The organism is Gluconobacter sp. P5H9_a, from assembly GCF_018812085.1.
Lineage (GTDB): Bacteria > Pseudomonadota > Alphaproteobacteria > Acetobacterales > Acetobacteraceae > Gluconobacter.
The window spans coordinates 1-228,239 of sequence record NZ_JACRVW010000003.1 but is presented as its reverse complement, the minus strand read 5'-3'; the positions used below and the strand labels follow the sequence as shown (position 1 = coordinate 228,239).

Here is a 228,239-nt window from a genome sequence, read left to right as displayed (position 1 = left end):
TTCTCCACACTTCAAAGAAGTGCCGCCACCAGCCGGCTGGAACAAGGCGCGCCCTGATCTGGTTCAGATGCCCAAAGGCGACTGGTGGACCATCTTCAATGATCCGCTTCTCAATGATCTGGAAGAACGCATCGCGACATCCAATCAGAGCCTGAAGGAATACGAAGCGCAGTATCGCAAAGCCGCGGCGACCATCGATTCCATCAAGGCAAGCCTGTACCCCACACTGAGCGGGAATTTCAGCTTCAACAGGAATTCGCAGGGCAGCAGTGCCTCAAGCACCAGTGGTGGTTTCACCTACACCTCCTCGCAGTCCTACACGAGCAACACTTGGGCAACCGGCCCATCTGCAAGCTGGACGGTTGATGTCTGGGGAAAAATACGGCGGCAGGTTCAGCAGCAGGTTGCTGCAACGCAGGGCGACGCCGCGCTGGTTGCCAGCATGCGCCTGTCCTATCAACTGACACTGGCGCAGGACTATTTCAGCCTGCGATACCAGGATAGCCTGGTCGATCTCTATACGCGCAACGTGGGCCTATACCGGGACAATCTCAAAATTCTTGAAAACCAGCTTGAGGCAGGCGTTGCTGACCCAACGAGCGTTCTGCAGGCCCGGTATCTTCTGCAATCCACCGAAGCCAGCCTCGCCAACGCTCATATTGCCCGCGCCCAATATGAGCATGCCATTGCAATGCTGACCGGTCGCGCACCGGCAGACGTGACGATCGCTCCAGCATTGCTTCCCAAGGAGATTCCGGCAGCTCCTGTAGCCGTTCCTTCCATGATCCTTGAACGCCGACCGGACGTCGCCCAGGCTGAGCGCAACATGGAAGCCTATAATGCCGAAATCGGATATGCGATTGGCGCGTTCTTCCCGGAAATTACGCTCTCTGCATCTTATGGTTATAGCGGTAATCCGCTCCAGCAACTGATCCAGACCGCTACCCGTACCTGGGGCCTGGGTGCGGCTGCCACGGAAACAATCTTCCAGGGCGGCGCACGAACTGCTGCTGTCCGTGAAGCCGAGGCAGACTACGATAATGCTGTTGCGACATATCGACAGACCGCTCTTGCAGCCATGCAAGACACGGAAGATCAGATGTCCAACCTGCATTACCTAGATCAGCAGCTAGGACTTCAGAACCAGGCCGTCGCAAGTGCCCAGGCTGCCGTACGGGTCTCCATGAACGAGTATCTTGCCGGAACCCAGATTTATACGACTGTCATTACGGCACAGCAGACCGCTCTTCAGTATGAAGAGAGCCAACTGAGCATTCGCCAGCAGCAATTCAATGCTGAAGTTGCTCTGCTGACTGATCTTGGCGGCGGCTGGAATGTAAAAGACCTCCCAACAAAGGCCTCTCTTCAGACCGACAACCCTTTGCTTCCCTCTTTCATCCAGAAAGACAAAAACGGACGCTGAAAACAAAAAGGGCGGGATTTTCATCCCGCCCTTTTTTATGCCCTCATCCGGCGAAGGATACAGCGCTCAGAGAGCGTGTAGCCCGGCAACGCCAGCCAGAATGGCCAGAACAGCAAGTACCAGGAAGATGATGAAAAACAGCTTGGCAATACCAGCGGTTGCTGCGGAGATGCCCGAAAAGCCGAACACACCGGCAATGATAGAAATAATGAAGAAAACGATAGCATAATGCAGCATGGGACATGATCCTTGAATTATAGGTCGTGGTCATGTCGTAACGTCATGTGCCTCAGGAAGGTTTCTTTCCTGAAAAAAGACTACGTCCTAACAACAGACCGCTGACAAAAGCGGAAAGCAGCAAGAAAAATGGCTGATCCACCATCAGATCCGCCACCACGGCCCGACTTTCTCTTACAAATGAGCAAATATTTTTCTTTGCGCCGGTACAATCCACAAGACGTTCAGCTCCCTCCTGCAACGACGGCACACTCTCATCCAGATATGAAGCCAGATCAGCATCCATAATTTTTAACTCCGAGATCATTCCATCAAGAACATACAAAAACAGGGGCAGTTCGATAACGAACCACCCCTCTTCTTTTACAACTTAACAACGAAGGTGTGACTGAGGGGCCTTAGTGCCCGACAGTCGTGCTCACTTCGCCGCGCGCTGCAGCTTCTTCCGTATAACGGCGAGCTTCAGGAGAAATCTTGAGAGCCAGCGTCATTCCCGCAGAAGCGAGATAAATTACGGCAAACGTCCAGATCACATAGCTCATGCCCGGACCAAAAACGGCCCCACAGAGCGAAACGATTGCTGGTCCAACCCAGGTAGAAGCACCTGCGCCCAAGCCGAGAATGGAAAGTGCAGCGGCTTTTTCACGTGGGCAGATCTGCGGCATCAGGCCGGAAAGCGGCACGAATGCAGCAACGGTCGCACCATAGAAAATGCCGGCAGCAGCCACGGCCCAGAAATTCCCCGGGTACCAGATCGGCACATAGTAGAACAGCGGGATGGCAATGAAGCCGCCGATGCCACCAAAGACCGATACCACGAAGCGATGGCCCAGAGTGTCAGCAACCATGCCGGAGACAAGGTTGAAAAGAATGTTGCTGAGGAAGATCAGCGACAGCAGATTGAGCCACTGTTCCAGGCTGAAATGCAGCTGATCCACGAAGAACGCTGGCATAATCGCAAGGAATGCATATTCCGAAGACGTGTCGATAATACGGACAATGCCAGCAATCGTCGTCTTAGGCTCACGCCACATGATGCTGAGCGAGCCAAAGAAGATATCCTTGGTCGGCACATGATCAGGCAGCAGACGCTTCTTACCCGTAGGCTCGTGCGTGAACAGCAATGCGACGAGGCCACCGATAATCACCAGACCAAGTGAGCACCAGAACGTCTTGAGTTCACCAAGATATGGGATCGTATAGCGTGCAAACTGGGAGCCAAGTGTCGGCAGGCCCGCAGAGAAAGAGAACCAGAACCATCCAGCAGCCGATCCAAGCATGGCAGCCGGAGTTGCGGCAGCAATCCACACAAGGAAACCGTATGCGAACAGCGGATAGGCAAATCCACGCAGTGCATAAAAGAGAAGAATCATCGGCCCGCTATTCGGACCGAGCCCGAACGTCAGGAAGCAGACTTCCAGAAGAGCCCAAAGGACCAGACCGATCCACATGACCTTCTTGGGGCCCATCAGATCAGAGAGAGGCCCGGAGAACCAGGCGGCAATCATGACCGTGATGCCGTAAAGAGTGAAGAGTTCGTTGACGAACCCTTGGGAGTGGCCGTGGTGCAGCATGTAGGTGTCGAGATATCCGGCTTCAACACCGTCTCCCACCATGAACAGAAGCTGACCAACAAAAGCCCAGAAAAGGGCGCGTGGGATGCCAAGAATTTCCGCTAGTCCGCGTTTAGGTGCGGCTGTTTCGGACATTTTCATGCTCTCCAGGCATAGGCGCGTCACGAACCTGCTTCGACCTCATTGCCGAAACAGATATGGGAGGCGTCGTTGCGGGCCCTACGAGAGTGCTCGGACCCGTTTCTCAAAATTATGCAGGACAGCGAGGCCAACAGATTGTTGACCTTCAGGAAAGAGATACCCTCCCCGCCCTGACGGGCGGGAGAAAACAGCCGGTTAACAAACCAGACGGGAATCGTCCTGCAAGAGATGTGGCAAAACTACACACTCTGCACAGCAATGTGAACCGAAGAATAAAAAAAAGGCCGGTGCACTACTGCACCGGCCTTTCTCTCGTCTCAAAAAGAGAAGCCTCAAGCGGCTTCCTGCTCTTCTGCAACTGGCTTCGGACCGCTGTCCTGGCCCTTGGCATCAACATCGCGCTCTACGAGTTCAATGACTGCCATATCGGCATTGTCGCCGTAGCGTACGCCAGCCTTCAGAACGCGGGAGTAGCCACCGGCACGAGCCTTGTAGCGCTCAGCAACCGTGCTGAAGAGCTTGCTGACAACCGTGTCATCACGCAGCTGAGCGAATGCCTGACGACGAGCGTGCAGGTCACCGCGCTTACCGAGAGTGATCAGCTTCTCAACAACCGGACGAAGTTCTTTCGCCTTCGGCAGAGTCGTCGTGATCTGCTCGTGCTTGATGAGTGCGACGGCCATGTTGCGGAACATGGCAGCGCGGTGAGAAGAGGTGACATTGAGCTTACGCCCGCTCACACCATGACGCATTGCTAGTTTTCCTTACCCTAAGAAGTTCTCAAAACGTCTCATCGAGACGCTTGGCCAGATCCTCGATGTTCTCGGGCGGCCAGGCCGGGACGCTCATGCCGAGCGACAGCCCCATACCGGTGAGAACTTCCTTGATCTCGTTGAGCGATTTACGCCCGAAGTTTGGCGTACGGAGCATTTCCTGTTCGGACTTCTGCACCAGATCGCCAATGTAAACAATGTTGTCGTTCTTGAGGCAGTTGGCGCTACGCACCGAAAGCTCGAGCTCGTCAACCTTGCGAAGAAGATTGCGGTTGAACGGCAGGTCGTCCTGCGGCTCTTCATGCTGGACCGGACGCGGCTCATCAAAGTTGATGAACAGCTGAAGCTGATCCTGAAGAATACGCGCAGCAAGAGCCAGACTGTCTTCCGGCGTTACAGCACCGTTCGTCTCAACCGTCAGCAGCAGTTTATCGTAGTCAGTGACCTGACCAACGCGGGTCTGCTCGACCTTGTAAGACACGCGGCGAACCGGTGAGTAGATTGCATCGATCGGAATCATACCAATCGGAGCATCTTCCGGACGGTTTGCAACAGCAGCAACGTAACCCTTGCCCATGTTGACGGTGAACTCCATTCCGAGCTTCACACCATCATCAAGGGTGCAGATCACAAGATCAGGGTTCATGATTTCAATATCATGCCCGGCCTGAATCTGCCCTGCCTTTACTTCTCCCGGACCAGTCGCCGTGAGAATCATGCGCTTCGGCCCCTCACTGTGCATACGCAGAGCAAGCTGCTTAACGTTCAGGACGATGTCCGTTACGTCTTCACGCACGCCAGGTACAGCAGAGAACTCATGCAGAACGCCATCAATCTGAATGGCAGTTACTGCAGCGCCCTGAAGTGAGGACAGAAGAATACGACGCAGCGCATTACCGAGCGTCATACCGAAACCGCGCTCCAGCGGCTCCGCCACGACTGTGGCGATGCGCGAGGCAACCGGGCCGGGCTCGACTTCAAGCTTCTCCGGCTTGATGAGGGACTGCCAGTTTTTCTGGAGAACCAAGGTCGTGGCCTTTCAAACAACGAAGCCCGCCAACAAAAATTGGCGGCACCTGGCCCGCACAAATCGTGCGGAGGGAGATGCAATCACTACACATGCCGTACATCCTCACGAATGTACGGCATGGCATCACTCAAACGCGACGACGCTTGCGCGGACGGCAGCCATTATGGGGCACCGGCGTCATGTCACGGATGGACGTAATGGTGAAGCCAACAGCCTGCAGCGCACGAAGAGCACTTTCACGCCCCGAACCCGGACCGGACACTTCGATCTCAAGCGTTTCCATACCGTGCTCGCGAGCCTTGCGGCCTGCGTCTTCTGCAGCAACCTGTGCAGCATACGGTGTAGACTTACGCGAGCCCTTGAAGCCCTGTGCGCCCGAGGAGGACCATGCAATTGCATTACCCTGCGCGTCGGAGATCGTGATCATGGTGTTGTTGAACGTGGAAAGCACGTGTGCAACGCCAGAGATAATATTCTTGCGCTCTTTCTTACGAATGCGCGGTGCTGCGGCCTTAGCCATAATAGAGGTCGTCCTAAAAGTTAGCGAGAAGCGTCAGAGTGAAGCAGTCAGGCGCGAATTAGCGCGTGACCTTCTTCTTGCCAGCAATCGCCACTGCCTTACCCTTACGGGTACGTGCATTCGTGTGCGTACGCTGACCGCGGACCGGAAGGCCGCGACGATGACGCAGACCGCGGTAGCAGCCCAGATCCATCAGACGCTTGATGTTCATGGCCGTCTCACGACGCAGATCACCTTCGACGCGGAATTCGCCATCGATCAGCTCACGGATCTTTACGATCTCATCGTCAGACAGTTCGTTAACGCGCTTTGCATCGGGGATACCGAGCTTGCTGCAGATTGCCTGCGCGGTCGACGGGCCAATGCCGTAGACATAGCGCAGGCTGATGACCACCCGCTTGTTGGTCGGAATGTTTACGCCGGCAATACGTGCCACGCCAATTCTCCCATCGACGCGATCAATTGACCGCGTCAGCCTGTTTCATGTCCGGTCGAAACCGGATCGATTGCATCGCAGGCATGTCAGCTCCCAGTCCGATTCCGGAACACAGGCCACCTCTACGCTGCAGATATGTCGAGGGCGCGCAATATACCGGGCACCCCCCTTGAGTCAAATGAGAATGATCACTTCTTCGTGATCATCCTCATTTCTTCAATTTTTTGCGGTCTTTCCGATGAGTGAATCAATCTCTGCACCCACTTCGTCAACGCCCAGCATTCCATCAACATGCTTCAAACGACCAGCCTTCTCATAATAAGGAAGGATTGGTGCAGTCTGACGGCGATAGATATCAAGACGAGATCTCACCACCTCAGGATTGTCATCTGGCCGACGTGTACCATCTTCCGCAGTACGACTGGCAATACGCTCGACAAGCTGATCTTCGGCGACATCCAGAAGAATGACGGCGTCAATCTTCAACCCGTCGGTGCCCAACATGGCATCAAGTGCTTCCGCCTGGCTTTCCGTTCTTGGGAAACCATCCAGAATGAACCCTTGAGCACAATCTGGCTGGGCAATCCGTCCCTGGATCATCTTCACCATTATCGGATCAGGAAGAAACTCCCCTTTCTCCATAATGGCTTTTGCTTCCTTGCCGATTGGCGTTCCCGCAGCAACTTCCGCCCGCAGCATATCTCCAGTCGAGATCTGCTTCAGCCCATAAAGCTGCTCAAGACGTTTTGCCTGCGTCCCCTTACCTGCCCCGGGAGGGCCAAGAAGAATGATATTCATCGACGCTTATTTCCTCCCGAAATGCCATTCCTGGAACCACGGCTACGCTGCTTGCGGATCAGCCCCTGATACTGGTGGGCAACTAGATGAGACTGGACCTGCGTCACGGTATCGATTGTGACCGACACAATAATGATGAGGCTCGTACCGCCAAAATAAAATGGCACGTTGTACTTGCTGATCAAAATCTGCGGCAGGAGACAGACAACAACCAGATACAGAGCGCCGATTGTGGTCAGCCTCGAGAGAATCCGATCGAAATATGACGCGGTGCTTGCTCCCGGACGAATACCCGGAATAAAGCCGCCCTGCTTACGCAGATTTTCAGCCGTTTCTTCAGGATTGAATGTCACAGCAGCGTAGAAGTACGAGAAAAACAGAATCATTGCGGCATAGAACAGCATATAAAGAGGCTGTCCCTGACCAAGCTGCTGCCCAAGAACGGAAAGCCAGCCCGGCATATTATGCCCGTTCATGAATCCTGAAATCGTCACAGGAATCAGCAATACGGAAGAAGCAAAAAKGGGAGGGATTACACCCGCCGTGTTTACCTTCAGCGGCATATGCGTGGAATCACCGCCGAACATGCGATTGCCAATCTGACGCTTCGGATACTGGATCACAACACGACGCTGTGCCTGCTCCATGAAGACGATAAAGGCAATGACAGCGATCGCCATAACCAGAAAGATCATCACGAAAATCGGAGACAATGCCCCGGTGCGGCCCAGTTCAAAAAGGCTGGCCAGCGCATGAGGCAAATTGGCGACAATGCCCGCGAAGATAATCAGTGAAATACCGTTACCGACACCCCGTGATGTGATCTGCTCGCCAAGCCACATCAAGAACATAGTGCCACCGACCAGCGTCACGACACACGACGCGAGGAAGAAGGCACCCGGCATCACCACAGCGCTTGCGCCATGAGACGTCATGTTCTCCAAACCAACAGCGATACCGTATGCTTGGAAAAGCGCAATAAAAACAGTGAGGTAGCGGGTGTACTGGTTAAGCTTTTTACGCCCCGCCTCACCTTCCTTCTTCATTGCTTCCATGGATGGAAGAGCTGTCGAAAGAAGCTGAATGATAATCGAAGCACTAATGTACGGCATGATGTTCAGGGCGAACACAGTCATGCGTCCGAGAGCACCACCCGTAAACATGTCGAACATGCCCAGAATGCCACCCTGATGCTGTGCCAGCAGCTGACCCATCACTGTCGCATCAACACCAGGAACAGGAATGTATGTTCCAAGCCGATAAACGATAAGGGCCAGAAGCGTAAACCAGATACGCTTCTTGAGTTCAGTCGCCTTGGCAAAGGAACTCATATTGAGATTGGCGGCGAGCTGCTCTGCTGCGGAAGCCATCCACCTGTCCTTTCATGAAAACAGCGTCGCCGCACATCTGCACGGGACGCTGTTCACTATCTAACCATACCCCAGATAAATCTGGGAGAGGAAAGCTCAGGCTTCAGCCTGAACTTCCTTCTTCGGTGCGAGCACCTTAACGGAGCCGCCGGCCTTCTCGACGGCAGCAAGAGCTGCCGCAGAAGCACCGTCAACTTCGATGGTCACGCCATGCGAAAGTTCACCCTTCGCAAGAAGACGAACACCATGGGTCTTGCCGTTGACAAGCCCAGCAGCGCGCAGCGTTGCTTCTGTGACAGGAGCCGACTTATCCAGCTTACCTGCTTCGATAGCCTTCGAAATCGCGCCAAGGTTCACCGGAGCATATTCCTTGCGGAAGATGTTCACAAAGCCACGCTTAGGCATACGGCGATACAGCGGAAGCTGACCACCTTCAAACCCGTTCAGCGAGACGCCTTCACGAGCCTTCTGACCCTTAACACCACGTCCGGAGGTCTTACCCTTACCGGAACCAATGCCACGTCCTAGGCGCTTCTTGCGATAACGAGAGCCCTCGTTATCGCGCAATTCGTTGAGGTTCATTTCAACCCTCCACCTGGATGAGGTGGGCAACCTTGCGGATCATCCCACGCACAGCCGGAGTATCTTCCAGCGTACGGGTGGAACCGATACCGCGCAGACCAAGACCAACAATGGTCTCAGCCTGGCCCGGTTTGCGACCAATAACAGAAGCGATCTGCTTTACCTGAACGGTCTTACCGTTTTCAGACATTTGCAGTCTCCTCAGTCTGAGCCTGCTCGCGCTTACCGAAAAGCTCAGCGGCCTTCTTGCCACGACGCGAAGCGACGTTGCGAGGGCTGCTTGCCTTTTCAAGAGCAGCGAACGTAGCCTTGATCATGTTGTGCGGGTTACGCGTTCCAAGGCTCTTAGCGACAACGTCGTTAACACCTAGGCTCTCGAAAACCGCACGCATCGGACCACCAGCGATGATACCCGTACCAGCTTCCGCTGCACGAACAACCACCTTGCCAGCACCATAATGGCCAGACGTATCATGATGAAGGGTACGACCCTCCTTCATTGGTACGCGAATCATCGTGCGCTTAGCGCGCTCAGTAGCCTTACGAATGGCTTCCGGCACTTCACGAGCTTTACCCGCACCGTAACCAACACGTCCCTTCTGATCGCCAACGACAACCAGCGCTGCGAAAGCAAAGCGACGGCCACCCTTAACAACCTTGGCAACACGATTGATGGTTACGAGCTTGTCGACCAGATCGTCGCCCTGCTCGCGCTCACGACCACCACGGCCGCCTTCTCTTGGCTCACGTGCCATGTGTGATCCTCCTTAGAACGAGAGTCCGCCCTCACGGGCAGCCTCTGCCAGGGCCTTGACCCGGCCATGATAGACATAAGCGCCGCGATCAAACACGACGGCCGTCACGCCAGCTGCCAAGCCACGTTCCGCGATCAGCTTGCCGATCGCCGAAGCTGCGTCCACGTTAGCACCGGTGTTGCCATTGTCGCGAAGCTCTTTTTCCAGCGTAGACGCGCTGGCAAGAGTACGACCCTGTGCATCGTCGATGATCTGGGCGTGAATGTGCTTGCTGGAACGGAAGACCGACAAACGCGGCCGGCCGCCGCTCTTGCGACGAAGCTGGAAACGCAGCCGCTGACGGCGACGTTCCTGCAATCCTTGCTGCGATGCCATTACTTCTTCTTACCTTCCTTGCGACGCAGAACTTCCGTGTCATAACGAACGCCCTTGCCCTTGTATGGCTCAGGCTTGCGGAAGCTGCGAATATCGAGAGCGACCTGACCAACGCGCTGCTTGTCGTTGCCTTCAACAACAATAGCGGTCGGACGCGGCGTGGTGATCTTGATACCGGCCGGAATCGGATAAACGACATCGTGCGAGAAGCCGAGGTTCATCACCAGATTGGATCCCTGAACAGCGGCACGGAAACCCGTACCCTGGATTTCAAGACCCTTGGTGAAACCAACAGACACACCCTTGACCATATTTGCGATCAGAGCGCGGGTCGTTCCCCACATCGTCCAGTTTTCACGCGAACGACGACCAATCGGAGCAACTGCAACCGAGTTATCTTCGATCGTCACGTCCACATGACGAGAGACCGGAAAGCTCAGTTCACCAAGCTTACCTTTAGCCGTGAAGACACCATTGGCAACTGCGACCTGCACACCTGCCGGAACTTCTACGGGATATTTACCTACGCGAGACATGCGACCCTCCTCAGAAGACGCGGCAGAGAACCTCGCCGCCAACATTGGCAGCGCGGGCCTCGACGTCCGAAAGGACGCCACGCGGGGTGGACAGGATCGACACACCAAGGCCGGCATAAACGCGCGGAAGTTCCTTGATCTTCGAATAGACACGACGACCAGGCTTGGAGACCCTATGGATTTCCTTAATGACCGGCTGCCCTTCAACGTATTTCAGCTCAATACGGAGCTGCGATACGCCCTTGCGGACTTCTTCCGTGGAAAAACCACGGATGTAACCTTCACGCTTCAGAGCCTCAAGCACGTTCGTGCGAAGCTTGGAAGCGGGCGCAACGCAGGCAGCATGACGAGCACGCTGAGCATTACGGATCCGGGTAAGCATATCACCCAGTGGATCAGACAACGACATTCGATCTATCCCTTACCAGCTCGACTTGACCATGCCAGGAATCTGGCCGGCGGACGCAAGATCACGCAGAGCGATACGGCAAAGCTCGAACTTACGGTAGTTAGCACGGGGACGACCGGTCAGCTTGCAACGAAGACGGACGCGCGTTGCGGATCCGTTACGTGGCATCTGTGCCAGCTTAAGAGTCGCTTCAAATCGGTCTTCAACCGAAAGGGAACGATCCTTGATGATGTTTTTAAGAGCGGTCCGCTTTTCCTTATCGCGCTTTGCAAGAGCTGCGCGATGGTTATTACGGTTAACCGCTGAGATCTTCGCCATCTCGAATTTTCTCCCGGAACCTGTCAGGCCTATCCCGACGGTTTTCCAATCTGCGTGTCTATAAAGGAAAGCGGCCTTCCAATGGAAGGCCGAATCCTTATTTTTAGTCGCGATCGGTCTGAAAAATTACCTGATCAACCTGCGAACGGCAGATCGAAGGCCTTCAGCAGAGCCTTTGCTTCGGCATCGGTCTTTGCAGTGGTCACGAAGATGATGTCCATACCGCGAACGGCATCGATCTTGTCATATTCGATTTCCGGGAAAACAATCTGTTCCTTGATGCCCATGGCGAAGTTGCCACGACCATCAAAACCCTTGTTTGCCGGAAGACCACGGAAATCACGAATGCGAGGCATTGCGATCGTCACGAGACGGTCGAGGAACTCATACATACGCTGACGACGCAGAGTAACCTTACAACCGATCGGAAGACCTTCACGGATCTTGAAGCCAGCAATAGCCTTGCGTGCCAGCGTCTTAACCGGCTTTTGACCGGAAATCGCTGCCATTTCAGCAACTGCTGCATCCAGCTTCTTCTGGTCGCCAGCAGCTTCGCCAACGCCCATGTTCAGCACGATCTTCTCGAGCTTAGGAACCTGCATTGGGTTTGCGTAGCCGAACTGCTCAAGAAGCTGCTTACGAAGAATTTCTTCGTAGCGCTGCTGCATACGCGGCAAAGCGGTGTTGTTATCGCTCATTTTTGCGTTCCTCAGCCTTCGATCACTTCGCCGGTTGCCTTAGCAACACGAACCTTGCGACCGTCTTCAAGAACCCGAAAACCAACGCGTGTCGGCTTACCGCTCTTGGGATCAACCAGCTTCAGGTTGGACAGATGGATCGGCATTTCCTGCTCGATAATACCACCTTCGCCACCTGCGCGGTTGGGCTTCGTGTGACGCTTAGCGATAGCTACGCCGCGAACGACAGCTTTCTCAGCCTTTGGCATCACTGAAAGGACTTCGCCACGAACACCCCGGGACTTGCCGGAAAGAACGAGGACCTGATCGCCTTTTTTAATACGTGCAGCCATTACAGCACCTCCGGCGCCAGGGAGATAATCTTCATGAACTTGCGAGCACGCAGTTCACGAACGACCGGGCCAAAGATACGCGTGCCAATCGGCTCCTGCTGCTTGTTAATCAGCACAGCAGCATTCTTGTCAAAACGGATCGCAGATCCGTCTGCACGACGTACCGGATAAGACGTACGAACGATAACGGCCTGATGGACGTCACCCTTCTTCACCTTACCGCGGGGAATGGCTTCCTTAACGGATACGACAATGATGTCGCCGACCGAGGCAGTCTTCCGCTTGGAGCCGCCCAGCACCTTGATGCACTGCACCCGACGCGCACCGGAATTATCGGCGACGTCAAGGTTGGTCTCGGGATGAATCATGTGCCTACCCCCTTATGCGCTGACGGAAGAGGAAGCCGAAGCCATGTCCTCTCCGTTGCGTGCGACGACAGACCAAGTCTTGCGCTTGGAAATCGGTGCGCATTCTTCAATGCGAACCAGATCGCCAATTTGGCAGACGTTGGCTTCATCATGAGCCGCATACTTTTTGGAGCGGCGGATGAATTTCTTATAGAGCGGGTGCATGATACGACGATCAACAAGAACGGTAACCGTCTTGTCCATCTTGTCGCTCGTTACTCGCCCTGTCAGGACGCGCCTTGGCATCGTCCGTCTCCTCTCAGGACTTTGCGGCGGACGTTTGGGCGCCCGCACGGTTCTTCGATTGATGAGCCAGTGTCTTGATGCGCGCGACAGCACGGCGCACGACCTTAACACGGCTTGTGTTTTCCGACTGCCCAGTGGCAGCCGCAAAACGGTGATTGATCTGTTCACGCTTCAGATCGATGAGCAGAGCGTTCAGCTCGTCCTCGCTCTTCGCGCGCAGATCTGTAGGCTTGTACGTGTCGGCCATCTTACGCGTCTCCGATACGCTGAACGAACTTGGTCTTGATCGGAAGCTTTGCAGCTCCCAGGCTCAGTGCCAAGCGAGCGACTTCCGGCGGAACGCCTTCGATCTCAAACAGGATACGACCTGGCTTGACACGAGCTGCCCAGTACTCTGGGGAACCCTTGCCCGAGCCCATACGCACTTCTGCAGGCTTTGTCGAGACCGGAAGGTCAGGAAAAATACGAATCCAGACGCGACCGGCACGCTTCATCGCACGAGTAATAGCACGACGGGACGCTTCGATCTGACGGGCCGTGATCCGCTCTGGCTCAAGAGCCTTCAGACCATATGCACCGAAGTTTAGCTGCGTTCCGCTTTTCGCCAGGCCGTGGATACGGCCCTTGTGAGCTTTACGAAACTTTGTCCGCTTTGGGGAAAGCATGTTGTTAAATCCTCAATCAGCACCAGCAATGGAACTGTAGGCTTTCGCCTACAATTCAACGTTGCGGAGCCTGCTCCGCGGCACGACGGTCTTGTGCCAGGGGGTCATGAGCCAGGATCTCACCCTTGAAGATCCAGACCTTCACACCGCAGGTTCCATAAGTCGTCTTGGCCGTCGCCGTGCCATAGTCGATATCAGCGCGGAGCGTATGCAACGGCACACGTCCCTCACGATACTTCTCGTCACGTGCGATTTCGGCACCACCTAGACGTCCGCTGCAAGTAATACGGATGCCCTGGGCGCCCAGACGCATTGCAGACTGGATTGCGCGCTTCATGGCGCGGCGGAAAGCAACGCGACGCTCAAGCTGCTGAGCAATGTTCTCAGCAACCAGAGTTGCGTCGATTTCCGGCTTACGGATCTCAACGATGTTCAGCGCTACGTCGGTCTTCGCCATACGGCTCAGTTCCTTACGCAGTGCATCAATGTCCTGACCCTTCTTACCGATCACCACACCCGGACGGGCAGCGTAGATCGTTACGCGGGGCTTCTTTGCCGGACGCTCGATAACAACACGAGAGACGCCAGCACCAGACAGCTTACGACGCAGGAATGCACGCAGCTTAAGGTCTTCATGAAGAAGACGTGCATAGTCTGCACCTGCGTACCAGCGGCTATCCCAGGTACGGTTAACACCGAGCCGAAGCCCGATTGGATTGACCTTATGTCCCATGGATCAAGCTGCCTTCTGCTCTTCGCTGGTTTCCGATGCTTCTGCAGCTTCGGCCACAACAATCTTCAGGTGGCTGAAGAACTTTTCAACGCGAGCCGAACGACCACGGCCACGAGCGTGAAAACGCTTCATGACGATAGACTTGCCGACTTCAGCCGTCTTCACAACCAGACGATCAACGTCCAGCTGATGATTGTTCTCAGCGTTGGCCACGGCGCTCTCAAGAGTCTTCTTAACCTGCTGCGCGATACGACGACGCGAGAAGGTCAGAGCGGCAATAGCCTTGTCAGCTGGCTGGTTACGGATCATTGCCGCAACCAGATTCAGCTTACGCGGGCTAACACGGATATTACGCGTAATTGCTTGCGCTTCCGTATCAGCAAGCGTGCGGATGTGCTTCGGCTTGCTCATTTTCAGCCCCGCTTCGACTTCTTGTCAGAGCCATGACCGGTGTAGGTCCGTGTCGGTGAGAATTCACCGAACTTGTGACCGACCATGTTCTCCGTGACCTGCACAGGCAGGAACTTGTGACCATTATAGACGCCGAACGTAAGCCCGACGAACTGCGGCAGAATCGTGGAACGACGTGACCAGATCTTGATCACTTCGTTACGACCAGAAGCACGAGCTGCTTCTGCTTTGCCGAACAGATACCCGTCAACGAACGGGCCCTTCCAGACGGAACGTGCCATCTCTGTTTGCCCCCTCTTACTTGCCGGACTTACGGCGACGGATGATCAAGCTATCCGTCTTTTTGTTAACACGCGTCTTGTAACCCTTCGTCGGAACGCCCCAAGGCGTAACCGGATGACGGCCACCAGAGGTACGACCTTCACCACCACCATGTGGGTGATCGACCGGGTTCATGACAACGCCACGGTTGTGCGGACGACGTCCGAGCCAACGGGAACGTCCAGCTTTACCCATGTGCTGGTTCATGTTGTCTGGGTTAGAGACAGCACCAACCGTTGCCATGCATTCGCCGCGAACAAGACGTAGTTCACCAGACTGAAGCTTGATCTGGGCGTAGCCCGCATCTTTACCGACGAGCTGAGCATACGTTCCAGCGGAACGTGCCATCTTGCCGCCAGCACCTGGCTTCAGTTCAATATTGTGAACAATCGTACCAACCGGCATAGCACCGAGAGACATCGCATTGCCCGGCTTCACGTCCGTATGGGCGCCAGAGATGACGCGATCGCCAACCTTGATGCGCTGCGGAGCCAGAATGTAAGCGAGCTCGCCGTCATCGTACTTGATGAGTGCGATAAATGCCGTACGATTTGGATCGTACTCAAGGCGTTCAATCGTTGCACCCACATCGAACTTACGACGCTTGAAATCGACGTAACGATAGGACTGCTTGTGCCCGCCGCCACGGAACCGAACTGTCGTACGGCCGTGGTTATTACGACCGCCAGACTTGTTCTTACCTTCCGTCAGCTGCTTGACCGGCTTGCCCTTCCAGAGCTCGCTACGATCAATCAGCACGGTGCCGCGTGTGCTCGGCGTCGTGGGATTAAAGTGCTTTAGTGCCATGGTTATTACCCCGCGTCAGCCCAGCTTCGCTGTAAGGTCAATGGATTGACCTTCTGCAAGCTGTACATACGCCTTCTTAATGTCAGAGCGGCGACCAGGACGACCCTTGACGCGCTTCGTCTTACCCTTCTGGACCAGCGTGTTCACGCCAGAAACCTTAACGTTGAAGAGCTTTTCGACAGCGGCCTTGATCTGCGGCTTGGTTGCAGTCGTGGAGACCTTGAAAACAACCTGATTACGCTCCGAAAGAAGCGTAGCCTTTTCCGTGATCAGCGGCGAACGGACCACATCGTAAAGAGCTTCCTGAGACATGTTCTCAGCTGTCTTACGTGCGTTCATGACGATAGAGATGGTCATGCCAGACGCTCCTTAAGACCCTCAAGACCCGCACGGGTAATAACCAGTACATCGTGGTTGAGGATGTCATAGACGTTCGCGCCGATGGTCGGCAGGACGTCAATCTTCGGCAGGTTCGCAACCGCACGAGCAAACTGCTCATCAACCGCACCATCCACGATCAACGCGGAGGACCAGCCGAGAACCTTGAGCTTAGCAGCAGCTTCACGGGTCTTGCTCACGCCATTGGCGGTATCGAGCACAACCAGCTTGCCAGCAGCAGCCTTCTGCGACAGCGCAGAAATCAGGCCGAGACGACGAACCTTCTTCGGCAGATCGTATCCGTGGTCACGGACAACCGGACCATGAACAACGCCACCCGTACGGAACTGCGGCGCACGCAGCGAGCCCTGACGTGCAGAACCGGTGCCCTTCTGGCGGAACGGCTTCTTCGTCGTACCAGAAACTTCACCCATGCCTTTGGTGCGATGCGTACCAGCGCGGCGCTTAGCCAGCTGCCAGTGAACAACTCGCGCCATGATGTCGGCACGCGGAGAAACCGCGAAAATCTCTTCTGGAAGCGCGACTGAGCCAGCGCTGCCATTATCGAGGGTCTTGATATCGTATTCCATGCCCCTCGTCCTCAACCGGCGGCCGCTACGACTGCAGCCGGGTACGGCGCATCGGCGTGGCGAGCCTTCTTGATTGCATCGCGAATCAGCACAAGGCTATTCTTCGCACCAGGAATCGCACCCCTGACCATAATCAGGTTACGCTCTTCATCCACGGCTGCCACTTCCAGGTTCAGCGTTGTAACACGCTCGTCACCCATATGACCTGCCATCTTCTTGCCCTTGAAGACCTTGCCAGGATCCTGGCGCTGGCCCGTAGAACCATGAGAACGGTGGCTAATGGAAACGCCGTGAGAGGCTTCAAGGCCAGCGAAGTTATGACGCTTCATAACACCCGCAAAACCTTTACCCTTACTCTGGCCCGTGACATCAACTTTCTGCCCAACCACGAAATGGTTAGCGGAGAGCTTTGCGCCGGCCTCAAGCAGAGCATCTTCCGCAACGCGGAACTCTACGAGGTGCTTCTTCGGCTCAACCTTGGTACGGGCAAAGTGGCCACGATTTGCCTTGGTGACATTCTTCACCTTGGCATTACCAAGACCGAGCTGAACGGCTGTATAGCCATCACGCTCATTCGTGCGGGTATCCACAACCTGAACTTCGTCAAGGTGCAGAACCGTCACAGGCACATGAGTGCCGTCTTCTTTAAACAGCCGGGTCATCCCCAGCTTTTTTGCAATCAATCCGGTACGCATCGTCTGGACCTTAGAGTTTGATCTCGACATCAACGCCAGCGGCGAGGTCGAGCTTCATGAGGGCGTCCACGGTCTGCGGTGTCGGCTCGACAATGTCGAGCAGCCGGCGGTGAGTCCGAATTTCGAACTGCTCGCGGCTTTTCTTATCCACGTGTGGCGAACGGTTCACCGTGAAACGTTCGATATGCGTCGGCAGCGGGATCGGACCCCGAACCCGCGCACCCGTACGCTTCGCCGTGTTTACGATCTCTTTGGTGCTGTTGTCCAGCACTCGATGATCGTACGCCTTAAGGCGAATGCGGATGTTCTGGTTGTCCATAGTCTTAATTCGTCCAACTCAAAAATTCGGGTCTCGTCCTACTGCCATTGCATCTGAAAGGGAACCCCGGCCAGAAATAAATCTGGCCGGGGCTTCCATATCAACGGCGAAACGCAGGACTTAGGCGCTGATTGAAGAAACCACGCCTGCACCCACGGTGCGGCCACCTTCGCGAATTGCGAAGCGGAGGCCTTCGTCCATGGCGATCGGAGCAATCAGCTCGACATCCATGGCTACGTTATCACCCGGCATGACCATTTCCGTGCCTTCCGGCAGCGTCACGACGCCCGTGACGTCGGTCGTACGGAAATAGAACTGCGGGCGGTAGTTCGTGAAGAACGGCGTATGACGGCCACCTTCTTCCTTCGTGAGGATGTAAGCCTCAGCCTTGAACGTCTTGTGCGGCGTAATGGAGCCTGGCTTTGCAAGAACCTGACCACGCTCAACGTCTTCACGCTTCGTACCGCGAACCAGTGCACCGATGTTGTCACCGGCTTCACCACGATCGAGAAGCTTACGGAACATCTCAACACCCGTAACGGTTGTCTTGATGGTATCCTTCAGACCAACGATCTCAACTTCGTCGCCGACGTTCACAACGCCACGCTCAACACGACCCGTGACAACCGTACCACGACCCGAGATCGAGAACACGTCTTCGATCGGCATCAGGAACGGACGGTCAACCGGACGCTCAGGCTGCGGAATGTAGGTGTCTACAGCTTCCATCAGCTCAAGAACGCGATCTTCACCAATGGTGGCGTCACCATCTTCAAGGGTCACAAGAGCAGAACCCTTGACGATGGGGATATCGTCGCCTGGGAACTGGTAGGAAGACAGAAGCTCACGAACTTCCATTTCCACGAGCTCGAGCAGCTCAGCGTCGTCAACCTGGTCAACCTTGTTCAGGAACACAACCAGAGCAGGAACACCAACCTGACGAGCAAGCAGGATGTGCTCACGCGTCTGCGGCATTGGACCGTCAGCAGCGGACACAACCAGGATCGCGCCGTCCATCTGAGCGGCACCGGTGATCATGTTCTTGACGTAGTCAGCATGGCCCGGGCAATCGACGTGAGCGTAGTGACGGTTCTTCGTCTCATACTCAACGTGAGCCGTGGAGATTGTGATACCACGAGCGCGCTCTTCAGGAGCCTTGTCGATCTGGTCGTATGCACTGAACGTTGCACCACCGGACTTTGCCAGCACCTTTGTGATTGCAGCAGTCAGCGAGGTCTTGCCGTGATCGACGTGACCAATCGTTCCAATGTTGCAGTGCGGCTTGTTCCGCTCGAATTTAGCCTTTGCCATCGTCTTTCTCCAAAACCCTGCCTTCCACGAGGCAGAGAATAAGACTGAAAGTTCATCCAGTCAGTATCTGTTAGATTCCCAGATACTGCCGGAAGCCCTTTAGCGGGTTCTGATTACCAGCGATAGTGACTGAATGCCTTGTTAGCTTCAGCCATACGGTGGGTGTCTTCGCGCTTCTTTACAGCAGCGCCACGATTGTTAACCGCGTCCATCAGTTCGTTGGACAAGCGCTCCTGCATCGTGTTCTCACCGCGCTTGCGGGAGGCATCGATCAACCACCGGATCGCCAGAGCCTGACGGCGCTCAGTGCGCACTTCGACAGGCACCTGATAGGTAGCACCACCAACACGACGTGAACGGACTTCAACAGCCGGCTTCACGTTGTCCAGAGCCGAGTGGAACATAGCCACCGGGTCAGCAGTTGCACCACCACGGTGACGCAGAACCTCGAGAGCACCGTAAACGATGCCTTCGGCGGTGGATTTCTTTCCATCATACATCAGCGCATTCATGAAGCGCGTAATGACGATGTCTCCGAACTTTGGATCGGGAAGGATCTCACGCTTTACAGCGCGGTGACGGCGACTCATTCCAAATACCTCTTACTTCGGACGCTTCGCGCCATACAGCGAACGACGCTGACGACGCTTAGCGATGCCCTGCGTGTCAAGCACGCCTCGCAGGATGTGATAACGCACACCAGGAAGATCCTTCACTCGCCCACCACGGATAAGAACAACACTGTGTTCCTGAAGGTTATGACCTTCACCCGGAATGTAGCTTACGACCTCGTACCCGTTGGTCAGACGCACCTTGGCGACCTTACGCAGAGCGGAGTTCGGCTTCTTTGGCGTTACCGTGTACACGCGCGTGCATACACCACGCTTCTGGGGGCATCCCTGTAGTGCAGGGACCTTATTCCGCTTTGCGGCCGGCTCACGGCCGTTCGCGATCAACTGGTTGATGGTCGGCATGCGCCCTTCCCAATCCTTGTCCTATTCCGGACAGAAAGCACCAGACTTTCTGCCATGACATTTTATTCAAATCGACATGCGGCTGAACCGCCTGCCTATCCCACATTTGGAAAGAGAAACAGCAAAAGCCATTTCCCTCCTTTTGTAGCGTGCGGCCTTGGCATCCCCCGAATCCGGGGTAGCGGCACCACATGCGATTCTTTGTCTTCGACGGCTTTTTTTCGCCTAATTAGACGGGAGTAGCCGAGGGCGCGGAACCTACGAAGGGTTCCGCGTTGAGTCAAGTGTTTCGGCTAAAATTGCAGCGATTCTGAAGATAGAGTTTCTGGAATCGCTGCAATTTCCCCTCTGCCTTCTTTTAAAAGAGAAGCAGAGAGGTTTTTCATTATTCAGCCGCGTCTTTCACTTCCGTCGCTGAACGACCAACGCGATGACGGTCCTGGCTGGCAGCAATGCCCCGCAGACGGTTCATAACGCTACCCGTACCAGCCGGGATCAGACGACCCACAATCACGTTCTCCTTGAGACCGTTCAGTGTGTCGACCTTGCCCGAGGTCGCAGCGTCTGTAAGCACCCGTGTGGTCTCCTGGAACGACGCCGCTGAGATAAAGGACTGCGTCTGCAGGGAAGCCTTGGTAATGCCCTGTAGCACCGGCATAGCCACTGCTGGTGTATCACCATTTTCCTGAAGACGCTGGTTCTCGATCTCGTACTCGATCCGATCAACAGTCTCGCCGATCAGATAGGTCGAGTCACCCGGTTCCAGAATCTCAACCTTCTGCAGCATCTGACGAACAATGACCTCAATATGCTTGTCATTGATCTTCACGCCCTGCAGTCGATAGACGTCCTGGATCTCGTTGACGAGATAGTCCGAAAGCGCCTCGACACCCATAACCTTCAGAATGTCATGCGGCACACGCGGACCATCGACCAGCGGGTCACCCTTCTGGACGAAGTCACCTTCCTGAACGGAAACGTGCTTGCCCTTCGGGATGAGATACTGCGTCTCTTCGCTGGTCTCGTCGTTCTTCACGATAACGCAACGCTTCGACTTGTAATCCTTCCCGAATTCGATACGCCCATCGCCCTCGGCAATGATCGCATGATCCTTCGGACGGCGGGCTTCGAACAGTTCGGCAACACGCGGCAGACCACCAGTAATGTCACGGGTCTTGGAGCCTTCACGCGGAATACGCGCCAGCACGTCACCAGCATGAACTTCGGCACCATTCTCAATCGACAGAATACTGTCTGGTGAGAGGAAGTAACGAGCATCATTGCCGTTGGCGAGCTTGACCACATTGCCCGCAGCATCCTTGAGCTGCAGACGTGGACGAAGATCAACCCCTTTGGAAGCCTGCTTATAGTCAACCACAACCTTGGAGCTAAGGCCTGTGACCTCATCCATACGTTCGACAAGCGTGATGCTGTCGATCAGGTCAAGGTATTCCACCGTACCAGCCTGCTCGGTGATGATGGGAAGGGTGTACGGGTCCCACTCGGCCATCTTCTGGCCACGTGCAACTGCCTCACCCTCGCCCACCATCAGACGTGCACCGTATGGCACACGGTAACGAGCGCGCTCGACACCGTTCTCATCGGTCAGAAGGATCTCGCAATTACGCGACATCACAACCAGAACCTTCTGAGAGTTCTCAACCACGTTGCGGTTCTTGATCGTCACCTGACCATCGCGAGACGCTTCGACCATGGACTGCTCGGCGCCACGCGTTGCCGCACCACCAATATGGAAGGTACGCATCGTCAGCTGAGTACCAGGCTCACCGATGGACTGAGCGGCGATAACGCCAACAGCTTCACCAATGTTCACCGGCGTACCGCGAGCCAGATCACGACCATAGCAGTGCGCACAGATACCAACACGACTATCGCATGTCAGAACCGAGCGGATTTCCATGCTCTCGACGCCAGCCTTCTCGATGAGCTCGGCTTCCGGCTCCTCAATCAGGGTGTTGCGCGGTAGCAGAACTTCATGGGTGACCGGATGCAGCACATCCTTGGAGGTCGTACGTCCAAGAATACGCTCAGACAACGAAGCAACGACTTCGCCGCTGTCCATAACCGCACGAACCGTCAGACCACGTTCGGTACCGCAATCCGGCTCAACGATGATGCAATCCTGCGCAACGTCAACGAGACGACGCGTCAGATAACCGGAGTTTGCAGTCTTCAGAGCCGTATCCGCGAGGCCCTTACGAGCACCATGGCTGGACGTGAAGTAATCGAGAACCGACAGACCTTCTTTGAAGTTCGCGATAATCGGCTGTTCGATAATTTCGCCTGAAGGCTTCACCATCAGACCGCGCATACCAGCAAGCTGCTTCATCTGGGCTGGCGACCCACGAGCACCGGAGTGGCTCATCATCCAGACAGAGTTGGTCGGCTTACCGATAACCTGCTTGGAGATTTCCTTCAGCATGGCTGCCTGGACTTCGTCCGTGCAACGTGACCAGGCATCAACCACCTTGTTATAGCGCTCGCCAGCGGTGATCAGACCGTCCTGATACTGCTGCTCGAATTCCTTGACCTCTTCCGAGGTCTTGGCAACGAGAGGCGCCTTCTCTGCCGGGATGATCATGTCATCCTTGCCGAAGGAAATACCAGCACGGGCAGCGTGCTTGAAACCGAGGCCCATGAGACGGTCACAGAAGATCACGGCTTCCTTCTGACCACAGTGACGATAGACCGTGTCAATCACGTCAGACACGTTCTTTTTCGTCAACTGCTTGTTGATCAGGCTGAACGGAATCGCAGGATGCTTCGGCAGGATCTGCGCAATAAGCGCACGTCCCGGGGTCGTCAGGATCGTCTGGCGGATCGGGTTACCGTTTTCATCAACGGTCGGTAGACGCAGACGGATCTTATCGTGAAGCTGCAGGGAACCTGCGAGCATCGCGCTCTCGATTTCTGCAACATCCGAGTAAGCCGGCGGGGCAGCCTTAACGACCTTGCCATCTTCGATGACCGCTTCGTCAGGCGTTGCGCGATATTCAGGAACTTCAAGGCTCAAATAATAGAGACCCAGAACAATATCCTGAGACGGCACGATAATCGGCTTACCGTTCGCCGGGCTGAGAATGTTGTTTGTGGACATCATCAGCACACGGGCTTCCAACTGCGCTTCAAGCGACAGCGGAACGTGCACGGCCATCTGATCGCCGTCGAAGTCAGCATTGAACGCGGTGCAGACCAGCGGGTGAAGCTGGATAGCCTTCCCTTCGATCAGCGTTGGCTCAAATGCCTGAATACCAAGACGGTGAAGCGTCGGTGCGCGGTTCAGCATCACGGGATGTTCGCGGATGACCTCTTCGAGGATATCCCAAACTTCCGGACGCTCTTTCTCCACCATGCGCTTTGCAGCTTTAATGGTGGTAGCGTGACCGTATTTTTCCAGCTTGGAATAGATGAACGGCTTGAAAAGCTCGAGCGCCATCTTCTTCGGAAGACCGCACTGATGCAGCTTCAGCTCAGGGCCAACCACGATGACCGAACGGCCAGAGTAGTCAACGCGCTTCCCAAGAAGGTTCTGACGGAAACGGCCCTGCTTGCCCTTGAGCATGTCGGACAGAGACTTCAGTGGACGCTTGTTGGCACCCGTGATGGCACGTCCACGACGACCGTTATCGAACAGCGCATCGACAGATTCCTGAAGCATACGCTTTTCGTTGCGAACAATAATGTCCGGTGCACGAAGCTCGATCAAACGCTTCAGACGGTTATTACGGTTGATAACGCGACGATACAGATCATTCAGATCGGACGTGGCAAAACGACCGCCATCCAGCGGGACCAGCGGACGCAGTTCCGGCGGGATCACCGGAATAATGTCCATGATCATCCAGTCCGGACGTGAACCACTCTCAACGAATGCCTCGACGAGCTTCAGACGCTTGACCAGCTTCTTACGAGCAGCCTCCGACGTTGCCTTGCGCAGCTTCTTGCGCATCATCGTCTTCTCGGAATCGCCTTCCATGACTTCAGCGTCATAGTCGAACGGATCCGGCAGCCCCTTCGCCTTGGCAGCAAGGCTCAGCTCACGCTCCTGAGCGTTGGGAATACCCCAGTCATACGTGGAAAGTGCACGCTTGATGGCTTCAGCGCCGATACCGACGTCGATGCCTGCATCCGGATATTCATCCAGAAGATCTTCACACCGCACTTCGTCCAGAAGGTATTGGTCGCGCTTCTTGCCGTTCTTGTAAGACTCGATCTGATCGGAGTCACAGACTCCCTTGTCGAGCACCAGGAACTTCTCGAAGTACAGAACCGGCTCAACATCCTTGAGAGCCATATCCATCATTGTGGCAATACGGCTAGGAAGCGACTTCAGGAACCAGATATGTGCAACGGGTGAAGCGAGCTCGATATGGCCCATACGCTCACGGCGAACCTTCGCCAGCGTAACTTCAACACCGCACTTTTCACAGACAATGCCGCGGAACTTCATCCGCTTGTATTTTCCGCACAGGCATTCGTAGTCCTTGATCGGACCAAAAATACGAGCACAGAAAAGGCCGTCACGCTCAGGCTTGAACGTCCGGTAATTAATGGTCTCCGGCTTTTTGATTTCACCGTAAGACCAGGAACGGATCTGCTCGCTCGAAGCAAGCTGGATCTTGATCTGATCGAAGGCTACCGACTGGCCAGCCTGACCCAGGATCTTCATGAGTTCGTTCATGCGCCGAAACCCCAATGCGCGCCGCAGCGTCCTGCGGGCGCGTCAAAATTGAACCGTAAAGCGAGCAGCAGAGACGCCAATTAAGCGGCGCCCTGCTCAAGTTCGACATTCAGACCGAGCGACTTCAGTTCCTTGATCAGAACGTTGAAGCTCTCAGGAATACCAGCCTCGAAGTCATCCTGCTCACGCACGATCGCCTCATAAACCTTGGTACGGCCGGACACGTCATCCGACTTCACCGTCAGCATTTCCTGCAGCGTATATGCTGCGCCATACGCCTCAAGTGCCCACACTTCCATCTCACCGAAGCGCTGACCACCGAACTGCGCCTTACCACCCAGCGGCTGCTGCGTAACAAGCGAGTAAGGACCGATCGAACGTGCATGGATCTTGTCGTCGACAAGGTGATGCAGCTTCAGCATGTAGATGTAGCCAACTGTCGTCTTACGCTCGAACAGCTCGCCTGTACGACCATCGATCAGCTGGGACTGGCCAGACTTATCAACGCCAGCCTTCTCCAGCATGTTTTCGATATCCGGGATGGAAGCCCCATCGAAGACAGGCGTAGCAATTGGCAGGCCCTTGCGGAGGTTGTTGGCCAGCTCAACAAGCTGCTCGTTAGGAAGCGTTGCCACATCCGTCTCGAACACTTCGTCGCCATAGACATCACGCAGGCGATCAAGCAGTTCCTGCTTGCGCTCGCCAGAACGCTGATACTCATCGACCATTTCCCCGATGCTTGCGCCAATATTGGCACACGCCCAACCCAGATGGGTTTCAAGGATCTGACCGATGTTCATACGAGACGGCACACCCAGCGGGTTCAGAACGATATCAACCGCCTGACCATTCTCCAGGAACGGCATGTCCTCGACTGGCACAACGCGGGAGACAACACCCTTGTTACCATGACGACCGGCCATCTTATCACCAGGCTGAAGCTTACGCTTCACAGCAACGAAGACCTTGACCATCTTCATCACGCCAGGCGGCAGTTCATCGCCACGCTGAAGCTTCTCGACCTTGTTCTCAAAGCGAGAGTTAATGAGGCGAACAGCTTCGTCGAACTCTGAACGCAGGGTCTCAAGCTCAGCGGTGACTTCGTCGGAAGCAACCGTAACGTTCCGCCATGCAGCGCGAGGATGCTCATCAAGCACCTCTACTGTGATCGGCGTTCCTGCACGGATGCCCTTGAAGCCTGCTCCTGCCACTTCACCAACCAGACGCTCACGTAAACGGTTGTGGAAGCTACGCTCCTGAATGGAACGCTCGTCGTCACGGTCCTTCGTCAGACGCTCGATTTCAGCGCGTTCGATGGCCATGGCACGTTCGTCCTTGTCCACGCCGCGGCGTGAGAAGACACGAACGTCAACGATCGTTCCGGTCGTTCCAGGTGGAAGCTTCAGAGACGTGTCACGAACGTCAGAAGCCTTTTCACCAAAGATGGCCCGCAGAAGCTTCTCTTCTGGCGTCATCGGGCTTTCGCCCTTTGGTGTCACCTTACCAACAAGAATGTCGCCCGGATTAACCTCTGCACCGACATAAACAATGCCAGCTTCGTCAAGGTTACGAAGAGCTTCTTCGCCGACATTAGGAATATCGCGCGTAATTTCTTCCTGACCCAGCTTCGTATCACGCGCCATGACTTCGAATTCCTCGATATGAATCGAGGTGAACACGTCATCACGAGCAATACGCTCAGAAATCAGGATGGAGTCTTCGAAGTTGTAACCGTTCCAAGGCATGAACGCGACGAGCACGTTACGACCCAGAGCCAGTTCACCCAGTTCCGTGGACGGACCATCAGCAATGATGTCGCCAGCATGAACCGTATCGCCAACCTTCACCAGCGGGCGCTGGTTGATGCAGGTCGACTGGTTCGAACGCATATACTTGCGAAGGCGATAGATATCGACGCCTTGAGTTGCACCGGCATCGTCGGTCGCGCGGACCACGATACGGGCACCATCGATCTGGTCGATAATACCGTCACGCTTGGCGACGATTGTCGCACCAGAGTCACGTGCAACGGCTGCTTCCATGCCCGTACCAACCAGTGGGGCATCAGCCTTCACCAGCGGAACGGCCTGACGCTGCATGTTCGCACCCATCAGGGCGCGGTTCGCGTCATCGTTCTCAAGAAACGGAATGAGAGCTGCCGCAACAGACACAAGCTGCTTCGGTGACACGTCGCAAGCCGTAACCTGCTCAGGCGGAACAACGCGGAAGTCGCCAGACTTACGAACCGAGACCAGTTCGTCCGTCAGATGACCGTCGGCGCTCTGCTTCGCATCGGCCTGTGCAACAACAAGCTTCTCTTCTTCCATGGCGGAAAGATATTTCCAGCCATCCTGAAGAATACCGTCCTTCACAAGACGATACGGTGTCTCAATGAAGCCGTATTTGTTGACCTTGGCATAGGTCGAGAGTGAGTTGATCAGACCAATATTCGGGCCTTCAGGCGTTTCAATTGGGCAGATACGACCGTAATGCGTCGGATGGACGTCACGAACTTCGAAGCCCGCACGTTCACGGGTTAGACCGCCCGGGCCAAGCGCCGAAAGACGGCGCTTATGCGTCACCTCGGAAAGCGGGTTTGTCTGATCCATGAACTGGCTAAGCTGCGACGACCCGAAGAACTCACGTACCGCAGCAGCCGCAGGCTTCGCGTTAATCAGATCATGCGGCATGACCGTATCGATGTCGACAGAGCCCATACGTTCGCGGATGGCGCGCTCCATACGCAGCAAGCCGACGCGATACTGGTTTTCCATCAGTTCGCCGACAGAGCGAACGCGACGGTTACCAAGGTTATCAATATCGTCGATCTGGCCACGACCATCCTTCAGATCGCACATGATCTTGATGGTACGCAGGATATCTTCCTTGCGCAGAACGCGCAGGGTATCCGGAGCGTCTACATCGAGACGCATGTTCATCTTGACACGACCAACAGACGAAAGGTCGTAGCGATCCTGGTCAAAGAACAGCCCGCGGAACATCGCTTCAGCGGTTTCCTTGGTCGGCGGCTCGCCTGGACGCATGATACGATAGATATCGATCAGTGCTTCGTCACGGCTCGTGTTCTTGTCAACTGAAAGCGTGTTGCGGATCCAGGGACCGTGCGAACCATCGATGGAAAGCGTTGGAAGCTCTGTAATTCCCAGCTCTTCAAGTGCTGCCAGACGGTCTTCCGTCAGCTCTTCACCCGCTTCGCCGTAAATTTCACCGGTGTTCTCGTTAACAAGATCATGGGCAAGGTAGCAGCCAAGAACGTCAAGACGCCCGACCTGGACCACACGGGTCTTTTCAGCGATCTTGCGAACCATGCGCGCTGTCAGCTTGGCATCGGCCTCTGCGACCACTTCACCGGTATCAGCGTCAACCAGTGGGCTCAGCAGCTTCTGGCCACGGAACGCATCAGGCTCGAACGGACGTGCCCAGCCATCACCCATGCGGGTGAACGTAACCATATCGTAGAAGTAGGACAGGATTTCATCCTGATCCATACCCCGGATGTCGAGACCTTCGACATCACCGCCCTCTGCGATCTTCTCTTCGCGCTGAGCGATATAGTTCGCACCCTCGAGAGCGTAAAGCAGCGTCGTGACTGGCAGCTTACGCTTACGATCGATACGGACGTAAATCAGGTCCTTTGCATCGAATTCGAAGTCCAGCCACGAACCACGATACGGAATCACACGGGCAGCAAAAAGATACTTACCCGAAGAATGCGTCTTGCCCTTATCATGATCGAAGAAGACGCCCGGGCTACGATGCATCTGAGAAACGATGACACGCTCGGTACCATTGATAATGAAGGTGCCGTTATTAGTCATGAGCGGCATGTCGCCCATGTAAACCGGCTGTTCCTTCAGATCATGAATGGAGCGTGAACCTGTGTCTTCATCGATATCCCAAGTCGTAAGACGGAGGATAACCTTCAGCGGGGCTGCAAATGTCAGACCGCGCTGAATGCACTCTTCGACGTCATACTTCGGCTCTTCGAACTCGTAAGACACGAAGTCCAGACGACCGCGACCAGCAAAGTCATTGATTGGAAAAACCGAACGGAAGACTTCCTGCAGACCGGAGTTCTGACGGCTGTCAGGACTCACGTTCATTTGCAGGAACGCTTCGTAGGACGCGCGCTGCACATCGATCAGATTGGGCATCGGCGCAATTTCGGGAATGCGCCCGAAGCTTTTGCGGATCCTCTTGCGTCCCGTGAACGATTTGGTGATCGCGTTCATCTATCTTGCCCTCTGCACCAGACCTTCGAGTCGCCCGGGATTTCATTGTCAGACGAACGCCTGACACGACACGGACGACCGGAACGACCGGCTTTCAGTAATTTCAATACGTAGCGAGCCGCGTATTATACTCTTATTTCCACCAACGGCAAATCGGGCGGGAACCGCATGCGATCCCCGCCCTATCCGTCTGCTTTTGCAGAGGCCGCCTCCTCAGAGAGGAAACGACCCGATCAAGTTGATTACTTGATTTCGACCTTGGCGCCGTTGTCTTCCAGGGTCTTCTTGATCTTCTCGGCTTCGTCCTTGGACACGCCTTCCTTGACGGTCTTCGGTGCGCCTTCAACCAGGTCCTTAGCTTCCTTCAGACCCAGGCCCGTGATGCCACGGATTTCCTTAATCACGTTGATCTTCTTGTCGCCAGCAGCGGCCAGAACAACGGTGAACTCGGTCTGCTCTTCAGCAGGAGCTGCAGCAGCAGCCGGGCCAGCAGCAACAGCTACTGGAGCAGCAGCGGAAACGCCCCACTTCTCTTCGAGAAGCTTGGAAAGCTCAGCAGCTTCGAGAACGGTAAGAGCGGATAGCTCTTCAACAATCTTTGCCAGATCGGCCATGGTCTTATCCTACGTGATGCACTGTTAGATTGGGTTCAAATCTACGCCGCAGCGTTGATTTTACTCTTAGGCGGCTTCGCCGGTCTTGGCATAGGCGCCGAAGACGCGAGCAAGCTGGCCTGCCGGAGCCTGAACAACACCTGCGATACGCGTAGCGGGGGTCTGAATCATACCCACCAGCTTCGCACGCAGTTCGTCCAGAGACGGCAGCTCGGCAAGTGTCTTGATTCCAGCGACGTCAAGCGTCTGGGAACCAAGGGAGCCACCGAGCACTACAAGCTTGTCATTCGTCTTGGCGAACTCGACGATCACCTTTGCAACTGCAACCGGATCTTCAGACCAGGCCAGGGCCGTCGGCCCCTTGAGCAGCGGCGCGATGCCGTCGAATTGGGTCCCATCCAGAGCGCGGCTGGCCAGCCGGTTCTTCGCAACCTTATATGTCGCACCTGCCGCACGAATGCGTCGACGCAGCTCCGTCACATCAGCAACCGTCAGACCCTTGTTCTGGGTGACGACAACCATGGACGTGCTGTTGAACACATCGGCGAGGAACTCGACAAAGGCCCGCTTTTCCGTACGGTCCAAAACCTGTCTCCTCGTCAGTCCGGAACGATCCGGACCAAGTTACCCATGGGATACCCCCGTTTCCGGAAAATACCCCGCTCGCCTGTCCACAGAAGTGAGCGAACCCAGTGCATCCTGGCAAAGCCATTGAAACACTGGCGCCCCGCCTGACGCTCGCCACTCCACGAAAGGAGCATTTAAAGCACCAGAGGTGCTACGTGCGGTCTTGGACAGGTTTGGAAGCAATTCGCGAGCGAATTACCCCTACGCCACCATGCCGAAACATGGCGTCATTCCTTGTTGAGGGCTTTCTACAGAAAGCCCTCAATTCAATCAAGCCTCGAAGGAGGACACGTCAACGCGGACGCCCGGACCCATCGTGGAAGACAGCGCTGCCTTCTTCATGTAGGTACCCTTAGCGCCAGACGGACGAGCCTTCTGAACGGCATCGACCAGAGCCTTGATGTTCTCGACCAGCTTGGCTTCATCGAAAGAAGCCTTACCAACGCCAGCGTGGATGATACCGGCTTTTTCAGCGCGGTACTCAACCTGACCGGACTTGGCAGCCGTGATCGCACCCTTGACGTCCATCGTTACCGTGCCGAGACGCGGGTTCGGCATCAGACCACGCGGACCAAGAACCTTACCGAGACGACCAACGAGAGCCATCATGTCAGGCGTTGCGATGCAGCGGTCGAAAGCGATTTCGCCAGCCTGGATCTTTTCAGCCAGGTCTTCTGCACCAACAACTTCTGCACCGGCTGCCAGAGCTTCTTCAGCCTTGGCGCCACGTGCGAACACGCCAACGCGAAGTGTCTTGCCCGTGCCGTTCGGCAGGGAGATCAGACCACGAACCATCTGATCAGCATGACGCGGGTCAATGCCAAGGTTCAGAGAGATTTCGATGGTCTCATCGAACTTTGCCTTGGCATTGCTCTTCACCAGAGCGACAGCTTCGGAAAGGGCATATGGCTTGTTGCGCTCGACAGTAGCCTGCGCAGCATTCAGACGCTTGTTCTTGGCCATGATATCAGCCCTCCACCACGTTCAGGCCCATCGACTTCGCGGAGCCTGCGAGCATACGCACGGCGCCATCGAGGTCGTTGGCGTTCATGTCCTTGAACTTCGTTTCAGCAATCTCGCGAAGCTGAGACGTCGTCACGGAACCAACAGCCGCAGCCTTACCAACCGTCTGACTGCCCTTGGAAATCTTGGCAGCCTTCAGAAGGAAGTACGTGTTCGGCGGGGTCTTCGTGATGAAGGAGAACGTACGGTCTGCATACGCGGTGATAACCACCGGGATCGGCATACCTGGTTCAAGCTGCTGCGTCTTCGCGTTGAACTCTTTGCAGAACTGCATGATGTTCAGGCCGCGCTGACCCAGTGCCGGACCTACCGGCGGAGACGGGTTGGCTTTACCAGCCGGGATCTGAAGCTTGATGTAGCCAACAACTTTTTTGGCCATATCCGGGACTCCCCTGTTTGTCGTTCCCGAACCGCGGTGACAACGGAGTCGGACACAGCCGCCCCCTCCCGCGTTCGAAGTGAGGCGGTCCCCTAGACTGGTTTAGCCTAGTGCGTCAACCCTCCGCGGGCATTTTTCGTCCCTTTGTCGCCGCTCAGATCGTTGTCAGCTGCAGACTCATGGGCATCAATTCCCGCCACAGGTGCCGGTTTGTGCAATCCTTCATACTGGAACGCACCAAACGGATCGATCTGCTTCACGCCTGGAAGCTCACTGACATCCCATCCGCCGCCCAGAGAGCGCACAAGACGGACTGTCGCCTGTATCTGTGACGTCTGCGTCTGAACCAGCCCCAGCCGGGCCTGAAGCGCATCCTGCTGCGCCACAAGAGCATCCAGGTAATTCGACAATCCACCTGTGTAGAGCGCCATGGTCATGCTCTGCGTCCGCAGTGCGGCTTCAACAGCTTTCTGCTGCTGGTCTTGGGCAATTTTGTATTGCCCGCTCTGGGTCAGACCGTTTTCCACATCCTGAAACGCCGACAGGACGACGCCGCGATAGTCATCAACTGAAGCCCGATATTGAGACCACGCCCGCTGCAACGCTGCACGCCGTAGTCCACCCGTAAATGCCGGCTCCACAGCTTGAACTGCAATTTTCCAGAATGCCCGGGAGACACTGGCAAGATCAAATCCGCCATCCTCAAAGCCACCATCCGCGCTCAACGTAATATGCGGATAGAACGCTGCGCGTGATATGCCTATCGCCCGGGAGGCTGCGGCCATATGTCGTTCAGCTGATGCAATATCCGGACGCCGCTCCAGCAGGGATGACGGGAAGCCCGGATTTACCTTCACGACACCAAAACGCATTTTCACGTCGCGAACTGGCGCAATATGGAAACCCGCAGGCGCTGTATTCAGCAGCACGGCGATTGCATTTTCCATCACTCTGCGATCTGCAACCAGAGTGCTCTGAGCGGCCATGGCTGAAAACAGCTGATTCTGGGCACGCGAAACGTCAAGTCCAGCACCAATGGCACCAGCCTGACGCAGCTCCGTAATTTCTACTGCGGCCTTAAAGTAATGGATTGAGTCTTCATAAACCGCATTCTGGGCATCAAGCCCTCGCAACGCGATATAATCGCTGGCGAGTTCCGCCTCCAGACTCAGCTTGGCTGACGCATATTCTGCGGCCGTTGCCTGAGCGAGATTTTTCTCCATCCGTGTTGAGTTACGGATTGAGTTCCAGAAATCCGGCTCCCAGGTTGCGGCACCGCTATAAGCCTGATTTGACTCATAGACGAGCGACGAACTGGTTCTCGGGTTGTTATACAACCGCCCAACCGAGCCCTTGTTATAGCTCATATGAGCTGCACCGGTGAGCTGCGGATAGAGCTTGCTCTCCGCCTCGCGCGCGACGTCCCGGGCTTGGGTAAAGGCTTCTGCGGCGGCTTGCAGGTCCGGATTGACCTGCAGCATCCGCGTTTCCATCTCGTTCAGGATCGGGTCCTTGAACATCGTCCACCAGTCACTGCGGAGCGCATCATCCGCAGGACGGGCGTTGCCCATGACCCCCTTCCCTTCCCAGCCTTCCGGATAGAGGAATTTCTGAGGATGGTACTCTGGCGCCAGATTGCAGGACGCCAGACCGATGGACAGGACACCAGCCAAAGCTGTCGCCACATGACGGCGAGGCCTGGAGAAATATCCGCGCTTGCGATCAGTCAATCTCATCAACGGGATCCAGCCTCATCCGGATTGGCATCATGCGAACGCACAGATTTCTGGTCCTCTTCCTGCTGAGCCTTGGTCGGAATGTTATAGCCCGGTGTCGTTGGCACAACACGAACCTCATCCCCTTCCAGCAGATCAGCGGTCGGGTTGGCAATAAGCTGGTCATCCTTCGTCACACCACTCAGGATCTGCACAGTCGTCCCGAAGTTGATACCAACCGTGACGCTGACCAGATGGACATGTCCGTTGATAACTTTGGCAACCTGCATTCCCTGGGCCCGGAAAATGATAGCGCCTTCAGGAAGAATCAAAATGTCAGGATTGCCGGGAGCAGCGATATGAGCCGTTGCGTAGGAATTCGGCCAGAGAAGATTGTCCTCATTCCCAATCGTCAGTTCTGTCGTCACAGTTCGCGTAGACGCATTAAACGCGTTTGCCGTTGCCAGGAACGTGGCGCGGAAGCGGCGCCCTGGATACTGCGGAACAGACAGATCAGCCGTAATTTTAGGCGAAATAACGCTCGCAAAATCCTGCGGAACAGAGACAAAAACGCGCATCCGATGAACATCTGCCACCGAAAACAGTTCTGAGGCTGTTCCGCGTGAATTCACGTTTCCACCGCCCGCATTCACATAGTCGCCTACGTTCACCAGACGTGACGTCACGATTCCATCAAATGGAGCGACAATTTTCTTGAAGTCTTCCAGCGCCTGAAAACGCTCGACTTCATGCTCGGCAGCTTCCAGCTCAGCTTTCTGTGCCGCCGCATTTGCAGCCTGCACGTCCACTTCCTGCCGGGAAACAGCCTGCGTCCCTTTCAGAGCAGTCCAGCGCTGCGTCGTGATAACGGCCAGGTTATAGCGCGCCAGTTTGACGTTATATTGCGCCTTGGCCGCCTGGAACTGGGCATCGATGCTTGGCGTATTGATTTCAGCCAGAACATCGCCACGCTTCACATGCGCGCCGTAGTCCTTGTACCACATCTTCACATAGCCGGAGACCTGAGCGTAAATCGGAGCTTCATACCAGGCCGCCAGATTGGCAGGCAGATCCACCTGACGCGTTTTCGGCCCAGGCTGCGGAGAAATCAGCGTTACCGGCGGAATGGCCGCTTCTTCAGTCACACCGCTGAGCGAATGATAGTGCACACCTCTTTCAACGATACCCCAGGCAGCCAGCACAATGGCAACCACCACGACACCAAGAAGAATCAGTCTGTTCCGAACGGGTGATCCACTTTCCTGTCGGTTTCCCTGAGGCGTCTGCCCCTGCTGTGTCGGGTGGGTCACGCGCGGTCTCCTTCAGGCCCAGCAGGCCGCTTGTAATGCATTAGGGCAAAGACACAGGGAACGAACAGCAACGTTGCCACTGTTGCGATGAGCAGGCCACCAATCACGGCCTTACCCAGCGGAGCGTTCGAGGAATTACTGATCGACATCGGAATCATGCCGATCATCATGGCAAGCGCTGTCATCAGAACCGGGCGGATACGCTCATATCCCGCCTCCAGAGACGCCAGAAGAACATCACCGTGGTGATCCAGCCGCTCTCGCGCAAACGAGACGACAAGAATGGCATTGGCCGTAGCCGTTCCCATACACATGATCGCACCGGTCAATGCAGGCACAGACAATGGCGTGTGGGTCAGGAACAGGCTCCAGGAAATACCACCAAGCGCGCCCGGCAACGCCGTAATGATCACGAACGGATCAAGCCAGGACTGAAAATTCACTACGATGATCAGGTAAACAAGAACAATGGACAGGGCGAGACCGCCAATCAGCTGCACATAGGCATCATTCATGGTCACAGCCTGACCGCGCACCACAAGGGTTGATCCGTGCGGCAGGTCTTTACGCTCTCCGTCAACCACGCGGTTCACTGCGCGCGACAGGGTGCCAAGGTCCGTCCCCTCTGGAGCTGCGTAAATATCGAAGACCGGCATGATGTTGTAATGTGAGATTTCCGCAGGCGTACCGGTCTGAACCAGTTCGCTCAGGGCACCCAGCATCTGCGGGTTCTGGTTGGTCGGGTTGCCGTCGCCCTTGTCGATTGGAACAATTTCCAGATCATTCATGGTCTGAAGATAGTTCGCAGGTGTCTGCACATCGATAAGCTGCGACGTCCCCTGAGCATTCAGGTAGTAGGTTTGCCCCACCTGCGCACTACCAGACAGCGTGACGAGAGCATTCAACGCAACGTCCCGCTGCGTAATGCCCGTTCCCAGTGCAAAGCTTCGACGATTGTTGATCAGCAACGTTGGCTGGGTCATCGGCTGCTGAACGGATACGTCCGTGATACCCGGAATATGACGCAGCTTCTTGGCCAGATGCGTTGCAAAGGCAAAGTTGTTCTGCAGATCACGGCCCGAAATCTGAACGTCAATCGGCGCGGGCAGGCCAAAGTTCAGGATCTTGGCAGTCATGTCACCCGGCTGGAACGTAAAGATTGTTCCAGGAAACGCATCTGTCAGCCCCTTACGGACTTTCTGACGGTATTCCGGGATAGGACTTTCATCATTCTTGAGCTGGATCGTGATGTCACAATCCTGCGCACCCGTTGTGGGTGACGGCACCATGGCTTGGTTCAACTGACTGAACGGCAAGCCACAGTTATTGACGACATTCTCGACCTGACCCGGCAGGATCTGCCGCAGGCGCTTTTCTGCCAGTCCAGCAATCTTACCCGTCTCTTCAATACGCGTACCAACCGGTGCGCGCATATGCATCTGAAGCGTACCGGATTTGATTTCCGGGAAGAAATCCTGCCCGACGAACAACAGCAGAGCCATGGACGCCACAGCCGCCAGAAGGAACATGGCGACAAATCGGCCACGAATAGCAATCAGGCCAGACAGGATGCCTTTGTAATGCTCGCGAAAGCTCGTAAACCGGGCTTCAAAGCCTCTCTGGAACCGTCCGAAAAAGCCTGGCTTACGATGATGCCACTCCGGATCGCGGTGCATCTTCACCTGCGCCGGAAGCAGCCAGTTCGCCATTGTCGGGACGAGTGTTCGTGAGAGAATAAAGGACGCAATCATCGCGAAGATGATGGCTTCAGCCATTGGCATGAAGAGCCAGCCGGAAACGCCCGTCAGCTCGAAAAGCGGCAGCCAGACGATACAGATACAGGTTGTTGATACGAATGTCGGGATAACAATCTGATTGGCTGCATCAATGATGGCGTCTTCAAGCTCTTTCCCCATCTCAAGATGGGCATCGATATTCTCAATCATGACGGTCGCGTCATCCACGAGAATACCGACAGCCAGAGCCAGACCACCCAGTGTCATGACGTTAATCGACTGCCCCGCAATACTGAGGCCGATCAATGAACAGAGCATGGCCAGCGGAATGGACGTCGCAACGATGACGGTAGAGCGCCAGGAACCGAGGAAGAGCAGAACTGTCAAACTGGTCAGGATCGCAGCGGTGATCATCTCACGCACCACGTCAAAAACCGACTCTTTCACGAAGCCTGACGCGTCCGTCAGTACGTTCAGAGTGGTGCCCGCGGGCAACGTAGCCTTGATCTGAGGCAGAAGCGCCTTCACGCCCGCGACGACAGACAGGGTCGAGGCGTCACCACTTTTCAGAATGACGATCAGAACGGCCTGCTGTCCCTTCACCAGAACAGCGTTGATCTGGGGAGGCCCACCTCGATGTACCCACGCGACATCCCGCAGGTAGATAACGGAGTTCCCCACCTGCTTGATGGGCATTTTGTTAAAGACCGAGAGATCAAGCGGGGTCGAATTGGTCTTCACCATCCAGTCAATGGAACCAACCTTCTGATCACCCGCTGGCAGAACAATGTTCTGGCGGTTCAGCGCATTCGCAACGTCCTCAGGTGAAAGACGGTGAGCCTGAAGTTTGATCGGGTCGATATCGACCATGATGTCCGGCGCAAGACCACCGTATGGGTTTGGAATGGCCGCACCCGCGACCGGCACAAGCGCCGGGCGAATCAGGTTGGACGCCATGTTGTAGATTTCCGACCCGGACATGGTCGAATTATTGACCTGCAACGTCAGAACCGGAACGGAAGACGCATCAAGCGCGATGATCAACGGGGGCGTCGCCCCAGTCGGCATCTGCTTGATAACGGTCTGGGAAACAGACGTAATCTGCGTTTGCGCAACCGCAGTATTCGTTCCGGGCTGGAAGAAGACCTTGACGATGCCACGGCCGTAGTAAGACGAGCTCTCAATATGCTCGATATTACTGACAGTCGCTGTTAGCGATCTTTCGTAATAATAAACAATACGGCCCGACATATCGTCTGGCATAAGCCCAGTATAGGACCAGACAATCGCAACAATAGGGATCTTGATTGAAGGAAAAACGTCCGTCGGTGTCGAAACAATCGCCCTGACCCCGAAAATCAGGATCATGATTGAAAGAACAACGAACGTATAAGGCCGTTTGAGGGCCGTTACGACGATGGCATTCATGCGTCTGCGATGCTCCCGTTCCTTGATGATCGGAGCTGCGCGATTACGTCAGTCTTTTTCAGTCTCAACGGGCGTCCCCTTTAAATTGAGACAAGTCATACCGGACACACGAAGTGCGACAAGCAAAATTGAATTTAAGAAAGACCGGATTCAGGCATGAAACAGAAATGTCATGTAATACTGGCGCTACGCTCAGAGCCACTCCACCCTGAAAAATGGATCGTAAATACTGATCCTGCCAGTTCCTGATTGGGCCGGAACGCACTGATTTTCAGCGTTGCCCCATGCAAATGCAGAATTGCAGATACAAGACTCAAACCAAGACCACTTCCCGGAATGTGACGACTTTTGTCTGAACGGTAGAATCGCCCCAATACGGCGCCCCGCTCTTCCTCCGCAATCCCGATGCCCGTGTCATGAACCTGAAGCCAGGCACAGCCCTGCTCGTCCTGCCCGACCATCAACCCAACATCCCCGCCTGGAGGCGTGAACTTGATGGCGTTATCCACGAGGTTTGCCAGAACCTCGTTCAGAAGATCCATATCTCCATAGAGGGGAATTGCGCGATCTGCGCCTTCCACACTCAGAGCCAACCCACCAGCCTCGGCAATCGGCTCATAGAGATCTGCGATACCGGCAACCAACTCCGACAGATCCATCGTCGTGAAACCAGCCTGCCGACGTCCGTTCTCAATTTCGCCGATACGCAGCAACGCCGTAATCACGGAAAAGCACTGATCCAGATCCTGCGTGGCCCGCAGGATGATGGACTTGAGGTGAACAGGATCATCTGACGAGGAGAGCGCTCGCTCCAACCGCGCCCGCACACGGGCCAGCGGGGTCCGAAGATCGTGCGCAATATCGTTGCCAACATCCCGAATTTCATCGAGCAGATGCTCAAGCCGATCCAGCATCCGGTTCACGGCGCCTGCAAGACGCTCGATATCATCCCATTCGCGCCCGGCGGGCAGACGTTCATGCAGATCGCCCGCCATGATCCGTTCAATGGCCTGCCGCATCTCCTTGACCCGCGCCAAAGCCCGATGACTGAGGAACAATCCCGCCAGCAGCGCAAACAGCACCATTGGCACCAGTGAGATCAACGCAGCCCGCTTAATGATGTACCGGAGCTCATCCGCCATATGCATGGAGCGGGCAAGGACCAGAATCCGATCCCCTGCTCCGCCACCCGGCCCCGGAACTTCTATCGCCAGATATCGCATCTCATAGGGTGTGTCCCCCGGAGGCGCGACTTTGAGCCGACGCGTCCGGTTAGACACCTCCAGCCCTTCAGGCCAGCGCCGAATGTCACCAACAATGCGATTGTGATTCAGGTCGAACAGGCCAGCACCATTCAGAATGACGCGCAAATCCGTCTTGCTTCGTTCCCGAACTTCGTCCTCCAAACGCTCAGGCGTTTCCTGAACGAGCAGAGCCGCTTCCCGCCGAAGTAAATCGCTGGAACGGGCGCTTTCGTAACCGTTCATCTGGGCATAGACGAGAAGGAACTGCATCGTGATGCCGCCGATCATCGCCACCACGAATGCCAGTGTCAGCCGGAACGTGGCTGTCCGGAAAATGTCAGTCCGATACACGCAGACTGAACCCCGCGCCCCGGATGCTATGGATCAGCGGCGTTTCGCCCTGAAGATCAATCTTCCTGCGCAACTTGCCGATATGCACGTCCACCAGATTGGTCTGTGGCACAAAGCGGTAGTTCCAGACGTCCTCAAGCAGCATCGTTCGGGTCAGAACGGTGCCCGGACGACGCATCATGTATTCCAGAAGACGGAACTCACGCGGCAGAAGCTCGACGTCCCGGCCATTGCGAGACACCTTGCGCTCAATCAGGTCCATCTCGAGCGGACCAACGCGCAAGACCGTTACACGGCTATCCGTAGGACGCCGCAGCAAGGCTTCCAATCGCGCAGCCAGTTCTTCCATGGCGAACGGCTTTGTAAGGTAGTCGTCACCGCCCGCCTTCAGGCCATTCACACGGTCATCAACTGCGGACAATGCGGAAAGAACCAGAACTGGAAGCGTGATCTTCTGGCGGCGCAGGGCCTCGATAACACTCAGGCCGTCCATCTCAGGCAACATACGATCAACGACCATCAGGTCGTATTGACCGGACTGCGCAGCTTCGAGACCCAGAATGCCATTATCGACCCACGTCACATCATAACCGCGCGTCTTAAGCTCCTCGGAGACTTCCGACGCAATACTTTCATCGTCCTCAATCAGCAGGAGACGAATGACAGGCTCAATCGGGCGGGAGACCGCCTCGTGCTCAGGTACGGGCATCATGCTCATAACTGTCACATGCGGGAATATATCCTGTCATCCAATTAAAATCAGTCTTAAGCTTCCAGACTATCAATCTCGTCCTGCTCCTCATCCGTTTTATCAATACCATCCAGCGATCTCAGGCGACGCCCAAGAACACGGGTCCGGCGGCGCGCCTCTTCGATTGTGTTTCCCATCGTACCGGCATTCCGCTGCAACCGTTCAAGAACCTGATCCATCCGCAGCATTTCCTGCCGTGTTGCGCCTAGCAGACTTGCAATGGTTTCTGTCCGCTCTTCCAATGCAAGCGTCACATAACCGAGATGAACCGTACGCAGCATGGCGGGTAGCAATGACGGCCCCATGACAATCACCCGGTACAGCCGCCCGATTTCATCAATAACGCCGGGCATCCGGGCAATTTCGGTATAAAGACCGTCCGTCGGCAGATACAGGACGGCGAATTCAACCGTGACAGGTGGCCGGATATACTTGGACGCGATCTTGCGCGCCTCGAACTTGATCGCCGTTTCAAGCTCGCGCCTCGCAGCCTTTTCAGCTGATGCATCCGAAAGCTCTGATGCATTCAAAAGCCGCTCGTAAGCCTCGGTGGGAAATTTGCTGTCAATCGCCAGGCGGGGAGCAACATGCCCTTTCACAGGCATTCGAATGGCAAACTCTACCGACTCTCCGCTGTCTCCCAGTCGAAAGTTGGTGTCATAACTCCCTTCCGGGAGAATATCGTCCAGAATAGCCCGGCACTGTGCCTCGCCCCAGCCACCGCGCGTCTTGACGTTCGAGAACAGACGCTTGAGGTCCCCGATCTGGGCTGTAACGCTTGTGACCTCACCGAGGGCTTTCTGCATCGCACTGAACTGCTCAACCACGCGTTGAAAGCTGGTTTGCATCTGTTTTTCGACAGCACCGTGCAACTGTTCATTTACGGCCAGACGGATCCGCTCGATCTGTTCGTTTTGACTTTGTGCCATGTCACGCAACGCATCGGAGAGCAGAACGCGCCCTTCAGCCTGATCCTGCCCAACGCGGCGCGCGAGATCGCCAAGTTTTTCACTGGTTTCAAGCCGAAGAGCATCCATCCGACCGGACAGGACACGCTCAACTTCGGCCAGATGCGCCCGCTGATAGTCCGCGTCCCGCGCACGCTCATCGGCTTCACGGTCCAGCAGGCGGGCGACCTCCCCGCTATTCCCACGCAATAGTGCCAAGGCAGCCACCACAAGAGCCGCTGCTGCAATAATCCATGGAACGAACTGCACCATACCGGAACTCCCATCCTGCATGGCGCGGTTCTAGCCCCTTAGGAGCTCATGTCCAATCCTGGCAGCCTCAGGGCTGATGGATGTTGCCGTAGCTTGCAGCGCCCAGTCCCGGGCAGGAACAGGAGGTGCCCAAAGGAACCTGAGTTGGCATCTTGCAGGTGTAGATTCCGGCCTTGCAGGTATAGCCATACCCGGCGACAGGCGCTGACGGGTTAACAGGGCCCGGCGCGGCCGTTCCAACGCATGCACCCAATCCCAGGAATGAAAGGCCTGCAACAGTACGCAGGGCTGAACGGCGAATAGAACCAGACATCAACATGACCCTCTCAAAACAATTCATGTGAGCGCAAAACGGATCTTCCGCTCATCAGTTGCGGGCATCCTATGCCGATATGGCAATCCTGTGGCGCACCAGCCTATACACGGGCAGCGGCAGCGTGTCCTGCAGCAACACCGCTGGACCAGGCCCACTGGAAATTGTGGCCACCCAGCCATCCCGTGACATCCACTGCTTCACCAATCGCATACAGCCCCGGGACGTCCCGCACTTCCATTGTCTGGGACGAAAGACCGCTCGTATCGATCCCTCCGCGCATAACTTCGGCCTTCGCGTACCCTTCCGTTCCAGAAGGACGGACTTCCCATCGGGACAGACGTTCTGCGAGCGCTTTGATATTCTTGTCCGGCTGATTGGCCAGCATGACGTCTCCAAGCCCGGCAGCCAGCTCTTTCGCCAGACGCGCGGGGAGCGCTTCAAGCAGGCTGGGAGGAAGCGCTCGCGGACGTGCCTTCTTGATCGCCAGCAAAACCTCCAACGCATTTCGTCCCGGCATCAGGTCAATATGAGCCGCGCTGCCTGCCTCAAGATAAGAGGAAATCTGGAGGATGGCCGGGCCTGACAGCCCACGATGGGTGAAAACCATCCCGTCGGCGAAGCGAGGTCCTTTTTTCCCGCAGGTTGTCACGACATCCAGCGACACCCCTGCCAGAGAAGGGTCCGCATCATCCAGGACCAACGGCACCAAAGCGGGAGCGGTCGGGACAATTTTCAAACCGAAGGATCGTGCGATCCGCAGGGAAAGGTCCGTAGCCCCCAGTTTGGGAATGGACAGACCGCCGGTCGCCAAAATCACAGAACGGCTTCGAACATCCCCAGCATCCGTGCGAACGACAAAGCCGTCCGCATCGGCCTCGACATCCGTAATCCGGGTCTCCATCCGTGCTTCACAACCAGCATCCTGACATTCAGACACCAGCATATCCACGATCTGACGGGCAGACCCATCGCAGAACAACTGCCCCTTGGCCTTCTCGTGCCAGGCAATCTGATAGCGATCCACTAACTTCACGAAATCACGCGGGGTGTAACGTGCCAGCGCTGAGCGCGCAAAATGCTTGTTCTGGGACAGGAAACAGTTTGGCCCGGTCTCCAGATGCGTAAAATTACAGCGTCCACCGCCCGAAATCAGGATCTTGCGTCCGGGTTCGGCCCCGTGATCCAGAACCAGTACACGCGCACCACCACGTCCCGCTGTTGCAGCAGCCATGAGGCCAGCCGCACCAGCCCCAAGGACCACCACATCAAATGTCACGGACAGCTCCCGCTCAGAAATCCAGATTCGCATAATGACCAGGCGGCGTGATGCCACTCATCCGGTCAGTCAGAAGGCCGCGGAAACACGGACGGGACTTCACCCGAGCATACCAGTCCTTGGCGGCCGGCGCTTTTGCCCAGTTCACATCCCCAATGAAGTCCAGCGCCGAGAGATGCGCAGCAGCAGCGAAGTCAGCCATCGAAATGGACGGCCCCGCAAGCCAGGACCGCGTTTCTGCCAGCCAGCCGATATAGTCCAGATGGAAGCGCATGTTGCCGTAACCGGCCCGCAGGGCGTTTCCGTCTGGGTGGCCACGGCCATACAACCGCTTGTCAACTTTCTCGCCCAGCAGATTGCGCGTCACTTCCTGCCCGAAACGGGTCTCAAACCAGTCCATCAATCGACGGACTTCGACACGTTCGGCAAGCGTACGGCCAAGCAGGGGTGTATCCGGATAGGCTTCATCCAGATATTCGCAGATGACGCGGGCGCCAGGTACGGCCAGCCCGTTCTCTTCAACAAGAACCGGAACCTCACCAGCAGGGTTCAGAGCAAGGAATTCCTCGCGCTGTTCCCACACCCGTTCGATCACGAGTTCACAGGGCAGTCTCTTCTCGCCAAGCACAAGCCGGACAAGACGGCATTGCGGGGAGAGTGGAAGGTGATGCAGGATACGCATTCTTCATGTTCTAAGTCAGCCATACCGCGCTCACAAGAGCCTGCGTTATCGCTTCCATACAGGGCCAACGAATTTTCCGATGTCAGACACCGCATCCGCTTCTCACGCCTCCTCCCCGATGCGCATCCGTGCCCGCGGCCGCTCTTTTCTGGCGCTGGTCCTGTCACCGGAGGCTCCCCTGAACCTCTGGCTGGCTGGCCTGGATCAGCAGGTGGTCCGTTCGGGCGGCCTTTTCAGCGGAAAGCCAGTGATTCTCGACCTCGGACTTCTCTCGGAGGAAACACCGGGCCTGCCAACCCTTCTGGAAGACATCCGCAGTCGTGGCGTGCGGATCATCAGCATTGAAGGTGGTGATCGTTCATGGCCGGCTGTCGCGGGGTGGGACTGGCCTGCCTCCTTCGAAGGCGGCCGCCCTTCCGGCGAAGTGGAGCTTCCCGATCAAGGGGCCGCAGCTGATGCAACCGCGGTCGCAGCGCCTTCAGGTGGCCAGACATTGATCCTCGACGGTGCCATTCGCTCAGGACAGTGCATCCAGCACATGCAGGGCGACGTAATCATTATCGGCTCCGTTTCATCAGGAGCAGAGATCGTTGCAGCAGGTTCTATCCACGTTTACGGTTCGTTACGTGGTCGCGCGATTGCCGGTGTCGGCGGCAAGTCTGAAGCGCGGATTTTTGCGTCCAGAATGGAAGCCGAACTCCTTGCTCTGGATGGCTTTTACGCCGTTACGGAAGACATTGACGCTGCGATTTTCGGACAGCCCGCACAGGTCCTTCTGGATGAGGACCGGGTCCGCGTTTTGCCTCTTCCGCGCTGATCCGGAGGCGGGAACTGCAAGAAAGTGACCTCATGCCACGAAACAGCCCTTATTCCCGTGTTGCCGTAAGGCTTTACTATCCCATAGGATAAGGCATCAGGCGCGGGTTCCGCACAACGGGCGGCATTACGTCACAGAAGCAGTTTTTGGAGTATTCATGGCCAAGGTTCTGGTTGTCACCTCAGGCAAGGGTGGCGTCGGCAAGACGACATCGACCGCCGCTCTCGGCGCCGCACTCGCGCAGAGCGGCCAGAACGTCGTTGTGGTGGATTTTGACGTTGGCCTGCGTAACCTTGATCTGGTGATGGGTGCAGAACGTCGCGTTGTGTTTGACCTCATCAACGTGGTGCAGGGCGACGCAAGACTGTCCCAGGCCCTGATCCGCGACAAACGCTGTGAAACCCTGTCCATTCTTCCGGCCTCCCAGACGCGCGACAAAGATGCGCTGACGTCAGAAGGCGTGGCCCGCGTCATGGAAGAACTTCGCGAGAAGTTTGACTGGGTCATCTGTGACAGCCCGGCTGGCATTGAACGCGGCGCGCAACTCGCCATGTACCATGCTGACGCTGCAGTCATCGTGACGAACCCTGAAGTCAGCTCCGTACGTGACTCAGACCGCATTATCGGCTTGCTGGATAGCAAAACCGAAAAGGCCGAACGCGGCGAGAAGATTGAAAAGCACCTTCTCATCACGCGTTATGACCCGATCCGCGCTGCCCGCAAGGAAATGCTGAGCGTTGAAGACGTTCTGGAAATCCTGTCCATCCCGCTGGTTGGTATTGTTCCGGAAAGCGATGATGTTCTGAAGGCGTCCAACGTTGGCGCTCCTGTCACCCTATCCTCTCCGGAAAGCCTCCCGGCGCGCGCCTATTTTGAAGCCGCACGTCGTCTGGCTGGTGAGAAGATTGAAGTTTCAGTCCCGGTCGAGAAGCGTGGCTTCTTTGACTGGCTCCTTGGCAAGAAGGGTGCGGCATGAGCTTCCTCGCAAACCTCTTCGCAAAACGTCAGCAGACGTCCAGTAGCGCTGTCGCACGGGATCGCCTCCAGATTCTTCTCGCTCACGAACGTGGCGCAGGTGAAGAAGGTGAGTCAGACCTGATCAAGCAGCTTCACAAAGAAATCATGGAAGTCATCGCACGCCACGTCGCCGTCGATCAGGACAAGGTCAAGATCAAGGTCGACCGTGGCAGTGGCTGTTCAATGCTCGAAATTGACGTCGAAGTTCCTCAGGAACTGAACAAAAAACGGGCGTCCTGATTTAAAGCCGGGCCGATCATTTTGGCTCGGCCCTTTTTTCTCCTAGCGGCGTTCAGGCCGCATCAAAAACGGAACATGCGCCATGAGCGGCTTTTTCGGTAACATCGTGAATCAGGCCATGGGCGCCCTCGGCGGCCAACTCGGCGACAAGCTGGGCGGTAGCTTTGGGGACATGCTCAAAGGCGAAGGCCTGAACATGCTCATCGCACAGGCCAAGAGCGCAGGCCTTGATGAAAAGATCCATTCCTGGATTGGCAATGGCGAGAACCTGCCCATCACCACGGATGAACTCCGCAACCTGCTGACGAACGAGCAGATCCAGATGATTGTTGCAAAGACAGGTCTTCCGGCAGCAACCATTCTTCCGGCTATTGCCCAACTGCTTCCTGCGGCAGTGGACAAGCACACGACAGAAGACCAACTGCCACCGCAGCAGACAGTCTAAAGGCTCCAAGCCCGAAAAAGCCTCGATCCAGTCCTCTGGTCGAGGGCTTTTTTCGTTTTTAATCCCCCGGTGTCCCGGCTTTGGATGGTGCCCCCTCGGGCAGGGCATTGTAGGCTTCCGGCTCTTCAATCGGGAACCTGACCAGCAGATAGGGCGGAACGCGCCGGTCTTTGCCTTCATTGAAAGAGGCCAGCCGGTTCCACTGACCAAACGTGCAGTAGACATAATTGTCGGATGCAAAAATGCCATCCGGCGAAAGAGCGCGCGGGTCCCGGAGCATCATCTTGAAACTGCCATCCGGATCACGTCGTAAGATACAGTCGTGTTCGTAATTGGTCGTGTAAAGGCGATCATGCCGGTCGAAATCGAGACCGTCAGCCACCCCTTTCTCACCTTCGTCCCTGATTGCCGGCTCAAGCTTTGCATCATCCGAAGAGACATCTGCGAGCAGAGCAACGGGCAAGCTATAAAGACGTCGACTTGTCAGAGGCGAGAAGTACAGACGCTGCTCGTCCTTTGTGATGGCGATGCCATCCACACCGCCCGAAACAAGCTGGGGCTTGCCGGGAATGTATCGGCGGGGCTCACCCTCCACAATTGCAAGAAAGCCCTGTTCCGCCAGAATGGCTTTGCTTTGCGTGAGGACACGGCGCGCCTGCCCTGTCGCGACATCCACCACCACAAGTCCCGGCTTCGTCCCGAATGAAGAATCCGTCACCAATACCGTGCCTTGGGGTCCATGAGACAAGGACACACGCAGATCATTCATATGACTGTCCGGCAGAAGTGCCGGCGCTTTCAGGATAATCCTGTGAACAATCGTGCTGGTCTGTGGATCGATACAAATGATCTTGGCGGCACCAAGCGCCAGCGGGTGACCGGCTCTTTTGCCGTCATCGATTGCCCAGATCCGGCCCTTTGCATCCAGCGTCATGCCATGAACGGACACAAGGCAATCCGCGGCCGAGCGGCTGCTGGGCATACTTTCCTCGACCGAAGGATAAGGAACAACCTTCCCCTTCACGAGCTCACCCAGTGTCGCCCCCTTATGGTCAACCGCATGCCGTGGAAAACCAACGAATATGCGACCATCTGGCAGAACCACGACGCCCGAAGGCCCTGGTCCATCAAACTGGGCCACCACTTCGAATACACCGGAAGGGCCTGTTCCCCGGTCTTCATTTCCATCAGCCCAAGCTGATTGGGGCACGAGAGAGGATGCAGCGAGAGAGGCGGGCGCAACAGAAGCCGCGCGCAGAAAATGACGACGCTTCACTGTTCAAGCTCCAAGTGGTCAGTCAAACAGCAACGCCCCAACTGAGGGAATGAAGCAACACCAGGACACAATTTTCGGGAATGTTATCAAACTGTAAGAAATTACGTTGACCAAAACGATACACGACACCAGATTGTCGAATTCTCCATACACTCTCGTGAGATCGTTAAATCGTGGCTGTACGCTTTTCTTCCCGACATCTAGGCCTCCTTGGTACCACACTTCTTGGCTCCTCCCTCATGATGCCGGTTGCAGGACTATGCGCAGCCGTCCCGACAACGGATAACGATCACAAGAAGACCAAGAGCCAAGCAGTCCGCAATGCTTCCCCCGCACACGCCAAAGACGTCTCCGGCGGCACTGAAGCTGTAATTGTCACGGGAACGCGTGAGTTCGGCAAAAAAGCGCGGGATTCCATTTCCCCGATCGACGTCGTCTCGAATCGTCAGATCACGTCCACAGGTCAGCCGACGCTTCGCGACGCCCTCTCCCTGTTGCTACCGTCCCTGACAGTCCCGACAGCAGGTTTCGACGCTGGCGCCCTGACGGACACGATTGCCCTGCGCGGTCTGAACCCTAACGAAACCCTTGTGCTCGTAGATGGAAAGCGTCGTCATACAACGGCCAATATTTATGCCGATCCGGGGCCATCTCAAGGCGCAACCCCGGTTGATATCGACATGCTGCCCATGTCCATGATCGATCACATTGAAGTTCTGCGTGACGGCGCATCAGCCCAGTACGGCTCCGACGCAATCGCTGGCGTGGTGAACATCATCACCAAGAAGCAGGACCACGGACTGAGCATGCGCTCCAACACCGGGATCACCAGCGAGGGGGATGGCTTCCAGCAGGGTGTGTATCTGGATGGCGGATTCAATCTGAATAACCGTGGCTATGTGCATATCGGTGGCGATTTCGTGCATCAGGACCATGCGTTCCGGTCCGGTAAAGACAATCGTACCAACCAGTATACCAACCAGGTGCTGAGCCAGCCCGAACAGACACGTGAGAGCGTCGCCATCACGGCAGGTTACGACATCACCGAGACTGTTCAGGCCTATGCCAGTGCCACCTATGCCCATCGGCATGCGGAATCTTATCAGAACTACCGCCTGCCCTCGACCCTGAGCGCCTATCCCGGATACGCCGCAAAATACCCGTATGGCTATTCGCCGATCCTGGGACTGGAAGAGAACGATTACGAACTGACGGCTGGTTTCAAAGGTATGCTGGCTGGCTGGCACTGGGATCTTTCCACAGTGTATGGCCGTGACTTCGATCGCTTTGATGCTCTCAGCACGATTAACAGCGCCGTTTACAAAGCAGACGGACGGACGCCTACGAACTTTTACAATGCGCAGGGATATAACAACTCCCAGTGGACGAGCAGTTTCGATCTGTCCCGGAAGTTCAACTTTTCTTTCTGGCCTCACAGCATCAACGTCGCCGGTGGCGCTGCGTATCGCTATGAATCCTATTCAATGGGCACTGGCTCCGCAGACAGCATTGCGGGCACAGGCGCTGACGGCATCCCCGGTACGACAACTTACAACGCCGGCAACTGGTCCCGTGATGTCGCGTCTGGATACGTCGATATTTCTACACACTTGATGAAGAACTGGCAGGTCGATCTGGCAGGCCGCGTCGAGCACTATACAGATGTTGGAAACGCCAAAACCGGCAAGGTCTCCACACGCTACGATTTCAGCCCGCGATTTGCTGTTCGCGGAACATTCAGCAGTGGCTTCCACGCCCCGACACTGGCCCAGCAGCATTACTCCGCGCTTGCCGTCTCCCCAACAGCAGCTCGCGGCCTGATTGCAGCCAACTCCACTGGTGCATTGGCTAACGGCGCTTCACAGATGAAGCCGGAGCAGGCCACAAGCGTCGAAGGCGGCATCATCGTTGAGCCGATCCGTAAGCTTCACGTTACGGTCGACGCCTATCAAATTGATCTGCGTGATCGTATCCAGCCAGGCGGAACGATCTACGGTTCACAGGCGTATAAGGCCCTCTACGCAAACGGTTTCCCGCTGCCGTCAGGTTCCGAAAACTGGGGTGCTGGCCAGTTGTCAGCTTACTGGTTTGCGAACGTTGCCACGACCCGCACACAGGGCCTGGACATCAATGCAACTTACCCAAGCGAGTTCGGCCGCTTCGGTCATGTGGACTGGGACGTTGCCATCAACCTGAACCGGACGCGCCTGCGCCATCAGGGTACAACCACCAGCGGTGCAAACCTGCTGACCATCCCTACTCTCGCCTATCTGACGACAGCCTATCCGCGCTCCAAGATCATCTTTGGCGGTCGCTGGCACTCCCCCAACAACACATGGGCCGTCGCCATTCATGAAATCCGCTACGGCCAGACGACATCAAACCTGACCTATTACACTGGCCCGAACGCGTTCTCGACCACGAACTATCGCGAGTTCCAGAACGTACCTAAATGGACCACCAACGCGTCTGTGACCTACAACATCAACACGCGCTGGAGTGCAACGATTGGCGGCAACAACATCTTTGCTGCGTACCCCTCCGTCGTGCCAAAGGAAAACCGCTATCTTGGTGCGCCCAAGTATTACATGAGCACCAACCAGCTCGGTATTGCTGGCGGATATTATTATCTGGATGTGTCTGCGCGCTTCTAAGCCAGAAGGGAAAACGGCGGAGCTCAACTCCGCCGTTTTCCATATCTACAATACTGACAACCCATCCACTTGATGCAGACGCGGGAAACTTAGACTTTCCAGATGCCACACAGCGCCGAGATATGACGTCGGCAAAGTGCCAGATCAGGTGCACCACTCTGCTTGCAAGCCAGTTCAAAAGCCTGCGTTTCGCGTGCAGCCCGGCTCAGTGCCGCGACAGACCAACGGTCCAGAGCCTGATTAAACGCAGCAGTCCGTTTAAAGAAGATTGGCGGCTTGAGCGCTTTCATGGCTTCTGCGCGGCCTTGGCCAGCCTTCACTGCAAGTGCCACTTTCTGAAGCCGCGTCAGCACACTTAATACTGCACGCGCAACCGCTACGGGATTAGCCCCATCGGCCAAAGCGCGCTCCAGGGCCTGATCTGCCTCTGCCCGATGGCCGGACAATGCAGCGAAGACCGCATCTTCGAGAGAACTCCCTCCCGCATCCCCCACGCAGTCCTGAACAGCATCAAGATCAAGCCGACCGTTTGGCCCTGCATAGAGAACAAGCTTCTCGATCTCACCACGAACGCCGCTTCGATCTGCCCCCAGTCGCCCCATAAGCCAGGTCAAAGCATCCCGGTCAATGGAAACTGCGGCCTGAGACAAAGCATCCGTCACCGTCTGGGATAACGCCCGCCCCTCTTCAGGATAACAGGCAATCGATGCCATTTCCTTGTGCCGCTCGGCGAAAGCACGCAGCGTGGATCGTGACGTAAGGCCGGGTGCCTCAATCACTATCAACGTGTCCGTCGAGACTTCCAGAGCACGCGTCAGCATGGGGGTCAGGGCGTCTGTGCCACTGCGAACCCACACAACACGCCGACCACCGATCAATGAAAGAGCGGTCCCCTCTTCTTCAAGACGATCATGCGTCTCACGGTCCAGTTGGGAAACACGGAATGGGTCGTCCAGCGTCTCCGCAACAAGCCGGACAGCCTGAGCCGCTCTTTCCCGTATTAGCCCCGTGTCTTCGCCATGAAAGAGAATGGCGCGCCACGTTCCGGCATCGGATAGGGCGCGGCCAATATTACGGGCCTCAATTTTCATTAATTGCTTGTGGTGCCCTGAGAGAGACGTCCTGTCGCAGAGGCCGGGAAACCATCCACGCCGACACGATCCGTCGCCGATCCATTATCAGACGGCATGCTATCCGTATTAATATACCGCGGCATATCAACAGGTGCTGCATTAGACGGCATATTATGAGAGCGGAACCAGACAGCAAGCTGCTGCGTGAGGCTCTGAGCCAAGGTGTCCGCAACGCGCCCCTTGGTCGTTTCGTCATTCAGCGTCTGAGCAAAATACTGTTCGAAACTGGCGTTGTAACCGTCCAGTGTCGTTGCATCTCCCTGCGTGATTAACTGGGGAGACTGCTCCACCGTGAACAACTGCCAGTGTGCGGAGCCGGAAACGCGGATACGGCCAGCCGTGTTGTCCTGGTGAATATCAATGGCTTCACTGTTCGCGCCCGAGTTGACCCGCAGCGTATAACGCTGAGGATTTTCCGGTCCGGCACCTGCAAGATTTTTTTGCAGGGCCAGCCGCAGTTCCTGACCATATCTTCCCGGAATATTCGCGACGTAAACCTGTGCGAGTTCAGCCGAAATATCGGTTTTCGTGTCCATCTTGCCATAGAGGGGTGTGAAACCACACCCCCCCAACAGAAGGAACGCAGAGAGAGTCAGGGAACTGCGATGTTTCACGATCAGCCTGCTACCACAAAATTGACGATCCGGTTGGGAACGTGGATTTCCTTCACCAGACGCTTACCCTCAAGGGCGCGGGCAACATTAGGCTCAGCCTTAGCCGCAGCGAGAACGTCATCCTTTGGTGCATCAGGCGGCACCTGGATCGTTCCACGCAACTTGCCAAGCACTTGCACACCGATCGTGACGCTTTGAACTGCGAGCCACTCATCCTGCGCCTCAGGCCATGCCCGATCCACAACAAGTTCACCACCGGGTTCAAGAACTGCCATCATGTCTTCTGCAAGATGCGGCATCATCGGCGCAGACAGCAGGCAAAGCGCGGAAGCAGCTTCACGACGAGCGGCCGCAAACCCCGCTCCCTCCTTACCCTGGGCTTCTGCCAGGGCGGAGGTCAACTCATGCAGTCGCGCCACTGCAACGTTAGGCGTGAACGCTTCCAGAGCTTCTGTGACCGCTGCAATCGCCCGATGCGTAGCACGGCGCAGATCATCTCCAGCCGAGTCATGCACACTGTCAATCGGATCAGCCGCAGCCACAGCCGAAACCAGACGATGCAGACGCTGCCCGAACCGGGCCGCAGCAGCCACGCCAGACGCTGTCCACTCCATGTCACGCTCTGGCGGACTGTCAGACAGAACAAACCACCGCGCTGTATCAGCACCAAAACGCTCAATAATCTCTACCGGAGAGACCGTATTGCGCTTGGATTTGGACATCTTTTCAGAGCGTCCAACCTGTACCGGTATTCCGGTATCCCGACGAACAACCTGATCACCCCGACGCTCGACTTCTTCCGGATAGAGCCAGTTTGCCCCGTCCTTGTAGCTTTCGTGCGTGACCATGCCCTGAGTGAAGAGGCCGTCAAACGGCTCATCCAGACCCAAATGACCCGTCTCATGCATGGCGCGGGTAAAGAAGCGCGCATAGAGCAGATGGAGGATCGCATGTTCAATGCCGCCGATATACTGATCGACGGGCAGCCAGCCATCAGCCGCAGCCGGCACGGTCGGCGTCGACGCGTGCGGGCTGGTAAAGCGGGCAAAGTACCAGGAACTGTCCACAAACGTGTCAAACGTGTCTGTCTCACGCGTGGCGGCAGACCCGCAGCTTGGGCAGGAAACGTGCTTCCAGGTCGGATGATGATCCAGCGGGTTGCCCGGCCGATCAAATGTCACATCTTCTGGCAGGACAACTGGCAGTTGATCATCCGGAACCGGAACTGCACCACATTTTTCACAGTGGATAATGGGGATCGGGCAGCCCCAGTAGCGCTGACGGGAAATTCCCCAGTCCCGCAGACGCCAGTTTACGACGCCATGCCCAACGCCCATGCCTTCGAGACGCTCGATGACTGTTTTTTTGGCGACTGCAACAGCCAGACCGTCCAGAAATCCCGAATTGTAGAGCGTAGCTTCGCCCGAGACTGCCTTCCGGCCAACGCGGAATGTCTCAGCATCTTCACCAGCGGGCAGCAGAACCTGCGGCACAGCGAGATCATACTTGTGAGCAAAATCAAGATCACGCTGATCGCCACACGGGCACCCAAACACTGCCCCCGTGCCATAATCCATCAACACGAAATTGGCGATCCAGACAGGCGCCGTCTGATCCGGATTCAAGGGATTACTGACGCGAAGACCCGTATCGAAGCCACGCTTTTCAGCGGCCTCAATCACCTCTTCGGATGTTCCAAGACGACGGCATTCTTCAATAAATTCAGCCGCAGCAGGATTGGTCCGCGCGACCTTGGCTGCCAGCGGATGATCCGCAGCAATACCAACGAAGCTCAATCCGAACAGCGTATCCGGCCGGGTCGTGAAGACTTCGATACCATCCAGCTCAATGTCGAAGCCCGACGGCGGGCTATGAAGAGCGAAACGGACACGCGCACCTTCTGAACGCCCAATCCAGCGCTCCTGCATCGTCCGCACGCGTTCCGGCCAGCGATCCAACTGCCCCAGCGTATCAAGCAGCGGCTGAGCAAATTTGGTGATTTTCAGGAACCACTGAGAAAGAACTTTCTTCTCAATCAGCGCTCCGGACCGCCATCCGCGTCCCTCGACAACCTGCTCATTGGCCAGAACCGTCTCATCGACCGGGTCCCAGTTTACAGACGAATCCCGGCGCTCAACCAGACCACCGGCGAGCATGTCCAGAAACAGTTTCTGCTGCTTGCCGTAATATTCCGGAAGACAGGTCGCGATTTCGCGGTCCCAGTCCAAGGAAAAGCCGAGACGTTGCAGCGTACCGCGCATTGTGGCGATGTTTTCCATCGTCCACTTGCCAGGATGCACATTGCGTTCCCGCGCTGCATTCTCAGCGGGCAGTCCAAAAGCATCCCATCCCATGGGATGAAGCACCGAAAACCCTCGTGCGCGCTTGTAACGCGCTACGACGTCTCCAAGCGTATAATTCCGCACATGGCCAACATGCAGCTGGCCGGAGGGGTACGGAAACATCTCCAGAACGTAATATTTTGGCCGGTCAGCAGGAGGCACATCTGGAACAGCAAATACATTTCGCTGCTTCCACTCTGCCTGCCAGAACGGCTCCCGGGACTGAAAATCGAAAGCCGTGGTTGTCGTATCGCTCATGTCTAACTCAGTTACCCTGTTCGCCGTTTTCTGCGCGCAACTGGCGGGCGCGGGTCAGGATGCGGGTCGTAATGTCAGATGTAGTCGTGGCTGAAACCGGAGTATCCTGCCATTCACCATCCTGGAACACCTGCCGGAATACCGAGACACGAAGCGCGTCAGAGCGCATCCGGCGGTCGAGTACATACGCAGCAATCTTGAAACGCTCATCCTTGCTGGATGGCGGCTGATACCAATCCGTCAGAATGACCCCACCAACAGCATCTGCCGAAGCCAATGGCATGAACGAGAGCGTATCAATCGCACCACGCCACAGATAGGCATTAACGCCGCCCTTGAGCTGGTCCGCACCACCCTCTGCACCGCGATCAACGCCAAGCAGATGATTACGGGGGGCAGTAAGGCTACTGGGATCACGAGCGCCGCCACAGGCTGCAACTGTACCGACGGCAAGAATGCCTAGGGCCGTCCGGAACGCGGAACGACGGGAAGAGCTGGAAACAATCATCTGCATACGAGACATCATGGTGGTCCTGCGGGCCGGGCCAGGGCCGTCACGGGCATGGAGACAGACTGGCGAAACCTGAATCCGGGCAACATCAATTCCGTGTTCATATCGCGCTCACCGGGTAAGGCCAAGCGCCCTACCCGCACATGAGCGGTTTATAAAAGACCTGTCGAGCTGAAAGCCTGCTGAAGCTCTGCCTTTTTAGTGGCATTCAGATATGGGAAACGGCTCAAAATCTTCTCAATTGTCAGGTCGGGGACCAACCGGTGCAAGTGCTCGCGAACCTGCTGGATCTCCTCAGCACTTTCGCCCTCCAGCACCAAAGCCGCCAGATAATAGACCAACGCACTTGAATAATTGGGGTGTAGCCCTGCCATCAGGCGCCCCATTTCAATGACGTCCTGCCTCTCTCCACCCAGCATCATGATCATCATGAAAAATGGTCTGATCAATGTGGAAAGCGGAGAATGATACGGATTATGACGCAGTTTTCCAGCGATCGCAGCTGCACCCTCCAGATCTCCGTCCAGAACATGCAGCAGGACGCGACAGAGCAGCACATCGTGCAGATTATGTGTCCCGGAAGGCCCCGCCATGGACTTTTCACACATCCGCACGATTGACCGTGCCAAAGGCACGGATGCCGGATCATGCATGAGAAACGCTGACAAAAGGATAGCCATACCAGGCGCATCTGGCTTGAGATTAACCAGCAACCGCGCAAACTTGATACCATTTGCGAGCAGAGCTGTACCTTCAGCACTCCAATCATTTTCGTAGCGGATCAGGCAGTAAAGCACCTGCATGACCGCTACAGTGCCTTCCCGGGGATCTTCCAGTCCGGCAGCATCCAGAAGCTGCCTAATCCTGGGAAACAGGGCATTGTCCCGCTTCAATAGCAACATGAAGACCCGAGTGGCTTTACCCAGAGCCGAAAGCTCTGTGTCAGCACGGTTCGCCGTACGGCGCCCCTCGGCAAGAAGAAGACCCCATTGCATTGCTGTCGCCGGGCCAATCAATCCGTTACTGACTGACATCGGGTCCAGATCAGGCAGATCGTAATACGTACCCCAGACAATAAATCCGCCCGCCCGAACGTCCAGAACCTTCAGGATAAGTCGGAAGGTGTTATCCGAAGCCCCTGACCGAACAGCCCCCGTGACAACATAATCAGCACCAAGCCCCCGATACGATGCCATCGGATTAGCAGGATCAGGCACGAACCCTTCAGGCTTTGCAACGATGTCAAATGTATCGACATGGACGAACAGCAACTCAAACTGGTCACTAAGGCTGGTCGCACATTTTAACTCAGCATCTTTCAACCCATCAGCAGCAAAGGGCGAAAGGACCAGTAACGAGATCTTTCGAGACTGCCCAGCCGCCATTTGCGAAAGATGCAGAGGCAATGCCAGCATTGGATCGGTGCGTTGTGCGCCAGCAGCGCCGAGAAGATTTTCATCGCTCCCCGGAAACAGTACAGACGTACTCTCCAGTTCTGCAATTCCAGCGGTCGTAAGACTTGGCTCGAGCCCCGCCGCTTTCAGAACGCTCGAAATCAATGCCTGAGTAACAGGGCCTGCCACATGCCCTTCTTCCTGCCCGAAAGCCCGTACAGCCTGCTCCGCCAAAAGTACGGCCCTTGCCTGCTCACCGCGACGCAGGGCGCTCTGAATTTTAGCGCGCCATGCAGCCTCATTCAGAGAATCAACTTTCAGAAGGCGGTCAGTAACGTCATCAACCTGCTCCGGGTCAGTCAACTCACGCAGGCAGCTTTCATAAAGCCCCAGAAGATGATGCGACAGCCGAGCGCGTTGCTGGTTCAGCCACTCATCCAGGGCCACATCAATGCCACTCAACTCCCCGAGCAGCACTTCCTCAGGAGCCGGGATGCTATCAATGGTTCTTACGCTTGCCGTCAGAATACGTTCTGCATCGACAGAAGTCAGGGCAGGCTTAAGCATAAGAGAATGCCGCTGCACGTCTATGATTTCGACGCCAAGCGGGCTCAGAGCATCCAGAAGACGATGAATTTCCTGCCGCAACGACGCACGAGCCATATCTTCTGGCCGGCGACTCCAGAGCAATTCAGCCAGCCGAGAACGAAGGACGGGCTTCCTGTCAGACAGAGCCAGAATGGCCAAAAGCGCGCGTGTTTTACCCCCAACAGGAAGAACACTCTCCCCTGTCAGGGTCCGTGCTTCCATTTGCCCAATCAGCTTGAGGCGTAAAAGTGTCGGGTCTGCTTCACGGGCCTGTCGCACTGAACTTGAAAGCATCTTAGTCATACCCATCAATACCCGCAGTCAGACCGAAATGCATGAAAAAGACGAAGATTATCTTGATCAGATATTCGATACGAAACCATGGCAAGCAACTCTCAACCCTGACAGACCTGAAACAGGCGCTTCAAAACGCTCGCTGTAGGAACAGGTTGTGGCATTGCCATCCTCCCTACCCAGGTGCTGATGATGTCCAGCAACCACCTTTCCAGCAAAAGATTTTTAAAATCCCTGTGGAAAGATCTACTTCAAAGGTCGAACTTTTCCACACATCTTCCGACGTGAAAAATATTCCACCTATTTACGCACTAGTCTCCGCCTACCCTGAGGGTAAGCCACGAGTATGGCGCACCACCAAAGACAGTTTTTGACACAGACACTTCTGAAAGTTTGATATCAAGAAACTTCCTAGACAGGGATGACTGGAACCACAGACAAAACGAAAGTGCAAGAATCTTCTTCCATTTTCGAAGTCCAATTTGAATACATAAATATGCCAGAACCCCCACAAACAGAAATATAAATTACGTTTTTATGTTAATTTAGTAATTATATTGCAACACGCGCAATGAGTGCATCCCACTGATATCATATAACGTTTTTAATATATTAACACAAGTTTTCAATTTATATACATCCAAGAGCCCAGCTTGCAGCCGCAGGCATCTTGGGATAACAAACTGCACGTGTGTCCGCGTAGCTCAGCAGGATAGAGCACAGGATTCCTAAAGTCTGAATTGGGCGCCATGACAGGAAACTTCATGGTGGATTCACTCAAATTCGGGGAACGCTCTGGCTCACTTAAGCCGTGCCAATCCCGAGCCAAGCTTTCCGCCCTTAGCGGAAAGAAGGTGTAGAGACTGTACGGGTGACACCTTGGCTCCTCTCGCGGGGTCGTGGTGAAGAGACAGTCCAGACCACGAACATGCTCAGCTATGAGTGTGGCGGCGAAAGTCGAAGTGGTATGAATCCTGGGGCCGGAGGTTCGAATCCTCTCGCGGACACCACACAATCAAGAAAATATAGATTTAGCGCGACCTCTTCATAGTGTTTTCCATTTTCAAGTCGCCTGTTTTACAACAACTCTTGGATGTCGAGACGATACCTTAAAACTTATGCTGGCATTATCGACGGAGTGTAAGCATCTATCTTTCTCAGAAATTTCCAATCCAAAACTACGGAACGAGAAAATTTTGCTTTACCGCATTATGATACGCACCCTAATCTCGCAATAATTTGTCACTTTACGAGTTAAGCAACGTTTATGGCCGAAGAGAAAAACAACTGTAACCCCTTATGGCTCAGTGAAATTTTTCCTGACGCCTGTGAGATTTTCTCCACTGAGTACTTGACACTCGATGCAATTAAAGACGATTGCCTTGTAGCACTTGATGCCAATGTTCTCCTCCTGCCTTACAAACTTGGTGAATTCACACTCTCCGACGTGATCGATATTTATAGACCTCTTTGCGAAAATAAACGCTTGGTTATACCCGCCCAATCAGCTCGCGAATTTGCCAAGCATCGAGCAAAAAAAGTATCCGAATTAGTTCAATATTTACGGACACAATCCTCACTCGAAGTCTCGATACTCGGCAAAAAAGTCGGCGCCTTAAATGATTATCCAGGGTACGCCAAGATAAAGTCAGAAGCAGACCACCTGTCCAAAGAATTCAAAAAATTACAGGACAAATTAAATAATATAGCAGAAGATATTTCAGCCGACATTGGAAAAGACCCCGTTTCTCTAGCATACAGAGCAATATTCGCCGATTCGGTCTACAAGGACCCTGAAGAGTGCTTGCATGAAGAATCCTTTAAGAAAGAAATTCAACTACGATACAAGAATAGACGCCCCCCTGGATTCAAAGATGAAAAAAAAGATGATTATGGGTCTGGAGATCTAATAATTTGGAAAACAATTCTTTCAGTAGGAAAAACTCAGAATAAGAATTTTGTTTTCGTAACTGCTGATGAAAAATCTGACTGGTACCAACAATCCTCCGGCGCTTTTCAACCGCGCATTGAGCTTTTAGAAGAATATCGCCACGTCACAGGCATGAATCTTCATATTATTCCCCTATCTAAGCTATTGAAATTACTCAAGGCCAATAAATCCACCATCAAACAAGTACAAATTGCAGAAGATAAAAATGACGACAACAGTGACGAAGGGGATAAAAATCGACCGCTTACATGGGATAGGCTCCTATTAAAATTTGAAAATAAAAAACTTCAGAAATATTCAAATAAAGATATAATAAATAGAATTCGTGAAATCCATAAACTAGCTAATAAAACCGGATTTATAGGAGACTCTAACAGGGTTTTCCTTTATTCAATAAAGAATGACGATAATGTTATGGCGTTAATATCTGCCGTTGATAAAGATCTAGTTCCTGTAATTTTAGAGTTTGGGCACTTAATTTAATTTATTACTCCGAGACCCCGTAATTCTTTGAATAGCCTCCCGAGCCAACTTCTCTTGATCCACTGCCCGTGTATATCGCTGCACTTCAGACAGGGAAGCATGGCCGGTAATGGAGGCTATCTGATGAGTTGTGCATCCTGCCTCCGCTAGCCGCCGCGCAGCAGCTTTACGCAGGCCGTGCGGGCTCAAGCCATCAGGCAAGCCCGCCTCGTCTCTCCAAGCCTTAAAGCGCATATAAAAGCCGTTTGCTGTGAAGGCTTCGCCATTCTGACGTTGAAGAAATGTCCCTTCAGATGGCCCCTTCACCAACTCAGTCATTAAATTTGGATGGATCGGTATCATCAAGGATGTACCTGTCTTTTGCTGCGTTACCTCAATGATGTCTCCACGCACCTGCGCATGCCCCATACGCACCACATCACTGCGTCTCTGCCCCGTGTACAGAAGCAATGCCAAAGCCCGACGCTGGACACTCCCGCTCTTCCAATAAGCCTCATATTGCCGGATCTGTTCGTCAGACCAACTCTCAGCCCCATCCGCCTTTTCTTTGTATCGCTTGAGAGTCACTGCAGGATTATCAGGGCGCCACCCCTCATCCACAGCATGATCGAACAACATACGAAATAGCTTGATGCGGTGGTTCGCAGCTGCCGGCCGATCCGAGAATTCCGCAACAAACCGCCTCAAGTGCGTTACCTGAAAATGCTCTACGTAATCATCAGCGTAGGAAGCCTTCTGCATCGCCAGAAGAAGGCGACGATAGTTCACCTGAGTATTTTCACCCAACGCTTTAAAACGAGCTGAACAAATCCATAGATCAATCAAATAGGCCAAAGTCTTAGGTGCGGGTGGCCTTTTGATCGTTTCTGTGGCTTGAAGCGCTTCCTGGTAAGCTTGAAAGAATTTTGTGTCATTCTGATCCGGCAAACGTATGGCCTGGTGCCCTGCTCGCCTGAAGTAAAGCCGATACTTCCCGTACCGATCTTTAACTTTCTGAATGTATTTCAGTCGAAGAATTATCACTTTAAAAAGCGATCCATAGGGTTCATTTGCAATTGAGGAAGAGGCATTCCGTCCCTTTTTACCCCCAGCAGCCCATCTACCCAGGCATCCAAGTCTTCCCTTGGCCATGCAACCCTACCTGGTACCGGGTTCAGCTTACGACAATGCGGGGCAACTGCCGTCCGGAATGATGAAACCGATAGGCTCAGGTAATTCGCGGCTGCCTCAGTTGAGTAGAGACGCTTTTCAGACATTTCCACCTCCCACAAAGCAGCTCCCCAGTTCAGTCAGATCGACCTTGATTTTCCCTGCGAAGGACGGCGAGCAGACCGTGGCAACCAGGCGATTGCCCAAATAGATATCGTGGTCACACAGCGTCTCGCGAACGTCTTCCTTGGCCTGACGTTCAGCATCCCGGTATTCGGCATAACGCTGGCCTGCGTATGGCCGAGGGCGAACGCCAAGCATGCAGACCGTGAACATGTCCGGAGTTCTTGCCTCTCCTTTCATGGTGCGGTCCTCCCATCGAAAGACTGTGCCAAATTATCGGCAGACTTGATCACCAGACCGGTGACGATCCCCGCCCCGTACACGAAAGCCACCAGCCCACACGGCAGAAGCAGATCCAGCAGGTCAGTGGACATCGCGCCCTCCTGGCAGAAGGTCGGTGCAAAAGCGCAGGAAGCCAGCAAGGCGACCGGACGCCTTTGCGGCCTCAGTGCGCATCAGCAGATCTTGCATGGTCTGAGGACCGCGCACCGGAGGCTCCGGAAACGGGATGGCCTCTGCTGGCTTCGTGGCATGCAGCAGGGCGACCAGTTCCGCCTCAACAGCTTCAGCCGTTGCGGCATACGCTTTGGCGATGCCCGGAATAGACGCATCAGCAGCTCTCGCGCGTGCATGCACCAGACACACACGCCGCTCCCGTGCTTTCTGTTGAACTGCCAACGGGCGGTCAGACAGATATTCTGCAAACGTCTGATCGGTATGACCATGCAGGAGAGGATGAAGCGGACGCATCATGCTGCAGCTCCCAGGTCATAAGTAAGCTGGCGCGAAGGCGCACGGCAGCGCCATGTGTTCGCGATGTCGCGAAAAACCGTCACGAACGCCCACCGGATCCCGTTCGGTATCATCGGGTCATGATGATGGATGGCGTAGTTCGCAATCATGTCCCAGTGGTCGGCTTCGCCAAGCATGACGAAGACCGGGACATAAGCGCGGGATGCAGCGAGCTTTAAACCTGAAAGGTCATGAAAGCTGTCCGGCAGGTTGCGGCGCAGGATGATGAGCGCTCTCGCAACGTCGAAACTGATAAGAGTGTGAGACTGGCGCGCCTCACCTGCGGGCAATGACATATCGATCTCCATCGCATCGGTGCGATGGAGATAATGTGAGTTATACGAACATATCAGTCAATAATAAAGTGAGCTTTGCTCACATGAAATAATTTCTTACTGATCCAATCTGTCCTTGTTTGCACGCTGAAGCATAAGCTTTAGATGAGTTTCGGCTTCGTCGGGAGGCAGTGAGCGGAAGGCCATCAGCAAGAGTGCTTCTTGCTCATTTATGGCCCGTGCTGGAACGGCATCTCCGGAACCGGATGTAAGCCAGTCAAGCGAAACGTTGAATTCATGTGACATTCTGATGAGCAAATCCCTTCCTGGTTGCTCCTCTCCTGTCTCAAGTTTTGATAAATATGATCTTGAAATATTCAGTCCGGCGACAAAATCCGCCTGCTTCATATTAAGTCTTTTGCGAAGACTTTTGATCCTGTCACTGATTCTGGACGTGTTTTCCATGTGAAAATTTTGCACGTCTTGACGAGATGATGTGTGCGCCATACTCACGCAAAAACTTGACAGAAATATGTGAGACATGCTCACATTGCTTTATGGATATTGGTGAAGTGATACGGGCCGCAGGTGGCCCCAAGAAGGTAAGTGAAGCCATTAAGCGCTCTCACTCTGCAGTCTGTAAGTGGCGGCAAGTGCCCCCAATCCACGTCATCGCGGTCGCACGGCTCGCCAATCTCGATCCACACGTAATCCGCCCAGACATATTCCCTCAACCATGTCATGATTTCGGAACGGTCGCAGCATGAGCATTCTTCATACCCTCAAGCGTAAGCTTCGCTCATGCCGCCGTCAGCAAGATGCTGTCTTGGCCATCTTCAAGACTAATTTAGAGCGGGAAATTGCGAAGAAACTTAAGTACCTAGCAGATGAGGTATATGGACTCGCATCGGCAAGGAACATCTGGGCCGCAGAATTTGTGATCTGTGAACGGAGAGCTTTCGAGAAGCTCTCCGCGGCAGAGAAAATTGCCTTGATCAACGTGTTGTATGCCAGAGCACATGAGCTTCGAAATTGGTACATTCCGATAGCCCAACTACCGATCCATTCGACGGCTAGTGGGTTTCAAATCTGGATGTCCGATCTTGAAGAAACTACTATCAAGTGCGGTGCTTACGAGACCGAACAGCCAGTTAAGACCCAAATTGCTTCTTATGTTCGTAAGCCTTGATAATGGCGTCTTTCTTTCCATCATCGGTCTGTTTAAGTGCGCGCAACCTAGCCTCGATGCAGTCCCTTGCCTCTGACAGAATGCGTTGTTCTTCAAATGCAAAGTCGACCTCAGATCCCGAAGGGTTCTGCACTGTGGCCCCGAGGGTAAGGTCGTGGATACGGGTCTCATCCGTTGTATCGCTCAAAGCAATTTCGAATTCATACTCGAATGGCGTTGTTCGTACGACTGAAAGAATGCCTACTTTACTTGACACGGAATCGCCTCCTGTTGGTTGTGTCGAAAACAGGATGGACGATCGTGGTCGGGGACGCGAGTCCTCGACCACACTGTGGGGAGTATGCGCGTGACGTTCTTCCCTCACGATAAATGCAAGCTCTTGCCTTCTGAGGCGATGACTTGTGCCGAAAAAGTATGGGCGGCGAGCTTTAGTGCATCTCGCCTTCGGGCTTCTGGAGAAGAACCTGTGCAGCGTCGAGCAGATCGCGTCCTAGTTCAGCCGCCGTCTGCGGCGAAAGCGAGAACTGCTCCAGCTTATCCCCAGCCGGATAGTGTTCAGGAGATGTGGCAGCTTTTACCTGAAGCACCACGGCACCGTCCTGAATCACAACCGCACGGAAGCCCGTTACGCTCGAGATATCGAGGTTTCCGTCTTTTTTCAGTTTCCATTCGTCAGCCATGGATCAATCCTTCTGTACATTCAAAGCTGACAGGACATCCCATTTTTAACGCCTTAACGACAAGGCTGACAGTTGATTTTGTAAGGTCATTCTTCAATCTCAGCGCTTGCCTTTACAGCACCTTGGATGCCCGGGTGCGATCAACCCCCAGCGCCCAGTCACTGGCAGCTTTGACAAGTTTTGGGTCTGCTGCCGGTACGCTTGCCATCGCAGTGCGGAACTGTTGCACCGTTGTTTCGTCTGCGCTGCACAGCACGGCGTTCAAAGCGACCTGCACCAGTGTTAACTGCCGATATAGCGACTCAATCGGCCGACGCGCATCCAGTTCAAGGTACACTGATCGTTTCCAGTCAAATTATGTCAAAAACAGAGAGAGCGCTGCCCTAAACGAAATATACCCCCGTTGGGTTTGCGGTACAGTGCTATGATTATCGCCCCTGCCCTCAAAACAGCCACACAACTTGCCGTTCGTGCGATTGGCGGCATCGATGCCACAGCAGCGGTCACACGCGTTGGCCGTGCGCGGATCTCGGAATACCAAAACCGCAATTCTGCCACGACAGCCCCAATAGACGTGGCGATTGTGCTGGATGAGTTTGCCCAGGAGCCATTCATCCTGCAGGCGATGGCGCATGAGTTGGGCTACCACCTGACACCGGTTCAGCTTGGCCACGGCGATGTGGCCGAGATCATGGAAGACGTGGCCGACAAGGCCAACGACACCATGAAGATGACGATCCGCGTCCTGGCAGACGGCATTGTCACGGTCGAAGAAGCCCACAAACTGGGCCACGAACTGACCAAGCTGCGCCGTGTCGTGGATCATGCTTTGAAGATCGTTCGCGGATTGGAAAAGGCAGGAGCTTCCAAATGACGCTCCAGATCCCCGCCACGTTTGATCGGGACAACATCCCGGCCATGGCGTTCCTTAAGGTGCTCCCCGCAGAACAGCGGGGCGTATTCCACTCCCTCATGGACGTATTGAAAGCCGCTCGTGACGTGGTGTTCCGTGTTGGCGGCCGCGCACTGGATGACGCTCAAGTGGCGCAGATGGCGTGCGAGCATGTCGATGTACTGCAACGTGTACTGCCGGAACTCGAGTTCACCCGCTTTATCCTGCGTGATGAAGACGGCGCGCTCTATAGCCCTCACCTCGTAGAGCGTCAGATCCGGCGCGAAGAACGTGCTCAGGCCCGCGCTGAAAAGCAACGCCGCCTGGAGGAGTTTCAGGAGCGTCAGGACGCCGGAGAGTTCGCACCGGAAGCCTCGATGAAAGTGATGACCTCTCGTGCCAATGCCGCCAAAGGTGGACGGCCACGCAAAGGCGAGACATCCGAGCAAGCACGGGAACGCCGTGAGCGGGAAGCCGTCGAGCAGCGTGAAATGCGGCTGCTGTCATCAATCAGTGGTGGAGCAGTTTCCGAAACTCAAAACCAAAACCAGTTTTCAAAAACGGTTTTGGTTTCCGGAGTTTCGGTTTCAAAACCGGTTTCCGGGTTTCCCGTAGATCTAGAAGTAGAGAAAGATATATCCCCTTCTGATTCTAATTCTACGAAACCGGCTGAAACCGAAAACGACAAACCGGCTCTTGAGATTTCAGAAGCCCTGATCTCCCAGACTGTCGCTCGCGTTCTCAAGGTTGGACGCCTTCCGGACGGTCAGGCCGGTTTCGCCAAGAGCATTTGCGGTCGCTTCCTGCGGGAGGGCATCCCGGCTGATGTTCTGGTCGAGGCTGTGAAGCAGCACACCAAGAAAATGGCTCTGAACGGCGACACAGCCTACAAAATGGGCGCATTTCGCAAGCCTATCGAACGGTTCTGGGCGGATCATCAGGCCGGTGTTTCGACTGCCCCAGTGCCAGAGCCTATCCCTCGTGAAGACTGGGAAGACCGTGCGCTGGAGGCTTATGCCAAGGCGCAGAAGATCTGGAGTGAAGCCTTTCATCTCCAGCGGGACTACTCAGCCGTGAAGCGCGAATGGCCGGAGTTGGCCAAGAAGCATGACCTTCCCGCCTGCCCCGTTGAGCGCGCCGCGTATCTGGACTGGTACCGCCCGCAGGCTCAGGCCGCATGAAGGCACTGCGGCGCGCCCTCGCCTCATTCACCCACTCTGAATTCCTCACGATCCGCTCTGAACGTGACCAGGCGCAGCGTGCTGCCCTGGCACTGGAGCGGACCGTGGCGGATCAAGCCCTGGAGATTGTCACACTCCAGGCCCGTCTGGCTCGGCTCACTTCGAACCGGGATGCCGACGGCCGATTTATGAAGCGCAACCCCACATGAACGTGGAATGCAAATGACTACTGCCGCCAAGGCAACTGAAGACCTTACAGAAGAAATCGTCCCGATGATCGGGGCTTGGAACCAACGAATTACCTTTGCAGAACTGGAGATCAGTAAAGTCAGGACTGAGGTTATGCGCCGCGGCGTTGGCCTTTACAGTCTCTTGCGCAGCGGCACTATCAAGCAGTGGCATGTCGATGCTGCGCAGCGTTGGGCTCGTGATTTTGAGACCGGAATTATGGGCGCAGCCGATCCAGAGCGGCGCTCTACTGGCCAAGGCACCCTCGAAGACATGATGCTGGCACGCTCCGCAGCCGTGGCGCGCTGTGAGGGCGTCCGGCGGGCGTTAGGGCGTTATGCTGCGGATCTTCTGGTTCTTCTAGTTTTGGATGGACTCTCAATCGCTAAAATTGCCGAGATGTACGGCAAAAATCGCCAGACCATGACTGGGACTATCGAGCTTCTCTTAGAGCAAGTCGCGGACTACTATGAGGTGAATTAAATTCAGCGACTGGCTTTTATGTGCGACTCAAGCTCTTTCTGGACACTCCCACCGCATCAAGCCAGAGATATCGCCGGATATATCTTCAATGCAGTACAAGCAGGTATTACTGCATGGCTAGCTTGGGTCGGATATAAGGTTGCCAAACAATCTAAAGATGCAACTCAAGCACAAAGGGATATTGCCTCTAATCAGTATAAAATTAGCCTTTACCAAGTCAGAAGGGAAGCACTTGATGACCTGGACTCATGGATTTATCAAAATCAGGAATACGATTTTCAAAAATACGAAAAATACACAAAAGTAATTTCATTAATACAATGTATAGATTGCGTATTTGATGCAGATACAAACTTAGGAAAAATAAAAGAGCAAATAACTCAAATTAGAGTTTTAGATCCAAGAATAGTACTCTCTCAAATTCCCGGCATGCCGGCAAGATATATTGCTTTGGCCAAGGGTATCGAACACGCAACGGGCCAGAATAGGGCATCGGGTATTTATTCAGAACTCCTGGAGGAACTGGAGACAATCGCCTTAGCCTTCCGAAAGAGCCTTAGGGTGCCGTCCCGACCGTATTGATAAAGATATCTGTTGACCTGAAACAGGAACGGACAGTAAACATCTAATCTCTGCGAAGGCGTGTGACTGGAAACGGTCCACGCCTTTTTTATTGGCGTTTCGCCTCCCCCAAAAGTGAATCAGAAATGCGGACACTCGCACCTGCGAGCGCAGGCGACGTGTGCCGTCGCGGCGCGCAGCACTATTTTGTGCTGGCGGTCGAGGGTGCGCGGGCACTTTGCGTGCCCGTCATCTTTAATCGCACCTTTATCCATCGCGCCGATGTCTCAGTCTGGGGCGGAAAGCGCGAAAAATTCCTGCGACTTGCTGGATCCACGGTCGTGCGGTGCACAGATCACCGCTGGCACAGCAACACCTGGGACAGCCACGTCATGCAGGCCAGTCCCGCAACCATACGAAAAATCCTCGCCAGCTTTGGTCGGGATCTCGAAGCCCAGGCGATAGAAGCTGGCGGCTCAGGATTGTATCAATCTGTCCTGGCACGCGGTCCCAAGCACGGTGATCGTGGTCGAAAGAAAGGCGGATCGCCTTCTGACTGACCAGGGCAAAAGCCGACACGATAACCCGGAGTTATCTGACAAGCCTGTGCGGGTTGAGTGTCAGATAACCCGCTGGAGGGGTTCAGAACCCGTCAGATAATCACGGTTATCTGACGGTTTTTCAGGGTCTCCGCAGGATCGGAAACCTTTATAATTCAATACCTTGTCGGAGAGTTGGGCCAATGGCGCCAGCGACGGACGCGAAAAAGCCCCGTATCTCTGATGACGATCGCCTCGTGAATATGTGGCTTCACAACCGGTCTGCGAACACCTCCCGCGCCTATCGTGCGGATGTGGATGCGTTCCGCCAGTGGACAGGCAAGCCGCTTGCGGATGTTGTCCTGGATGACCTGCAAGGCTGGTTTGACAGCCTCACAGGATCAGACGCCACGCGCCGCCGAAAGCTGGCATCCGTCAAATCGGCTCTGGCCTTTGGGGTCCGCGTTGGTTTTCTGGATGTGGACGTTGGCGCAGCGCTTCGCCTGGAGCGTGGGCGCGATTGTCTCAGTGAGCGGATCCTCACGGAAGAGGAAGTGCGGCGCATCATCGACATGGAGCCCTGCCCACGAAAGCAGGTTGCTCTGAATGTCCTTTATTACATGGGGCTGCGCATCTCAGAGATGTGCGCCCTCAAATGGCGAGACATGACACGGCGTCAACAGGGAGGCGTGGCCTCTGTGTTCGGCAAAGGGAACAAGACACGGCATGTGTCTGTTCGCGCAAAGCTGTGGAAAGAGATCGTGGCTGTGAGAGCAGACGACTGGCGTCCCGATACGCCTGTCGTCCCCGGTCACGATGGGAGCCCGCTTCACTTGAGAGCGGCACATCGCCTCGTGAAGCGGGCGGCGAAGCGGGCCGGATTGCCTGATGCCTCTGCGCACTGGTTCCGGCACGCCCATGCCTCACACGCATTGGACAACGGCGCACCCGCCCATGTTGTCCAGCAGACTTTGGGACATTCCGACCTGAAGACCACCACACGATACGCCCACGTCCGAGAGGGCGATGGCGGCGGCAATTACCTGAAAGACTGACGCCTCACGAAGCGGCGGCGTCGGCCATTATTGGAGAGCGCTATGAGCACCCGATACCGACGACGCCCTGAGACACCCGCCGAGATCCGGGCCGAGCATGTGGACTTCTGGACCCGCGCAGCCGAGCGCTACGAACGCACGGCGCACCATGCCCGGATGCCAGGAATGAAGATCTGGGCCGCTGCCGAGGCACGCCGCGCCCGCGCAGTTGAGGCCAAGCGCAAGCGAGAACAGGCATGAGCCATAATCCCGACGATTACATGAAGGATTCCGCTGGACGCCTTGTCCCGCGTGCAAACGTGAAGCCGGAAGACCTTCTCCAGGACGAACTGGTCAAGAAGCTCTTCGAGCGTGCCCGCGCCATTCGTGAGCTGATGCGCCAGTTTCGTGAGGATGCGGACAGCGATATCCGGGCTTTTCTTGACCTTCTGGCTGAACAGTATGGCGCCAAGAAAGGCGGTGCGAAGGGCAATCTGACGCTGTCGACCTATGACGGCTGCGAGCGCGTGACCATCGCCATCAGTGACACCATCACGTTCGGCCCTGAACTTCAGATCGCCAAGGAACTGGTGGACAGCTGCCTGACACGCTGGACGGAAGGCGGAAACGCCAACATCCGCGCTGTCGTCACCGATGCCTTTGACGTAGGCAAGGAAGGCAAGCTGAACGTCTCGAAGATCCTGGGCTTGCGCCGGCTTTCGATCGACGATGAGGAATGGAAGCGCGCCATGCAGGCCATCACTGACGCGGTGAAGGTCAATGCCTCTCGCAGTTACATCCGTTTTCACGAACGCGCCTCACCTGATGGCGCGTTCATTCAGGTACCGCTAGATATTGCCAAGGCGTGACTGTGGGTCATCCGTCGAATAGGTGATAACCGTTGACGAACTGCCATCTTCGGAGGGGATGACTTCCTTCTCGACCATATGGAAGCGGCGCTCCCGAGCCTGTTCGGGCGTTTCTCCCTTTCGTGGTCGGCCGCCTAATGAGCCATTATGTCGACTGGCCACCCGGTGATGACCGGACAACGGAAGCGCAGCGATTCTGTCGTTCAGGGTTGCTTCCAGCAACGCGCGTACACCCTGTTTGCGTGGCATTGGGAAATCCAGCCCGGATTTCTTCCATTCCTGCAATGCAGACGCTTCCCCCATTGCATCCCACAAGGCCAGAACACGGGCAAAGCGGTTGAACCATTCTTCCCGACTAACGGAGGGCGAGAAACGACCCGTCTTGCGGATAGTCGGAAGAACGTCTTCGAAGACCCATTTTTCGAACTGTTCTGCTTCGGGAAGTTTGCTTCGGATAATAAGACGCAGAACGTCAGGTTCAGAAAGAACACGGACATCCTGAAGGCCACCAGAGGTTAAAAGGGGGTAGCGTTTCGCGACCCCCTTGCAGTGCTTGTTGATCGCATCTGTAACATTCATATAGCCTAGACGCTCCGCAACGTCCTTGCCCACGAAGTACGGTTCCCCATCCAGTATGACCACACGGATTTCCGAACCCTCGAAGCTGAAAGGCACGATATCGGTCACGCCCTTGCCTCCGTTGCGAACATGGCAATGTCCTGAAGTAGACTAAATACGAGCTGCACCTCCGGCTGCTCGGTCTCCATTTCACAATCAGCAATATGATCGGGCAGGTAAACTTGGATCACTTTAGCCTTAGCGTTGATGCCTAACATCGTTTGCGCGGATATCTGGCTAATACGATCAAGCAGTTCCAAATCAAGAGAACAGAGGTCTTCTTCTCTCGCCAGTTCGGCTAGATAGGCCGTTGAGCCGATGGGATGCTGTGATCGATTATCGAGTTGAGAGCGAACAGCAATGAACTCATCACACAGACTGATGAGATGTGCGTCTGGACGTGCCATCGCCTGAACTGAACCTGCCATAGGCAATGTGACAAGTCCGGCAAGCATTGCGCGCCGGGATGTGTTAGAGGCTTGGGTAGCCTTTGACATGGGGTGCATTCCCTTGTTTTGGGTTAGGGAGGCTTGCGGTTGCCAGACTGCTTGCCTCCCGAACTTTTTGCGGGCATAAAGTTGGAATGTCAACACTTAATGCTAGCAAAAAGAAGATGGGACGACCCCGCGTGGACAGCGAGGAAGTCAGTGCACGCATACAGCGGGCCTTACTGCAACGACTTGAGCAATGGGCTGCGAAGCACGATATTCCTCGCGCGGAAGCAATCCGTCGTCTCATTCAGATTGCCTTGGACGCCGACAAAGAATAGGGTTTTCCCCTCTCCGCAGGGTCAGATAGGGCGACAGGCTCATGACAACAGGATCAAGTAGAGTTCCGCGCATGATTAAAAGAATGCTAGGCGAATCTACAGAACGTCTATCCCCGATGGACTCCGAAGAAATCGCGCGTATAAACAAACAAATTGAACGCGACGAGAAGGAAGTCGAGGCGTATGTCAGAAGCCGACAAGAAAGTATCGGAAGAGGCGTTAGAAGAGCCGCAAAACGCTTCCGTCCTTGATATTCTTTACTGCGACGCGACGCGTATTGGTGCGTTTCTATCCCAATTTGACGAGCTTGGTGTTCCCACTCGCATAAGTGTTTCCGAGAGTATGCAGAAAGCTCTCGGACGGTCTTTTAAGTTCAGTGTCGGAGGCGGCCTTCCCGCAGTGGGAAATGCAACTTTCAATGTTGAAAGAGGAGCTCCTACCCAAAGCGGTCAGCAGGGTGAGACACGAGATTACGATCCGCTATGGGCGAATGCATTTGCATTGCTCGATTACCTTGAGACCAATGAACTATTAGTACGAAGCCTTGATGCAGCTCGGATCGGACAATTTGTTTTGGCCACAGGGTCCATGTCCGTCATGGATCTTACTTTGTTCAAGGATCTCTGGGCAGCGCCTGGTTTTAAGGCCCTCATTAAGGGCTCTCAGCAGCAAGAGACTTCTGCACCCGTTCCTAATCGTCAGCAACGACGCGCAGGTAAGCAGAAAGGTGCAGCTAATTCGGAAGATGCTACTGCTTCAAATGCGACTGACACTGCATTCTCGATCGTCAGTATGCTGCCTCATGCCACTCAGGCACGCGTTCTTCTGCCGACAACAAATCAAACGGTTTGGAGTTCTTTACGCCCAGAAGGAATGGTTATTTCACCATCTGACATTTTCTTGAAACATGGTCTCGCTGTTGCAGGTGAATGGAGCATGATGGGTATTCTAGATGCTTTCCCTGACACAAATGCTTCTGGAGGGATGAGCCCGGAGGGCATCCATGCTTTATCTCATGCTCAAGCCACAGCAACAAATAACCCATTTGGTGAAATGATGTTGAATATCCTTCCTTTCGTTCGCCCTATGCTAGGACGACCGTTCGATGCATTTGGAATGACGCCTCTTCTCATCTATCGGAAGATTTCTGGCTAAATTACCTAGCCGGGCGTGTGCACTTAACCACAAAGGCTACGCTCGGTGATTCACTAGATCCTAAACTACTGTCTCAATGAGATAGCGCGGCCTTCAACGCCTCGTTGATCCTTGTCTGCCAGCCCGCGCCTTGTCGCTTGAAAGCGTCCAAAACATCAGCATCTAACCGCAAGGTCACCTGCTGCTTTCGGTGCGGGTTACTCGGACGCCCACGGCGCACGACCGTCTCACCGTTCCGAATGGTCGCTGCTTCAAAGAAAGCGTCGGTGAGTTCCGGAGCATCGTCCGGATCAACCCATTCTGGCTTTCCACTGTTGTTCTTCGCGTTCATGTGCATGCCTCATGGAGATAATGCGGCGAGCATCGCCACGTGGTGTCCAGACCATTACGACAAGGCGTTCATTCAACATCCCGGCCGTGATGAAACGCTCTTCGCCATAGTCTTTTCGTAAATCCGGCGCGGTTGCTGTCATGCCTTCGAAAACGACAGCGGCGTCGGCGAAGTCGAGACCGCGTTCCGACAAGGTTTTATCGCGCTTGGCGTTATCGAACTCGACTTTCATACATTTACCGTAGCTACAGATAATCCGTGAAGCAAGGATATAATGTAGTTACACATAATAGCGAGAAGCATCATGGCACTGCTACGTTGCATCAACAGCGGGTTAGCAGTGCTGGACACCAGCATTGCCCGCGTTCCTCCCAAGACTGCGGATGCGTTCTACGTATCGAAGGAATGGCGCGGCCTCATGGCCACCATCCTCAAACAGCGTGGACGTGCCTGCGAGCGCTGCGGCCGAACGGGCTGCCGAATCTTCGGTGATCATATCGTTGAGCTGAAGGATGGCGGTGCGAAGCTGGACCCGAAGAACGTCCAGCTGCTCTGCGGTTCGTGCCACACGGCCAAGACGGCGCAGGCCAGAGCAAGGCGAACCGCCAAAAACTGGTGAAAATGGCGGAAAACTGCTGTTTTTTCATCTCGACACGTCAAACCATACCGAAACGGTACGGATTGAAGGGGGTGGGTCGGATCTTCAGGCCGGCCCAGGGGGCGTAACCGCGCCAGTCCCACGCGTGAAAATTTTTCCTGAAATTACGAAATGAGGTGCGCACCATCCTGCGCAGGACGGTCCAGAATGTCGAAGAAACCGCCAACAGACTGGGCGGAAATTGCCGACGCTTATTGCGCGGGAAGCCTGTCAAACCGCCAGATTGCCAAGCAATTCGGGATTGCTGAAAGCACCCTGCGCAAGCGCATCGCATCTGAAGGATGGGAGAAAACGGGCGCGCAAAAGGTGCGCACAACCACTCCCAAAGTGCGCACCACTGCGCACCAACGTCCAGTTGCGCAAAAACGCCCCTCACCTGTCGTCGCGGAAGCCATTCCCGAAGACCTGGAAGGCCGCCTTTTGAGCCTGGCCGAGCGAATGACCGATGAACTGGAAGACATCACGGCGCACCATGGCGAAATCTCGGAAGCGATTGAAATCGAGACAGCTAACGACGAAAATTCTCGGCGGCGGGATGCCATGATGAAAGCCATCAGCCACCCGATGCGTACGAATTCGCTCAAAACGATTGCGCAGACGGTCACACTTTTGGGCGGCAAAGCTGGTGCCAAAAAAGGCAAGAAAGAGCAGCAGAAAGACGCGGCGGAAAACGCATCTTCAGGTCGGTTCGCGCCAATGAACCAGCCCAAGCTCGTGGTGAACAATGGCAAGTGAGGGGACGGTCAAAACAACCTCTCGGGCACGAAAAACGACACCAAAACGATCGGGCATAAAAAAAGCGGTCAAACAGGTCGCAGCTATTACTGCGGCCGTTGCGAGCCTCACCTGGTCAACGGCTTGCCCTGATTGGGAACAGCGGATTGTTGCCCGCGAAAGCCTGATTCCCTGCGCACCTCTTTTCCCTGCCGCTGCCCAGCAGGGCATGGACGTTTTCAACGCCCTGAAGCTCGTCGACGTGATGGGCGAGCCAACGATCGGAGAGTCCTGCCGTCCCTGGCTGAAGGATTTCGCGGCATCCTTCTTTGGATCCTACGATCCGGACACAGGCGTCCGACACATCAACGAATTCTTCCTGCTGGTCAGCAAGAAGAACACCAAGTCCACCATCGCTGCCGGCGTCATGCTGACCCAGCTCGTCCTGAACTGGCGGCGGTCTGCCGAATTTCTCATTCTGGCACCGACCAAGGAAGCAGCTGACAACGCCTTTAAACCCGCCCGGGACATGGTCCTGAACGACCCGGACCTGGACGCAATCTTCCACGTCCAGCAGTACAACCGCGTCATTACCCACCGACAGACAGGCGCTACCCTTAAAGTCGTTGCGGCTGATGGCCAGGCAGTCGTTGGCAAGAAGGCCACGGGGATCCTGATCGACGAACTGTGGGAATTCGGGAAGAAACCGACAGGCGAGAACATGATCATGGAGGCCATGGGCGGCATGTCCTCGCGGCCGGAAGGCTTCGTGATTTACCTGTCCACTCAGTCGGAAGAAGAGCCCGCCGGCGTCTTTAAATCCAAGCTGGAGTATGCCCGGTCCGTCCGCGATGGAAAGCTGGAGAACAAGAAGTTCTTTCCGGTCATCTATGAGTTTCCCTTCTCTCTCATCGAGGCTGAGAAACACAAAGATCCAGACAATTGGTATATCACCAATCCGAACTATGGACTGTCAGTCAGTGAGGACTTCCTTCTCAGTCAGTTTGACCAGCAGAAGGAAGCCGGTGAAGGCCCGTTACGGGTCTGGATGGCCAAGCATCTGAATGTCCAAGTCGGTCTCTCCCTGCGAGAAAAGGCTTGGGCCGGTGCGAAATACTGGGAAAAGTGCGGTGATCCGAACCTGACCCTAAAAGAGCTTGTAAGACGCTCTCGTGTCCTCGTCGCCGGCATTGACGGCGGTGGCCTGGATGACTTTCTGTCCATGGTCGTTCTGGGCTGTGATGAGAAAACTGAAGAGTGGCTGCATTGGCAACGCAGCTGGGTCTTCTGCGATGTCCTCAAGACCCGCAAAGAAGAGGCTCCCCGCTATCTTGATTTCGAGAAAGAAGGGGATCTCGTCCTGGTCACACTTATGCAGGACGACATCATTGAATTGGGCGACATCGCAGAGGATCTCAACCGATCGGGCAAACTTGCCCTGATCGGGCTCGATCCAGCTGGGGTCGCGGAAATCGTCTTTGAGCTTCGCCGTCGAGAAATCGAGGAAAGCCAGATCGTTGGTGTCAGTCAGGGCTGGAAGCTCACCGGGCCAATCAAGACCCTAGAGCGCAAGCTGGCAGACGGGTCTTTCCATCATGGGGGGCGTCCCATCATGGGTTGGGCGGTGGGCAACGCCAAAGCCCAGGCACGGGGCAACAATATCGAGATCACCAAGCAGCTGGCGGGCGGAAAGAAGATCGATCCCCTGATGGCCACGTTCGATGCCGTGGCCTGTATGTCCAAAAACCCGGAGCCACCCGGACCCAAAAGCATTTTTGACCGTGAGGACCTATGGGATTCCTGAACACTATTTTCGGCGGCTCTCAACGTCCCCCTTCGGAACGGATCGAGCGTGTCTTGCCGCCCGTGATGGCCCAGAGCCTCGAAAATCCCAGCACGCCGCTTTCTGACATCGGCAACTGGGGCGAGTTTCTAGGGCTACCCGGCACCAATGATGACTGGATGCCGCCTGTCAGTGAGCGCACGGCCATGGCCTGCTCGGCGGTCTATCGATGCGTGACTCTGGAAGCCGGCGTCATCGCTGGTCTACCGCTCAAAATCTATCGCCTGTCTACGGACGGGCAGCGCGAAGAACTGCCGAACCATCGGCTGATGCCATTGCTGCAGACCGCACCGTTTCCAGGGCGGGCTCTCACAGCTTTCTCCTGGCGGGAACTCTGGGGCGTGAACATGCTGCTTTGGGGCAATCATTACAGCGCCATCCGCTACGACAACGCGGGCCGCGTTATCGGCTTTGACGCCTATATGCCCTGGCAGGTTCAAGTGGTCAGATTGCCTGGCAAGCGTGGCATCAATTTCTACGTTTGCACGGATGATGACGGCAACAGCGAAGTGCTGCACCAGGAGGACATACTGCACATTCCCGGACCGGGCTTTGACGGAATCAAGGGCCTGTCCCGGATCCAGTCTTTTGCACGCGGATCGGTCGGCCTGGCACGCTCGATGGAAGAGCGCACCGGGCGTGTCCATCAGAACGCCTCGATGCCGAGTGGTGTCATGCAGGTGCCTGGGAAAATGTCTGATCCGGCTTTCAAACGGCTCCGCCGCCAGCTGGAAGAGGCTCACACGGGCGTTGCCAACTGGGGCAAAACGGTCATCGCGGATGAAGGGTCGAAATACACGCCTTTCCAGCTCTCGCCGCAGGATCTCCAGACCATCGAAGCCAGACGCTACCAGGTGGCGGATATTTCCCGGTTCTTCGGCGTTCCGCTTCATCTGCTGAATGAAACGGACAAGACCACGTCCTGGGGCACAGGCCTGTCCGAGAACACACTGGCGTACCTCATCTTCTCGCTCGATGCAGATCTGCGACGGATCGAAAGCGAGCTGAATTACAAGCTGTTCTTGGGCACGCGTGTGTTCGCAGAATTTGACCGGGATGGCTTGCTGTCCATGGATCCGGCCAAGACAGCGTCGGTCATGCAAAGCGAGATCTCCAGCGGTGTCAGCACCATCAATGAGGCGCGCCGGAAAAAGAACCGACCACCCGTCCAGGGCGGCGACACGCCACTGATCAACAGCACCAACGTGCCGTTGACAACACAGGCAGCGAAGGGGCCGGATAATGCCCCGCCTGTTCCTCAACCTTCACCAGGGCAACAGGAATGAAACGCTATAATGCCCAGGCTGGCCGGTTCTCAAACCGCGCTCTCCTGGCCTTTACGCAGGCAGGGCTTCCCCAGACCCTGACCAGCCGGCCACGTGCAGACGGGCAACCGGCCGAGATCCTGCTGTATGACGAAATTGGCTTTTGGGGTGTGACGGCCAAGGACTTCGCCAACCAGCTGGCGCAGGTCGGTCCCGGTCCCATCAACCTGCGCATCAACAGCCCAGGCGGTGACGTGTTCGATGGCCTAGCCATCTATGCCTCGCTCAAGCAGCATGACGGCACAGTCAATGTCATCATCGACGGTCTTGCAGCCTCGGCGGCCTCTTACATCGCTCTTGCCGGCGATACGGTCTCGATCGCGCCCAATGCCTTCATGATGATCCACAATGCCTGGGGCCTTGTCGTTGGCAACAAAGCCGACATGACGGCCACGGCAGGCGTGATGGCCAAAATTGATGGCCAGATGGCTGCTCTTTACTCCGGAAAGACCGGACAGAGTGTCGAAGAGATTTCCGCACTGATGGATGCCGAGACCTGGTTTACGGCCGAAGAGGCCAAGGATGCAGGTCTGGCAGACGTCATCGTGAATGATGACCGCACGACCTCGCCATCCGCCAAGATCGATCTGACACCTGATAAGGATGTCCTCGCACTGGCGGCCGATATGGCGCTCTGCTCGCGTCGGCGCATGGCCCGTCTGGCCGAGGCCGAAAACACCCTCTGACCATGCTCTGACTGACCTCCAGGGGAGGCAGGATCAGACATGACTTTACGGCAGCGCGCCGCTCAGGCGCAGCACGCCCGTTTCCTATCTAAAACAGGACATTCCATGCGTTCCAAGGACCTACGCGCCAAGCGTGCGAAGCTGATTTCTGACGCCCGCGCCCTGATCAACGGCGAAACCGTCACCGCAGAACAGAATACCCAGTTCGATGCCATGATGACCGAGGCAGATGAACTGAAGGCCCGAATTGACCGCATCGAGGCAGCGGAACTTGCCGAGGCTGAACTAGCTGGCCAGATCGCTGCCCGTGGCGAACAGGAAGGCCGGGGCTCAGACGAACAGCGTGATCGTGAAACACAGGAAGTCCGCGTCTTCGGGGCCTGGCTGCGTGGCGGCATGGATAACCTTTCCGGCGAAGATCGGTTGTTCGCGGCTCGACAGGCGCAGCTGGGCACTGAGTTCCGTGCAGCACAAAGCACCCAGTCCGGCCAGGCTGGCGGATACCTCGTACCTCCCCTCTTTGCCGATCAGCTGCTGGTCGCTCTGAAGGGCTACTTCACCGCTTTGAATCTGTTTGATGAGATCCCGACAGCGACGGGTGCACCGCTGCCATGGCCCACCAGTGACGACACATCCGCCCGCGCCAAGATCATCGGTGAAAACACCACGATCGGCACCAGCGACCTGAAGTTCGGCATCTCCAGCCTCCTGGCCTATCTGTATGCCACGGATGCTGTCCTGGTGCCCTGGACACTGATGCAGGACTCCTTCCTCGATCTGGATGCTTTCCTGCGCACGGCTTTGGCTACGCGCTTCGGGCGCACACTGGCAGATGATCTGACGGTAGGTACCGGCACAAATATGCCGCAGGGTGTCTGCACGGCCGCAGGGGTGGGCGCTACCACCGGCACCGTTGCCATTGGCTATGACGACATTCTCGACCTGCAGCACAGCGTGGATCCAGCCTATCGTCAGGGCGCTTCGTTCATGTTGAACGACACAACGTTCAAGGCTTTGCGCAAGCTGAAGGACAATGAAGGCCGTCCGCTCTGGTCTCCGTCCATCGCTGATGGCGCACCGGACATGTTCGCGGGCTCGCCTCTGAACATCAACCAAAGCATGCCTGACATTGGGGCCGGGAATAAGGCCATGCTGTTCGGCAACTTCAAGAACTACAAGTTCCGCAACGTGAAGGGCGTGTCGATCGTGCGTCTGAATGAGCGCTACGCTGATGCTCTCCAGACCGCCTTCTTCGGATATGGCCGCTACGGTGGCGGCCTGCCTGGTGCCGGAACGGCTATCAAGGCGCTCCAGACAGGTGCAGCTGGCGGCGGCGGCTGATCTCAAGCAGGAGACTGATCGATGAGAAGCATTGCCCTCGGGTCAGCTCCTGCCCTGGTGCCTCTGGCCTCACTGGATGACCTCAAGGCAGATCTGGGCATCACGGATGCCCAGTCTGACACAGACCTCCAGCGCTTCCTTCTGGACGCGACTGAGGCCATCCTGGCCTTTATCGGGCGGCCTCTTCTGTATCAGACCTGGCAGGACCAGATCTTTGTGCGTCCCTTCCCGCGCACGCTGTCTCTGCTCTTGGGCGTCTATCCCGTTCAGAAGGTGACAGCCGTCACGCGCAACAGAACAGCGCTTGCGCAAGACGCGCTTGACGATCTGGTCATCGATGACGACTGCGGCGAGGTGTTTTGGCCGGACGTGTCCCATCCCTACTGGCCTCCGGGGCGGTATCTGGTCACGTATGAGGCAGGCTACAGGCTGCCAGGCAAGAATGAGGACGGCACGGCGGATCCGGGAACATTCCCAGGTCCGATTGCGCTGGCTGTTCGGCGCGTTGCCGCAGCGGCCTATCATGCACAAGGCCGAGACCAAGCCCTGAAATCAGAAAATGAACAGGGTGTCGGATCTACAAGCTGGGTCACACCCGACCCGGCCCTGGGCGGCCTGACACCGGAAGCCGCAGGCCTCGTTCAGAGCTTTCGAGCGGTAAAGGGCATCTGATGGGCTACAGAGCAGACCGCCGCCGCCGCCAGATCCGCAGCAAGGGCCGCCCGATGCGCCTGGTCACTGCGAACAAGATCAAATCCGTTGAGCTGGTGGGCTATGCCCCGCCGCCGACAGCCGCCACGATCGATGCGACATTGCCGGTCCAGGCCTTCATTGCCCAGATCCTGAACGATGAACTGTCAGCAGTCGACTACGGGCCTCCCCTCAAGGGAGACCGCCTGTTCGACGGCGTGCGCGAATACACGCTGACGGATGCGTCGCCTGTTTATGACGGGGCAACCCTCTGTGGCTGGACCCTCATTACAGCAGGTGGAAAATGACCTCTCCCATCGTCTGGCAAGACGCCTTCAACCGCGCCACGGCTGCGGGCGCAGCCCTTGGGCTGACGGTTCTGGATGCCCTGGTGCAACAGCGCACAACGCCTGATGGACCTTACGTCCTGTTTGAAGTGGCCAGCGCCGCAGCGGACCGACTTGGGGTGGGTGAAATCGTCGATGAAGAAACCGGGCAGATCTGGCTGCACCTGATGGTGGAAAGCGGATCAGGGGCGCTGCCGGCCATCACCCTGCGCAAAGCGCTTTCGATTGCCTTCCGCGTTCCGGTCTCCCCGCTGCCGATCGGGCTTTATTACGACGGCCAGGGGTTTGATCCTCCCAACGCTGACGACACCGGCAACTGGTTCCGGTTCTCGCTGACGGTCGATTACCGATACCAGGACCGCGTCCTGTAACGCTTCCAGATCCAGAGGTCAGACATGGCATACACGGGACCGACTGCGGGCATCCATGCCGGCGTCCAGTCCAACGACGTTGAGCTGTCGCTGGCTCTGGAACTGGACTACGGGAAATACTCCGGTCGGGCTCTGCACAGGCTCCGGTTTACAGGCGAGACTTTGCGAGAGCAGGCCCAGAGAGTCCGGCCTTCAGAGATTACCGGCCGAGGGGAAGTCTGCCAGGCTTTCACCTCACAGATTACCATCTCAGGGACACTGACGGGCGCGTTTTCCATCGGGGGATATGACCATCTTCTGAGTGCCATTCTGGGCAATACGGCCAAAAACGGCCTTGTGCAGAATGGGACCCAGATCCGGTCCTGGACGCTGTGCGCCCGTTTTGGCGATTACTGGCTGATCCGATACGGCTGCTACTGCACCAAAGCACAGCTGACCCTCTCGCAGGGGTCGTTTGCACAGGTCGCGTTTGACTTCACCTGTGCGGAACAGGTGCTGGCGACAGCAGATCCCGCCACGCTGCGGCTGGATGCTCCGGTCGGGGCCGTCCTCGATACTGCCGGAAACTTCGGCGGCCTTCTGGTCGATGGCCTGACGGTGGACGGAACGGTCCGCAGTTTCAGCCTGACGCTGGAGCGCGATGGCGCGTCGTCTGATTATGGCCTGGGTAAAGCCGGTCTCTGCGGTCAGGTTCCGGGCGAAATCGAGGCAACAGGCAGCGTCCAGATCTTCTTCAAGACGGCAGCGCTGTATCGGCGTTACCAGCGCGGACTGTCAGGAACGGTTTCTGTATCGGTCACGGATGGCAACGGAAGCACCTACGTTTTCACGTTTCTGAACGCGACCCTGCAGAACCCGAAAATCAATGCAGGCGGCCGGAACACGTCGATCCTCGCAACCTTTGAAATTGAGGGAAACCCTCTGCCAGAGGGTGGCACGTTCACCCTGGCACGGCACAGCGATCCCCTCGCAGGCCTCGGCGTGGCCGGCCTGCCCCTCTCACTCAACGGACAGGCCATCAGGCCGTAGGGAACAGTTATGCTGGTGGAAATCTCCACGCTGCCGGAAGAGCCGCTCCAGGAAGGTGACGCAATTCTGTTTGTGCGCCTCGTGGATGGCATCCCGCAGCCGTACAGGATTGCCGGTGGCCTGATTGTCTCGAACGCGGACGGCTCTGTCATCATCAACGGCCATCCGGCGATCTCCTTTGATCCAACCTCACAGCTCATGACCCTCAACGTGGGCAATATCGTCGTAACCGGCGACCTCCCCACGGACGATCCGGGTGTCAAAGGTCAGTATTGGAACAACGGCGGATATGTCTGTATTTCGGCAGGACAACCTACATGAAACACCTGAAATTCCTGTTGGCCGCACTGGCGATGCCGCTGATGGCCCAGGCTGCTGACGTTGTTCCCAACCATATCCGGCATCCCCTCCACCCGGCACCTGTCACGACAGTCCTTCGGGCCGCTGTGGCTGAGAAACCCCTCTACGTTCCAACCCTGGCGAAAGGGGGCCTGTCCAGCCAGAACAAGGTCATGGGGTCAGACGGGACGCCCTTTCTGGATGATCTCTGGCGCTATGCCGACAGCTCGGTGCAGCAGGCGGACGTCGATACGGCGGGCGGGGTCGCGGCCCTGGGGACGGACAAAGCCCTCCATTACGACCTGAATGGCTCCATCTCGGGACCAAGTGGCGTTTTTGTAACGAATTTCCGTGTTGCGCCCGTGCTTGGCCGGTCGTTCAAAAACACAACGAACAACGGCGTTCAGCTTCCCGGATATACGCTCTGGTGGGGAAACCAGATCGGCCTGGGTTCCTACCAGGAAGGCGATCATCAAACGACTGTCGGTGACTGGTGGATCACCCCGCCTGAGACCCTTCACCTGGGAGGACAGAGCGAAAACTCTTCAGGCTTCCTGAATGTGCATTGTAACCCCTACGGCAGTTCCAATGCCGGAACCTGCGCACAGTTCATGATGGGCGGATCAAACATTCAGGCAATGGCGGCCGGTATTGGTCCAAGCGCAAGCGATCATATTGCCTTTTACGACAATTTTGACGCGGCCAACGTGGTGATGCAGACGGGTGGTTCAACCCCGTACATGGTCATCACCTCCGCAAACGCGACCAATGTCTTTCCGCCCATGAGCGATGGCCTGGACCACACGCCTACCTTCACGGCATCCGGCGCAACCTTTGCTAACCCGCTACCGGTCACGGAAACCAACTGGCTCCTGACTCATCAGCAGAACCTGCACCTGATGACCAATGAGATCGGATGTGCCACCTGCGACATTCAGACCTATGCCGCCACCATGACCAGGGTTCAAACGAACGCGGCGGGGCAGGCAACGGGAATCACGGTCAACGGCTGGCGTATTTTCAGTTCAGGGGACGATGATGGCAACCAGATCCCTGGACAGACAACAACCGATGGGTCCAAGCCCGCGCTCGATACGGTGTGGAGCAACTTCGGCCATCCCGCCATTATGGTCGGGATCTGGACCAAAGCCTTCAACATGTATTCCCTGTGTGGCGTAGGAAATCCGGCCGCCAACAGCACGATGGGGGACATCAACAACCCCTCAGGTGGACGCAATAACCAGCTCCGCACCTGTGAAGGCTGGGAGATGGACCTGTGGAACTCGGACAGCACACCAGAACACGCACGGATCCACGGAATCACGGCAGCCTACTCCCAGCGAGCGGGCGGAACGCGTCCTTCAGCAGACAGCTATGACTTCAACGCTGCGGGGGCAAACTCGATCAGCTATCTCCAGAGCGGTGACTTCTTCACGATGCCCTTCTTGGGGAGCAACTTTGTGGTTAGTAGCTACGAAGGGCCTCAGTACGCCAAGGGTTCTATCAAGTCCCTCTTTCAGGTCTCGCAGTCAGAGCGGATTGGCTATGAAGCGGACGGCGGATGGCCCCGGAACAATGTGATGTTCGGTGCCTGGACGTCACGCAATGCAGCCGTAGGGTGTGATGGATGCGGGGACCCGAATGGTTCGGCTGATACCGAGACCCTTCACCTGGGCGAGCAGGTTGATTGGTATGGGGCCAAGACACGGGACAAGTACGGAAACCCGACCTGGACCGACCCGCAGTATGCCCAGATTGAGCTGAATGCAGCGAGTAACAAGCGTGGGATCAACCTGTGCTCCGGCAATCAGGACGATACAACCTGCACCCTGCAAGTGGGGCCTGACTGGCTTGCTGTGGTCGGGCGGATGCGCGTGAGTGGACAATTAGACCTTACGCAGAACACAACGACCTCAGCACTCAAAACAGGGAATAAAGTTGCCACTATCGCAACCGGGTCTCCCGACAGCAATAATACAGCCATTGAAATTGGGTATGATCTGGCAACAGATACTTTTTACTTCACCAATAACCACTACGGCAACACATACAAATTCAATGGAACAGTTTCTGCGGACCAGCTCAGTGCTGCCGTTGCAGTCGTAAATAAGATTCGCATCCCGACCGGGTCGCCTGACAGCAATAACTCAGCGATTGAGGTCACATACGACCTGGCCTCGAACACAATGCGGTTCACCAACAATCACGCGGGCAACAATTACCTGTTTGATGGTCAGCTCTCTGCCAGCGCTGGCCTTGATGGCTCAAACGGTCTGCGGCTTCCAGCCACAGCACCGGCGAGTTCCAGCAGCGCGTGTACGGCAGGTCAGATCCGTGCAGACGGAAATTATCTCTACGTCTGCACGGCCCCCAACACATGGCGGCGATCAGCACTGAGTGATTTCTGATCCGTTTCCTGATCCCATCAACTCATGACAGGCCGCCTTTCGGGCGGCTTTTTTATTGGAGGAAGGCATGGCCACCTTTACAGGCTCGACGTCCGGGTTTCTTGCCGCGGCGCAGGCAAACGCGGCCATTCTCGCATACGCAAAAGAAGACACGTATGCGACCATTCCGGCCGGTGCGTTTCAGAAGACCCGCTTTACGGGGGAGAGTTTCAAGCCAACGAACACCCGGCAGCGCCCGGATGAAATCAACGATCTGGCTGAAGCCTCCCAGGCTGTCACCACGCAGATTTCTGTCTCCGGCACGCTCTCCGGTGCCCTGTCTGTCGGCACGTATGATGACCTTCTGGGGGCAGTGCTGTGCAACGACTGGGGCAGTGACGGCACGCTGCGCAATGGCACGGTTTACAAGACCTGGTCGATCGTTGAGGCGATTGGCGAAAAATGGTTCGTCCGCCCTGGCGCCATTTGCACCAGCGCGCAGCTGACCTTCTCCCAGGGCTCGTTTGCCCAGGTGTCGTTTGATTTCACAGCCGCACGGCAGGATCAGGCTGACACGGATCCGGCGTCCAGCTATCTCGACGCGCCTACCGGCACGGTCCTGGATACGGTGGGCAATTTCGGCGGTGTCACGATCGATGGCACGACGCCTGACGGGTGCATCCGGACCCTGTCCATCAAGCTGGACCGCAGCGGAAGCGGCGCAGATTATGGCACAGGACATGCCGATGCCTGCGGTGTGCGTCCTGGCGAACTTGAAGCCTCTGGCCAGCTCCAGATGTTTTTCAAGACCTATGCTGTCTATGAGCGCTACGCGTCCGGCAAGGGCGGTCCGATCGCGGTCACCGTCACCGACGGGACCGGCAATGGCTACGTGATGACGTTTCTCAATGCCGTTCTGCTCAACCCGCAGATCAATGCTGGCAGCAAGAACACCTCCATCATGGCCACCTTCGACATCGAGGGTAACCCGGTGGTTGGTGGCGGCACCTTCCTGATTACGAAGGTCAAGCCAGCCGCACCAGGCGGCTGATTTTACCCGCGTTCCTTCTGCTGTCCTGATGACCGCCCTCAGGCGGTTTTTTTATGTCTCACGGGCTGACATCAGCCCTCAAATCAGAGTGAAAAATACCATGGCACGACTGTCTTCCTTTACCCGCAATCAGTCCCGCGTTTCCGAAGGTGAGCGCATTGTTGTCGGACCTGCCGGTGAAGAATTCGGCATCACGACCCGTGGCTTTACGCCTGCGTACAAGGACACGTTCTACGCGCTCAAGGCTGAAGCCGCACGTCGCCTGAACCGCACGATCGTGCCAGGTGCGCCGCCATACACGCCGGACACGCTGCCACCGTCCGAGGAAGACAAGGCCCAGGGCATTGCCATCTCCCGTGAATGCGTCCTCGGGGTGGATGGTCTTCAGAAGGACGATAACGGCCTGGACATCACGGTGGATGAGTTCAAGGCGATGCTGGAAAGCGGCAATTACCCGGTGCTGGTCTTCCTGGCGATTTCTGCGGCGGGTCGTGTCGGTGACGAACGGAGGCAGCAGAACGAAGCCGCTATGGGAAACTGATCAGCGCCCTGGAATGGGAACTGGACTGGGGTGGGTTTGTCGGTGACGGGGAAAGTGCCGAGATCCGGGAGTTCCTGCTCGAACAGCGGGTTCTCCCCCATCCCTGGCTAAGTCGGCCGTGGCGCTGCTGGCATGAGCTGCAATACGACCGGCAATGGGTTGAAGACCTGGTCGGCGTGGGTATGGGTAAAATCCGGGGTGTTGCCCGGCCCATGCCGATCCAGTGGGTCACGATTGAGGCCTGGTGTGAGGCCAATGATCTTCCGTCCGAGGATCGCGTCTGGCTCCTGTTTCAGGTGCGCGCAATGGATGCCGTTTTTGTCCGGCATAGAAATGCAAAAATTACAGCAGAAGTCGCCAGCTTCATGCGGGGGTAACGATGGCAAAACCGCGTTCCGTGGCCCGAAGTATCCGCCTGTTTGCGGACCGGACCCTCTCTCCGGCCGCCTTATCCGCTAAACTGGCGCAGATCGCTATCAAAGAGCGTGACGCGTTGGTCAAGAGCGGGGAAGCGCCGCCAAGCTGGACCACCACTGTGGATGGCCGTCTGGGGGCTCCGGAAACGTCTGTCCGGCCGGATGGCTTCATTCTCTACAAATTCAACACGCTGGGGCTGGCGGTTAAAGCCGCGCTTCAGATCTGCAAAGACCGTTCTCCGGTGCGGTCGGGAATTTACCGCGATACCTGGATTGCCGCGGTCGATGGCAAGCCCTGGCGCGGGGATCTGTCCGAGATCCCTGACAACGTGGAAATCATGATTGTAAATCCGCAGCCCTATGCCCGGAAAATCGATACAGGCGCGATGAAGGGCATGAGTGTTCCGCCTGGCATCGTGGAAGCAGCCAGACAGTACGTTCAACGGCAGTTTCCAACGGTCACGGCACAGCGGGCCTTTGTGTCCATCCCGGCCGGCCTTTTCAACAATGCCCCCTATATCCTGCGGCGCAGTCAGGGACGTTCGAAGGACAGGGCCGCCGGAAAACCAATCACTTACCCAGCATTAATTCTGAAAAGACGCATCTAGGGGGCGGGCTATGCCGACGGTCGAGCAAATCGAGGTTTCTTATAATGGCCAGATTGCTGCTGCCGCGCAGGCTGATGCCGATGCCCTGAACAAAGTCGCGGATGGTCTTGATCGCGTCGGTGATTCCGTCGAGGTCACAGATGCGAAAATGACCAGATCCGGGAAAAGCGGCACCGCATACGTCAGAAGTCTGGACGCGGTGACCAAATCCGCAACAGCTCTGACCAAAGCACAGACGACGCTACAGGATGCTGAAGACAAACTGGCGGAAAGTGTGCGCCGTGGCGAGGTCACGCAGGAAGAGGCTGGCCGCGCGCTTGATAAGCAGCGGGAAATCGTCGGCAAGCTCGTCACGGCCCATGAGCAGGCCGTGGCAGCAACGAAGAAGTCCAATGATGGCCTGAAAGAGACGTCGGAAACGGCCAAGGTTTCCAGCTACCAGCTGGGCATTCTTGCGGACGAAGCACACAAGTTTTTTGACCAGGTCGCCAGCGGCGGCTCTGCATTCAAGGCTGCCTTCTACCAGGTGCCGAACATGGTCCAGGTGGTCGGTGGGCTTGGCAGGGCCGTGGAGCTTGTCGGCGGAGCCATGACTGTTGGTTTGACGGGTGGCGCCCTCATCACCGCCGCAGCGATGTATAAACTTGGATCGGCAGCCGAGGCAGAACAGGAAACACTGGCCACCCTGTCGCAGCATCTGCGGGCAACGCGGGATGACTACACGGCCATGGCGTCATCGGCCGAGGCGGCGGCGCGCCAGCTTTCGGCCGGGAGTGATCTGTCTCTGGATGACAGCCGGTCGGTCACAACGACATTCGCGGCCGTGCCGACCATTGATAGTTCCAGCCTCCGGGCACTGTCGACCGAGGCTCGCGATCTGGCGGAAGTCATGGGCGAGACAGTTCCGGAGGCTGCCAAGGAAATGGCGGCGGCTTATGCTGATCCGGCCAAGGCGGCCGAAGACTTCGCAGAGAAAGGGCTGCTCGGCGTCCATCAGGGCCTCGTCAGTCAGGTCGAAGATCTTCAGAATTCCGGCAACCGTCTTCAGGCCTGGCAACTGCTGATGCAGCAGGTTGGGACAGCCACGGCTGGCGCAGCACGTCAGGGCCTGACACCCTTCCAGCAGGCTTTGCATGACCTGCGGAACGAATGGGATGGCCCGATTCAAGGTGCAGAGAGTTTTGCACTCAAAATCGGGGATGGCATTGTTAGCGCTGCCACCAAGGGCATCGAGGGGCTGACGAACCTGACCCACAAGGTCAAGGAACTGAAGCAGTGGATGGATTCCTTAAACCCCACCCACCTGGCTTATGAAACACAGCAGGCCACCCTTCAGAGTGGTTCGGCTTCTGGGGTTTCGGGACTGATTGACAGTGTTGGCTCCCAGATCGGGGCCAGCTCTGATGTCATCTCTCTGGCACACCGGATCCAGCCAGTCGAAAGTGCCACGGGCCAGTACAAGAATGGTCAGGTTGTCACGTCTTCTGCTGGTGCGATCGGGGCCATGCAGGTCATGCCGTCCAATGCGGCCGGGAATGATCTGACGGACCCGACCGGGAATGTCACAGCAGCCGAACGGCTCCTGGTGCATCTGTATGACAAGTACAGTGGCAATCAGCAGCTGGTCGCCATGGCGTATAACTGGGGTGAAGGAAACGTCGATCAGTATCTGAAGGGCACCAAATCAGCCCCTCAGTCTGTCATGGACTACGCGCAGACCGTCACGGGCGGCGAGGTTTACGGGGCTACGAAGACAGCTGGCCTCCAGACCAGCGTTGACGATGCTCTGAAGACATCAGACGGCTCCACGGCTTCCCAGGTCACAGATCAGACGAACGCCATCAAAATGCTGACGTCTGCCCAGCAGGCACTGGATGACCTGCACAAAGCCGGGAAAGTTACAGATGCAGATTATGCGGCATCGACGCAGGATCTGACCAACCGCCTGATGACCCATAAGGGCGCGCTGAACGAACTGAGAGACCCGCTTCAGGAACTGGCACATCAGCAGGAGCAGACCACGGACGCGGCCTGGGCCGGTACGGCTGCGCAGAAAGCCATGATTCAGGTTGATCAGCAGGTCGAGGAAGCTGCCCGCAAGATGGGCCAGGCCCATGCATCCACGGCGGATATTCTCGTCGCGGAAGCGCGGGAACAGCAGATTCTGACGGGAGAGTTTAACAGCTCTATCGACGCGATGGATCGCAAGACGGCTGCCCAGAATTCGCTGCTATCCTCCTATGATGCCAGCAAGGGCAGCCTGGACGATTATCTGCGCTCTGTGGAAGCCTCCGACACAGTCCAGGCAACCTCCACGGCCAACACGCAGGAACAGGCGCGCCAGACGGCAGTTCTCACGGATGCCCTCAAGCGCCAGGCAGAAGCGCAGGCTGATATCACCACGGCGCGCAAGGCTTACGGACAGTCTCTGGATCTCCAGTATATTCAGGCAGAGACGGCATCTCTCGGTCAAAATTCTGATGCGGTCTCTGTCCAGATGGCCGTTCTGAAGGAGCGGAACGCTCTGCTGGAAAGCGGTGCGGACCTGACGTCCAAGGCTTCGCAGACTGATCTCGCTAACGTTGCGGCGATCCAGTCGGCCACGAATGCCTACCAGCATCAGCAGGACACGCTGAACGAACTGACCAGTGATATCTCGTCCGCAGCGGACACGCTGTCGAGCAGCTTCACACAGGCTCTGGTCAACGCCTCTAACGGTGGGGTGACGTTCAAGTCTGCCATGCAGGGTGTGGAAAGCCAGCTGATCTCGATGATTGCCAAGCTGGCGCTGATCAATCCGCTCCTGAGTGCGATCGATGGTAAAAGCCGGACAACACTGGGGGATGTCTCTTCCATTCTCTCCGGCGCGTCTTCTTCTAGCGTTACCAGCGCGAATGCAATCAGCGCTTACTCTGGCGGATGGGGTTGGAACCCTGTCAGTTCCACCGGCTCTTCTGCGTCTTCTGCCAGCTCTCTTGGTGGGTTGGGGGGCTCTACGTCCTGGCTCTCCTCCGGGCTTAAAACCAATCTGTTTGGAACTGCGACTGTCGGAAACCTGCTCGGTGGTATTGGCGGCGGTTTTGGTCTCGGGTCAGCCCTCTCGGGTATTGGTGGCGGCACCAACGGCACGCTCGGAAGCGGTCTTGGTTCGGTTGCCGGATCCATTGCCGGCTCGTTTATTGGTCCAATCGGTACCATGCTGGGTGGCGTTATCGGTGGCGGTCTGGGCGGATTGTTCGGTGGTCTTTTTGGTCACAAGAAAAATCCGTACACGATCGACCAGGTCATGACGACGGACGGTCAGCTGTCTCTGGGCAAGACCTGGAATCAGGCACAGACTGACCAGATCACGGAACAGCTGAAGAGCGATATTGCGTCCTTCAACTCTGTTCTGTCCTCTGCCGGCGTGACGATTGGCGGCGGTGATGGCGGCCTGCTTGGAACGGTTCGTGACGACAAGAACAACAAGGATGCGTCCTTGCAGTCCGTGTCGCTGACGGATCTTCTCAAACAGGCGACGTACAGCACGTCTGATGCGACGTTCAGTCAGGCACTTCAGCAGGGTCTGCCGAGTGGTGCGACCTCCGTGTCGGATTACGCGACCGCCATTCAGAACCTGAAAACCATGGCTGATACCGTCGATCAGCTCGGCGTTGCCGTCTCGAAATTCAATTCAGACGGCACCGTTACGGTCAGCAATTTTACCCAGGCGACCGGGGATCTGAAAACCGCTCTGGACACGGCGCTGGATGGGAAAACCCTGTCCACGTCCGATCTTCAGACGCAGATCTCCGCTGTCACCACGTTCGTCAATACGACCATGCCGGATCTGCTCAAGGCGACTGTCTCCGGGCAGCAGTCCTGGGTGGACCAGATGGCGACCTTGCGACAGACCTATGAGGCGGCGGGGTCCCAGGCCGTCGCCTATGGTCTGGATGGCACGCAGTTAAACGCCAAATTCAGTGAGCTGTATGAGGCGGGTTATGCTGAACAGCTGGGGACGTTGCGCGATTCAGACACGTCCGTGAGGGCGCGTTATCTGACGGCAACGGGCGATGATCAGGGGGCAGCCCTTCTGAATTTCGATACCAGCGCCGATCAGCAACGCAAGGCTCTGGATACCGCCTGGCAGTCGTTCCTGGGCAATGCCTATAAAAACAATGAGGAATACCTGGACGAGTCCGCGGATCTCGAAGAGGCGCTGGCCGCCGAAAGGCTCCAGATCCAGGAGCAGTACAACGGCACCAGCCTGGCACAGATGAAGCAGTACCAGGAACAGGCGCAGCAGTCTGTCGGTTCCGTCTTTTCAAGCCTGACGGACTATGCCCGTGGATTGAATACCTCGGATGCGTCACCACTGTCAGCGCAGGCGCAGTACCAGTCCGCCAATGATAATCTCATGGCAGACTACAAGGCGGCACAGGGTGGAGACTATGACGCGCTGTCGCGGATCCAGACCGATGTCACGACCTTCCTGTCGGAATCAAAAACCTATCAGGGGTCAGGCACGGGATATGCGGCCGATTTTTCATGGGCCACGGATCTTCTGAAAAAACTGGGAAGCGTCGACGTCGAAAAGGTTACGGCGACCCTGGTCACTAAGCTGGCCAAGGAAAACACGGACGCAACCCAGAGCGTGGCCGATCAGCTCCAGCAACTCGTCCAGGTGGTTGAAGCCATGAAGAAAGACCAGAAGCTCAAGGCTGCTACTGACGCCACCCGGCCGAGGGCAGCCTGATGCGGTTTCGCACGATTGAAATGGATATCGTTCTGCCGACTGTCATTCAGCCGGCGGCGGTGCCGGGCTGGGGTGATGCGCCGTGGGGTGCGCTGACCCAGCTTCCGGATGATCCTGAATCCCTCGAAACCCTGCGTTATTCCGATGCGGGCTATGTGGACGAAAACCACGTCCCGTATCCACCTTATGTGACCCAGGCGCTTGACCTGACACGGTCCCTGACCTTGTCGGCTGATGCCCTGGGCGGATCTTTCTCGATCGGAATCCTGACGCTGGCCAATCCGGATGGCGTTCTGGATGGTCTGCTCCAGACCCGCGTGAATGATCATCTGCCGGTGCGCATCCATGAGGGCACGCGCCTGTGGGATGGGCAACGCCAGATCTGGACAGACCCGCCCTCATCAGACCTGAACCCGGTTTTTTCCGGTTTGGGGAAAAACTGGCAGCCGGGTCTGAACAGCGTGTCGATTACGCTGCTCGATGCCACGTATTGGCTGGACGGCACCATGCCGGTTTCAATCTATGGCGGCACCGGCCGGCTGGATGGGGACAGCAATGTCTCCGGCCGGAATATCCCGCGTCTGCGGGGGCGGGTCTGTAATATCTCACCAGTCCTGATCGACAGTGCCAATTATGTCTATCAGCTCTCGGACGGTCCGGTTTCCATTACCGCCCTGTATGAAGGCGGTTTTGGCGGGGGCATTGCGTTCGGGGGAATGGTCACGGATCTCTATGCCGTTTCTCCTGATCCCGGCACCTATACCGTTCTGTCCAGCAGTGCGGGAACGTGGATCCGCCTTGGCACAAAGCCTGTCTATGGCATCACGGTGGATGCCGTGGGCCGGTTCCGGTCCGGGGCCAGTCCTGAGAACGTCCTGGACGTGTTGCGCCAGCTTCTGATTGAGGACCTGGTCCTGCCGGCCCCCTATATCGATGCCGCCTGGTCGGCATCCTCGGATCTCGCTCCCTATCGGGGCGGCTGGTACTGGGATGGATCAGACAGTGTGACGGGACGCCAGGCGGTGACCACGCTTCTGTCTGGCCTCGGAATTTCCCTGGTGCCAACGCGGACTGGAACGCTGCGTCCGATCCGTCTGCGGGATCCGGCCGAGGCGGGTGCGCCGCGATTGACCCTGACCACGGATCTGATCAGTGCCATCAGTCCTGTGGCTCTCGATAGTTCTCTTGATCCGCCAACATGGCGCTGGCGCATTGGCTGGCAGCACGTCTTCACAGTCCAGACATCCGGTTCTGGCCTGCACCCGCAGGCCGCATCCGACCGCCAGTCCCTGATTGCCGAAAGCGACAGGGGCGCTGTGTGGTTTGATACCGCGATCAAGGCCGCATGGCGCGTGCCTGGGGATCCGGCGCTGATTACAACAGCGCTGGCCAATCAGGCAGACGCGCAGATCATCGCCAACTGGCACGGATCCGTCTGGGGCCGTCGCCGGCATCTCTGGGCGGTGGATGTTCCGCAGTCCGTGGCTCTGGCTGTGGATCTCGGCGATCCCGTTCTGCTCCAGGCGCCTGTGCCTGGTGCGAAGACGGCTGTTCCGGGTGTGGTGATCAGCGAACACGTCAGCAGCTCCAGCACGACAACAACCCTCACGATACTGGTCTGACACAATGCAAAACTGTGGTTTTGGCTGGGAGAACAGCGTCCTGGACGCGGCGATCTCGGTCAGTGGCGAGGTGCCCGGTCTGCCGGGAACCAACCTGCGCAATCAGCACGGTGCGGCCAGTCTCGGCTGGCGTGTGCCCTCAACAGGGGCGGGTCTGGCGCTTGCCCTTTCCGGAGCAGCGCCCATCCGGGCAATCAGTCTGCACCGGACCAATCTGTCCGCTGCAGCGACCTGGCACATGGAACTGAGTGCCGGGGGACAGGTGGTGTATGCCTGGTCAGGCTCTGCTGCTGTCGCGGGCGGGCAATGCGTTCATGTGCTGCCAGCCGGCATCTCGGCGGATGTCATCAATGTGGGCGTGGATGACCCGAGCAATCCGGACGGATTTCTCTCGATCCCGCTGGCATTTGCCGGTCCTCTCTGGCAGCCGGCGCGGAACTACTCAACGGACAGCACGGAAAACCTGACAGTCGGACAGCAGAGCACGACCACGCTGTCAGGTGGGGAATTCGTGGATGCACGCTACGTCCAGCGCGGCCTGTCGATCGCGCATCAGTCCTATGGCGATGCGGATGCGGTTGTCCTGCGACAGATCCAGCGGACCGCTGCCACGGGCCAGAATATCCTCTTCATTCCGGATCCTGACAGTGACCCGCCTGCGCTGGCCGAAACCGCGCTGTTCGGGCGGTTGTCTGGCGGGGATCTCTCCAATCCGTTCGGGCCGGCTGATCGCCATGCCCAGACCCTCACTCTGACGGAAAGGCTCTGACATGGCCGCGCCCTTGCTCCTGGACCTTGTCCTGGAGACCTCGACCACACCGGGAACCGCGTCATTCGTTCTGAATGGGGCTGTTCAGGATCGGCGCTCGTTTGCAACGGCCGCACCTGGCGGTGGGCAGGTGTTCTATTTCGCAGATGACGGCATGCAGGCGGAATGGGGTGTGGGTGTCCTGACAGTGGGCACACCGAACACCCTCAGTCGCCAGACCATCCGGGGCACGACACAGAATTCCACATCGGCCCTGAATTTCACCGGGACCGTCCGGGTGTATTCCTGGGTTCCGAGTTCGCATCTGCCGCTTCTGGATGGCAACGGCCTGCTGACAGTGTCGGATTTGGCCACCGATCAGGCGGCGATCAAGGTTCTTGTCGTGTCAGGCAGTGCCCTGGTGCCGAATGTCAGGGACTGGGGCAGTCAGCAGTCCGTGCCTGCGGTTCAGGCGGACGGTCGGTATCTGCGGAAATACGGGGACGCGGGCGGGGCCGTGGCTCCGGATTTTCTCACCTTCTACTCTCATACTGGTCAGCTCGGGATCTATGATGGCAGCCAGTGGCACACGTTCCAGCCTTCTGGTGATTATGCCACGAATGCCCGCGTCAATGACGTTGCCAGCAGTGCGGCCAATGCGACGAGCGCGGCCAGCTCTGCCAGCGCCAACGCAGACACCAGGGTTCTGCGTGCGGGTGACACCAGCAGCAATCAGACCATCAACGGTTATCTGACGGTTCAGTATGGCGGCGGGAAATTCAGCTTCCAGCCAGACGGAAACGCCGTGGCCTATGACGGGTCAGGGAATGCCTTTTTCTCCGTGTCTTCCAGCGCCATCAACTGGAATGGCCGGGGTTTCGTTTTCACCGACGATCTGCCGCTCCCCAAGACGGACAAGATTGTCCGCATGATCGTCCGTGGGGTCGCGTCCCAAAGCCGTGTGCCGTTCTCATCCGGCTTCTCGGACACGCCGCAGGTGATGGCGCAGAATGCCAGTCCGAGCGACATGAACTGCAAGGCGGTCAATGCCGATGCGGGCGGCTTCACGTTGTGGATCAACGGCGGCGGCACAACAGACATCACGGTTTTTGCAATCGGACCCAAATAAATGACCACTGCACTTGAGGCCATCAAGGCCGCCTATCCGGATCGCTATTATGCGACCACGAATGGCACGACCGTCACGGGCGTTTATGACGCCTGGTCCGGCACCACGGAGGATCAGCAGGCCCGCATCAATGTGCTGGATCTTCCGGCCGCCTCCAGCCTGATTGTGCTGACGGCCGACCAGTTATCTGACACGGTCGGGGCTACCAATATTCCTGTCAGCAATGGCGCGCTGACCTATCCCGGCCGGTATGTCGCCTGTTACGACCACACCGCCGCGCAGCCGACCTCGATCCTGAGCTGGTTTGATCTGTGGTCGCTTGGCTCTCATGCCAATCTCCCGGCTCTGGCCGATATGCACTTTCTGTCTGCGGCCGAATGGCAGGCTCTGGGCGGGGATCATGGCTACAAGGGTAACAAGGGACTTCAGGACGGCAGGATCGTGGATTACACGCCACCGCCCGCACCCATTCCGCTGACACTCCAGGCCGAGACGGAGCAGACGTGGATCCAGCAACAGGCCAGTCTGGCCGCAGCCATGGGCGAGACCTTCACCGACGCCATGAAGTCCTACGTGAAGGCTGTCGCGGCGATTGCCAGCGGCACTGACACGACCAGCACGGCATTGCCTGCGCGGCCTGATCCGACCATGTCCTGATCGCCAGCCCTCCTACTCGACCTTGTTCTGACAGCCGCCTTTTGGGCGGCTTTTTTATGGAAAAACGATGCCTGACGTTGAAACTGTCCCGCTGACCTCGATCCGCGCTCTTGAGGATCGCGTTCTCCAGCTTGAAACCATGCTAGCCGGTCTGGACGACAAGCAGTCTGACCTCCGATCGGAAGTCCGTATGGAAATCACCTCGCTGCGGAATGAAATCAAAGCCTTGGCCAAGGCTATGGAAACCAGCAATTCGCAGATCAACGGCAAGCTGGATCGGCTGTTCGGTGCGCGGTCCGTGGTGACGGCCCTGATTACGCTCATGACATCGATTGCCGGGACTGGCCTGGTCCATCTCGTGGTGTCGATTGGAAAGTAGTGACACTGTTTGACATAAAAATATCAGATTGATAGTGACATTGAGGGTTAAATTATAAGAGAAATATCAAGTCATGCCTGTAATTAATGGAAATAAATTACTTCCCGGAAAAACGTATCTGATGAAGGTTTGGAATCATCGGAGAGGACGTCCATTTAGAACAACAGAGAAAGTAGTTTTTACGAACTACATTTTTAATGGACGCGTAGTGCGGGCGCGTTCGTTCAAAATGCGTGACTTGTTGGCCGGTGGCAATCAAACCTGTATTTTACAGGGTGCCAAGAGCGGAACGATCACTCTCACGGTAACTGATCCAAAAATCTGGGTAGACTCTAACAATGATAGAATAACGTTCGATACCTGAATGTTATTAGCTCCACGCTAGCAAAGCCGCCCAACTGGGCGGCTTTTTTTATGGAAAAATCCCATGAATAAAACTGCCGTCGTGCTGGCCACGGCGCTCCTGAAGCTGCCCGGTTTCGAAGGATTCCGGTCGAAGCCGTATGTCTGCCCTGCGGGCTGCTGGACGATTGGCTATGGTAGCCGCTGGCTGAAGGACGGAAAGCCTGTCACGGCCAGAACGCCGCCCATCAGTGAAGCGGACGCCGCTAGTCTGCTGCTCCAGTCGGTCATGACCTATGACACCACCTTGTCGCGCCTGGTCAGGGTTCCGCTTTCTGACGTCCAGCGGGCTGCACTGCTGTCCTGGCAATACAATGTCGGCACGCCGGCCGTGGAAAGCTCCACGCTTCTGCGCAAGCTGAATGCCGGGGATTATGCTGGCGCAGCCAATGAACTGCTACGCTGGAACAAAGCAACCGTGAAAGGCCATCTGGTCGAACTGACCGGCCTGACCAACCGTCGTGCGTATGAACGGGATGTGTTCCTGGGCAAGCGGACAGTCATGGGGAAGAGCTATGCAGATGTCTGATTTTCTCGGGCTGCTCCCGCCGCAAATCCTGTTTTGGGTTGGCCTCTTTCTTGTCCTGGCATCGGTGCTACTGAATGTCTGCGGCTTTCTTCGGTCTCGGATTGCGCCTCCGGCTTCCGGATCTCTTTGGGTCAGGCCGTATCAGCTTCTGAGCGTTCTGGCCTTCGAGCAGAAATATGCTGCCGCCATGTACAGGATCGGGCTCACGGCCGTCATGACGACGCGAGCTGAAGCGCCACTTTTGAAAAAGGCCGGCGCAGACAGTGGCGTGCAGATCTTCGACAGCAAGGGCAAACCCAAAGCGCCCACCTGACTGAGCCCGTCCGTCGGTCTTGGCTCCATCATCCTCATACCCCAGATCTCCGAAGGAGGCAGCAAATCTGCTGTCAGACCGTCGGATGCAATGCCGCCCATCGAGGCGGCTTTTTTTATGGAAGAAACACCAATGGCTTTTAGTTCTGTTACCGCCCTTGAAGGTCTTGTGAACCAGTCTCTCGGCAAGGCTGATACACCCTTGGTCCAGCAGGGCATCAGCGTCGGCGGTCTCGTGCTCCAGGGTGTTCTGGCGGCCTCCATGTCGAAGCTGGCCGAGCATGTCGATATCACGGCCTTCGATGCTGCTCTGACTAAAACGCTGGAAGGTGCCACGGAACTGGAGCGTGTCATCGCTGCCGGTCCGGCCGTTCAGGCAGCGACAGAGGTGCCTGCTCAGTGAGTACCGCCAATCTGGCGATTCTTGGCGTCATGCTCCTTGTGGGCGTGGCGTCGGCCCTCGGGCTCTATAAAGCCGGGGGCAAATCGGAGAAAGCCGATACGGCTGATCAGGACGTGAAAGATGCGCAAGGCGCTCTCGATCGGGCTTTAGTCATGGCTCAGGCTGAAGCGGATAAACCAGCAACTGAGACCGATATCTTGGCGAGATTAAACAGAGGCAACGCATGAAGTGGATTGTTCTCGGGCTCGCCCTGACAAGTTGTACCTCTGTCCGCTATGTGCCCTGTCCCACCATTGTTTCTTATTCAAACGCGGACCAAAAAGAATTGGCCAGGGAGATTCAAGGAGACACACAAATACAGGTAGTCCGCTGGATAGGAGATTACATGGGCCTGCGTGATCAGGTCCGAGCATGTCATGGTCGATAACGGGGGGTGAACGGAATTTCTGCTTCAACAGCGAACGTCCAATGCGTCAACGAAATATTAGACAAAATTCCTGGATAATTTATTGCTGGACAGCTAATCCTATTTGTGCGCACAATGCACACGTCGAGAGCAAAAAAGCTCAGGCAATCGAGAGGAGTAACTTTTGATGATGACAAAACAGGAATTCGCTGAAGCGCTCACGGCTCTTCATTGGTCACAGCGTGGTCTGGCAGAGATTTTAAACACTCATCCGACAACTGTCCGGCGATGGGCAAATGGAGAGCAGGATTTACCTGATGTGGTTACGCAATGGTTAAATGAACTCAAACGAGTTCTCGTTGATAAGCCCCGCCCAAGCGGATGGGAAATACCCAATAACAGTGTTGGAAATGATGATTTTTTGACTGCGGTAATTCCTAAATATACCGAATCCTTGGTGGGATGGATTAAATTCGTATCACGAAAAAACGGATTACATGTTCATGATTTTCCGGAAATTTCCGACGTAGTTCTTCGTATAGAAAATTCTAAAAATAGCATTCTTGAATTAAGTCACCCGCATGTCGACTCTGAAAAACGCATTGCAACTTATTGGTTGAAACCTCCATTGAGTAATTCTCATGGTTCATCATGTATTATTCTACGACCTGAAGGCGCTTCATTAACTTGGTATGAGTGGGTATTGAGGACGGTTGATGCCGACGGCGATACAGATGAAGAAGACAGAGTTTGCGACTATTTTTTATCCCCCGAAAAACGAAGAGAATATCTCATTAATTTCATTAATGAGATATTCTCTGTGAATGGAATATAATCTCGAAGTTATATGCGATCAGGTAACCTTTCCTGATCGCAGTCTACAAATTTATCCAAAAAATAGTTCATTTATACTTAATATCTTTAGTTTCAAGAGAGGACGAGGCTGCCCGTGATGGGATATATAATGCCGTCCGAATGGCTGGAATGTAGGCGGAACCGGACATTATAAACCTACCAACTTCGCACATTCACAATTTCACTGAGACGGGTTGTATAGCGACCAGAAAGCAATGATGCCCTGGGACGCCAAGTTCGACTCAGTCCCGTGGAAGACGGGCGGATGATGCCCGACCCAAATCGTGCGTTGATCGCATCCATGGCGGCCATAGCAGCCGATGAAACTTTCGGCTCCCGCATTGAAAAAAGCTGAGACTGCTCTCCTGCCGGTCTAAGGTCTGTCAGGATCACTCCTGCTTTGAAATAGCGATAGGATGGAAGCCAAACAGCTTCTGCAAACTGCGTGGCATATCGGATCAGATCTCTAGTGTCAGACGTGGGCTCAATGGCGGCACCCACATGCTTCGCGTACCAGGGATCTCCATTATGAGGATTGGTCTGGATAAGAACAGAGAGGTGAGCGGATTCCAGATGCTCGGCGCGCAGCTTCTCTGCTGCCCTGGCCGCATAATGAGCAACGGCTTCGCGGATCTCGGACCATTCTGTCAGCAAGCGGCCAAAGGTCCGTGTCGAGGCAATGCTTTTCCGACTGGACGAAACATCCGAAAGCGCAAGGCACGACTGTCCACGCAGTTCCGCCTGGACGCGCGCGCCCACGACAGTCAGAAAATTCCGGATTGATTTTGGGTCCAGTGACACAAAATCTGCCACTGTCTCAACACCCGTCGACTGCAGTTTCTTTACAGTCTGCCTTCCAATCCCCCAGACCTCTTCGATGCTGGTGACAGCGTACCATTCGGCCCGGATGCGCGGGTCTGTCAGGTCACATAGCCCTTCGAGGCGCGCGTGATCCTTTGCCAGACCATTCGCCAGCTTGGCGATCGTCTTTGTTGGTCCCCACCCAACGCAGGTCGGAATTTTCGCCTCTTGCCAGACAGCTCCCCTGATATCCTTGCAGCGCTGATACAAGTCACCTGGTAGGCTTGTCAGATCGAGGAACATCTCATCGATCGAGTAGGGCTCGACAGTAGGAACGCGGGCCTGAAGAACCTCGTACATCCGGCGGGACATATCGGCATACAGGGCATAATTGGACGAGTACCACACGACCGGCCGAGCTTCAGGGCGTTTACGAGCGAAGTGCCAGGGATCGCCCATCTTGATCCCAAGGCTTTTGGCTTCACGTGTTCTGGCTATAGCACACCCGTCATTATTGCTGAGAACCACGACCGGCTTGCGCTTCAGGCGCGGCTCAAAAGCCCGCTGGCACGAACAGTAAAATGAGTTGCCATCGATGAGCCCAAAGACAGGCATCAGACGTCTGTGCGGACAAGGCCGGTTGCCACAGCCCAGATTGAGACGTCGGTGTCATCATCGACTTGCACAGGTTTGGTGGCTCCTGACGGACGAAGCCACCAGCCATCGGGACGCTGTGTCAGCTCGCAGACGCGCAGCTCATCTCCGACGCTGGCTATCACGACGACACCTGCTCGTGGAGCTAAGGCAGAATCGACCACCAGGATATCGCCATGCTTGATTCCTCGTCCGACCAAGGCATCACCTTCGACGCGAACGGGATAACGGCTTGGCTGACGCAGATCCAGGACGGCCGCCATCAAGTCGATGGTGCCCTCGATATTGTCGGCTGCCGGTGATGCGAAACCTGTCGTGCGGTCGCCTTGATACGCCATGTTCTCCTCCTACTAGGCGAGAACAGAAAGAGAACATAACGAGCTACGTCAAATGAATTCTGAAATGAAATTTTGTTTGCTAGGAATTTCAGCTGGTTAGGCGGAATGGCTTAGACTGAGGGGGTCATTGTTTTACAATTTCCCTCTAAGTCATTGATTTTGCGTGCTGACATAAGATCTGTATTAAAACGCAAGGCTATGATTTTGTTGGAGAAGTCTATTCCTCTCGCGGACACCACAACTTCACAGCGTAATTGCCTTATCCTGCGCCGTGCCCCTGGCGGGAATGTTGTGAGGAATGCCAAGAAGCGCATGCAATAAATATACGACGATGGCCGCTGTCAGAAGCACCGCCAGTAACCGTCCAAAAATGCGAAATGCCAAAACAATCAGAGCACACAACAGGCAGAATAAAAGGACTGTCTGAAACTGCCCATGTACTCCGATACTACTCAGCACAGCACGTGTGGAAACCTCCACAAAGGCTACAGCCGCAACGATGAAGCCCAGCAGCATCAGGATGAAACTGAGCAAGGTGTCAAAAATGGATTGCATGGGTCGCCCAGGGCATGAATTGAATCAGAAGCATCCTACAAAGACATCACCCTCTCCCTTCGGTCAATCGCTTCCAGAGCCGGGGATGGACGGATGATAACGATGTCATTACGAAAGAAGGTAGCGCCACCTGGAACATCAGACTTTTTATGAGCATCTCATGACCTCTTCGCCCAACCTGCTGCTCACGATCATCCAGGCTATTTTGCCCATTCTGGTCACACTGGGCTTCGGCTATTTCGCCGCATACCGTAAAGATTTCGATGCCCAGCAGGCAGGCGTTCTGACGCGACTTGTCATGCTCTATGCTCTTCCGCTCGAACTCTTCGTCTCCATTCTGAGCACGCCCAAAGCTCAGGTGCTATCTGCTGGCCCGGTAGCGGCGCTCATACTTTTGGCGATGGTGGGCGGATATGCCGCCGTTTTCAGCGTATTCCGTTTTGCACTGAAGCGCCGGCTGAGCGAAGCCGCAATTATTGCCATGACAATCACCGGGCCTTCGGTCCCGTTTATTGGTATTCCCGTCTTGGGGCAGATTTTCGGGGCCGCCAGCGGTGTACCGATTTCTATCGCCGCCTTGGCCATGAATCTGATCCAGTTGCCCATCACCCTTATTCTGATGGGTCACGACCACGGCAATCAATCGGCTCGCGACACTGCCACGGAAACACGTAACGAATTCAGAGAGCTGGTTGGACACCTGCTTCATTCATGCCGCGAACCCGTGGTCTGGGTGCCCTTGTTAGCTCTTGTTTTGGTCAGCGCTGGCGCTTTCCTGCCCGTCTTTCTGAAGGGATCTTTTCTTCTGCTTGGCCATACGACCGGAGGAGCGGCCCTGTTCGCATCCGGCGTGGTGTTATTTACGCGACAGGTCCGTTTCAGTCCTCTGGTGGGCACAATTGTGGGGATCCGCAACATTGTCATTCCAGGCATAATCTATGCTCTGGCACGCGCATGGCACCTTCCGCCGCAGGCCCTTCAGGAAAGTGTGTTGACGATGGCGATCCCAAGTGCCTCCATCAACGTTATTCTGGCAATGCGGTATCACGTTCTGGAACGCGAAATCGCTTCCGTCCTGTTTTTCGGAACACTCACCTCCATTGCAACAATGGCATTCTTTATATGGTTAACCGGCGCTTAAGTAGCTTTCTGTTTGTCTGCACTGGCAATATCTGCCGTTCCCCACTCGCTGAACTCGCCATGCGCCGAGAGGCTGCAAGGCGACAGCTTGAACTCGATATTGATTCTGCAGCAATCGGCCATTGGCACCTCGGGTATCCCCCTGATCCGAGAGCCTGCAAGGTGGCAAGTCGACATGGCCTGGATGCTTCGGCACTCAGATCACGCCTGGTCTGCGAAGATGACTTCTACCGCTTTGACCACATCATTGCTCTCGATCACTCACACCTGACTCACCTGCAGAATATACAGCCTGCGGATAGCAGGGCACGCCTTTCCCTTATGCTTGACCACATTCCTGGCCGAGAGGGTGAAGACGTCGATGACCCTTATTATGGCCCAGAGAGTGGCTTTACAGTCACCTGGAACGACGTTGAACAAGCATGCCGCGCCCTTGCGGACAAAGAGCTCGACGCCCTCCCCTCCCGTCACTGATCAACAGGAGAACTGCCTTGTCTTCCAAACCTGACCTGCTCATGATCGACCCATTCCCAGCCGGGATCGTCGCGCGACTTGCAGAGCATTTTAACCTGCACGAATATAGTGATCTCGATCAGCTCAAGCCAATAGCAGATAAAATCCGGGGAGTTGCTACAGGGGGAGGTTCAGGACTTCCACGCCCCATCATGGACGCACTCCCCGCGCTGGAAGTCATCGCTGTCAATGGCGTTGGCACAGATCAGATCGATCTTGAAGAAGCACGCCGTCGCAAAATTGGTGTTGCCACAACGCTTGGCACGCTCACCGATGACGTTGCAGACATGGCCATTGTTCTGACCCTGTCCGTGATGCGCGATACGGTCTTGAATGACCGCTTTGTTCGCTCTGGTGAGTGGTCCAAAAACTCTCTCCCACTTTCCCGAAGTGTGACCGGAAAACGGATGGGCATCGCGGGTTTTGGTCAGATCGGGCAAGCCATCGCCCACCGTGCAGCAGCATTCGGCATGGAACTTGCCTATTTCAATTCGAAGCCACGTCCTGAAAGCGCCGTACGCTTCGAAAGTGATCTGAAGAAACTGGCTGAATGGAGCGATATTCTCGTTCTGGCAGTCTCGGGAGGCCCTCGCTCAGCCAATATGGTTGACGCGGAAATTCTTGAAGCTCTCGGGCCAGATGGCGTCCTCATCAACATTGCCCGCGGATCAGTTGTTGATGAGGCGGCTTTGCTTTCAGCTTTGCAAGAAAAGCGAATTGTAGGCGCCGGACTGGACGTGTTCCAGAATGAACCAAATATCAATCCAGCATTTTTCACGCTGGACAATACGGTCCTACAAGCTCACCAGGCCTCAGCAACCGTAGAAACACGGACCATCATGGGCAACCTGATGGTGGATAATCTCGTCGCCCACTTTGACGGGAAACCCTTGCTGACACCAATCCTGTAAAAAGAGCTACTCCAGAAACTGCTCGGCAATAATACGCTCGGACAGTCCATGATCTGGATCGAAGAGGACCGTGGCATGCAGCTTACGGTCCTCTTTTACGATGACCTCCGCGACATCACGAATTTCTTTAAAATCTGCCACTGCAGCTGTTGGTCGTTTGTCTGTATCCATCAAAGTCAGCCTGACCACGGCTGACGATGGCAAAAGGGCACCCCGCCAGCGCCTGGGCCGGAAAGCAGAAATCGGCGTCAGGGGCAATATGTTAGCGCTTAACGGCACAATAGGCCCATGTGCCGAAAGATTATATGCCGTCGATCCCGCAGGGGTCGCGACGATCACGCCATCACAGATCAACTCTTCCAATCTGACCCGCCCATCGACTTCAATGCGAATACGGGATGTCTGACGTGTCTGCCGAAACAGGAACACGTCATTGAACGCGCGTGCTTCGAAAACCTCCCCACTGACTGTTCTCGCTGTCATATGCAACGGATGCAGTAACGAAGGCTGCGCATTTAACAGGCGTTCCGGAAGATTATCTTCATTTGGCGTGTTCATGAGGAACCCGATGGTCCCGTAATTCATGCCGTACACAGCCAGTTCAAGTCCAAGAACACGATGAAGCGTTTCAAGCATGAAGCCGTCGCCCCCAAGACTGACAGCTACATCCGCGTTCTCGAGCGGCACATTGCCATACCGGGCAACCAGAACAGCAAGCGCATCCTGGGCGACATCTGTTGACGCCGCTACAAAAGCAATTTTCATGAGGGTTAGATCAACTGCCTGTTTGCCTGAATGGGCATACGCTCACGCACTTGACGCACCTGATCAAAATCGAGATCGGCAGTTCCCCACGCGGCTTCACCCCCCAGTTTCAGAACAACCTCGCCCCAGGGATTCACAATCATGGAGTGCCCATACGTTTGACGCTCGTTTCCAGCAGCATCCGTGTGCCAACCGGCTGTACCGCAAGCAATAACCCATGCCTGCGCCTCTATCGCACGTGCCCGGATCAGGATTTCCCAATGAGCTTCCCCTGTCTGCTGTGTAAACGCAGCAGGCAAGATGATCATCGCCACATCGGCTGCCCGCAATGCGAGAAACAGTTCAGCAAATCGCAGGTCGTAACAGATGGCAAGACCAGTCGGGACGCCCGAGATGTCCACGACCTCCACACTGTCACCCGGCACATAACTATCGCTCTCCCGATAGCCCTCACCATTCGGCGTCACCACATCAAAAAGGTGAATTTTCCTGTAGCGACCGCACTCATTACCTTGAGGGTCAAAAATCAGCGACGTATTCGCCAACTTGTTTTTACCCTCACCCGACACGATCTCCCCAATCGAGCCACCATGAACCCAGATCCCATGCTCCTTCGCCATCGCACGCAAAGCCTCGTACAGAGGGCCGCCCTGCTCTCCTGGAGTAGGCAGTCTCTCAGCATTTGCATGCTTTGTCTCGGCTGTCCCGCCTAGACAACTCCACACCTCTGGCAAAACGACCAGCGCAGGGTTTCGAGCTTTTACAGCATCCGCGACGAGACGCTGAGCCTGGGAAATATTTGCCTCCCGGTCAGCCGAAGGAGCCATCTGGATCAGTGCAACACGCATGGTCAGTACATTTCCTTAAGCAATGACCCGAGACCATAAGCGATCGAAGAGTCCGAGGTAAGCCCGGATTTCTCGAACTGCAGTCGCCGCTTTCAATACATGAGGACATGATCTCTCGCGTTTTTACTGGATTACCCCAACGGTCCGTATCTTTGCGCGAGTAGAAATTTCTGTCTGCGAGAGCACCATTGTCGAAGGACGGATACGCTCCACAATCATTCGCATGGGACGACGCATCCCCCCGGCGACAAGAATAACCGGGTTTTCACCTTGCCCCAAAGCCATATCCAGAGCGTGCCTCAGCTTTCCTACAAATTCGTTAAGGCGAGAGGGAGGGAGCGCTAACTGACGATCATCCGCAGGGCCGATCATATTTTCTGAAAATACAACTTCCCAATCGGGGCTGAGTGTCAGAACAGGAATATAACCTTTCGGCCCGGTCACAGCGAAACTGATCTGACGCGCCAGACGACTACGGACATGTGAGGTCAACGCCACAACAGATTTCAGACCTTGCCCACAGCCTTCCTGAAGCGCCTCTAAAATACCCGACAGATCTCGAATTGAAATCTGCTCAGCCAGAAGACTTTGTAGCACTCTCTGAACAACACTTACTGACACTTGAGACGGAATGAGATCGACAATCAGTTTTTGCTGATCACGCGGCATTTCATCCAGAAGTTTCTGTGTTTCGGAGTAAGAGAGAAGGTCTGCCATGTTTTCCCGGACCAGCTCAGTGAGATGGGTAATAATAACACTCGCGGGATCAACAACAGTATAACCTTTGATTATCGCGTTCTCTCGTTCGCTTTGATCAATCCACAAGGCCGGGAGATTAAATGCGGGCTCTCGTGTTTCTTCGCCACGCAAATCCGGTAATCCGCCCTTAGGATTCATTGCCAGAAGCCTGCTGATCTGTACTTCCCCATGCCCAATTTCGATTTCTTTAATTTTTACAGAATAGGCATTGGACGATAGCTGTAAATTGTCCTGAATACGAACTGGAGGTAAAATAAACCCCATTTCTCCTGCAATTGTTCTCCTGAGAACCTTGATTTGCTCTGTCAAACGCGCGCCATCGCCGCTCGCGATTGAAAGTAAATTGAATCCCAATTCCAAACGCAACAAATCGATGCGTAAGCTCTCAGTAAGAGGAGGCTCACCGGGTTGCGTATTTTCAGGAAGGCTAACGGCATCCTCTTCAGCATCTTGATCCGTAACCGGAGAGCGGTACCGCAACCATGCTCCTCCTCCTGCAAGAGCCGCCAACCCAAGAAAAGGAAGCGTTGGCAGACCGGGCATTAATGAAAGAACAGCCGCAGAGCCAGCAGCCAGAGCCAGCGGTTTGGGATTACCCCCAAGTTGCCGTACCAAAGCCACGTCTGCTGCTCCTTCTGTCCCTCCCTTAGTCACCACAATACCCGAGGCCGTAGAGACCAGCAGAGCAGGAATTTGCGACACCAGACCATCGCCAATCGTCAAAGTCGTAAAAGCAGAAGCTGCATCCGCCACAGACATTCCATGACGCCCAATGCCGATTGCCAACCCCCCGACGATATTGATTGCCGTAATAATCAGACTTGCGATTGCATCTCCACGAACGAACTTGGCCGCACCATCCATCGCTCCATAAAACCCGCTTTCTTCTTGAAGTTCTTTGCGACGTTGACGAGCAATTTTGTCACTGATGGCGCCAGAGGATAGTTCAGCATCAATCGCCATCTGCTTTCCAGGCATGGCATCCAGGGAAAATCGTGCTGCCACTTCGGCAATACGACCTGATCCTTTAGTGATTACCATGAAATTCACAACCAGAAGGATTGCAAACAGGATCGCGCCGATTACGACGTCACCTCCCATGAGGAAGCCCCCGAAAGCAGCTACGACATGACCTGCTGCATACATCCCCTCATAGCCATGACTAAGGATGAGTCTGGTCGTCGCAACCTCCAACGACAAACGGAGCAGTGTTGTAAGGAGGAGCAATGTGGGGAAGGAGGTGAAGTCGAGTGGTCGCGTCAAAAACAAGGCAACCATCAAAACGAGCACAGACGCCGTCACTGAGAGCGCAAGCCCCACATCCAGAATGAATGTCGGAAGCGGCAAGACGAGGATTGAAAGCAATACCGCAACAGCCAATGCCAGTCCGACATCGGTGCCTGGCAACCAACGCTGCCCTCCTCGCAACCAGACAGGCAAAGGAAATTTCTGAAAATAACCAGAGAGAGTGGTCTTTTTCACAATGGAAGAAAGAGCCCCTTCTGATGTATTCATAATAATAACCTTACCTGATTAAATTTTTAACTCAGGAAAAATACATTCCTATAAGTTAAATATTCGGAAATTTTTCAGTTTTTAACTTTTCCAGATTTGATGATTTCCGTCATGGTTACCCCAAGTCGGTTTTCATCAACCATCACCACTTCACCACGGGCTATCAGACGATTATTCACAAGAATGTCGATCGAATCACCGACCTTACGATCAAGCTCCACAACGGCCCCACGACCCAAACGTAATAACTGGCTTACCTGCATATTCGCACGTCCCAGAACTGCACTTACCGTTACCGGGATATCGTAGATCGCTTCCAGATCATGAGCGAAGCGTGGCGGTTCTACAGACTGCGCCGATACTGCCTCGACGTCATCAAGATCGAAGTTATTCTGTGTATCAGGCATTTCAATTATTCCGCGCTAACGGCAGGTGAAATTTTATCCAAAGAAAATACCTTCAAAATTTCCTGCACCAGGCTTCCTGCCTCTCGGCTGGCCTTTCCCGTCGACCAGGAAATTCGAAAGTCTCCCGAAGACAAAGTGTCATCTGCACGACAATCAATCACTTCCACTCCTTCTCGCTCACACAGCGTTAATAAATACTGAAGTTCCTGAGATTTAGCTTCTATTCTGACGCGCGCGGCTGCCCGGAGCGTCGGCATGATTTTATCAACCAAGGCATCCCGTTCTCTTGGACCGTAACTCTCCAGGAGGGTTGGAAAAATTTTAGCCAAATAAGAGAAAATAGCGTGTGCAACATCTTCGGCCGCTTGAAGTGCGCACTGGTTTACCTGATCCGAAATTTTTTTTAGAACATTCAAAGAATTTCTCTCAACGCAATTCTTCCATTCAGATTTTTCTTTTTCATAATAACTGCGTTCTAATGCAGATACACGCTCCTTTTCCTGCCTCCGGGCACGATCCAAATCTTCTTCAGTATAGATCTCAGGTGTATTTACTTCTACGGGACACATTTCTGAAGCTGACTCTGGTTCGACAGTCGGCAAAGCAGGAACGTCAAAATCTTCAGCATAAAGAGCCTTAGAAACGTGAACACGACGGTCATAGTCAGTCATGATCATACAAGCATCTCATTCGCAGCCTGCTCTTGGTCCAGGAGTTCAATTTCCCCACGATCAAGCAGAACTTTCGCAACAAGAAGAATATCACTCTGGGCCGCGTCAACGTCCTTAACGCGCACAGGCCCCAATGCCTCAACTTCATCTATCAGAATGCGCCCTGCACGCTCAGACATTGCAGCGAGGAATGCACTTCGCAGTTTGTCGCTTGCGCCTTTGAGAGCTATTGGCAAACTTTCTCGGGCGATCTGATTGAGCAACACCATGAGACCCTCTACAGGGACCTGAGCCAACTCCTCAAAAGTAAACATAAGGCTCTTAATTCGTTCCGCATCATCATGACTGCGCTCATCCAGGGCCGTCATAAAGCGCGCTTCAAGTCTTCGATCAAAGTTATTGAAGATATCTGCGAGGACTTCATGGCTGTCTCTATGTGAGCCACGAGGGAGATTAGAGACAAATTCAGATCTCAACGTCTGCTCTACACTATGCAGAACACCTTTCTGCACATTCTCCATTTTGAGCATTCGCGTCATAACATCGAGCGAAAATTCTTCTGGAAGCAGAGCTAATACTTTCGCAGAATGTGCAGCTTTGATTCTACTGAGAATAACAGCGACAGTTTGTGGATATTCATTTTTTAAATAGTTCGCGAGTACTACCTCTGAAACGTTTCCGAGTTTGTCCCACATAGTTCGCCCGGCAGGACCACGAATTTCTTCCATGATGGCTGCGGCTCGCCCAGCGGGGAGCGTATTTTTGAGCAATCGTTCTGTTGTCTCGATATCCCCGATCAAGACTTCTGAAGACCCAAGGCTCCGACTAAATTCGTGACAGACACTTTCAACAGTTTCTGCAGAGACCATTCCAAGCTGAGACATGGCGGCAGAAATCTCTCGAATTTCTTCTTCATGCATCTGCTCAAACAAGCGAGCGCAGTTTTCTTCTCCTAATGCCATCATTAAAATTGCGGATTTCTGCGCACCCGTGACAGATTTTTCCAATCCAATCATTTTCAGTGCCCTTCCTGTCTCGGCATCAGCCAATTGCGCATCAGTGCAATGCTTTCCGCAGGATGCGTTTCGACGAGATCAACAACCCTCTGAACAGAAGAAGCTCGAATACGGCCGGAAACGCCACTCACAGCGATTGTTTCTTCATCACTCTCCGTTAGAGGGGCTGTGGCATCATATGGAGCAGGCAAAAGAACAGTAGGGTTTCCAGTCTCAGATGCTAGTGCACCTCCTAACTCAGGCATGGAAACAGCGCCGCGACTTTCACCAGAAAGAACATTTCCTGCCGTAACCCCGCCCCCAGCGGGGCGTAGCAGGGGCCGCACAACAAAGAAGAGCACCATCAAAAGACACAGAGCAAAAATACCGAAACGAACGGCTTCCATCTCATTCGAGCGGCTCAGGAAACCCTTTAGAAAAGGCTGCTGTGGTGCAGGCATTGCCGCTTCGAGATCAGAAAACTGCATCGACATTACGGTCACAACATCGCCACGAGCCTGATCGAAACCAATGGCCGTCTTGGTCAGAGCCGTTAGCCTATCCAGTTCCTGAGTATTCCGTGGTTGCCAGGCATGCTGACCTTTCACATCCGTCTGGGCGGCTCCATCGACCATGACAGCAACGCTGATGCGAGCAATTCGAGGCTGATCCTGCACCAGGGTCCGAACCTTCTTGCCAATCTCGTAATTATCCGTCTGCTCCTGCCTGCTGCTTTGACTGCCGTTCTGCGGCTGACCAGCGTTAGCGTTCGGCAGGTTGTTTCCAACCGTCGTATTCGCTGTTCCTTGTGTATTTATACTTTTGTCGTTTTTGGTTTGCTGAGAACGAAGAACCTGCTGGTCAGGATCGTAACTTTCCTGAGTTTCCCGCACACGATCATTATTCATCGCTACGGTCGCTTCCACCCGCACATGCCCTATGCCAACAGAAGCTCCCAACATATCCTCAACTTCACGAGCGATGCGTTGCTCCAGCGCCTGCCGTTGCATTTCCGCCGTTTGATTACCATCGACACTTCCCGCGCCTTGCCGCAGCAGGACATGCCCGCGATTGTCGACAAGCGAGATATTCTGTGCCTCCAAACCCGGTACGGCTGCGGAAACCAGGTTAACGACCGCCGCAATACTCTCCTCATCCAAACGGCGCGCACCTTCCATGGAAAGAAGCACACTCGCCTGAGCTCCCTGTTCGTTCGTCGAAAAGAGTTCTCTGTGGCGCAGTACAAGATGAACACGCGCATTACGAACACCGTGAATCAGACGGATTGACCGTTCCAATTCTCCCTCCAGCGCACGCGTTTCATTGATTGTTTGCTCAAACTGCGTCGCTGTAAAACTGTTTCCCTTATCGAAAATCTCGTACCCGACCGAGCCGCCCGACGGCAGTCCACTTTTTGCGAGAAGAAGGCGCGCCTTAGCAACCTCATCATCAGGGACCATAATCGTCGCCCCCTGATCCTGCAGGCGATAAACGATATGGGCCTTAGCAAGCTGATCTACGATTTCACCGGCTTCTCTGGGATCGAGATCTCTGTAAAGCAGCCCGGTAGCAGAGTTTGCACCATGCATGACCAAAACTCCGAGAAGCACAAGCAGAGCCACACCCACTGCACCCAGGGCAGCCAGACGCGGGAGGCCAAGCTGCTTCAGATTTGTGAGAAGAGCCTTCACTTATGCGCCCACCATGCGGTCATCTGCGTACAAGCTTTTCCAGGAGGTGCCTCAAGCCCTGCCCACATGTGCGTTCACCCTGTCCTGCTGCAATTACTGACAGGTATTGTGGACAGGAAAGGTTAACGTCCGCTTAAAACGACAGAATTTCCCCCGCTCGTCGTTCAGACTCCCGAAAATCCATCCAAGTCACTCAGCGGCACTGTTGCACTTCCCATTTGTACATTGATACCACTCGATGTCCGCGTCAGACCTGTTACCGTACCGGAAACCGTTGTTGGAAAAGACGCCGTTTCCCCACTTGTTCCAGTCCCTTCGACAGCAACAAAGTACTGACCGTCAGACATTTTTGTTCCACTGCTATCAATACCATCCCATGACCAGGAGTTCGTCCCCGCAGTCGCCGTCATCGTGTCGGTCTTGACGACCTGACCGCTGGCATCGGTAACTGCAATGGCTACAGGTCCGGCTTGCTGCGCCGTAAATGTCATGCTCGCGTTGCCATTCTGTAAGGGCAACGAAGCAGTTGTGGCCGTGGTTGTTTTACCCACAAGAGCGACACCAGACGTAATCTGCGCGTCCTGAGTAGCAGAAATCAGGCTGGTAAGATTGGTGTTCGTCTCAACCTGTTGCTGCACACCTGCGAACTGCGCCAACTCACTTGTGAAACTGTCGGTACTGCTTGGATTACTCGGGTCTTGATGCTGAAGTTGAGTAGTCAGAAGCGTCAGGAACTGATTAAAATTTCCCGCCATGGAGGACAGCGCAGCACTACCGGCACTACTCGCCGTAGATGTGGCTGCACCAGACGTTTGTGATGATGCACTAGACTTGGCTGCCGAAACAGCGTGGCTGAGAAGCGATGATGAATTAACAGAAGAGACCATAAAACAAGCGTCCTTTATGCGGTCAGATCAACAACACCGCGTAAAATTTTTCGAGGAAATACGGAGGCTCTCTCATTAAGATCTTCAGATGAGACCTCGGAAGAACCACCAACAGCGGGCGATCGTTGCTGACTGCCTTCCCGATCAGAACTTCTGGGATGGTCTTGAGAGAAAGATCCCAGAAAATCAAACGTAACTTCTGTGGATATTGCAGTCCGGTCTGCTGAGACAGGAAAAGTGCTCTGATTCAGTGAGGACAATAAGCTCTCTTTATTTGTTGAAAGACTTCGCAGCGCATCCGAGTTTTCAGCCACAATGTGGATGTGACGTCCCCCGTCCTTGTCTTCCTCAACAGACATGCGGATTTTGCCTTCACGCTCTAAGGACATTTCAATCTGGGTATTGAGGTGCTGACCTGTTGCCTGGTGCGTGATGACAGGGCCGTTCAAAGCTGACTGATGCGCCTCGTCCTGCGTCGGTGTTAGAAGGCTATTATGTCCGGAATCAGAGTTCTGCAATTTCGAGGTCGAAAGTTCCAGGAATAACCCCGGGACCTCAGCAATCGGTGCTGGCGCAACATCAACATTTTCTACCAACGCAAGAGAGACCACCCCTGCACTCTCTGTTTCAGAAACTTGCAGGTCTTCGCTTACTTCAAGCTGATCTGTCGCGGGTTTCGTTTCGAAATTGAACGAAGCGACACTGAGAGAAGGCTCAGATACCGAACTTTGAGTGCTATCGTCTTCTAGATCCGAAACGCACTGTGTAGGCAGCTCAGCGCGTTCGCCCGAACCAGGTTCATCCGTCTTCCCTGGTGCGGATACGTTATCATTTTGCAGCGCGGGCAAAGACGTTTCTGTAACTTCCTCTGTAGAGGGACCCATAGAAATCTTCTGAGCCGATACTCCCGAGGGACGTTGAACACCCTTGGCCGCACTCAATGTTTTCTCAAATTTCTCTGGAAGCGAGCTCGACTGAACAGGCTGTGCGGAGACCTTTGTAGCCGAGCTCGAAGATTTTAAGCTTCGAGGCTCTCCGCAGTTTTCCGTTGAAACACGGGGGCCTGGGCCGCCTTCAGATACTCTAGCCGTCTGGGTATTTTTTTCACCGGACGACGGAGGAGTATTTTTGCTGGAAACAGCCTTGGCGTCAGGCGGCTGTGTCTTCTCGTGAACGTAGCTTTTCAGAAAATCCTGAAATCGTTCTTTGGAAGCAAGCTGTGCACCAACAGGAAAGACGCTGCCACCAAGCGCTATCGCGGGCTTTGCTACGGGCAAAATCTGCGACAATGACAAGCCCTCCTACACCCGGTGAAACAACCGGAGAGAAGAGTGCCACGGCAGGCGTAAAGAAAAGGTTTATACGCGGCCCTTTTCCAAGAAGCCGCGTATCAAACTCAGTTCTGAATGTGATCGTATCCGGGAGAACCAGGAAATGGCCCTCGCGTAACCGCTGCTGGCGCCGGACAAACCGGCGGCGTTCCATCAAGCGCAAAGGCCTGCACCGTATGGGACGAAGCTGCCACAAGTCCTCTCACAGCAAGAGGCTGTGCCAGACGTACACCTGCCAGAAGCTCTTCTGGAAGAATGACAGTCGTTCCATCACGCAGCATCACGCCTGTTGGCGTAATACGGGAAACAATCCCCTTCGTGACGGGCAGCGGTGACATGTCATACAGACATGGCGCGGCCGCGGCGACCATCGGGGCGGAGAAAGCCAGAAGCAGGCTTGCGAGAGCGAAAGGTTTCAATGCCGGAAATGCCTCATGCCAGTGAAGACCATGGCGATTCCAGCTGCATCGGCAGCGTCGATCACCTCCTGATCGCGAATTGAGCCACCGGGCTGAATCACAGCCACAGCACCAGCAGCAACAACACTCTCAAGACCATCTGCGAACGGGAAAAACGCATCCGATGCCGCCACAGATCCCTTGGTCAACGGGGCAGTCTCACCCGCAACATTTGCAGCATCTTCGCTCTTGCGAGCAGCAATGCGCGCGCTATCCACACGAGACATCTGCCCCGCCCCAATCCCGACAGTCGCATTGTTGCGAACATAAATGACCGCGTTGGATTTCACGTGCTTGGCCACTCGGAACGCGAACAGGAGATCTTTCATCTCTTTTTCCGTGGGCGCGCGTTTGGTGACGACCTTTAGATCGCTCTCAAGGACGCGGCCTGCATCCCGGCTTTGCGCCAGAAAACCACCGGCGACAGAGCGAAAAGCCAGACCTTCAGCTTCCGGGTCCGGCATTCCGCCAGTGAGCAACAGACGCAGGTTCTTCTTGCGAGAAAGAATTTCAATAGCCTGTCCGTCCGCATCCGGGGCAACAATCACTTCCGTGAAAATCGCACTGATACGTTGAGCAGTTTCTGCATCCAGCGTTCTGTTCACAGCCACGATGCCACCAAATGCCGAAACCGGATCACAACGCAGTGCCGCGATCCATGCCTGTTCCAGCGTTTCAGCAGACGCCACACCGCATGGATTAGCGTGTTTGACGATCACAACAGTCGGCGCATCAAACTCAGCAACAGCCTCGAACGCTGCGTCTGTGTCATTCAGATTGTTGTAGCTCAGCGCTTTGCCCTGCACCTGGCGAGCCGTCGCAATACCTGCCCGTGTGCTGCCATCACGATAGAAAGCAGCTTTCTGATGTGGGTTTTCACCATAACGCAGAAGCTCGTCGCGGGAGCCACTGAGCGTAAGAACAGGAGGCAACAATTCGCCCGCACGCTCCGCGAACCAACGGGAGATCATCCCGTCATAAGACGCCGTATGGGCATACGCAGCACCGGCATAATCACGACGCTCGCTCAAATACGTTCCACCCGCGTCCAGAGACTGAACGAAATCACCGTATTGCTGAGGAGACGTCAGGATCGTGACATGATCGAAGTTCTTGGCCGCAGCACGGATCATAGCCGGGCCGCCAATATCGATATTCTCGATACAGTCTTCATCGCCCGCGCCGGATGCAACCGTAGCGGCGAATGGATACAGGTTAACGCAGACCAGATCGATTGGCACGATGCCGTGCTCTTCCATCTGGCTCAGATGAGCCGGAAGGTCACGACGTGCAAGAATGCCGCCATGAACCTGCGGAACCAGCGTCTTGACACGACCGTCAAGAATTTCGGGGAAGCCCGTATGTTCTGAAACATCTTTGACAGTCAGACCCGCCTCACGCAGCGCCCTTGCCGAGCCCCCCGTCGAAAGCAGTTCTGCACCGTGGGCGGCAAGTGCGCGCCCCAGTTCAATCAGTCCCGTCTTGTCAGAAACGGAGAGAAGGGCGCGACGGACGGGGAGTCGGGTCTCAGTCATGATGGAAATGCAATATCCTTCAAAACATGTCCGTGCAACCGCTGGTGATGCACGACGTAAGGAGCGTGACCACCAAATGGATCACGTCCCGCGAACCCTGCCCACCCTAATAGAAAAAGAGTAGGCAGAAGAAGCATGATCTCGCCCAGACCGCCCGTGCGGACATAGGGCCAGAAAGACAGTCTGGACCGGCTAAGAGGTGCCAGAAGCTGGCAACCACCGGTTGGCAGGTCAGCCGCAATGTGGGTGGCAACGCCCAGTAGAAGAGCGCCAATCGGGCCTCGCAGCGCACCTTCCCCCATAAAAGCCCCAACCAGAGCAGCGATCAAAAGCAACACAACGCCGGAATGCGTCATCCCACGATGACCAAACGTCCGCGCCAGAAAACGGGACAGAAATTTGACCCGGGCCCCAAGCATGGAGCGCTCCGTATCAATGTCTGGAAGCAGGCTACCCAGCAACCCTGTGCAGATCGAAAAAGGCTCGGGTGACAGGACATGCCAGCGCATCGCACACAAAACAGCAAATCCGCCAATCAGGAGATGAGAACGTCCAGTCACGGGTTCTTATGATCCGATTCGGACGTTAGCGGAAAGGGCCGTAACCCCTTTTCCTGCAAAGATATTCATAAATTCCATCCCCTCTTCTTCTGGGAATGTTCTTTATCCGTTCTCAAGCAGAGAAACAGGCCCTCAATGAAAAAAAAGAAAGGCGATCCGGATCACTTCCAGACCGCCTTCCTGTTTTCAATGGAGCGAAAAATTTACAAGGGATCTTAGCTCTGGCGCAAAAGAGCAGCAGCCGTAGCACGCTGCGTCACCGTCTTTGCGTCGAACTCACCTGCCGTAATCCACGATCCGCCAACACAGGATACGGAAGGAAGTGCCAGCCAGTCGGGAGCGCTCCCTTCAGTGATGCCGCCTGTCGGGCAGAAGCGGACATTGCCGAATACACTGGCCAAGCTCTTCAGCGCCGGAATGCCACCATTGGTCACAGCCGGGAAGAACTTGAAGCGTGTCAGGCCCAGATCCAGACCGCGCATGATGTCACCAGCATTTGCGACGCCCGGAAGGAAAGGCATGTCATGGTCGCGGGCAGCGTCAGCCAGCGGTGCGGTTAAGCCAGGGCTCACGATAAAGCGGGAGCCAGCCTTGACTGCACGCTCCAGATCCGTCGGGTTCAACACAGTGCCGGCACCAACAAACGCACCGTCCACCTTGGACATTTCCTCGATCACTTCAAGCGCACAAGGCGTCCGCAGCGTCACTTCCAGAGTGGTCAGGCCACCAGCGACCAGCGCTTCAGCCAAGGGACGAGCCTGTGCAACATCATTGACCACCAGCACCGGAATAACCGGGCAGCGGGTCATGACAGCATCAAGTTTGGCAGTATCAGTCATGAAATTTGGTCCTTAGTGAATGGCGTCGCCAACGGCTTCGATTACCTGATCCATTTGGGCCAGCATGGCGGATGCGCCGGTTTCGGCCGGATCATGCACTGAACGCATGAGGGCAAACAACTCACGCCCAGTTCCGAGAGCAGGCGGCGGCGGCGCAACAGGTTCGCGTGCCTCCCATTCTGCCGGATCGACGAGAACCTCAATCTGCCCCGTTACGGCACAAACCCGGATCAGGTCACCATCCCGAACGCGGGCAATCGGGCCCCCGACCTGAGCTTCCGGGCCGACGTGAATGGCAGCAGGCACCTTACCACTCGCACCTGACATCCGTCCGTCTGTCAGGAGAGCCACCTTGTAGCCCCGATCCTGCAACACGCCGAGCGTTGGCGTCAGTTTGTGCAGTTCCGGCATCCCGTTGGCTTCCGGCCCCTGGAACCGCACAACAACAACGACATCCCGCTCAAGTTCACCATTCTGAAACGCCGTGGCGACATCATGCTGGTCATGGAAAACACGCGCCGGGGCTTCAATGGTCAGAAACTCTTCAGCAATGGCACTGCTTTTATAGATGCCACGACCGACATTGCCCTGCATGAGCTTGATACCACCATCAGCCTTGAATGGCTCTTTGACGTCCCGGAGAATGTCACGGTCCAGCGATGGCTTGGCATGCGTGTAAACGACTTCGTCATCCTGCAGGCTGGCACGGCAGGCATAATCGGCAAATCCGCCGCGCGAGACCGTCATGATGTCCGTGTGCAGAAGGCCGGCACGGGAAAGCTCAGCAATCAGTGTCGGCATACCACCCACATGATTGAAGGCGTTCACGTCCTCAGAGCCACTGGGGTAAACGCGCGTCATCAGCGGAATTGCGGCTGAGAGGCGGCTCAGATCTTCCCAGTCAATGATGATACCAGCAGCTCGAGCAATGGCAGGCAGGTGAATGGTGTGATTGGTCGAACCGCCGGTTGCCAGCAAGCCGACTGCCGCATTCACAATGGCCTTTTCATCGACACACTGCGCCAGTGGGCGGACATCTTCACCATTCAGGCTGATTTCCGCCAGACGGTGGACGCTTGCGCGCGTCATGGCCTGCCGAAGCGGCGTGTTCGGATTGATGAACGCAGAATCCGGCATCATGAGACCCATGATCTCAACCATCATCTGGTTCGTATTGGCCGTGCCGTAGAAGGTGCATGTGCCGGCGCTATGGTAGGAGGCGTTTTCCGCTTCCATCAGACGGTCCTGCCCGACCTTGCCCTGCACATAGAGCTGACGGATCCGCTGCTTTTCCTTGTTAGGAAGGCCTGACGGCATAGGGCCGGCCGGGATCAGCATTGTCGGCAGATGTCCGAAGCGCAGTGCGCCCATCAGCAGGCCCGGGACAATCTTGTCACAGATCCCCAGAAGCGCGACACCTTCGAACATGCCGTGGCTCAGGCCGACAGCCGTAGACATGGCAATAACGTCACGGGAGAACAGGGAAAGCTCCATTCCCTCCTGTCCCTGCGTCACGCCATCACACATTGCTGGCGCACCACCGGCGATCTGAGCAGTTGCACCAACTTCGCGGGCGAACAGCTTCATCTGGTCCGGGTAACGTCCATACGGCTGATGCGCCGACAGCATGTCGTTGTAGGTCGTCACAATCCCGAGGTTCGTGCTGGCCGGACGCATAAGCTCCGGCTTGTCAGACGCAGCCGCGGCAATGGCGTGAGCGAGGTTTCCGCAAGCCAGGCGTGGGCGGGAGACGCCTTTGGCCCGGTTTCGCTCCATCAGAGCAAGATAACGGCGACGGGAGACTTTCGAACGCTCGATGATCCGGGCGGTCACGCTCTCGACGACGGAATTCAAAGACATTGGAACACTCGCTGCTCGACTGACACACGCGCTGCCAGACGGAAAAAACGCTCTTTCCGCTGAAAGACACAGCCTCGTGAAGGGGCTACTTTCATACGGAACCGAACCTGGAACAGCAACACCTCACAATGCCTTTCCGAGAAAATTTATTATTTTTATTTCTCAGAATGGCTTTTTATCTTTTCATTTAAACCGTTTTTTTTCGAAAAAATGAAAATAAAGTACAAGCCAATAGTGCTGAGATATTTCAATATTATGTATTTTCGTATGCACCAGGTTATATATCAGGCAAATTTTTCGAATGAATGATCTTAACCAAGAAATAGAACAAAATTAATCCAGATTATTTATAAAATATAAATCAACTTTCATTTGATAGATTCTGAATTATGTTTTTATGTTTCTCGATATTGATTTTATATTCATTAGGATCTCATCATGCGAATTCTACTTCCCATCCTTGCATCAGCAGCTTTGACACTCTCCGCCATGCCAGCGCATGCCGGATCTCTTCATAAGGACTGGGAATCTTTCAAGGCCCATCGGGCATTTCATCACCTGTCTGCTGACGGGCAACGCGCCGTTACGGACATTCTCAAGGCACGTCAGATCCTGAGTGCCGGACAGACAGATGCTGCCATTCCGGCTCTCTATGACGCCCAGAAGCGACTGACAGCCGCAACAACGGCCAGTCAGAAGTTCCAGGCCGCAGAGAACGATCTGCATGCAGCCCCACAGCACCCACTTCCCTCAACGCATCATGCGGTCTCCGGCCAGGTTGACTGGCTACCCGTGGGTGGTGAGTTCATTGCCAGCGAGACACTTGCTCCAGAGCAGAAAGCAGCTGTGGCATCCGCCAATGCTCAGCTGAAAAACGGTGATACGGATTCAGCTGCCCAGACAATGAAGGTCGTGGGCCAGAACGCGGACTTCATTCTCGCCCTGGCCCCGATTGCCCCATTCCAGGGTGCAATTAATCGGGCAACTGTTTTCACGGAAGGTCGCCACCCGCAGCAAGCTGTAGAGGCTCTGGACGAAGCTCTGGACTCCATTGTGTTCGTGTCCGAAGACTTCGTTACGACACTAGCCCCCGCAAACTCGACCAAGAAGTAAGCTCTCTCGCCCATCTAACGCGCGGAACCAGAAACAAAAAAAGGCGGCCTGCATATTCTGCAGGCCGCCTTTTTTTGAATACGGGCACTAAAGACCGAACACTTCAGTTCCAGAGAGAGATCGCCAATGGCAGTAGAATCTCGCTTTCCATCCGCGTCAGAAACGGCGCGACTTTTGGCGGCCAGCTTCCGGTAGCCACAGCAGCGGCCCTCTTTTCCGATCGTGCATTCAGGTCTGCATAAGGCCACAGATGCGCAATGCGCGGCGTGCCCTCAAGAGAGACGAGTGTGCACGTCAGCGGGGAGACGGTTTCTCTCTCCGGCACCGCAGCGAGGAAACGCTCCTCAACGTCAGGCATGCCATCCGGCTTGGCCTCATAGCAGCGCCATTCATAGACACTTCCATAAGAGCCGGGGTTAGCGACAGGCGTGATGGCGCGCCAGGACGTCACTTCCACCCGAACCAGGTTCTCATGAGGCAGGATAGACAAGACGTCTGGACGGCCATTCAAGAGCGCCTCGTAGGTCTGCGCTGTCCTGAGAAGGGTAATGCGGTTCAGGCGACCTATTTCGGTCACCCATGCCCCTACCCCCTCAAGACCTGAGAGAGCAGAGACCACCTGCGGGATATGCCCAGGCTGAACGTCCAGAAAGATGGTCTCTACATAACTCATCACATCATCTCCGCTTCAGGACTTGGTCTGGGCGGCGACAAAGTTTTCCAGCCAGTGAATTGTGTAGTCACCTTTCTGGAAAGTCGGATCCGCCAGAATTTTCCGATGAAGCGGAATGACAGTTTCCACTCCATCCACCACACATTCATCCAAAGCACGCTGCATGCGGGCAATGGCTTCCTGGCGCGTCGGCGCATGAACGATAAGCTTGGCGATCATGCTGTCGTAGTAAGGCGGGATGCGATAGCCAGCGTAAATAGCGCTGTCCATTCGCACACCAAGGCCGCCAGGTGCATGGAAAACATTGACCGTGCCCGGGCTCGGCGCAAAGGTTTCGGGGTTTTCGGCGTTGATGCGGCACTCGATCGCATGGCCGGACATCTTGATGTCCTTCTGCGTGTAGCCAAGCTTCTCACCAGCGGCGATCCGGATCTGCTCACGCACCAGATCGACACTGCACACCATTTCCGTCACCGGATGTTCCACCTGAAGGCGGGTATTCATCTCGATGAAGCAGAACTGGCCGTCCTGATACAGGAACTCAAGTGTGCCAGCATTGCGATAGCCCATGCGCGCCAGAGCCTCGGTCGAAGTACGACCGATTTCTTCACGTTCGGCATCCGTCAGAGCCGGGGAACCGGCTTCTTCAAGCAGCTTCTGGTGACGACGCTGGAGGGAGCAGTCACGCTCGCCGAAATGCACCACGTTGCCATGGGCATCACCAAGGATCTGAAGCTCAATATGACGCGGGCGATCGAGATACTTCTCGAGATAGACCTCGTCATTGCCGAAGGCGGCACGGGCTTCTGCACGAGCTACCGACCAGGCTTCCTCGATATCGTCTGCGGTCTGCGCAACCTTCATTCCGCGACCACCGCCGCCAGCAGCGGCCTTGATCAGGACCGGATAACCGACCTTTTCGGCGACTTCACGGGCGGCCTGAATATCGACCAGCGCTCCATCGGAGCCCGGCACCAGCGGCACGCCAAGCGCACGCATGGTCGTTTTGGCAGTGATCTTGTCGCCCATCGTGCGGATATGCTCCGCCGTCGGGCCAATGAACGCCAGACCATGCTCTTCAACAGTCTCGGCGAACTCGGCATTTTCTGACAGAAAGCCATAACCCGGATGAATGGCATCCGCGCCGGTAATCATGGCGGCTGACAGAATGGCAGCGACGTTCAGATAAGAATCGCGTGCACTCGGCGGACCAATGCAGACGGCTTCATCGGCAAGACGCACATGCATTGCATCGGCGTCAGCCGTCGAATGCACGGCCACGGTTTTGATGCCCATCTCACGGCAGGCGCGCTGGATACGCAGCGCGATCTCGCCTCGATTGGCAATAAGGACTTTAGAAATCATTACTCGATGATCGCCAGAGCTTCGCCAAATTCAACAGGCTGCCCGGACTCGACAAAGAACTTTGTCAGGGTACCAGAGCGAGGAGCCTTGATCTGGTTAAAGGTTTTCATGGCTTCGATCAGCATGATCGTCTGACCGGCAGAAACGGTCTGACCTTCCTGAGCGAATGCCGGGGAAGCCGGATCCGGCGCCAGATAGGCGACACCGACCATCGGGCTTGGAACCGCACCAGGATGCTTGGCAGGATCAGCCGGAGGTGCCGCAACAGGAGCAGCGGCTGGCGATGCGGCGGGAGCCGCAGCAACGGCTGGTGCAGCAGCCTGAACCACGTTGACGTTGCGCGCCACGCGAATGCGGCTATCAGCTTCGGAGATCTCGATTTCGGTCAGGCCGGTCTGCGTCAGAATATCGGCCAATGCCCGAATGGCATCCTTGTCCACGAGCATGCGGCTCATCCTTCGTCTTCGATCATGTCGGTTATTGCCTGAAGCGCATGCGCGTATCCCCTGACGCCGAGGCCGCAGATCACACCGATGGCGGCCTGCGAGACGTAGGTATGATGGCGGAATGGCTCCCGGCGATGAATGTTGGAAATATGAACCTCAACTATCGGCAACTCAACAGCAAGAAGCGCGTCGAGCAGGGCAATCGAGGTATGCCCATAAGCAGCAGGATTAATCACGATTCCATCAGCGCGGCCGCGACACTCCTGCACCCAGGACACAAGTTCTCCCTCACCGTTGGTCTGGCGGAAATCGATCGCGACATCGAGGCGTTCAGCAGCCTGAATACACACCTGCTCGACATCGTCGAGCGTAGCGTGACCGTAGATTCCAGGCTGGCGCAGACCCAGCATATTGAGATTCGGACCGTTCAGAACGGCAATGAGAGGACGTTTCATCTGGCCGCGCGATAGCACTTTCGGAGCCGTCATGAAAGCGTCATCGCCCTAATCCTGCCGTCTTCGGAGGGTTCAAAAGGGGGACAGGCCCATGGTTTTGTGCTAGGAAGCACGGCTGAAGCCCGTTTTCGTCCACTGGAGAAGATACCAGTCTAGTGAAATTTGCCCCGCCTGCCATTCGCTCATCCCGTCGACTGTCTCCCCTGCGCAGCATGACATTTGCACTCGCGCTTGCCGGAATTGCAGGTGGAACGACTGCTCATGCAGCAGACGATTCTTCTGGTGATGCAGCGGGGACGGTCCGGACCAGCTGGGCAGCCTCTGTTCGATCCGCGCTGGCAAACCGGGCCCACAAGGCCGCGTCCTGGACCCAGCATGGCATGGCAAGCTGGTATGGGCGTCATTTCCACGGACGCCGCACCAGTAGCGGGACGATCTTCAACACAAATGATCTGACCGCCGCCCACCCTTCCCTGCCGATTGGCACAAAACTGCTGGTGACGTCTGAAGATACGGGCCGTTCTGTTGTTGTCACAGTGAACGATCGCGGGCCGTTCAATAGCCGCATCATCGATCTCTCTCATGCAGCAGCAGCGAAGATCGGGATGCTGAACAGCGGAACAGCACACGTCACCATTGCTCGTATGACTGACAAGCCTGCGTCCGATGCCGCGAGCGAAGTTGCGGAAGCCGAGTCCAAGGATACGAGCGAACAAGCCATCAAGGCTGCGGGCAACCAATCTGACACCACAAAGCAGCCCATCCACCGATAATACGGCAGACGGGCTTGCGTACCCCGGTGGTTACCGGGGTGTGTTTTCAGCCGTAACGGCTTCTGCAATCAAAGGGTCTGGTTGTGGCAGACCGGCAATCCGGGGCTGCGCCCCTTTGATGCGTTCTTCCAGCCCCGCGTTCAGCTCCGCCCCAAAGAGCACGACGTACGCACTCACAAAGAACCACATCATGATCGCCGCAACCGCCCCCAAGGGCCCGTATGTTGCGCCGTAACTCGCAAAATGCGCGACATACCAGGAAAAGCCGAGCGACATTAAAACCCACAGAACGGTCGCCACTGCTGATCCGGGGAAGATCCACCGCCACTTTGCTGGCTCCCGGCTCGGGGCAAAGCGGTAGAGCATGGTTACTGCTACGAAAACGAACAGCAGCATCAAAATCGGTGCAAGCGTGTGCACAACAAGCGGTGCACCATACGATACCAGAAGATCAAACGGCGGCGGCGGCTTTCTGAAACCCAGATACCGCGGAAGGTAATCAACCAGCGCAGGCGCTGCCACCATCAGTGCCAAGGTCAGCGCAGCACCAACAACAGCCATCAGCGTGGTAGCCAGAGCAGTTGCCTGGAACCTCAGGAAACCGCGCGTTTCGGTGGCATTATATGCCATGTTTAACGCGGACAGGATCGACTTCGTACTGGCTGAAGCGGACCACAACGCGACGGAAACAGAAAAAATCAGCCCTATGGTCAGAGACGTATGCGGCTGGGAAACCAGCTCGTGGATCCGATTGCCAATCAGCGAATAAGCTGTTGGGGGCAGCAGATGACGCAGCACTTCAAGCTGCGGCTCAACGGTCTGCAGATCAAACGCCAGACCATAAAGCGAGATCAGGCTCGATATGGCTGGAAAGAGAGAAAGCGTGGCGTAGAACGCACAGCCCGCGGCAGAGAGGGACGTCTGGGACGATCCCACTTCCGAAAAGACCTGACGTAAGACAATCTTCCAGCCCGCCTTGGGCATACTTAGGGGAGAGTTCGCTCCCGTGCCCGGGGCGTCGGGACCAAGCTCACGTGCCTTGCGAATATCTTCTTCGCTAGGTTCAGGCGTCAGTTCATGGACACGCTGGATATCCTGATGGATTTGTTTCCGGTCAGGGTCCGAAGGTGCGTCTGGCGCTGGACCGGAAGCTGACGCAGAATCGGGAAATAAGCTCACTCAGGGGTCCTCGGCAGTTCCTGTTATGGGCAACAGGCGAGATTAAGTCGTTCCGTTCTCGAGATCGACAGAACCTAGCATACGCAGAAATCACCTTCTGCGTTCCGAATTTGCCCTGATTTCACTCCCCTCAATATTTCCAAAACACAAATAATGCAAAATTAGCTCTTGCAACGGCGGGACTTTGGTTTCATACGCCCCGTCACGCAGCAACGCACGTGCCACTGGCCCTCTCGAGGTTACGCAACGACGTCAAGCGTTCTGGCCTTCCGGGTCCCGCTTCTTTTGGGTCCCCGCTATTCGCTGGTCCGTTCGACCGTTTCGCAACACACTCGCAGGGTGTCACTGTTCCCTGACGAGTCCGGTTCTGGGAAAGAGTGTCATGACTCCCAAAATCACCCGTTTTCTTGCCGAGCAGCAGCCGGCAACCCCTTGCCTCGTCGTTGATCTCGATGTTGTGGAAAGCAACTATCGTGCCCTTCACGACGCCCTGCCATCTGGCAAGATCTATTACGCCATCAAGGCCAATCCGGCACCGTCCATCCTGAAGCGCCTCGTTGCTCTGGGATCATCTTTCGATGCAGCATCGCTCGAAGAAATCCGGATGTGCCTGAAGGCTGGCGCCACACCTGATCGCATCTCCTATGGCAATACGCTCAAGAAGGTTGGTGCCATCCGTGAAGCCCGGGACATGGGCATTGATCTCTTTGTGCTCGACAGCATGGAAGAACTCGAAAAGATTGCAGAGAACGCACCGGGAGCGCGCGTCTTCTGCCGCCTGGCTGTTGAGAACGAAGGTGCTGACTGGCCACTGTCGCGCAAATTCGGCACCACGATTGCCCATGCCCGCGACCTGATGATCCGTGCGCGCGATCTGGGCCTGCATCCCTATGGCCTCTCGTTCCATGTCGGAAGCCAGCAGACGGGTATCGCCGCTTACCAGCACGCCATTGCAACGGCCGCACGCCTTTATCATGAGCTGCGCGCCGAAGGCCTTGACCTTCAGATGATCAATCTGGGCGGCGGCTTCCCAACGCACTATCGGGAAGACATTCCGTCTGTGCAGGAATTTGGCGCCGCCATTCAGGCCGCTCTCCGCGAGCACTTTCCTGATGGCCAGCCAGAGGTTCTGCTGGAGCCGGGCCGATATATGGTCGGTCAGGCCGGTGTAGTGTCGAGCGAGGTCATTCTTGTAAGCCGTCGTGGCGGTGCAGAAACAGACCCACGCTGGGTCTATCTGGACATCGGGCGCTTCGGTGGCCTCGCGGAGACGGAAGGTGAAGCCATTCGCTACACATTCCGCACGTCCCGTGATGACACAGACAGCTCACGTTCACCCTGTGTTGTGGCAGGACCAAGCTGCGATGGTGTCGATATTCTCTACGAGAAGAACCGCATCCCGCTCCCGAACAGCCTGAAGTCCGGAGATCGCATCGAAATCCTGGCGACTGGCGCTTATGTTTCGACCTACTGCTCCGTCGGGTTCAATGGTTTTCCGCCCCTGACCGAGCACTATATCTAAGTTGCTTCTGATTGGGGATGGCACAGGCTATCCCCGAAAAAAGCCTTGTCTGCTTTCTCAGGCCTTGTGTCCTAATGTGTCACCCCCATCTCCAAGGGGTAGCAAAAGGACCGCACCATGAAACTCAGCGCACGTAATCAGCTCAAAGGTCAGATTACACAGATCGTAAAAGGCGCAACGACGTCTCACATCACGATCGACGTCAACGGCACGATTATTATAAGTGCCATCACCAATGAAGCTGTTGAGGAACTGTCACTGACAGTGGGCAAGGAAGCCTATGCCGTTATCAAGGCTTCCAGCGTCATGGTCGGCGTGGACTGAGCCCACGCACCTACTTGGTCCCAGACTTCACTCAGATTGCAGGGCAGTCTGGTGAGGTCTGACCGCTTTTAAATCCAAGCCCTGCAGGCTGTGGTATTTCGTCTCTTGCAGATTTCAGCAGAATTCAGTGCAGAGTTCGTCCCGCCCATGCCTGCGGGATATCCCGTGGCCAAAGCACGCGCATTTCAGCCGGATGAATCTTTTTCCATCGTGCCAGAGATGACAAAGCTCCGGCCCCTGCTGTCTTGCGCTCATGCCGCGGAAGCCAGTGACCAATCCCAGCCATACAGTCTGAAATCAGGGCGAGAGCCGTGACAATGTAACCCTGCATCAGTCGCTCGGGGAAAAGGTCGGCAAGAAGGTGGAAGACTTCCTTCTGGCCATCATTCTGCACCGTCTGGATCCCTTGGAGAAAGCGCTCCTCCATCGCACTCAGCCCCTGAGAGCCCGGCGGATTGATATCCAGCACAGGGAGCCCGGCTTCTCTCAGATGCTGGGCTGCATCCTCGAACGCTCGCTCCGCGGCATCAAGAACAGGACGGAAAGATGCCGGAAACATGCCATCCGTCGTCCGGGTTTCATGGCAGTACGGCAGGCGGTATCGGCTGACCAGACACCGGATACTCCAGAGTGCCAGTCTTTCGCAGCAGCACAGGTCAGACAGGAAAAGCGGTGTCCGTGTCATGATCAATCTCCGAATCAGCAGAACCAGAGACACTCTAATTGAGAATGATTTGCAATATCAAACTAAAAATGCGTGACCGCACGCTTGTGGTACGAAAAAAATGCTCACTGCCCTCTCCTGGAAAGAGGACAGCAACACTCTGATTTTCAAAAAGAAAGAGAATGCCCGGCAAGAGTCAGACGTACTCGCCAGGAAATAGATCAGTGCTTGTGACCGCAAGACCCATGATCGTGATGATGATGATCGTGATCGTCATCGCTTATCCGGGGAGCGACCTGACAGTGATGGCAGGCCACCCATTCGGCGTCACCATCCAGATAATGCTCTTTCTTCCAGACGGGCACCCGGTGCTTGATCTCGTCGATGATATAACGACATGCCCGGAACGCTGCATCGCGATGAGGCGCAGACACGCCGATCCAGACGGCAACATCCCCAACCCGTAGTGTTCCCGTCCGGTGCATGGCCACAGCATGGCTGATTTCAAATCGGGCCAATGCTTCTTCAATAATCCGCGCACCTTCTTTTTCTGCGAGGGCAGCGTAGGATTCATATTCCAGACCATCCACTGGACGGCCCTCGTTGCTATTGCGAACCCAGCCTTCAAAAGTGCAGAAGCCACCAGCTTCGGCCAGATGTAAGCCCTCTCGCAGCATGTCCAGATCGACTGGCGCATCAGCCATCAGAAAATGGGTCATCCGCCGGTCACCGGCGGAATGAACACAACATGGTCCCCGCTCTTCAGAGGCTGCGTCCAAGGTGCGAAATCTCCATTCAAGGCAACCCGCAGGCGATCGGCCTCGAACGGAAAGCCATATTTCTCTTTCAGCTGCTCATAAAGCGGGCCGACCGTTCCGAAATGCGTTTCCACAGTTTCGGTTTTTTGCCCTGCGAGTTCACGCATCTGAGCAAAATATTCCACATCGAGGCGGATCATCTGTCCTCCCAATCGCCGTGAGACGCTTGCACGTTCTTCCGGAGTATTGATGTTATCCAGAGCACCGACTGTCCGTGGGGAAAGCAGTAACGTCTGGCTATTGATAAGAAGCTTACGAGGACACTTCCGCCCTCCTTCGACCTGAAGCGCCAGAGCGTCCAGCGCTCTCGGCTCCCAGATCGCACAAAGCGGTTCTGGCAGTCCGTCATGTTCGCTGCGATAAGCCACCGCCACATGCTGATCATCACGGGCAGCAATTAGAGTTTCAAGCGTAACCTGATCAAGAAGCGGCAGATCACACGCCAGAACCAACCAGGCGGCCTCTGGAAAAGCCTGATGCGCGGACAGGAGGCCCGCAGCGGGACCGTCTACTGTGACCGCGTCAACAATCTGAGGAAACTGCGCCCGCAGCAGGTCCTCTTTCTGTGCCGGACGCACGGAAACAAAACAGCGCTCAACAAGGGGAAAGAGCGCCTCAAACCCAACCTGCAACTGGGGCGCTCCGTGATAGGACAGTTCAGCCTTGTCCTGCCCCATCCGCGCACTGACGCCACCCGCCAGAACCAGACCGTAAAGCGGCCTCATGCTTCAATCCGCTGGAAGTCACGTTTTCCACCGGCCTTCCCCATAAGCTTCACTTCGCGAATGACCATGTCATGAGACAGGGCCTTACACATGTCATAGATCGTCAGGGCAGCGACTGAGGCACCCGTGAGGGCTTCCATTTCCACACCTGTCTTGCCTTGGCAGGACACGCGGCAGTCAATGACGGCTTCATCGCCTTCCATGGTAATTTCCACACGACATCCGTTCAGGGATAGGGGATGGCACAGCGGGATCAGCTGGGACGTCGCTTTCACACCCATGACACCCGCAATCTGCGCGACAGTCAAAACCGCGCCCTTCTTGGTCATGAACCCGGCATCACTTAGCGTCTGCGCAACGTCCCGGGGAAAAAGAACACGGGCCTGAGCATGAGCCGTGCGGTCTGTCACGGTCTTACCGCTTACATCCACCATGCGCGGATCTTCACCACGTTCATCAACATGAGTGAGCGTTTTCATCCGTCCTGACCTCCCGATCTAACCACCGATATAATTCATTTCTATCCGACGTTTCGTCGAAGATACCTCACCGGCGGTTCGTTCTTCACTGTACCTGTCGGTACGCATCCGCCACACCGAAGCCAGACGTTCGCGTAAAGCCTCTTCATCCGCCCCGCTGCGAAGAAGTGACCGCAGGTCTGTCCCTTCCGAAGCGAAAAGGCACGTATAGATCTGCCCGTCCGACGACAGCCGCGCCCGTGAACAATCCCCACAGAACGGAGCGGTGACGGAAGAAATGAACCCAATCTCTCCCGCACCATCCTGATACCGATACCGACGCGCAACCTCACCCTGATACTGCGCGCCTAATGGCTCAAGCGGCCAGAGAGCATTCAACCGCTCGACCAGTTCGCGGGACGGGACGACTTCACCCAGTTCCCAGTGATTCCGCGTGCCCACGTCCATATATTCAATAAAGCGCACAATGACGCCTGTATGACGAAAGCGGGCCGCAAGAGCCTCCACACCATCATCATTTACACCTCGCTGCACGACGGTGTTCAGCTTGACACCACCGGGGAATGACAACGCCTGTGCATTTTCGATCGCACGTAGCACCGGCTCCAGCTGCGCCCTACCACCGCTCATTCGTGCAAACACAGCCGGATCAAGACTATCCAGGCTCACGGTAATGCGCCCCAGCCCCGCATCTTTCAGGGACTGCGCGTGACGATCAAGCAGAACACCATTGGTCGTAAGTGCCACATCTTCGACGCCCGGTATCTCCACCAGTCTGCGAACCAGAGATACCAAATCAGGCCGAAGGAGAGGCTCGCCGCCCGTCAGGCGCAACTTGGTCACGCCTAGGGAAACCGCCGCCCGTGCCACCTGAACGATCTCGTCAAAGCTCAGACGTTCTTTAGGCTCCAGAAAGCGGAAATGTTCATGATACGTGGCTTCCGGCATGCAGTAAGGGCACCGGAAATTACAACGGTCCATCACCGAAATCCGCAAATCGTGCAGAGGACGATTGAACCGGTCCCGAACAAATCTGTCAGTCGTGCTACCAGCCATGGAACACAGCATATGAGCCCGCAGGCGCAATGCCCTCTCCGGCGGCCAGCTCTACAAATCCATCGGTTGCCGCGAGAAAACTGAAATCACCGGATGTCGGCATCGGATAGGGCGTGGCCAATGCCTGTCCCGAGCCATCATGCTGAACACGAACGGGCAGATAACGAGTCAATGTTGAAACGCGTGCAGCATCGGCTTCCAGCTTCACGGTATAGGTTTCTGGCCGAGCCACACCCTGCCCTGCCAAAAGCATGGGAATGACATACCGTGTAGCACAGCAGGTTGCCGAGACAGGATTGCCGGGCAAACCAAAAACGCGCTGTCCCTCAGGGCCAACACCAAACCAGAGCGGCTTGCCCGGCCGTTGCGCGACCTTATGGAAAACCCGCTCCACACCCAGTTTCATCAAAGCTTTGGGCACATGATCGAACTGCCCCATCGAGACGCCGCCGCTCAGGATTAACACCTCATGTCGGACAAGCTGCTTTTCCAGAGCCAGCATGGTTTCAGCCAGATCATCGGGGACAACAGAGCGTTCAAGGCGAGTAAATCCTCTGGACGCCAGCGCTCCTGTCAAGGCGTATTCATTTGAACGGCGAATTTCCCAACTCTGAACCGTCGAGCCGACATCGACAAGTTCGTCGCCCGTGGAAATAATCCCGATCGAAGGCACGCTGGACACTTCAACGGTCGGATATCCATTTCCTGCCAGCACAGCCAAAGCCGGTCCATTCAGACGCAAGCCTGGCTTCAGGAGTTCATGTCCCGCCTTGCAGTCTGAGCCCTTCAGATGGATGAACTGGCCTTTCTGCGGCTCGTACCCCGCTTCAAAGTGGACACGCTGACCGTCCCGGATCAATCGCTCGACGGGGACAACGGTATCAGCCCCTTCCGGCAAGACGGCTCCCGTCATGACATCAAGGCAGGTCGCCCCATCGGGTAAAGGCCGCGCGGGCACCCCAGCACGCTGGACGCCATGACAACCCAGCACTGCGCCTGTGCCGTAGCGATAGGCCATACCATCCATCATGACCCGGTCATAAGGAGGCTGATCACGTTCGGCATGGACGCTCTGTTGCAGGATGCGGCCAGAAGCCTTGGCCAACGGAACGTGTTCTGTTCCAAAATGACCTGCATATCCGAGAACGAGGTCCACGGCTTGTGCGACGCTCAGGAGTTCGACCAATTTCTGCTCCACTGATAATCCGTGCCGGAGTCCGTTCCTGCCGATATAGACCCAATGCGGTCCTGATCAACTCCCCGACGTGACAGGCTATGTCACAAGCGCATTTGGGATTAGTCTCATGGCCCCATAAAGGAAAGGATATTTCATGATTGGGCCGGACGGGCTTGTTCCTCTTCCCCAGTGGCCAGACTATGGCCTGACAGACGATCTCCTCCCTTACCTGGAGACCTGGCTGGCACAGGGGAAAGAGGTAGCCCTCGCTACGCTGGTGTCAATCACCGGATCGTCTCCACGCCCTCTTGGCAGTGAAATGGCCATTTCCAGCGCGGGAGATGTGCAAGGCTATGTGTCTGGCGGATGCGTGGAAGCAGCGGTTGCAGCAGAAGCCCTGCAATGCCTGAAAGACCGCCAGCCCAGATCTCTGGATTATGGCGCAGGCAGTCCGGTTCTGGATATTCAATTAACCTGTGGTGGCAGGATTGGCATTTTCGTTCGGCCCATCGCAAACCTCGCCACTTATGTTGCCGCGCTCCGTCAGGCGAGAGAAGCCCGTCAGGCCATCATCGTACAAACGGATCTTGAAACCGGCGAGATGCATGTTTCGCCTTCAGCTATGCAAACCCAAGGTAATCTATTTGTACGACGATACGCGCCACCGATTCGACTGATTGTCGCGGGGGGAGATCCGGTGACACTGGCTCTTCTGAAGCTGGCCCCCCAGTTCGGGGTTGAGCCTTTTTTGCTGCGCCCACTGGGTCCTGCGCTTCCGCCGGAAGGATTGGCGCCAGATTGCTACGATCGTCGCTATCTGGACGAGGCTCTGCATGATTTGCGTCTGGACGCCTGGAGCGCAGTTTACGCTCTGACGCACGATGCTCACACGGATCTGGCCATCGCCTCGAAAGCTCTGAAATCCGACGCCTTCTGCGTTGGAATTCTGGGCAGCCGACGCAAAATCTCAAGCCGGCTTGCTGCATTACACGCAGCCGGCATCACTGAAGAAGATCTGGAGAAGCTGCACCTGCCCGCAGGGATGGACATCAACGCACGTAATCCGATGCAGATTGCCCTGTCGATTTTATCCCAGATCACAGCGAACCGCCCAGCATAATGCCCCACGACGCAGTTCTTCTTGCCGCAGGCGGCAGCACGAGACTGAAGCGACCCAAGCAATTGCTCACCCGTCAGGGCACACCACTTGTCCGGTACGTTGCAGAACTTCTCTTGAGTACATCTCCGGACCGATTGGTCATCATCACCGGAGGCTCCGCCGAAGCCGTCGCGTTAGCCCTTCAAGGGTTCCCTGTGGACATATGCTACAACCCGCTTTGGAACACCGGTTTGGCGAGTTCCATTCAATGCGCAGCACGAGCTTTGAATGGACGGGACAGGTCAATTCTCATCGCGGGAACAGACCAGCCGAGACTATCTCTACCGCACCTGCTCCTGCTGAGGGACACCCTCCCTGCCAATGCGAATGTGGTCACACAATACAAAAAAGGCGCGATGGGGATTCCGGTTCGCGTGTCTGCCACCACATTAGTCAAGGCCCCCGAACTTAATGGCGACAAGGGGTTTCGGGACCTGTGGGCAGACCTGCCACCAAAAAAAATCGAGGCCCCCGAATTGCTCGAAGACCTCGATACTCCTGATCAAATGGCCGAAGCTGTCAAGGCAGGCTGGATTGATCCGCCTGCCTGACGTCTCAGATCAGCTTCGTGCGTATACGTCTTCGATACGAACGATATCATCTTCCCCGAGATAAGGACCGGACTGAACCTCAATCAGGGTCAAAGGGATCTTGCCCGGATTTTCCAGTCGGTGAACACAGCCCAACGGGAGATAGATGCTTTCGTTTTCACGAACCATCACCAGGTCCTCATCCCGTGTCACCATGGCGGTTCCACCAACAACAACCCAGTGCTCCGCACGATGGAAATGCTTCTGCAAGGAGAGCTTGGCCCCTGGCTCCACCACGATGCGCTTGACCTGGAAACGGTCCGCCTGAATGAGGCTTTCATAGAAGCCCCATGGACGATAGCACCGGTTATGCGCGACCGCTTCCTTGCGCCCTGCCTGTACCAGGCGGGTTACCATATGCTTCACGTCCTGAGCGCGATCGCGATGCGAGACCATGACCGCATCCGGTGTCACCACCACAATCAGATCATCCACACCCGCAACGGTGGCAATGATACCATCAGAGCGGACGTAACAGTTCCGCGCATCGTCCAGGAAAACGTCACCAAAGGTTGCATTTCCCTCAGCGTCCTTGGGCGTCAGGTCCCAGAGAGCATCCCAGCTTCCGATGTCCGACCACCCGAAATTGCCCGGAACGACTGCCGCAAGCTTGGTACGTTCTGCAATGGCATAATCAACAGAGATATCAGGCGCAGCTGCAAAGCTTTCTTCTTCCAGCCGTTCGAAATCCATATCCGTATGGCGCTTGCGAACTGCTTCCCCGACGGTTTCGTAAATCCGTGGCTCGTATTGTTCCGTCTCTTTCAGGAATACGCTGGCCTTTGCAAAGAACATACCCGAGTTCCAGAGATATTTCTCGGACTGAATGAGTTCTTCGGCTTGGGCGGGCTGCGGTTTCTCAATGAAACGGGACACGCCATAAACGCCCTGTACATCGGCAAGCTCGGAGCCAACTTCAATGTACCCGTACCCCGTCTCAGGGCGCGTCGGTTTCATTCCAAACGTCACGATCCGACCCGCATCAGCAGCCTTCAGGGCATTTTTCAAAGACTCCTGAAGCGCTTTCTCATCAGTAATCGCAGCGTCCGCCGCCATGATCCAGAGAATGGCATCCGGGTTCTGCTCTGCAACCATGAAAGCAGCAGCCGCGATGGCAGGGGCTGAATTCCGGCCGACCGGCKCGAGAACGATTTTCGGCTTCCGAATTCCAGCATCGCGCAGTTGTTCGGCGACGATGAAACGATGCTCCGAATTACAGATCACGACCGGATCGGCAAAGCCTGCGGCCCGGCCGCGCAGGGCTGTTTCCTGAATGAGGGTCTTGTCGCTAAGCAGGGGCCAGAACTGCTTCGGATAGCTCTTGCGGGAAACCGGCCAGAGGCGGCTTCCGGACCCACCAGACAGAATCACTGGGACGACGTTCTGAACCATGAAGCAGATATTCTTCCATCAGTTGATGAAGTAGCCACGCACGTCCGCAGCCGTATTTGCAGACGATTTTACAGAGGCTGAGGAGCGTTGCCAATCGCACCACACGTGAAGAACGCTGAAGATGCCCGAAAGTCCATACGGTCACAACGCGACAAAAATAAGATCAAAAAATCAAAAATCGAAACAGCGCCAAACATCGACGTTTTACGTACAGAAAGGAAGAGCCTCTAATTCTGACGATCAACACTCTTTTATATAGAAAACATACGTTTCTTCAGTGCTGCCAGCTCCTGTGATGCATCTTAACACCGCACGAAACATACAATTCTCCTCTCAACCGGCTTCAACGGGCGGGCGAGAAGACGGATGATGTCTTTGCCAGTGCTCTTCCAACGCCAATCGTTCGTAATGAAGCTTCTGTCGCATCCAGTGCAGCATGCCAGAAAGTGTCACGATAACGATGCCCACGAACGTCCAGCTATCCAGGGGCTGATGGAAAAGGAGGTAGCTGAATGCAACCGCCCAAAGCATCTGACTGTACTGGGGCAAGGCAACCCGGTTAGCCGGTGCCAGAGCCGTTGCCATCATCATGAAGAGCTGACCAAGAGCCGCCAGAAAGCCGTATCCGAACAGAAGCGCCCAGTTTCCAGCACCATGTGGCCAGGTGGCGTGTGCCACCATTAAAAGACCATCGCCGACCAAGGGACCAAACAGACTTGATCCGAACAGGGACAGCCGGGCGCTCTGATTGCCTGCCAGTCGGTAGGCAATCACACTCGCAGCGTTGGCCATTGCTGCGATCACGGCACAGAGGTGGCCAAGATGAAATGCCCGAACGCCTGGCCGCAAGACAATCAGAACCCCAAGAAATCCGACACCTACTGAAAGCCAGGTCCAACCAAAGACTTTCTCTTTCAAGATTCCCACAGAAATCAGGGTCACGAAAAATGGCATCAGAAACATGAGCGACAGTGCTTCTGGCATCGGCAGCAGCATAAAAGCCATGACACTGGAAGCCGTGGACACAAATGTCGCAAACGCACGCAACAGCCACATGGACGGGCGATCCGTCGCGAAAATATCGGCGTAAGATTCCTGCGGTTTCCTGATGAAGGGCAGGATCAGAAACCCAAAAACACCGCCCGAAAAAGCAACTTCAAATGGGTCCAGTTGCCCGGCAAGGCCTTTGGAACAGGCATCGCTGATGGAAAAAAGAGCAAAGGCTGCGAAAGACAACATCATGCCTGATGAGAGGAACTTCAGATTCATCCGATGAGTCTCCACGCATTCCGGACCGTCATTATGGCCCGCAGACTATGGAGACCTCATCGCCCTCGCAGTCAATGTGACAAAATATCAAAAATTAGGCTGCATAATCCTGATGAGCAGGCGGCACAGCCAAAAGATGCTGTAGCCCAATCTCCAACGGCATCGGGTTAACGCCCAGGCGATCCTTCATCGGAGCAATGTCGAAGTCCTTGTCTTCCAACAGACGCCGAATCTCTTCTGGCGCAATTGTGGGCAGCTTCGGAACGTGCCGCATGATGTGAGCAGCGGCGATCAGAAACCACGCAGGAAGCGAGATGATCGGCCGACCACCCAAGCCTGAAAAATAGAGAATCATCCGAACAAATGTCCGGTAAGGAACAGCATTCGGGCCGGCAATGACAAAAACCTCTGGCCCGCTGACTTTTCCACCCAGAATCAGATCAATGGCTGCAATAACGCAGCGCGTGACATCCTGCTGATTGATGGGTTGAACCAGAGAACGTCCACCACCTGGAAGCGGAACAATCGGCAGGCGCTCAAGAAGGCGCGCAAGCCGCTGCACATTGTCCTCTCCTTGAGCACCATAAATCATCGTCGGGTGCAGGAGAATGGAAGGACGGCCGTCTGCCTTGAGGGCCGCTTCGCCTGCCAGCACTCCACGACCATGATCATCCAGCCACCGCGTAAACTTGCGAGTGCTGCCAAGAGCAACAACAGGCGCACGGGTTGCACGCAGAATGGCTGGAAGATGACGGGCATGAGCTGTATTCACGACAACGTCCGCCTGCTCCAGCGCAATTGGAAGAGCAACCGGATCTGTCAGATCGGCCTGCCTCACGGCTGTGCACATCTCTGCAAGATCAGGAGCCAGTTTTCCTCGACTCCGCACAACAGCGATGACACTGCGCCCTTTAGCAATCAGCTGACGACAGAGCGCCGAGCCTGAACGACCACTGGCGCCAATAACGCAGATCGTAGACGTGCTGGCGCTTTGGCTCACTGGACGGTCACCTTGAGATTATCCGGCGACATCAACGTCATGGCTGCCGTAGGCGACGACGCTATTGCTGCTAATGCCGTGAGCGTCAAAGGCGGCTTTGGTGTCAGAGTAATCGATAACGTGCGGTCATTGGGGTTCGCGAAGTAATCCGGCAGAGCCGCCAGGGCAGGATATGGCGACAGCCCCATTTCCATTCCCTGCGCGAGAACCGTTCTTGCCTGGTCCTGAGCGGCACCGTCCAGAGGGCGTCCTGCATTCAGGGACGGAAGAGACTGGACCAGACGATCGCCATGCAACGTGAGCGTCACTTGCGCCAGCTGAATGGCATCATGCGGATTTTTGGCTGTTCCAACCTTGAGCTGCTGATCCGAAGGACCGAGCAAATTCATGCCGAAATGAGCTTCGGTGAAGTTTGGAATGTTCAAGACACCTTGCACATGCAGTTCGCCCGTCTGCGCAATCCGCTCCTGCGTATATTTCAAGGTTGAAGAATGCCCATCAATATGAACTGGCACCTTGCCGCTTGAAGAGTGTGTATGAAATCCCTCTCCTTCGAAAACCGTCGTGTCTTTGCCGCTTTTACGTGCTCCAGTACCAATCAGCGTATCCATGCTGAACGTTCTGTCCGCCGAAATAATCTGCGTGCCGCTCAGCTTCATGCTTTCAAGAGGTGGCAGGGCATAGGCAGCGGCCTCGTTCCCCGCCTGTTCGTAGGCAATCCGGGTGGCAAGTTCAGGCTGGCGAAGCTGGAAGTTTTTCAAAGACATCTGCACTGACATGGCGCGAGGCGTTCCGTCAGGCTGAAGCGTCGTACGGGACGCAATGGCAAGGCCGTTCTGGATCGCGATCGTTGTCGTGCGTCCCGGGCCGTAGCCGTCAATCTGGATCGAGTCTGACGTCAGACTGTTGAAGTGCATGCTGTTCGGCTGAAGAACCTGCGAAAGATTCTGCACCGACAGATGATCTATATATCCACGCTCCAGATTCAGATGCCCCAGATCAAGCGACTCCAGACCGCTTTTCCCTGCAGGAGGCGGCGGTGTCACCAGATGGTTCAGGGTGACGGAATGAGCCCGGATGACCGCAGTAGGCGTCTGGAGAGACGGATCCACCATATCCATGTGGGACAGCGTCAGGCCACCATCAGATGTCGGGATTGGATGACCCAGACGCAAAGTATGTGCCCGGAACGTCATGTTGCCATTCTGAAGAATGACATCCGTCAGCAATGCTCCACGGGCGAGAATGGCCGGGCGCGCGGCGGAATAGCTCAGGGTTGCTCCCACAGGAAGGGAGGCACGGAACCGGGAAATCCCCCGATCAAGCGCAACAGAGGCTGCGTGATGGATACCAATCGCGCTCATTCCAGCGATGACTGCGAGCAGGCTCGTTGTGAGCCAAGGGCGTTTCACGTTGTTTTTCCTGTTTTTCATCGACACCCGGGACAGGAAGATGCGGTCCCTGAATTGAGTGCAGGATACCATTCCGGGCGCTCGGGGCAAATCAGCTGTCAAAAAATTACGGTATTATGATACCTCACTCCCTAAAATGGCCGGAAACTGGGCCGAATCAGCCATCATGATTCCAAAAGATGACTTGACGGAAAGGCGCAAGCCCGCAATAAGGCCGCACCTGATCCGCTTTCCAGACAGCGTCATCCTCTCCTGAGGGTGCTTTTGTTATGAGAGCGCCATCCACGGCGCGGCCCTGTCGCGCCCCAAGCTGGAATGTCACTAATGAAGACCACACGTTCGCTGAAGCCGGCGGAGGTGACGAAGAACTGGGTGCTGATCGACGCCGAAGGGCTCGTTCTCGGCCGTCTCGCCACCATCATCGCTACTCGTCTCCGCGGCAAGCACAAGCCGCAGTTCACCCCGCACGTCGACTGCGGTGACAACATTGTTGTCATCAACGCAGAAAAGATCGCTCTGACGGGTAACAAGTTCGGCCAGAAGCTCTTCCATTATCACACGGGTCATCCGGGTGGCATCAAGGAGCGCACCATCACGCAGCGTCTCACGGGCAAGAACCCGGGTCACGTTGTCGAGAAGGCTGTTGAGCGCATGATCACGCGCGGCCCGCTGCAGCGTGCTCAGATGAAGCACCTTTATGTTTACGCTGGTTCCGAGCACCCGCATGACGGCCAGAAGCCTGTCAAGCTGGACGTGGCTGCCCTGAACCGCAAGAACACAATCTCACACGAGTCGTAAGGCCTGACCATGTCCGAGACCCAAGAGCGCACCGGCACGCTGCAGGACCTTGCGAGCGTTGCTCCTGCAGTAGCCACCAACGCCGCCCCGGTTCACGAAGTAAAGCGTGACGCCCAGGGCCGTTCCTATGCTACCGGCCGTCGTAAGGACGCCGTAGCCCGTGTGTGGATCAAGCCTGGCAAGGGTGACATCATCGTCAATGGCCGTCCGGTCACGACGTATTTTGCCCGTCCGGTTCTGCGCATGCTTCTGACGCAGCCGTTCCTGATCGCTGACCGCTACAACCAGTTCGACGTGTATTGCACGGTCGCTGGTGGTGGTCTGTCCGGCCAGGCTGGTGCAGTTCGTCACGGTATCTCCCGTGCACTGACGCACTACGAGCCGAGCCTGCGTGGCATCCTGAAGGCCGCTGGCTTCCTGACGCGTGACAGCCGTATTGTCGAGCGTAAGAAGTACGGCCGTGCGAAGGCACGTCGTTCCTTCCAGTTCTCGAAGCGCTGATCCGTCAGCTTTTCGAAGCTTTGGAGAAACCCCGGTCACTCTGTGGCCGGGGTTTTTTCATGCCTGCCGCGCAAACTTTAATTTCTATCAGAAAGTGAATTTGGAAATAATATTTCCCTATCGCCTCTCCCCAACTCCTGTGGCAGAGTGCCCCGCACGTTTATCAGAGTAGCTTGCGGAAGTTCTTTTCATGACGACCTTCACTATTGAAAAAACCGAAACCCCGATGGACCCGGCTCATCGCGCGCAGCTTCTTGTCAGCCCGGCTTTCGGTCGTGTTTTCACTGATCATATGGCAACCATCCGCTATACGAGCGAAAAAGGCTGGCACGACGCAAAAATTACAGCACGCCGCCCCCTGAGCATCGATCCGGCGTCCACAGTCCTGCATTACGGACAGGAAATTTTCGAGGGCATGAAAGCTTATCGGGAAGCCGATGGTCATATCGCGACGTTCCGTCCGCTAGCCAACGCAGCCCGTTTCGCAGCCTCAGCCCGCCGGATGGGCATGGCTGAACTGCCCGAAGACCTTTTCATTCAAGCCGTTGATGAACTCGTCCGGATCGACCAGGACTGGGTTCCGGCTGGTGAAGGACAAAGCCTCTATCTTCGCCCCTTCATGATCTCCAATGAGGTGTTTCTCGGCGTAAAGCCTGCAAGCGAATACCTGTTCATTGTCATCGCCTGCCCGGTAGGCGCCTATTTCAGTGCAGGCTGCGTCTCTGTCTGGGTTTCCGAGTTCTACACCCGAGCAGCGATTGGTGGCACGGGCGAAGCCAAGTGCGGCGGCAACTATGCCGGCAGCCTTGTCGCTCAGGCTGAAGCCAAAGAGAAAGGCTGCGATCAGGTTCTGTTCCTCGATGCCCGTGAACGCCGCTACGTTGAAGAAATGGGCGGCATGAACGTGATGTTCGTGCGCAACGACGGCAAGATCGTCACACCTCCCCTCGGAGGCACCATTCTACGCGGCATCACCCGTGACAGCCTAATCAGACTGGCTGCCGACAATGGCATCGAAGTCATTGAAGAACCCGTTGAAATCGACGAAATCTTCACAGGAGCTGCATCCGGGAAATACACCGAAGCCTTCGCCTGCGGCACTGCTGCGGTGCTTTCACCCGTTGGCAAGCTGGTTCGTCCTTCCGGAGAAGCCGTATTTGGCGACGGCGAGACACCGGGTCCGGTGGCAAGCAAACTGAAGAAAATTTTGACCGATCTTCAGGGCGGCCGCACCAATGACGCCCATGGCTGGGTGCATCGCATCGTCTGACGGCAAAAAAACTCCTGTCAGTTCAATACTGACAGGAGTTTTTACAGCTTCGATAACCAAGGATCAGGCTTTCAGCTTCTGATCGGCTTCAAATACGGATTGCGCAGTCACACATCCGAAAGGACGCAACCAAACCTATAATGGGCTTTAGTCAGGCAATATTTTTTAAGAGAGATTGCTGGGGCGAATGACGGGGATCGAACCCGCGACAACCGGTACCACAAACCGGCGCTCTACCGACTGAGCTACATCCGCCACACAGCGATGCGTTCTTTAGAGAAAGGTTCAGCTGGCGTCTAGCCCTTTCTCAAAGTTTTCTTCAATTTTCTGCTTAGATAACAGGGACACCACCAGTTACAGCGATATTGGCGCCCGAAACGTAACTTGCCTCATCACTGGCCAGAAAGACATAGGCTCCGGCGAGCTCCGCAGGTTGCCCCGGTCTCTTCATCGGACCATCTGCTCCGAAATTGCGAACGTGCTCTCCGCCCATGGTTGCTGGAATAAGCGGCGTCCAGATTGGCCCAGGAGCAACCGTATTTGAGCGTATTCCCTGTTCCGCCAGCAACTCTGCCAAACCACCACTGAAGTTCAGTATGGCGCTTTTGGTTGCCGAATAGGCCAACAGCTTTGGCTTTGGCCGATCCGCATTGACTGAGACGGTGTGAATCAGGGAGCCGCCTTCAGGCATATGAGGAACAACCAGCCGCGATAGACGGAACACCGCGCCTGAATTCGTATCAAACGTCAGATCCCATTCGTCTTCGCTGACATCTTCCAGAGTTTCACGTTCGATCTGAAAGGCAGCGTTATTGACGAGCACATCCACCTTACCGAACTCAGCCACCGTCTTGTCTACGATCTCCTTGCAGACGAAACGCTCCTTGATGTCTCCCGGCAAGAGCAGGGCTTTTCGTCCCGCTTTATCGACCCATGCTGCAGTCTCGCGGGCGTCGTCCAATTCTTCGGGCAGGAATGACAACGCTACATCCGCCCCTTCCCGTGCAAAGGCAATCGCAACAGCGCGGCCAATCCCGGAATCGCCTCCGGTGATGATCGCCGTTTTTCCCCTCAGGCGTCCATTCCCCACATAGGTCTGCTCACCATGATCAGGCTTGGGTGTCATTTCTGACGTCTGGCCCGGAATATGCTTTTGCAATGGCGTGTCGAACGGGGGCTTCGGATATCGGCTCATGTCGAACTCCTTAAGTTGTTCTCATGCCAACGCTGTGAATGCAGTGAATGTTCAATCATCTTTCCACGTGAACATCTTCAATCCCGCTTCAAGGCACGTTAAACTGGCCGCATCATTGCCGCGCCGGGCCCGAATACGTCGCACCCTGTAGCTCTTCACTCTGAAGGATTGTCATGACACCCGCTCTCTACCGCCGCCAGTGGGGACAAAACCCGCTGCGTGAGGTTCTGGCTGGCATGGTCGGCACGTTTGCCCTCATTCCCGAAGTCATTGCCTTCTCTTACATCGCAGGTGTTTCACCTGCGGTCTCGCTGTTCGCGTCTTTTGTCATTTCGGTCTCAATCGCAATTTTTGGCGGCCGACCCGGAATGATCTCAGGAGCTGCAGGATCTGTTGCTCTTGTTGCGGCGCCACTCGTACATGCCCACGGCGTGCAGGCCATGCTGCTCGCAACCCTGATCGCAGGTGCTCTACAGATTGTCTTCGGCCTTTTGCGCCTTCAGGCCGTTATGCGGTTTGTTTCTGCGGAAGTTCGCACAGGCTTCGTCAATGCGTTGGCCATCATGATCTTTTCCGCACAGGTGCCACAGCTGCTGGGCGTTGGCTGGGAAACTTACGCCCTGATCGCTCTGGGTCTCGTCATCATCTACCTGCTTCCCAAGATTTCTGACGCCATACCATCCCCATTGATCTGCATTGTCCTGCTGACGGCCATCACAATGGTTCATCCAATGCCTGTTCACACGGTGTCAGATCTGGGTGAACTCCCAACCGGTCTCCCTCACCTCACTATTCCCCACATCAACCTGGATTGGGCGACCCTGTCCGCCGTTATTCCCTATGCCGTCGCCATGGCTGCCGTGGGTTTGCTGGAATCCATGATGACAGCTTCAGTCGTCGATGACCTGACGGACACGCACGGCAATCAACGTATGGAGTGCACAGGCCTTGGCATCTCCAACATTCTCGTGGGAGCATTCGGCGGCATTGCCGGGTGTGGCATGATCGGCCAGACAGTCGGCAATCTGCGTTACGGCGGCCGCGGACGTCTCTCCACCTTCACGGCAGGCGCTTTTCTGCTTGCCCTGATGGTCCTTCTTCATCGCTGGGTGGGACAGGTTCCGATGGCCGCTTTGGTCGCCATCATGATCATGGTTTCGATCAGCACATTCTCCTGGGGCAGCCTGCGAGACGTCACGCGCCAACCCAAGCTTTCAAGCCTGACAATGCTTGTAACCGTCGTTGTGGTCGTGCTGACGCATGATCTGGCTGCCGGCGTTCTAGCCGGGGTTCTCCTGTCGGGCGTGTTCTTTGCCTGGCGCGCTGCCAGCCTGCTGACTGTAACCAGCCACCGCGACGGATCAACAGAGACATATACCATCTCCGGGCAGGTCTTTTTTGCGTCCGCAGACGGCCTTTCGGCCGAGATTGACTATCTGACGAACGCTGAACTCGTCGTACTCGATTTAACGCATGCAAGGTTCTGGGATGTCACGTCCGTTCAGGCACTGGAAAAGGTCCTGGACAAGCTTCGAAGTCATGGACGTACAGTTGAAGTCACAGGCCTGAAGCATGAGCAGCATGGCATAATTGCATCTCAGTCGGACAATACGCTTCTGGCAATGTGACACGCCTTTCACGGAATATCGCATCCGGACAGGAAGCAGGATACAAAGACCTACTCATGATTGTGAGAGGGGAACCTGCCCGGATGCGCAGATTTGCTATCACCAGCCTCCTATGCTCCATCCTCGCTTCCGGAAGCTCTGCCTCCGCACAACCCGCGTTTCACAATAAAAACGCCACAGCTCAGATACCTGCTGCCGCACAGGCTCTGATCAATCGCTACAACATGCAGCCTGTTCCTGTAGAAGGCGGCTGGTTTTCCCAGCTTCAGCGCACCACAGAAACTATTGCGGGCTTGGCTTTGCCTGCACGCTATGCTGGTGTCACACACCCTCTCTCCACAGCGATCCTGTTCGTGGAAACACGACGGGACTTCTCTGCACTTCACACCCTGAAAACAGCCGAGATCTGGCATTTCTACGCTGGAGATCCCGTTCATCTTCTGTTGCTTCATCCTGACGGCCGAGGCCAAAGTATCACGCTGGACCGGGACCATCCTGCCTATGTCGTTCCTGAAGGTGTTTGGCAGGGCTCGGCACCTATCGGTCCCGCTGGCTGGTCATTTGTTGGCACGACCATGGCTCCGGGCTTTATTCCCGAAGACTTTCAACTGGGTGAACGCAAAGCCCTCAGCGAGCGTTATCCTGCCTTCCGCAAGCAGATTACTGCCCTCACCCGTGTGAAAGACCAGACCCAATGAAGATCAGCCTTGGTATTCTGTCGCTTCTGTTCGCACCTGGTTTTGCAGCCGCGCAGGTTGTCCACCCAGACCATGTTCCAGCAATTTACCCCGCACCAGGCAGTACCCTGCAGGAATTTATCGGTATTGGATCTGCACTCCCGTCCCATCATCAGAGCATTGCACTCTTCACCCTGACCGCAGGAACCACCTATCCTGAGAGTTACAATCGACGTTCGGAAGAAATCTTCCTGATCCATGAGGGAGAAGGCACCGTTTGGCTTGGAGATCAGATAACTCTTGTCAAAGCAGGCGACATCATTCGCATCAGCCCACATTTGAAGCATAAAATTGCGGCTTCCCCGCACTCGTCCCTCAGTTTTTACGCAATCTCGGCTCCGCCTTTCACCGCAGATGATTACATCCTGACCCCACCGCGGTGAGGCCTGCAGCACCAGGCCCATTTCCTTCAAGAAATTTAATATCCCTGAATTCCCTGCAGTATTAAAAGAATGATCTGACTGCTCTTCCTGAAGCAGATGAATGAATCTGCTTCAGACCACGATGCAGTTTTCCATACAATCTTTAATGTTGCGGTAATCCAGTCTTCATACTCCCGTTTGATGAAAACTGTATTAAGGCACCATGCAGCTGCCAGCCTCATCATCCGATGCACAGTCTTTACCGCGCAAGCATACTCGCGACCATCGCGTTGATGCCTTGCGGGGCGCTGCCCTGCTGATGATGCTGGCTGACCATGTGCCCGATAATCTCATCAACAGAATCACCATTCGCAATTTCGGCTTTGCCGATGCAGCTGAAATCTTCGTCATGCTGGCAGGATATGCGTCCTATCTGGCATATGGTCGGTTGATCGACCGCGACGGGTGGGCCAGTGGTATCCGCCGCATCCTGTCGCGCTGCGCCAAATTGTATGTTTATCAGACAGCCATGACACTGGTGTTCGTCTGGACCGTTCGGCACTGGCGCCATTACGAGCCCGTCCCTGAATATATTCTTGAGCCGCAACTCGCCCACGGATACGGCTGGCTATGGCGCATCCTCACCTTCGATGCGCTACCGAGCTACCTCAACATCCTGCCGCTCTACATTGTTCTTCTGGCTCTTTTCCCGCTGATCTACGCTGCCCTCAAGAAAAGCGTCTGGCTGCTGCTTGGCGTCAGCGCAGCCATCTGGGCGATTGCCAATATTGATCCGCGCATCACAGTTCCAAACTGGCTGGACCCGAATGGCTGGTATCTGAATCCGTTCGGCTGGCAGTTTCTATATATTCTGGGTGTGCTTGGCGCCGTTTGGGCATCAAAGCATAATGGCGATCTGCCAGCCCGGACATGGGCCAAAGTGCTGTGTGGAAGCTACCTAATTGGCGCCTTTATCCTCTGCTTTCCGTATGAATACTGGCACCTGAGCGAGCTGCGCCTGTTTCCGGCCCCACCCAACAATGGCAAATCAACCCTCGCCGTCTGGCGATTGTTCGACATCATGTCGATCTTTTATCTCGTGCAGTCTTCACGTGTTCTACGTCGTTTTTCGGCAGATCGTCTGGGCCAGATCCTAGCCTTGCTTGGCAGAAATTCTCTGGAAGTGTTCTCGTTCGGCACAGTGCTGGATTTGCTGGGACGCCTGATCCTTGGAAGTTTTGGAACAGGCCTAGGCCTTCAGATCATTATTAATGTTCTGGGGCTTATTTTGACCTTCGCGCTGGCAATCCCGCTGGACCGCTCCCGCCAGAAGGCGAAAGCGGCCCGTGCACGCATGGCCCCTCAGGCCGTAGCAGCACGTCCGGGATAGCTGATTTCAAAGCGCTCACAGTCCATGGGGAAGAGACGGACCTGCACATCCATCCCGCCCTCATGATCAAACCGCTCGACCACTTCGCCATGCTGGTAAAGCCAGGCCAGTGCTGCACCATCCTGCAGGGACAGGCTGACTTTCACATCCTGCATGGACTGCGTCAGATACTGGTCCAGCGTCTCGAACAGATCAGGAATACCATCGCCTGTGATGGCCGAAATCACCACAGCGTTGTCACGCTTCGGAACGGCTTCAACACCGCCGATCAGGTCTGCTTTGTTGAGAACCTCGATTGTTCGTTCCGGCCATTGGGCATCCAGCATGCCGTCCCGCACCATACCATCCAGAACATTCAGCACGTCAGCACGCTGAGCGGCACTATCCGGATGAGCCACATCACGAACATGCAAAATGACATCTGCCTGCGAAACTTCTTCCAAAGTCGCCCGGAAGGCAGCAATCAGTTCTGTCGGCAGATCGCTGATGAACCCCACCGTGTCAGACAGGATAACGTTCCGTCCTGATGGCAAACGCAGCGCGCGCATCGTGGGATCCAGCGTCGCGAAGAGCTGGTTTTCAGCATGGACTGCCGCGCCTGTCAGCGCGTTGAAAAGCGTGGACTTACCCGCGTTGGTGTATCCCACAAGGGCAACAATCGGGAATGGAACCCGCTTGCGCGCATCCCGATGCAAGCCACGTGTGCGTCGAACCTGCTCCAGCTCTTTTTTGATCCGGCCGATCCGGTCCGCGAGCATCCGCTTATCTGCTTCGATCTGCGTTTCGCCCGGTCCACCAAGGAAGCCGAAGCCACCGCGCTGACGCTCAAGATGGGTCCACAGACGTACAAGACGAGAGCGCTGATATTCGAGATGGGCCAGTTCGACCTGCAACACACCCTCTCGGGTGGCGGCACGAGCGCCGAAAATATCAAGGATCAGACCCGTCCGATCCATGACCTTGCACCCCAGCGCCTTTTCCAGATTGCGCTGCTGCCCCGGGGACAGGCGGGCATCGATAATGACGACATCGACCTGATCCAGCTTCACGGCTTCGGCAAGCTGTTCAACCTGCCCGCTACCCAGCAGCGTTGCAGGGCGACGCGCCCGAAGCAGAATTGCCGCCTGCCGAACGATCACCAGTCCGATGGAGGCCGCAAGACCCACCGCTTCTTCCAGGCGGGCATCTGCAGCCCGGATATCTTCCTGCTGTCCCGATTTCTCCCAAGGGAGAATGACAGCAGCACGCGTGGCAGGTTTCTTGGTATCAAATCCGCTCAAAGTTCATTGTCCGCAAACCGCGGGAGGGCTCCCACGGGCATGATTGTACTGATGGCATGCTTGTAAATCAGCTGAACATGCCCATCCCGGCGCAGGAGCAGCGTATGGCTGTCAAACTGAGCCACGACGCCCTGGAGCTTCACGCCGTTGACGAGGAACACCGTGACCGGTGCCTCGACCTGATGAAGATGCTGGAGGAAAACCTCCTGTACAGCGTCTCTTCCGGCGGAAGTGGATGAAGTTTCTGACGTCACGATAATTTTGACTCGCCGGCCCTGAGGAAAAAAGGAATTGGGATCACTGCCCGTTTATCCCCCGACTGCCGGTGACGTCGAGCGATCTTCCTGTGTGGTAACACCAAGCTGCTTCAGCTTGCGATGCAATGCACTGCGTTCCATGCAAACGAAATTGGCCGTACGGCTGATATTGCCACCAAACCGCATGAGTTGAACCTGTAGATACTGCGTTTCAAACAGATCTCTGGCTTCCCGCAACGGAAGACTCATCACGTCCGCCCCCGAGTTCAGACGCGTCATGGACGGCGCACCCTGGCTGATACTGGATGGCAGCATGTCAGCCCGGATCGGGTCACTCCCCGAGCCTGGCATCATGATGAGCAGACGCTCCATCAGGTTGCGCAGTTCACGCACATTGCCGGGCCACTCATAGGCCTGCAACGCCGCAAGCGCATCCACGGAAAGTTCGCGGATCGGCAGTCCCGATGACTGTGCACAACGCTCCAGAAAATGCTTGGCCAATCCCGGAATATCTTCACGGCGCTCCCGGAGTGAAGGAATGCGCAGAGGGACCACGGCCAACCGGTAATACAAATCTTCCCGGAAGCGATGCGCCATGATTTCGGACTGAAGATCACGGTTTGTCGTAGCAATAACCCGCACATCAACCTTGAGGCGCGTGTTACCTCCAATCCGCTCAAAAGTCTGGTCCTGCAAGGCACGAACGATCTTGCCCTGCGTCTCCAGCGGCATATCTGCCACCTCATCAAGCAGCAACGTTCCGCGATGAGCACGCTCCAGAACGCCACGGCGTGCAGGCTGGCCGTCCGTACCATCCAGACCGAACAGCTCTTCTTCAAAACGGTTTGGCGCGAGCGTGGCACAGTTCAGCGCGATGAACGGACCTTCCGCACGACGGGAGCGCGCATGAATCATCCGCGCGGCCACTTCCTTGCCTGAGCCGGCCGGGCCGGTAATCAGCACCCGGGAGTTGGTCGGAGCCACGCGTTCGATCTGGGCCCGAACAGCCGAAACGGCAGCCCCTTCCCCCGATAGCGTCGTCTCAGGCCCGGCCCGCAGTCGCAGCTCCGCATTTTCGCGCTGCAAGCGGGCAGCTTCCAAAGCACGCTGAACCACCAGAAGCAGACGATCGGACTGGAACGGCTTCTCAATGAAGTCGTAGGCACCATGCTTAAGACTGGCGACAGCCGTCTCAATAGTGCCGTGACCCGAAATCATCAGCGTAGGCAGACCTGGCTCTTCAGCCTGCATGACCTTGAGCAGTTCAATCCCGTCCAGCTTGGAACCCTGCAACCAGATATCCAAAATGGCCAGGGACGGCCTGTGTGCCCTGAAAAGCTCCAAAGCCTGATCGGAGTTCGCGGCCGTGCGGGTCGCATATCCTTCGTCGTTCAGGATACCTTCGATCAGGAACCGGATATCCGGCTCGTCATCGACGATCAGAATCTCATGTTCCATCTGTCACCCTCATGATCCGGTCTTCCTTCTCTCCTGCACCACCCAGCTCCGCCAGAGGCAGAGACAGTGTGACGAGTGTCCCGCGCCGTCCGGATGACGGATCGGGGTCCCGATCGGTGAGCTGAAGCATCCCGGCATGGTCCTCCATGATCTTTTTGACAATCGCAAGGCCAAGACCTGTGCCCTTCGCCTTGTGTGTCACATAAGGCTCGGTCAACCGGTGGCGTTCCCCAGTCGGCAGACCAATCCCGTCATCTTCTATCCCTAGCAGGACATGCCCGTCCCGAATGTGCAAGCCCACCACAATGTGTCCAATTGGCTGCATCAGGGCATCAGACGCATTTTCCCGCAATTTTCCGCGGTCTGTCATGGTTATGGCATCTGCCGCATTCTGCAGAAGGTTTGTCAGTGCCTGCCCTATGAGTCGCCGATCGCACCGAACGATAGGCCCTGAGGGCGGCAGATCCCGCGTTTCGAACACAATGTCGGGATGAGCGTTTCTTTGCAGCACCAGCGCTTCCCGGCAGATCCGGGAAAAGTCCTCGTTCTGCATCACGGGTTGTGGCATCCGTGCAAAAGCAGAGAACTCATCCACCATTCGGCCGATATCCCCAACCTGCCGGACAATCGTGTCTACAAGCTGCGTATATGTGTCGGGATCGCTCTGAATTTCTTTCAGGAAGCGCCTTTTCAGCCGTTCTGCTGCAAGCTGGATTGGCGTCAAAGGGTTCTTGATTTCATGCGCCACGCGTCGGGCTACGTCGGCCCAGGCCGCTTTACGCTGCGCTGACTGAAGCGCCGTGATGTCATCGAAGGTTACGACATATCCAGCGACATCCGTACCGCGGAGTTCGGCCACGATCCGCACCAGAAGTGTTCGTCCGGCACCGGCACCGCCACCGTCACCAGGCCCACCCGGGCGCTGCGCGCCATCCGTATCCACTTGAATTTCATCAGTGTGGACGCGTTCGGGCGCCTGCCTCGCCTTGTCCAGCAGAGCTGAAAATTCCGGGACGCTGACAGAGAGCCTCATGCCGATCGCGGGTTGCAAATCCCGCTGGAGCACGACGGAAGCAGCCCTATTCGGCAGTTCGATCACCTGTCCCCGGTCCAGACCAATGACGCCCGCCGACACGCCCGCCAGAACAGTTTCCGTAAATCGCCGACGCTCATTGATCTGATCGTAAGCCTGCATCAGTTCTGACCGCTGACTCTCAAGCTGGTCGGTCATACGATTGAAGGCGCGAGAGAGCCCCACAACCTCATCGTCCTTTTCGCGGCTCGTCTTTGCTGGCACCGGAACACGAACACCCAGATCACCTTGGGAAATGCGCGTCGCTGCAAGAATGAGAAGGCCTAGCGGGTTTGCAATACGGTTGGCCAGCGCAAGCCCCGTCAACATGCCAACAGCCAAAACCAGCAGCCCCATCAGGCCGAAGATCACCACAACAGTGACCTGCGTTTTGCCCCGATTGGCAATCATGTGCTGGTAGTCCTGCACGAGCTCGTTTGTACGCCGCATATGCTCAAGGACATCAGGATCGACAGGTCGGGTAATGACCAGCATGAGTCCCGAATTTCCGCCCAGTGAGACAATAGCCCGCACCATGCGCTGATCAGGACGGTTGAGAATGGCGACGTCTCCCCCGCGTGCCATCTCCACCACAGACTTGGGCGGTAAAGGCGGCAGGGTATTCATGTCCGTCTTGCCAAGAAGGCCACCGACCCCCAGGACCTTGTCCGTGAGCGGATCGAAGACCTCCGCATCGGTCAAACCACGCTCGTAAACCTCATCGTCCAGCAGTTCCTGCAGACGGGATGGATTGTGGAACAGGTCTGTCCCGTGCGTGAACAGCTCATCGTTCTGAATAAGGATCAGCGTATTTGCGAGGGCAAATGCTTCGGTACGGATATTGTCGTTATGCTCCCGCAGATACCCCGCTGCTACAGAGCGAGCCTCCGTCAGAGCATTACTGACACGATTGGAAAACCAGATCTCCACGCCGTAATGGAAGAATAGCGCTGCAACAGCTCCCACGACGATAGTCGGCGCAACAGCGACAATTCCAAACAAGGTAATGAGGCGCGCATGAAGCCTTGCACCGGCTAGCCCAAGCCGCCGTTCTGCCATCATGCGCCCGATCTGCACCACCCCTGCTGCCGTGATCAGCATGAGCATGATGAAGTCGAGCAGGAAGATGATGGCCTGCACCTGCGGACGATGCGCCAGTGACATGCCGCCTGCGAGAACGACAAAAGTCGCGAACGCCAGAATCAATGCCATGACGGTTAGAAGAACCACCCCGTTGGCGCTTGTCAGTCGTCTCAGCACACGCCCCGGAGAAAAAGAACTCACTCGTCACTTCCCTTTGGAACCGTAATATCCAGTTCCCTGATTTTCTTGCGCAACGTGTTGCGGTTCAGGCCAAGCATGGCGGCCGCGCGAAGCTGGTTCCCGCCTGTTCTCCGCAGGACCATGGTGATAAGCGGTCGCTCCACTTCGCCCACAACACTCGCATGCAGATCGCCCGCATCGTTTTCCAGGCCGGTCTCGAAATACTCAGTTAACGGCCGCTCAAGCGCTCGCGCCAGCCCTCGTGGACGCTCATTTCCCGTCCCCGGCAGACGACAGACCGCACTGATGCGCTCAGGTCCGAGGCGCTGCGACGGCTCGAATGCGGCCAACCAGCGATGCAGACCGCTCTGAAAATTCCCCTGCCGCAGCAGAAGGGTCAGGTCATGCCTGCTGGCAGCAATCACACGCAGATCCGTCTCGGGACGTTCAATCTCCGCGACGAACCGGACCTGTAACGCAGGGCACAGGCAGTCAATCTCATCGACAAGCAGAGTCCCGCCCTGCGCCTGCTCGAACCAGCCGCTTTCACGCCCTCCGAACAGAGCATCTTCGCGTAGTGCACAGGGGGTAGCCGTTAGAGCAGCGACCACAAAAGGCTGCTGCGCCCGCGCACTATGCGTGTGCAGGCGACGCGCCACGTCCTGACGATCAAGCCGGGATGCCCCATACAGAAACATCGGACGGCATGCTTCATCCGCCAGCACGGGCTCAGCCTGCATCACCATCCCTGACTAAACCTTGGCCGGTCAGGCTGCTTCACTGCATCCATCACGCGGCATGCTGCCGGCTGGTCCGTTTTCACGGTCCCGGACAACGCCCGCTTCGATGTTCCGGTCATAGAACTCTTCCAGCATGGAGATTGCTTCCGGCGCGTTATCCACACGATTAATGGCGGAACGGAATGTTGCAGAGCCGGGCAGACCGCCGGAGTACCAGGACACATGCTTGCGCGCCAGACGCAGACCGGGGCGCTCCCCGAAATGATCCAGCATCATCCTGTAATGACGCAGAGCAATGGATTTTTCCGTTGCCAGATCCGGGTCTGGAACGTCCTGCCCGGTTTTCAGGGACTGAGCCACCTGTGCCGTGAACCATGGACGGCCATAACAGCCTCGGCCGATCATCACGCCATCCGCGCCAGACTGATGGAGCGCCTCTCGGGCATCACGGATCGTATTGATGTCGCCATTCACGATCACCGGCAGACCCACAGCATCCTTCACGGTCTTTACGAAACGCCAGTCTGCAGTTCCGTTATAGAACATCTGACGGGTGCGACCATGAACCGTCACGAGCCGGATTCCGCTTTCTTCCGCAATTTTCGCAAGCCGTGGTGCGTTGAGGGAGTCGTGATCCCAGCCCATGCGCATCTTGAGCGTCACGGGAACATTGACGGCCCGTGCCGTAGCCTCAAGAATCTTTCCAGCCTGCACTTCGTCCCGCATCAGGGCCGAACCCGCCATCTGGCCAATCGCGACCTTCTTCACAGGGCAACCAAAATTGATGTCGATGAGGTTTGCACCGCCATCAACCGCAATCTTCGCAGCCTGCGCCATCGCATCCGGATCACACCCGGCGAGTTGAACCGCATTCGGGCCATTCCCTGCCGAACGCGCCATGCGCATGGTGTTCTCGTTCTCCCGGATCATTGCCCAGGATGCGATCATTTCAGACACGACCAGCCCCGCACCAAGATCGCGCGCAAGCTGGCGGAACGGCAGATCCGTAACCCCTGAAAGCGGAGCAAGGATCACCGGATCTTCGATCACTACGCCCTGGCCAAGATCAATGGGCGCGAGAACGCGGTTCGGGGGAGCGGAAGAGGAGGAAGCTGTCATGACACTGTTAATTTACCGATGCACTCTCTCAAGCGCAAACGGTCCTTTGCCACGAAACCGTTAATGCCCCTGAAACGCTATCGACTTGCATCTCTTTCATACTTTGCAATGCGACGCAGGAGGTTTTCATGCCCCACATCACCGCGAGCGACGGAACACGCATTCATTACGAAGAACAGGGGCATGGACGCCCCCTCGTCCTGATCCACGGATGGACATTTTCTGGCCGGTTTTTCCACCGCAACGTCGAAGCCCTGTCCGAGCATGCACGTGTCATCACCATGGATCTGCGCGGACACGGACGCTCGGACAAACCAAAACACGGTTACCGCATCGCAAGACTAGCCGCAGACCTGCGAGACCTGATTGGTGCATTGAACCTCAAGGATGCGACCGTTCTGGGCTGGTCCATCGGGTGCCCCGTTATCTGGTCCTATCTGGAACTGTTCGGGCAGGATCGGCTCAGAAGCGCCATTTTCGTTCAACAGACGCCGAAACAGTATTACTCTCCGGAATGGAAGCTGGGTCACGCAACCTGCTACGATCAGGCCGGTCTGTCTTACCTTCAGCAGCAGGTTTTTCTGGATGCTGAAAACTTTGACCGCGGCAATCTGGCAGACTGCCTGAGCCAGAACATTCCAGAAGACGAGAAAGCGTTCCTGCTTCGGGAAATGGCCGCCAGCCCGGACTATGCCCGCGCCGCCATGATGGCCGATCACACCACACAGGACTGGCGGGACGTTTTGCCGCACCTCAACCTGCGATCCCTCATAATGGTCGCGGAGAAGGACAAAATCCTGCCCGCAGGGGGGCCAGCCTGGGTGGCCGATCATATGCCGAACTGTGAAGCCATTTTCTTTAAGAATAGCGCGCACATGGTCTTCATCGACGAAACCGAAAAATTCAATCGGACCGTTATCGAATTCCTGAAAGGCTGATTCCGATGTCCCTGCCCTTTCTGTTCGGTATGAACGAATTTACTACCCAGCCCTGGTCCTTCGAAGAAGACGTCGCACGCTACAAAGAAGAAGGCGTACAGGCCATCGAGATCTGCGAAGCGAAGCTGGACCCTGCACGCATCCATGAACAGATGACTCTTGCGGCCAACAGCGGCATGACCATCAGCGCCATTCAGCCTTCTGTCCGTACCTTCTTCGACAGCCGGATGGCCCCTGAACCAACCGACCCGGCCCAGCGTGCAGCATGCCTCAGGAAAAGCCTTGAGACTCTTGCGCCCTATGCGCCCGGCGCCGTTTTCGTCACCAACACAGGCGCTCCACCCAATGGGAACATGCATCGCGTCATGGATGAGACCGCACGTTATCTGCGAGACTTGTGCCCGCTGGCGGCTGATCTGGGCGTTTCCCTGTCGCTGGAGCCGCTAAATCCCACATCCGTCAATGTTGAGAGCGCAATCTGGACGATAGAGCAGGCCCTGGAGATCATTGATGGTGCTGGCCACCCAGCGATGGGCCTTTGCCTGGATTACTGGAACATCTGGCAACAAGACGACGTCTGTGGTGCCATTCGGAAAGCTGGCAAGAAAATCAACGTTCTTCAGGTGAGCGACTGGCGGACGCCATATTCTGCCACGGATCGGCTCATTCCCGGCGATGGCGTCATTCCTCTGCATGACATGCTTCGCGCCACCTGGGAGGCGGGCTTTCGTGGAGCCTGCACCGTCGAAATTTTCTCGTCAGAGGTTCCGGACAGTCTCTATGACGGAGATCTCGAGGCTCTTATCAGTCAATCACGCAAGGGACTGGAGAATGCCTGGAACAAGGCCTGACATCAGCCAGTCGGACCAATTTCCAGCCGATGCCGGGTCATGCCGGCATCCGTGATCACAAAACGACCGTCTTCGCGCAGGCGAACGAACCCCATGCGCTCCAGGCGCTCAAGGCAGGGCTGGTCACGTAGACCTGTTGGCCGCCCTGCATCGCCACAAAGCAGAAGTCGGTGCAGGGTCGAGCGGCAACATGTTTCTAGATAGGGTTCTTCCCACATTGTTTCGCGTCTATCGCGTCCCCATGCTCCCGCCAACCCCTCTCCCCTCACGTTCTGCCCCACCACGTGCACGCTGCTCAGGTTTGCGGTAAGGGAAAGACTCATGATTGATCTTGGAAAACTGGCCACGCCCCTCCTGCATCGCTTCGATCCGGAGACGGCGCACGAGCTTGCCATAAACTCCATGGCCCTTGGGCTGGGAGGGTCTGCTCCGAAAGACGTACCGGCACTTGCCACCCGCGCTTTCGGACTCCGCTTTCCGAACCCAATTGGTCTGGCTGCGGGTTTTGACAAAAATGCGCGCGCCGTTCGCCCCTTGGCCAAACTCGGATTCGGCCATGTGGAAGCGGGCACCGTCACACCACGACCGCAGCCGGGAAATCCCCAACCGCGCCTGTTCCGCCTGCCGGAAGACGGCGCGATCATCAATCGCATGGGGTTCAACGGCTGCGGGATTGACCGGTTCTGCCGCAATCTCGCACGCCTGCATCGCCCGATGCCTAATGGCCGCACACGCGGTGCGACAGTGCCTCTGGGCGCGAACATCGGCATTAACAAGATCGGCGCAGAGCCTCTGCGGGATTATCCGGAACTCGTCTCCCGCGTCAGTCCTTATGTGGACTACGTGACGATGAACCTGTCCTCACCCAACACACCCGGCCTGCGGGACCTTCAGTCCGCCCAGATGCTGACGGACCTGCTGAGTGCCATCAACACGCGCAACCCGGATCGTCTGCCTCTGCTGGTCAAGCTGGCCCCAGACATGGACGACAGCTCCTACGAGCCCATTCTTGAGGCTGCCATTGCGGGCGGAGCACAAGGACTAATCCTGACCAACACGACAATTGCCCGCCCAGCAAGTTTAACGAGCCCATTGGCGGCCGAGACCGGTGGCCTGTCTGGCAGGCCTCTGGCATCCCGGTCGCGCGAAGTTCTCAAGGTTGTCTCCAACCTGAACAAGGGACGCATCGCGCTCATTTCCTGCGGTGGTATCGAAACAGGAGAAGACGTGCTGGACCGTATCCGCATGGGGGCAGACATGGTCCAGATCTACACGTCTTTTGTGCTCCAGGGGCCCGCTCTTCTCAGTCGCCTTAAGACGGAACTTCTGGACGCCATGCGTCGGGAGGGGTTCGAAACCATTGCAGACGCACACGGGACGGCTCTTTCCGTCTGAAGCCTGCGTCTCGTTTCAAAATAGGGTCATCAATACCAGCGCCTTTGCCCAGTCCGGCAGAGGCGCTTTCTTTTGCTCGCCAGCCGAAAAAMCCCCGATCGTCGCCTCTGCAAGGCTTTCCTGAACCTTGTGGCTCTTCGGATCGTTAAAACCCAACATCAAAACCAGGAGTGAAAGCCCCACATGCAAGAGCCCCACCTCACAGGGCCGGAAACCCGCCGGCGAACCCGCTTCACATGCAGAAGCGCTTTCCTTGCCCTGACGCTCTTGTGTGGCGTACCGATCACAGGCCATGCCGCCCCCGCTGCGGCCCCACAGGCAGCACCAACAACAACCCAGAAAGCCGTTGTGGACAAGAACGGCGGTCTGGGCTGGACGGCCGTATCGGACACGATCAACCGCCAACTTGAAGACAGTTCAGCAACGCTGAAACAGATCCTCAATGTTCTTAACCGGACAGACGCCAATCTTGGTAGTACCGAGTTGGACAATCTGTCTGCGCGTGCTCAGCGTGTTCAGCAGAATACGCAGGATGCACTGACACAGATCCAGAACTACGACGACATCACGGACTCCTATCTTCAAATTCTTGGACCCAAGGCCGCAGAAAACGAAGACCCATCCGTCACGGAACAGCGTGCGCGACTGCAGCAGAACTCTCAGGGTGTGAAGTCCGCCCTGATGCGGTCCAAGCTTTACAATCTTCAGGCCAAGCAGCTCAATTCCGCCATCGCCACCCGTCGGACACGCCTGCAAAATGCAGCCCTGTCCGAGCGGACAGTATCTCCGCTGGCGCCCAAATTCTGGCATGCCCTCCTGACAGAGCGCCCGGAAAACAAGTCGTCGCTCCATGAAGACGGCGTGCTTTCAGCATGGATGATGCTCCTGATCGGCACGGCGGGCACATTGGTCCTGATCGGAATTGCTTCCCCCTTCATCCTGCGCCTTCTAAAGCGCGCTGGCGCCAAATTCCGTTCCTCTGCGGAGACTGGCGTAAAGGACGCGCTCGCCAGCAGCATCATCGCCATCACGCTCAATGGCATCCTTTGTGCATTGCTTGGAGGGCTTGCCTGGCTGATCTGGAGTGCTGCCGTACTGGATGCAGATGGCGGTCCGATCGCCGCCATTCTGGGAGAAAGCCTGCCGATCTGCGGCTTTATCATCGGCGCCGGCCTCCCCGTTTTCGGACGGAAAGGTGTTTTGGAGGGCAATCCCAATGAACGCCGTGCCCTCCGTGGCGTGGACTGGATGCTGGCGCTCAGCATTCTCGTCCTAAACCTGCTTCGCTCTTTCCGCGCTCAGGATGTCTTCGGCCCCACGCTTCAGACCGTCCTGGAAATGGCGTTCTCTCTGGCGATTGGCATCTGTGCAATCGACACCTTCCGCCGGTTGGGGAAGCAGGACGATACACGCCAGTTCGCACCCACCGCGCTGGGCCTGTCTTCCCTGATCTTCGGCATCTCGCTCATCGCCGTACTGCTGGGATATGTTTCCTTCGCATTCTCCCTGAACGGCTGGCTCCTGTCCTTGGGAACAGGCCTGGCCGTCGTTGTGCTTCTGGGTCTGTGCTGGCGTAGCATTCTGGATCATCTTTTTGATCCAGAGGGCCGCTTTAGTGCACGTCTGCACCCGCTCGGCCTGTCCTCGCGTCGCCTCACGCAGATCGGTGTTCTGCTCTCCGGCATCGGGAACATCCTGCTGCTGCTGCTGCTTTTCTCGATCGCTCAAACCGACGGAAGCTTCAGCATGGGTGATATTGGCAGCCGCCTGCGCCTGCTGTTCGTCGGCAATACCATCCATGGCGTAAAGATCTCGCTTGATACGGTCGTTCTCTGCGTCGTGCTGGTAAGCGTCGCTTACTACATCATTCGCCAGACAAAACACTGGATCAGAGATCGTTTCCTGCCCACCACGCAGCTTGATATCGGTGCCCGGACATCCATTCTGAGCATTTTCACATACTGCTCGTGGATCCTGGTTGGCCTTGGCATTCTGTCCATTGCAGGACTGTCTGTTCAGAACCTCACCTGGGTGGTGAGTGCGCTATCGGTGGGTATCGGTTTCGGCCTTCAGTCCATCGTACAGAACTTCGTCTCCGGCATGATCCTGATGGCAGAACGACCAGTCCGGGTCGGGGATATGGTGGAAATTGCGGGCGCCAAGGGTGACGTTAAGCGCATCAGCATCAGAGCTACGGATATTGGCCTTGGCGATGGTTCAACGCTGATTGTTCCGAACTCTCAGTTCATCACGTCCAGCGTCAAGAACTGTACCCTGTCCGGCTCAACAAGCGCTTTGACGCTGAACTTCAAGGTGCCAACCACGACCGACCTGGAAAAAGCCAAATCCCTGCTCATCGAGGTTGCGGCCCAGCGCTCTGAAATTCTGTCCAATCCTGCACCTGTGGTGCGGATCAGTGCGCTCGCAAGCTTTAGCCTCACCATGAGCCTGACCGTCCGGATCCTGTCTGCCCGGGACGCATCTGCCATACAGGATGCGATCCTGTTCGATGTTTTCCGCCGCTTCAATGCGGAAAATGTCACACTCACAACTGCCTGATATTTCCAAGTAGCCAGTGGAAAACCTCGCTTTTCCACTGGCCGTCCTTTAAGGTGTTGAGTGTCTGAACCGCAGGGACACAGACCGTGCCGCCATCACATATTTCCGGACACAACAGCTCAGGGCAGCTTTTTCATCTGCCCATTCGCGCGCGAATGCTCGCCGTCACCGAAGCTGCCGCTTATCTGGGACTGTCACTCCGTCGACTAAGACTGCTTTCCATGCTTGGAGCAGGCCCAGAGCGCGGTCATATGCCGAATGGGAAGCCCGCATACCGCCGGGAAGACCTCGAAAACTATCTCGTCCAGCTTTATGGCAAAGCCGATATTTCCGGCACTGAAATGGCTCGTCGTCGGGCCGAATACGCCAATCAGCGTAATTCCAGCCTTGAGCGACTGCAGACAGACCCCAAGGCTCCTCTTCCCCCACCGGACCCCTTCATGATGATGGCCACGAATGGGGAAGTGTGCCAGCATATGGTGTTTTTTATCCTGAAGGTCATGGCCATTTTTGGCTTTATCCTTCTCTGCATTTCACCCACACCGCTCCTGCGTACCCACTTTAACTGAGTCGAAATCAGCCCTGTATGAAAGTTGCCGTTGTTGCCATCGTCCGCGATGAGGTCTCTGATATCCTCTGGTGGCTCGGCTGGTATGTCAGTCTTGGTGTGGATACCATCATCATCTTCGATGATGGTTCGAAAGATGGGACAGATCGCGTTATTACAGACGCAGCCTGTGTGCATGATATCCGCCTCTACCGCATCGATAGTGATGGCGGCTCTCATATAGAAAGACAGAAACAGGTCTATCTTGAAGCCTTGGAACACCTCAAAGGTGAGTTTGACTGGGTCGGCTTTCTGGATGCGGATGAGTATGTATTTTTCCCGAGCCACAAGACCATTCATCAGTTCCTGAGCGAGATGGACGATGATGTTGGTGCGGTTGGAATCAACTGGTGCAATTACGGCAGTTCAGGCCATGTCATCAAACCACGTGCTCCGGCCTTTCATGCCTTCACGCATCACTACAAACCTGAGATCTACATAAACCGTCACGTCAAATCCTTTGTCCGCCCCGATCGATGGAGTGGAGAATGGTGCAATGTTCATTATTTCGACGTTGCCCCTTATCGCTACGTCAACGACGCCAGACAGGACATTGAGTGGTCTGACACGCTAGGCATCACGGACCGCATTCCAGAATGGAAAAGCGCGAAAGTCATGCATTACCAGCTCAGAAGCATGGAGCATTACGTAGAGCGCACAAAACGCCGCAAAGACGTTCAGTATGGTATGCAGGCCTTCACAGAGGCAGATTATAACGATCTCTATGATCCAACGCCTCAACGTAAAACAGACATTATCCGCGGATGGGCTCGCAATGTCGTTCGCCAAGGCCATGCACGAATTCTTGATGCTCTTCCGAAAACTGAGCGCTTAGCCCCGCTCCCTCCCGCGACACCCACACTGCATGCATTTACACTGACGCCCCTGGGCGGTGGTCATATCTGCGTCCGTGACACCAAGGCGTCAGTTACCGATCAAGCGTCAACAGACCCTTTGCTGCTCGCGATAAGAATTGGGGAAGCGACCTCCCGCGTTTTTCTGGCCGCCATTGGTGCTGATGGCAATCCAGCTCCAGTCAACCTGGACGGCAATCTGCATCTGCTCGATTTTTTGCCTTATGACGTCGTGCCTACAACAGAGGCAGGATCTGTGGCCCTGCGCCAGGCAGACTGTAATCTTTTCCTGAGTGCGACCCCGCATGTTCTGGGTGGGCAGGTCACGTCGGATCGGCGCGAGGTCAAGGAATGGGAGCTTTTCCAACTCTGCTCCCTTGAGGACGAAACCGCTGCAAATGCCATTCTAACCGGCCCTACACTCAGCTTCGCAAGACTGGCCCTGTCTCAGCCGGTTTCTCTTGCTGCCATCAGTTTTCTGGCCAAAGAGAATTTGCGACTGACAGTTTCTGTGCTGCCTCTACTAATGGACTTTCTGGATGATACGGAACGTCAGATGCTGGAAGCCAAACTCCCAGCCTGACAGAAGTTCTCAGTCTGGAAAGACTGACAGCACGACCTTCCCAATTCCCTTCCCGCTTTCCAGAAGTTCATGCGCCAGACGTAGGTTTTCCAGCGTGATAGGACCGAGCGTCTGATGCAGCGTGGTTCGGAGTAATCCTGCATCGACCAGCGACGCAATCTGCCCAAGAATTCGCCCTTGCACAGACATGTCTGGCGTATTGAAGGCTGGACGCGCGAACATATATTCCCAATGGACGGAAAGCGATTTTCGCTTGAAGGGCATGATATCAAATTCACCCGGATCGTCGATCATGGCCAGCGCACCCTGCGGGGCCAGCGCGCGAACAATCGCATCCTTGTGCTGCCCAGTCGCCGTTAGACCGGCCACATACCGTACATGTGGAAGACCAATCCGGGCGAGTTCCTGATCGAGCGGACGACGGTGATCAATGACATGATGCGCGCCCATGGATTTGCACCATTCCACGGTCTCCGGCCGGGATGCTGTCGCAATGACCTTCAAGCCAGTCAGACGACGAGCAATCTGCGTCAAAATTGACCCGACGCCCCCAGCGCCACCAATAATCAGAAGGGCATCCGGGCTTTCCATTTGCCCGGCCGTGAGGCCCAGACGGTCGAACAGCAACTCCCACGCCGTTAAAGCGGTCAGAGGCAAAGCGGCCGCTTCGACATCCGTCAGGCTTTCCGGGGCACATGCAACGAGGCGCTCATCAACCGCCTGAAAGCGGGCATTACTGCCCTGACGAAGATTGCTGCCAGCGTAGAAGACCCGATCGCCAGCACGAAACCCGCGAACCTGACCACCCGTTGCCACAACCCGCCCCACGGCATCGTAACCCAGAACGCGTGCTTCTCCTTCAGGGGGAGCGACAGACCGGAGTTTTGTATCAACCGGGTTCACGGAAACAGCCGAAATTTCAACGATAACATCCCGTGGGCCCGGCTCAGGGGTCGGAATATTCAATTCCACGAGCGCATCTGTTTCTTCGATGCGGGTCGCACGGGTGTGTCCGAAAGCTTTCATGACGGCTCCGCAAGGTACTCAGGAATTACGATCCATCAGCATGCTTGTCACAGCTGATTTGAAGGGAAGAAGGCGGTTAGCAACGGCCAGACCCAACTTTCTGGCAGCCAGAAATGGCGTCTCATCACGCGTATAAACTGTCGCGATCGCATTGGTTGCAGCAAACAGGGGCGCCGTCGCCATACGATGCGTCCGGGCGAACTTTGACAGTACGCTAGGGGACCCCGCGTCTCCAGGCCCATCGGCGATGGCACGCGCGAGCGTTTCCTGTCCTTTAAGACCCAGATTGAAGCCATGGGCCGTAATAGGATGCATCCCCACGGCAGCATCCCCGATCAAGGCAAAACGCGGCGCATGAAAGCGATGAGCATAGACTGCTTTCAAAGGATAGGAACACCGCGGGCTCTCCAGCTCCATGGGACCCATTCGTCCCTGCGTCCGCTCGGTGATCTCGGCGTTGAATGCCTCGGCATCCAGCGTCTTCAGTCGGGCAATCTCATCGTTTTCCAAGGTCAAGACGAGTGAGGACGAAGCCCCTTCACGTCCGTCAGGAGCGATAGGCAACAGGGCAATTGTCTGTCCCTCGTCAAACCACTGAAGCGCGGTATGAGCATGGCTTTCCGGATGATGCATCCGACAGACCAGAATGCTCCGGCCAAAATCATGAATGATTGCACCGATGCCCGCATTGTCGCGCAATCGCGAGAAGCGTCCATCTGCTCCGACCAGAAGATCAGCAGTCAGTTCCGTACCATATGTCAGTGTTACAGAGGCGGACTGCGCGTTGTGTCGTGCCGTCTCAATCCCTGCCCCGGCGCGGATTTCGAGGCCCGGTGTCCGCTCTGCCACACGGTACAGAGCCCGGCGGATCAGATGATTGGCAACAAGATATCCAAGTGCGTCAGGGCCATCGGCTGGCGCATCGAACAGAAGCGGTGGGCTACCTGCCGCACCTGTTTCAATGCGCGCGGTGTGCATAGGGCAGATGGATGTTGCTGGAATCTCAGCCCAGGCTCCTGCATCTTTCAGCCAGTTTGCGGCGTGATGCGTCAGAGCAATTTCTCGCCCGTCAAAAGGCGGATCAGCCAGAACAGATACTGGCGAGCGCTCAATGACACAGACCCTACGGCCATCCCGGGCAAGAGAAATGCCACAAGCCAGACCGACCGGGCCGCCACCCGCAACAATCACATCATACCGCATTCTGTTCAGCCTGCGTCTGCATCAAATGTAATGGGCTCGCCTTTCCAGACGGCCATATACTCTTCGATGTCCGGGCGCTTGCGCCCCTCGACCGGCTTTTCCGGCGTTCCGACGAACAGGAAGCCTGCAAGACGATGCGGATCTTTCAATCCAAGCGATTCGAGAAGCGCGCGGTCTTCGCAGAAAGGTCCTGTGACCCAAACCCCGCCAAAGCCTTCGGCGTGCAAAGCGTTAAGAATATTCATCGCCCCCGCAGCCACGGACATTTCCTGCTCGATGACCGGAATCTTGCCGTCAGGGACAATATGCATCCCCAATGCAATAATCATGGGCATGTTGGAGAAACGATCCCGGCGCTTTTCCTTCTTGGCAGAGGGGGCATCGGGCTCCTGCCGTTCCATGGCTTCCAGCACTACCTGGGCAAAGGCCTCCCGATGCTTTCCTTTAATGACCGTGTAGCGCCACGGTCGCATCCGGCCATGATCCGGCGCTCGCAAACCTGCCGACAGGATATTGCGTAGCTGCTCGCCCTTGGGGGTCGGCTCAACGAGGTTATCGGTCGAGGCGCGGGAGAGAAGGAAGTCGAGGGAGGAGTGATGATGTGCCATGGCCCAGATATGGCGCGATCAGCCGCATCCGCCAAGGGGGCGACAGAGTCTCGCCCCAACTCTTGAAGACAGGTGACAGTCTTCTCGTTCTGCGGCACTCTAGGGGCCTTCTTTTTCATCCTTTATCTCAGGGACAGCGTGGAAATAACCCTCCCGCTGGTGTAGCAGAACCACCATGACCGAACCCCGTCACGCCCGTCTGCACCGCGCGACAAGCGAAACCGATATCACCCTTGCCCTGTCTCTTGATGGGCAGGGACGCTCAACCGTGGACAGTGGCATCGGCTTTTTCGACCATATGCTGATGGCACTCGCCAAACATGGTGGCTTCGATCTGGAATTGCTCGCCAAGGGTGATCTGCACATTGACGGGCACCACACGGTCGAAGATGTCGGCATCGTGTTTGGGCAGGCTTTCCGGCAGGCAATCGGGGACAAGCGCGGCATCGAGCGTTTCGGTCATGCACTGGTGCCGCTGGACGAAGCTCTGTGTGAAGCCGTGGTGGATATTTCCGGCCGCCCCTATCTGGCGTGGAACGTGGTTTTCCCACGCGAGAAGATCGGCACGATGGATACCGAACTTTTTGAAGAATTCTTCCGTGCTTTTGCAATGTCTGCGCACATCGCGCTGCACCTGACCTGCAAGGCAGGAACGAACGCTCACCATATTGCAGAAAGCGGCTTTAAGGCCGTGGCCCGGGCCCTGCGCGTTGCCGTCTCAATGGACCCCCGTGCGGCGGGCGCCATTCCCTCCACCAAAGGCGTCCTGTGAAGCTTTTCACGCCCTGTACGGACCCCGCCTCATCGCGGCCGCTGGGTTTGCCTGTCATGGTGCAGAACGGCTTTTCCTGGCGTGTCATGTTTTTCGGCTGGCTGGGCCTTCTCACTTATGGTGCCTGGATCTCCGGACTTCTTGCCGCGGCCGTGTCCATCCTGCTGCATGTCTTCATTGCTTCACGGTGGGACATTGCGATCATCGTCGGCATTCATGCGGTCCTTGCCACGTTCACGGCAGAAATCCGTCTGTGGGAAATGCGCCTCAATGGCCGCCAGATGGGCCTGCCGATCCCTGCCCCAAGCAAGGACATTGCGCTGATCCGCTGGGCGGACCGGCACACATCACCTGTTAGCCCCCCGGAGTTCCCATGCGCGTCGTCGTAATTGACTATAATGGTGGCAATCTTGCGTCGGCCGCTCAGGCCGCCAGGAAAGCTGCGGCATTGCGGGGACTTGACGCAGACGTCACCATTACGCGCGATGCGGAAGCCATCCTGAATGCCGATCGCCTGATCCTGCCGGGTCAGGGCGCATTTGCCGATTGTGCCGCAGGCCTTGGGCCGGATCTTCGCAATACTCTTGAGACCGCAACGGCTAAAGGCACGCCTTTTCTTGGCATCTGTGTGGGCATGCAGCTCATGAGTGAATATGGTCTGGAGCATGGCCGTACCGAGGGACTGGGCTGGATTTCAGGCAATATCCGCCGCATGGATGAAGCCGCCAATGCAGGTCTGCGCCTGCCCCACATGGGCTGGAATACTCTTGACTTCAAACCGGGCGCACATTTGCTGACGCAGGGTCTGGAGCCCGGAATGCACGGCTATTTTGTTCATTCCTATGCCCTGCATGATGGCCATGAAGACGAACTGGTGGCGACCGCACAGTACGCAAATTCGGTCCCCGCCATTGTTGCGCGCGGCAACCGGTGCGGAACACAGTTTCACGTTGAGAAAAGCCAGACTGTTGGCCTGACCATCATGGGCAACTTCCTGAGGTGGACGTCATGACCGTCGTTTGCGAACGGGTCGTCTCTTCCCTCTCCCCTGATGATATGGAAGCGCTCTGCGAAGCAGCAACCGCAGGCATCTTGGATGGTGGCGGCTTTGGCTGGCTCCAGCCGCCCGGCAATCAAGCTCTGGAGCGTTATTTCGAAGGCCTGCTGCTGGTGCAGGAGCGCAGCCTGTATGTTCTGCGCGAAGACGGCATCATTTGCGGTGCGGGACAGCTTGTGCGTCCGCCTTCCAGTTATGAAGCCCATGCTGCCACAGTCAATCTGACAGGCTTCTTTGTTGCACCCTACGCCCGAGGGCGAGGACTGGGGCGCGCTTTGATTCAGGCCATGATCCAGGGCGCAAAAGCCATGGGTAGCAAAGTTATCAACTGCGACGTGCGTGAAACGCATGCTGCTGCCATCGGGCTGTTCCGGTCGCTCGGTTTTGAGCACTGGGGCACCCATCCCTATTATGCACGGATCGGAGGCCAGACGGTGCGCGGACTTTTCTTCTCCAAACTACTCGCCGGTGAACATGAAGCGGCCCGCTGGCAGTCCAGCATTGCTGCACCGGATGCCGGCGGCGCGCCTGTTTCCTCCGAGACCACCAAAGGCCATCAGGGCCTGATGCTCTACCCCGCCATCGACCTGAAAGACGGCGCCTGCGTTCGGCTTCGCCGTGGCGAGATGGAAGATGCCACTCACTATTCCGACGACCCTGCGGCACAGGCCAAGCTGTTTGAAGAAGCAGGCTGCCGCCATCTGCACGTCGTTGACCTCAATGGTGCTTTCGCTGGCAAATCAACGAATGTGCCAGCCATTGAATCCATTGTGAAAGCTACTGGCCTTCCGGTGCAGCTTGGTGGCGGTATCCGCGATATGGCCGCCATTGAGCGCTGGCTGGAAGCCGGCGTTTCTCGCATCATTCTCGGTTCCGTGGCGGTAAAAGACCCGGAACTGGTCCGACAGGCCGCACGCGCCTTCCCGGGCCAGATTGTTGCTGGGATTGACGCCCGTCAGGGCCGCGTTGCAACAGAAGGCTGGGCAGAAGTTTCGGAACTTGAAGCCAACGATCTGGCACTCCGTATGGAAGATGCAGGCGTTGCCGCCATCATCTTCACCGAAATCACCCGCGACGGGATGCTGGCCGGGCTTGATCTCGAACAGACGGCAGACATGGCGCGCCGCCTCTCCATTCCCGTCATTGCGAGCGGTGGCGTCGGCACCCTCGACCATCTTCGGGACCTACGCACTATTGCCCGCGACGTCCCGGGCATTTCCGGCGCCATCGTCGGCCGGGCGCTGTATGATGGGCGTATTTCCCTCAAGGACGCCCTGGACGTACTCGGTTCATGCTGAAACTCCGCGTCATTCCCTGCCTTGACGTCAAGGACGGCCGCGTCGTCAAAGGTGTGAATTTCGTCTCCCTGCGTGATGCAGGTGATCCGGTGGAGCAGGCCAAGCTTTACGACGCTGCCGGTGCTGATGAGCTGACATTTTTGGACATCACGGCCAGCGTTGAAAACCGCGATACCATTCTGGATGTCGTCCGCCGCACGGCGGAAGCCATCTGCCTCCCCCTGACTGTCGGCGGCGGTGTTCGTACCTGTGAGGACATGCGACGCCTGCTTCTGGCTGGCGCTGATAAATGTGCGGTAAACTCGGCGGCGATCACGCGTCCGGAACTGATCCGCGAAGCCTCGCAGCGCTTTGGCAGCCAGTGCGTGGTCGTGGCGATTGATGCGCGGTCGAATGGTCGTGGTGGGTGGGAAGTCTATGCCAAGGGCGGCCGCGAACCCACTGGGCTGGATGCGGTGGAATGGGCCAAAAAGATGCAGGATCTGGGCGCAGGAGAAATCCTGCTCACCAGCATGGACCGTGATGGCACGAAGTCCGGTTTCGATCTGGATCTGCTCAGAGCGGTCTGTGGTACAGTGACCATCCCTGTTGTTGCATCCGGCGGCGTTGGCGAATTGCATCACTTTGTTGAAGGCGCGCAGGTTGGCGCAAGCGGCCTGTTAGCCGCCAGCGTCTTTCATTTCGGACAGTTCCGCGTTGGGGACGTCAAACAGGCACTGAATGAGGCCGGCCTTCCGGTCAGACTTGGAGAATAAGGCAATGGCAAAAGCAGCAAAGCCGGAAGAGCGCAAAACGACACCGGCCAGAGAGCACGTGCTGGAGCGCCTGTTCGAGACCGTTCAGTCCCGTCGCGGCACAGACCCGACGCTGAGCCATTCAGCCCGTCTGATGGCCCGTGGCCGCAACAAGATCGCCCAGAAATTTGGCGAAGAAGCTGTTGAATGCCTGATTGAAGCCGTCAACGGCAACCGCAAGGAACTCGTCGGGGAGAGTGCTGACGTTCTGTACCACCTCATCGTCATGTGGGTAGACGCAGGCGTTTCCCCGGAAGACGTCTGGGCAGAGCTGAAGCGTCGCGAAGGCACGAGCGGGATTGCCGAAAAAGCGTCGCGCCCCAAGGAAAAGCTTGGTTAAGGGACAAAGCCATGACGTACGACCACAGTAATATCTTTGCGCGCATCCTCCGTAAGGAGATCCCGTCCCGCACGGTTTACGAAGACGACTACGCGCTGGCCTTTCACGACATCGCCCCGCAGGCACCTATCCATGTGCTGGTCATCCCCAAGGGGCCATATGTCTCCATTGCGGACTTCAGTGCGACAGCGTCAGCCGATGCCATTACTGGCTTCTGGAGAGCGGTCGCAAAAGTGGCTGAAGCAGAGGGTCTGACGAAGGACGGTTTTCGCCTTATCAGCAACTCCGGCGCCAATTCAGGCCAAGAAGTTCCTCACTTCCACGTCCACCTTTTTGGCGGCGCGGCACTAGGCCCTTTGCTTTCGCAAAAACTTTAAAATAGTACTTGCAAACCCAGAGGGCCTCTTCTATTAACGCCCTCGCTCTGGTCCCATTCGTCTAGAGGCCTAGGACACTGCCCTCTCACGGCGGCAACAGGGGTTCGAATCCCCTATGGGACACCAGTTACCTCGAGTAACTGTTTTTTACATGAAAATTTGTTTTCCCGCTCTAGTATGCTAATTGGCATTACGTATCGGAGACTACTTTCATGCATCTGATACGCATCCCCATTTGTTAAAATTTTCTGATTAGAATGACCGCACAAGCTCGCGTTTGTGGAAGTGGCTTCGTCGTCAGCCAAAGTTGTCTGAGGATATTCTAGAGCGACTACCTCAAAAGCCTGTCGGCATCAGGGATGAAATAACAAATCTCCCGCCTCTCAAACACTTTTATTCAGAACGATCCCGCAGTCAGCCGCCCCTGAGCATACAGACACTGCCATGCGCTCGAAACCCTGCCAACAGGGCTAAAGGAACGGCAGGTTATCAACCACGAGGGGACAGTCACATCCTTCTCCATAGCACCGTAGTCCGTGCCCATTCACAGGCCACGGGGACAACGAGGGTGGGCTCATTCGGAAGCTTTTGGTCGATCACGCGCGGTTTTACGAGCAAAATCCATGCCCGTGTGACTATCAGGGACGCCCTCTCGCCTTTGTCCTTACCGGCAGGCCCGGTCTCGGACTACAAAGCCACAAGGCACCCTGAAAAGTTGCTTGTCCCGCACCCCAACGCCATGCTGGCCGACCGGGACTATGACAGTGACAGCCTCCACCAGGATCTGCTGATCCACAGGACCCTGCCGGCTATTCCCTCACGTAACAGCCATAGCGCTCCTCAGCAAACAGAGTGTAAACGCTATAGGGACCGTAACCGCATCGAGCGGATGTTCAACAGGCTCAAGCAGACGCGCCGTATCGCAACCTGTTACCACCACACCGGCTTGTCCTTCATGAGTTTCCTCAATTTCGCCGCCGCAAGGCTTCTGATCAGGTCTTTTCTCAACGTGACCTAGTCTTCTGTATCGTGGCCAAATGTTATGTTACCTGACACTTACATTCTTTATCATACAGATAAAAAACTCTTAGATTTTCAATGTTTTCCCAGAGCACACAATTGTGTTCCTGCGAGGTAGAAAGCGCACCAGAAATGTTCGCTATACATTTGAGGGCTCAAACCAGGCAGAGAACTCCCCGTAAACCTGAGAGGCCGTGCGAGAAGAGCACGCCCCTCACTTCAAAGCTCAAACATTACTATGCGTGTCTTGAGAACATCGATATGATCGCATAGATCAACTAGTTCTGTTTTCCGAAAACACGAGGGAATTCAGCACAGAAAACAAGGGTTTCAGGGGAATTCTGCCGAGTGTCATTGAGGCTTTTCAGAAATGATTGGCTGGAACGGCTCACATATATGCCGTTGTCAGTTTTCGTCCCCGTATGGGTCGTCATCTTTTCCCTTGTCTGCATGGACTGCATGCCGATGCCGCCGGTCCCATTTGTAGCGCTTTTTCTTGCGGGCCTTATCTTCTGGTCTTTTTTTGAATACATCGGACACCGCTTCCTCTTCCATCTCAACCTTTCTCATGAAATCGGCCAACGGTTCATCTTCCTGATCCACGGCAATCATCATGAAGAGCCTGGAGAGAAGCTCCGCAACATGATGCCCCTCTCCGTTACTTTGCCACTCGGTGGTTTGCTTTGGGGCCTGGCGCATGTTTTAGGCGGCCATAAGGGCACAACATTTTTTCTCGGCTTTCTCGCTGGCTACATAGCCTACGATCTTGTTCATTATGCCTGCCATCAATATCGCCCAAAACGCGGTATCCTGCGAAAGCTTCGTCGCCATCACCTCATCCATCATTACGCTGCACCGGAAAAGAATTTCGCTGTCAGCAATGATATTTGGGACCGTGTTTTCCACACAAAGACCGGGCGTTCTTCCTGAAGCCTATGCGGATTGGACTTGATACCCGTAATACGGGCCGCTCCGGAGGCACGGGTGTTGCAACATACGCCGCAACTTTGGGAGAAGCCTACAGCGATGTAGGCATCACCCCGGCATGGCTGCACGACGATATGGCCAACCATACCCGTCCCCATAGCTTTCCAAAAAAAATCAGACGTTTTTTCCGGAGTGCCCACTCCACTCATCACGTTCAACCGACTTCTGACGGTTATGTGGGCCATGACCTTTATCGTGTCGCTGAAATAAGAGACCGCACCTTTCACACCCCCATTTCCATAAAAGCCGATACACCGCCGGACCTGATGCACTGGACCTATCCAGTTCCCATACGATGGCACGGTATTCCTAATGTCGTGACGATCCACGACATTATTCCGCTGCTCCATCCAGAATTTAGCGACACACCGACCAAGCGACTCCATAGACGCCTGAAATTTTGGTGCGACAATGCAGATGCTATCGTCACGGTTTCGGAAGCAGTCAGGCAAGATCTGATCAGCTTCTTCGAATTACCGCCCCAAAAAGTCAGCATGCTTTCCCAATCTGTTTCTTTTGCGACAGATCTCATGACGGCGTCTCTGACCGTCGAAGCACCTTGTCCGAAAGATGGATTTCTCTACTTCGGAACAATTGAACGTCGCAAAAACATTGGACGCCTGATCAAGGCACATGGCCGTTCAGGAACGATGCGCCCGTTAATCCTGATCGGAGGTTTAGGGTTTGGAGGAGCCGAAGAACTTCAAGCTCTTGCGCACCACCCGACTCCCGAGCGTGTTCACATCCTTCCCTGGTGCAGTAGACCAGCCTTGGTCCGCGCGATCAGGGAAGCACGATGTGTCACCTTCCCTTCCTTGGCGGAAGGGTTCGGCCTACCCATTTTGGAAGCTATGGCATTAGGCACGCCAGTTTTAACCAGCCTTGGGCATGCAACAGAGGAAATTGCCGGGACTGCGGCATTTCTGGTGGACAGTACAAGTACAGAAGCGTTGACCGAAGGCCTTACAAAGCTCGATTATGACGATGCTCTCTCCCTGGAACTTTCATCGTCAGGGCAGGAACGCGCACAGGCGTTTGCTATCGACCCATACGTGCTGCGCATGAAAAATTTTTATCAACAATTACTGACCGGATGATGCTTTTTGTCGAACGAAAATGTTCGGTAAGATCATGCGCAGATAACTGTCGGTTCCTTAATTTCATCGCAATCAAAATCGAGATCAGGTTTGGCATCACCACAACCTGATCATTTTATCTGCTTTAGTGCCTGAGCCACGCTCTCGTCCCAGGAAAGAGCGGAAAAATTTTCGGTCTGCAAAGTATGTTTCTGTCGGTCCGATCCCAAAGCAGCATAGCGCATAATTGCATCCATCCATGCTGGACCGTCCAGAGGATCGAGATAACGAGCAGCCTTTCCGCCAACTTCTCGCAAAACGGGAATATCGGCACAGAGAGCAGGCACTCCCAGCGACAAGGCTTCTGCAAGCGGCAAACCAAAGCCCTCGACAAAAGAGGGGAACAATAACCCTGAACTGCCCTTCAATAGAGTTTGCACCTCTGTATCAGCCAGAGACTGACACTCAATGACGTGCCCTTTGAGAGCAGGCGCACGATCTAGAAGATCGAGAATATTCTCATTCTCCCAACCACGCTTTCCTACAATTACCATCACAGGCGCTAAAGACGGGTCCCGCTCTACAAGACGGCGCCAGACATTTAGCAAAAGAAGATGGTTCTTACGGGGCTCAATGGTACCCAAGCAAACAAAATAGGGGCGCCCCGCCAACTGAGTACGCAGTGAGGCATTCAGTTCTGCATTATGTGAAAGCTGGTGAGGAGCATCTACGCCATGAGGAACAGCATAAACAGGAATATTGGCTGACTTTGCAGCCAGATGCCGGCAAACGGATTCCCTCACATAATGCGATGGTACAATAATGGCGTCTGCATAGCGCGCGACCGTTTCAAGGCGGACCTCGTGCCGAGCGGGTTCTCTTGGACGGGAATATTCCGGATAGTCTATTGGAATGAGATCGTGAATCATCACGACAAAACGCGCGCCCGTTTGCCTCAGAAAGGCATCCACCACCCTGGGACGCGTCAGATGATGATGGGAAACGTTGAGGTACACCGTTTCAGGCGGCAGTGCCCGAGGTCTGCGCCAGAACAGGCCGCGATTAATCACACCGCGCAACGGTGCGGCCGATCGGCCAGACACGGACTGCCCCCACTGGACTTCCAGCGCCTTTATGAACCGCCTCGCCACTGTGCCGTCAATCATTCCCATCACACCGATGGGATGCATGGCACAAAACCGCGTTTGTTCGGGCGCATGGGACAGCAGATATCGCGCATAGGCCAACTCGACCCGATCAATACCTGTTGGTACATTTGCGCTCGAGCGGGAAAGAAGGCGTGAAATATCCAGCAGAAACGGAGTTATTGCCTTATCTTTCACTCAGGCGCCCCTACTGCGTCCGCTACCTTTTCTGAGAGGCGCAACAGCGGACGGCTCATCCCATGCCAGAATTCATGTCCCTCTTCGGTCGCCCTGGTCTGAAAAAGTTGAGGCGAGTGTCTTTCGAATTTCGCTACAACACCCCGGACAAGCTTGGACATGGCTTCGTCTGAGAAAAAACCACCAGCAACGAGACAGTATTCGACCAGCACACGCCTGAAAGCTGCAAAAAGCTCCATATCCGGCTTTTCTGGTTTCTTCCAGAATGCGTCGAGCGTTCCTTCATATGTAATGCCGGCAATATTGTAGATGGCCTGCCCCAGCGTAATAACTGGAATGCCTTCTGCCAAAGCCAGTGTACCGGTCGTACTATTGATGGTGATGACCCCTTCGGCCCTCTTTACCAGCAATGCAATATCACCACCTTCGATGAAGCCAATGCGTCCGAGCACACCATGCCGACGGCCAGAACACGCAATGATGTGACGCCAATCGCGCAGGCCGTTATCCAATGGATGCTGCTTGATGATAAGCCGCATATTTTCTGGAGCGTGGGCAGCAAAGGAGGAAATGACGTATTCGATCGCATCCTGCATGCCGTTAAAATCTGAATGAAGACGGACCTGCGCGTCAGCATCCAGTTGGAGAGGAAAGAGCATATAAGGAGCCCTGCAGGCCTCAAGCCGGGCCAGGACTTTCTTTGTACGTTCCGCAACAGCCTTGCGACGGGAAAACCGTCTCAGCCAGCCTACCCCCTCGACCAGAGGGTGCCAGGGGCGATGGTTTGTCCAGTGAGGGAAATACCAACGGAGCAGAAGATCGGCAGTATTGTAAGCAATACCTTCTGCTGCACGCCGCTGAAAAGAGGACGGAACGGGACTATGGGGAACCTGGGGAGGAAGTAATTTTTCTTCCACACGATAGTACTCAGGATCCCGCGGCAGACGTGAGTGACCATTCACGCCCCCGAGTTCAAGGGTCACCCAATCGGGCCTGAGATAACCTTCTTCAAAGACATGCATCGGAACCTGAAGGTCTTCACAAACCTTCGCTGCAACCATGTGATGCAGCCGACAGTCCCCAAAAATTACGACATCCGTAATTTCACGGCGCACTATGAAGTGACGTAGAAATTCGGGCCAGTCTTCAAGACTTCCACGATAGTCCACCCCCCCGGGAAGGCGCCAGAAGAGCTTGTCTCCGCCATTGAAGTTAATTTTGGAAACCTTGTAACCATCCGCCAGGAGAGCCTCTCCAACGCGCTCAAAGAACGGCCCCATCAGTCCCTGCAGAAACAGAAAATGCCGTGTGGTCAGAGGTTTAAGATTTTCCTTGCCGAAGCGGCTATCGCCCGTTGCCTTCATTTCGGCCAGATCCTCATACGCATATACTGCCCGCGCCTACGTAGCCGACCCTGCCAGCGCCGTAAACGCACAGTGAAAGATGTAGTCCAGATTGTTGGATCAGAAAGTCTCTCGACAAGAACTTCAGGTCCACATGGCGTTTGGGTGACCGGATCCAAATAAAGCGGGTAAAGAATAAGCGCTCCTGCCACAAGATCTTCCAAAAGCAGTTTTCGCCCTCTCCTGCCCGTGCTGGGGGCAAGATCACATGTCAGCCCCCATCCCGCGTAGAACGGATTTCCATAGGTCGTAACTGCCCGTCCACGCAGCAAGGCTTCGAAACCTGCAAGCGATGTCATGGTGTGAACCTGATCCACCTGCGCAATCAGAGACACCATTGGGCCACCCCGCGCAATCTCGTCTGCATATTGCAGGGCGATATCGTCTCTGACGGCGCCTGGGCGATGACCTGCGTCAACATCTGGATGGGGACGGAAAACAATGTACGCATCGGGCATCCGGTCACGAACGTTACGGAGGAGGGAGAGGTTGTCGCTGATGTCCCCACAGCCCAACTGAATGGACAAATCATTACTGACCTGACCTGGCACCAGAATAACCGTCTTGCTTGCCGGTCGAGCGAGCAAGGAACCAACGTCAGCCGTACTCCCGTATTTGGAGACATTCCGCACGACGAGTGTGTCAATCAAATGGCGGGCACGCTCACGCAGCCTGTCGTCAAAAGCCGTTCTCATCAGGATCTTTTCCAGATCACTGGGTCGGGAGGGATCAAAATAGATACCCGACTGATCGAGAACGACGGAACAGGGAGGCAAAAGATCACTACCAAGGCCGACTGACCGCAGAAAGCCATCTTCAACCTGGCATATGCCGATGCCTTGAGCTTTTGCCTTCCGCTCCAGTCCCAACGGAATACGACTGGACCAGGCGGCGATTATTCCTTTCCTACGCTGGGCTTCTTTTAACGCCCCATACATCGACTTCCGGAAAAAGACCCGATTACGGCCGATATTGAAAAATTCTCGGATACGTTTGCGCTTCCACCACGCCATGCCAAGACAGACCGCCACATCTCTCGTGCGCTCCCATGCCCGGCGGTCGTCAGCCACGATCCTAACGGCTTCGCTAAAATCAATTGAGCGGCCATCGAAGGGACTGTGCCAGGAAACGGACTCTGTCAGCCACGTAAGCGCCATGGCTTCAGAAAATACCACCTCGCCTTCTGTGGGAGACCATAGCGTTACTGCCCGGCCATAGATTGCTCCCAGCAGCGCAGCATCATCCCGGCCAGCAGCCCAAACCTCTTCAACCTTCTCTACAACGCTGTGGGGATCAGCCTTCGACAGGACCTGCCCACCTGCGGCTCTGATCCTGTCAGCGTGATGCAGATGTGGAGACAGTACTACAACCGTACTCGCCTTTACCCGCGCCGTGACATGGCTCCATAAAGCCCATGCCAGATCCGGATCTGGCGGCAATGAGACAAGGATTTTGTGACCGGAAGACATTACTGCCGGGGGCAGCCAGAACGTTCCACCAATTCGGCCAGACCGAATGTCCTGCAAAAGAAAGTCTGCTGAAAATGTAGGCGTCACACCGGAAAATGAAGAGATGCATCCCAACTCGGAAGCTCGGCTTTCTTTCCTTGGCGGACGCCTGAGCAAGACTGAGTCAGTCGTAGAGCCTGTGCGTGATGGATGAAATCTCATAGATATGCTTTCTAACTGAAAGCCCGCGACATCCGGAAGCCGATTTCGAATTCATGATTTATCTTTTTTCTGCGTCGTTTCTGTGAAGAACTTTCTGCTCTCCCTTCTTTGTACGATCGTATTTTCGATCTTATTTGACAGATTTACTCGGCCATCTCGCATTGGCTGGCGTGGATACGCACTCCATACCCTGATTATCTTAATTTTTTATGGTGCGGCACTTGCCCTGACGGGCGGCTTCTGGGTTGCCTGCGTTCTCACTGGAGCAATATTTCTTGCTGTCGTGATCGCTTCGAACATCAAATTTCGAGTGTTAGGTGAGCCATTAGTTTTTTCTGATCTCGCAGTGGCTGCCTCCTTCTTGCGCTATCCGCGTTTTTACCTGGCAGCAATTCCCAGCTCCCTGAAGATCATCCTTCTTCCTGCGGTAATGATTGTGATTGGGTGCGTCATAGCCTTCTCGTCCATTACGCCAGCGCCTCACCTTGCAGGATTGGCCGTCTCTTTGGGCGCCCTTTCATTGGTCGGCGCCAACTGGAAGCTTTATTGGCGCTCCGGCTTCATGCCCTGCCCCAATCTTCAGGCAGATATCACGCGATACGGCTTACTCTCCGTATTGATGGTCTACACACTAAGATGGCGCGCAACCCCATCCCCGGCTGCAGTGCCTCCACTCCCGGCACTCAAGCCAGACCAAGACTCTGCTCCCTTTTTAATCATCATACAGTGTGAGTCATTTGCTGATCCCACAGATCTTGTCCCCGGGCATTTTCTTCCCCCTCTCCAAGCACTTGAGCGACTACAGAAAACGTCTGATGAATATGGAAGACTCTCCGTCAGCGGGTTCGGTGCTTATACGATGCGGACGGAGTATGCCGTGCTCTGCGGCCGCAGTGATAAGGACCTTGGGTTTCGTGCATTTGATCCTTTTCTGACAGCCGAGGATGAAAGAACATTTGGGCTGCCAAATCGACTTGCCGCACTTTATGAAAAACGACTTTTTGTCCATCCTCATGATCTACGGTTTTACGGCCGCGACCGTCTGATGCCTGCATTGGGTTTCACGACGCTAGTCGGACCCGATGATTTCAAGAACGCTGAAAAATCCGGGCCTTACATTAGCGACAAGGCGTTGGGGGACTATCTCCACAACCGCATACTAACAGCGGATGAGGCGGAACTGATTTATGTCGTCACCATGGAAAATCATGGCCCTTGGGATGCAGGACGCCTGGATGCGACAGACCCGCTCGCAGCCTGGAATCACCACGCTCATAATGGTGACGCTTTATTGGAGAGCCTGAACCGTACCCTACAAGAATGTGGCCGTCCCGCACATCTGATCTTTTTTGGTGACCATCGCCCTTCAATCCCCGGATACGTTCACCCTTCCCCGGTACGATCAACACCCTTCATTTCTCTCACCTATAACATCGAAAAGGCAGCAGCCCCCGCAACTGCCTGCACGATAACGCCCGCAGAACTGCATGATGTTATTTTAAAAAAATTGTCCAAAAATGAGAAATAAACATAGAGTTTAATAACAAATATTCAGTTATTTTTATTTTTTAATTTCTTAAGTTTTATTGGTATCTACCCTACACGAAAATAAAAAATAATTTCTACACAGAAATTATCAGCATCACCGCACCAGCCCTAAAATTTTCAACCGTCATAATCTTTTTCAAAAATTCTTATTGCGAATAATTATCATTTGAATGATAGTCCCGCTTCTTTCACCCAGCCACCGCGTGAGATCCGTGCCCAGCAATTCCAGAATGACCCCCGCCATTGCCGGTTTATGCCTTGTTTTCAGCCATGCTCACGCTGCTGACCAGACAGCCACTCCAGAACACCATACGAACAGAAAAACCACGTCCACGCCTGCTAAAATGGAACATATTTCTGTCCGGGCACGCAGAATGGCGACGGTGGCGACGTCTGCAACGAAGTCGGATACTCCCCTGATCGAGACGGCCCAGTCTGTTACGGTCATTACACGCAATGAGATGGACGTTCGGGGCGTTCTGAACCTCAATCAAGCCGTCCGCTACACAGCCGGTGTCACTGCGGACCAGCGCGGCGGTGCGGTTGGCACGCGTTACGATCTGTTCGCTCTCCGCGGCTTCTCTGTCCCAACCTTTCTGGATGGATTGAAACTACAGGACAGCCCCACAGGGTACGCCGTTGCGCAGACCGACACATCGCGTCTTGATCGGGTTGAAATTCTCAAAGGCCCCGCCTCTGCACTTTATGGCCAATCCAGCCCCGGCGGCCTGACGGCCCTCTCCAGCAAGTTGCCAACAGACCAGCGCTTCTACGGCGGGGTCAATGCAACAGGAGGCATGTTCGATCTTTATCGCGTTGATGCGGATGTCGGCGGGTATGCAACAGACAATGGGCTTGTCCGGTACCGGGTCTATGGCACCGTCAATGGGCAGCATACACAGTTAACGCACACCGGAAGCCGACGCTTCTCCATTAGCCCATCGGTGACTTTCGGCGGAAATGGACCAACAACACTCACGTTGCTTGGTAATTATCAGTACGACCCCACCAATGGAACTTATGGTGGCGTTCCCTTGGTGGGATCGCTCAAGCGGGCGCCATACGGCTATCTGCCCAGAAATTTCTATGACGGTGATTCGTCTTTCGAAAAGTACAACCGTCGTCAGGGTGCCATTACCTACATCTTCAATCATACATTCAATAATGACTGGAGCTTCACGTCTCGCGGCCGTTATGACGATGTGAAGACCCAATACCGCAGCGTCTATGACATGGGGTATTACGTCAACGACGATACGCTGGCCCGCTCAGCAATCGAGACATACGAGCACACCCACAACCTGGCATTTGACAGCCAGTTCAAAGGCAAAGTCCGTACAGGCCCACTGCACCACACGCTGATGTTCGGCTTTGACTATATGCAGCAGAGCGCGACTGAAGTTGGATATTACGGCGCAGCGCCTGACCTGAACGTGTTTCATCCAGACTACCAGATGGCTATTGCCCCCATGTCTCCATGGGTCAACTATCGAACGGACTCGCATCAGGTGGGCGCCTATGGGCAGGATGAAATCCGCTGGGACCGCCTGATCCTGACAGGTAGCATCCGCAACGACTGGTATCGCTCCCATCAGGTCGAATCCAATTACAATTCAGACAGCCGTCAGAGCCCCAGCCAGATTACGTGGCGCGCCTCCGGCCTCTATCATTTTGATTTCGGCCTCGCGCCGTACATCAGCTATTCGACATCTTTCCAACCACAGTCTGGCGCCGTGTCCAGCGATGGCGGAAAGACCATGCATCAGGCTGCCCCGTCTCTCGGCAAGCAACTTGAAGGCGGTGTGAAATATCAGGTTCCGGGAACCAGCATCCTGCTGACAGCAACCGGTTTTCACATCGAACAAACCAACGTTCTGGTTGGTGTCGGGAATACGGGTTACAGCACCGCCAGTGGTCTGGTTCATTCAGATGGTTTCGAGTTCGAAGCACATGCTGAGCCATACAAGAACCTTATGGTCACAGCATCCGTCAGCTTCCAGAAAGTCCATGACGATTCAACCGGCAAGCCCCTGATGCAATCGGGCAAGGGGAATTCCTCGCTGTTTGTTTTCTACACGATGCCATCCGGCCCTCTGAAGGGCTTCGGCTTTGGCGGCGGTATGCGATATTCTGCCAAGACCTATGGTGGCGAAGCATCCTATGGCAGCGTCTGGATCCCGCAGTATGCGCTCTTTGACGGATCCATCCGCTACGATCTCAACAACCTGTCCCACAGACTGCATGGCTGGACAGTTGCTGCCAGTGTCCGCAACCTGTTTGATAAGAACTATGTGGCGAACTGCCTTGCTTACGCCTCTTACAATCAGGAATTCTGCTATTATGGCGAACGCCGCAACGCACAGGCGAGCGTTGGCTACACCTGGTAAGTCCGGTCCGGCGCGCCAGCATCTGACATTGCGTTTACTGGCGGCATTGCCCGGCGGATACGCATTGTCAGCTCTGGGGGGAGTCTGCCTAAGCCTCTGGCTTCCCCTCTCACGCGCAGATTGCGCTATGGCCGGCATCCTTGTCGGCCTGCTGGTCTGGCCGGTTACGTTCATGACCTGCTTTAGTGTCACCGATGGTCGCAAAGCGTTTGGTGGCACTCTACTTGCGGTACTCTTCACGGGAGGACTGGCTCTTTTGAAGGGCTGGAGGCCATGAAAGGCAATTTTCGCGCCTCCATGGCCTGGCTACACACAGGCCTTGGACTGATAACAGGATGGGTTCTTTTCGCGATTGCCCTGTCTGGAACGCTCAGTGTGTTCCGGCAGGAAATCAGCGTCTGGATGCGGCCAGAACTGAGCGCAACCAATATCTCCCCCATTCAAGCAAGCGCCCACGCCGTAGAGTGGCTTACACAGAATGCCCCGACATCTCCGGCATGGTATCTGAATGCGCCGACACAGCAGGAGCCTTTCACCTTTGGGGTCTGGGCTGACCCCAAAGGCGTGTATTTGCAGAAAGCACTTAACCCACAAACCGGCAGCCCTGACGGCATTCGACAAACCTTTGGCGGCGAGTTTTTCTACCGCTTCCATTTCGAGCTTCAACTCCCCTACCCGTTTGGTCGCCTGATCGCCGCCATCGCCGCGCTGGCCCTTGTCGTCGGCCTGATTTCCGGCGTCATTATTCACCGTCGGATCTTCGCGGATTTCTTTACATTCCGTCCGGGAAAAGGACAGAGAAGCTGGCTGGATGCGCATAACCTTCTAGGCGTTCTGGCCCTGCCCTTCCACCTCATGATCTCCTTCACAGGCGCAGTTACGCTGGGGACCCTGCTTCTCCCATGGAGCACACAGGCCATTTACAAACATGATCTGATGGCGTCTTACACAGATCTGAATCCGGCCTTGAATACCCGTCCACCCAGCGGCCATCCGGGCCATCTCGCGCCCATCCTTCCCATTCTTCAGGATGCAGAAAGACGCATCGGTGAAGCCGGCATCGCACAGATCTATATCTTCAATCCGACCGATCAGGCGTCAGTCATCACCATCACATCGGGCAACACAAACACCGTCAGTACGACATCCCACACCCTGAATTTTGACGGCACGAACGGCCATCTTCTCAGCGAGCATGTCGAAAAGCGGCCGCTCATTGGTGCTTACACATTCCTTTATGGTCTTCACGTCGCACGCTTTGCGCCAAGTGTGACGCGGTGGCTTTATTTTGTATGCGGGCTGATGCTGACTGCCGTCATCGGAAGCGGAATGCGCCTCTGGACGATCAAACGCCTGAGAAGTAACCCTCATCTCGGACACGTGCTGACAGAACGCCTGAATGTCGGTGTTCTGGCCGGGCTTTCCCTGGCGTTTGCATCCTATTTTCTTGCAAACCGCATTCTCCCGGCTGGCCTTCCGGGACGGGAAGATCATGAAATTCAGTGCGTTTTCATCATCTGGGCTCTCGCTCTGATTTTCGCCCTGTTTCGTAAATCAGAAGTAGCCTGGACCGAACTTCTGGCTGCCTGCGCTTTGGCATGTCTGGCCGTAGCGGCATTGGGGGCGCCATGGCGTGATAGTGTCAGCGCCGCGACAAGTGTAACGGCCGCACTTTTTGCCGGGTCGTTCGCCTATGCCGCCATCAATACCTATCGCAAGAGAAGACTTTCCCCATGATGGGGGCGACGCTGCTGTGTGGGCAGATTTCCATTCTGTTGATGGCGGCAGGCTCTGCTCGTGGCAGCGGAATTTTCTTCAAAAAAGCCACGTCAGCGTCCTATCTGCTCGGCCTTAGGCTGACAGGCTTTGCACTGCTGGGTTTAAGCCTGATGCTTCAGCTCCATGGATCGCAAACGCCCATCATTGATGTCATCACATGGCTTGGCCTGCTCAGCGTAGAAATGTTGCTGGCAGCCCTGCTCTGCACGACATTGAACGCCAAGAAAAATCCGCCGCGCCGGAAATAGCATCAACGACTGCAGACATCTCGTAGCGACTGCCCCTGCTCTTTCGAGAAAAGAGCCAGTTTGGGCGTCCCGATCCTTTGGGAAAGATAGATGCCGGTGTGGCCGGACACGAGATAGGCGATGAAACACCCAGTCGCGTAATAAATCACATCGGTCGCGCCGAAGAGCTCCACCGCCATGAATGTACAGGCGAGAGGTGTATTGGCCGCCCCTGCAAACACGGCGACGAACCCCACCCCTGCAAGAAGATCAACCGGCACACCCAAAAAAGGGGACAATGCGTTTCCCAAGCCCGCCCCGATGAAAAAGAGGGGCGTCACTTCTCCGCCTTTAAAGCCGGTTGCCAATGCGACAAGAGTGAAGACCAATTTCCAGAGCCAGCTCCAGGGATAATATCCAGCTCCAAAGAAGTTCAGAATGCTCGCCCCGCCCTCCACATGTGAGACAGTACCGAGGCCAAGGTAGTCCCGCGTTCCGAGTATCCAGACCAGAAGCAACGTCAGCACGCCACCAATCGCAGGCCGTATCCAGGCTGATGGGCAAAGGCGCTGGAAGACGCCTGCCAGGCGATGAACACCGTCCGCAAACGCCCGGCTTGCGAGACCGAAACACACGGCAGCAAAACCGACCTTCACCAGCAAAATGGCGTTGACGTGAAACATCGAACCGTCTGCCGCCGCGATCCCCCGAAAGCCGACATGATAAACGGCATGATGGATACCCCACGCATGACACGTCCAGTCTGCGACAATCGAGGCCACCGCGACCGGCAGCAGAGCCGCATAATCAAGCCGGCCGAGCGTCAGAACTTCCAGTCCGAAAACAGCCCCCGCAACAGGCGTTCCGAAAACGGCACCAAAACCTGCGGCAATCCCCGCCATGAGCAACAGGCGCATGTCCTGCACATGCAGCCGGAACAGGCGCCCAATTGCAGCAGCAAAGCTTCCTCCGATCTGAACGGCCGTTCCTTCCCGACCGACAGATGCGCCGAAAAGATGACTGACAACCGTTCCAAACAAAACCAAAGGCGCCATGCGGAAAGGGACGCCACCGCCCGGCTTATGAATTTCGTCGATAATCAGGTTATTGCCTGCGGCTGATTTCCCGCCAAACCACTGATACAGTAGCGCAACGCCCACGCCGGCCAGCGGAAGGCCAAAGATCAGCCAAGGAGTCTCAAACCGTATGTCCGTGGCCTGGTCCAGCAACCAGAGAAACAGGGCACAAACAGATCCGACACTTCCGCCCAGCAGCAGAAGCAGAAAACCCCATCGCAATGTCGTCACAGCCACGCGGGGGGAATTATGGAAAGCAGGCATCGGACGCAATTCTCCTGTCATGCTTCTAGAGAAGCGAGTTTGACAGGAATCATCAGCATCTCGCGGAGGAGAGCGGTTCGACCAGTATAGTCAGGCAGAATCCATTGCCGTTGTTGAAATGCTAGCGTTCAACATCCATGTTGTCATCCTCACAGCACAAAAAAAAACGGCCCTCCCTATTTTCAGGAAGAGCCGCCACTTTCTCAGAACAATCCCACCGCCGGATCAGAAGCCGACGGAGATGTTCCCCGTCACGCTGAAGCGCGGATAGAGGTAGTAGGTTGGCGTTCCGCTGGCACTGATCGTGCTGCCATAAACACCCTTGGCTGCCTTGGCATTGGACACGAGGCTGTAGGCGCCAGTCCGGACGAAATCACCGCCCAGATTGCTGAAATTCAGCTGGAATTTCGGTGCCTTGAACCGGCCATAGGAGTTGAATCGATAACCCAGTGACAGATTATCCGTCAGATACCCTGGGATTTTCTCGTCATTCATGAACGTCGAATACTGGGACGATACGTAGCTTACGCTGCCATTGGCAAAGAAATGACCGTCATCATACGTCAGGCCCGCACTCGCATGCACATGCGGGGACTGAACGGCCGTCTTACCCTTGGTCGGCAGCAGATCGCTGACCGTCCGGCCATTCAGGGTGCCCGTCGTGAGGATATTGGAATCCATCGTCGCGTTTAGATACTCGACGGAGACATACGGACTGAGATGGTGCCACGGATGTGCCGAGATCATGAAGTCCACACCACGTGCGGTCTGATTACCGGCATTGATGGTAGAGCTGATGGCCTGATTGTTGATGTAAACGCTTGTGGACAGCAGACGGTTGGTGATGGAGTAGTTGAACAGCTCCAGGTCCGTCATGAAGTAGTCATTGTCGAAGCGCCAGCCGAGTTCTTCCTTGATGGAATACTGCGGCTTTGGATTGTACGGATTGCCGACATAACCACCCGTCTGTGCATCATAGACCTGACCAAGCGATCCCGGGTCCGGCATGCGGAAGTCGCCTTCGGCATTCACATAGATCAGATTGTGCTGATCAATCCGATAGCTGATGCCAACCTGTGGCAAAGGCACAACCTGGTTCTGCTCGCTGCGCGGCGTTGACGATGCACCATTGACCGTCCAGCGATTGATCATGGCGACCTTGATGCCGCCATTCAGGGTCAGGCGATCATGCAGGAACTTGGCCGTATTCTGGAAGAACAGCGAATGGATCTTCCAGCCGGCATCCCCCTGGTACGGCATATAGCGCGTTCCATTCACGTACAGCCCCTTGGAGGTGTTATACGGGAAGTGCTGTGAGCCATCGGTCTGCAACACGGAATACATGTTGTTAACCTGGTTATCCTGATAATCGAACCAGTACCCCAGCTCCATATGGTCCCAGCTCACCGGGTCATAGTTCAGCTTCGCCACTGTTCCGGCGTGCGGGCGATAAACGCTGTAGTAGGAAGCCGCAGGCACACTGCCGGAAACGGGTGTTCCACCTTGGCCAATGGTCGCATTGCGACCAGCCCCGTTAAAGAGGCTTCCGTTATAGGTGTAGCCACCGTTGTAGACGTAATACGGCTTGAAATCGAAAGAGAACTTAGCCGGCAGATGAATGTGGACAGGTAGCGTCACAAACACCTGATCCCACATATTGCCGTTCAGCATGCCGTATTTTGACGGGTTCGACGGATCATAGGTGGATGAGTAGTTATACGTCCCGATCCCGTCTTTCTTGTCATGGAACTGCTTTGCCGTCGGCTTGAGCGGCTCCATCGTGAACTGGTGGTTCCATGAGACAAAGAGGTTAACGGAAGAGCCGTCCTCAAAGTCCTTCGCGGCACCGAAATCGAGATGGCGACGCTCGTTCGTTCCTGGCCCATTCCAGTTCCGGGCATGTGTATGGGAGAAGGACGCAAACGTGCGGATGCCGGAATTGCCGATGTCACCGCTCTCAACGCGGAGGAACTCACGGGACATGTTGTTCGTCCCGTAAGAGAAGTCCATCAGGCCGCCGAACTTATGGGACGGCGTCATGGTCTGGGAGTCCATAATACCAGCGGCGGCGGACGTTACTGGCAGATCAATGGCAGACGATCCCGGCGTGACGGAGATCATGTTGACGTTTTCAGTGTCGACGTTCTGGTTCAGATAATACGCCGTCGCGACAGGCACGCCATTCAACAGGATACCCATGTCTGAATCAGTCAGGCTGCGGCTGTTGATCTTGCCGCCAAGAATGCCAGAGCTATCAACAGTCGAAACCGTGACGCTGGGCAGGTTCTTGATCATGTCCAGCGCAGTGCTGGCCGGACTCTGCATCTCAATATACTGACGCGTGACGGTCTGAACGGAGTGCGATGCCATTTCGTGGCGCATCATCCCCCCGCCGCCATTCAGCGCCTGACGGGAAACATGGACGGAAATCGCTTCCGCATCCTTGGCATCAACAGCAGTGCGATGATGGATGGGGGCCGCATGAGGATGAACTGGCGCAGCATGCTTACCCCGAGCCTGTGAGACCGCAGCATAGGCTGCTGCATCACAAAATACTCCGGCCAGCACAGTTGCTGTCAGCAGTGTGAGACGTCTGGCACCAAAATTCATCTTCACGCGATCCTAGATATGTCGTTTGCAGCGCAGAAAATATTCATAACGCCAAGCAAAACAAGTTAGACGAAGAACTTCCCGAACCTATATTTTAAAATTTATTCTGGTTTTTCGCCTCGTGTGTCTTTTAAAGCACACATATGCGCATTTTGTATTTTAAGTTAGTAATTTATACAGAGGTAAATTATTAAATATTCCAATCTATATTTTAAAATATTACCATACCTATAAAGGGCATCATTCCGTTGCCTATAATAGAACACTCACCAAGGATGAATATTTCTTTTCGATATCTTTCCTGTATGGTGTCCTCATTATGAGAGCGGAACGAGGGTAGGAATACATGAAACTTATCTCTTTTGTGCAACAAATCATGCCACGTACTCTTTCCTTGGGTTGCCTGGCCTCCATGGCACTCGCAACAACGCCAGCGGAAGCCAAACAAAAACCCTGGGATATCCGGGCCGTCGTGCTCACAACATACGAAATTGGCCAAGATACCGGGGATCGTGCAGGCGAATTTCAACCCTGGATCGAAGGAGAGCACCTGACAGAGCAGGTCCCATTCCCGCTGGGGATTCATCCGATCTACACGGATGCGCAACACCATCTGCTGGTCGTGGTAACAGGGACTCCGATTGCTCCAGCCACGACATCCGTCATGGCCCTCGCAACGGATCCAAGATTCGATCTGCGTCATGCCTACTGGATGGTGGACGGCATTTCCGGCTTTGATCCCGCAGTTGCGTCCGTCGGTTCGGTGTCAATCGCGGATTACGTGGTCGGGGATATCACGCGTTATATCGACAAGCGGGAAGCTCCGAAGGAGTGGCCATACGGCTACTTCATGATCACGGCTCAGAAGCCGAACCAGTATGCTCTATCGGGCGGAGACGCGCCTGATGGCAGCATTCAGCACAACAATGCCTTCCAGTTGAATCCCTCTCTGGTGCATTGGGCCTATGACTTGACCCAGACCGTCACACTATCTGATCCGCCGCAGCTCGAAGCCCAGCGCAAGCTCTACAAACCTACCGACGTCGCTGCTGGTCACCCAGCCGTTGTGACCGGTGGAGACTTCGGCTCAGACACCTTCTGGCACGGCAAGATCATGACCGGTTTTGCACGGGACTGGGTACACCTTCTCACCCAGGGTAAGAGCCATTTTGTCTCCAGTGACATGGAAGATTCTGGCATTCTCGAAGCCCTGACACGCCTTGGGCAGGCAGGCCGCGTGGACAGCAACCGTGTTCTGGTCCTGCGCAGTGCGTCCAATTACACCGAGCAGCCCCATGGCATGACAGCCGTTCAGTCCATGAACAGCGGCTACGATGGAGAAAAAGTGGCGTTGGACAATGGGTACCGCGTAGGGTCCCGCATCATTCATGAACTGCTACAACACTGGGACAAATTCGGCGCGCAGACGCCCTGAACTGACCTTTTCCCCCCGTGACTGGCACAATATTGCGAAGTCTTGCTGAAGGGTTCATACAGCATGTCGGGCTCTCTTTTTCGTGAGGGCGCCCGACATGGAAGCGCCTACCCGCTTCAGCCGCCGACCGGACATGTTTATCGACTGATCGTGCCCCCTTCGACGGCTCCTGCAAGGTGCTTCGCGGCCAGACAGGGGACCACACATGAGCCGAGAAACCAGCGCCACTCTTTTTCTTGAAAAACAGGGCGTGCCTTTCAGTCTGCATGACTACGAATACAATCCGAATGGCGGCCTGATCGGTATGCAGGCGGCCGATGCCATCGGCGCTGATCCAGGCAGTGTGCTCAAAACGCTCGTTGTTGAAATTGACAAGAAACAGCCAGCCTGTGTCGTGGCCCCTGCTCATCAGAAGCTGAATTTGAAGAAGGTCGCAGCCTTATTCGGGGGCCGGAACGCAAGAATGATGAATCCGGAAAAGGCCCATGAACTGACAGGCTATCAATCCGGCGGGACAAGCCCCTTCGGCCAGACCACATCTATTCCCGTTGTCCTGTCTCAGGACGCCATGGGACAGGAAGCCGTCTACATCAACGCTGGTCATCAAGGGTTCGTGGTGCGCATTTCCCCGGCGGATGCTCAGCGTATCACCGATGCCAAGGTGGCCGATGTTGCCGCAGACTGAGAAGGCCTCCTCAACGCAAACAAACGCCGCCATCACAAAATTTTCCCTGTCGCGTCACTTGTCCGCTGAGCAGAAGGATCTTTTAAACAAGGTCCTCTCTTTCTGCTCCGCGCATCTGTCAGATCAGAGCGCGCTCCTCATTATTGAAGGCGCTGCCGGCACAGGGAAGAGCGTTGTCCTCAACGCAATTTTCAACGCAATTCAAACACGGGCACGGTCGAAAAACCCAGATGATCCCCTGACGGGCACACGCAATATGCTGCTGGTCAATCATCCGGAAATGCTGAAGCTTTACCGTAATGTCGCCGCTGAGACGCCAATTCTTCGCAAGGCCGATTTCGACAGACCTACGACGTTCATCAACCGCCTGCACAAAGCCAATCAGAAGGCAGACATTGTTCTGGTCGATGAAGCCCATCTGCTTCTCACCCGAGCTGACCGATACAATCATTTCCAGCAACAGAACCATCTCGAAGAAATTCTGGCGTTGGCCCGCGTAGTCGTCGTGGTGTTTGACCCGTTACAGGCGCTGAAATTCAAGAGTCATTGGTCTGCGGATCTACTGGACCGTTTCAAAACGGGCCGAGCAACCAAGACCTTGCACTTAACCACGCAGTTTCGCGTCGAGGCGAGTCCAGAAGTTCGGCATTGGCTGGACCAACTTGCAGAAGGACACATCGGAAAGCGCCCTCAAGACCCAGACTTTGATCTGCGCGTTTATGACGACTGCGCCCAGCTTTACGATGATCTGAAAGAGCGGAATAACGAAGTCGGCCTATGCCGACTGCTCTCCACTTACGACTACCCTTATCGGCTGGATGGAGAAGACCACTTCATCGAGGAAGGACGTTTCCGCCTGAGATGGGATCGCTCCAAACCTGACGAAAAACTCCCATGGGCCGAACGCCCCGACACAATCGACGAAGTCGGCTCGGTCTATACAATCCAGGGCTTTGACCTGAACTACGCTGGTGTCATTCTAGGCCCTTCCCTTTCCTATAATGCTCAGACTGACAGTATCCGCGTCGATCCAGCCCACTACGAAGACAGTGCTGCCTTTCAGGGGCAAAGCGGAATTGTTGCTCCCCAAATGGCAAAAGAACGCATCATTCTGAATGCGCTGAATGTCCTGCTCACCCGCGGGATGAAAGGTCTTTACCTTTACGCGCATGACCCCGCGCTTCGAGAGCGACTACGAAACAGCTAGGGCAAGCCTACTGCAGGATGACTTTCCAGCTCGAAACTTTAACGCTCAACTTAACTTGAATTGTTACCCGCACAGCGTTCTGATCCAGTGCAGCAAGGAGATTGGTCCATGAAATTCTACCATCCAGCCCTTCTTGCCGCATTCGTTAGCGCCCCTTTAATTGCTTCCACTGCCTATGCTGCGGAAACAACAGACAAGGGCTTCGTTTCCTCTGGAAATGTAGAAATCATCGGGCGCTTCACCGATGCACAGCCCTCCGGCATTGCTGCCCTCCCAGATGGTCGCCTGGTCCTTGGCTTTCCCAGGAGTGTCAAAGACCATTCCGGGCCGCGTCTCGCCACATATGCTGACGGCCACCTGACGCCGTTCCCGAACGCGGAAACACAGCAGGATTTTGTCTCCCCTCTCGGCATGACCGTTGATGCACATGGTCACCTCTGGGTTCTGGACGAAGGGATGCTGGCGACCAAAGGAACGATCACAGGCGCACAAAAGCTATTTAAGATTGATCCCGCGACCAACAAGGTTCTGAACGTTCTCACCTTGTCTGCACCAACCCTTCTGCCAGATAGTCACGTTAATGACGTTCGGATCGATCTGACCCATGGAAAGGCCGGAACCGCGTTCATTACTGATACCTCGACAGGCATTCATCCCGCGCTGATCGTCGTCGACCTTGCCTCTGGTCATCAACGCCGCATTCTGTCTGACACGAAACCGGTCATGCCCGAAAAGGGCTTTGTGGCCGTCATGGATGGCAGAGCAGCCCGGTACAATCCAACCAAAGCCGAAATGCCCCAAGGCGGCGCTAATGGCATTGGCCTCAGTCCAGACCAGCAAACGCTCTATTGGCAACCGCAGACAGGCCGTCGCCTCTATGCGGCTCCCACATCCGTGCTGTCAGACTGGAAAGCCACAGAAAAGCGCATCGAAGCCTCCGTCCTCGATAAAGGAGAAAGCGGGATGGGAGACGGCATGGCAACCGGACCTGACGGCTCTCTTTACATTACCGATGACGAACGCCACGCAATCCTGAAACATGCCCCTGATGGCACATTGTCAGTCGTGGCCCATGATCCCCGTATGATTGAACCAGATGGCCTGACCTACGGAAAAGACGGCCTGTACTGCACGATCGGCCAATGGGCACGGCTGCCAGACTTCCACAATGGAAAAGACATGCAGGAATTACCGTATATTGTCGTGAAAATTACTTTGCCTAAGTAACTCTTAGTTCCGGCGCCGTATTCTAATGCATTCTTTGGATTGCGGCAGCGGCCCATTTATTTTCCGCAAGCATGATGCGCAGGGATAGAGCTTATATCTGAGCAATGGATGGAACAGTTACTCGCCATTCCATCGCCACTTCCATCCGCCTTCTGTTTTAATCGAGCAAATCCAAAGCAGTCCGACGACCGACACAAAGTCCACGATAAGAGAAATGATAAAAACGGGAATGCTCTTGGCCCACATCATAACCATGTTGCTCAGAAGGATTGCGCCAATAGACACAAGAATGGTCACGCGCCCTTCCCATGTTATCGCGCGCCCTGCTCCATAACCATTTCGCTTCGCCGCAAACCAAGGTCTTTCCATGAACGGCGCCCCTAAAAGGATATCCAGTGAAAAATTGGGCGTTCGCAGCAGTACTTGTCAAGGCGAATGGCTTGTTTCACTCAACTTTCGCAAGACCATAGAAAATACTCGCAAAAGAAACCGGTCTATGCTGACTTTGAAGTCCAATATGCAGGTTTAAACCCGTGCCGCTCAAAAAACTTAATAACGCGACACTGAATGCTGCACTCAGCGATCAACCAGGCACCTAGATTTTATCGTCAGGATGGAGTGTGCAATTGAGCGCTTCAATGTGCCTCTTTCGCACCGATCAATCTTCGACGCTACTATAGCGCCGTCGGACCCTACGCACAGCGAGAACTGAGTGGGGTCCACGCTGCAAAATAATTGATTTTCTTGGAAGAAAAGACCTGGTGGAGAGAGTTGGATTCGAACCAACGTAGGCGTACGCCAGCGGATTTACAGTCCGCCCCCTTTAGCCACTCGGGCACCTCTCCGGGTCGGCGGTTGGAATATGGCGGATGAACGGCTATGTCAATCGCCTATCGTCGATTATATGATTTTTTCATGTCCAGACGACCAAACTCCCGATCCGCCGCCCCGTCCCACTCTGGGGACAGAGGCCCTCAACGTTCCGGCAATGCCGAGCGCTCCTCCCGTTCAGGCAAACCTGCCTCCGGATACTGGATCTATGGCCATCATGCCGTAGAAGCCGCACTTAACAATCCTGACCGAACCATTCTCGAGTTTCTCGCAACCCGGGAAGCCGCATCATCATTCAGTCAGTCTCTCCGTGCCCAACCGCAGATCGTTGACCGCGAACGACTGGATCGCCTGTGTGAGCGTGATGCGGTTCATCAGGGCGTCTGCCTTCGGGTCGAAGCCCTCGAACCGCCAACCATTCACGAAGCGCTTGAACGTCCCGGCCCTATCCTTGTTCTGGATCAGGTTACGGACCCGAGAAACATCGGCGCCATCCTGCGTTCCGCTGCCGCATTCGGCGCCTGCGCGCTGCTGGTTCAGGATCGCAATACCCCGCAGGAAAGCGGAGCCATGGCCAAGGCGGCATCAGGCGCGCTGGACCTTGTTCCCATCATTCGGGAAGTGAACTTGTCACGCGCCCTTGCAACCCTCCAGTCTCAGGAAGTCTGGGTTGTCGGACTGGATGCAGGCGGATCAAGGCTCGACGGAAGCAGCTTTGGCACGCGCCGCGTTGCTTTGGTTCTTGGCGCAGAAGGTGCAGGACTACGCAGACTGACGCGGGAAACCTGTGATGAGATTTCCAGCGTTTATATGCCTGGGAACATGGAAAGCCTGAACGTGTCCAACGCAGCGGCCGTTGCGCTCTATGAACTGGCCCGCCCCCAGAATTAAGTGCGGTTCTGATCAGAACCATAATCTGGAAAATCAATCCGCGAGGATCAAACACATCCTCGCTGATTGATCAGAAACATGAAATTATTTGTTACTTAATTAATAACGAATAATTTATTTTAACGAACTCTGCCATTTTTAAATCACTATTTTGTGAAAATGCCCCTTTATCGTCAAATTTCATCACATTAAGGTTTGCATTAATAATTTTCTAACTGCTACCGTGTATCTGTATTCAGATCACCGGTCGACATGCCGGTTTCCTATGTTTGTTCATAGATTCTATGAGATAGACAGGAGAGGTGGAATGGCGACGACGCCCTTTTATAAAATATCGCCAGTAAAAACTCAAACAAAGCCCGGAAATCATTATAGAACCATTTTAGGTAATTACTATTTTTCCAATCTAGAAATTCATTCGTTAAAAAAAATAACTTATCCGAACGATGTAAACTTGAATTGCGAGAAAAATATTACAGTTTCTTTCACCTCAAGCGCTGTTACATCAGGATCACCATACTCTTTTCCGCTTACCCAACACTCCAGTACCCAGAATTACATCTATCCTCAAAAAGCAAACTGGAATGCCATTACTAAAAATGAGACAGTAAACAAAGACAGCAAAGAAAAATTCATTAAGCCAGATACTACAAAAGAAAAGTCTTTGGAAATTAATGAGAAGGCCAAGGAGTGTGCCTGCTTTACTGTAGATTTCACTGTCGCAACACCGTCAGGCGACACGCCAATTCAAAGTCTTAAAGTTGGCGATGACGTGCTCGCCTATTGTGATAAATCACCAAAAACAGTCAAAATCATAAGGATTGGCCATACGCATATTAATGCCAAAGTTAGTCTTCCAAACGATCAAGCAGGATATCCTGTGCGTATCCTGAAAAACGCAATTGCAGACGAAGTTCCTTACAAAGATTTGCTTATTACGCCGGAACACTGCCTGTTTTTAAACGGTAACCTCGTTCCTGCTCGCATGCTGGTCAATGGGCGGTCCATTTTCTACGACCGTAGCATCACCAGCTTCACTCACGTTCATATACAGACCGAAACCCACTCAACCATTATGGCAAATGGCCTGCTGATTGAGAGTTACCTCGCAAATGGTAACCGTCTTTCCTTCCATAAAAACGATAGTATTGCTGTCATCGCAAACCATACGAAAAGCCAGGATAAGCGATCTACCGCTCCTGCCGTGCCCGCCCGCCGTTTTGTAGAGCCTCTTTTTGCGAAAATTCTACAGCGCGCAAAACAGCTTCATACTCCAGGGCAGACGAAGCCCGTTGCGATGACAACGGAGTCAGATTTTCACCTGACCTCTGACACCGGGCTGATTATCCATAAAACACGCGAGGTGGGCGGTCGCTCACTCTTTATGATTCCATCCGCCGTCACCTCAGTGAGGTTGGTTTCACGCTCCAGCCGTCCCTGCGACACAATCGGCCCGTTTGTTGATGACCGCCGACAGCTTGGCGTTTGCGTCGGCGACGTCACCTTCTACGATTCCGGAAAATCCATCTGTCTTTCGTCCAAAAAGGGCGAGAAGGATCTGGAAGGCTGGTATCCTTTGGAAAAGAATAATGTTCGCTGGACGAACGGCAATGCCCTTCTTCCGCTTGCAGAACGCTCAACCAACAGCCTCGGAATGCTTGCCATCGAAATCCTAGCTGGAGGACCCTACCTGCTGGAAGACTTAGATTCCCAACACTCTGAATCACTTTCGGCCTAAAGTGCCATTCATCTGTGGCCGAGATAACCGGGACGACATCTCGCCCCGGTATCCAGCCTCAGCTAGTGAAAGCGTAGTCCGTATATCCGTGCTCCCCACGGCTATACCAGGTGGCCATATCATCTGCCTGAAGCGGCAAATCTTTAGCGAAACGCGTCGGCAGATCCGGATTTGAAATAAATTTACGCCCAAAGGCTATTGCATCAGCCCGGCCCTGGCGGACAGCCTCCTGAGCGGCTTCGAATGTATAATCCTGGTTCAACACCAGCGGACGTCGGAACACCTTCCGAATTTGCGGAGAAACCGGCGGTTGATCCGTCTTGCCAAACGTTCCGTTCGGCCCGGGTTCACGCAGTTCAAGCCACGCTACACCCAGACGCTCCAGTTCAGCGGCCGCAGGTACGAAAACGGTTTCCGGTGCGGAATCAAGGCATCCCTGTGTGTCACCATTCGGAGAAAGCCTGACGCCAGTTTTCTCTCCACCAATGGTCGAGATGATCCGCTCAGTGACCTGCGAGAGAAGCCGGATTCTGTTCTCGGCTGAACCGCCATATTCATCTGTCCGATGATTGGTTCCGTCCTTCAGGAATTCGTCAATCAGATAGCCATTGGCTGCGTGAAGCTGAATGCCATCAAAGCCTGCCTTGATGGCATTTTGAGAGGCGCGTTCATAATCCGCCAGAATACGGGGAATTTCATCCAGTCTCAGCGCGCGCGCCTCTTCATAAGGGAGCTTGCCATCATAGGTATGAGACTGACCGGGTGCCGTAGTGGCTGACGGTGCAACCGGCTGCAAACCTGTGACGGAGGAGTGAACCATCCGGCCCATATGCCAGAGCTGACAGACAATGCGGCCGCCTTTGTCATGCACAGCTTTTGTGATGGGCTTCCATGCCTCAACCTGTTCGTCAGACCAGATGCCCGGCGCATAGGGCCAGCCCAGCCCTTCCCGGGAGATCCCTGTTGCCTCAGAGATGATGAGACCGGCTTCCGCCCGTTGCGCGTAATACTTTGCCATGATCGGTGTTGGAACTGCCTCCCGGCCCGCACGTGCTCTTGTGAGGGGAGACATGAAAATGCGGTTTTTTGCCGAAAATCCACCAAGTTCAATGGGATCAAAAAGATCGGGCATGAAAGGGTACTCCCTGATCGAAACTTCTATAGTTCGATAACGATCGAACTATAGAAGTGTTGCGTCAATTCTTCAAGGAAGGGATAAGACGCCGTATGCCGTGCCATGACTCGCCCGATCTGAAAAAGCTCGATCTGATTACGGTCCTCAGGGCTCTGGCTGATCCCGTGCGTCTGGACATTGTTCAGCGTCTATATGTTCTGGGCGAGGCGAATTGTGCCGCCCTGATCGGGGCGCGCCCGAAGTCCAGCATGTCCCATCATTTTCAGGTTTTGAGAGAAAGCGGGGTTCTGCACACCCGAATTGAAGGCGTGCAGCACCATAACTCCCTTCGCCTTCAGGAACTTGAAGAACGCTTTCCCGGGCTGATGCAATCAATCCTCGGTGGGGCAGACGCCACTCAGTTGCGGCGCCAGACTTCTTCCTGAACAAACACCGCAAACGTCAGCCACACGAAAAACGGGATCTGTAGCTTAGCTGCGGCCGGATCAGCTTTTTTTGCCGTCCAGATCGACGCGCCTGACGTTACGACCAGACCAATGCAGATCGCCAATCCTGCATCCAGACGCCGCTTCCGGAAAACTGCAAACGGAAAGCCAGCTACACCAGCAACACAGACAGCCCAGAGCCACAGCGCTGCGGTCCGCGCGCAGGAGCGTTCAGCCCGCAGAAGACGATAGCCGGACCATGCCAGAAGGCCGTCCAGAAGGGTCCAGACCACGGCATACACAGGCGCTGGCGGCGAAAATTCTGGCTTGTTCAGATGGTGATACCAGCGCCGGGTTGAGCCATCTTCGGCCGGGCTGATCTCCCGGCCGAGATATTGAGCCCCGAAAACTGTTCCCGCAGCCAGAGCGGCGTCAATAATGCGTCCCATGATGTCTGTCCTGATATGATCTTATCAGTAACAACGCATCAGGAACTGGAATGTTCAGGCGAGAGACCTTACGGGGCGCTTGGAGGCACTCCAAAATCGAGTTCTGCCATGACGCGACCTGCCTCAGGGCTCCACAAGAGAACGCGTTCAGCGCCCGGGCGCCCTAATGTTACAGCCATCATGCCGTCCGGTCGTGCAGTTACAGCCGTAATGTGTTCTCCGTCTCCCAAGGGCAACGCAAGGCGCGTCGGAGACCCGGATGGCGGCGCGGAAACACTGACATCATGATGCGGATGCATAACGCGATGGGCGATCACACCAATCATGACCGCCACCCCGGCGACAATCATAACCCCCATGATAATGACGGCGCCGAGCAACGCTTTCGGTGTCCCTGACTCGCTGCCCGCTTGATCCTCAGCTAAACCCTGATTCATGTCAGATCCTGAAACCCCGTTCCGTCTTGTTGTTGATGCCAGCCTGGCCGGCCAACGCGTTGATCGCGCCCTTGCTGACGCCATCGGCACGATTTCCCGCTCCCGGGTCAAGACCCTGATCGAAGAGGGTCATCTGACCCGCAACGGCCAGATCGTCAATGAGCCCGCCGATACACTCCGCGACGGGATGGAGCTTGTGCTTTCGTTCCCTACCCCACTTCCGGCTCGTCCCTTGGCGGAAAATCTGCCCCTGACGATCTTATATGAAGACCGGGACTTGATCGTTCTGGATAAGCAGGCCGGGCTCGTGACGCATCCTGCGCCCGGCAACGAAACCGGCACTCTAGTCAATGCCCTTCTCGGACATTGCGGCGAAGGGTTTGAAGGCATTGGCGGCGAGAAACGCCCCGGAATCGTACATCGCCTCGATAAGGACACATCAGGCCTGATGGTGGTGGCCAAGAATGCCATGGCTCATAACGCCCTGTCTGAAGCGTTCGCTGCGCGCGACATAGATCGTGCCTACATGGCCCTTGCCTGGGGTCTACTGCCCTCATCCGGCGAATTTGACGGTGCCATCGGGCGGGACAAGAAGGACCGCAAGCGCATGGCGGTCGTTCAGTCAGGCGGAAAAACCGCTCTCACGCGCTTCAAACTTCTGGAGCCGATCCATGCAAGCGTCTCTTTGATCGAATGCAAACTGGCCACTGGGCGAACCCACCAGATTCGTGTTCATCTCTCACAGGCAGGACACCCTCTGCTCGGAGACCCCGTGTATCTGCGTCGTATTCCGGCCGCAGCCCGCGGTTTACCTCAGGATGCGAAAGAAGCGGCCCTCGATTTCCCACGTCAGGCTCTCCATGCTGCCCGACTCGGCTTCATTCATCCTCGAACAAAAAAGCCATTTTCTTTCGAAACTGCGCCTCCTGAAGACTTCCAGACCTTGAAAATGCGCCTGACAGGCTCAACCTCTGAAAGTTCTTGACCTTTTCGGTTCCACCTGTCATAAACTTATTTATCCGACGAGCTGACGCGCCGCCGGAACGGATCGTACCACCGTGCACTGCCCAATCTGGGGGTAAGCGGCTGGGGACGTGATAGTCCTTCCCAATGCGTCACCTGGGTGTGAGGAACTTTGCCTCTGCCAGTTCGTATGAGTCTACTCCTCATCGAGCCAGGCACACCCCCGGGCGAAAGGAATCGAAGACCATGGCATCTCCAGCTGTCATCTCCGTGGGTCCTGAAAACAACCTGACCCGTTATCTCCAGGAAATCCGCAAATTCCCCCTTCTGACGCCGCAGGAAGAGCTCGATCTCTCCCGTGCCTGGCGCAAGAATGAAGACACCAGTGCGGCACACCGTCTGGTGACGTCTCACCTTCGTCTCGTGGCCAAGATTGCCATGGGCTATCGCGGCTATGGCCTCCCGGTGAATGAACTCATCAGTGAGGGCAACATCGGTATGATGCAGGCTGTCCGCCGCTTCGACCCGGAGCGTGGCTTCCGCCTTGCAACCTACGCCATGTGGTGGATCCGTGCCGCCATGCAGGAATATATTCTGCACAGCTGGTCACTGGTTAAAATCGGTACGACAGCTTCACAGAAAAAGCTGTTCTTCAATCTCCGTCGCCTGAAAGGGCAGATGCAGGCGATTGATGATGGTGATCTGAAGCCCGAGCAGGTGAACTCCATTGCCACCACGCTTGGCGTTCCGGAACAGGACGTGGTGTCCATGAACCAGCGCCTCGCTGCCCCAGACCATAGCCTGAATGCGCCCCTGCGCATTGATGGCGAAGGCGAGTGGCAGGACTGGCTGGTGGACGACAACGAAAACCAGGAGCAGACCTACGCGGCGTCCGAAGAATTCAGCGGTCGTAAAGCTCTTCTCGATCAGGCCATGATGACTCTGAATGAGCGCGAACGTCACATTCTGGCGGAGCGTCGCCTCAAGGAAGAGCCTTCTACGCTGGAAGATCTTTCTCACCACTACAACGTGTCACGTGAGCGGATCCGTCAGATTGAAGCACGCGCCATGGAGAAGCTTCAGAAGGCCATGTCGGCCGAAGTTGAACTTCGTCGTCGCGAGAACGGCCTTCAGGCCTGATAAGAAAAGCTTTTTAGAGAATGGGCTGCCAGCAGAAGTGTTGGCAGCCCTTTTTATGTGACGAAGCCCAATCCTCTCCCGAGGAGGGCAGACGTGGATGGCCTACGCCTTTCTCTGTCCCGCCTCGGAAGGCACAACAGGCCTTCGCAAGCATCGTCTATCAAAACAAAGACTGCCAATTTTTCGAACTGTGTTGAATGGCGCCTAAAAAGCGTCAGGCTGCATCTTCATTGGTCAAAAGCTCACACCCATTTTCATGTGTGTATTGAAGCGGCTGAGGCTGCCATTCATGCCATACAAGAGCCCTTGCCTGAGCCGTTCAATTTATATGCATCGCCCTAACTAACCGAACAGGGGGCTTATTGGGAAAGAGGCACGGCCAGAGCTAAACCGCCCGCCATTGCACCGCCACCTTTACGATGCTGGTCAGGATGATTTTCCGCCGCCGCGTCGTTAATTTCGCCAACTTTATTGGAAAAGAAATCAGGCTTCACATAGGCGTCAGGCTGCGTTGAATCCTGAGGACCTTCAATATTCTCATCGGGAACTGGTGCTGCACCGAAACCCGAGGTCATTTGCTGAGCCACGACCTCTGCCCGATGGTGGTCCAGGCCGCGCATCAGCGCCGCTCCTTGCCGCGGGTCACCCGATGCGTCCTGAGACAGAGAAGCATTAAAAGGATGCGTAAACGCTGAGAACGGCTTTTTCGTCGCCGAAGCTGGCTGCACAGTTTCGGCAGCAAACACACTGCATGTCCCTACTGCCAGAGCGAACAATGGAAAAGACTTCATCAGCATAGGCAGAAGGCGCATCAGGCGGATTCCAGCACGACGGGGAGCTGAAAACAGTGTGCTGGGTCAAAGCCTCCAATTACAATTGAAAAAGTTGGAAAGTTTCGTGACGTCACAAAACGTGATCCGCCCACGTGTCCGAATTGAATATTTTGTAAAGCTTACTTGACATTCGAGTCTAAAAAGTAAAGCTTGCTTTACATCAGGAGGGCTCAGACATGTTGTATGGTCGTCAATATCTCATCGAACTCGGTAGCGCGCTCGCGCTGTATCTTGTGCTGCTGTTCGGAGCCAATTATCTGCAACAGGCACTCCACCCGGCACCTTTAACAAGAATAATACTGGCACTCACGCCCATGGTGGGAGCGGTGACAGCCGCATGGGTCATCATGCGTGCAATCTGGCGAATGGATGAATTACAACGTCGGATTCAGTTGGATGCCATTGCAATGTCATTTTTGGGAACCGCTCTACTGACCTTCGGCTGGGGCTTTGCCGAAAGTGCCGGGTTACCAAAGCTCAGAGCTTTTGCAGTCTGGCCGATCATGGGAACCCTCTGGTGGATCGGGGGCCTTGTCGCCCAAAGGCGCTATCGATGAACAACTGCCTCAAGGAACTTCGGGCAGAACGAAGCTGGAGCCAGGCCGATCTGGCCGCAGCGCTGGCGGTTTCAAGACAAACAGTCAATGCCATTGAAAAAGGGCGTTACGACCCGAGCCTGCCATTGGCATTCACGATTTCCCAGCTTTTCGGCCGCAGTATTGAGGAAATTTTCTTCCCGTAAACCGACCATAAAAAAAGCGGGGAGATTGCCCTCCCCGCTTTTTTAGAACTCAGTCCAAACCAAGCTGGTGTCCGGTTGTGCGAAGCACCTCGATGCCTGGAAGAATTTTTCCTTCCAGCCATTCCAGGAACGCACCACCCGCCGTGGAAACGTAGCTCATCTGGCCAGCAACCCCGGCGTGACGTAGCGCGGAAACGGTGTCTCCACCGCCTGCAACGGTGCGAAGCTTGCCTTCCTGCGTCAGGCGAGCAGCTTCCTGTGCAACCTCAACCGTTGCACGATCAAACGGCTCGATCTCAAACGCCCCAAGCGGACCGTTCCACACAAGCGTTTTCAACGTAGCCAGACGCTCGTTAATCAGCGCCACAGTGCGCGGACCAGCATCAAGGATCATGGCGTCGGCAGGCACTTCGCCAATCAGGCAGGTTTCGGTTTCTGCACCGGCCTTGAATTCGCGCGCCACAACGGCATCCACTGGCAGAATGATTTCACAGCCCTTTTCCTGCGCCAGATGCGCAATCTTGCGAGCTGTTTCGTGCATGTCCGCTTCCTGAAGGGACTTGCCGACATTCATGCCTTCTGCCGCCAGGAACGTGTTGGCCATGGCACCCGTGATGAACAGTGTGTCCACCTTAGCGATGACATTGCCAATCAGGTCCAGTTTCGTGGAAATCTTGGAGCCACCGATGATGGCACCAACCGGACGCTCCGGGTTTTCCAGCGCAGCCGAGAGAGCCGATAGCTCAGCCTGCATCAACCGGCCGGCGAAAGACGGCAGATCATGCGCCACGCCTTCGGTAGAAGCATGGGCACGATGCGCTGCCGAGAAGGCATCATTGACGAAAATATCGCCATTCTGCGCAATCGCTTTGGCGAATTCTGGATCGTTGGCTTCTTCACCCGCATGGAAGCGCGTGTTTTCCAGAACCAGCACTTCTCCATCATTGAGAGCCGCAACAGCAGCTTCAACAGTCGGGCCTACGCATTCCGGAACGAAACCAACCGGCTTGCCCAGAACTTCCCCAAGCTTTTCAGCAATCGGACGCAGGGACATGCCAGGAACGACCTTGCCCTTCGGGCGGTCGAAATGGCTGAGGACCACAACGCGCGCGCCCTTACCGGCAAGCTCATTGATGGTCGGGGCAACGCGCTCGATGCGCGTGGCGTCAGTAATGACGCCGTCATGCATCGGCACGTTCAGATCAGCCCGGACGAGCACGCGCTTGCCGCGTGCCTCCAGGGTGTCGAGCGTGCGGAAAACCATGGGTCAGAGGCTCCCGAAAGCAGCAGCCGTGTCGGCCATGCGGTTGGAGAAACCCCACTCATTGTCATACCAGGCGCAGATGCGAACAAGCTGGCCGCCATCGACCAAAGCCGTCTGTGTTGCATCGAACGTGGAAGATGCAGGAGAGTGGTTGAAATCCGTGCTGACCAGCGGCGCCGTGTTGTAGTCCAGAACGCCCTTGAGCTTGCCTTCGGACGCAACGCGGATTGCTTCGTTCACGGCTTCAGCGGAAGCAGGAACGGTCTTCGGCACGAAGTCGAGCGAGACAAGAGAGACGTTCGGCGTCGGAACGCGGATCGCCGTGCCATCCAGCTTGCCCTTCAGGTGCGGCAGAACCAGACCAACAGCCTTGGCAGCACCCGTGGACGTCGGGATCATGTTCAGAGCCGCAGCGCGGGCACGACGGGGATCCTTGTGCAGGGTGTCCACCGTGCGCTGGTCACCGGTGTAGGAGTGAATCGTGACCATGTAGCCGCGCTCGATGCCGAACGCTTCGTCCAGAACGTAAGCGACAGGAGCAAGGCAGTTCGTGGTGCAGGATGCGTTGGAAATGACCTTCATGTCCGGCGTCAGAACATCTTCGTTCACACCGAAAACAATGGTGGCATCCACATCCGTTGCAGGAGCGGAGACGATGACGCGCTTTGCGCCAGCTTCCAGCAGGGCAGCGGCCTTTTCACGCGTGGTGAAGAGACCCGTACATTCCATGGCAACATCAATGCCTTCGAATGGAACCTTGGACGGATCACGCTCAGCAGAAACGGTAATCGGACCATAGGTGCGGCCGTTTGCTTCAATGATGAGCGTATTGCCTTCAGCACGGACCTTGCCCGGCAGACGGCCATGGACGCTGTCATAAGCCAGAAGGTGTGCGTTTGCTTCGACCGAGCCAAGATCGTTGATAGCTACGACCTCAACGTCCGTACGACCGCTCTCAATGATGCCGCGCAGAACGAGACGTCCGATACGTCCGAAACCGTTGATTGCGATTTTTACCGCCATGCCTGCCTACTCCGCTATTCTGACGAAAGGGCTTCTTCCATAGCACCGCCACAGCGAAGCAACAGGGGGTTGGCATAGTTTTTCATGAACTTGATGCTCTTAATCTTGCCGAAACCCTCCGTTCCTGCGACGGTCCCGCGCAATATGGCTGCATTTGTCCGACATTTTCGTTCGCCCCGAGGCATCATGGCTCCACGCGCCCTTTCTCTGGCAGGCTGCATCCTGCTGGCTACGCCCCTGCTTGCCGGGTGCAAACTGGTTGATCAGCGCACGTTCAACCCGCAGGCTGGCAAACCGCCCCAGCCATATATCCCGCCACCGCCCCCCGCCCCGAAAGCGAAACCGCCATTCCTGCAGATCGAGGGCGGGACTCCGGAATCCGAGTACGGACCTGTTGTGGATCAGGCTGTTAAGTCAGCGTTGGCCCGCAAGGAAAACGTCCTGTTCATCGTCAGGCTTCTGGTTCCGCTCCAGTCTGATCCGGCAGCGCAGGCCAAGGCCATGACGGAGGCTACACAAACGGATCTGGAACCAGTCGCCCACAGAATCAGCACGGCGGGCGCCCAGCCTATCCAGATCGAGATGCATGCTCTCACCGATCCATCGGTCCAGCATCCGCTGATCCGTGTGGACGTACGCTGACCAGCCACCACGGAAACATACCATTATGCCAAGTGCAGCCTGCGCCGTTCTGACCCATAATGCCGCTCCTCTCCTGAAGGAGTGGCTGCTATGGCATCTGGCACTCGGGTTCGAGCGCATTCTCGTGCTCGATGCGGGCTCCACAGACAATACGCAGGCCATCGCCCTCACCGCAGAACATATCGGCCCGGTTGAATTTCATGAATTCGCCAGAACGGATGACCTCTCTCCTCATGAGCTTCGTCAGGTTCTGACAGCCGAAGCAGTTCGTCTGGTGGGGCGGGAACAGGATTGGCTGCTGGTTCTGGACGTTGATGAATTCCTCGATCCGGACACAACGCTGGACAATCTCCTTGTAACGGCAGGAGATGCTAATGCGATTGCCATTAACTGGTGCGTTTACGGCAAACCTCTCGAGCCAGTCCCGGCCGGATCTGTGATTCAGGCATCTTCCTACCGCAGTGCTTCCACCTTTCCTGACAATGGAATGGCCCGGCTATTTGCACAGACAGAAAATCTCCCGGTCCTGATGGACGTTCTGTCTCCGGATTTCTCTCCCCAACGCATTGTCCACCCAGATGGCACACCAGTCGATCAGGCTGGCCCAGGTCTCCATGTCTCGTGGGAAGGAGCGCGCATTCTTCATTATGTCTGGGCGGGAGACCCGGACATGCCCCCTCACCTTGCCGAACATTATTTCTGCCGGGATGAGGAAGATCTCTCTCCGAGACGGAGACTGCCTGATGTGTCCGTGATCCGGCATGACTTTATGGATGCACAAGCCTATCGAGGGCTGGCAGACCTTCTGGATCGGCTGCACCAAGATCCTTCCATGGCCTTACCCGCGCTTTTGGATGCAGGAAGTTCCATGCCGGACCATGGCCAGCATGAGCGATTTTCTTTTCATCGTGTCCGGCCATCCGCAAGAGAACGTCTTCTTCTGACACCTCAGACGGCTCCTCTGCCAACACGCACACGGGCTGGTTTTATTCGGGACGGAGCAGGCAATTTTCTGCTCGTCGGTGAAGATGGATTTCCCGGATTATCAAACGATCAGAACATACAAACGAAGGAAAAACTGGCCGCCATCTATCAAGACAGCCATCCTGAAATTCTCATGCTCGCGTCTTTAAACGGACATCCTGTTCAACTGGCGAACCAGTCTCTTCTCCGCCCCGTCCTGAAAATACGTTGGATTGACGCCAATACATTTGTTTTCGAGGATGAGAGCAGCCTTGCCGACACGTTGTTTCACTTCGTGGTCGCCGACGAGAAGATTTCTCTGGATCTCCCGCCCCTTCCAGCCACCGACACATCGGAAGGCCTTTCTTTCAAGGGGTTCTGTGCCTGGTTTATTCGCCACCCCAATTGCGCACTGCGAGACGTAGCACGCGTCATCGCTCTGCTCTCTAAAAAGGGGCGGAGCGATCTGGAAAACGTTGCACCAGAATTACAAACGTTCCTCTGGTTTTTAGAGGATACGGGACAGAACCAGACCGGCCAATAGGCCCAGAACCAGCAGAATCAGGCCGTTCCGCAAGCGAACTCCCAATGGTGCCCCAACCGGAATAGCGGCCATGGACGTTGCACTCTCCCGGAGTGCCACAATCTCTTCCTGCTGCGCGCGCTCCTCCTCCTGCCGCTGCCACACACGACCGCTCATCTTGCGAATATAGTGCCCCGCATCCGCAGGCGTCGTTGCAGAATGATCCACCAACCGTTCCGCCAGCGTTCGATTAGCAGTATGCCCGACGCCCAGAACACGATGCGCCCCACAGTTGGAGAGTGCTTCCAACACGAGCGGATGCTCGAACACCGCGAAATCAGAAGCATCTCCACCGCCACGGATCAGGACAATAATGTCTTCCCGACACGTACCGATGGCATCGGCAATGCGGTGTGGATCCGTCATGGCCACGGGGAGTGCTCGAATACGCTCCGAACGCCACCCGCCCCCCAGTGCCTGAAGAAAATCTTCCGAAACCAGCGCATTGGAAGATGCAGAATGAATCAGAAGTAGTCTGGCGTCCCGGCGCTCGGGATAGGGCTGAAACTGCCAGTTTAGCCCTCTCAGAACATCAAGCAGGGATCGTTCTGCCCGATCCACTTTCTGACGACCGGGATCATGCGGCTCAACGGTGAGCACTTCAAACCGCAGGGCAACCTGCCCGCGCAGATGACGAGCGCGCAGAAAACCTGTCACTCGCACATGATCTCCAGCCCGCACATCTGCCGCTGCGAGAACCAGTTTGGTTGCTTCCAGAGAGATGGACGTTCCAAACTGCGGGTCGATCAGAGGAAGCTGATAATATTTCTTGTACGCATTAGGCGCGACATCGCCCAGTTGCCCCTCTACCGCGAGAGGAAAACTCCATTCTTCAAACCGTCCGCAGATCTCATCCAGCCGGGCCGTGAACAGATCCTGAACCTGAAGCGGCGACAGGACTGGCATGGCAGCCATATCATTGGCTGAAGAATCAGTTCGGGTGCGTCTCGGAAAAGCGTCCATGCCGCACCATATGGAGTAAGAACAGATGTTCTCACAGAGGGTGCAACAGCCCTCACACCATTTTTTTATGCATTTTCAGAAGGTTGGTCTGTCTTGACCGGTTCTGCTCCCCAGGATCTTCTCCTCCGACTTCAGAAATCCCGTTTCCGGGCCCGGTTTCATCTGGATGAGCAGGCGCGCCTTTATCTGGAAAATCGTGGGCTGGATGCTGTCATGGAACATGGCACAGCCTTCATCCGGGCTCGTCTGGCACCTGCATGGCCGGCGCAGGACGGAAAGCAGACGCCGATGCGAGGGCATCCGGTCTTCATCGCACAGCATGCAACGGGATCATGCTGCCGAGGATGTCTGGCGAAGTGGCATGGAATTCCCGCAGGAAAGCCTCTGTCTCGTGACGATCAAGACGCCATTCTAGCTGTCCTGCGCGCATGGATCCTGAAAGATATGGGGACGGATGTTCCCCACAAACCGGCTCAGGGCGTGCTGTTTTGAATCTTTTTTCCTCGTGGCAGAAAACGCTCTGCCAACAGGATGACAACAATCGCAAAAGCGCCCATTTCGATTTGTGAACGGGTCTCAGCCTGAATCATCATGGCAATGATCGCCAGACCAATCAGCGCAAGCGCCACATAGGCCCCAAATGCTTTCTGAGGCATCAGCTTCAGCCGTCCCAGAACCAGTAGGGCGTTGTTGAAAAGCATAAATCCGCCCGTCAGGCTGACAAGAACAGCAAAAATGACGCCTGGCGACAGAACGGCCGTTACCGCCACAAGAATGGCACTTCCGACACTGGCGAGAAGCGCGCGACGGGGAAGCTGCGTTTTAGGCTCAACCGCCAGAAAGACTGCAGGAGCATCTCCCTCTTCAGCCAGTTCAAACAGGATGCGTGAGGTGACGTAAATGCCAGAGTTCAGGCTGGAAAGCGCCGCTACGAGAATGACAATGCCCATTGCCAACCCGGCGAAAGGCACATGAAACCGGTTCAGAACCAACAAAAATGGTGACTGTCCGGGTACGATGTCACTCCAGGGCACAAGGCACAGAATCATCGAGATGGTAACAAGATAAAAGCCACCAATGCGAAGGGGGATGGTCCGTGTTGCGCGGGCAATGTTCACTTCCGTGTTGTCGGACTCAACCGCGGCCACCGTCGCAATTTCACTGCCTCCCATCGAGAAAAGCACTGTTGGAATAACGGCGAGAAGCGCCATTAAGCCGTGAGGCATAATACCGCCATGCGCAAACAGGTTTTCCTGCACGGGAATGGAATGCGCCCCGAACGCCCAGATACCAATTCCGATGAAAAGCACGATGGCAGCCACCTTGATGGCTGAAAACCAGTACTCGAACTCACCGTACCCTTTGACAGACAACAGATTGATGGCGGTCATCACGCCCAGAATAAGGAGTTCCAGAACGGCATAGGGAACCGGGATATAGGGCGCGAGCATGGATGTTACGGCGATGGCCTCAACACCAATCACCGTTACCCATGTCAGCCAGTAGGTCCAGCCCGCCACGAAACCAAAGCGATCCCCAAGAGCATGGCGGATCTGTCCGAGAAATGACGCACGCCCTGGTGTTTGTGAGGCAAGGTCTCGCATCATGCCGTTCACAAGCCAGACGAGAAGTCCCGCCAGAACGTATGACACGATGACGGCTGGTCCACCCATCGACAGGGCAGCCGAGCAGCCGATGAAAAACCCAGCACCAATCACCCCGCCCAAGGCAATCATGACAACATGTCTCGTCCGGAGACTTTGGGCGAGCTGATCTGTCTGGGTCATGAAGTGTCCTTGTCCGTGGTCTGTGTCAGACTGGAAGATCCCTGTTATCTGCCAGGGTTTCCATGGTCATGTATGAGGTGATGGCATCCAGCTCGACCTTGCTGATGATCTGCTGATAGACACGGTCGAAATCGTTCATGTCGCATGCCACGACCTTGAGAAGATAATCATACTCACCGGCAATCCTGTAAAAATCAACGATGTTTGGGATCGAAACGACCACTTTGCGGAACGTTTCAAACCATTCGTGTGAATGATGACGCGTCCTCATCAGCACAAAGACCGTCAATGTCAGGCCAAGCGCCTGAGCGTTGAGACGGACGGTATCGTGGCTGATGATTCCACTTTCCCGCAGGGCGTTCAGGCGCCTCCAGCAGGCATTCTGGGAAAGGCCAACCTGTTCAGCCAGTTCACGCTGGGACGGCGTCCCCTGCTTCTGGAGAATACGAAGGATGGCACGGTCCGTTTGATCGATGATTCTGCTCATAATGATGTAAATGACAACAAAAAACCGGTTTTCGTCTACAAGAAAGAGACAGTTTCCTATCCGCCATTGAGATATTTTCCTCTGACGAGATCAGGTAAGAGGACAGGGCAGCATGGAAACGATCGGCAGTCTCGACAACAGTGCAACAGCGCTTGAGCAATTTGAGAAAATGCTCCGTGCAGGTGGTCGCGACGCCCTCCGCAAGGGCGTTCTCGGAGACGGCACGAAGTTCATGAGCCCTTTTGGTGTTCAGTCGCTTCTTTATGCAGACTATGTCGCTTCAGGGCGTGCGCTTGTTCAGGTTGAGACATTCGTCATGAACGAAGTTCTTCCCTACTACGCCAACAGCCACACTGAAGCGTCTTTGTGCGGGGCATACATGACGCGGATGCGTAATGCGGCTCGCGATACGATTGCTCGCCTTTGTCATGCCCCCATGGATCGTTTCACGACCATTTTCATGGGCAACGGCGCGACAGCAGGCCTGAACCGTCTCGTACATCTGCTGGAAATCCCTGCTCGCTGTGCTGCTGGAAATCGTCCGATCATTTTCATTGGCCCGTACGAGCATCACTCCAATATCCTCCCATGGCGGGAAAGTGGCGCCGAGATCATCGAGATCCCGGAAGCCGAGAATGGTGGTCCAGATCTTGCCATTCTTGAACAGGCACTGACCGCCTGCGACAAAGGCCGCCTGAAAGTCGGCTCTTTCTCCGCAGCGTCGAACGTCACCGGCATCATGACGGATGTAGATGCCGTAACGGAACTTCTGAAAAAGCACGGGGCTCTGGCGATCTGGGATTATGCGGGTGCCGCTCCGTATCTTCCCATCGACATGAAGCCGGGCACGCCTTTCGAAAAAGATGCCGTGGCAGTGTCCTGTCACAAATTTATCGGTGGCCCGGCAGCCTCAGGCGTCCTGATCGTCCGCAATGACGTCGTGACGCGGTGCGGCCCGGTTCTTCCAGGCGGAGGAACAGTACGGTTCGTTTCCCCCTGGAACCATGACTACACCACCAGCCTTGCGGCTCTCGAAGAGAGTGGAACACCAGATGTAGTGGGAGACATCCGCGCTGCACTGGCCTTCATCGTCAAGGACGTCATTGGCCAGACTTTCATGAGCGACCGCAATGCAGAGCTTCGCGCCCGCGCCGTTGCCCGTTGGAGCAAAAACCCGAATATCCGCATTCTTGGTCACGCCACAGCTGAAGCCCTGCCCATCTTCTCCTTTCAGGTCCGGGACGAAAGCACAGGTGGCTTCATCCACCAGCAGCTTTTCACGCGCATGCTGTCGGACCGCTATGGCATTCAGGTGCGTGGAGGATGCGCGTGTGCAGGACCATATGCACATCGCCTGCTCGACATTGACGAAGCGGCCTCGGATGCAATTCGTCAGGCCATTCTGTCTGGGCAGGAAATCGAGAAGCCCGGCTGGACACGCCTGAATTTCAGCGTGCTGATGGATGATGCCAAAGTCGAACGCATTCTTGATGCTGTTGATGCCCTGGCGCTTGATCCTTATTCGGTCGCGGCCGCTTACGAATGCGATATCTCGACAGCCCGGTTCCGTCCAAAAGCTGCTGCTTAACCCAGACAGGGACGCTCTCTCGCCGTCCCTTCATCTTCAAGCCAAAACGGGGCATCTTCCAGACAACAGCAGGAAGGTGCTCCATGAAGACTTTGACCGCCGCCGAAACGCGAAAACTGCTCCCCTTTCCCGCCCTTGTGGAAACACTTCGGAGAGCAGCTCAGGACTATCATGCCGGGCAGATCTCCTGTCCTGAACGCATGGTTGTGCCAACGCTTGATCGCTCCGGGACGGTCATGTCCATGGTTGCGTGTGCGCCCGATATTCTCACGACAAAACTTCTGACCCTTTATTCTGGCAACTCCGCACGCAGCCTTCCTGCTATTCAGGGGCAAGTCATGTGCATGGATGCTGTCGATGGACAGTTTCTGTTCGCATTGGATGGCGTTGCTACGACAGAGCGACGGACCGCTGCCATCTCCATGCTGGGGTTGGACTGCTTTCGCCCAGACACTCTGGAAACGGTTCTTCTCATTGGTACCGGCGTACAGGCCAAAGCTCATCTGGAAGCGCTGAATGTGCTTTATCCGGGCCTCACAGTTTACATTCGTGGCCGTTCCCGTGAGAGCGTAGCCGCACTGACAGGAAGCGACACATACCCTGCCCTGAGACTTCGCAACGATGACGAAGCCTGCAACCCGGATGTGGTCGTCACCGTGACCAGCAGCCAAAGTGTTCTGTACGACGCGCCGCCAAAGTCTACGCGACTGATTATTGGTGTGGGGGCTTATCGACCGGAAATGATTGAAATTGGTCCGGCCATCGTCAACGGAAGTACCTGTATTGTGGATGATCCCGTTGGTGCACCGTCAGAGGCGGGAGACATCATTCAGGCAGGGAAAAACTGGGAAGAGGTCCAACCTCTGGCCGCTTACCTATCCGGCAAAGAAAAACCGGAAGGTCCGGTATTTTTCAAGAGTGTCGGCTGTGCTGCGTGGGATCTGGCAGCGTGTCGCCTTGCCCGGCAAACACTGGGCCTCTAGGAAGCGGCGCCCCGTCCGAGAATACTGCTCAGACGGGATAAGCTATCTTTACCAGAGATAGACCAGCTTCATGTAATACGCATTCGTCTCAGGCACGTTTCTGCCATCGACAGAATGAGAATACCGACCGGTTAATGAGACGCGCTTGGAAATATTGACCATGGCGCCCACACCCAGTGCGACTTCACGCCCACTGGATTCACTGACCCAACTGTTGGCAGTGTTGTCCCGCATTCCGGCTGTGTTCTGCCAGTCGAATGCAAAGAACGGCTCAACAATCTTGCTCGCTTTCCAGCTGAAACGCAGGTTGGAATGAAAGACCGTCCCGGGCGAGTAGCTATGCTCGCCTGTCTTGTGCTTCGTGGATGCTACAATTGCACCCAGATCCCCATCGAAGCTGAAATGCTTCCATTCATAATCGAACATGAAGCTGGACAGGTTTGACCAGTAGCTCGGGGACAACGCATCCCGTGTGCCAACCGGCGTCTGCATGAAGGTCTGGATACCGAAGGTGCTGTGAGCATTCGGCTTGAACCAGACGGCAGGGCCCACGATTGTCGGACCGAGGCCACCGTAATCCTTGCCCTGTGCCAGAACGAAGCTTTCCGACTGAATGACTTCAAACGCAAAACCGACATGCGGCAGAGCGTCAAAGCTGCGGAAGTGCACGTACTTCGTCATACCCGCCCAGGTGTGGCTTCCCCCAGTGGGCTGACGGCGGCCACCACTGTCATAAGTGTTTCCCGCGACATTCCCATCTCCGTACTGCACGAGCACGTTGAACGGTTTGAAGTCCACCGGCAGGTCGTATTCATGCGGGCCTATGATGGCCAGAGGAATATCAGCAGCATGTGCCGCAAGGGCTGGCAGGAGGGAGGAAGCGGGCAATAGAATGCTCAGGGCCCGGAGACACCCTCCGGACCAGATTTTGCGAACCATGACTTTTATTTCCGTAGAAGAAGAAACTGGAGCGCCTCCAGTAAAGAAAGCGCTCCAGCAGTAATAAGGCCAGATCAGTGCGCGGCTGCGCCCTGCTGTCCGTCAATCGTGTAAGCGATGATATAGTCACCGCTACGGGTGCCAAGGCCCCCATGACCGCCAGCGGCGATCAAAACATACTGCTTCTCGCCGATTTGATAGGACATCGGGGTTGCCTGTCCGCCAGCCGGCAGACGGTCACGCCAGATGACCTTACCGGTCGAGACATCAAAGGCACGCAGGTAATCGTCAGCTGTCGCACCCATGAAGGATACGCCACCCTTTGTGATGACACTGCCACCGATGTTGTACATGCCGGTCGGAAGCGGAAGGTTGTTGTGAGTCCGGAAAGGACCGGTGTCGCGCGTCGTACCAACCGGATGTTGCCAGACAATCTTCTTTGTCACCAGATCGATAGCGGTAATCGTACCCCAGACTGGTCCCTTGCAGGGGATCTGAAGCGGATTCAGCCACGGGCTGGTGTAAGCGATGTAAGGCGTACCGTAGTCAGGAGAAACACTAAGCGCATCGCCCTTGGCTTCCGGCTTGTCACCCTTGCCATCCCACTTCGGCAGGATACCACTGGTTTCAGCGTGGTTACGCTTCTCCAGACGGATGCGGAACGGCAGGTAGCTTGCGTTGGCGATCAGCAGCTTGCGCTGCGGGTCGATAGACGCACCCTGCCAGTCAACCACGCCATAGAATGCCGGATAGACGATCGTCGTCTTGCCAACATGCGGCGGCGTGAACTGACCTTCATAAGCGGACTGACGGAACTGGATGCGGCAGATCATCTGATCCAGCAGCGTCGCGCCCCACATGTCGCTTTCCTTCAGGTCAGGCGGCGTCAGAGACGGCAGACCGACAGCAAACGGCTGCGTCGGAGACACATGGTCGTCTGCAGCAACGCCCGCAGTCGGAACCGGACGTTCCTCAACCGGGTAACCCGGAACAGGCTTGCCTGTGCGACGGTCCAGAACGAAGAACTCACCGCGCTTCGTGGTCTGGATCAGAGCCGGGACGGTTTCACCGTTCGGGCCTGGAAGATCAACCATCGACGGGCCAATGGCCAGATCCATGTCCCACAGATCGTGATGCACGGTCTGGAAGGTCCAGCGACGCTCACCAGTTTCGATGTCGAGAGCAATCGTAGCACTGGAGGTTGCGTCGTCGAACGGACGGCGCGAACCACCCCAGTTATCCGGCGGGGAGTTACCCATCGGCAGGTAAAGCAGGCCGAGGTTCTCATCTGCCGTGTAAACGCCCCATGCATTCGGGGTGTCACGCGTCAGCTCGTCGTTCGGGCCGGGCTTCCAGTTTTCTGGGTTGTGACCGGCATCCCAGGCCCACTCGATTTCACCAGAAATCGGGTTGAACGCGCGGATGGCACCGGACGGCTCGAAGTTCGCCTGGTTATCAAAGATCCAGCCACCGAGAACCACACGATCCTTCACCACCAGCGGCGGAGACGTCACGAAGTGGAAGCCATGCGGCACATGACCAAGATACTGGCGCAGGGAGATGAAGCCGTGCTCGCCGAAGTCTTCACAGGGCTTGCCTGTTTCAGCATCGACAGCAAGGAGACGAACGTCACCAACCGGGGAGAAGATACGCTTCTGGCAGGCCTTAGAGCCATCAGGAGCCGTATAGTCATCCGGAGCCTTGTAGTAGGAGACGCCACGGCAGGCGAGATAGACGTTGGCAGCCAGATCTTCAGCAGCAGGCTTCGGATCGAACTTCCACTTCACCTTGCCCGTTGCGGCATCAAGGGCCATGACCCAGTTATGCGGCGTGCAGAGGTAGAGCGTGTCATCAACCTTGATCGGGGTAACCTCAAGGTTGAACTCGTGACCCTGATCCGGACCAGCCACAACGCCTTCGTCAGCCTTCTGGACGTCACCCGTCTGGGTAACCCAGGCGCGCTTCAGGTTGCTGATGTTGGCAGGCGTGATCTGACCCAGCGGGCTGTAACGATCACCGCCGACCGTCCGGCCATAAGCAGGCCAGTCAGCTGCGGGCGTGCCCTTGCCGGTTTCGTCAACCTGGCCAGATGCAGCCATACGCTCGGCCGGGAGCGTGCCATTGATGGAATAGGAGGTGAAGCAGCTTACAACGATCGCCACCACGGCGATGGCAGCAGAACCGGCCAGTTCGCGCTTGTCCGCAGCCCAGGACGCATTGGAGCGCCAGACCCACGGCAGAAGCATCCAGCAGGCAATGCCAACCAGAGTGAACAGACGAACTTCCAGCCCCCAGATGTTGAAGCCGACTTCAACAACAGACCAGATCGTGGCAACCAGCAGCAGACCTGCATAAATACGGCCTGCCTGAGACGGGTTCTTCAGGCTGACGGCAGCCGCCGCAAGCATGACGAGACCAGCCAGCGCATAGAACCAGGACCCGCCGAGCACGAGCAGATAACCGCCCCCACCCAACAGGAACAGCCCAACAAGCGCGAGCAGGATAGAGGTTACTGGAGACAGCACCCTCTGGAGAGAAGAAGACATGACACCTCGTTTTTCAAAAATATGGAAAACCACTTTTTCTGAAATATTTTGTCTCTCTTAATCGCTTAAGGAGCAGGATATGATCCGTTCCCATATGACTGTGCGAGGGCAGAAAACTGCTGCGCAGGTCTTTCCCTGCCGGCCGGATGGTTGTCTTGAAAAGCTTGTTTCTCATCCATGCATCCAACCCCTCGCCAAGAGCGTTACAACAGAAAGGCGAGAGCTACCGGCGGACGAAACTTTCGTTTGAAAGACACGGGCACCGGTCAGTCACGCACTCTGACAGCCTTGTTCCTTCCCCAGCCCGCGCGATGCCATCCATGATCGGATCTCTTTCACCCGATTGTGACTATATCGTCGTCACCTGTCGCAGTTCTGAGACACTTCTGAAAAACGAGAGGCACTCATGACCGGTATTACGCCACAAACCGGTCTGTCCGAGTCATGGATCCGGTGCTCCACCAGCTACAATCTTGACCCGGCGGAGCGGTGGGAAACGCGCCTTCTGAGCCCACCGGAGTTGCGCTTCATCAGCAATCGTACGCGCCTTCTGATCCAGCATGCCCTGCCAGAAATGGAGCGTCTGCATACGATGGTGATGGCACTTGGCTTTACCGTGATGCTGGCGGATGCGAACGGCGTTGTTCTGTCACGTCAAACCAGCCGGGAAGATCTGACCGGCTGCCGTCGCTGGGGCTTTCAGGCCGGGGCCCTCTGGGATGAAGCCAATGCCGGGACGAACAGCATTGGAACGTGCCTGCAGGAAAAAAAGCCCGTCATGGTGCTGCAAAGCCAGCACTGGCGTCTGTGCTTCCGGGGCCTGACCGGTATTGCCGCGCCGCTTTACAATGCCAGTGGAAAGCTGGCGGGCGTCCTCAACATCTGCTCTTTCGCGGGGAACGATATCCTGCCGTTTGCAGGCCTGCTGATGGAGACAATGACGACCACGGCACGCAAAATCGAAGAAAGACTGTTCCGGGAATTCTTCCCAAACGAGACGATCATTACGCTTGGGCTGGCGACGGCAAGTTCAACGCCGCTGGTCGCGCTGAACGCCGATGGGCATGTGCAGGGTGCCACCCATGCAAGCCGGGAGCGTATGCACTGGCCAGAAGGCGAACTGGAGCATCTTCCTGCCCTGATGAACTTCCTGGATTCAGAGGATGAGCTGAGTTTCCGCAAGGCCGAAGTCCACGTCATACGTTCGGCCCTTGCCACGACACAGGGCAATGTCAGCGCAGCGGCTCGCGCACTTGGCATCAGTCGCTCCACACTTCATCGCAAGATCAAAATGCTGAACCTGACGCCCTGAACAGCAGGTTCAGCCAGCAAAGGTTTCTTCGTACTCAGCAGGCTTGAAGCCCACACGCACGATCTTACCCGCACGTTCCAGAACAGGTCGTTTGATCATGGACGGTTGTGCCAGCATCAGAGCCACAGCTTTATCCTGTGTCAGATTGTCCTTCTGCTCCGGTGCCAGTTTGCGGAACGTCGTCCCAGCCTTATTCAGCAACACATCCCAGCCCACCTGACGAACCCAGCCTTCCAGCACAGCATCTGAGATCCCGTCCTTCTTGTAATCATGGAACGCATAATCGATCCCATGATCGTCCAGCCAGAGCCGGGCTTTCTTCATGGTGTCACAAGCCTTGATGCCATACAGCACGACTGAAACGGTCATTCCGGTTATTCCTTTTCCACAGCAATTCGGACTGAATTCTCTAGCCAGTCCCGATAGGAGCCGCCAGCACAGAGTGCAGGCAGTCAGAGCACTTTTATCGCCCTGACAGACCCTGTATTTTACCCACACATCACTCGCTCGAAGGGTAGACCATGCAACGCAGGACAGTCCTGACGAAAAGCACAGCAGTTCTTGTTGGCCTCATGTATTCTTCCATGGTCAGGGCCCAGGATCTGAAACCTTATCTGCGCGCCAGACCGTTAATCTGTGCGCATCGCGGTTGGACCAGCTCTTCAGGAACGGAAAACAGCCTTACCCAGATGCGCCAGACCCATCAGGCCGGTCCATTCATGATGGAAATTGATCTCGCCAAAACGGCTGACGGCACCATCATGCTAATGCATGATCGAGAGGTGGATCGTGTCACGACGGGGCACGGCCTCTTCAGCGCCCTGACCGATGCAAGGATCGCGACGCTACGACTCAGGAATGGGCATGGGACACCCCGCGACCCTGTTCCTACCTACGACAAGGTGCTGCAATGGGCCGCTGCAACACCCGATGCCCTTCTGATGCTCGATATCAAAGATGTCTCGCCTCATGATGCCTTACAACCCGTTCAGCAAAGAGGTTTATCAGAGCGGATTGTGGTGCTGACATTCAAAAAACAGCAGGCCCGGGAAGCCTTTGCTGCTGACCCCAAGGCGCTCATTTCCGTCCTCGTCACACAACCGCAGGATCTGGAAGCATATGCCGGAATGGCCGCTGGCAGACAGTTTGCAGCGTATATCCCACAAAACTCTCCACCATCTCTTTTCCAAGCCGCCCACGCAAATGGCGCCGTTATCATCACGGATCTGCTCGGCCCAACCGCAATAATGGATGCCGTTTCACCGAGTGAAGGCGCACACCGAGCGCATTTTCTGCCGATTGATATTCTGGTGACCAACACGCCACTGAAACTTCGGGCAGCGCTCGCACACGCCCTCTGACATCTCAGACAGTCTACGCTGTTGTCTCCTCCGCCAGAATGGCCAGCATCTGGTCGATGATGCGACCACTGGTTCGGGATGCCAGTCGCCCGAAGCCCAGGTCCCAGACGCGGCAGGCCTGCCCGACAGATGGCCCCCGGCATGAGGCATGAAGGCTGGTGACACCCGTGTCGCGCAGAAGATCACGCGCATTTCCTACACGCACACCACTTCCCGCCATAATTTCGATACGCCCGGCGGCATGATGCACAATATTCTTCAGAACAGAATGTCCCTTGGGGGCACTAATTGCCTGCCCGGACGTCAGTATTCTTTCAAAACCCAACTCAACCGCCTGATCCACGGCCATGAGTGGGTTAGGCGTGAGATCAAAGACGCGATGAAGCGTACGCCCCATTGACCCGGCGGCAGCAGACAAACGCTTCAGGGTTGGGATATCGAGCGTATGATCGTCCAGAGACGCGCCGAGAACCACACCAGCCAGCCCTGCTGCACGGGCGGCATCAATGTCCGCCAGCATCTGATCAATTTCCGCTTCGGCAAACACAAAGCCGCCCTCTCGGGGGCGGATCATGGCATAAACAGGAACCTTGGATTTTGCAGCAAGGTGCATCAGCCCTGCCGAAGGGGTCAGGCCACCCAGCGCCAGAGCGGAACACAGTTCAATCCGCGAGACGCCGGGCCGCTGGGCTGTCTGCAACCCAACGGCATCTTCAACACAGATTTCAAGCGTCGGCATAAACGTTCCTTTCCCAGACGGGAGAACGCACAGACCGACAGAACTCAGTTGTTCCAGCGAATTCCCGGCAATGCCTTCTCCACTTCGGAAACGGGCTTAATCGTTGCACAGTTTCCTTTCGGATGATGGCCTTTCAGCAGCGCCAGCGCAAACGGAACAGAATCAGCCGCAGAACCGTTCACCGCTCCGTTGTGGGTCAGACCGGAATAGGTCTTCCAGGTTACGTTCGTACCTGCGTCACACATGGCCGCCACAGCGTTGTACTGCTGGGCCACACCAGCTTCATTATCGGCGAGGCCTGTACCCACGAAAACCGGCATCGTCATGTGCGCATCCGGGATGGTGAATGCGTCCTGAAAGTCAGCTTCAAGCCTGGATGTATCACCTGCGTACGCATTGTCTTCGGTGATATCATGTGCCTCTGTGTACCGGAACAGATCGCCAAGGCAGGTTTGACGGGCCTGATGAGACAGGTCCTTGCCCTTATCCGTCATGTTCGCACGGACATCCACCTCAGGATGCAAGCTCTTCCGGGATCCCTCAATCGTCAGGATACCAAAAGCCGCAGCCATGTGGGGTGGTTCGACATTCAGGCGTGGAAGCGGCTCATGCTTGGGATGATCCGGCAGCTTGAATTGCGTTACGACGCCTGTTGCAACCGTTCCAAGGACATGCAGATCCGGTGCATATTTAGGGGAAAGCCAGGCCGTACCCAACGCAGCGCCACCGCCCTGCGACTGACCAACAAGAATGATACGGTTCTGAAGCGTGCCCTTGTACTGAGCCAGAGCGGCGCGCAGCCCGTTCAGAACACTGTAGCCTTCCGGCCGGTACATCAGATACGGATGCGGCCCTGGTGTTCCCAGTCCTTGATAATCACTGGCCACAACGGCAAAGCCCGCCTTCAGCCAATGATCCAGATAGGCACGATCCCGGGAGAGATATCCCCGCCAGGATGGGGCGCAGATATCCGCGATCCCTGTTGTGCCGTGTTCCCATGCCACAACAGGCCAGCCACCTTTAGGGGGCGTACCCTTGGGAAAGATGATCTGACCGGAAACCGTGACGGGATCAGGAGCATTCACCCCACTGACGGACGTGTAAAGCGTCCGTACGGCCTGGCCTGCATTCTCCGGCAGCGGACGATCGGTAATAGGCTGCGTGCGGATCATCTGACCCACCGTTGCCGGCACCTGAGCGGGCGGTGTGTAAAAATCGCTGACCCCGCCATCACCCAGAGCACGATCTACCTCTGCCACACCTGCAGGCTTTGCAGTCTGGGCAGGTTCGGCACAGGCCGCGAGAGACAGGAGTGTGGCAGCGCTGAGGGCAGCGCGGAAAGAAAGCTTCATTGTGGTCTCCAGCAGATCGAGGCAGATATTACTGACCGACGGCCACGCCGTCACGGTGCGGGTCACCCCAGCCCGTAAGGCCGTCCGGATGAATGGTGATGCCCTGCACGGCGGCATTCATGACGTCAATTTTCGGGTGATGCCCCATCGCACTCAAAGCAGAAGCAAGCCCAGCAGCAGATGTGCCCTGCTCCAGTTCCTCGGCATGATTCTGGGCGCCAATCCGAGGCTGCTCAATAGCCGTGCGGATATTTTGTCCCCACGCCAGATAGCCCACCAGCGTCTGCACGACAGAATCAATAATCCGGGCACCACCGCCCGCACCAACGATGACTTCAGGCTGTCCGTTCTGCCCAAAGACGATGGTTGGAGACATTGTGGTGATGGGACGCTTCCCCGGTGCTGCGATATTGGCCGCGGGCTGCCCATTCACGAAAGGATGCGACGCAAAATTCGTGATGGCATTATTCAGGACGACACCATCCACAATGATATCCGATCCAAAATTCAGATTGATCGTGGTTGTGAAAGACAGCGCATTGCCAGATGCATCACGGATGGACAGATGCGTTGTTGCAGGCACAGTCATAGGGTCGGACGATGGCAAAAGCGCCAGCTTCCCGGCAAGTTGTCCTGCTACCACCCGGTTGGCCGCTTCACCCGTTGAAACAAGCTTTGCCCGGCGATCGAGATACGCTGGATCAAGCATGGCTGCCGTATCCACGCGCGTGTAATCCGGATCAGCGGCATATTTGCGGCGATCGGCCTCGGCCAGACGGGAGGCTTCAAGCAGCAGATGGGCGGCTTCCACACTGCCCGGCTTATACTGACCAATGTTCAGGCGATCCAGAATGGCAAGCTGTTGCAGAACGGACAGTCCGCCCGCCACCGGGGGAGCTGCGGAGCAAATGCGACGGTTAAAGGCCGTAACACACAAAGGGGCCCGCTCGCGCACCTTGTAGTTCTTTAAATCCGCAGGAGACAGCGCGCCGGGATAAGCGCCACTCGTAACCGCAGCGGACAGCTTTTTCGCAAAAGCGCCCGTATAGAAATATTCCGCTCCATCATGCGCTACATGTTCAAGCGTGCCTGCCAGGTCGGCATTGTGCAGGATCGTACCTTTAGGCAGCGGCTGACCGCTGGCATCAAAATATGCCGAAAACTGCGGTTCTTTCGCGAGTTCCGGACGTTCGGTCAGGACAAGATGCAGATATCCGGCAAGCGGAAAGCCGTCTCTGGCAGCTGAAATTGCGGGCTGAAAAAGGTCGCTCCAAGGCAGCTTGCCATAGCGCTCATGCAGAAGTGCCAGCGTTCGCAAGGTTCCAGGGACGCCAACCACACGGCCCGTCCGCTGCAATGTTACTTCCGGAATCCGGACGCCATTGCGGTCATGCATGTAGTCCCGATGCATGCCGGCCGGCGCACTGGCCAGACCATCAAAGAAGCTTAGATGATCAGCCGCCTTATCCCAGTACAGGATGGTGGAACCACCACCCAGACCGGAAGCCTGGGGCTCCACCACGGCCAGAACCATCTGGGCCGCAATGGCAGCATCGACTGCACTTCCACCCTTCTGCAGAACATCAGAAGCGGCACGAGACGCCATGGGATTGGCTGTGGCGGCCATAAAATCGTGAGCCACTGTGGGCTGGGATACAGGCTGAACGGGTTGAAGCTGATGTGCACAGGCGCTCAGTCCGAGGGCCGTTGCTCCAAGCAGGCCGACAAGAACCGGAGTTCTGGCAGAAAGCTTTCTTTGGGAGAGAGCCGCACTTCTGATACGCATGGAAAACATCAACCTTCAGTTCCTGATCGGGAGCATCTACGTCAAACCGTTACGGTCTTCGATCTCTTCGATAAATGCTGTTATGGTGCGATAATTACTAACCTGCGGTTTGCAATGAACGTTTTTCAGGCTATGACGACCTTTATCGCGGTCGTTGAAACAGGAAGCATGACGTCTGCCGCAGAGCGGTGCGGCATCTCGCCAACAATGGTGGGCAATTACGTGCGCCTGCTGGAAGAACGTTTGGGCACAAGCCTGCTGAGACGCACGACACGCCGACAGAGCCTGACCGCATTTGGGGCCGTCTATTTCGCCAAGTGCCAGAAGATTCTCAGCATGCTGGACGAGACGGAACGGATGGCGGAAGCTGCCCAGAGCCTCCCTTCCGGAACCCTGAGGATTACCGCTCCGGTCACGTATGGCACACAAAGCATCACGCCCTGCATTGCAGATTACCTGAACGAGCATCCCTCCGTGGATATCGACCTCGTCCTGACTGAACGCAGCGTTGATCTGACGCATGAGAAGTTCGATATCGCCATCAGACTGGGCGTGCCGGAGCCTTCCTCCCTGATCTGTCGTCGGCTTGCCAATTACACCATGACGCTCTGCGCGTCCCCCGCGTATCTTTCGCGCCGTGAGGAACTCCTTACGCCCCAGCAACTGGCAACACATGACGCCTTGGCCTTTTCCTATACGCCAGCATCGCCCTGGCATTGGGCCAGGCGGGAATGGCACTTTGAGGGACCGCAGGGGCATGTCTCGATAGAAATGAACCGCAAGGGCCTTTTCAATAACACGCAGGCCATGCGCCGTGCCGCCTTATCAGGCATGGGGATTGCCATGCTGCCCTCAGACCTGGTGCGCGAAGATATCCGGGACGGAAAACTCCAGGCCCTTCTTCCAGACTATACGCTTCCGTCCCGGCCTATTTATCTCCTGTATCACAAGGAACGCTACAGCGCGCCGACCCTCCGCTCATTCATCCAGTTCCTGATCCAGCAACTTGGGGGCATCCAGGGTTGATGGCGAAGAGGGTTGCCCTGTTTCAAAAAAAGCCAGATCAGGCTGTTATTGCTTCGATCATTGGCAATATCATTGAGTACTACGACTTCGTCATTTACGCGTATTTTTCCGCTTCGATTGGACGCACCTTCTTTCCATCAGGGCTTCCGCTGTCGCAACTCGGGCTATCTCTTGCAACTTTCGGCCTGACGCTGCTTGCACGCCCGCTCGGAGCTATCGTTCTTGGCAATTATGCAGACCGGCGAGGTCGCGTCCCCACCATGATGATCTGCATTCTTCTCATGGCGGTTGGCAGCGTGCTCCTCACCGTGACGCCGCCTTACGCCACCATCGGCATTGCAGCACCAGTTCTGATTGTCGTGGCGCGTCTCATTCACGGCTTTTCACTTGGCGGGGAATTTGGCAGTGCAACATCTTTCCTGATCGAGCATGCACCTCACCATGAAGCCCGTGCCGCAAGCTGGCAGGCTATCGGTCAGATTACGGCCTCCCTCTGCGCAGCAACCGTGGTCCTTCTTCTGAACCTCTGCCTCCCGACAGCAGCGTTCAACGACTACGCCTTTCGTATCGCTACAGGACTTGGCGCAGCTGTAGGCATGGGGGGCTTGATCCTGCGCCTTGTTCTGAACAGCCGAGCACCGCCGACACAGCTTGCTCCGCCCCCAGTCGTTGCTCCCTTTTTCCAGTCCGATACAATCCTGCGTACCACGCTCATCATGGGATCTGTCGCACTGGGGAGCGGCATTACCTATCTCGGCCTTTACATGCCGCATTATGCCCGCAGCCAGTACAGTCTCTCCAATATCAGCACATCCCTTGCGCCACTCCTGACCTATGGCGGGCAGCTGCTTTTCACCCCCTTGCGCTGGAAACTGGCAGACCGCTTCGACAGAACACACAGCATCCGCCCCATGCTTCTGTCCTGCGCTTTTCTGATCCTTCTTCCATTACCTGCATTCCAGTTGATCCGCGTTGCTCCGATCACAGTTCTGCTGATGCCGCTGATCTTCAATCTCAGTGGGCTTTTCTACTTTGCGGCACTCGATGGTTTCATCGGACAGATCTTTCCCAGCGAACGGCGAGGCCGTGGACTAACGATGGGGTATTCATTCGGCGTGGTGCTGTTCGGAGGCCTTGCTCCCATGACCAACGCCGCCCTGATTGCCTGGAGCGGCATGAACCATGCGCCAGCGCTTTATATGATCCTGACGGCCATTATTTCCTTCATGAGTGTCCTTCTGGCCAAGCCCCTGCTGACGCGTCGCTCCTGACGCAAAACAGCCCCTCAGACAAAAATTGAAACTATCAATTTTTTCTTTGGAATGTTCTTATAATTCTCTCCTTTATCTTCGCTTACCAAATTCATAACGCTATCGAAGCGTTAGTCTCCTGCAGAATGAGTCCCAGAAATGTCTTCCTGTACTTTCTCTCCCAACCGCTCCAGCCGTTCCGGAATCTCCGTTCCGCTTAACGCTCTTTTCGGACCGGGAAAGAAAGCTCTTGCAGCAGCCACGTTTCTGAGCGGCCTCTCCGTCACTGTTCCAACAGCCTATGCCGCCTCCTCTGCGACAACAGAGCCCTCCAAGCACCGTGCACACGCTGCCCGTACTGAAGTCGAAGCCGGCAAAGAGTCCATCAGTGTCACAGGAACACATCATCAGCCGGGCGGCGGCATGATGCGCGCCGAGACAGCATCCCGCGCTGTGCAGACCGTGACGCAGAACTACATCGAAATGCAGAGCCCGACGAGCAGCCCGCTGGACCTGATCAGCAACCTGCCAAGCGTGAATATCACCACGCCAGACCCGAGCGGCAACGAAGGCGGGTCCATGCAGAGCCGCGGTCTGTATGACAACGATATCGGCATCATGCTGAACGGCATGCCAATCGCAAACGGCGGTACGTCTTCGGCCTCAAACTTTGTTCAGAACTACATCGACAGCAACAATATCTCTTCGGAAAGCATGAGCCCTGGCTCTATTTCCGTAGAAGACCCACTGACCTCGGCTGGCGCCGGTGCCCTGAGCATTACAACCCGTGCGCCTTCCAGAAAGTTTGGTGGTCTGGTTTCCGGCAGCTATGGCTCTTTCAACCGAACGCGCGGTTTCATCCGTGTGGATTCAGGTGAGATTGGGCACACCGGCATCACCAGCTATGCCTCATTCTCCAACACGCATTCCGACGCATGGCGCGGGTCGGGGGACAGTGATCGCAAGCATATGGACTTCCGCGCCCAGAAGCTCATCGGCAACCGCAGTTCCATTGACCTGTTCGCCGGATACAACCACTCGCACTATTACCTGAACCGCTATCCGACGATGGCGAACTTTCAGAATGACAAGCATGGCCGCCCGGTCTCCACGCCACTCAGCTATAATGCCGAGTTCAGCGCCACGTCTCCGGGCAGCTATTATGGTGTTCGTGGTACGGACAAGGACCAGTTCTATGTGTCCATGCCCATGAAATTCGCCTTGAACGACACCTTTACGCTGAACATCTCGCCCTATTATGAGCGGTCTGACATTACGTTGAACAGTGCTTCCCGCCTGCAGGAAGGCCGGACCTACGCCGGGACAGCCTTGCAACGGGTGGACCTGAATGGCGATGGCAGGATCAGCACATCAACACGCGCTGCGGTCTCAACGAATTCCATGTCCGTTACCCAACAGGGCGGTGTTGTTGCGGCGCTCGGCTGGCATTCGGAGAACAATGACGGGCAGATCGGTTACTGGCATGAAGAATACCGTTATGCCCTGCGTACTCCCCTGTCACGGATGAACCAGACAACAGGCGCACAGCCCTCTGATACGGATAAATCGTCCTATTACCGGACAACAAGCGGCAACATCTATTATTCCGTTGACTATCTGGGATCCTACAGCCTGAACTCAGGCTTTCTGGAAGACACCGTCCACCTTCTGAACCACAAGATGTCCGTCACTGGCGGCATCAAGGTGACGTCCATGACACTGGAAGGGCAGGATTACCTGCCCAGCACGGCCAGCCACACCAATCACACCTATGTTTCGCCAACGCCGCGTTTCTCCTGGTCGTATAACTTTGCCCCTCATCATCAGCTTTATATCAATGCTGAAGGCGATTTCCGCGCGCCCTCCCCGATCAACATGATCTCGCGCTACAGCACGAGCACAGGCGTCATGACGACATCCGGGGCAGGAGCAAAGCCGCAGTATTCGATCAAAGAAGAGTTGGGTTATCGTTACAACGACAACCTGTTCCTAGCGGATATCAGCTTCTTCAACATGAACGTCTCTAACCGTCTGCTGTCCGTCAACATGTTCAGCAACGACGTTCAGGTTAGCCAGACAATCAACGCAGGCGGCGAAACAATCCGCGGCGTGGATGTCATGCTGTCCACTCGTCCGCTGTTCCATCGTTTCCAGCCGTATTTCGCATTTGAATACCTGCACACGACGATGGACAATAACCTTCAGACCACGGCGGACGACGGCTCCGTGGACTATATGCGGACCAAGGGCAAGACGGCTGTCATGTCGCCGAAGTTCTCTGGCAGCGTTGGCCTAACCTATAATGAAGGCCCGTTCTTCCTGAATGCGAGCGTGCATTACACGTCCAAGCAGGCATCGTCCTTTATGAACGATCAGTACATGCCGTCTTACTTCTCAGACTCCCTGACGCTGGGTTACCATCTGCCAAAGTTCTTCATCGCCCAGTCGCCGACGTTCAAGCTGAACTTCACCAACCTGACAGGCCAGTACAAGCTGGGTGGCGTTTATTACTTCTCGAACAATGCCCGGGCAACGACAGGCGTCTATGGCCACAAGATCAGTGCTGATACAGCCCCAACCTATTACATCATGCCGCCATTCGCGATGATGGGAACACTATCGACATCATTCTGATAGGCTTTCAGTCTACTAAGACCAAATCGACAAAAAGGGGCTCCGAATTGCTATTCGGAGCCCCTTTTTTATTGTCAGGAAGCAGTCTCTTCTTCTGAAGAGTTCAATATCCTTGGAAAAGCCTCTGGATTGAAAATCGCCAGAAGAATAGCGGTAAGCGTGATGGCAATGGCGATTGGCGTCAAAACGCTGAACCCACTCCAGGTTAGCACCTGACCACCCAACGCTGATCCGAGCAAAATCCCGAGATTACTACCGCCGTTGATAGCGGCTCCCGCCACATCCGGACGGGTCGCTCTTGCACGAATGGCCCCAGACATGACGAATGGAATGAGTGCTGAATAGCCAGTACACCAAAGCGCAACAGAGGCCACAGAACCCCAGCCAGACAGAATGTGACCATACATCAGGCCCATTCCGATGAGCATCGCCATTCCCCCTGCCAGCATGCCCGCCGCCGGCCAGCGATCCACAATCTGCCCTGCGGCCCAAAGACCCAGAATACTCACAGCACCCGTCAGGAGCAGAGCAACGCTGAGAACACTCTTGGGAAGGCCATGTGCCAGCAGCAATGGAGTGACGTAAGTATAAAGCATGTTGTGAGCGACAAAAAAGATTGCATCAATGGCCACGACGATCAGGAAGATCCTCATTGCCTTCCGTGAGCCCATCGATGGCAAGTTCGTGCTGGCATCTCCGGATGTTGCGACTGGCGGCAGAAAGAAAGCAATACAAACCGTCAGCAACACTGCAATGGCAGTCATCACGAGCATCGCGATACGCCAACTGGCAAAATGTCCGATTGCAGCGGCCCCCGGCACCCCAAGAATAGAGCCCAAAGACGTACCACCATAAACAAACGAAATAGCGCGCCCAGTCATTTTGGGCGGAACAAGCCGTGCGGCATAAGCCGAGACAATCGACATCAGCAACGCATGCGCGATGCCACCGATCGCACGCCCCGCACATAGAATCAGAAAGGTCGGAGCAACGGCGGCAATCAGATTGGAAAGCACGTAGCCTCCCAAAGACAGCAGCATCAGTCTCTTGCGGTCCACTTTCGCCGTCAGGATGGTCAGAGGGACTGCTCCCAAAGCAACCATCAGAGCAAAGGCACTGACAGCCAGTCCTGCTTGACCTTCTGTGATATGAAACCCTTGAGCCATATCAATCAGGAGGCCAACCGGGGCCACTTCACTGGTGAGTGCCGTAAATGTACACGCGAATAGTGCACACAAACCAATAACGGTCTGCCTGGGGAGAGTTTTGAAAAGCATAATTTCCCTGAATACAGTGCCGCAGTGATTGCGCTGGGCCAGGGCGCGTTCTGCCATTCTTTCCACCAAAACAAAACGAAAGAAGTGAAGTTCACCGAAGGTTCTTTATTATTTCTTCCCCTCACAATCTCCCGCTGGGGAAATGGCACGATTGGCTAGCCGCTCTCTCCTCATGACAATGTGAATGTCGATTTATGATAGCAGGCGCTAGCGTTTTCGTTCCAAGGCCAGAAAGTGGGGAGAAGAAAGCAACATATCCTTGTTGCTATTGCGTCTTAATTGCATCAGGTTTGCACCATATCCCGCAATTTCACGAAATGCCCCTGCCATCCTCATAACTGAGAAAGACTCCCAATGACTATAATGCGTTTGACACGGATCGCTCTTATAGCTGGCTCCCTGAGCCTGACGCCGTCCCTGGCCTTTTCAGCAGAAAAGGCGACTGTCTCTCTTGCAGGAAGCGACGGAAAACCAGCTGGTACGGCTCAAATTACCGAAGCGCCACAAGGTGTCCTCCTTCATATTGAAGTCAGCGGGCTAACACCGGGCTGGCACGGCATGCACTTCCATGAAAAAGGCGACTGCAGCGACCCAGCCTTTACCAAGGCAGGGTCACATGTCCATAAAACGACACCAGTCACGCACGGCCTATTGAATGCAAAGGAAAATGACTCTGGCGATCTTCCTAACATTTTTGCGGGCGCAGACGGCAAAGCGTCAGCTGAAGTTTATTCAACTTTCGTCTCTCTAACAGGCAAGGATGGGCGTCCAGCGTTGCTAGATACTGATGGTTCTTCTTTAGTCGTTCATGCGTTTTCTGATGATTACAAGAGTCAGCCGATTGGGGGCTCGGGGTCTCGCGTGATTTGTGGTGTGATTCGGTAGGGCGCAACACGAAAACCCCCGCTGTCTCGGTGAGAGAGCGGGGGTTTTAGAACTGTATTGGTGTGGTTGCGGGGGCAGGATTTGAACCTGCGGCCTTCAGGTTATGAGCCTGACGAGCTACCGGGCTGCTCCACCCCGCGGTGGTGTATGTGATGTTGGTGTG

At 55.6% G+C, this 228,239-nt stretch carries 238 protein-coding genes, 4 tRNA genes and 1 riboswitch (1 of these 243 running past the window's edge); of the genes, 106 read left to right on the top strand and 136 right to left on the bottom strand.

The window, feature by feature from the left end:
• Positions 1-1,423 carry the 3' portion of an efflux transporter outer membrane subunit gene (locus KP708_RS05340; RefSeq protein ID WP_215750712.1) on the top strand. Its footprint begins 113 nt before the window's first position, so only the last 1,423 of its 1,536 coding nucleotides appear in the window; its start codon lies beyond the left edge, outside the window; the stop codon is at positions 1,421-1,423.
• Between the two features lie 66 nt (positions 1,424-1,489).
• Here KP708_RS05340 and KP708_RS05335 read toward each other — a convergent pair whose 3' ends face one another.
• From KP708_RS05335 to KP708_RS05100, 48 genes are all read right to left on the bottom strand, one after another.
• Positions 1,490-1,660 carry a DUF1328 domain-containing protein gene (locus tag KP708_RS05335; RefSeq protein WP_007282750.1) on the bottom strand — a complete coding sequence of 57 codons (171 nt, stop codon included), beginning with the start codon at positions 1,658-1,660 and terminating at the stop codon, positions 1,490-1,492.
• A gap of 52 nt (positions 1,661-1,712) precedes the next feature.
• Entirely contained in the window at positions 1,713-1,946 is a 234-nt protein-coding gene (locus tag KP708_RS05330; RefSeq protein WP_215750711.1) for a hypothetical protein, read from the bottom strand.
• A gap of 112 nt (positions 1,947-2,058) precedes the next feature.
• Positions 2,059-3,375, bottom strand: a complete 1,317-nt coding sequence (locus KP708_RS05325) for an MFS transporter (protein WP_215750710.1) — start codon at positions 3,373-3,375, stop codon at positions 2,059-2,061.
• Between the two features lie 332 nt (positions 3,376-3,707).
• Positions 3,708-4,127 (bottom strand): 50S ribosomal protein L17, encoded by a 420-nt coding sequence (rplQ, locus tag KP708_RS05320; RefSeq protein ID WP_046901194.1) that lies wholly within the window; start codon positions 4,125-4,127, stop codon positions 3,708-3,710.
• 28 nt (positions 4,128-4,155) lie between these two features.
• Positions 4,156-5,175 (bottom strand): DNA-directed RNA polymerase subunit alpha, encoded by a 1,020-nt coding sequence (locus KP708_RS05315; RefSeq protein ID WP_202207710.1) that lies wholly within the window; start codon positions 5,173-5,175, stop codon positions 4,156-4,158.
• A 130-nt stretch (positions 5,176-5,305) separates the two neighbouring features.
• Positions 5,306-5,698, bottom strand: a complete 393-nt coding sequence (gene rpsK / locus KP708_RS05310; RefSeq protein ID WP_007282744.1) for a 30S ribosomal protein S11 — start codon at positions 5,696-5,698, stop codon at positions 5,306-5,308.
• Between the two features lie 58 nt (positions 5,699-5,756).
• A complete protein-coding gene (rpsM, locus tag KP708_RS05305; protein ID WP_202207711.1) occupies positions 5,757-6,134 on the bottom strand; it encodes a 30S ribosomal protein S13 in 378 nt (125 codons plus the stop codon).
• 216 nt (positions 6,135-6,350) lie between these two features.
• Positions 6,351-6,932 carry an adenylate kinase gene (locus tag KP708_RS05300; RefSeq protein WP_215750709.1) on the bottom strand — a complete coding sequence of 194 codons (582 nt, stop codon included), beginning with the start codon at positions 6,930-6,932 and terminating at the stop codon, positions 6,351-6,353.
• Complete coding sequence (gene secY / locus KP708_RS05295; RefSeq protein ID WP_215757156.1) at positions 6,929-8,302, bottom strand: preprotein translocase subunit SecY; 1,374 nt, start codon at positions 8,300-8,302, stop codon at positions 6,929-6,931. Before secY ends, KP708_RS05300 begins: the two co-directional genes overlap by 4 nt.
• A 96-nt stretch (positions 8,303-8,398) precedes the next feature.
• The gene (gene rplO / locus KP708_RS05290; protein ID WP_046901189.1) at positions 8,399-8,884 is read right to left on the bottom strand and encodes a 50S ribosomal protein L15; all 486 of its coding nucleotides are present in this window, start codon (positions 8,882-8,884) and stop codon (positions 8,399-8,401) included.
• A 1-nt stretch (position 8,885) separates the two neighbouring features.
• Positions 8,886-9,074, bottom strand: coding sequence for a 50S ribosomal protein L30 (gene rpmD / locus KP708_RS05285; protein WP_203547652.1), 189 nt, complete (start codon positions 9,072-9,074; stop codon positions 8,886-8,888).
• Positions 9,067-9,639 carry a 30S ribosomal protein S5 gene (rpsE, locus tag KP708_RS05280; RefSeq protein WP_046901187.1) on the bottom strand — a complete coding sequence of 191 codons (573 nt, stop codon included), beginning with the start codon at positions 9,637-9,639 and terminating at the stop codon, positions 9,067-9,069. The genes rpmD and rpsE overlap by 8 nt, the downstream gene beginning before the upstream one ends.
• Positions 9,640-9,651: 12 nt before the next feature.
• A complete protein-coding gene (gene rplR / locus KP708_RS05275) occupies positions 9,652-10,014 on the bottom strand; it encodes a 50S ribosomal protein L18 (protein ID WP_046901186.1) in 363 nt (120 codons plus the stop codon).
• Positions 10,014-10,550 carry a 50S ribosomal protein L6 gene (rplF, locus tag KP708_RS05270; RefSeq protein WP_215750707.1) on the bottom strand — a complete coding sequence of 179 codons (537 nt, stop codon included), beginning with the start codon at positions 10,548-10,550 and terminating at the stop codon, positions 10,014-10,016. Before rplF ends, rplR begins: the two co-directional genes overlap by 1 nt.
• Before the next feature lie 10 nt (positions 10,551-10,560).
• On the bottom strand, positions 10,561-10,959 hold the full coding sequence (rpsH, locus tag KP708_RS05265; protein WP_010502111.1) for a 30S ribosomal protein S8: 399 nt from the start codon (positions 10,957-10,959) through the stop codon (positions 10,561-10,563).
• 12 nt (positions 10,960-10,971) lie between these two features.
• The gene (gene rpsN, locus KP708_RS05260) at positions 10,972-11,277 is read right to left on the bottom strand and encodes a 30S ribosomal protein S14 (RefSeq protein ID WP_007282734.1); all 306 of its coding nucleotides are present in this window, start codon (positions 11,275-11,277) and stop codon (positions 10,972-10,974) included.
• Positions 11,278-11,411: 134 nt separating this feature from the next.
• Positions 11,412-11,975: a 50S ribosomal protein L5 gene (gene rplE / locus KP708_RS05255; RefSeq protein ID WP_046901184.1), complete on the bottom strand. Its 564-nt coding sequence runs from the start codon at positions 11,973-11,975 to the stop codon at positions 11,412-11,414.
• 11 nt (positions 11,976-11,986) lie between these two features.
• A complete protein-coding gene (gene rplX, locus KP708_RS05250) occupies positions 11,987-12,307 on the bottom strand; it encodes a 50S ribosomal protein L24 (RefSeq protein ID WP_046901183.1) in 321 nt (106 codons plus the stop codon).
• Positions 12,307-12,675 (bottom strand): 50S ribosomal protein L14, encoded by a 369-nt coding sequence (gene rplN, locus KP708_RS05245; protein WP_007282731.1) that lies wholly within the window; start codon positions 12,673-12,675, stop codon positions 12,307-12,309. The genes rplX and rplN overlap by 1 nt, the downstream gene beginning before the upstream one ends.
• A 12-nt stretch (positions 12,676-12,687) precedes the next feature.
• Positions 12,688-12,960 carry a 30S ribosomal protein S17 gene (gene rpsQ, locus KP708_RS05240; protein WP_010502113.1) on the bottom strand — a complete coding sequence of 91 codons (273 nt, stop codon included), beginning with the start codon at positions 12,958-12,960 and terminating at the stop codon, positions 12,688-12,690.
• A gap of 13 nt (positions 12,961-12,973) precedes the next feature.
• The gene (rpmC, locus tag KP708_RS05235) at positions 12,974-13,207 is read right to left on the bottom strand and encodes a 50S ribosomal protein L29 (RefSeq protein WP_252347459.1); all 234 of its coding nucleotides are present in this window, start codon (positions 13,205-13,207) and stop codon (positions 12,974-12,976) included.
• Between the two features lies 1 nt (position 13,208).
• Positions 13,209-13,625 (bottom strand): 50S ribosomal protein L16, encoded by a 417-nt coding sequence (gene rplP / locus KP708_RS05230; protein ID WP_007282728.1) that lies wholly within the window; start codon positions 13,623-13,625, stop codon positions 13,209-13,211.
• Between the two features lie 55 nt (positions 13,626-13,680).
• On the bottom strand, positions 13,681-14,358 hold the full coding sequence (rpsC, locus tag KP708_RS05225; RefSeq protein WP_046901182.1) for a 30S ribosomal protein S3: 678 nt from the start codon (positions 14,356-14,358) through the stop codon (positions 13,681-13,683).
• A gap of 3 nt (positions 14,359-14,361) precedes the next feature.
• Complete coding sequence (rplV, locus tag KP708_RS05220; protein ID WP_046901181.1) at positions 14,362-14,769, bottom strand: 50S ribosomal protein L22; 408 nt, start codon at positions 14,767-14,769, stop codon at positions 14,362-14,364.
• 2 nt (positions 14,770-14,771) lie between these two features.
• A complete protein-coding gene (gene rpsS / locus KP708_RS05215; protein ID WP_007282725.1) occupies positions 14,772-15,050 on the bottom strand; it encodes a 30S ribosomal protein S19 in 279 nt (92 codons plus the stop codon).
• A gap of 16 nt (positions 15,051-15,066) precedes the next feature.
• Complete coding sequence (gene rplB, locus KP708_RS05210) at positions 15,067-15,897, bottom strand: 50S ribosomal protein L2 (RefSeq protein ID WP_046901180.1); 831 nt, start codon at positions 15,895-15,897, stop codon at positions 15,067-15,069.
• A gap of 15 nt (positions 15,898-15,912) precedes the next feature.
• Positions 15,913-16,209, bottom strand: a complete 297-nt coding sequence (locus tag KP708_RS05205) for a 50S ribosomal protein L23 (RefSeq protein WP_174694852.1) — start codon at positions 16,207-16,209, stop codon at positions 15,913-15,915.
• A 41-nt stretch (positions 16,210-16,250) separates the two neighbouring features.
• Positions 16,251-16,865: a 50S ribosomal protein L4 gene (rplD, locus tag KP708_RS05200; protein ID WP_046901178.1), complete on the bottom strand. Its 615-nt coding sequence runs from the start codon at positions 16,863-16,865 to the stop codon at positions 16,251-16,253.
• An 11-nt stretch (positions 16,866-16,876) separates the two neighbouring features.
• Positions 16,877-17,560: a 50S ribosomal protein L3 gene (rplC, locus tag KP708_RS05195; RefSeq protein ID WP_046901177.1), complete on the bottom strand. Its 684-nt coding sequence runs from the start codon at positions 17,558-17,560 to the stop codon at positions 16,877-16,879.
• Between the two features lie 10 nt (positions 17,561-17,570).
• A complete protein-coding gene (gene rpsJ, locus KP708_RS05190) occupies positions 17,571-17,879 on the bottom strand; it encodes a 30S ribosomal protein S10 (protein WP_007282720.1) in 309 nt (102 codons plus the stop codon).
• 120 nt (positions 17,880-17,999) lie between these two features.
• Positions 18,000-19,190: an elongation factor Tu gene (gene tuf / locus KP708_RS05185; RefSeq protein ID WP_202207715.1), complete on the bottom strand. Its 1,191-nt coding sequence runs from the start codon at positions 19,188-19,190 to the stop codon at positions 18,000-18,002.
• A 113-nt stretch (positions 19,191-19,303) separates the two neighbouring features.
• A complete protein-coding gene (rpsG, locus tag KP708_RS05180) occupies positions 19,304-19,780 on the bottom strand; it encodes a 30S ribosomal protein S7 (RefSeq protein WP_046901175.1) in 477 nt (158 codons plus the stop codon).
• Between the two features lie 12 nt (positions 19,781-19,792).
• On the bottom strand, positions 19,793-20,164 hold the full coding sequence (gene rpsL / locus KP708_RS05175; protein WP_010502158.1) for a 30S ribosomal protein S12: 372 nt from the start codon (positions 20,162-20,164) through the stop codon (positions 19,793-19,795).
• 385 nt (positions 20,165-20,549) lie between these two features.
• Positions 20,550-24,866 carry a DNA-directed RNA polymerase subunit beta' gene (gene rpoC / locus KP708_RS05170; RefSeq protein WP_215750706.1) on the bottom strand — a complete coding sequence of 1,439 codons (4,317 nt, stop codon included), beginning with the start codon at positions 24,864-24,866 and terminating at the stop codon, positions 20,550-20,552.
• Between the two features lie 80 nt (positions 24,867-24,946).
• A complete protein-coding gene (gene rpoB / locus KP708_RS05165) occupies positions 24,947-29,119 on the bottom strand; it encodes a DNA-directed RNA polymerase subunit beta (RefSeq protein ID WP_064275058.1) in 4,173 nt (1,390 codons plus the stop codon).
• A 242-nt stretch (positions 29,120-29,361) separates the two neighbouring features.
• The gene (gene rplL, locus KP708_RS05160) at positions 29,362-29,733 is read right to left on the bottom strand and encodes a 50S ribosomal protein L7/L12 (RefSeq protein ID WP_064275059.1); all 372 of its coding nucleotides are present in this window, start codon (positions 29,731-29,733) and stop codon (positions 29,362-29,364) included.
• 66 nt (positions 29,734-29,799) lie between these two features.
• Positions 29,800-30,318, bottom strand: coding sequence for a 50S ribosomal protein L10 (rplJ, locus tag KP708_RS05155; RefSeq protein WP_046901171.1), 519 nt, complete (start codon positions 30,316-30,318; stop codon positions 29,800-29,802).
• A 312-nt stretch (positions 30,319-30,630) separates the two neighbouring features.
• The gene (gene rplA / locus KP708_RS05150; protein ID WP_046901170.1) at positions 30,631-31,323 is read right to left on the bottom strand and encodes a 50S ribosomal protein L1; all 693 of its coding nucleotides are present in this window, start codon (positions 31,321-31,323) and stop codon (positions 30,631-30,633) included.
• Positions 31,324-31,327: 4 nt separating this feature from the next.
• Positions 31,328-31,762, bottom strand: a complete 435-nt coding sequence (rplK, locus tag KP708_RS05145; RefSeq protein WP_046901169.1) for a 50S ribosomal protein L11 — start codon at positions 31,760-31,762, stop codon at positions 31,328-31,330.
• Positions 31,763-31,869: 107 nt separating this feature from the next.
• Positions 31,870-33,498 carry an efflux transporter outer membrane subunit gene (locus tag KP708_RS05140; protein WP_215750705.1) on the bottom strand — a complete coding sequence of 543 codons (1,629 nt, stop codon included), beginning with the start codon at positions 33,496-33,498 and terminating at the stop codon, positions 31,870-31,872.
• Positions 33,498-34,787 (bottom strand): efflux RND transporter periplasmic adaptor subunit, encoded by a 1,290-nt coding sequence (locus KP708_RS05135; RefSeq protein ID WP_215750704.1) that lies wholly within the window; start codon positions 34,785-34,787, stop codon positions 33,498-33,500. The genes KP708_RS05140 and KP708_RS05135 overlap by 1 nt, the downstream gene beginning before the upstream one ends.
• The gene (locus KP708_RS05130) at positions 34,784-37,951 is read right to left on the bottom strand and encodes an efflux RND transporter permease subunit (protein ID WP_215750703.1); all 3,168 of its coding nucleotides are present in this window, start codon (positions 37,949-37,951) and stop codon (positions 34,784-34,786) included. Before KP708_RS05130 ends, KP708_RS05135 begins: the two co-directional genes overlap by 4 nt.
• A 170-nt stretch (positions 37,952-38,121) precedes the next feature.
• Positions 38,122-39,546 (bottom strand): HAMP domain-containing sensor histidine kinase, encoded by a 1,425-nt coding sequence (locus KP708_RS05125; RefSeq protein ID WP_215750702.1) that lies wholly within the window; start codon positions 39,544-39,546, stop codon positions 38,122-38,124.
• Positions 39,533-40,264: a response regulator transcription factor gene (locus tag KP708_RS05120; protein WP_252347476.1), complete on the bottom strand. Its 732-nt coding sequence runs from the start codon at positions 40,262-40,264 to the stop codon at positions 39,533-39,535. The genes KP708_RS05125 and KP708_RS05120 overlap by 14 nt, the downstream gene beginning before the upstream one ends.
• Positions 40,265-40,311: 47 nt before the next feature.
• Positions 40,312-41,538, bottom strand: a complete 1,227-nt coding sequence (locus KP708_RS05115; RefSeq protein ID WP_211513404.1) for a DNA recombination protein RmuC — start codon at positions 41,536-41,538, stop codon at positions 40,312-40,314.
• A gap of 46 nt (positions 41,539-41,584) precedes the next feature.
• A complete protein-coding gene (locus tag KP708_RS05110) occupies positions 41,585-41,830 on the bottom strand; it encodes a hypothetical protein (RefSeq protein WP_215750701.1) in 246 nt (81 codons plus the stop codon).
• A gap of 103 nt (positions 41,831-41,933) precedes the next feature.
• On the bottom strand, positions 41,934-43,142 hold the full coding sequence (locus KP708_RS05105) for an aminoacetone oxidase family FAD-binding enzyme (protein WP_215750796.1): 1,209 nt from the start codon (positions 43,140-43,142) through the stop codon (positions 41,934-41,936).
• Complete coding sequence (locus KP708_RS05100; RefSeq protein ID WP_202207722.1) at positions 43,123-43,791, bottom strand: glutathione S-transferase family protein; 669 nt, start codon at positions 43,789-43,791, stop codon at positions 43,123-43,125. Before KP708_RS05100 ends, KP708_RS05105 begins: the two co-directional genes overlap by 20 nt.
• A gap of 79 nt (positions 43,792-43,870) precedes the next feature.
• Here KP708_RS05100 and minC point away from each other — a divergent pair, with 79 nt between their 5' ends.
• The 4 genes from minC (at position 43,871) to KP708_RS05080 (ending at position 46,310) form a co-directional block, all read left to right on the top strand.
• Positions 43,871-44,608: a septum site-determining protein MinC gene (minC, locus tag KP708_RS05095; protein ID WP_215750700.1), complete on the top strand. Its 738-nt coding sequence runs from the start codon at positions 43,871-43,873 to the stop codon at positions 44,606-44,608.
• A 157-nt stretch (positions 44,609-44,765) separates the two neighbouring features.
• Complete coding sequence (gene minD / locus KP708_RS05090) at positions 44,766-45,584, top strand: septum site-determining protein MinD (protein WP_046901161.1); 819 nt, start codon at positions 44,766-44,768, stop codon at positions 45,582-45,584.
• The gene (gene minE / locus KP708_RS05085; RefSeq protein WP_046901160.1) at positions 45,581-45,865 is read left to right on the top strand and encodes a cell division topological specificity factor MinE; all 285 of its coding nucleotides are present in this window, start codon (positions 45,581-45,583) and stop codon (positions 45,863-45,865) included. The genes minD and minE overlap by 4 nt, the downstream gene beginning before the upstream one ends.
• An 82-nt stretch (positions 45,866-45,947) precedes the next feature.
• Positions 45,948-46,310, top strand: a complete 363-nt coding sequence (locus tag KP708_RS05080) for a YidB family protein (RefSeq protein ID WP_215750699.1) — start codon at positions 45,948-45,950, stop codon at positions 46,308-46,310.
• A gap of 58 nt (positions 46,311-46,368) precedes the next feature.
• Here KP708_RS05080 and KP708_RS05075 read toward each other — a convergent pair whose 3' ends face one another.
• On the bottom strand, positions 46,369-47,586 hold the full coding sequence (locus KP708_RS05075) for an L-dopachrome tautomerase-related protein (protein ID WP_215750698.1): 1,218 nt from the start codon (positions 47,584-47,586) through the stop codon (positions 46,369-46,371).
• Between the two features lie 173 nt (positions 47,587-47,759).
• On the opposite strand from KP708_RS05075, the gene KP708_RS05070 reads away from it, so the two are divergent.
• Positions 47,760-50,240 (top strand): TonB-dependent receptor, encoded by a 2,481-nt coding sequence (locus tag KP708_RS05070; protein WP_215750697.1) that lies wholly within the window; start codon positions 47,760-47,762, stop codon positions 50,238-50,240.
• A gap of 89 nt (positions 50,241-50,329) precedes the next feature.
• Here KP708_RS05070 and holA read toward each other — a convergent pair whose 3' ends face one another.
• From holA to KP708_RS05045, 5 genes are all read right to left on the bottom strand, one after another.
• Positions 50,330-51,331 carry a DNA polymerase III subunit delta gene (holA, locus tag KP708_RS05065; RefSeq protein WP_215750696.1) on the bottom strand — a complete coding sequence of 334 codons (1,002 nt, stop codon included), beginning with the start codon at positions 51,329-51,331 and terminating at the stop codon, positions 50,330-50,332.
• Positions 51,331-51,987: a hypothetical protein gene (locus KP708_RS05060; RefSeq protein ID WP_202207728.1), complete on the bottom strand. Its 657-nt coding sequence runs from the start codon at positions 51,985-51,987 to the stop codon at positions 51,331-51,333. The genes holA and KP708_RS05060 overlap by 1 nt, the downstream gene beginning before the upstream one ends.
• 2 nt (positions 51,988-51,989) lie before the next feature.
• A complete protein-coding gene (gene leuS, locus KP708_RS05055) occupies positions 51,990-54,587 on the bottom strand; it encodes a leucine--tRNA ligase (protein ID WP_215750695.1) in 2,598 nt (865 codons plus the stop codon).
• 7 nt (positions 54,588-54,594) lie between these two features.
• Positions 54,595-55,176 (bottom strand): DUF3576 domain-containing protein, encoded by a 582-nt coding sequence (locus KP708_RS05050; protein ID WP_215750795.1) that lies wholly within the window; start codon positions 55,174-55,176, stop codon positions 54,595-54,597.
• A 74-nt stretch (positions 55,177-55,250) separates the two neighbouring features.
• Entirely contained in the window at positions 55,251-57,389 is a 2,139-nt protein-coding gene (locus KP708_RS05045; RefSeq protein ID WP_202207730.1) for a hypothetical protein, read from the bottom strand.
• A gap of 1,252 nt (positions 57,390-58,641) precedes the next feature.
• Between KP708_RS05045 and KP708_RS05040 the strand changes: the two genes are divergently transcribed.
• Positions 58,642-59,808, top strand: coding sequence for a PIN domain-containing protein (locus KP708_RS05040; protein ID WP_215750694.1), 1,167 nt, complete (start codon positions 58,642-58,644; stop codon positions 59,806-59,808).
• Here the strand turns inward: KP708_RS05040 and xerC are convergent.
• The 6 genes from xerC to KP708_RS05010 all read right to left on the bottom strand — a co-directional run bounded on the left by xerC (position 59,800) and on the right by KP708_RS05010 (position 62,612).
• Positions 59,800-60,939, bottom strand: coding sequence for a tyrosine recombinase XerC (xerC, locus tag KP708_RS05035; protein ID WP_215750693.1), 1,140 nt, complete (start codon positions 60,937-60,939; stop codon positions 59,800-59,802). The genes KP708_RS05040 and xerC overlap by 9 nt on opposite strands.
• 117 nt (positions 60,940-61,056) lie before the next feature.
• Complete coding sequence (locus tag KP708_RS05030) at positions 61,057-61,320, bottom strand: hypothetical protein (protein WP_215750692.1); 264 nt, start codon at positions 61,318-61,320, stop codon at positions 61,057-61,059.
• Positions 61,317-61,454, bottom strand: coding sequence for a hypothetical protein (locus tag KP708_RS05025; RefSeq protein WP_215750691.1), 138 nt, complete (start codon positions 61,452-61,454; stop codon positions 61,317-61,319). The genes KP708_RS05030 and KP708_RS05025 overlap by 4 nt, the downstream gene beginning before the upstream one ends.
• Positions 61,444-61,833 (bottom strand): hypothetical protein, encoded by a 390-nt coding sequence (locus KP708_RS05020; protein ID WP_215750690.1) that lies wholly within the window; start codon positions 61,831-61,833, stop codon positions 61,444-61,446. The genes KP708_RS05025 and KP708_RS05020 overlap by 11 nt, the downstream gene beginning before the upstream one ends.
• Complete coding sequence (locus tag KP708_RS05015; protein WP_215750689.1) at positions 61,830-62,168, bottom strand: hypothetical protein; 339 nt, start codon at positions 62,166-62,168, stop codon at positions 61,830-61,832. The genes KP708_RS05020 and KP708_RS05015 overlap by 4 nt, the downstream gene beginning before the upstream one ends.
• Positions 62,169-62,264: 96 nt before the next feature.
• Positions 62,265-62,612 carry a helix-turn-helix domain-containing protein gene (locus KP708_RS05010; RefSeq protein ID WP_099181158.1) on the bottom strand — a complete coding sequence of 116 codons (348 nt, stop codon included), beginning with the start codon at positions 62,610-62,612 and terminating at the stop codon, positions 62,265-62,267.
• Positions 62,613-62,910: 298 nt separating this feature from the next.
• Here KP708_RS05010 and KP708_RS05000 point away from each other — a divergent pair, with 298 nt between their 5' ends.
• Positions 62,911-63,336, top strand: a complete 426-nt coding sequence (locus tag KP708_RS05000) for a hypothetical protein (protein ID WP_215750688.1) — start codon at positions 62,911-62,913, stop codon at positions 63,334-63,336.
• On the opposite strand, the gene KP708_RS04995 is transcribed toward KP708_RS05000, so the two are convergent.
• The 3 genes from KP708_RS04995 to KP708_RS04985 form a co-directional block, all read right to left on the bottom strand.
• Positions 63,299-63,592, bottom strand: coding sequence for a hypothetical protein (locus KP708_RS04995; RefSeq protein WP_215750687.1), 294 nt, complete (start codon positions 63,590-63,592; stop codon positions 63,299-63,301). The two genes, KP708_RS05000 and KP708_RS04995, sit on opposite strands and share 38 nt — an antisense overlap.
• 172 nt (positions 63,593-63,764) lie before the next feature.
• Positions 63,765-64,016, bottom strand: coding sequence for a hypothetical protein (locus KP708_RS04990; RefSeq protein WP_215750686.1), 252 nt, complete (start codon positions 64,014-64,016; stop codon positions 63,765-63,767).
• A gap of 112 nt (positions 64,017-64,128) precedes the next feature.
• Positions 64,129-64,353, bottom strand: a complete 225-nt coding sequence (locus KP708_RS04985) for a hypothetical protein (RefSeq protein WP_215750685.1) — start codon at positions 64,351-64,353, stop codon at positions 64,129-64,131.
• A gap of 87 nt (positions 64,354-64,440) precedes the next feature.
• Here KP708_RS04985 and KP708_RS04980 point away from each other — a divergent pair, with 87 nt between their 5' ends.
• The 9 genes from KP708_RS04980 (at position 64,441) to KP708_RS04940 (ending at position 69,803) form a co-directional block, all read left to right on the top strand.
• Complete coding sequence (locus tag KP708_RS04980; RefSeq protein WP_215750684.1) at positions 64,441-64,890, top strand: hypothetical protein; 450 nt, start codon at positions 64,441-64,443, stop codon at positions 64,888-64,890.
• Positions 64,887-66,089, top strand: a complete 1,203-nt coding sequence (locus tag KP708_RS04975) for a hypothetical protein (RefSeq protein WP_215750683.1) — start codon at positions 64,887-64,889, stop codon at positions 66,087-66,089. The genes KP708_RS04980 and KP708_RS04975 overlap by 4 nt, the downstream gene beginning before the upstream one ends.
• On the top strand, positions 66,086-66,298 hold the full coding sequence (locus KP708_RS04970) for a hypothetical protein (RefSeq protein WP_215750682.1): 213 nt from the start codon (positions 66,086-66,088) through the stop codon (positions 66,296-66,298). Before KP708_RS04975 ends, KP708_RS04970 begins: the two co-directional genes overlap by 4 nt.
• 13 nt (positions 66,299-66,311) lie before the next feature.
• On the top strand, positions 66,312-66,800 hold the full coding sequence (locus KP708_RS04965; protein ID WP_215750681.1) for a hypothetical protein: 489 nt from the start codon (positions 66,312-66,314) through the stop codon (positions 66,798-66,800).
• A gap of 18 nt (positions 66,801-66,818) precedes the next feature.
• Positions 66,819-67,382: a hypothetical protein gene (locus KP708_RS04960; RefSeq protein WP_215750680.1), complete on the top strand. Its 564-nt coding sequence runs from the start codon at positions 66,819-66,821 to the stop codon at positions 67,380-67,382.
• Between the two features lie 125 nt (positions 67,383-67,507).
• On the top strand, positions 67,508-67,921 hold the full coding sequence (locus KP708_RS04955; protein WP_252347456.1) for a hypothetical protein: 414 nt from the start codon (positions 67,508-67,510) through the stop codon (positions 67,919-67,921).
• A gap of 182 nt (positions 67,922-68,103) precedes the next feature.
• The gene (locus KP708_RS04950) at positions 68,104-68,955 is read left to right on the top strand and encodes a tyrosine-type recombinase/integrase (RefSeq protein WP_063904165.1); all 852 of its coding nucleotides are present in this window, start codon (positions 68,104-68,106) and stop codon (positions 68,953-68,955) included.
• A 42-nt stretch (positions 68,956-68,997) separates the two neighbouring features.
• A complete protein-coding gene (locus KP708_RS04945; protein ID WP_086632918.1) occupies positions 68,998-69,195 on the top strand; it encodes a hypothetical protein in 198 nt (65 codons plus the stop codon).
• Positions 69,192-69,803, top strand: a complete 612-nt coding sequence (locus tag KP708_RS04940) for a DUF3164 family protein (RefSeq protein ID WP_215750679.1) — start codon at positions 69,192-69,194, stop codon at positions 69,801-69,803. The genes KP708_RS04945 and KP708_RS04940 overlap by 4 nt, the downstream gene beginning before the upstream one ends.
• On the opposite strand, the gene KP708_RS04935 is transcribed toward KP708_RS04940, so the two are convergent.
• Positions 69,783-70,490, bottom strand: coding sequence for a Bro-N domain-containing protein (locus KP708_RS04935; protein ID WP_215750678.1), 708 nt, complete (start codon positions 70,488-70,490; stop codon positions 69,783-69,785). The two genes, KP708_RS04940 and KP708_RS04935, sit on opposite strands and share 21 nt — an antisense overlap.
• Positions 70,487-70,918, bottom strand: a complete 432-nt coding sequence (locus KP708_RS04930; protein ID WP_215750677.1) for a hypothetical protein — start codon at positions 70,916-70,918, stop codon at positions 70,487-70,489. The genes KP708_RS04935 and KP708_RS04930 overlap by 4 nt, the downstream gene beginning before the upstream one ends.
• A 116-nt stretch (positions 70,919-71,034) precedes the next feature.
• Here KP708_RS04930 and KP708_RS04925 point away from each other — a divergent pair, with 116 nt between their 5' ends.
• Together KP708_RS04925 and KP708_RS04920 are read left to right on the top strand one after the other, a co-directional pair.
• Entirely contained in the window at positions 71,035-71,190 is a 156-nt protein-coding gene (locus tag KP708_RS04925; RefSeq protein ID WP_252347455.1) for a CopG family transcriptional regulator, read from the top strand.
• 183 nt (positions 71,191-71,373) lie between these two features.
• A complete protein-coding gene (locus KP708_RS04920) occupies positions 71,374-72,345 on the top strand; it encodes a hypothetical protein (protein ID WP_215750675.1) in 972 nt (323 codons plus the stop codon).
• 73 nt (positions 72,346-72,418) lie between these two features.
• Here KP708_RS04920 and KP708_RS04915 read toward each other — a convergent pair whose 3' ends face one another.
• Together KP708_RS04915 and KP708_RS04910 are read right to left on the bottom strand one after the other, a co-directional pair.
• On the bottom strand, positions 72,419-72,676 hold the full coding sequence (locus KP708_RS04915) for a BrnA antitoxin family protein (protein ID WP_252347454.1): 258 nt from the start codon (positions 72,674-72,676) through the stop codon (positions 72,419-72,421).
• On the bottom strand, positions 72,636-72,908 hold the full coding sequence (locus KP708_RS04910; protein ID WP_211513384.1) for a BrnT family toxin: 273 nt from the start codon (positions 72,906-72,908) through the stop codon (positions 72,636-72,638). Before KP708_RS04910 ends, KP708_RS04915 begins: the two co-directional genes overlap by 41 nt.
• A gap of 72 nt (positions 72,909-72,980) precedes the next feature.
• Between KP708_RS04910 and KP708_RS04905 the strand changes: the two genes are divergently transcribed.
• The 27 genes from KP708_RS04905 (at position 72,981) to KP708_RS04775 (ending at position 99,182) form a co-directional block, all read left to right on the top strand.
• Positions 72,981-73,295: an HNH endonuclease signature motif containing protein gene (locus KP708_RS04905; RefSeq protein ID WP_211512790.1), complete on the top strand. Its 315-nt coding sequence runs from the start codon at positions 72,981-72,983 to the stop codon at positions 73,293-73,295.
• A 186-nt stretch (positions 73,296-73,481) separates the two neighbouring features.
• Complete coding sequence (locus tag KP708_RS04900; RefSeq protein ID WP_215750673.1) at positions 73,482-74,069, top strand: terminase; 588 nt, start codon at positions 73,482-73,484, stop codon at positions 74,067-74,069.
• The gene (locus tag KP708_RS04895; protein ID WP_215750672.1) at positions 74,059-75,852 is read left to right on the top strand and encodes a terminase large subunit; all 1,794 of its coding nucleotides are present in this window, start codon (positions 74,059-74,061) and stop codon (positions 75,850-75,852) included. The genes KP708_RS04900 and KP708_RS04895 overlap by 11 nt, the downstream gene beginning before the upstream one ends.
• On the top strand, positions 75,840-77,177 hold the full coding sequence (locus tag KP708_RS04890) for a phage portal protein (RefSeq protein WP_215750671.1): 1,338 nt from the start codon (positions 75,840-75,842) through the stop codon (positions 77,175-77,177). The genes KP708_RS04895 and KP708_RS04890 overlap by 13 nt, the downstream gene beginning before the upstream one ends.
• A complete protein-coding gene (locus KP708_RS04885; RefSeq protein WP_215750670.1) occupies positions 77,174-77,902 on the top strand; it encodes a head maturation protease, ClpP-related in 729 nt (242 codons plus the stop codon). Before KP708_RS04890 ends, KP708_RS04885 begins: the two co-directional genes overlap by 4 nt.
• Positions 77,903-78,007: 105 nt before the next feature.
• The gene (locus tag KP708_RS04880; RefSeq protein ID WP_252347453.1) at positions 78,008-79,243 is read left to right on the top strand and encodes a phage major capsid protein; all 1,236 of its coding nucleotides are present in this window, start codon (positions 78,008-78,010) and stop codon (positions 79,241-79,243) included.
• A 21-nt stretch (positions 79,244-79,264) separates the two neighbouring features.
• Positions 79,265-79,915: a phage head-tail connector protein gene (locus tag KP708_RS04875; protein ID WP_215750668.1), complete on the top strand. Its 651-nt coding sequence runs from the start codon at positions 79,265-79,267 to the stop codon at positions 79,913-79,915.
• On the top strand, positions 79,915-80,241 hold the full coding sequence (locus tag KP708_RS04870) for a hypothetical protein (protein ID WP_215750667.1): 327 nt from the start codon (positions 79,915-79,917) through the stop codon (positions 80,239-80,241). Before KP708_RS04875 ends, KP708_RS04870 begins: the two co-directional genes overlap by 1 nt.
• Positions 80,238-80,651: a hypothetical protein gene (locus KP708_RS04865; RefSeq protein ID WP_215750666.1), complete on the top strand. Its 414-nt coding sequence runs from the start codon at positions 80,238-80,240 to the stop codon at positions 80,649-80,651. The genes KP708_RS04870 and KP708_RS04865 overlap by 4 nt, the downstream gene beginning before the upstream one ends.
• A 24-nt stretch (positions 80,652-80,675) precedes the next feature.
• Positions 80,676-81,680, top strand: a complete 1,005-nt coding sequence (locus KP708_RS04860; RefSeq protein ID WP_215750665.1) for a phage tail tube protein — start codon at positions 80,676-80,678, stop codon at positions 81,678-81,680.
• 9 nt (positions 81,681-81,689) lie between these two features.
• Complete coding sequence (locus tag KP708_RS04855; protein WP_215750664.1) at positions 81,690-82,001, top strand: hypothetical protein; 312 nt, start codon at positions 81,690-81,692, stop codon at positions 81,999-82,001.
• Entirely contained in the window at positions 81,998-84,427 is a 2,430-nt protein-coding gene (locus KP708_RS04850) for a hypothetical protein (RefSeq protein ID WP_215750663.1), read from the top strand. Before KP708_RS04855 ends, KP708_RS04850 begins: the two co-directional genes overlap by 4 nt.
• 67 nt (positions 84,428-84,494) lie before the next feature.
• Positions 84,495-85,457, top strand: coding sequence for a phage tail tube protein (locus KP708_RS04845; RefSeq protein WP_215750662.1), 963 nt, complete (start codon positions 84,495-84,497; stop codon positions 85,455-85,457).
• Positions 85,458-85,557: 100 nt separating this feature from the next.
• Positions 85,558-85,998 carry a hypothetical protein gene (locus tag KP708_RS04840; RefSeq protein ID WP_215750661.1) on the top strand — a complete coding sequence of 147 codons (441 nt, stop codon included), beginning with the start codon at positions 85,558-85,560 and terminating at the stop codon, positions 85,996-85,998.
• Positions 85,999-86,180: 182 nt separating this feature from the next.
• Entirely contained in the window at positions 86,181-86,375 is a 195-nt protein-coding gene (locus KP708_RS04835; protein WP_215750660.1) for a hypothetical protein, read from the top strand.
• 2 nt (positions 86,376-86,377) lie between these two features.
• Positions 86,378-87,022 carry a hypothetical protein gene (locus KP708_RS04830; protein ID WP_215750659.1) on the top strand — a complete coding sequence of 215 codons (645 nt, stop codon included), beginning with the start codon at positions 86,378-86,380 and terminating at the stop codon, positions 87,020-87,022.
• Between the two features lie 10 nt (positions 87,023-87,032).
• Positions 87,033-91,760, top strand: a complete 4,728-nt coding sequence (locus tag KP708_RS04825) for a lytic transglycosylase domain-containing protein (protein WP_215750658.1) — start codon at positions 87,033-87,035, stop codon at positions 91,758-91,760.
• The gene (locus tag KP708_RS04820) at positions 91,760-93,382 is read left to right on the top strand and encodes a hypothetical protein (RefSeq protein WP_215750657.1); all 1,623 of its coding nucleotides are present in this window, start codon (positions 91,760-91,762) and stop codon (positions 93,380-93,382) included. Before KP708_RS04825 ends, KP708_RS04820 begins: the two co-directional genes overlap by 1 nt.
• Positions 93,383-93,386: 4 nt before the next feature.
• A complete protein-coding gene (locus KP708_RS04815; RefSeq protein ID WP_215750656.1) occupies positions 93,387-94,151 on the top strand; it encodes a hypothetical protein in 765 nt (254 codons plus the stop codon).
• 1 nt (position 94,152) lies between these two features.
• Positions 94,153-95,259, top strand: a complete 1,107-nt coding sequence (locus KP708_RS04810) for a hypothetical protein (protein ID WP_215750655.1) — start codon at positions 94,153-94,155, stop codon at positions 95,257-95,259.
• A complete protein-coding gene (locus tag KP708_RS04805; protein WP_215750654.1) occupies positions 95,260-95,916 on the top strand; it encodes a hypothetical protein in 657 nt (218 codons plus the stop codon). It begins immediately after the preceding gene.
• Between the two features lie 67 nt (positions 95,917-95,983).
• Positions 95,984-96,295 (top strand): hypothetical protein, encoded by a 312-nt coding sequence (locus tag KP708_RS04800; RefSeq protein ID WP_215750653.1) that lies wholly within the window; start codon positions 95,984-95,986, stop codon positions 96,293-96,295.
• A 427-nt stretch (positions 96,296-96,722) separates the two neighbouring features.
• Entirely contained in the window at positions 96,723-97,226 is a 504-nt protein-coding gene (locus tag KP708_RS04795) for a lysozyme (RefSeq protein ID WP_215750652.1), read from the top strand.
• Positions 97,219-97,539, top strand: a complete 321-nt coding sequence (locus KP708_RS04790) for a hypothetical protein (RefSeq protein WP_215750651.1) — start codon at positions 97,219-97,221, stop codon at positions 97,537-97,539. Before KP708_RS04795 ends, KP708_RS04790 begins: the two co-directional genes overlap by 8 nt.
• Positions 97,540-97,671: 132 nt before the next feature.
• Positions 97,672-97,941: a hypothetical protein gene (locus KP708_RS04785; RefSeq protein ID WP_215750650.1), complete on the top strand. Its 270-nt coding sequence runs from the start codon at positions 97,672-97,674 to the stop codon at positions 97,939-97,941.
• On the top strand, positions 97,938-98,168 hold the full coding sequence (locus tag KP708_RS04780) for a hypothetical protein (protein WP_215750649.1): 231 nt from the start codon (positions 97,938-97,940) through the stop codon (positions 98,166-98,168). The genes KP708_RS04785 and KP708_RS04780 overlap by 4 nt, the downstream gene beginning before the upstream one ends.
• A gap of 366 nt (positions 98,169-98,534) precedes the next feature.
• On the top strand, positions 98,535-99,182 hold the full coding sequence (locus KP708_RS04775) for a DNA-binding transcriptional regulator (protein ID WP_215750648.1): 648 nt from the start codon (positions 98,535-98,537) through the stop codon (positions 99,180-99,182).
• Between the two features lie 176 nt (positions 99,183-99,358).
• Here KP708_RS04775 and KP708_RS04770 read toward each other — a convergent pair whose 3' ends face one another.
• From KP708_RS04770 to KP708_RS04760, 3 genes are all read right to left on the bottom strand, one after another.
• Entirely contained in the window at positions 99,359-100,618 is a 1,260-nt protein-coding gene (locus tag KP708_RS04770) for a Y-family DNA polymerase (protein ID WP_215750647.1), read from the bottom strand.
• Positions 100,618-100,995, bottom strand: coding sequence for a LexA family transcriptional regulator (locus tag KP708_RS04765; RefSeq protein WP_215750646.1), 378 nt, complete (start codon positions 100,993-100,995; stop codon positions 100,618-100,620). Before KP708_RS04765 ends, KP708_RS04770 begins: the two co-directional genes overlap by 1 nt.
• Positions 100,996-101,238: 243 nt before the next feature.
• Entirely contained in the window at positions 101,239-101,550 is a 312-nt protein-coding gene (locus KP708_RS04760) for a hypothetical protein (RefSeq protein ID WP_215750645.1), read from the bottom strand.
• Positions 101,551-101,710: 160 nt separating this feature from the next.
• Here KP708_RS04760 and KP708_RS04755 point away from each other — a divergent pair, with 160 nt between their 5' ends.
• The 3 genes from KP708_RS04755 to KP708_RS04745 are packed head-to-tail and all read left to right on the top strand — an operon-like array spanning position 101,711 to position 104,114.
• Positions 101,711-102,691, top strand: a complete 981-nt coding sequence (locus KP708_RS04755; protein ID WP_215750644.1) for an AEC family transporter — start codon at positions 101,711-101,713, stop codon at positions 102,689-102,691.
• Positions 102,673-103,164, top strand: coding sequence for a low molecular weight protein-tyrosine-phosphatase (locus KP708_RS04750; RefSeq protein ID WP_202207733.1), 492 nt, complete (start codon positions 102,673-102,675; stop codon positions 103,162-103,164). The genes KP708_RS04755 and KP708_RS04750 overlap by 19 nt, the downstream gene beginning before the upstream one ends.
• A 17-nt stretch (positions 103,165-103,181) precedes the next feature.
• Positions 103,182-104,114 (top strand): 2-hydroxyacid dehydrogenase, encoded by a 933-nt coding sequence (locus KP708_RS04745; RefSeq protein ID WP_215750643.1) that lies wholly within the window; start codon positions 103,182-103,184, stop codon positions 104,112-104,114.
• Between the two features lie 6 nt (positions 104,115-104,120).
• Here the strand turns inward: KP708_RS04745 and KP708_RS04740 are convergent, their stop codons facing one another.
• The 14 genes from KP708_RS04740 to edd all read right to left on the bottom strand — a co-directional run bounded on the left by KP708_RS04740 (position 104,121) and on the right by edd (position 119,235).
• Positions 104,121-104,879: an NAD kinase gene (locus KP708_RS04740; protein WP_202207735.1), complete on the bottom strand. Its 759-nt coding sequence runs from the start codon at positions 104,877-104,879 to the stop codon at positions 104,121-104,123.
• 5 nt (positions 104,880-104,884) lie between these two features.
• Positions 104,885-105,727: a carbon-nitrogen hydrolase family protein gene (locus KP708_RS04735; RefSeq protein WP_215750641.1), complete on the bottom strand. Its 843-nt coding sequence runs from the start codon at positions 105,725-105,727 to the stop codon at positions 104,885-104,887.
• A gap of 123 nt (positions 105,728-105,850) precedes the next feature.
• Complete coding sequence (gene flhA / locus KP708_RS04730) at positions 105,851-108,001, bottom strand: flagellar biosynthesis protein FlhA (protein WP_215750639.1); 2,151 nt, start codon at positions 107,999-108,001, stop codon at positions 105,851-105,853.
• Between the two features lie 74 nt (positions 108,002-108,075).
• On the bottom strand, positions 108,076-108,408 hold the full coding sequence (gene fliN, locus KP708_RS04725; protein ID WP_202207738.1) for a flagellar motor switch protein FliN: 333 nt from the start codon (positions 108,406-108,408) through the stop codon (positions 108,076-108,078).
• 5 nt (positions 108,409-108,413) lie between these two features.
• The gene (locus KP708_RS04720) at positions 108,414-109,079 is read right to left on the bottom strand and encodes a hypothetical protein (RefSeq protein WP_215750637.1); all 666 of its coding nucleotides are present in this window, start codon (positions 109,077-109,079) and stop codon (positions 108,414-108,416) included.
• Between the two features lie 2 nt (positions 109,080-109,081).
• Positions 109,082-110,095, bottom strand: a complete 1,014-nt coding sequence (locus tag KP708_RS04715) for a flagellar motor switch protein FliG (RefSeq protein ID WP_202207740.1) — start codon at positions 110,093-110,095, stop codon at positions 109,082-109,084.
• A gap of 2 nt (positions 110,096-110,097) precedes the next feature.
• A complete protein-coding gene (fliF, locus tag KP708_RS04710) occupies positions 110,098-111,765 on the bottom strand; it encodes a flagellar basal-body MS-ring/collar protein FliF (protein ID WP_215750635.1) in 1,668 nt (555 codons plus the stop codon).
• A gap of 164 nt (positions 111,766-111,929) precedes the next feature.
• Complete coding sequence (locus KP708_RS04705; protein WP_215750633.1) at positions 111,930-112,652, bottom strand: flagellar hook assembly protein FlgD; 723 nt, start codon at positions 112,650-112,652, stop codon at positions 111,930-111,932.
• Between the two features lie 14 nt (positions 112,653-112,666).
• On the bottom strand, positions 112,667-113,941 hold the full coding sequence (locus KP708_RS04700) for a hypothetical protein (RefSeq protein WP_215750631.1): 1,275 nt from the start codon (positions 113,939-113,941) through the stop codon (positions 112,667-112,669).
• A 107-nt stretch (positions 113,942-114,048) separates the two neighbouring features.
• Positions 114,049-114,402, bottom strand: coding sequence for a hypothetical protein (locus tag KP708_RS04695; RefSeq protein WP_215750629.1), 354 nt, complete (start codon positions 114,400-114,402; stop codon positions 114,049-114,051).
• Positions 114,399-115,976 (bottom strand): bifunctional phosphoribosylaminoimidazolecarboxamide formyltransferase/IMP cyclohydrolase, encoded by a 1,578-nt coding sequence (gene purH / locus KP708_RS04690; protein WP_215750627.1) that lies wholly within the window; start codon positions 115,974-115,976, stop codon positions 114,399-114,401. Before purH ends, KP708_RS04695 begins: the two co-directional genes overlap by 4 nt.
• The gene (locus KP708_RS04685; RefSeq protein WP_215750625.1) at positions 115,973-116,536 is read right to left on the bottom strand and encodes a metal-dependent hydrolase; all 564 of its coding nucleotides are present in this window, start codon (positions 116,534-116,536) and stop codon (positions 115,973-115,975) included. Before KP708_RS04685 ends, purH begins: the two co-directional genes overlap by 4 nt.
• 215 nt (positions 116,537-116,751) lie before the next feature.
• The gene (eda, locus tag KP708_RS04680) at positions 116,752-117,375 is read right to left on the bottom strand and encodes a bifunctional 4-hydroxy-2-oxoglutarate aldolase/2-dehydro-3-deoxy-phosphogluconate aldolase (RefSeq protein WP_202207747.1); all 624 of its coding nucleotides are present in this window, start codon (positions 117,373-117,375) and stop codon (positions 116,752-116,754) included.
• Positions 117,376-117,387: 12 nt separating this feature from the next.
• Positions 117,388-119,235, bottom strand: coding sequence for a phosphogluconate dehydratase (edd, locus tag KP708_RS04675; protein WP_215750624.1), 1,848 nt, complete (start codon positions 119,233-119,235; stop codon positions 117,388-117,390).
• A 438-nt stretch (positions 119,236-119,673) separates the two neighbouring features.
• On the opposite strand from edd, the gene KP708_RS04670 reads away from it, so the two are divergent.
• Positions 119,674-120,348, top strand: a complete 675-nt coding sequence (locus KP708_RS04670) for a YfdX family protein (protein WP_215750622.1) — start codon at positions 119,674-119,676, stop codon at positions 120,346-120,348.
• A 103-nt stretch (positions 120,349-120,451) separates the two neighbouring features.
• Here KP708_RS04670 and KP708_RS04665 read toward each other — a convergent pair whose 3' ends face one another.
• From KP708_RS04665 to aroQ, 4 genes are read right to left on the bottom strand one after another with little or no spacing between them, the layout of a single operon-like run.
• Positions 120,452-121,021, bottom strand: coding sequence for an NIPSNAP family protein (locus KP708_RS04665; protein WP_215750621.1), 570 nt, complete (start codon positions 121,019-121,021; stop codon positions 120,452-120,454).
• Positions 121,022-121,036: 15 nt separating this feature from the next.
• Positions 121,037-122,386, bottom strand: a complete 1,350-nt coding sequence (gene accC / locus KP708_RS04660; protein WP_215750619.1) for an acetyl-CoA carboxylase biotin carboxylase subunit — start codon at positions 122,384-122,386, stop codon at positions 121,037-121,039.
• Entirely contained in the window at positions 122,386-122,841 is a 456-nt protein-coding gene (locus KP708_RS04655; protein WP_215750618.1) for an acetyl-CoA carboxylase biotin carboxyl carrier protein subunit, read from the bottom strand. Before KP708_RS04655 ends, accC begins: the two co-directional genes overlap by 1 nt.
• The gene (gene aroQ / locus KP708_RS04650; RefSeq protein WP_023943307.1) at positions 122,838-123,287 is read right to left on the bottom strand and encodes a type II 3-dehydroquinate dehydratase; all 450 of its coding nucleotides are present in this window, start codon (positions 123,285-123,287) and stop codon (positions 122,838-122,840) included. Before aroQ ends, KP708_RS04655 begins: the two co-directional genes overlap by 4 nt.
• A gap of 155 nt (positions 123,288-123,442) precedes the next feature.
• Between aroQ and KP708_RS04645 the strand changes: the two genes are divergently transcribed.
• The gene (locus KP708_RS04645; RefSeq protein WP_371822754.1) at positions 123,443-124,060 is read left to right on the top strand and encodes a septal ring lytic transglycosylase RlpA family protein; all 618 of its coding nucleotides are present in this window, start codon (positions 123,443-123,445) and stop codon (positions 124,058-124,060) included.
• A 30-nt stretch (positions 124,061-124,090) separates the two neighbouring features.
• On the opposite strand, the gene KP708_RS04640 is transcribed toward KP708_RS04645, so the two are convergent.
• On the bottom strand, positions 124,091-125,239 hold the full coding sequence (locus tag KP708_RS04640; RefSeq protein WP_215750617.1) for a YihY/virulence factor BrkB family protein: 1,149 nt from the start codon (positions 125,237-125,239) through the stop codon (positions 124,091-124,093).
• Between the two features lie 382 nt (positions 125,240-125,621).
• Between KP708_RS04640 and KP708_RS04635 the strand changes: the two genes are divergently transcribed.
• Positions 125,622-126,761, top strand: a complete 1,140-nt coding sequence (locus tag KP708_RS04635; protein WP_215750615.1) for a type III PLP-dependent enzyme — start codon at positions 125,622-125,624, stop codon at positions 126,759-126,761.
• Between the two features lie 117 nt (positions 126,762-126,878).
• A complete protein-coding gene (locus tag KP708_RS04630) occupies positions 126,879-127,085 on the top strand; it encodes a molybdopterin-binding protein (protein ID WP_215750613.1) in 207 nt (68 codons plus the stop codon).
• A 124-nt stretch (positions 127,086-127,209) separates the two neighbouring features.
• Here the strand turns inward: KP708_RS04630 and KP708_RS04625 are convergent, their stop codons facing one another.
• The 6 genes from KP708_RS04625 to KP708_RS04600 form a co-directional block, all read right to left on the bottom strand.
• Entirely contained in the window at positions 127,210-127,770 is a 561-nt protein-coding gene (locus tag KP708_RS04625; RefSeq protein WP_202207753.1) for a hypothetical protein, read from the bottom strand.
• 200 nt (positions 127,771-127,970) lie between these two features.
• On the bottom strand, positions 127,971-128,468 hold the full coding sequence (locus KP708_RS04620) for a molybdenum cofactor biosynthesis protein MoaE (protein ID WP_202207754.1): 498 nt from the start codon (positions 128,466-128,468) through the stop codon (positions 127,971-127,973).
• Positions 128,465-129,292 carry a MoaD family protein gene (locus KP708_RS04615; RefSeq protein ID WP_215750612.1) on the bottom strand — a complete coding sequence of 276 codons (828 nt, stop codon included), beginning with the start codon at positions 129,290-129,292 and terminating at the stop codon, positions 128,465-128,467. The genes KP708_RS04620 and KP708_RS04615 overlap by 4 nt, the downstream gene beginning before the upstream one ends.
• Positions 129,289-129,771, bottom strand: coding sequence for a cyclic pyranopterin monophosphate synthase MoaC (gene moaC / locus KP708_RS04610; protein WP_211496701.1), 483 nt, complete (start codon positions 129,769-129,771; stop codon positions 129,289-129,291). Before moaC ends, KP708_RS04615 begins: the two co-directional genes overlap by 4 nt.
• Before the next feature lie 18 nt (positions 129,772-129,789).
• Positions 129,790-130,827, bottom strand: coding sequence for a GTP 3',8-cyclase MoaA (gene moaA / locus KP708_RS04605; protein ID WP_202207810.1), 1,038 nt, complete (start codon positions 130,825-130,827; stop codon positions 129,790-129,792).
• Entirely contained in the window at positions 130,817-132,025 is a 1,209-nt protein-coding gene (locus KP708_RS04600; RefSeq protein ID WP_215750611.1) for a molybdopterin molybdotransferase MoeA, read from the bottom strand. The genes moaA and KP708_RS04600 overlap by 11 nt, the downstream gene beginning before the upstream one ends.
• A gap of 133 nt (positions 132,026-132,158) precedes the next feature.
• Here KP708_RS04600 and KP708_RS04595 point away from each other — a divergent pair, with 133 nt between their 5' ends.
• Together KP708_RS04595 and KP708_RS04590 are read left to right on the top strand one after the other, a co-directional pair.
• Positions 132,159-133,124, top strand: a complete 966-nt coding sequence (locus KP708_RS04595; protein WP_215750610.1) for an XdhC family protein — start codon at positions 132,159-132,161, stop codon at positions 133,122-133,124.
• Positions 133,124-133,714, top strand: coding sequence for an NTP transferase domain-containing protein (locus tag KP708_RS04590; protein ID WP_215750609.1), 591 nt, complete (start codon positions 133,124-133,126; stop codon positions 133,712-133,714). Before KP708_RS04595 ends, KP708_RS04590 begins: the two co-directional genes overlap by 1 nt.
• A gap of 9 nt (positions 133,715-133,723) precedes the next feature.
• Here KP708_RS04590 and KP708_RS04585 read toward each other — a convergent pair whose 3' ends face one another.
• From KP708_RS04585 to KP708_RS04570, 4 genes are all read right to left on the bottom strand, one after another.
• Complete coding sequence (locus KP708_RS04585) at positions 133,724-135,145, bottom strand: mannose-1-phosphate guanylyltransferase/mannose-6-phosphate isomerase (RefSeq protein WP_215757155.1); 1,422 nt, start codon at positions 135,143-135,145, stop codon at positions 133,724-133,726.
• A gap of 333 nt (positions 135,146-135,478) precedes the next feature.
• Positions 135,479-136,414, bottom strand: coding sequence for a DMT family transporter (locus KP708_RS04580; protein WP_215750608.1), 936 nt, complete (start codon positions 136,412-136,414; stop codon positions 135,479-135,481).
• A gap of 94 nt (positions 136,415-136,508) precedes the next feature.
• A complete protein-coding gene (locus tag KP708_RS04575; RefSeq protein WP_215750607.1) occupies positions 136,509-137,414 on the bottom strand; it encodes an NAD(P)H-binding protein in 906 nt (301 codons plus the stop codon).
• Positions 137,411-138,826, bottom strand: a complete 1,416-nt coding sequence (locus tag KP708_RS04570) for a hypothetical protein (RefSeq protein WP_371822753.1) — start codon at positions 138,824-138,826, stop codon at positions 137,411-137,413. Before KP708_RS04570 ends, KP708_RS04575 begins: the two co-directional genes overlap by 4 nt.
• 324 nt (positions 138,827-139,150) lie before the next feature.
• Between KP708_RS04570 and rplM the strand changes: the two genes are divergently transcribed.
• From rplM to KP708_RS04555, 3 genes are all read left to right on the top strand, one after another.
• The gene (gene rplM, locus KP708_RS04565) at positions 139,151-139,624 is read left to right on the top strand and encodes a 50S ribosomal protein L13 (RefSeq protein ID WP_046901116.1); all 474 of its coding nucleotides are present in this window, start codon (positions 139,151-139,153) and stop codon (positions 139,622-139,624) included.
• Between the two features lie 9 nt (positions 139,625-139,633).
• On the top strand, positions 139,634-140,125 hold the full coding sequence (rpsI, locus tag KP708_RS04560; RefSeq protein WP_010502298.1) for a 30S ribosomal protein S9: 492 nt from the start codon (positions 139,634-139,636) through the stop codon (positions 140,123-140,125).
• A 190-nt stretch (positions 140,126-140,315) separates the two neighbouring features.
• A complete protein-coding gene (locus tag KP708_RS04555) occupies positions 140,316-141,395 on the top strand; it encodes a branched-chain amino acid aminotransferase (RefSeq protein WP_215750606.1) in 1,080 nt (359 codons plus the stop codon).
• 179 nt (positions 141,396-141,574) lie between these two features.
• Here the strand turns inward: KP708_RS04555 and KP708_RS04550 are convergent.
• Positions 141,575-141,650, bottom strand: a tRNA-His gene (locus KP708_RS04550).
• Between the two features lie 76 nt (positions 141,651-141,726).
• Positions 141,727-142,590 carry an SDR family oxidoreductase gene (locus KP708_RS04545; protein ID WP_215750605.1) on the bottom strand — a complete coding sequence of 288 codons (864 nt, stop codon included), beginning with the start codon at positions 142,588-142,590 and terminating at the stop codon, positions 141,727-141,729.
• A 173-nt stretch (positions 142,591-142,763) separates the two neighbouring features.
• Between KP708_RS04545 and KP708_RS04540 the strand changes: the two genes are divergently transcribed.
• The 4 genes from KP708_RS04540 to KP708_RS04525 all read left to right on the top strand — a co-directional run bounded on the left by KP708_RS04540 (position 142,764) and on the right by KP708_RS04525 (position 146,707).
• The gene (locus KP708_RS04540) at positions 142,764-144,218 is read left to right on the top strand and encodes a SulP family inorganic anion transporter (protein ID WP_215750604.1); all 1,455 of its coding nucleotides are present in this window, start codon (positions 142,764-142,766) and stop codon (positions 144,216-144,218) included.
• A gap of 83 nt (positions 144,219-144,301) precedes the next feature.
• Positions 144,302-144,916 (top strand): cupin domain-containing protein, encoded by a 615-nt coding sequence (locus KP708_RS04535; protein WP_215750603.1) that lies wholly within the window; start codon positions 144,302-144,304, stop codon positions 144,914-144,916.
• Positions 144,913-145,338 carry a cupin domain-containing protein gene (locus KP708_RS04530; RefSeq protein WP_215750602.1) on the top strand — a complete coding sequence of 142 codons (426 nt, stop codon included), beginning with the start codon at positions 144,913-144,915 and terminating at the stop codon, positions 145,336-145,338. The genes KP708_RS04535 and KP708_RS04530 overlap by 4 nt, the downstream gene beginning before the upstream one ends.
• Positions 145,339-145,540: 202 nt before the next feature.
• Positions 145,541-146,707 (top strand): OpgC family protein, encoded by a 1,167-nt coding sequence (locus tag KP708_RS04525; RefSeq protein WP_215750601.1) that lies wholly within the window; start codon positions 145,541-145,543, stop codon positions 146,705-146,707.
• Here KP708_RS04525 and hflX read toward each other — a convergent pair.
• From hflX to dusB, 6 genes are all read right to left on the bottom strand, one after another.
• Positions 146,680-147,987: a GTPase HflX gene (hflX, locus tag KP708_RS04520; RefSeq protein ID WP_046901109.1), complete on the bottom strand. Its 1,308-nt coding sequence runs from the start codon at positions 147,985-147,987 to the stop codon at positions 146,680-146,682. The genes KP708_RS04525 and hflX overlap by 28 nt on opposite strands.
• On the bottom strand, positions 147,984-148,241 hold the full coding sequence (hfq, locus tag KP708_RS04515) for an RNA chaperone Hfq (RefSeq protein WP_215750600.1): 258 nt from the start codon (positions 148,239-148,241) through the stop codon (positions 147,984-147,986). Before hfq ends, hflX begins: the two co-directional genes overlap by 4 nt.
• 54 nt (positions 148,242-148,295) lie before the next feature.
• Complete coding sequence (locus KP708_RS04510) at positions 148,296-149,702, bottom strand: sigma-54 dependent transcriptional regulator (RefSeq protein WP_046901107.1); 1,407 nt, start codon at positions 149,700-149,702, stop codon at positions 148,296-148,298.
• Positions 149,692-151,986 (bottom strand): PAS domain-containing sensor histidine kinase, encoded by a 2,295-nt coding sequence (locus tag KP708_RS04505; RefSeq protein WP_244974490.1) that lies wholly within the window; start codon positions 151,984-151,986, stop codon positions 149,692-149,694. The genes KP708_RS04510 and KP708_RS04505 overlap by 11 nt, the downstream gene beginning before the upstream one ends.
• Positions 151,987-152,054: 68 nt before the next feature.
• Positions 152,055-152,783: a helix-turn-helix domain-containing protein gene (locus KP708_RS04500; RefSeq protein WP_215750599.1), complete on the bottom strand. Its 729-nt coding sequence runs from the start codon at positions 152,781-152,783 to the stop codon at positions 152,055-152,057.
• A 21-nt stretch (positions 152,784-152,804) separates the two neighbouring features.
• Positions 152,805-153,896: a tRNA dihydrouridine synthase DusB gene (dusB, locus tag KP708_RS04495; protein WP_046901104.1), complete on the bottom strand. Its 1,092-nt coding sequence runs from the start codon at positions 153,894-153,896 to the stop codon at positions 152,805-152,807.
• Between the two features lie 128 nt (positions 153,897-154,024).
• On the opposite strand from dusB, the gene KP708_RS04490 reads away from it, so the two are divergent.
• Positions 154,025-154,834 (top strand): alpha/beta fold hydrolase, encoded by an 810-nt coding sequence (locus KP708_RS04490; RefSeq protein WP_215750598.1) that lies wholly within the window; start codon positions 154,025-154,027, stop codon positions 154,832-154,834.
• 5 nt (positions 154,835-154,839) lie between these two features.
• The gene (locus KP708_RS04485; protein ID WP_215750597.1) at positions 154,840-155,685 is read left to right on the top strand and encodes a sugar phosphate isomerase/epimerase; all 846 of its coding nucleotides are present in this window, start codon (positions 154,840-154,842) and stop codon (positions 155,683-155,685) included.
• A gap of 2 nt (positions 155,686-155,687) precedes the next feature.
• On the opposite strand, the gene KP708_RS04480 is transcribed toward KP708_RS04485, so the two are convergent.
• Positions 155,688-155,903, bottom strand: coding sequence for a hypothetical protein (locus KP708_RS04480; RefSeq protein WP_064275151.1), 216 nt, complete (start codon positions 155,901-155,903; stop codon positions 155,688-155,690).
• Positions 155,904-156,006: 103 nt separating this feature from the next.
• On the opposite strand from KP708_RS04480, the gene KP708_RS04475 reads away from it, so the two are divergent.
• From KP708_RS04475 to KP708_RS04460, 4 genes are all read left to right on the top strand, one after another.
• Positions 156,007-157,080 (top strand): quinone-dependent dihydroorotate dehydrogenase, encoded by a 1,074-nt coding sequence (locus tag KP708_RS04475; protein WP_211503244.1) that lies wholly within the window; start codon positions 156,007-156,009, stop codon positions 157,078-157,080.
• Between the two features lie 183 nt (positions 157,081-157,263).
• Positions 157,264-159,639 carry a DUF3772 domain-containing protein gene (locus tag KP708_RS04470; RefSeq protein ID WP_215750595.1) on the top strand — a complete coding sequence of 792 codons (2,376 nt, stop codon included), beginning with the start codon at positions 157,264-157,266 and terminating at the stop codon, positions 159,637-159,639.
• An 86-nt stretch (positions 159,640-159,725) separates the two neighbouring features.
• Complete coding sequence (locus KP708_RS04465) at positions 159,726-160,208, top strand: hypothetical protein (RefSeq protein ID WP_215750594.1); 483 nt, start codon at positions 159,726-159,728, stop codon at positions 160,206-160,208.
• Between the two features lie 17 nt (positions 160,209-160,225).
• The gene (locus tag KP708_RS04460; protein WP_215750593.1) at positions 160,226-161,683 is read left to right on the top strand and encodes a glycosyltransferase family 2 protein; all 1,458 of its coding nucleotides are present in this window, start codon (positions 160,226-160,228) and stop codon (positions 161,681-161,683) included.
• Between the two features lie 9 nt (positions 161,684-161,692).
• Here KP708_RS04460 and KP708_RS04455 read toward each other — a convergent pair whose 3' ends face one another.
• The 3 genes from KP708_RS04455 to KP708_RS04445 are packed head-to-tail and all read right to left on the bottom strand — an operon-like array spanning position 161,693 to position 164,520.
• The gene (locus KP708_RS04455) at positions 161,693-162,709 is read right to left on the bottom strand and encodes a zinc-binding alcohol dehydrogenase family protein (RefSeq protein WP_215750592.1); all 1,017 of its coding nucleotides are present in this window, start codon (positions 162,707-162,709) and stop codon (positions 161,693-161,695) included.
• Positions 162,710-162,727: 18 nt separating this feature from the next.
• Complete coding sequence (gene ubiM, locus KP708_RS04450; RefSeq protein ID WP_215750591.1) at positions 162,728-163,912, bottom strand: 5-demethoxyubiquinol-8 5-hydroxylase UbiM; 1,185 nt, start codon at positions 163,910-163,912, stop codon at positions 162,728-162,730.
• A 5-nt stretch (positions 163,913-163,917) separates the two neighbouring features.
• Positions 163,918-164,520: a nitroreductase gene (locus KP708_RS04445; protein ID WP_215750590.1), complete on the bottom strand. Its 603-nt coding sequence runs from the start codon at positions 164,518-164,520 to the stop codon at positions 163,918-163,920.
• Positions 164,521-164,695: 175 nt separating this feature from the next.
• Between KP708_RS04445 and hisB the strand changes: the two genes are divergently transcribed.
• The 9 genes from hisB (at position 164,696) to KP708_RS04400 (ending at position 170,176) form a co-directional block, all read left to right on the top strand.
• Entirely contained in the window at positions 164,696-165,292 is a 597-nt protein-coding gene (gene hisB, locus KP708_RS04440; RefSeq protein WP_215750589.1) for an imidazoleglycerol-phosphate dehydratase HisB, read from the top strand.
• Positions 165,289-165,681, top strand: a complete 393-nt coding sequence (locus tag KP708_RS04435) for a hypothetical protein (protein ID WP_064275114.1) — start codon at positions 165,289-165,291, stop codon at positions 165,679-165,681. Before hisB ends, KP708_RS04435 begins: the two co-directional genes overlap by 4 nt.
• Positions 165,666-166,304, top strand: coding sequence for an imidazole glycerol phosphate synthase subunit HisH (hisH, locus tag KP708_RS04430; RefSeq protein WP_215750588.1), 639 nt, complete (start codon positions 165,666-165,668; stop codon positions 166,302-166,304). Before KP708_RS04435 ends, hisH begins: the two co-directional genes overlap by 16 nt.
• Positions 166,301-167,647 (top strand): 1-(5-phosphoribosyl)-5-[(5-phosphoribosylamino)methylideneamino]imidazole-4-carboxamide isomerase, encoded by a 1,347-nt coding sequence (hisA, locus tag KP708_RS04425; protein WP_215750587.1) that lies wholly within the window; start codon positions 166,301-166,303, stop codon positions 167,645-167,647. Before hisH ends, hisA begins: the two co-directional genes overlap by 4 nt.
• On the top strand, positions 167,641-168,402 hold the full coding sequence (gene hisF / locus KP708_RS04420) for an imidazole glycerol phosphate synthase subunit HisF (protein ID WP_099213110.1): 762 nt from the start codon (positions 167,641-167,643) through the stop codon (positions 168,400-168,402). Before hisA ends, hisF begins: the two co-directional genes overlap by 7 nt.
• 4 nt (positions 168,403-168,406) lie before the next feature.
• Positions 168,407-168,781 (top strand): phosphoribosyl-ATP diphosphatase, encoded by a 375-nt coding sequence (locus KP708_RS04415; protein WP_211496724.1) that lies wholly within the window; start codon positions 168,407-168,409, stop codon positions 168,779-168,781.
• Positions 168,782-168,792: 11 nt separating this feature from the next.
• Positions 168,793-169,158 carry a histidine triad nucleotide-binding protein gene (locus tag KP708_RS04410; protein ID WP_202207783.1) on the top strand — a complete coding sequence of 122 codons (366 nt, stop codon included), beginning with the start codon at positions 168,793-168,795 and terminating at the stop codon, positions 169,156-169,158.
• Between the two features lie 50 nt (positions 169,159-169,208).
• Positions 169,209-169,284 (top strand) — tRNA-Glu (locus KP708_RS04405).
• A gap of 505 nt (positions 169,285-169,789) precedes the next feature.
• A complete protein-coding gene (locus KP708_RS04400; RefSeq protein ID WP_371822750.1) occupies positions 169,790-170,176 on the top strand; it encodes a hypothetical protein in 387 nt (128 codons plus the stop codon).
• 407 nt (positions 170,177-170,583) lie between these two features.
• On the opposite strand, the gene KP708_RS16010 is transcribed toward KP708_RS04400, so the two are convergent.
• Entirely contained in the window at positions 170,584-170,793 is a 210-nt protein-coding gene (locus tag KP708_RS16010) for a hypothetical protein (RefSeq protein WP_371822762.1), read from the bottom strand.
• Here KP708_RS16010 and KP708_RS04395 point away from each other — a divergent pair.
• Both KP708_RS04395 and KP708_RS04390 read left to right on the top strand, forming a co-directional pair.
• A complete protein-coding gene (locus tag KP708_RS04395; protein WP_371822760.1) occupies positions 170,710-171,108 on the top strand; it encodes a sterol desaturase family protein in 399 nt (132 codons plus the stop codon). The two genes, KP708_RS16010 and KP708_RS04395, sit on opposite strands and share 84 nt — an antisense overlap.
• Positions 171,109-171,113: 5 nt before the next feature.
• The gene (locus KP708_RS04390; RefSeq protein ID WP_215750585.1) at positions 171,114-172,262 is read left to right on the top strand and encodes a glycosyltransferase family 1 protein; all 1,149 of its coding nucleotides are present in this window, start codon (positions 171,114-171,116) and stop codon (positions 172,260-172,262) included.
• Positions 172,263-172,372: 110 nt separating this feature from the next.
• On the opposite strand, the gene KP708_RS04385 is transcribed toward KP708_RS04390, so the two are convergent.
• From KP708_RS04385 to KP708_RS04375, 3 genes are read right to left on the bottom strand one after another with little or no spacing between them, the layout of a single operon-like run.
• Positions 172,373-173,584 (bottom strand): glycosyltransferase family 1 protein, encoded by a 1,212-nt coding sequence (locus KP708_RS04385; RefSeq protein WP_215750584.1) that lies wholly within the window; start codon positions 173,582-173,584, stop codon positions 172,373-172,375.
• Complete coding sequence (locus KP708_RS04380; protein ID WP_215750583.1) at positions 173,581-174,948, bottom strand: capsule biosynthesis protein; 1,368 nt, start codon at positions 174,946-174,948, stop codon at positions 173,581-173,583. Before KP708_RS04380 ends, KP708_RS04385 begins: the two co-directional genes overlap by 4 nt.
• Positions 174,945-176,513 (bottom strand): hypothetical protein, encoded by a 1,569-nt coding sequence (locus KP708_RS04375; protein ID WP_215750582.1) that lies wholly within the window; start codon positions 176,511-176,513, stop codon positions 174,945-174,947. The genes KP708_RS04380 and KP708_RS04375 overlap by 4 nt, the downstream gene beginning before the upstream one ends.
• Positions 176,514-177,003: 490 nt before the next feature.
• Here KP708_RS04375 and KP708_RS04370 point away from each other — a divergent pair, with 490 nt between their 5' ends.
• The 5 genes from KP708_RS04370 to KP708_RS04350 all read left to right on the top strand — a co-directional run bounded on the left by KP708_RS04370 (position 177,004) and on the right by KP708_RS04350 (position 182,619).
• Positions 177,004-178,185 carry an LTA synthase family protein gene (locus KP708_RS04370; protein ID WP_215750581.1) on the top strand — a complete coding sequence of 394 codons (1,182 nt, stop codon included), beginning with the start codon at positions 177,004-177,006 and terminating at the stop codon, positions 178,183-178,185.
• Positions 178,186-178,435: 250 nt separating this feature from the next.
• Positions 178,436-180,592: a TonB-dependent siderophore receptor gene (locus KP708_RS04365; protein WP_215750580.1), complete on the top strand. Its 2,157-nt coding sequence runs from the start codon at positions 178,436-178,438 to the stop codon at positions 180,590-180,592.
• Positions 180,546-180,869, top strand: a complete 324-nt coding sequence (locus KP708_RS04360) for a hypothetical protein (protein ID WP_252347451.1) — start codon at positions 180,546-180,548, stop codon at positions 180,867-180,869. Before KP708_RS04365 ends, KP708_RS04360 begins: the two co-directional genes overlap by 47 nt.
• Positions 180,866-182,329, top strand: coding sequence for a PepSY domain-containing protein (locus KP708_RS04355; protein ID WP_215750579.1), 1,464 nt, complete (start codon positions 180,866-180,868; stop codon positions 182,327-182,329). The genes KP708_RS04360 and KP708_RS04355 overlap by 4 nt, the downstream gene beginning before the upstream one ends.
• The gene (locus KP708_RS04350) at positions 182,326-182,619 is read left to right on the top strand and encodes a hypothetical protein (RefSeq protein ID WP_233126172.1); all 294 of its coding nucleotides are present in this window, start codon (positions 182,326-182,328) and stop codon (positions 182,617-182,619) included. Before KP708_RS04355 ends, KP708_RS04350 begins: the two co-directional genes overlap by 4 nt.
• A 2-nt stretch (positions 182,620-182,621) precedes the next feature.
• Here the strand turns inward: KP708_RS04350 and KP708_RS04345 are convergent, their stop codons facing one another.
• Together KP708_RS04345 and KP708_RS04340 are read right to left on the bottom strand one after the other, a co-directional pair.
• Positions 182,622-183,938 (bottom strand): voltage-gated chloride channel family protein, encoded by a 1,317-nt coding sequence (locus tag KP708_RS04345; RefSeq protein ID WP_252347450.1) that lies wholly within the window; start codon positions 183,936-183,938, stop codon positions 182,622-182,624.
• A 36-nt stretch (positions 183,939-183,974) separates the two neighbouring features.
• A riboswitch (Fluoride riboswitch) is annotated at positions 183,975-184,056 on the bottom strand.
• Between the two features lie 107 nt (positions 184,057-184,163).
• Positions 184,164-186,548 (bottom strand): TonB-dependent receptor, encoded by a 2,385-nt coding sequence (locus KP708_RS04340; RefSeq protein WP_215750788.1) that lies wholly within the window; start codon positions 186,546-186,548, stop codon positions 184,164-184,166.
• Between the two features lie 376 nt (positions 186,549-186,924).
• Here KP708_RS04340 and KP708_RS04335 point away from each other — a divergent pair, with 376 nt between their 5' ends.
• From KP708_RS04335 to KP708_RS04320, 4 genes are all read left to right on the top strand, one after another.
• A complete protein-coding gene (locus tag KP708_RS04335; protein ID WP_202207793.1) occupies positions 186,925-187,983 on the top strand; it encodes a purine nucleoside permease in 1,059 nt (352 codons plus the stop codon).
• Positions 187,984-188,188: 205 nt separating this feature from the next.
• Positions 188,189-188,668 carry a Cys-tRNA(Pro) deacylase gene (ybaK, locus tag KP708_RS04330; RefSeq protein WP_202207794.1) on the top strand — a complete coding sequence of 160 codons (480 nt, stop codon included), beginning with the start codon at positions 188,189-188,191 and terminating at the stop codon, positions 188,666-188,668.
• Positions 188,652-189,875, top strand: a complete 1,224-nt coding sequence (locus KP708_RS04325) for a DUF2075 domain-containing protein (protein WP_215750577.1) — start codon at positions 188,652-188,654, stop codon at positions 189,873-189,875. The genes ybaK and KP708_RS04325 overlap by 17 nt, the downstream gene beginning before the upstream one ends.
• A gap of 108 nt (positions 189,876-189,983) precedes the next feature.
• Positions 189,984-191,102, top strand: coding sequence for an SMP-30/gluconolactonase/LRE family protein (locus KP708_RS04320; RefSeq protein WP_215750576.1), 1,119 nt, complete (start codon positions 189,984-189,986; stop codon positions 191,100-191,102).
• Positions 191,103-191,219: 117 nt separating this feature from the next.
• On the opposite strand, the gene KP708_RS04315 is transcribed toward KP708_RS04320, so the two are convergent.
• Both KP708_RS04315 and KP708_RS04310 read right to left on the bottom strand, forming a co-directional pair.
• On the bottom strand, positions 191,220-191,471 hold the full coding sequence (locus KP708_RS04315) for a hypothetical protein (RefSeq protein ID WP_215750802.1): 252 nt from the start codon (positions 191,469-191,471) through the stop codon (positions 191,220-191,222).
• Between the two features lie 390 nt (positions 191,472-191,861).
• Positions 191,862-191,947 (bottom strand) — tRNA-Tyr (locus tag KP708_RS04310).
• A 70-nt stretch (positions 191,948-192,017) separates the two neighbouring features.
• Between KP708_RS04310 and rlmB the strand changes: the two genes are divergently transcribed.
• The gene (gene rlmB, locus KP708_RS04305; RefSeq protein WP_252347449.1) at positions 192,018-192,824 is read left to right on the top strand and encodes a 23S rRNA (guanosine(2251)-2'-O)-methyltransferase RlmB; all 807 of its coding nucleotides are present in this window, start codon (positions 192,018-192,020) and stop codon (positions 192,822-192,824) included.
• Positions 192,825-193,131: 307 nt separating this feature from the next.
• Entirely contained in the window at positions 193,132-194,562 is a 1,431-nt protein-coding gene (locus KP708_RS04300) for a Hint domain-containing protein (RefSeq protein ID WP_215750574.1), read from the top strand.
• A gap of 58 nt (positions 194,563-194,620) precedes the next feature.
• On the opposite strand, the gene KP708_RS04295 is transcribed toward KP708_RS04300, so the two are convergent.
• Complete coding sequence (locus KP708_RS04295) at positions 194,621-195,694, bottom strand: alkene reductase (protein WP_215750573.1); 1,074 nt, start codon at positions 195,692-195,694, stop codon at positions 194,621-194,623.
• A 95-nt stretch (positions 195,695-195,789) separates the two neighbouring features.
• Here KP708_RS04295 and KP708_RS04290 point away from each other — a divergent pair, with 95 nt between their 5' ends.
• Positions 195,790-196,122, top strand: a complete 333-nt coding sequence (locus KP708_RS04290) for a helix-turn-helix transcriptional regulator (protein ID WP_046900860.1) — start codon at positions 195,790-195,792, stop codon at positions 196,120-196,122.
• Here KP708_RS04290 and KP708_RS04285 read toward each other — a convergent pair.
• Together KP708_RS04285 and KP708_RS04280 are read right to left on the bottom strand one after the other, a co-directional pair.
• Entirely contained in the window at positions 196,095-196,571 is a 477-nt protein-coding gene (locus KP708_RS04285; RefSeq protein ID WP_215750572.1) for a TspO/MBR family protein, read from the bottom strand. The genes KP708_RS04290 and KP708_RS04285 overlap by 28 nt on opposite strands.
• A gap of 68 nt (positions 196,572-196,639) precedes the next feature.
• Entirely contained in the window at positions 196,640-197,008 is a 369-nt protein-coding gene (locus KP708_RS04280; protein ID WP_215750571.1) for a DUF6476 family protein, read from the bottom strand.
• On the opposite strand from KP708_RS04280, the gene KP708_RS04275 reads away from it, so the two are divergent.
• Together KP708_RS04275 and rpoH are read left to right on the top strand one after the other, a co-directional pair.
• On the top strand, positions 197,007-197,993 hold the full coding sequence (locus tag KP708_RS04275; protein WP_215750570.1) for an RluA family pseudouridine synthase: 987 nt from the start codon (positions 197,007-197,009) through the stop codon (positions 197,991-197,993). The genes KP708_RS04280 and KP708_RS04275 overlap by 2 nt on opposite strands.
• A gap of 224 nt (positions 197,994-198,217) precedes the next feature.
• Positions 198,218-199,111, top strand: a complete 894-nt coding sequence (rpoH, locus tag KP708_RS04270; RefSeq protein WP_046900857.1) for an RNA polymerase sigma factor RpoH — start codon at positions 198,218-198,220, stop codon at positions 199,109-199,111.
• Positions 199,112-199,470: 359 nt separating this feature from the next.
• On the opposite strand, the gene KP708_RS04265 is transcribed toward rpoH, so the two are convergent.
• Positions 199,471-199,923: a hypothetical protein gene (locus tag KP708_RS04265; RefSeq protein ID WP_215750569.1), complete on the bottom strand. Its 453-nt coding sequence runs from the start codon at positions 199,921-199,923 to the stop codon at positions 199,471-199,473.
• 197 nt (positions 199,924-200,120) lie between these two features.
• Here KP708_RS04265 and KP708_RS04260 point away from each other — a divergent pair, with 197 nt between their 5' ends.
• Both KP708_RS04260 and KP708_RS04255 read left to right on the top strand, forming a co-directional pair.
• Positions 200,121-200,501: a hypothetical protein gene (locus KP708_RS04260; RefSeq protein WP_202208329.1), complete on the top strand. Its 381-nt coding sequence runs from the start codon at positions 200,121-200,123 to the stop codon at positions 200,499-200,501.
• Complete coding sequence (locus tag KP708_RS04255) at positions 200,498-200,686, top strand: helix-turn-helix transcriptional regulator (protein ID WP_202208331.1); 189 nt, start codon at positions 200,498-200,500, stop codon at positions 200,684-200,686. Before KP708_RS04260 ends, KP708_RS04255 begins: the two co-directional genes overlap by 4 nt.
• 49 nt (positions 200,687-200,735) lie before the next feature.
• Here the strand turns inward: KP708_RS04255 and KP708_RS04250 are convergent, their stop codons facing one another.
• Together KP708_RS04250 and gap are read right to left on the bottom strand one after the other, a co-directional pair.
• Positions 200,736-201,950 (bottom strand): phosphoglycerate kinase, encoded by a 1,215-nt coding sequence (locus KP708_RS04250; RefSeq protein WP_046900852.1) that lies wholly within the window; start codon positions 201,948-201,950, stop codon positions 200,736-200,738.
• A 3-nt stretch (positions 201,951-201,953) separates the two neighbouring features.
• Positions 201,954-202,973 carry a type I glyceraldehyde-3-phosphate dehydrogenase gene (gene gap / locus KP708_RS04245; RefSeq protein WP_215750568.1) on the bottom strand — a complete coding sequence of 340 codons (1,020 nt, stop codon included), beginning with the start codon at positions 202,971-202,973 and terminating at the stop codon, positions 201,954-201,956.
• 144 nt (positions 202,974-203,117) lie between these two features.
• Here gap and KP708_RS04240 point away from each other — a divergent pair, with 144 nt between their 5' ends.
• Both KP708_RS04240 and KP708_RS04235 read left to right on the top strand, forming a co-directional pair.
• Positions 203,118-203,615: a hypothetical protein gene (locus KP708_RS04240; protein ID WP_202208334.1), complete on the top strand. Its 498-nt coding sequence runs from the start codon at positions 203,118-203,120 to the stop codon at positions 203,613-203,615.
• 25 nt (positions 203,616-203,640) lie between these two features.
• Positions 203,641-205,122, top strand: coding sequence for a glycosyltransferase family 2 protein (locus KP708_RS04235; protein ID WP_215750567.1), 1,482 nt, complete (start codon positions 203,641-203,643; stop codon positions 205,120-205,122).
• Here KP708_RS04235 and KP708_RS04230 read toward each other — a convergent pair.
• Complete coding sequence (locus KP708_RS04230) at positions 205,087-206,124, bottom strand: exodeoxyribonuclease VII large subunit (protein ID WP_215750566.1); 1,038 nt, start codon at positions 206,122-206,124, stop codon at positions 205,087-205,089. The two genes, KP708_RS04235 and KP708_RS04230, sit on opposite strands and share 36 nt — an antisense overlap.
• Positions 206,125-206,217: 93 nt before the next feature.
• Here KP708_RS04230 and KP708_RS04225 point away from each other — a divergent pair, with 93 nt between their 5' ends.
• The gene (locus KP708_RS04225; protein WP_215750565.1) at positions 206,218-206,616 is read left to right on the top strand and encodes a DUF4186 domain-containing protein; all 399 of its coding nucleotides are present in this window, start codon (positions 206,218-206,220) and stop codon (positions 206,614-206,616) included.
• Here KP708_RS04225 and KP708_RS04220 read toward each other — a convergent pair.
• Positions 206,598-207,911: an amino acid permease gene (locus tag KP708_RS04220; RefSeq protein WP_215750564.1), complete on the bottom strand. Its 1,314-nt coding sequence runs from the start codon at positions 207,909-207,911 to the stop codon at positions 206,598-206,600. The genes KP708_RS04225 and KP708_RS04220 overlap by 19 nt on opposite strands.
• Before the next feature lie 25 nt (positions 207,912-207,936).
• A complete protein-coding gene (locus tag KP708_RS04215; RefSeq protein WP_046900845.1) occupies positions 207,937-208,398 on the bottom strand; it encodes an Lrp/AsnC family transcriptional regulator in 462 nt (153 codons plus the stop codon).
• 112 nt (positions 208,399-208,510) lie between these two features.
• On the opposite strand from KP708_RS04215, the gene KP708_RS04210 reads away from it, so the two are divergent.
• Positions 208,511-209,986: an aminotransferase class V-fold PLP-dependent enzyme gene (locus KP708_RS04210; RefSeq protein WP_215750563.1), complete on the top strand. Its 1,476-nt coding sequence runs from the start codon at positions 208,511-208,513 to the stop codon at positions 209,984-209,986.
• 83 nt (positions 209,987-210,069) lie between these two features.
• Positions 210,070-210,969, top strand: a complete 900-nt coding sequence (locus tag KP708_RS04205) for a delta(1)-pyrroline-2-carboxylate reductase family protein (RefSeq protein ID WP_215750562.1) — start codon at positions 210,070-210,072, stop codon at positions 210,967-210,969.
• 48 nt (positions 210,970-211,017) lie between these two features.
• On the opposite strand, the gene KP708_RS04200 is transcribed toward KP708_RS04205, so the two are convergent.
• Both KP708_RS04200 and KP708_RS04195 read right to left on the bottom strand, forming a co-directional pair.
• Positions 211,018-211,908: a transporter gene (locus KP708_RS04200; protein ID WP_086633956.1), complete on the bottom strand. Its 891-nt coding sequence runs from the start codon at positions 211,906-211,908 to the stop codon at positions 211,018-211,020.
• Between the two features lie 74 nt (positions 211,909-211,982).
• Entirely contained in the window at positions 211,983-214,454 is a 2,472-nt protein-coding gene (locus KP708_RS04195) for a membrane-bound PQQ-dependent dehydrogenase, glucose/quinate/shikimate family (protein WP_215750561.1), read from the bottom strand.
• A 406-nt stretch (positions 214,455-214,860) separates the two neighbouring features.
• On the opposite strand from KP708_RS04195, the gene KP708_RS04190 reads away from it, so the two are divergent.
• Entirely contained in the window at positions 214,861-215,766 is a 906-nt protein-coding gene (locus tag KP708_RS04190; protein WP_215750560.1) for a helix-turn-helix domain-containing protein, read from the top strand.
• 9 nt (positions 215,767-215,775) lie between these two features.
• Here KP708_RS04190 and KP708_RS04185 read toward each other — a convergent pair whose 3' ends face one another.
• Entirely contained in the window at positions 215,776-216,135 is a 360-nt protein-coding gene (locus KP708_RS04185; RefSeq protein WP_202208344.1) for an ArsC family reductase, read from the bottom strand.
• A gap of 152 nt (positions 216,136-216,287) precedes the next feature.
• Between KP708_RS04185 and KP708_RS04180 the strand changes: the two genes are divergently transcribed.
• Positions 216,288-217,127 (top strand): glycerophosphodiester phosphodiesterase family protein, encoded by an 840-nt coding sequence (locus KP708_RS04180; protein WP_215750559.1) that lies wholly within the window; start codon positions 216,288-216,290, stop codon positions 217,125-217,127.
• A 13-nt stretch (positions 217,128-217,140) separates the two neighbouring features.
• Here the strand turns inward: KP708_RS04180 and KP708_RS04175 are convergent, their stop codons facing one another.
• From KP708_RS04175 to ggt, 3 genes are read right to left on the bottom strand one after another with little or no spacing between them, the layout of a single operon-like run.
• The gene (locus KP708_RS04175) at positions 217,141-217,866 is read right to left on the bottom strand and encodes a copper homeostasis protein CutC (protein WP_215750558.1); all 726 of its coding nucleotides are present in this window, start codon (positions 217,864-217,866) and stop codon (positions 217,141-217,143) included.
• Positions 217,867-217,910: 44 nt separating this feature from the next.
• A complete protein-coding gene (locus KP708_RS04170; protein ID WP_215750557.1) occupies positions 217,911-219,218 on the bottom strand; it encodes a lipase family protein in 1,308 nt (435 codons plus the stop codon).
• Between the two features lie 28 nt (positions 219,219-219,246).
• On the bottom strand, positions 219,247-221,013 hold the full coding sequence (gene ggt / locus KP708_RS04165) for a gamma-glutamyltransferase (RefSeq protein WP_252348080.1): 1,767 nt from the start codon (positions 221,011-221,013) through the stop codon (positions 219,247-219,249).
• Positions 221,014-221,136: 123 nt separating this feature from the next.
• Here ggt and KP708_RS04160 point away from each other — a divergent pair, with 123 nt between their 5' ends.
• The 3 genes from KP708_RS04160 (at position 221,137) to KP708_RS04150 (ending at position 225,914) form a co-directional block, all read left to right on the top strand.
• Positions 221,137-222,030, top strand: a complete 894-nt coding sequence (locus KP708_RS04160; RefSeq protein WP_252347447.1) for a LysR family transcriptional regulator — start codon at positions 221,137-221,139, stop codon at positions 222,028-222,030.
• Positions 222,030-223,301 carry an MFS transporter gene (locus tag KP708_RS04155; RefSeq protein WP_215750555.1) on the top strand — a complete coding sequence of 424 codons (1,272 nt, stop codon included), beginning with the start codon at positions 222,030-222,032 and terminating at the stop codon, positions 223,299-223,301. The genes KP708_RS04160 and KP708_RS04155 overlap by 1 nt, the downstream gene beginning before the upstream one ends.
• 138 nt (positions 223,302-223,439) lie before the next feature.
• Positions 223,440-225,914, top strand: coding sequence for a TonB-dependent receptor (locus tag KP708_RS04150; protein ID WP_215750554.1), 2,475 nt, complete (start codon positions 223,440-223,442; stop codon positions 225,912-225,914).
• A gap of 74 nt (positions 225,915-225,988) precedes the next feature.
• Here KP708_RS04150 and KP708_RS04145 read toward each other — a convergent pair whose 3' ends face one another.
• Positions 225,989-227,191 (bottom strand): MFS transporter, encoded by a 1,203-nt coding sequence (locus tag KP708_RS04145; RefSeq protein WP_215750787.1) that lies wholly within the window; start codon positions 227,189-227,191, stop codon positions 225,989-225,991.
• 363 nt (positions 227,192-227,554) lie between these two features.
• Between KP708_RS04145 and sodC the strand changes: the two genes are divergently transcribed.
• The gene (gene sodC / locus KP708_RS04140) at positions 227,555-228,076 is read left to right on the top strand and encodes a superoxide dismutase[Cu-Zn] (protein ID WP_371822749.1); all 522 of its coding nucleotides are present in this window, start codon (positions 227,555-227,557) and stop codon (positions 228,074-228,076) included.
• A 63-nt stretch (positions 228,077-228,139) separates the two neighbouring features.
• Here sodC and KP708_RS04135 read toward each other — a convergent pair.
• Positions 228,140-228,216 (bottom strand) — tRNA-Met (locus KP708_RS04135).
• Positions 228,217-228,239 lie beyond the last annotated feature (23 nt).

Excerpts from the sequence above, each read along its gene's own strand:
- KP708_RS04180 (WP_215750559.1), top strand. The coding sequence starts at position 216,288 with ATGCAACGCAGGACAGTCCTGACGAAAAGCACAGCAGTTCTTGTTGGC.
- KP708_RS04885 (WP_215750670.1), top strand. The coding sequence starts at position 77,174 with ATGAAACGCTATAATGCCCAGGCTGGCCGGTTCTCAAACCGCGCTCTC.
- KP708_RS04170 (WP_215750557.1), bottom strand. The coding sequence starts at position 219,218 with ATGAAGCTTTCTTTCCGCGCTGCCCTCAGCGCTGCCACACTCCTGTCT.
- KP708_RS04145 (WP_215750787.1), bottom strand. The coding sequence starts at position 227,191 with ATGCTTTTCAAAACTCTCCCCAGGCAGACCGTTATTGGTTTGTGTGCA.
- rpsJ (WP_007282720.1), bottom strand. The coding sequence starts at position 17,879 with ATGGACAACCAGAACATCCGCATTCGCCTTAAGGCGTACGATCATCGA.
- KP708_RS04835 (WP_215750660.1), top strand. The coding sequence starts at position 86,181 with ATGGGTAAAATCCGGGGTGTTGCCCGGCCCATGCCGATCCAGTGGGTC.
- KP708_RS04950 (WP_063904165.1), top strand. The coding sequence starts at position 68,104 with ATGGCGCCAGCGACGGACGCGAAAAAGCCCCGTATCTCTGATGACGAT.
- rpsE (WP_046901187.1), bottom strand. The coding sequence starts at position 9,639 with ATGGCACGTGAGCCAAGAGAAGGCGGCCGTGGTGGTCGTGAGCGCGAG.
- sodC (WP_371822749.1), top strand. The coding sequence starts at position 227,555 with ATGCGTTTGACACGGATCGCTCTTATAGCTGGCTCCCTGAGCCTGACG.
- KP708_RS04895 (WP_215750672.1), top strand. The coding sequence starts at position 74,059 with ATGGCAAGTGAGGGGACGGTCAAAACAACCTCTCGGGCACGAAAAACG.
- rpsL (WP_010502158.1), bottom strand. The coding sequence starts at position 20,164 with ATGCCGACCATCAACCAGTTGATCGCGAACGGCCGTGAGCCGGCCGCA.
- KP708_RS04930 (WP_215750677.1), bottom strand. The coding sequence starts at position 70,918 with ATGTCAAAGGCTACCCAAGCCTCTAACACATCCCGGCGCGCAATGCTT.
- KP708_RS04965 (WP_215750681.1), top strand. The coding sequence starts at position 66,312 with ATGACTACTGCCGCCAAGGCAACTGAAGACCTTACAGAAGAAATCGTC.
- KP708_RS04295 (WP_215750573.1), bottom strand. The coding sequence starts at position 195,694 with ATGCCCGATCTTTTTGATCCCATTGAACTTGGTGGATTTTCGGCAAAA.
- edd (WP_215750624.1), bottom strand. The coding sequence starts at position 119,235 with ATGTCTTTGAATTCCGTCGTCGAGAGCGTGACCGCCCGGATCATCGAG.
- KP708_RS04545 (WP_215750605.1), bottom strand. The coding sequence starts at position 142,590 with ATGAGCCGATATCCGAAGCCCCCGTTCGACACGCCATTGCAAAAGCAT.
- KP708_RS05300 (WP_215750709.1), bottom strand. The coding sequence starts at position 6,932 with ATGAATATCATTCTTCTTGGCCCTCCCGGGGCAGGTAAGGGGACGCAG.
- KP708_RS05000 (WP_215750688.1), top strand. The coding sequence starts at position 62,911 with ATGAGCATTCTTCATACCCTCAAGCGTAAGCTTCGCTCATGCCGCCGT.
- KP708_RS05140 (WP_215750705.1), bottom strand. The coding sequence starts at position 33,498 with ATGAGATTGACTGATCGCAAGCGCGGATATTTCTCCAGGCCTCGCCGT.
- KP708_RS04865 (WP_215750666.1), top strand. The coding sequence starts at position 80,238 with ATGACCTCTCCCATCGTCTGGCAAGACGCCTTCAACCGCGCCACGGCT.
- rplF (WP_215750707.1), bottom strand. The coding sequence starts at position 10,550 with ATGTCTCGCGTAGGTAAATATCCCGTAGAAGTTCCGGCAGGTGTGCAG.
- hisB (WP_215750589.1), top strand. The coding sequence starts at position 164,696 with ATGACCGAACCCCGTCACGCCCGTCTGCACCGCGCGACAAGCGAAACC.
- minD (WP_046901161.1), top strand. The coding sequence starts at position 44,766 with ATGGCCAAGGTTCTGGTTGTCACCTCAGGCAAGGGTGGCGTCGGCAAG.
- KP708_RS04760 (WP_215750645.1), bottom strand. The coding sequence starts at position 101,550 with ATGCAATCCATTTTTGACACCTTGCTCAGTTTCATCCTGATGCTGCTG.
- rplD (WP_046901178.1), bottom strand. The coding sequence starts at position 16,865 with ATGGAATACGATATCAAGACCCTCGATAATGGCAGCGCTGGCTCAGTC.
- KP708_RS04200 (WP_086633956.1), bottom strand. The coding sequence starts at position 211,908 with ATGGTTCGCAAAATCTGGTCCGGAGGGTGTCTCCGGGCCCTGAGCATT.
- KP708_RS04250 (WP_046900852.1), bottom strand. The coding sequence starts at position 201,950 with ATGGTTTTCCGCACGCTCGACACCCTGGAGGCACGCGGCAAGCGCGTG.
- KP708_RS04925 (WP_252347455.1), top strand. The coding sequence starts at position 71,035 with ATGGGACGACCCCGCGTGGACAGCGAGGAAGTCAGTGCACGCATACAG.
- rplN (WP_007282731.1), bottom strand. The coding sequence starts at position 12,675 with ATGATTCATCCCGAGACCAACCTTGACGTCGCCGATAATTCCGGTGCG.
- KP708_RS04735 (WP_215750641.1), bottom strand. The coding sequence starts at position 105,727 with ATGCGTGTTGCACTGATCCAGATGGCTCCTTCGGCTGACCGGGAGGCA.
- KP708_RS04975 (WP_215750683.1), top strand. The coding sequence starts at position 64,887 with ATGACGCTCCAGATCCCCGCCACGTTTGATCGGGACAACATCCCGGCC.
- KP708_RS05110 (WP_215750701.1), bottom strand. The coding sequence starts at position 41,830 with ATGTCTGGTTCTATTCGCCGTTCAGCCCTGCGTACTGTTGCAGGCCTT.
- KP708_RS04755 (WP_215750644.1), top strand. The coding sequence starts at position 101,711 with ATGACCTCTTCGCCCAACCTGCTGCTCACGATCATCCAGGCTATTTTG.
- rplE (WP_046901184.1), bottom strand. The coding sequence starts at position 11,975 with ATGAGCGATAACAACACCGCTTTGCCGCGTATGCAGCAGCGCTACGAA.
- tuf (WP_202207715.1), bottom strand. The coding sequence starts at position 19,190 with ATGGCAAAGGCTAAATTCGAGCGGAACAAGCCGCACTGCAACATTGGA.
- KP708_RS04445 (WP_215750590.1), bottom strand. The coding sequence starts at position 164,520 with ATGGCACATCATCACTCCTCCCTCGACTTCCTTCTCTCCCGCGCCTCG.
- KP708_RS04215 (WP_046900845.1), bottom strand. The coding sequence starts at position 208,398 with ATGAGCAGAATCATCGATCAAACGGACCGTGCCATCCTTCGTATTCTC.
- KP708_RS04960 (WP_215750680.1), top strand. The coding sequence starts at position 66,819 with ATGTGCGACTCAAGCTCTTTCTGGACACTCCCACCGCATCAAGCCAGA.
- KP708_RS04480 (WP_064275151.1), bottom strand. The coding sequence starts at position 155,903 with ATGTGGGAAGAACCCTATCTAGAAACATGTTGCCGCTCGACCCTGCAC.
- KP708_RS04830 (WP_215750659.1), top strand. The coding sequence starts at position 86,378 with ATGGCAAAACCGCGTTCCGTGGCCCGAAGTATCCGCCTGTTTGCGGAC.
- KP708_RS04910 (WP_211513384.1), bottom strand. The coding sequence starts at position 72,908 with ATGAAAGTCGAGTTCGATAACGCCAAGCGCGATAAAACCTTGTCGGAA.
- KP708_RS05030 (WP_215750692.1), bottom strand. The coding sequence starts at position 61,320 with ATGAAAGGAGAGGCAAGAACTCCGGACATGTTCACGGTCTGCATGCTT.
- rplK (WP_046901169.1), bottom strand. The coding sequence starts at position 31,762 with ATGGCCAAAAAAGTTGTTGGCTACATCAAGCTTCAGATCCCGGCTGGT.
- KP708_RS04160 (WP_252347447.1), top strand. The coding sequence starts at position 221,137 with ATGACGACCTTTATCGCGGTCGTTGAAACAGGAAGCATGACGTCTGCC.
- fliN (WP_202207738.1), bottom strand. The coding sequence starts at position 108,408 with ATGCCTGATACACAGAATAACTTCGATCTTGATGACGTCGAGGCAGTA.
- KP708_RS04325 (WP_215750577.1), top strand. The coding sequence starts at position 188,652 with ATGTTGCCGCAGACTGAGAAGGCCTCCTCAACGCAAACAAACGCCGCC.
- KP708_RS04290 (WP_046900860.1), top strand. The coding sequence starts at position 195,790 with ATGCCGTGCCATGACTCGCCCGATCTGAAAAAGCTCGATCTGATTACG.
- KP708_RS05020 (WP_215750690.1), bottom strand. The coding sequence starts at position 61,833 with ATGATGCGTCCGCTTCATCCTCTCCTGCATGGTCATACCGATCAGACG.
- rplB (WP_046901180.1), bottom strand. The coding sequence starts at position 15,897 with ATGGCACTAAAGCACTTTAATCCCACGACGCCGAGCACACGCGGCACC.
- rplX (WP_046901183.1), bottom strand. The coding sequence starts at position 12,307 with ATGGCTGCACGTATTAAAAAAGGCGATCAGGTCCTCGTTCTTTCCGGC.
- KP708_RS04230 (WP_215750566.1), bottom strand. The coding sequence starts at position 206,124 with ATGGACGCTTTTCCGAGACGCACCCGAACTGATTCTTCAGCCAATGAT.
- leuS (WP_215750695.1), bottom strand. The coding sequence starts at position 54,587 with ATGAGCGATACGACAACCACGGCTTTCGATTTTCAGTCCCGGGAGCCG.
- KP708_RS04525 (WP_215750601.1), top strand. The coding sequence starts at position 145,541 with ATGCAGCTGCCAGCCTCATCATCCGATGCACAGTCTTTACCGCGCAAG.
- moaA (WP_202207810.1), bottom strand. The coding sequence starts at position 130,827 with ATGGCTGGTAGCACGACTGACAGATTTGTTCGGGACCGGTTCAATCGT.
- KP708_RS04485 (WP_215750597.1), top strand. The coding sequence starts at position 154,840 with ATGTCCCTGCCCTTTCTGTTCGGTATGAACGAATTTACTACCCAGCCC.
- KP708_RS04905 (WP_211512790.1), top strand. The coding sequence starts at position 72,981 with ATGGCACTGCTACGTTGCATCAACAGCGGGTTAGCAGTGCTGGACACC.
- KP708_RS04580 (WP_215750608.1), bottom strand. The coding sequence starts at position 136,414 with ATGAATCTGAAGTTCCTCTCATCAGGCATGATGTTGTCTTTCGCAGCC.
- KP708_RS04365 (WP_215750580.1), top strand. The coding sequence starts at position 178,436 with ATGACCCCCGCCATTGCCGGTTTATGCCTTGTTTTCAGCCATGCTCAC.
- KP708_RS05120 (WP_252347476.1), bottom strand. The coding sequence starts at position 40,264 with ATGAGCATGATGCCCGTACCTGAGCACGAGGCGGTCTCCCGCCCGATT.
- KP708_RS04765 (WP_215750646.1), bottom strand. The coding sequence starts at position 100,995 with ATGGCGTATCAAGGCGACCGCACGACAGGTTTCGCATCACCGGCAGCC.
- KP708_RS04205 (WP_215750562.1), top strand. The coding sequence starts at position 210,070 with ATGAAGACTTTGACCGCCGCCGAAACGCGAAAACTGCTCCCCTTTCCC.
- KP708_RS04615 (WP_215750612.1), bottom strand. The coding sequence starts at position 129,292 with ATGAGGCCGCTTTACGGTCTGGTTCTGGCGGGTGGCGTCAGTGCGCGG.
- KP708_RS04360 (WP_252347451.1), top strand. The coding sequence starts at position 180,546 with ATGGCGAACGCCGCAACGCACAGGCGAGCGTTGGCTACACCTGGTAAG.
- KP708_RS05040 (WP_215750694.1), top strand. The coding sequence starts at position 58,642 with ATGGCCGAAGAGAAAAACAACTGTAACCCCTTATGGCTCAGTGAAATT.
- rplM (WP_046901116.1), top strand. The coding sequence starts at position 139,151 with ATGAAGACCACACGTTCGCTGAAGCCGGCGGAGGTGACGAAGAACTGG.
- ubiM (WP_215750591.1), bottom strand. The coding sequence starts at position 163,912 with ATGCGGTATGATGTGATTGTTGCGGGTGGCGGCCCGGTCGGTCTGGCT.
- rpmD (WP_203547652.1), bottom strand. The coding sequence starts at position 9,074 with ATGTCTGAAAACGGTAAGACCGTTCAGGTAAAGCAGATCGCTTCTGTT.
- KP708_RS04920 (WP_215750675.1), top strand. The coding sequence starts at position 71,374 with ATGTCAGAAGCCGACAAGAAAGTATCGGAAGAGGCGTTAGAAGAGCCG.
- KP708_RS04285 (WP_215750572.1), bottom strand. The coding sequence starts at position 196,571 with ATGGGACGCATTATTGACGCCGCTCTGGCTGCGGGAACAGTTTTCGGG.
- KP708_RS04820 (WP_215750657.1), top strand. The coding sequence starts at position 91,760 with ATGCGGTTTCGCACGATTGAAATGGATATCGTTCTGCCGACTGTCATT.
- KP708_RS04470 (WP_215750595.1), top strand. The coding sequence starts at position 157,264 with ATGCAAGAGCCCCACCTCACAGGGCCGGAAACCCGCCGGCGAACCCGC.
- rplQ (WP_046901194.1), bottom strand. The coding sequence starts at position 4,127 with ATGCGTCATGGTGTGAGCGGGCGTAAGCTCAATGTCACCTCTTCTCAC.
- rplP (WP_007282728.1), bottom strand. The coding sequence starts at position 13,625 with ATGCTTTCCCCAAAGCGGACAAAGTTTCGTAAAGCTCACAAGGGCCGT.
- KP708_RS05025 (WP_215750691.1), bottom strand. The coding sequence starts at position 61,454 with ATGTCCACTGACCTGCTGGATCTGCTTCTGCCGTGTGGGCTGGTGGCT.
- KP708_RS04970 (WP_215750682.1), top strand. The coding sequence starts at position 66,086 with ATGAAGGCACTGCGGCGCGCCCTCGCCTCATTCACCCACTCTGAATTC.
- KP708_RS04510 (WP_046901107.1), bottom strand. The coding sequence starts at position 149,702 with ATGGAACATGAGATTCTGATCGTCGATGACGAGCCGGATATCCGGTTC.
- rlmB (WP_252347449.1), top strand. The coding sequence starts at position 192,018 with ATGTCCAGACGACCAAACTCCCGATCCGCCGCCCCGTCCCACTCTGGG.
- KP708_RS05130 (WP_215750703.1), bottom strand. The coding sequence starts at position 37,951 with ATGAATGCCATCGTCGTAACGGCCCTCAAACGGCCTTATACGTTCGTT.
- rplO (WP_046901189.1), bottom strand. The coding sequence starts at position 8,884 with ATGAACCTCAACGAATTGCGCGATAACGAGGGCTCTCGTTATCGCAAG.
- KP708_RS04825 (WP_215750658.1), top strand. The coding sequence starts at position 87,033 with ATGCCGACGGTCGAGCAAATCGAGGTTTCTTATAATGGCCAGATTGCT.
- KP708_RS04190 (WP_215750560.1), top strand. The coding sequence starts at position 214,861 with ATGACCGGTATTACGCCACAAACCGGTCTGTCCGAGTCATGGATCCGG.
- KP708_RS05105 (WP_215750796.1), bottom strand. The coding sequence starts at position 43,142 with ATGCGAATCTGGATTTCTGAGCGGGAGCTGTCCGTGACATTTGATGTG.
- KP708_RS04300 (WP_215750574.1), top strand. The coding sequence starts at position 193,132 with ATGGCGACGACGCCCTTTTATAAAATATCGCCAGTAAAAACTCAAACA.
- KP708_RS04320 (WP_215750576.1), top strand. The coding sequence starts at position 189,984 with ATGAAATTCTACCATCCAGCCCTTCTTGCCGCATTCGTTAGCGCCCCT.
- rpsQ (WP_010502113.1), bottom strand. The coding sequence starts at position 12,960 with ATGCCAAGGCGCGTCCTGACAGGGCGAGTAACGAGCGACAAGATGGAC.
- KP708_RS04940 (WP_215750679.1), top strand. The coding sequence starts at position 69,192 with ATGAGCCATAATCCCGACGATTACATGAAGGATTCCGCTGGACGCCTT.
- ybaK (WP_202207794.1), top strand. The coding sequence starts at position 188,189 with ATGAGCCGAGAAACCAGCGCCACTCTTTTTCTTGAAAAACAGGGCGTG.
- KP708_RS04805 (WP_215750654.1), top strand. The coding sequence starts at position 95,260 with ATGACCACTGCACTTGAGGCCATCAAGGCCGCCTATCCGGATCGCTAT.
- KP708_RS04220 (WP_215750564.1), bottom strand. The coding sequence starts at position 207,911 with ATGACCCAGACAGATCAGCTCGCCCAAAGTCTCCGGACGAGACATGTT.
- KP708_RS04345 (WP_252347450.1), bottom strand. The coding sequence starts at position 183,938 with ATGCCTGCTTTCCATAATTCCCCCCGCGTGGCTGTGACGACATTGCGA.
- KP708_RS04900 (WP_215750673.1), top strand. The coding sequence starts at position 73,482 with ATGTCGAAGAAACCGCCAACAGACTGGGCGGAAATTGCCGACGCTTAT.
- accC (WP_215750619.1), bottom strand. The coding sequence starts at position 122,386 with ATGATTTCTAAAGTCCTTATTGCCAATCGAGGCGAGATCGCGCTGCGT.
- KP708_RS04665 (WP_215750621.1), bottom strand. The coding sequence starts at position 121,021 with ATGAGTTATGTAGAGACCATCTTTCTGGACGTTCAGCCTGGGCATATC.
- KP708_RS04800 (WP_215750653.1), top strand. The coding sequence starts at position 95,984 with ATGCCTGACGTTGAAACTGTCCCGCTGACCTCGATCCGCGCTCTTGAG.
- KP708_RS04260 (WP_202208329.1), top strand. The coding sequence starts at position 200,121 with ATGTTGTATGGTCGTCAATATCTCATCGAACTCGGTAGCGCGCTCGCG.
- KP708_RS04410 (WP_202207783.1), top strand. The coding sequence starts at position 168,793 with ATGACGTACGACCACAGTAATATCTTTGCGCGCATCCTCCGTAAGGAG.
- KP708_RS04880 (WP_252347453.1), top strand. The coding sequence starts at position 78,008 with ATGCGTTCCAAGGACCTACGCGCCAAGCGTGCGAAGCTGATTTCTGAC.
- KP708_RS05115 (WP_211513404.1), bottom strand. The coding sequence starts at position 41,538 with ATGCAGGATGGGAGTTCCGGTATGGTGCAGTTCGTTCCATGGATTATT.
- KP708_RS04455 (WP_215750592.1), bottom strand. The coding sequence starts at position 162,709 with ATGAAAGCTTTCGGACACACCCGTGCGACCCGCATCGAAGAAACAGAT.
- KP708_RS04620 (WP_202207754.1), bottom strand. The coding sequence starts at position 128,468 with ATGACCCATTTTCTGATGGCTGATGCGCCAGTCGATCTGGACATGCTG.
- KP708_RS05330 (WP_215750711.1), bottom strand. The coding sequence starts at position 1,946 with ATGGATGCTGATCTGGCTTCATATCTGGATGAGAGTGTGCCGTCGTTG.
- KP708_RS04720 (WP_215750637.1), bottom strand. The coding sequence starts at position 109,079 with ATGACTGACTATGACCGTCGTGTTCACGTTTCTAAGGCTCTTTATGCT.
- KP708_RS04715 (WP_202207740.1), bottom strand. The coding sequence starts at position 110,095 with ATGATTGGATTGGAAAAATCTGTCACGGGTGCGCAGAAATCCGCAATT.
- KP708_RS04505 (WP_244974490.1), bottom strand. The coding sequence starts at position 151,986 with ATGGCATTGATTCTGGCGTTCGCGACTTTTGTCGTTCTCGCAGGCGGC.
- KP708_RS04845 (WP_215750662.1), top strand. The coding sequence starts at position 84,495 with ATGGCCACCTTTACAGGCTCGACGTCCGGGTTTCTTGCCGCGGCGCAG.
- rpsN (WP_007282734.1), bottom strand. The coding sequence starts at position 11,277 with ATGGCGAAGATCTCAGCGGTTAACCGTAATAACCATCGCGCAGCTCTT.
- KP708_RS04625 (WP_202207753.1), bottom strand. The coding sequence starts at position 127,770 with ATGACACGGACACCGCTTTTCCTGTCTGACCTGTGCTGCTGCGAAAGA.
- KP708_RS04860 (WP_215750665.1), top strand. The coding sequence starts at position 80,676 with ATGGCATACACGGGACCGACTGCGGGCATCCATGCCGGCGTCCAGTCC.
- KP708_RS04240 (WP_202208334.1), top strand. The coding sequence starts at position 203,118 with ATGGCTGCATTTGTCCGACATTTTCGTTCGCCCCGAGGCATCATGGCT.
- KP708_RS04210 (WP_215750563.1), top strand. The coding sequence starts at position 208,511 with ATGGAAACGATCGGCAGTCTCGACAACAGTGCAACAGCGCTTGAGCAA.
- KP708_RS04340 (WP_215750788.1), bottom strand. The coding sequence starts at position 186,548 with ATGAATTTTGGTGCCAGACGTCTCACACTGCTGACAGCAACTGTGCTG.
- KP708_RS04955 (WP_252347456.1), top strand. The coding sequence starts at position 67,508 with ATGCGGACACTCGCACCTGCGAGCGCAGGCGACGTGTGCCGTCGCGGC.
- rpoH (WP_046900857.1), top strand. The coding sequence starts at position 198,218 with ATGGCATCTCCAGCTGTCATCTCCGTGGGTCCTGAAAACAACCTGACC.
- KP708_RS04855 (WP_215750664.1), top strand. The coding sequence starts at position 81,690 with ATGCTGGTGGAAATCTCCACGCTGCCGGAAGAGCCGCTCCAGGAAGGT.
- KP708_RS04770 (WP_215750647.1), bottom strand. The coding sequence starts at position 100,618 with ATGCCTGTCTTTGGGCTCATCGATGGCAACTCATTTTACTGTTCGTGC.
- aroQ (WP_023943307.1), bottom strand. The coding sequence starts at position 123,287 with ATGAAACGTCCTCTCATTGCCGTTCTGAACGGTCCGAATCTCAATATG.
- KP708_RS04255 (WP_202208331.1), top strand. The coding sequence starts at position 200,498 with ATGAACAACTGCCTCAAGGAACTTCGGGCAGAACGAAGCTGGAGCCAG.
- rplC (WP_046901177.1), bottom strand. The coding sequence starts at position 17,560 with ATGCGTACCGGATTGATTGCAAAAAAGCTGGGGATGACCCGGCTGTTT.
- KP708_RS04475 (WP_211503244.1), top strand. The coding sequence starts at position 156,007 with ATGATTGATCTTGGAAAACTGGCCACGCCCCTCCTGCATCGCTTCGAT.
- KP708_RS04990 (WP_215750686.1), bottom strand. The coding sequence starts at position 64,016 with ATGGCTGACGAATGGAAACTGAAAAAAGACGGAAACCTCGATATCTCG.
- KP708_RS04540 (WP_215750604.1), top strand. The coding sequence starts at position 142,764 with ATGACACCCGCTCTCTACCGCCGCCAGTGGGGACAAAACCCGCTGCGT.
- KP708_RS05045 (WP_202207730.1), bottom strand. The coding sequence starts at position 57,389 with ATGGGTATGACTAAGATGCTTTCAAGTTCAGTGCGACAGGCCCGTGAA.
- KP708_RS04630 (WP_215750613.1), top strand. The coding sequence starts at position 126,879 with ATGAAACTCAGCGCACGTAATCAGCTCAAAGGTCAGATTACACAGATC.
- KP708_RS04915 (WP_252347454.1), bottom strand. The coding sequence starts at position 72,676 with ATGAACGCGAAGAACAACAGTGGAAAGCCAGAATGGGTTGATCCGGAC.
- KP708_RS04195 (WP_215750561.1), bottom strand. The coding sequence starts at position 214,454 with ATGTCTTCTTCTCTCCAGAGGGTGCTGTCTCCAGTAACCTCTATCCTG.
- holA (WP_215750696.1), bottom strand. The coding sequence starts at position 51,331 with ATGAAAATTGAGGCCCGTAATATTGGCCGCGCCCTATCCGATGCCGGA.
- KP708_RS04750 (WP_202207733.1), top strand. The coding sequence starts at position 102,673 with ATGGTTAACCGGCGCTTAAGTAGCTTTCTGTTTGTCTGCACTGGCAAT.
- KP708_RS04335 (WP_202207793.1), top strand. The coding sequence starts at position 186,925 with ATGCCACGTACTCTTTCCTTGGGTTGCCTGGCCTCCATGGCACTCGCA.
- KP708_RS04415 (WP_211496724.1), top strand. The coding sequence starts at position 168,407 with ATGGCAAAAGCAGCAAAGCCGGAAGAGCGCAAAACGACACCGGCCAGA.
- KP708_RS04870 (WP_215750667.1), top strand. The coding sequence starts at position 79,915 with ATGGGCTACAGAGCAGACCGCCGCCGCCGCCAGATCCGCAGCAAGGGC.
- KP708_RS04850 (WP_215750663.1), top strand. The coding sequence starts at position 81,998 with ATGAAACACCTGAAATTCCTGTTGGCCGCACTGGCGATGCCGCTGATG.
- KP708_RS05205 (WP_174694852.1), bottom strand. The coding sequence starts at position 16,209 with ATGTCTCAGGAAGCTCTTTACGATGTGGTCCGTTCGCCGCTGATCACG.
- xerC (WP_215750693.1), bottom strand. The coding sequence starts at position 60,939 with ATGGCCAAGGGAAGACTTGGATGCCTGGGTAGATGGGCTGCTGGGGGT.
- ggt (WP_252348080.1), bottom strand. The coding sequence starts at position 221,013 with ATGTTTTCCATGCGTATCAGAAGTGCGGCTCTCTCCCAAAGAAAGCTT.
- KP708_RS05335 (WP_007282750.1), bottom strand. The coding sequence starts at position 1,660 with ATGCTGCATTATGCTATCGTTTTCTTCATTATTTCTATCATTGCCGGT.
- hisF (WP_099213110.1), top strand. The coding sequence starts at position 167,641 with ATGCTGAAACTCCGCGTCATTCCCTGCCTTGACGTCAAGGACGGCCGC.
- KP708_RS04945 (WP_086632918.1), top strand. The coding sequence starts at position 68,998 with ATGAGCACCCGATACCGACGACGCCCTGAGACACCCGCCGAGATCCGG.
- KP708_RS04175 (WP_215750558.1), bottom strand. The coding sequence starts at position 217,866 with ATGCCGACGCTTGAAATCTGTGTTGAAGATGCCGTTGGGTTGCAGACA.
- KP708_RS04235 (WP_215750567.1), top strand. The coding sequence starts at position 203,641 with ATGCCAAGTGCAGCCTGCGCCGTTCTGACCCATAATGCCGCTCCTCTC.
- KP708_RS04795 (WP_215750652.1), top strand. The coding sequence starts at position 96,723 with ATGAATAAAACTGCCGTCGTGCTGGCCACGGCGCTCCTGAAGCTGCCC.
- rpoB (WP_064275058.1), bottom strand. The coding sequence starts at position 29,119 with ATGAACGCGATCACCAAATCGTTCACGGGACGCAAGAGGATCCGCAAA.
- gap (WP_215750568.1), bottom strand. The coding sequence starts at position 202,973 with ATGGCGGTAAAAATCGCAATCAACGGTTTCGGACGTATCGGACGTCTC.
- KP708_RS04840 (WP_215750661.1), top strand. The coding sequence starts at position 85,558 with ATGGCACGACTGTCTTCCTTTACCCGCAATCAGTCCCGCGTTTCCGAA.
- KP708_RS04350 (WP_233126172.1), top strand. The coding sequence starts at position 182,326 with ATGATGGGGGCGACGCTGCTGTGTGGGCAGATTTCCATTCTGTTGATG.
- rplR (WP_046901186.1), bottom strand. The coding sequence starts at position 10,014 with ATGGCATCGCAGCAAGGATTGCAGGAACGTCGCCGTCAGCGGCTGCGT.
- hisH (WP_215750588.1), top strand. The coding sequence starts at position 165,666 with ATGCGCGTCGTCGTAATTGACTATAATGGTGGCAATCTTGCGTCGGCC.
- rpsK (WP_007282744.1), bottom strand. The coding sequence starts at position 5,698 with ATGGCTAAGGCCGCAGCACCGCGCATTCGTAAGAAAGAGCGCAAGAAT.
- KP708_RS04530 (WP_215750602.1), top strand. The coding sequence starts at position 144,913 with ATGAAGATCAGCCTTGGTATTCTGTCGCTTCTGTTCGCACCTGGTTTT.
- moaC (WP_211496701.1), bottom strand. The coding sequence starts at position 129,771 with ATGAAAACGCTCACTCATGTTGATGAACGTGGTGAAGATCCGCGCATG.
- minE (WP_046901160.1), top strand. The coding sequence starts at position 45,581 with ATGAGCTTCCTCGCAAACCTCTTCGCAAAACGTCAGCAGACGTCCAGT.
- KP708_RS05080 (WP_215750699.1), top strand. The coding sequence starts at position 45,948 with ATGAGCGGCTTTTTCGGTAACATCGTGAATCAGGCCATGGGCGCCCTC.
- KP708_RS05015 (WP_215750689.1), bottom strand. The coding sequence starts at position 62,168 with ATGTCATTGCCCGCAGGTGAGGCGCGCCAGTCTCACACTCTTATCAGT.
- KP708_RS04705 (WP_215750633.1), bottom strand. The coding sequence starts at position 112,652 with ATGGTCTCTTCTGTTAATTCATCATCGCTTCTCAGCCACGCTGTTTCG.
- KP708_RS04890 (WP_215750671.1), top strand. The coding sequence starts at position 75,840 with ATGGGATTCCTGAACACTATTTTCGGCGGCTCTCAACGTCCCCCTTCG.
- KP708_RS04265 (WP_215750569.1), bottom strand. The coding sequence starts at position 199,923 with ATGCGCCTTCTGCCTATGCTGATGAAGTCTTTTCCATTGTTCGCTCTG.
- KP708_RS04315 (WP_215750802.1), bottom strand. The coding sequence starts at position 191,471 with ATGGAAAGACCTTGGTTTGCGGCGAAGCGAAATGGTTATGGAGCAGGG.
- KP708_RS04535 (WP_215750603.1), top strand. The coding sequence starts at position 144,302 with ATGCGCAGATTTGCTATCACCAGCCTCCTATGCTCCATCCTCGCTTCC.
- rpsG (WP_046901175.1), bottom strand. The coding sequence starts at position 19,780 with ATGAGTCGCCGTCACCGCGCTGTAAAGCGTGAGATCCTTCCCGATCCA.
- KP708_RS04150 (WP_215750554.1), top strand. The coding sequence starts at position 223,440 with ATGTCTTCCTGTACTTTCTCTCCCAACCGCTCCAGCCGTTCCGGAATC.
- rplL (WP_064275059.1), bottom strand. The coding sequence starts at position 29,733 with ATGGCCGATCTGGCAAAGATTGTTGAAGAGCTATCCGCTCTTACCGTT.
- KP708_RS16010 (WP_371822762.1), bottom strand. The coding sequence starts at position 170,793 with ATGATGATTGCCGTGGATCAGGAAGATGAACCGTTGGCCGATTTCATG.
- KP708_RS04595 (WP_215750610.1), top strand. The coding sequence starts at position 132,159 with ATGATTGGGCCGGACGGGCTTGTTCCTCTTCCCCAGTGGCCAGACTAT.
- KP708_RS04390 (WP_215750585.1), top strand. The coding sequence starts at position 171,114 with ATGCGGATTGGACTTGATACCCGTAATACGGGCCGCTCCGGAGGCACG.
- rpsH (WP_010502111.1), bottom strand. The coding sequence starts at position 10,959 with ATGTCGTTGTCTGATCCACTGGGTGATATGCTTACCCGGATCCGTAAT.
- purH (WP_215750627.1), bottom strand. The coding sequence starts at position 115,976 with ATGACTGAGACCCGACTCCCCGTCCGTCGCGCCCTTCTCTCCGTTTCT.
- KP708_RS04490 (WP_215750598.1), top strand. The coding sequence starts at position 154,025 with ATGCCCCACATCACCGCGAGCGACGGAACACGCATTCATTACGAAGAA.
- KP708_RS04460 (WP_215750593.1), top strand. The coding sequence starts at position 160,226 with ATGAAAGTTGCCGTTGTTGCCATCGTCCGCGATGAGGTCTCTGATATC.
- rplA (WP_046901170.1), bottom strand. The coding sequence starts at position 31,323 with ATGGCCAAGAACAAGCGTCTGAATGCTGCGCAGGCTACTGTCGAGCGC.
- KP708_RS04275 (WP_215750570.1), top strand. The coding sequence starts at position 197,007 with ATGTCAGATCCTGAAACCCCGTTCCGTCTTGTTGTTGATGCCAGCCTG.
- rpsS (WP_007282725.1), bottom strand. The coding sequence starts at position 15,050 with ATGGCACGTTCCGTCTGGAAGGGCCCGTTCGTTGACGGGTATCTGTTC.
- KP708_RS05100 (WP_202207722.1), bottom strand. The coding sequence starts at position 43,791 with ATGCGTATCCTGCATCACCTTCCACTCTCCCCGCAATGCCGTCTTGTC.
- KP708_RS04185 (WP_202208344.1), bottom strand. The coding sequence starts at position 216,135 with ATGACCGTTTCAGTCGTGCTGTATGGCATCAAGGCTTGTGACACCATG.
- KP708_RS04500 (WP_215750599.1), bottom strand. The coding sequence starts at position 152,783 with ATGGTGATGCAGGCTGAGCCCGTGCTGGCGGATGAAGCATGCCGTCCG.
- KP708_RS04635 (WP_215750615.1), top strand. The coding sequence starts at position 125,622 with ATGACTCCCAAAATCACCCGTTTTCTTGCCGAGCAGCAGCCGGCAACC.
- KP708_RS04775 (WP_215750648.1), top strand. The coding sequence starts at position 98,535 with ATGATGACAAAACAGGAATTCGCTGAAGCGCTCACGGCTCTTCATTGG.
- rplV (WP_046901181.1), bottom strand. The coding sequence starts at position 14,769 with ATGAGCAAGCCGAAGCACATCCGCACGCTTGCTGATACGGAAGCGCAA.
- KP708_RS04875 (WP_215750668.1), top strand. The coding sequence starts at position 79,265 with ATGAGAAGCATTGCCCTCGGGTCAGCTCCTGCCCTGGTGCCTCTGGCC.
- KP708_RS04155 (WP_215750555.1), top strand. The coding sequence starts at position 222,030 with ATGGCGAAGAGGGTTGCCCTGTTTCAAAAAAAGCCAGATCAGGCTGTT.
- dusB (WP_046901104.1), bottom strand. The coding sequence starts at position 153,896 with ATGACAGCTTCCTCCTCTTCCGCTCCCCCGAACCGCGTTCTCGCGCCC.
- KP708_RS04280 (WP_215750571.1), bottom strand. The coding sequence starts at position 197,008 with ATGAATCAGGGTTTAGCTGAGGATCAAGCGGGCAGCGAGTCAGGGACA.
- KP708_RS04590 (WP_215750609.1), top strand. The coding sequence starts at position 133,124 with ATGCCCCACGACGCAGTTCTTCTTGCCGCAGGCGGCAGCACGAGACTG.
- rpmC (WP_252347459.1), bottom strand. The coding sequence starts at position 13,207 with ATGGCCGACACGTACAAGCCTACAGATCTGCGCGCGAAGAGCGAGGAC.
- KP708_RS04355 (WP_215750579.1), top strand. The coding sequence starts at position 180,866 with ATGAAAGGCAATTTTCGCGCCTCCATGGCCTGGCTACACACAGGCCTT.
- KP708_RS05325 (WP_215750710.1), bottom strand. The coding sequence starts at position 3,375 with ATGAAAATGTCCGAAACAGCCGCACCTAAACGCGGACTAGCGGAAATT.
- rpsI (WP_010502298.1), top strand. The coding sequence starts at position 139,634 with ATGTCCGAGACCCAAGAGCGCACCGGCACGCTGCAGGACCTTGCGAGC.
- minC (WP_215750700.1), top strand. The coding sequence starts at position 43,871 with ATGTCAGACACCGCATCCGCTTCTCACGCCTCCTCCCCGATGCGCATC.
- rpsC (WP_046901182.1), bottom strand. The coding sequence starts at position 14,358 with ATGGGACATAAGGTCAATCCAATCGGGCTTCGGCTCGGTGTTAACCGT.
- KP708_RS04655 (WP_215750618.1), bottom strand. The coding sequence starts at position 122,841 with ATGAGCCGCATGCTCGTGGACAAGGATGCCATTCGGGCATTGGCCGAT.
- KP708_RS04740 (WP_202207735.1), bottom strand. The coding sequence starts at position 104,879 with ATGAAAATTGCTTTTGTAGCGGCGTCAACAGATGTCGCCCAGGATGCG.
- KP708_RS04555 (WP_215750606.1), top strand. The coding sequence starts at position 140,316 with ATGACGACCTTCACTATTGAAAAAACCGAAACCCCGATGGACCCGGCT.
- eda (WP_202207747.1), bottom strand. The coding sequence starts at position 117,375 with ATGACTGATACTGCCAAACTTGATGCTGTCATGACCCGCTGCCCGGTT.
- rpoC (WP_215750706.1), bottom strand. The coding sequence starts at position 24,866 with ATGAACGAACTCATGAAGATCCTGGGTCAGGCTGGCCAGTCGGTAGCC.
- KP708_RS04380 (WP_215750583.1), bottom strand. The coding sequence starts at position 174,948 with ATGAAGGCAACGGGCGATAGCCGCTTCGGCAAGGAAAATCTTAAACCT.
- KP708_RS04790 (WP_215750651.1), top strand. The coding sequence starts at position 97,219 with ATGTCTGATTTTCTCGGGCTGCTCCCGCCGCAAATCCTGTTTTGGGTT.
- flhA (WP_215750639.1), bottom strand. The coding sequence starts at position 108,001 with ATGAATACATCAGAAGGGGCTCTTTCTTCCATTGTGAAAAAGACCACT.
- KP708_RS04785 (WP_215750650.1), top strand. The coding sequence starts at position 97,672 with ATGGCTTTTAGTTCTGTTACCGCCCTTGAAGGTCTTGTGAACCAGTCT.
- KP708_RS04670 (WP_215750622.1), top strand. The coding sequence starts at position 119,674 with ATGCGAATTCTACTTCCCATCCTTGCATCAGCAGCTTTGACACTCTCC.
- KP708_RS04980 (WP_215750684.1), top strand. The coding sequence starts at position 64,441 with ATGATTATCGCCCCTGCCCTCAAAACAGCCACACAACTTGCCGTTCGT.
- KP708_RS05010 (WP_099181158.1), bottom strand. The coding sequence starts at position 62,612 with ATGGAAAACACGTCCAGAATCAGTGACAGGATCAAAAGTCTTCGCAAA.
- hisA (WP_215750587.1), top strand. The coding sequence starts at position 166,301 with ATGACCGTCGTTTGCGAACGGGTCGTCTCTTCCCTCTCCCCTGATGAT.
- KP708_RS04810 (WP_215750655.1), top strand. The coding sequence starts at position 94,153 with ATGGCCGCGCCCTTGCTCCTGGACCTTGTCCTGGAGACCTCGACCACA.
- KP708_RS04815 (WP_215750656.1), top strand. The coding sequence starts at position 93,387 with ATGCAAAACTGTGGTTTTGGCTGGGAGAACAGCGTCCTGGACGCGGCG.